Source organism: Rathayibacter sp. AY1D9 (assembly GCF_002932395.1).
Classification (GTDB): Bacteria; Actinomycetota; Actinomycetes; order Actinomycetales; family Microbacteriaceae; genus Rathayibacter.
In genome coordinates this window covers 124,936-350,163 of the sequence record NZ_PSVQ01000001.1, presented here as the reverse complement: position 1 = coordinate 350,163, position 225,228 = coordinate 124,936, and the positions used below count along the sequence as shown (strand labels likewise).

Genomic DNA, 225,228 nt, shown 5'->3' with positions numbered 1-225,228 from the left:
CCGTCTCGAACAGCCCGATCGGGTTGTTCTCGGCGAGACCGGTGACGGCGAGGGCGGGAGTGACCCCGACCGTGATCAGCAGGCCCCCGAGCGCGGCCGCACGACGGATCCAGACTCGTCGCCTACTCTCGTAGCCATGTCTGCGCAAGGAACCGCCCGCGGCGGCGTGCTCGCCCGGGTCCTCGGGATCGTCGGAGCCAGCCTCGCCGGGGGCCTGCTGATCACGGTCGGGGTCACTCCCGCCCTCGCCGTCACCGGTCTCGCCGAGAACAACCCGATCGGGCTGTTCGAGACGGTGCCCGAGTACCTCGAGCTCGGCCAGCTGGCCCAGAAGACCGAGATCTACGCCAAGCGCACCGACGGCTCGGACGAGCTGCTCGCCTCCTTCTACGCGCAGAACCGCGAGGAGGTGGCCTTCGACCAGGTCAGCCAGTCCGTGAAGGACGCGGCGGTCTCGACCGAGGACCCGCGCTTCTACGACCATGGCGGCGTCGACCTGCAGGGCACGATCCGCGCGGTGCTCAGCAACATCGTCGGCGGTGACCTCCAGGGCGGATCCTCCATCACCCAGCAGTACGTCAAGAACGTCCTCGTGCAGAAGGCGGAGTCGCTGAGCGCGACCGACGAGGCCGCCTCGGAGGCCGCCTACGAGGAGGCGACCGCGACCACTCCGAGCCGCAAGCTCAAGGAGATGAAGCTCGCCGTCGACCTCGAGAAGAAGTACAGCAAGGACGACATCCTCCTCGGCTACCTCAACATCGCGGGCTTCGGCGGCCAGGTCTACGGCATCCAGGCGGCGGCCGAGTACTACTTCTCGACCAGCGCGGCCGACCTGAGCCTCGCGCAGGCCGCCAGCCTGATCGCCACGGTCAACAACCCCAACGGCCTCAGGATCGACCAGCCCGAGAACATCCCGGACAACAAGATCCGCCGCGACTACGTCCTCGACCAGATGCTCCAGGAGGGGAAGATCTCGCAGGCCGACCACGACGCCGCCGTCGCCGAGGAGGTCGTCCCCGCGATCACGCAGACGCCCACCGGCTGCCAGACCGCCGGCAACGCGGCCTTCTTCTGCGACTACATCACCCGCGTCGTCCAGAACGACCCGGCGTTCGGCGACGACGCGGACACCCGCCTCGCGAACTTCCAGCGCGGCGGCTACAAGATCTACACGACGCTCGACCGCGACCTGCAGGACACCGCGGCCAACGCGACGAACAACGCCGTCCCCAAGGTCCCCACCCTCGACACCAACATCGGCAGCGCGACCGTCTCGATGGAGGTCGGCACCGGCCGGATCCTGGCGATGGTGCAGAACAAGGACTACGACGCGGCCGGCGCCGTGAACGGCGCGAACTTCTCCGCCGTCAACTTCAACACCGACACGGCCTACGGCGGCTCCGCCGGGTTCCAGGTCGGATCGACCTACAAGGTGTTCACGCTCGCGCAGTGGCTCGCGAGCGGACGCACCCTGAACGAGACGATCAACGGCCGCGAGCGCACCTTCTCGGGCTTCCCCGCCAGCTGCGCACCGGGCGGCGAGCTCGACACCTCCTACGAGGTCAACAACGACGACAGCGAGAACGGCAGCTACAGCGTGCTGACCGGCACGATGCAGTCGATCAACACCGTCTACGTCTCGATGGCGCAGCAGCTCGACCTCTGCGCGATCCGCGACCGCGCGGTCGGCTTCGGAGTGAAGGCCGCCGACGGCGGCGAGGTCGACTACAAGCCGTCCGCTGTCCTCGGCTCGGACACGCTCATCTCCCCCCTCTCGATGGTCACCGCCTTCGCCGGCTTCGCCAACAACGGCACCGCCTGCTCCGCGATCGCCATCGACTCGATCACCGACGCGACCGGCGCCGCCGTCCAGCCGCCGACCTCCACCTGCAACCAGGCCCTCAGCCCCGAGCTGACGGCGGTCGCGAACTACGCCCTGCAGCGCGTCGTCACCGGCGGCACGGCCGCCCAGTCCGACCCGGACGACGGCATCGAGCACATCGGCAAGACGGGCACCACCGACAACGCGGAGTCGACCTGGATGGACGGGGCGAGCTCGCGCGTCGCGACCGTGGTCTGGGTGGGCAACATCGACGGCCACACCTCGATGCGCGAGGTCCGCTTCCCGAACTCGGAGCTCGAGAGCCGCCCGTACGCCTCCAACATCCGCCACTACATCTGGAACTCGGTGATGACCCGCGCCGACCAGAAGTACGGCGGAGACGACTTCGAGGAGCCCAGCAGCGCCCTGCTGAACGGCCGCCAGATCGCCGTGCCGACCGTCTCCGGCCGCTCGGTCGACGACGCCACGGAGGCGCTGGAGGACCTCGGCTTCGACGTCGAGGAGGGGGCGACCATCGACTCGTCGCTCCCGGCCGGCGTGGTGGCGGGCACCGACCCGGCCGCGGGCACGACCGTCGCGCGCTACTCCGACATCGCCCTGCTGATCAGCAACGGCTCGCAGGTCCCGGCTCCCGCCACCCAGGCACCGGCTCCGGCTCCGACCGGCACGGGAGTCCCCGCGACCGAGGCTCCCCCGGCGACTCCCACGGCGACCCCGACAGCGACAGCCACGGCGACTCCGACGGCGGAGGTCGAGGAGTGAGCTTCGACGCGGACTTCCTCGGCGTCCCCGCGGGTGCGCCGCTCCTGAGGGTCGAGCGCCCGGTCCGGCTCCTGCCGTACACGCACTTCGAGGTGCTGCTGGATCCGGAGCGGCGCCTGGCCGTCTCGACGGCCGTGAACATCGACGGCGCGCGCCTGGTCGAGCTCGGCCGCGGCGACGACTGGCACCTCGACGACCGCATCCCCGCCTCCGAGCAGACCGGGCCGGAGGTGTACGCCCGCAACGACCTCGACCGCGGCCACCTGGTCCGCCGCCGCGACCCCGTCTGGGGCGACCGGGACGAGGCCGCCGCGGCCAACCGCGACAGCTTCTGCTACACGAACGCCGCGCCCCAGGCGAGCGGCTTCAATCAGTCGCAGGAGCTGTGGCTCGGGCTCGAGACGCTGGTGCTCGAGTACGCGCAGACCTGGCGCACGCGCCTGAGCGTCTTCACCGGGCCCGTGCTCGCGGACGACGACCCGGTCTACCGCGGTACGGGCATCCCCCGCCGCTTCTGGAAGATCGCGGCGTGGAGCCCGGACGGATCGACGCTCGCGACGAGCGCGTACCTGCTCGACCAGAGCGAGCTCGTGGAGCGGGTGCGCGAGGGCCTGGTGCCGCTCGGCGGCTTCAGGACGTTCCAGCTGCCGGTCGCCGCGATCGGCGAGCTGACCGGTCTCGACGTGGACCTCCTCGCCGGGGCCGACGTGCTCGGCTCGGCAGGACTCCGGCCGGAGCCGTGGCGCGAGATCGTCGAGCCGTCCGACGTGGCGAGCGGCCTCCTCCCCCGCTGAGGCTCCGCCGGGGGCAGGATGGGCGGATGAGCACCCCCGTCCTCGTCGAGATCACCTCCGGCGCCGTCGTCCTCCGCGACCCGGAGGGTCCGCTCGTCCGCGTGGACGAGGCGGGCTACCTCCGCGGCGACGGGGTCTTCGAGACCGTCGCGGTCCTCGACGGACGTCCCCGTGCGCTCGGCGAGCACCTCGAGAGGCTGGCCGGATCGGCCCGGGCCGTCGGGCTGACGATCCCGGAGGCGCCCCTCTGGTCCCGAGCGGTCGACCTCGCCGTGGCGGAGCACGACCGGGTCGACGACCTGACGGTCCGCTTCATCGCCGCCCACGGCTCGAGCGACTCCGCCCGGTGCACCGTGCGCGCGGCTCCGACTCCCGACTCGAGCGCGCTCCGGGAGAAGGGCGCGGCCGTCGTCGTGCTGGACCGCGGGTACGCGAGCGGTCCGCTCGCGCCGTGGCTGCTCCCGGGCGTCAAGACCACCTCGGGCGCCGTCACCCGGGCGGCGCTGCGCGAGGCGGCGTCCCGGGGCGCGGACGACGTGGTCTGGCGCACGAGCGACGGGCTTCTCCTCGAGGGGGCGACGTCGAGCCTGGTGCTCCTCGGCGACGGGGTGCTCGCGACGCCGCTCTCGGGCAGCGTGCTCGCCGGCACGACGGTCGAGCGGGTCCTCGCGCTGGGCGAGCGCCGCGGGCTCGCATCGTCGCGCCGCGAGCTGCCGGTCACGGCGCTCACCGGTGCGGATGCGGCGTGGCTGGTGTCGAGCACCCGGCGGGCGATCCCCGTCCGCTCGGTCGACGGCGCACCGCTCGCGATCGACGCGGGCCTGACGGCGGCGTTCGAGGCGGGGCTGCTCGCCGGCTGACCGCGTCCGCGGCTCGGACTCCCTGCGCCTCAGGCCGCTGCGGCCAGCGCGCGGGACGTGTGCGGGCCGACCCCGGCCTCCTCCGCGTCTCCGAGATCGGCGAGCGTGTCGACGTCCAGCCTCAGCGTCGACGAGCCGGGCAGCACGACGACGGCGCAGCCCGCGTCGCGGTGCCGGGCCAGCGAGCCCGGGCCGAACGCCGGAGCGACCAGGGCCCCTGCCGCCAGCAGGAGCGCCGTGGTGCCGCTCCCCTCGCGGTCCGGGACGACGGCCGGGAGCGACCGCGTCGCGAGCGCCTCGGAGAGGTCCGACGTCAGCAGGGCGGGCAGGTCCCCGGTCAGCACGATCACCGGGGCGCCCGGCCGGCGGTGGAGGGCGGCCTCGGCTCCCCCGGACACGGCGGCGTCGAGGGTCCCCGGGTCGGGCACCACCACCAGCTGCGGGTGCTCCGCCCGTGCGCGGTCGGCCGCACCGGCGTCGGAGGTGACCAGGAGAAGGCTCGTCACCGGCTCCGCGGCGGCCACCGCGGCGAGCGTGTCCAGGAGGAACGCCTCGGCCAGCGCCGCGCGGCCCGGCACGTCGAGGCGCGTCTTCGAGCCGCCGCGGCCCTTGAACACGACGACCGCGCTCCAGCCGGTCACGGGCGCTCCTCGCGCGAGGCGGCTCCGGCCGCGAAGCCCTCGGCGAAGGCCTCGTCGGCGCCGAGGCGGAACATGTCGTCGGGGCCCGTCCGGGTCAGCGTGCGGGCGCCCGGGCTCTCGATCCCCGTCACCAGGCGGGCGAGCCCGCGGACGACGGCGACGGGGCGACCGCTCGCCTTGCCCTTCACCAGGTCGCCGAGCGCGGCGATCTCGTCCGCCACGGCCGGCATGGTCACTCCGAGCGTGCGCCCCAGGGCGTCGACCCCGCCGCGGAGGTCGTCGATCACGAGGACGCTCGCGGCTCCGATGGCCGCGTCGGTCTGTCCGACCCGCCACGCGCGGCCCAGGGTGTCGCTCACGAGCACACCCACCTCCACGCCGAGCCGCTCCCGGAGACCCGCGCAGAGGGCCCGCGCCGAGGCGTCCGGGTCGACGGGGAGGAGGAGGACCGTCCCCTCCGCGACGTTGCTGGCGTCGACTCCGGCCGCCGCCTGCACGATCCCGAGGCGGTTCTCCACGATGCGGGTGACGCCGGAGCCGTGCGCCCGGGTGGCGACGACGCGGACGGTCTCGGCCGTGATCGCGTCCTCGCGGTCGGTCGCGGCGACGACGCGCCCCTCCGCCTTCGAGACGATCTTGCTCGTGACCACGAGGATGTCGCCGTCCGCGGGCCGGTCCTCCTCGGCGGCGGCGGCGACGGCCTCGAGGATCAGCTCGAGCAGGTCGTCACCGGGAGTCACCTCCGGGATGCCGTCGAGGGCCCAGGCCTGCACGCGCGTCTCGCTCACCGGTCCATTCTCCCGGCTGCCGCGGGCGCACGGGTCCACGGCCCGAGATCACCCGAGTGGACGATCGGCGGCGCCTCAGCCGGCGGCGAGGTACGCGGCGACCGCGGGCGGCACGTAGGGGGCGACGTCGCCGCCGAGGGAGGAGACCTGCCGCACCAGCGAGCTCGACACGTGGGCGTGCGCGGGATCGGGCAGGAGGAACACCGTCTCGACGTGCGCGAGGTTGCGGTTCACGATCGCCATGGGGGTCTCGTACGCCACGTCGACCTGCGAGCGGATGCCCTTCACCAGGATGCTCGCGCCGACGTCGGTGCAGTAGTCGACGAGCAGGCCCATGCTCCACGAGGCGACGACGATCCGCCCCTCGAGCCCGGCCTCCGCGATCGACTGCTCGATCAGCGAGACGCGCTGGGCGATCGGCAGCAGCGCCGTCTTGGCGGGGTTGTGCACCACCACGACGTGCAGCTCGTCGACCAGGCGCGCGGCCCGCTCGATCACGTCGAGATGACCGAGGGTCACGGGGTCGAAGGAGCCGGGGACGACGGCGATGCGGGCCATGCCGACAGAGTAGCGGGCGGGCACCGCCTAGCTCTTGGCGAGGAACTCCCGGTCGCGGTCCTGCACGCGGCGCTCGAGCGCGGCACGGAGCCGATCGTGCGCGGCGAGGGACGGGTCCTCCGCGAGGAGCCGCTCCGCCAGCGCCCGCGCCTCCACGATCACGTCCGCGTCCTGCACCACCCGCAGCAGGCGGAGCGACGAGCGCCCGCCGGACTGCGAGTCGCCCAGCACGTCGCCCTCGCGGCGCAGCTCCAGGTCGACCTCGGCGAGCGCGAAGCCGTCGAGCGTCGCGGCGACCGCCTCCACCCGCTCGCGCGCGACCGTCCCCGCCTCCGCCGCCGTCACGAACAGGCACACCCCCGCGACGCCGCCGCGCCCGATGCGCCCGCGGAGCTGGTGCAGCTGCGACACTCCGAACCGCTCCGCGTCGAGCACGACCATCATCGAGGCGTTCGGCACGTCCACGCCGACCTCGATGACCGTCGTCGACACCAGGACGTCGATCTCCCCCGCGGCGAAGGAGCGCATCACGGCGTCCTTCTCCTCCGTCGTCATCCGCCCGTGCAGCGCGGCCGACCGGCGCTTCCCGAGCAGCGGATGCGCGCGCACGCCCTCCAGCGTCGCCGCGACGGTCGTGAGCGGCGCGGCGGCGTCCTCCTCGGGCGGCTGCGCGCCCTCGGCGGGCTCCCCCGGCTCGATCGCCGGGCAGACGAGGTAGACCTGGTGCCCCGAGCGGATCTCCTCCTCGGCGCGCTCCCAGGCCCGCGCGATCCACGCGGGGTGGTCGGCGAGCGGGACCACGTGGCTCGTGATGCCGGGGCGCCCGGCGGGCAGCTCGCGGATGGTCGAGGTGTCGAGATCGCCGAAGACCGTCATGGCGACGGTCCGCGGGATGGGCGTGGCCGTCAGCACCAGCACGTGCGGCGGGGTGGCGCCCTTCCGGCGCAGAGCGTCCCGCTGGTCCACGCCGAAGCGGTGCTGCTCGTCGATCACGACGAGGCCCAGGTCGTAGAAGGAGACCGCGTCGCCGAGGAGGGCGTGCGTGCCGACGACGATCTTCGCCGTGCCCGAGACGATCCGGAGGAGGGCCGCACGGCGCTGCGCCGCCCCCAGCCCGCCGGTGAGGAGGGTCGGCACCAGCTCGGCCGCGAGCTCCGGGCCGAGGGTCCTCGCAATCGAGCGGAGGTGCTGCCCCGCGAGCACCTCTGTGGGAGCGAGCAGAGCCGCCTGCCCGCCGCTCTCGGCCGTGGCGAGCATCGCCCGGAGCGCGACGAGGGTCTTGCCGGAGCCGACCTCGCCCTGCACCAGCCGGGTCATCGGGCTCTCAGCGGCCAGGTCGGCGGCGATCTCGTGCCCCACCGCGGTCTGGTCGCCGGTGAGGGCGAAGGGCAGCGCGGCGTCGAAGCGCTCGAGCAGCCCGCCGGGGCCGGGCACGCGGGCGGTCGCGGGGCTGCTGCGCGCCGAGGCCCGGCGCTCGAGCAGGGCGAGCTGCAGGAGGAATGCCTCGTGGAAGCGCAGCGTCTCGCGCGCCTGCGCCTCCTCGCCCTCCCGCTGCGGGCGGTGGATCAGCTCCAGCGCCTCGCCGAGGCCCAGCAGCGAGCGGCCGGCGCGCACCTGCTCGGGCATCGGGTCGGGCACGTCGCGCAAGCCGTCCAGCAGCACGCCGATCGCGGCCTGGAGCTGCCAGCTCGAGATCGCGCTGGTCGCCGGGTAGATCGGGATCGGCCGCTCGGCCCAGTCCTTCGCGAGCTCACCGCCTCCCGTCTCCGTCGCGGCGGCCTCCTCGTCGTCGAACAGGCGGTAGTCGGGATGCGTGAGCTGCGGGGTGTCGCGGAACATCGAGACCGTACCCGCGAAGATTCCGCGCACGCCGCGGTGGAGCTTCGCCGCGCGCCAGGGCTGTCCGAAGAACGTCAGCGAGAGCGTGCCCGAGCCGTCCGAGATGACGACCTCGAGCAGGGTGCCGCGCCGGTTGCGCATCGGCCGCTCGCGCACCTCGCGCACCTCCGCCACGATCGTCACGCTCTCTCCCACGGGGAGACGCGAGAGCGCCGTCAGCTCGCCCCGCTTCGCGTAACGGCGCGGGTAGTGGCCCAGGAGCTCGCCGACCGTGCGGTACCCGAAGGCCTTCTCGACCGCGCTCGCCGTGCGCGGCCCGATCAGCGGCGCGAGCGAGGCGTCGAGGGGGTCCGGGATCACCTAGCGATCATAGGTCGGACCTCGGACGCGCGAGCCGGGCGACCGGGTCCAGCGCCGAGCGGGGCACGACCGACGCGAGCACCCGACGACCGGCACTCGCGGAGCCGCGGAGCGCGGCGGCCACGGCGGTCGCGTCGTCCCACGCCTCCGACTCGCTCGCGGACGGCGAGTAGCGCCGGCGCTCGACGCGCTCCCGGAGCCCCTGCAGACGTGCCGCCGCTCCGGGGTCGAGGGCGGGAGCCATGCGGGCCTCCTGCGCGCGCGGAGACTCCGTGTCCTCCACGGGGACGCCCAGGTCGCGGGCGGTCGCCAGCAGCTCGGCCCACGCGGCCTCGACGGAGCCGGAGCGCGCGGACCGGCGCCGCAGCGCGCGCTGGACGGCGCGCATCAGCCAGGGGACGAGCACGAGCAGCAGGAGCAGCACCCAGAGCGTGGCCGCGGGAGCCGCCGTGGTGCTCGAGGCGCCGACGGCACCGGGGGTCGGCGTCGCCGACGCGGCCGTCGGAGTGGGTGTCGCGGCGGGAGCGCTGGTCGCACCGGGCGCGGTGGTCGCGGTCGAGCCCGGGGCGGTGGGGCCCGAGGACGCCGTCGCGCTCGGCAGGGTGTACGAGGCCGGAGCGCCGCGGCTGGGCGTCGGCTCGAAGGGCAGCCAGCCGACTCCCTCGAAGTACAGCTCGGGCCAGGCGTGCAGGTCGGAGGAGAGGACGCGGTAGGTGGTCAGGTCGCTGCCGCCGGAGGGCACGACGGAGCCGGGCTGGTAGCCGATGGCGAGCCGCGACGGGATCCCGAGCTCGCGCGCCATCACCGCCATCGCCGAGGCGAAGTGGACGCAGTAGCCCTCCTTCGTCGTCAGGAACGCCGAGAGCACGCCGACTCCGTCGCCGTCGTAGCCCTCCTCCGCGGGGGTGTCCTCGGAGTAGCGGAACTCGGACGAGCGGAAGTACGTCTGCAGCGCGCGCGCCCGGTCGTAGGCGGTCGGAGCCTCCGCCGTGACCTCCTCGGCGGTGGTGCGGACGATCTCGGGCACGTCGTCGGGGAGCGAGAGGTACCGGTCGACGCCGGACGGCGCGGGCGCGGCGAGCAGCTGCTGCGGGTCGGGCTCGAGCCGCAGCGCCTGCACCTGGTAGTCGTCTCCGGAGCGGGTCGTCGCGTCGCCGCGGATCGAGCCGTCCTGCACGTCCTGGAGCCAGCCGTCGCCGACGCCCGTCAGCGACGAGACCGGATACGGCACGGGGAGCCACTGGCTCCGCAGCGTCTCCACCGAGACGTCGACCTCCTCCGCCTCGCGCGGCACGCTCTCGGAGAGCCCCTCGGGCGCGATCGGCGCCTCGATCGGAGCGGTCTGCTCGGTCTCGCTCGGCGCCCAGTCGTCACCGTCGAAGTCCGAGACGGTCAGCACGCGGAGGTAGACGGGCAGGTTGGAGTCGGTGGCGTAGCGCAGCACGGTCACGGGGTTCGGGCGGCGCAGGTCCGCGCCGAGAGCGACCACCGGGTCGATCGCGCCGTTGAAGAGGCTGCCGGAGACGCCCGAGGGGGCGGTGGTGCGCGCGTAGCCTGCCGCCGACCCGGCGACGACTCCCGCGCCCAGGACGACGACGGTCACGGCCGCGAAGGCGGGCAGCACGGCCGCGGCCGCGCTCGGGCCGCTCGGGCGGCGAGGGGCGGCCGTGGCGGCGAGCACGCCCGCGTAGGCGAGCGCAGTGACGACGAGGCTCGCCCAGGACACCTCGGAGGGGTCCACGATCGCCGGCACCGCGAGCAGCGCCGCAGGGAACAGACCGGCCAGGGCGGGGAGGCGGACGGAGAAGGCGAACAGGTCGGCCGCCCAGGCGAGCACGACCACCCCGCCGATCAGGAGGAACGAGATGCCGTCGTCGGCGATGGCCGGGAGCCCCTGCTGGGCGATGGACTGGAAGCCGCCCTGCGCGAGCGCCTCCGCCTGCGCGACGGCGCCGGGCGTGGGGATCACGAACAGCAGGGCCCGACCGGGCACGAACATCGCGGTCAGCACGCCGACCATCGTCAGCGTGCCGAGGATCGGCGGGACGACGGGGTGCACGCGCAGAGCCCGGGCGGCGGCCGGGACGCCGAGCACCACGGCAACCGCGCTCGCGAGGAGCACCAGCCAGTCGACGCCGACGAGGAGCCGCCCGATCCCGGCGGCGGCGGCCGTGATCGCGAGGAAGAGCAGACCGCTCAGAGGAGCCGACCCGGCGCGCGGATCGCTCTCGACGCGGCGGCTCACGCCACCACCCGCAGAGCGAGAGCCTGCGCCCACGCCTCCTCGACGGAGGCACTCGGGTCGACGGACACCGCGTACCAGCCGAGCGAGGCGAGAGCCGCCTCCTCCTCAGCGGTGCCGGCGACGACGAAGGCGATCGCGGGGCGCGACTGCGCGGCCAGGGAGCCGAGGGCGTCGAGGTCCGACTCGAGGAGTCGGGTGAGGACGGCGAAGACCGGTCGCACTCCCCCGGTGTCGCGCATGTCGGCCGAGATCCGGGTCACCGCGTCGACCGACTCGCGCGAGGGCGCCAGCTCGGCCAGGCGCAGCAGCACGTCGTGCGCCACCTCGCGCTCGTCCTCCGAGTGCTCCGGCTCGCCGTCCGCACCCGTCTCGACGAGGTGGGTCTCGAAGCCGCGGTCGAGCAGGTGCACGGCGAGGGAGGCCGTCATCGACACCGCCCACTCGAGCCGATCGTCGCCGCGCCGCTCGAGCACGCGCTCGGCCCGGGTCTCGAGGAGGATCCACGCGTGCGGATCGGTGTTCTGCTCGTCCTGGCGGACCATGAGCTCGCCGGAGCGGGCGCTCGCCCGCCAGTGCACCCGGCGCATGGCGTCCCCCGGGCGGTAGTCGCGCGGGATCACGTCGTCCGTGCCGGCGCCGGCCGTCGCGTGCGCGACCGGGCTCGATCCGCCTGCTCCGTGCGCGTCCAGGACGTCGCTCTGGAGCGGCACGACCCGCGGAGTCACGACGAACGGCTGCGCAGCCCCCACGACGCTCTCGCGGAGCGCGAGCCCGAGGCCGTCGCCGCGCACCAGGCGCAGCGGGCCGATGCGGTGGATCCCGCGCCGCTCGGCGGGCAGACGATAGCGGGCGCGCACGCGGCCGCCCGACGGGACGCCCGGCAGCCCGAAGACGCCCTCGGCGACCGGCCGGCCGACGACGACCCCGCGCTCCACGCGCTCGAGCCGGTCGTGGGCGCGCGCCCCGCTGCGGACGGCGCGGCCGCGGTTCTCGAGAAGCACGTCGACCTCCACCACGTCGCCGGCCGCGACGGTCTGGGGAGCGAAGCGGCGCTGCACCCGGAACGACGCCGGCGCCAGGAGCAGGGAGACGAGCGCGCCCAGGGGCAGGCCCAGCAGCACCAGGCCGACGAACAGCAGCTCGCGGAACTCCGACAGCGGCGCGATCACCACTCCCGCGACGCCCAGCAGAACGAGCGCCCAGCCGCGCAGCGTCAGCGCGACCCCGCGGAGCGCGGGCAGACCGCCGAGACGGGACGACGGCGTCTCGGCGGCGCGGGCCTCAGTCGCCACGGTTGCCGAAGGGGACGGGGGTGGCCGCGACGATGCGCTGCACGATCTCGGTGACCGAGTGCGAGGATCCGGCGCCGGAGCGGCCGGGGAGGCGGGTGGCGGGCAGGAGGCGGTGACCGAGCACGGGGACGGCGAGCGCGTCCACGTCGTCCGGCACCACGAAGTCGCGGTCGCTGAGGGCGGCGAGCGCCTTCGCGGCGGCGATCAGCTGGAGCGTGGCGCGCGGGCTCCCCCCGAGCCGCAGCTCGGGGTCGACCCGCGTGGCCTGCATGATCGCCACCACGTACTCCTGCACAGGCGGTGCGACGTACACGGAGCGCACGTAGGCCATCATCCGCTCGAGCTCGGCGAGGCCCACGACGGGCCGCAGCTCCTCGAGCGGGCTGGCCGAGTCGCGGGTGCGGATCATCTCGAGCTCGGCGCGCTCATCGGGGTAGCCGAGCGAGAGGCGGGCCATGAAGCGGTCGCGCTGGGCCTCGGGCAGCGAGTAGGTGCCCTCCATCTCGACCGGGTTCTGCGTCGCGATCACGGCGAAGGGGCGCGGGAGGAGGTGGGTGGTGCCGTCGACCGAGACCTGGCGCTCCTCCATGCACTCCAGCAGCGCCGACTGCGTCTTGGGCGAGGCCCGGTTGATCTCGTCGCCGATCAGGATGTTCGCGAAGACCGGGCCCGGCTTGAACTCGAAGTCGCGGGTCGCCTGGTTGTAGACCGAGACCCCCGTGACGTCGGAGGGGAGCAGGTCGGGCGTGAACTGGATGCGCGCGACGCTGCCGCCGACCGAGGCCGCCAGCGACTTCGCCAGGACCGTCTTGCCGGTGCCGGGGACGTCCTCCATCAGGAGGTGCCCACCGGCGAGGAACACCGTCAGCGCCATCGAGACCTCGGCCGACTTGCCGTCGATCACGCGGGTGAGGTTCCCGAGGACGGCGCCGCAGTGCGCCGTGAACTCCTCGCGGGTCAGGGGCGTCTCGGGAGCCGCTCGGCGGCCGACAGCGGAGCGGGTGTCTTCGAGCGACGTCATAGCTAGGGATTCTCGCAGTCCTGACGGGAAAAGGGTCCAGGTTCCGAGAGTTCGCAGTGTGCCGCCAGGCGGGAGCGCGCGGCGGCCGCCGGACGCCGTGGGCAGGGGTGCCGCCCTATGCTCGATCCGGTGACCAGGATCATCGCCGGATTCGCCGGCTCGCTCACCCTCCGGGTCCCGCGCGCGGGCACCCGCCCCACCAGCGACCGCGTGCGCGAGGCCGTCTTCTCGGCCCTCGAGGCCCGGGACGCCCTCGACGGCGCGACGGTGGTCGACCTCTACGCGGGCTCCGGCGCCCTCGGGCTCGAGTCGGCCAGCCGCGGAGCGAGCGCGGTCGTCCTGGTCGAGCGCGACCCGAAGGCCGCCCGGACCGCGGGCGAGAACGCACGGGCGATCGTGACCGCGGCTGCCAAGAACAAGCGGCCCGCCCCGCGGATCGAGGTGGTGACCGGCTCGGTCCGCTCCTTCCTCGACGGGTCCCCGGCCCTCAACACGGACACGGTGTTCCTCGACCCGCCCTACGACCTCGGCGAGGACGACCTCGCCGCCGATCTCGCCGGCGTGCTGCCGCTGCTGCGCGAGGACGCGGTGGTCGTCGTGGAGCGGAGCTCCCGCAGCCCGGAGCCGCGCTGGCCCGCGGGTCTGGAGCGGGAGCGGAGGAAGGACTACGGCGAGACCACGATCTGGTGGGCTTCACCGGCGTCGCCCGTCTCGCCCGCTTCCTCCGCGGCCGGCTGACCGGCCTCAGCCCGCCGCGCCGTCCCAGCCGAGGTACGGGTCCCAGCCCCCGCGCCCCTCGAGCGCGACCCCGCCCAGGCGCACCTCCGGGTCCCCCTCGCGGACGACCCCGAGCGGGACGAAGCCCTCCGGCAGCGCCGCGGCGGGCGGGAAGCACGCGAGCATCGCGTGGTCCTCGCCGCCTCCCAGCACCAACGCCCTCGCCAGGTCGAGGTCCACGCCCTCCACGCCCGTGAGCCCGCGCGCGTGCACGTCGACCGCCGCGGCATCGAGGTCGATCGCCACTCCGCTCGCACGCGCCATCCGACGGGCGTCGAGCACCACGCCGTCCGAGACGTCCATCATCGCGGTGGCGGTCCCGCCCGCGGCCTCGCCCGCGGAGATCGGCGCGGTCGGGCGCAGCTGCGCCTCGAGGAGGGACGGATGCCGCTCGCGGAGCCGGGCGGCGAGGTCGGCCGACGGCTCCCCGTCCCGCCGCGCCTGCTCGAACAGCAGGCGCAGCCCGAGCCCCGCTCGTCCCAGCGGACCGGCCACGGCGAGCACGTCCCCCGGCCTCGCACCGCTGCGGAGCACCGGCGGTCGTCCGTCGAGCGAGCCGAACGCCGTGATCGAGAGCGTCAGCGTCGCGGAGGCGGACAGGTCTCCCCCGACGACTCCGCATCCCGGCGCCATCGCGGCGCAGCCGGCGGCGAGGCCGCCCGCGATCCCCTCCAGCACGTCGACGCCCAGCGACTGGGGTGCCGCGAGCGCGACGACGAGCCCGGTGGGACGGGCCCCCATCGCCGCGACGTCGGCGAGGTTCGAGGCCGCCGCCTTCCAGCCCAGGTCCGCCGGGCGCGACCAGGCCAGCCGGAAGTCGGGGCCGTGCACCATCATGTCCGTGGTCACCACGAAGCGGCCGTCGGGAGCGCGCAGCACCGCGCAGTCGTCGCCGGGCCCGACCAGGGTCTCCGCGCCCGGGCCGCCGAGCCGGGCCAGCACCCTCGCGAGCACCTCGCCCTCGCTGAGCTCGGCCAGGGTGGGACTCCGATCCTCTGCCATGGTTCACACGCTAGCGTTGACGGCGATGTCCCCCCGCCGACTCCGCTCCCCCCTTCTCGCCGCCGCCGCCGTCCTGCTGCTCTCGGGCTGCTCGGCCAGCGTCGCCCTCGAGCCCGCCGCCGATGCGACGAGCACCGGCTGCGCGGAGGTCTCGGTGCGCCTGCCCGACGTGGTCGCGGAGCAGCCCGAGCGCGAGACGAACGCTCAGGGCACCGCCGCCTGGGGCACCCCGGCCGCCGTCATCCTCCACTGCGGAGTCGAGGTGCCCGGCCCGACGACGGACCTCTGCGTGAACGTCAGCGGAGTCGACTGGATCATCGACGAGACGCAGAAGGACGAGGACATCTACACGCTGACCACCTACGGTCGCGATCCCGCGGTGGAGATCACCGTCGACCAGAGCCGCGCGTCCGGATCCTCCGCCGCGCTCGACCTGGCGAATGCCGTCTCCTACGTCCCGCAGACGCGCGAGTGCACCGACGTCTCGGACGCCGACACCCTCGATCCGACGGACACGCCCACCGGCTGAGCTTCAGCGTCAGACGCCGAGGGCTCGACTCGCTGCGGTGAGCGCACCATCGGAGGTCGCCCCCAGCTCGCGCGCGCGGGACGCGAACACGGCGGCCGCGGCCTGCAGCTCGCGCTCCAGCGCGTCCACGCCTCCCGCGACGACCGTGCCCGCCCGGCCGCGCGTCTCGACCAGGCCCGCCGACTCCAGCTCCCGGTAGGAGCGGGCGACCGTCCCCGCGGCGACGCCCAGCGTCTCGGCCAGCGCGCGCACCGGCGGCAGCCGCGTGCCGACCGGCAGCTCGCCCGCGGCGATCAGAGCGGTGATCTGCTCACGGATCTGCTCGAAGGGCGCCGCGGCCGCGCCCGCCTCGACGCGGAGCGCGAGCGCCGACGTCATCGGGCGGCGACCGGGACGCGGTCGAGCGCCGAGTCGAGCAGCTCGCTGATCAGGTCCGGGTAGTCCACGCCGCTCGCGCCCCACATGCGCGGAAACATCGAGACCGGCGTGAAGCCGGGCATGGTGTTGATCTCGTTGACGACGAAGCCGTCGGCGGTGAGGAAGAAGTCGACCCGGGCGAGGCCCTCGGCTCCGATCGCGTCGAAGGCGCGGATCGCGAGGGACCGCATCTCGGAGAGCTCGCCGTCGGTGAGATCGGCCGGGCAGACCAGCTCGATGCCGGACGCCCCGAGGTACTTCGCCTCGAAGTCGTAGAAGCCGCGGCCGGTGACGACCACCTCGCCGGCGACGGAGGCGCGGGCCGGAGCACCGCGGCGGCCGCCGAGCACGCCGATCTCTACCTCGCGGCCGACGATGCCCGACTCGATCAGCACCCGCGAGTCGTGCGCGAACGCCTCCTCCAGCGCGGCCTCGAGCTGCTCGCGCTCGTCGATCCGGCTGACGCCCACGCTCGAGCCGGCCCGCGCCGGCTTCACGAACGCGGGCAGGCCCAGCTCGTCGAGGGCCGAGGAGGCGTCGCCCGGGTCGGCGCGCCACTCCGCCTCGGTCACGAGGTACCAGGGCGCCACCGCGAGGCCCGCGGCCCGCAGCACCGTCTTGGTGAAGTGCTTGTCCATGCCGAGCGCCGACGCGAGCACGCCCGAGCCGACGTAGGGCAGCCCGACGAGCTCGAGCATCCCCTGGACGGTGCCGTCCTCGCCCCACGGGCCGTGCAGGATCGGCAGCACCACGTCGACCTCGCCGAGCGAGCGCGTCGCGCCGTCCTCGGTCGTCACGGTGAGCTCACGCGAGAGGGCCGACTCCGGCCAGCGCACACGGGAGCCGTCGTCCTCGACGCGGGGCAGCGACGCGGCATCGAGAGCGAACTTCTCAGGACGGTCCTCCTCGAGCACGAAGGCGCCGTCGGAGGTGATCCCGACGGGGATCACCTCGAAGCGGTCACGGTCGATCGCCCGCAGCACCCCGGCCGCCGTTGCGCAGCTGATCGAGTGCTCGCTGGAGCGCCCCCCGAACAGAACGGCCACGCGGAGCTTGCTGGTCATCGAGGTTCCTCTCACCCTGTGGCTCGTCCGAATCCGTGGTCAGGTGCGGCGCGATGTCCTTCGGATCGAGCGTACCGGCGAGCACCTGCGACACCTGCTCGACGATGGGCATGTCGACTCCCCTGGCGCGCGCCAGCTCGAGGACCGGCGCGACGGAGGCGAGCCCCTCCGCCGTCTGCTGCATCGACTTCACCACGTCGGTGAAGCTGTAGCCCTGGCCGAGCAGGCGCCCGGCCGTGTTGTTGCGCGAGAGGGACGAGCTCGACGTCGCGATGAGGTCGCCGAGCCCAGCGAGTCCGGCCATCGTCTCGGCCCGTCCGCCGTACGCGACCGCGAAGTCGGTCATCTCGGCGAGACCGCGCGTGATGATCGATGCCTTCGTGTTCTCGCCGTAGCCGACGCCGTCGACGATGCCGATCGCCACGGCGATGAGGTTCTTCAGCACGCCGCCGAACTCGGTGCCGATCACGTCGGTGTTGACGTAGGAGCGGAAGTAGCGGTTGGTCGCCGCGAGAGCCACCTCCTGCGCGGTGACGAGGCTCTCGGAGGCGATGACCGCCGCGGTCGGCTGCTCCTTGGCGATCTCGAGGGCGAGGTTGGGCCCGGAGGCGACGGCGATCCGGTCGAGAGAGACCGGCAGCATCTGCGCGATCACCTCGCTCATCCGCTGGCCGGTGCCCTTCTCGACGCCCTTCATCAGGCTCACCAGCACCGTGCGCTCGGTGAGGAACGGCGTGATCGCCTCGAGGTTGCTCCGCAGCGACTGCGACGGGATGGAGAGGTAGACGTGGTCCGCGCCCTCCAGCGCCTCCTCGATGCGCGGCGTGGCCCGGATGTTGCGCGGGAGGTTGATGCCGGGGAGGTAGTCGCTGTTGCGCTTGGCCTCGGTGATCTCGCGGGCCAGCTCGGCGCGGCGCGCCCACATCACGACGTCGGAGCCGCCGTCGGCGAGGATCTTCGCGAACGTGGTGCCCCAGCTGCCGGCGCCGAGGACGGCGACGCGGCGGGGCACGGGGATGGGCGCCTTCCTACTGCTCGGACTCAAAGCGACCCGTGCCCTTCTGGTTGTGCTCGGAGGGGTTCCAGCGCTTCTCGGGCGCCGCCTCGCCGCGCAGCTCCTCGAGCAGGGCGGTGATCGCCGCCATCACGACCGCGGAGGCCTCGTTGAGTGTGGCGGAGTCGAGGCTGCGTCCGCGGAAGGCGGACAGGTCGACGGGGTCGCCGACGATCACGTCGACGCGCTTGCGGCGGAAGAGGGTGATCCGCTTGGAGTAGCGGCCCATCAGCTGCTGCGCACCCCAGTGCGCGACCGGGACGACGGGCAGGCCGTACTGCAGCGCCATCCGCACCGCTCCCGTCTTGCCGCGCATCGGCCAGAGCTCGGGGTCGCGGGTGAGGGTGCCCTCGGGGTAGATGATGACCGAGCGGCCCTCGTCCACGAGAGCCTTGGCGGTCTTCAGCGGCTCGCTGCCGCGGACCGAGCCCGAGCGCTCGACGGGGATCTGCCCGGAGCCGCGCAGGATCGAGCCGAGCACGGGCACCGAGAACAGCGAGGCCTTGGCGAGGAAGCGCGGTGCGCGGCCGGCGCGCCACAGGGTCCAGCCCGTGATGATCGGGTCGATCTCGCTGTAGTGGTTCGGCGCGAACACGAAGGCCCCGGTGCTCGGGATCTTGTCGCCGTTCCGGATCCGCAGGTCGACCGAGGCGGTCATCACGGGGATCACCGCCGCCGCGAGGAACCAGAAGATGGACGGACGGCTTCGCTCAGACACCCGCCCATCCTCGCATCCCGCATCGGAGGGGCCGCGTCCCCACGCCCGGGAGCAGCGGGGCCCCGCGGTGGGAGGAGCGGTCCGGCCGCCGGGTACGGTACCGGCATGCCCCGTCCGCGTCGCCGCCCGTCGCCGTGGGACGCCGTCAGCAGGGCCCTCGGCCGCCTCGCCGACTCGCCGATCGCGCTGTCCGGCCTGGTGCTCCTGATCGTGTGGGGAGTCGTGCTGCTCGCCACGCAGGCCGGACGCGATGCGGCCGCGCTCGGCGACGGCCTCCTGCTGACGCTCGCGGTCCTCGTCGGCGGCTCGGCGTCAGTCGCCCTCGTGATCGGCGGGGTCGACGCCCTCTGGCGCGTGGCGGTGGCACCGCTCGCCCACGTCGAGGCGGAGGCGACCGGCGGCGTCGCGGTCCTCGGACGCGGCCGGCTCGGAGCGGGCCTCCGTCGGGTCGAGCCGCGGTTCCCGCTGCCGACGCTGCGGCCCTACGCGGTGGTCGTGCCGCGCCGCCGGGGACTGACCGTCTCCTTCGGCGACTGGGGCGTCGTCGTGCCCTGGGCGCGGATCGCGCGGCTGGAGCGGCGGTGGGTGCTGGTGGGCCTGCGTCCGCGCGAGGCCCTCGAGGTCGTCCTGGCCGGCACGCGGCGCGGACGCCTCACGCTGGTCCTGGTCGAGTCGCCCGGACCGCTGGGCCTCCGGCCCGCGCCGGAGACGACGCTCGCGCTCCTCGAGAAGCGGATCCGGGGACGCCTGGAGGAGGACGCGGAACCGCCCGCGTGGGGCGCGCCCGGGCGCGACAGGACCCCGGGCCGCTGAGGACGGTCGTCCTCCGCGGGACCGGGGTCCCGGTGGGCGGCTACGCGTCGAGCGAGAAGTCGGCGCCCAGCAGCTCGAGCTTGGTGAGGAAGTTCTCGTAGCCGCGGCTGATGATGCCGACGTTCGAGACCGTCGAGGTGCCCTCGGCCGAGAGCGCCGCGATCAGGTGCGAGAAGCCGCCGCGCAGATCCGGCACGACGATGTCGGCGCCGTGCAGCTTCGAGGGTCCCGAGATCACGGCCGAGTGCATGAAGTTTCGCTGCCCGAAGCGGCAGGCCTGCCCGCCGAGGCACTCGCGGTGGATCTGGATGGTCGCGCCCATCTCGACGAGCGCGTCGACGAAGCCGAAGCGCTGCTCGTAGACGGTCTCGTGCACGATCGAGACGCCCTTGGCCTTCGTGAGCGCCACGACCAGCGGCTGCTGCCAGTCGGTCATGAAGCCGGGGTGCACGTCGGTCTCGATGATGACCGGCTTGAGCTCGCCGCCCGGGTGGTAGAAGCGGATGCCGTCCTCGGCGATCTCGAACGCGCCGCCGACCTTGCGGAAGACGTTGAGGAAGGTGGTCATCTCCTGCTGGCGGGCGCCGCCGACGAAGATGTCGCCGTCGGTCGCGAGGGCCGCGGCCGCCCAGGAGGCCGCCTCGTTGCGGTCGAAGAGCGCGCGGTGGGAGTAGCCGGTGAGCCGGTCCACGCCCTCGATGCGGATCACCCGGTCGGTGTCGACCGAGATGATGGCGCCCATCTTCTGCAGGATGTTGATCAGGTCCATGATCTCGGGCTCGATCGCCGCGCCCGAGAGCTCGGTGATGCCGGAGGCGCGCACCGCGGTCAGGAGGACCTGCTCGGTCGCTCCGACGCTCGGGTAGGGCAGCGACACCTTGGCGCCGTGCAGGCCCTCGGGGGCCGACATCCGGATGCCGGAGGGCAGCTTCTCGATCACCGCGCCGAAGTTGCGGAGGACCTCGAGGTGGTAGTCGATCGGGCGGTCACCGATGCGGCAGCCGCCGAGGTCGGGGATGAACGCCTCGCCCAGGCGGTGCAGCAGCGGGCCGCAGAAGAGGATCGGGATGCGGCTGGAGCCGGCGTGCGCGTCGATGTCGGCGAAGTGCGCGGACTCGACGTTGGAGGGGTCGAGGATCAGCTCGCCGACCTCGGCGCCCTGCTTCACCTTGACGCCGTGGACTTCGAGCAGGCCCTTCACGACGCGGACGTCGCTGATGTCGGGCACGTCGCGGAGGGTGGAGGCGGTCTCGCCGAGCAGCGCCGCGACCATCGCCTTGGTGACGAGGTTCTTGGCCCCCTTGAGCTCGATCCGGCCCACCAGCGGTCGCCCGCCGTTGATGGTGATCCGCTCGGTCGTCATTCCCACCCGTGCTCCCGACGCCTTGGCGTCCTGCAGGGCCTTGGCGTCCTGAAGAAGTGTGTTCACGCTATTTCACCGGCAATGTCTTGGGCCGCCAGCTCTCGCGGCGGGTCTCGAATTCGGAAATGAGCGCTTCGTCGCGCAGGGTCAGGCCGATGTCGTCCAGGCCCTCGATCAGGCGCCATCGAGTGTAGTCGTCGATCTCGAAGTCGAAGGTCTCGCCACCGGCGGTGACCGTACGCGCAACCAGATCCACCGTCGGTTCTATTCCCGGGGTGCCCTCGATGATCTCCCACAGCCGCTCGACGTCGGGCTCCGAGACGACGGCCGCGAGCAGTCCCTGCTTGCCGGCGTTGCCCCGGAAGATGTCGCCGAAGCGGGGGGAGATGACGACCCGGAAGCCGTAGTCGCGCAGCGCCCAGACGGCGTGCTCGCGGCTGGAGCCGATGGCGAAGTCGGGGCCGGCGACGAGGATGCCGGCGCCGCGGTAGCGCTCCTGGTTGAGGACGAAGTCCGCGTCCTGCCGCCAGCCGTGGAAGAGCGCGTCCTCGAAGCCGGTCTTCGTGATGCGGCGGAGGTAGATGCCGGGGAGGATCTGGTCGGTGTCGACGTTGGCGCGCTTCAGGGGCGCGGCGATCGCGGTGACGGTCTCGAACTTCTGCACGGTCAGACTCCTGCTCTCTCGCGGACCGGCTCCAGATCGGAGGGACTGGAGAGGGTGCCGCGCACGGCCGTGGCCGCGGCGACGAGGGGCGAGACGAGGTGGGTCTTCGCCCCCTTGCCCTGACGACCCTCGAAGTTGCGGTTGGACGTGGAGGCCACGCGCTCCCCCAGGACGAGCTGGTCGGTGTTCATCCCGAGGCACATCGAGCAGCCGGCGAAGCGCCACTCCGCGCCGAACGCGGTGACGATCCGGTCGATCCCCTCGGCCTCGGCCTCGAGCCGCACCCGGGCGGAGCCGGGGACGACCATCACGCGGACGCCGGGGGCCTTGGTGCGCCCCTCGACGACGGCAGCGAAGGCCCGCAGGTCCTCGATCCGCGAGTTGGTGCAGGAGCCCATGAAGACCACGTCGACCGGGATCTCCTTCATCGGCGTGCCGGGCTCCAGCGCCATGTACTCCAGCGCTCGCAGAGCGCTGGCGCGCTCGTTCGGATCGTCGAGGACGTCAGGGTCCGGTACCGCCTGCGAGAGCGAGACGCCCTGGCCGGGGTTCGTGCCCCAGGTGACGAACGGCTCGAGCGCGTCGGCGTCGATCACGACCTCGGCGTCGAACACGGCGCCCTCGTCGCTCGGCAGCGTCCGCCAGTAGGCGACCGCGGCGTCCCAGTCCTCGCCCGCCGGAGCGTGCGGGCGGCCGTGCAGGTAGGCGAAGGTCGTCTCGTCCGGCGCGACCATGCCGGCCCGCGCACCCGCCTCGATCGACATGTTGCAGATCGTCATCCGGCCCTCCATCGAGAGCGCGCGGATCGCGGAGCCGCGGTACTCGAGGATGTAGCCCTGGCCGCCGCCGGTGCCGATGCGGGCGATGACCGCGAGGATGATGTCCTTGGCCGTCACCCCCTCCTTCAGCGTGCCCTCGACCGTGATCGCCATCGTCTTGAAGGGTTGCAGCGGCAGCGTCTGCGTCGCCATCACGTGCTCGACCTCGCTCGTGCCGATGCCGAAGGCGATCGCGCCGAACGCGCCGTGCGTGGAGGTGTGCGAGTCGCCGCAGACCACCGTGACGCCGGGCATCGTCAGGCCCAACTGGGGGCCGACGACATGCACGATGCCCTGCTCGACGTCGCCCAGGGAGTGCAGGCGGACGCCGAACTCGCCGGCGTTGCGGCGCAGCGCGTCGATCTGGGTGCGGCTGATCGGATCCTCGATGGGGCGTCCGATCTCGAGGGTCGGCGTGTTGTGGTCCTCGGTGGCGATGGTGAGGTCCGGCCGGCGCAGCGGGCGCCCCGCGGCACGCAGGCCGTCGAACGGCTGCGGGCTGGTCACCTCGTGCAGCAGGTGCAGGTCGATGTAGAGCAGGTCGGGAGCGCCGTTCTCGCCCGCGACGACGACGTGGTCGTCCCAGACCTTCTCGGCGAGGGTGCGCGGCTTCTCGGCTCTCCTGCCGGTCCCTGCTCCACTCGACGCGGGCGCGGCTGTGCCGGGTGTGGTCTCGATCATGACGGTTCCTTCTCCTCCTGGAGTCGCTGCTCGGCCGGGCGAGGCACCGCGACGAGGGAGGCCGTCAGTTCGAGGTCTCGTCGCGGCACGGAAGGAGGTGCGGGCCACTCAGCATGGACCGAGAATAGCACCGCGCTCCCCCGCCTCCCGGGCGGGCGCGGCACGGAGTCGCCCGGCTCAGGCGCGGGCGTCGAGCACGGCGTCGACGACGACGACGGTGACGTTGTCCCGTCCGCCGGCCTCGACCGCCGCACGCACGAGCGCCTGAGCGAGGTCGGCAGGGTCGCCGGAGTCGCGGCGGGCGAACAGGGCGGCGATCCGCTGGTCGGAGAGCTCCTTCGTCAGCCCGTCGGAGCAGAGCAGGTAGCTGGCGCGCGGCACGACGGGCAGCGTCCAGACGTCCGTCTCGACCTCCTCGTCGGCGCCGAGGGCGCGGGTGACGATGTTGCGGTCGGGATGCGACTCCGCCGACTCGGGGGTGAGCAGGCCGGCCGAGACGAGCTCCTGCACGGCGGAGTGGTCCACCGTCAGCTGCTGGAGTTCGGCACCGTCCCAGCGGTAGACGCGGGAGTCCCCGACGTTGAACAGCGCCCAGCGGGCCGGGCCCGCGGGCTCGGGGAGCACGAGCATCAGCCCGGTCAGCGTCGTGCCGCAGAGCGCACCGCCCACGTCGAGCGCGCGCACGGCCGTGTTGGCGCCCTCCACCAGGTCGAACACCGCGTCCACCGGACCCAGGCTCGTCGGCCGGTTCTCGCGCAGCGCCTCGACGGCGGCTGCGCTCGCGAGGTCCCCTCGTGCGTGCCCGCCCATCCCGTCCGCGACTGCCAGGAGCAGCTCGTCGGCGAGGAGGGCGTCCTCGTTGACGCGGCGGACGGCGCCGACGTCGGTGCTGCTGCTGACGGCGAGCCGCAGCGCCCCCTGCGGCAGGTCGACCGTGGTCGTCGTCATCGCGGGATCACTTCTCCTCGGCGGAGGACCGGGCGTCGTCCGCGACGACCTCGGGGTGCCCGTCGTGCAGCTGGATGTGGCGGTGCTCGCGGCGCATCTTCGCCAGGCTCGCCAGCGTCGCCACGGTCATGCTCAGCACGATGACCACGAGCGAGGTGATCGTGTCGATGTCCCACACCGGCACCGGCTCGCCCCCGTTGAGGAAGGGCAGGTCGTTCTCGTGCAGGGCGTGCAGGACGAGCTTCACGCCGATGAAGGCGAGGATGAACGCGATCCCGTACTTGAGGTACTCGAGCTTGTCGATCAGCCCGCCGAGCAGGAAGTAGAGCTGGCGGAGCCCCATCAGCGCGAAGACGTTCGCGGTGAACACGATGAAGGGGCTCTCGGTGATGCCGAAGATTGCCGGGATCGAGTCGAGCGCGAAGAGCAGGTCGGTCGAGCCGATCGCGAGGAACACGATCAGCATCGGCGTGAAGTGGCGCGTGCCGTCGATCGTGGTGCGGATCCTGGAGCCGTCGAACGAGTCCGAGATCTTGACGCGGCGGCGCAGGAGCCGGATGAGCAGGTTGTCGGTGCCCTCGTCCTCGTCCTCCGCGCCGAACGCCTGGTTCCAGGCCGTGTAGACCAGGAACGCGCCGAAGAGGTAGAAGATCCAGCTGAAGCTCTCGATGAGCTGCGCGCCGAGCAGGATGAAGACGCCGCGGAAGACCAGCGCGATGATGATGCCCACCATCAGCACCTCCTGCTGGAGCTTCGCCGGCACCGCGAAGCGGCCCATGATGATGACGAAGACGAACAGGTTGTCGACCGAGAGGCTGTACTCGGTCAGCCAGCCTGCGACGAACTGGCCGGCCAGCTCGCCGCCGCCGAGGATCAGCATCAGCAGCGCGAACACGAGCGCCAGCGACACGTAGAAGCCGACCCACAGCCCCGACTCCTTCAGGCTCGGCACGTGCGGGCGCTTGTAGACCAGCAGCAGGTCGGCGGCGAGGATCAGGCTCAGGACGACGAACGAGCCGATCACGAACCAGACGGGCAGATCGAGCATGAGGGCCTTCCGAGTGGGTGGGGGCCGAAAGTCTCTCCCCGGGGAGCGGACGGCCGTGCCGGTCCGCGTCACCCGTCCCGCCCCCGGCGCCGCGCAGGGGCGGTGCGTACTGACGGGAGCGGAAAGGCGGGATACTCCCCTTCGCGGATGCGATCCTAGCGCCGATCCGGCGGGATGCGGCCCCGGGGAGGCGGAGCGGGAACGAGGCGATCGGCGCGATGCGTCGAGCGGGTGCCGCGTGGCGAGCACCCGGGTGTTAAACGAGAAGAACCCCCGGTCAGACCGGGGGTTCTTCTCGTGTTGCCGTGGTGACCCCAGCGGGATTTGAACCCGCGTTACCGCCGTGAGAGGGCGACGTCCTAGGCCGCTAAACGATGGGGCCGCGTTTTTGCAACTCGAAGAGTGTTGCACACGGATCCGCATCGACGCAAATCGAGCGCCCGGCCCATCCGGTCTCCGCTCGGCCCCGGCCTTGCCCGCCGCCCGCCGAGGCGGTTGGCTCGGGGCATGAGACTGACGAAACTCGAGCACGCCGCCGTCCTGATCGAGGAGGACGGTGCCCGGCTGGTGATCGATCCGGGGTCCTTCACCCGGCCCGTCGAGGGGACGACCGACACCGTCGCCGTGGTGCTCACCCACGAGCACGCCGACCACTGGACCCCGGAGCAGCTGCGGCGCCTGCGCGACGCGGCCCCGTCGCTCCGGATCCTCGGCCCGGCCGGGGTCGCCGCCGCGGCCGAGGGCTTCGACGTCGAGACGGTCGCCGACGGCGATGTCGTGACGGTGGGCCCGTTCGAGCTGCGCTTCTTCGGCTCCCGTCACGCGGTGATCCACCGCAGCATCCCCGTGATCGACAACGTGGGCGTCCTGGTGAACGGCCGGGTCTACTACGCCGGCGACTCGTTCACAGTGCCGGAGGGCGTCGATGTCGAGATCCTCGCTGCTCCCTCGGGAGCACCGTGGATGAAGATCGCCGAGGCGATGGACTACGTGCTCGAGCTCGCCCCGCGGCACGCCTTCGCGACCCACGAGCAGGTGCTCTCGGAGGCGGGGCGCTCGCTCGGCCACGACCGGCTCGGCTGGGCGGTGCGCGAGGGCGGCGGCGAGTACCACGCCCTCGAGCCGGGCGACGTGCTGGAGCTCTGACGGCGGGACTCGCCCGCGATCACTCGTACCATCCGGGCGCCCGCTCCTCGTGCCGTGGCTCACCGGACCGGCGGAGCCGCCGTCGCCCGAGCGCGAGAAGCAGCAGGGAGAGGCCCAGAGCGAGGATGCTCGGCGGGACGGCGACGAGGAGCGCCGGGCCCGGAGCGACCGCCTGCAGGACACTGCTCGCGCTCGGCTGCCCGTCGGCCACGTCGACCACGAGCGCTATCGACGGCGACACGACGATTAGGGCTGCCAGCCACGCTGGAACCAGGACGAGGGCCGGAGCGAGCGACGGTGTCGACGTCGATCGCCGAAGTGCCAGCGCCGCACACGGGAGGACGAAGACGAGCGCTCCAGGAAGGAGCCCGACCGCCGCGAGGAAGAGGAGGAGGGAGGCGAAGCCGGGTTCCACGAGCGCTCCGAGTCCCGCCAGCGCCGCCGTCACGCCGACCGGGAGGAGGGAGACGGCTGCGGCCCACCCGAGAACGCGCAGCGCGCGGGGCTCCGCGCCATCGGAGACGTCGATCACGAGGTCCTCGAGGGGGCCGGCGAGCGTCGGCCGCCGGTGAAGCGAGGGGTCGACGACCCCTCACGGCCTGCTGGAGTCCTGGCGGTGCAACGACGACGGCCGGGCCGGGGGCGCGCCCCGGCCCGGCCGTCGATCCGATCCCTCACCGGATCAGTAGTACTCGCCCTGGCGGTAGTCCCAGGAGTTGAACTGCTCGGCGAGGTTCAGCATGATGCGCTCGTAGTCGAGGCCGCGGCGGATCAGCACGGGGCCCGGGGTGATCGAGCGCTCGCCGCCCTGCACGGGGATGAGGGCGCCCGAGGCGTCCACCATCGAGACCATGACGCCCTGCTCGTGGCGGGAGTCCTCGTCCTTGTCCGGCTGGATCGAGGAGACGTAGGAGTCTGCCGAGACGATGACGTCGGCCTCGTTCTCGATCCGCTCGCCGATGTTCGCGACGCGGCCGCGGTTGCCCACGCCCGAGGGGTTGGCCGAGCTGGCGAAGGTGAGGGTGCGGTCGCGCTCCCACATGGTGGCGACCAGCTGCTCGGCCGGGCGGCCGAAGCGGATGACGAAGCAGCTGGTGCCCCGTCCGTCGCGGACCAGCTCGCGGGCGTCCTCGTCGATCAGGTCGACGGCCTCGGCCTTCCACGGGAGGATGCAGCCGAGCAGGACGTCCTGGTCCCAGTGCTTCTGGTAGAAGGCGAGGACCTCGTCGTTGAGCTCCGCGAGCTCGACGAGCTGCTCGATGCTGGAGCAGAGCACGACGCCGGGCTTGTTGCGGTTGCGCTGCTTGGCCGAGAACTTGCGCTCGAGGCCTGCACCGTCGGTCGTCATCAGGATGTAGCCGACCTTGGTCGCGCAGACGACCAGTCCACCGGGGGCGTAGAGCGCGTCCACCGCTTCCGCAGGAGCCTGCTCACGCCATTCGATCACCGTCGTGCTGGTCATTCTTTCCCTTTCGTGGTGTCCAGAGACGCCATGGGCGGGGCCCCGGCCGAGCGGAAGCCTAGCGGATCGCCTCCCGTCGTCCGCGGCGGTGATGCCGCGAACGGACGCGCACCGGGCTCCGGATCGACTCCGGTGCCCGGTGCGCGCCCGTCCGCGCCGCGCGCGCCGACGGGACGGCTCAGGCGAGGGCCGTGAGCGAGCCTCGCGCGAGCGTGTTGACGGTCAGATGGAAGCCGACCAGCGAGGCCGGAGTCGACTCGTCGACCGGCAGCGTCGGCACTCCGAGCGCGTGCACCGTGAAGAGGTAGCGGTGCGGGCGGTCACCGGGCGGCGGGGCCGCACCGGCGTAGGCGAGCGACCCGAGGTCGTTGAGCGCCGGGCGCCCCACTTCCGTCGAGCCGGCGGCCAGCTCGGTGACCTCCTTCGGGATGTCGACCAGGACCCAGTGGTGGATGCCGCCGAGGGTCGGCGCATCGGGGTCGAACACGGTCACGGCGTACGACTGCGTGCCCTCGGGGCCGGCGCTCCAGCGCAGGGACGGGCTGGTGTCGCCGCTCCCCTGGGCCTCGGCGAGCCGCTCGCCGTCGGTCACGTCGTCGCTGGACACCTCCAGGGGCGCCGTCGCGGGCAGGAAGTCGAGCGGGTGCGGGGGCGTGCTCCTGGTCAGATCGGTCATGTCGTTCTCCTTCTCTCTCAGTCGGTGACTCGGCCGCGGACGCCGTCGAGCCAGTAGTCGGAGTGGCGGTCCGCGGTCGCCGCGTCGCGGAACGAGTACGTCTTCAGCAGCCAGCGGAAGCGGGTCTTGTCGCGGTCCTGGACGTCGACGAGCTGACGGCTGTGCAGGCCGTCCTGGTTCGCGATGATCAGCAGGTCCGCGTCGCGGATCCGGTGGTACTGCTCGCTGACCTTCGAGAGCGCATCGCGGAACTGCCAGAGCGCCCACAGGTGCGGCAGGTCGTCCGGGTCGGCCGGCACCGTCCGGGTGTCGTAGTAGCGGAAGCTGTGCTCGTTCTCGAGCAGAGCGTGCTGGTCCGACACGATCTGGTTCTTGTTCTGGGCGCGCGAGAGCTCGTCGAACGGGGTGATGTAGACCGCCTCGCGCAGGAGCGCCTGGTTCTCGGGTGAGATGAAGCGCAGGATCTCGCGGCCGTCGACGTACTTCGTGTAGACGAGGTCGGTCTCGGGCGTGCGCAGTCCCAGGAGCGAGATGAAGTCGGCGCGCACCGGGTGCGCGGTCCGCTCGTTGTGCCAGTACAGCTCGCCGTCGGTCTTCTGCGTCTGGGTGTTCGAGAAGCGGTTGTCGGCGTAGACGTCCTGGAAGAAGTCGCCGTTGTTGCGGGTGGCGTACGCGAGCAGCGGCGAGCCGAGGTACTGCGACTGCAGCTCGAGCAGGCCCTCGCCGACGAACGTCAGCTTCTTGCGGTACTTGTCCTCGAGCGCGTCGTCCTGGTCGAGCCAGGGGATCTCGTCGTCGACCGGGTTGTTCGAGATCAGGTGCGCGTAGGTGATCTTCTCGTCGCGCTCGCGCCGGATGCGGGCGAGCGCGTCGACGAAGCCCTGCGGGACGTCGCCGCTGTCGATCAGCGCGGCGATCGCGTCGCGGAAGCGGTCGTAGTCCTTGTAGGGGTCGATGGCGACCGCCAGCAGCGACTGCTGGAGGGTCGATCTGTCGGAATCGGAGAACGTGTAGATGGGCTGCATTGCTCCACTCCTTGCACGTGGATGGGGGACGCCGCCGGCGGGCTCGTCCCGGACTTCCTCTGTCACTCCGCTTCCGCGGTGACGGCCCTCCTCTCCTGTCGTCGCATCGAGACGGCCCCGATCGTCTGCGCGAGGACCGCGAGGACGACGAGGACGATGAGGGTCGGCGCGGTCCCTCCCGTGAGGGGGACGAGTATCCCGGCGCCGACGAGCAGGACGGCCTGGAGGATCCCCTGGTTGCGCTCCAGTCCGCGCATCACCGCGACCCGGGCGCCGTCCTCGAGCCCGTTCATCGCCGGCGCCAGGGCGATCATCGTCGCGGGCCGCACGAAGCCGCCCGCGATCCCGAGCAGGGCCAGGCCGGCGATCGCGGCGCCGAGCACCCCGAGGGTGGTCAGGGCGAGGCCCAGCACCTGGGTGAGCGCCGTCAGCCGGAAGACCAGGGGCGTGCCGGCGATGAGCGGCGAGAGCCGGGCGGCGGCCAGGCCGGCGAGCGTGTAGAGGCCGAGCACCAGGCCGAACGCGGGCAGCGTCAGACGCAGCTCCTGGAACAGCAGCAGCGGGATCACGAAGGTGTAAGCGGCGAGCAGGACGGCGCGGTTCACGGAGTAGTAGAGGGACCAGAAGCGCACCGCGGCGGGCAGGACGGCCGGCCGCACGGCGCGCGCCGCCACTCCCGAGGCGGCGCTCGCGCCGAGCGGCAGGCGGGCAAGGAGCACCACGGCCAGCGCGGCGCACGACACGAGCGCGCTGAGGAGGAACGGCAGCCGGTCCCAGAGCGCGAGCGAGGCGGCCCCGAGCACTCCCGCGCCGAAGGAGGCGAGGAACATTCCGCTCTGCACCCGCGTCTCCTGGCGGCGAGCATCGGCTCCGGCGCGCAGCGAGGAGGCCAGCGCGGCGTCCCGCCCGGCCGTCAGCGAGAAGCCGCAGCCGGCGAGCAGCTGGCTGATCACGACGGCGACCGGATCCGCGTCCAGCACGATCACGACGAGGCCCAGTGCCTTCACGCCCTCGCCGACGACGAGCGCGCCCGCCGAGGACAGGCGGCGTGTGAGCGGCGAGAGCGGGCCGTCGGCGAGCGCCGCCACCACTCCGTAGAGCGCCAGCAGCAGCGCCACGGCCAGGATCGGGTAGCCCCGCGCCAGCAGGAACACCGCGACCACGGGCAGGTGGAAGTAGGCGCGCGAGACGATCCGGTAGACCGTGATCAGCCCGGCGGCGCTGCGGCCGCGCGGGGCGTCCCCGCGCCCGAGGTCAGACAAGGGAGGGCACGACGACGTGCAGTGCGTCGGCGCCCACGTCGCCCTGACGGACGATCGACGCGCCGCCCACGAGGGAGACGATCGTGCTGCTCATCGTGGAGTCGGGGGCGGTGGTGCTGCGGATCAGGTAGTCGCTGTCGCCGCCGAGGTGCTCCGCGGCGAGGTCGAAGTCGACGAGTCCGGTCGACACCGTGCCGCTGATGTTGGCGGAGGTGGCCGCGAGCGGCAGGCCCGCGAATATCGAGAGCAGGTTGATCGGGGCGCTGAGGTTGTGCACGACCGACACCGTGTCCTGGCCCGAGGTGACCCAGTCCGGGACGACGGGCTTGCGGCGCAGGATGACGTTCAGCGGCCCCGGCCAGAACGCTGCGACGAGCGCGTCCATGTCGGCCGTCTCCGGGGCGAAGGCCCAGGTCGCCCAGTCGCGGGGCGCGGAGACGAAGAGGGTGAGCGGCTTCGCGCCGTCCCGCTTCTTCATGTCGTAGAGGCGGAAGCAGGCGCTGCGCGAGAAGGGGCTGGCGAACACGCCGTAGTTCGTGTCGGTCTGCGCGATGACGGTCGCGCCCTCGCGGAGCTCCTGCCCGACGCGCCGGAGCTCGTCGAGATCGGTCGCGTCGATGATCTGTGCCGTCATGGGTAGTGCTCCTGCTGCGCTCGGGCGCGTCCGGGCGGGGCCGGATCGCGTCGCTGTCGTGTGGCCCGCTGACGGCGGCGCCCCACGGAGGGCGCCTGGCGGGTCGGACGGCGGAGGCCGTCCGGATGCGGGTGACCACGGAGGAGAGATGCGGCTGCGTCCTCCCCCCGAGGACGTCTGCCCGGTGAAAGTAGCACGGTGCGCATCCGGCCCCTTCGTGTTCGCGACGCTGCATGACGAAAGAAGTCGTCGACGTCGGGGAGCAGGGTCGGGGATCGGTATGTTCCGCTGACGCGCCGCATCTCCGCGGCGTTCTCCCGGCTCCGCGGATCCGCGCGATCGTCCGTCTGGCGGCGCACCACGGCCGGGGCTGGACGGCTCGCGGCGACCCGGTCTCCGGGCCCTCCCGCTCCTCGACAGAAGGACCGCCCATGACCGACTACTGGCCCGCGCTCCTCATCCTGCTCACGATCGTGGCCGTCGTGGTCCTGATCGTCGTGCTGAAGGTCGAGCCGGTGATCGCCCTCCTCGTCTCGGCCCTCGGGCTCGGCCTCGTCTCGGGGCAGGGCGGCGAGGGGACGGTGACCGCGATGACGTCCGGATTCGGCGCGGTCCTCGGCGACATCGGCCTGCTGATCGCGCTCGGCCTGCTGCTCGGATCGCTCCTGGAGGCGCTGGGCGTGGCCCCGCTGCTCGCCCGCTGGCTCGTGAAGCGCTTCGGTCGGCGCGCGCTCCCGGTCGCCTACGCGCTGACCCTGGGCGTCGCCTTCCCCTCGATCTACTCCGACGTGCTGGTCGTGATGAGCGCACCGCTGACTCGTCTGGCCTCGCGGGGGCTCGGTGCCGGTGGCTACGGGCTGCTGGCCGGCTCCTCCATCGTCGGGATGATCGTGGGCGTGGTCTTCGTCGTCCCCGGAGCCGCCGCGCTGGCCACGGCAGGCATTGCGGGCGCTCCCCTGCCGTCGATGGTCGCCATCGGCGCCCCGCTGGGCATCGTCACCATCGTGCTGACCGTGCTGGTGTACAGCGCCCTGGTGAAGCGCGGCGGCTGGCGGGACGAGCGCGACCTCGAGGGCGGGGCGGTCCCGGGGCCCGCTCTCGAGCCCGAGGCGGGCGCGGCCACGGGAGGCACGGCGCTCGCGACGCGGCGGGTGCCGCTCGCGCTGGCCGTCGCTCCGATCGCCCTCACCATCGTGCTGATCGCCGCGAACTCGCTCACCCAGCTGGCCGAGCTCGACGTCCCCCTTCTGCGGTTCCTCGGCGACGCGCACATCGCGCTGCTGGCCGGCTTGGTGCTGGCCTACGCGACGGCACTGCGGACGCTCCCGAAGGGCGCCGTGGCCACGGCACTGGGCGGAGCACTGACCCGCAGCGGCCCGATCGTCGTCCTGACCGGGGTCAGCGGCAGCCTCGCCGCCGTGGTCGGAGGAACCGGGGTCGGCGACGCGCTCGCCGGCGCCTTCGACGGGCGGGCCCTCTCGCCGATCCTGCTCACCTGGGTCGTCGCGGCCGTGCTGCACGCGGCGATCGGCTCGGTCTCGACGGCCGCGATCACCGCGGTCGGCATCGTCGCCCCGCTGATCCCCGTGCTCGACGTGAACCCGGCGCTGATCGCCCTGGCCGCCGGCTCCGGCGCGCTCTTCCTCGGGATGGTCAACGCCAACGCGTTCTGGCTCTTCAAGTCCGTGCTCGGCCTCACCGTGCGGGGCACGTTCACCGCCTACTCGCTGACGCTCTCGATCGCCTCGGTGATCTCGCTGCTGGCGCTGCTGGTGGCGGGAACGTTCGTCTGAGCGTCGGCCGGCCCCCACGAGGCCACGCTCGCGAGGTCGGCGCCGAACTCGACCCGGAGGCGCACGGGCGCGCCCCCGCGCAGCACGCCCGGCAGCCAGAGGCGGGCGTCATCCCACATCCGCTCGAACGGCACCTCCTCGACCGGGACGAACGCGGCGGCTAGCTCGCTCGACTCGGTGACCTCGCCGGTGACGCGGCGGCAGAGGAAGACGTGCGAGCGCTGACTCCACGCCGGCCGGTGGGGGAAGGAGTAGTCGAGCACGCCGCGCGGCTCCAGGTCGGCCGGGAGGGCGACCAGCCCCGCCTCCTCCTCCAGCTCGCGGACGGCCGCGTCGACGGGCGACTCCCCGGGCTCGAGCTTGCCGCCGGGGGCGACCACGCGGCCCTCGCCGAGGCCCCTGCGCTTGCAGCCGAGGAGCACCTCCGCGCCCCGCGGGCCGTCGCGGAGGACGTAGACGACGCAGACCTCGGGCAGCCCCACCGCGCACCTCCGCTCCGACGGGCCGGGGGCCCGGCACCGCCGTCGTAGGCTAGCCCGGTGACGACGACCGCGCTCGAGCGCTTCCAGGCCCTGCTGCGCGTCGACACCGTGTCCCACTCGGACGAGTCGGCGACCGACTGGAGCCGCTTCCACGCCTTCCGGGAACTCGTCGCCGAGCTCTACCCGGCGCTGCACGCGGCGCTGGAGTCCGAGACCGTCGCCGGCCACTCCCTCCTCTGGCGCTGGCGCGGTGAGGAGCCGGGCGAGCCGGCCGTGCTGATGGCCCACTACGACGTGGTCAGCGTGACGGCGGCGGAGTGGTCGCACGACCCGTTCGCGGCCGAGACGGTCGTCGCCGCGGACGGCCGCACCTCCGTCGTGGCGCGCGGCGCCCTCGACGACAAGGGCTCCCTCGTCGCCCTCCTCGAGGCGGTCGAGGCGGCCGTCCTGCGGGGCGAGCGGCCCCGGCACGACGTGTACCTCCTCTCCACGCACAACGAGGAGACGGCGGGCGACGGCGCCCCCTCGGTCGTCGCCCTGCTCGGCGCGCGCGGGGTCCGCCCGCGCCTCGTGCTCGACGAGGGCGGGAACGTGCGGCGCGGCATCCTGCCCGGCGTCACCACCCCGATCGCCGTGATCGGCGTCACCGAGCGCGGGATCATGAACCTCGAGCTGACCTGCCGCGACGTCGGCGGCCACGCCTCCGCTCCGCCGCCCCCGCCCGGGCTGCTCGCCACCCAGCGGCTCGCGAGGGCGATCCACCGCCTGACCGAGAACCCGTTCCCCTCGACCCTCCCGGAGCCGATCGCCCAGCTGGTGCGCGCGGCGGCCGACCACGCGGACGCGGCCCACGCCGTCTGGTACGCCCGCCCGCACGAGCACCCGGACGCCGTCGTCGGCGCGCTCGCCGCCCACTCCAACCGCTCGGCCGCGATGCTGCGGACGACGGTCGCGATCACCGAGCTGCGCGGCAGCACCGGAGCGAACGTCCTCGCCTCCAGCGCCAGCGCCACCGCGAACGTGCGGATCAACCCGGGCGGCACCGTGGCGGGCGTGGTCGAGCGCATCCGCGCCGTCATCGACGACCCGGAGGTCGAGGTCGAGGTGAAGGTCGCCCACGAGCCCTCCCCCGTCTCCCCCACCGGCGAGCGCGGCGACGGCGGGCCGTACGACCTGCTCCGCGCGGTCGTCCAGGAGTCGTTCCCGGACGCGGTCGTCGCCCCCTACGTGCAGACCGGCGGCAGCGACGCGCGGCACTTCCACGCGATCAGCGACCACGTCTACCGCTTCATCCCGTTCGAGATCAGCCCGCGGCAGCAGCTCGGGATCCACGGGGTCGACGAGTCGGTCGAGGCCGACCAGTTCGAGCGCGCGATCGCCTTCTACGCGCGCCTGCTCGCCCGGCTCTGATCGCGGCGGTCCTCCGGGGTCCGGGAGGACCGCGCAGCGACCGGCAACCTGGGAGAACCGTTCGATGACGCGCCGACCGGTGTTGGCCCGGAGTTCACCCCGCGATGATGGACTGGTCGCAGCGGGGTCGCCTCCGCTGGAGCAGTGCGCAAGTGCCGACGCCGGGTCGCGTGATCCGGCTCCCGCCGATCGTGGAACCCGAGGATCATGTCCCTCCGCCAGGCCGAGTACCCCCGGCCCAACCACTTCATCCTTCACCTGAGCGACACCCACTTCATCGCCGGAGACGGCGGCCTGTACGGCTCCGACGTCGACAGCGAGGCCCAGCTGCGGCTCCTGTTCGACGAGCTGGAGGCGTCCGGCGGACGTCCGGAGGCCATCGTCATCACGGGTGATCTCGCCGACAAGGGCGAGCCGGAGGCGTACGCGAAGCTGCGCGCCGTCGTCGAGCCCGCGGCCGCACGCCTCGGCGCCGAGGTGATCTGGGTGATGGGCAACCACGACGACCGCGGCGCGTTCCGCTCGGGGCTGCTCGACCAGCTCCCGACCACGCAGCCGATCGACCGCGTGCACGACGTCAACGGGCTCCGGATCATCGCGCTGGACTCCACCGTGCCCGGCGCCCACTACGGCGAGATCTCGGACGCGCAGCTCGACTGGCTGGCGGAGGAGCTCTCCAGCCCGGCCCCGCACGGCACGATCCTCGCGCTGCACCACCCGCCGGTGCCGAGCGTGCTCGACCTCTCGGTCCTCGTGGAGCTGCGCGACCAGCCCGCCCTCGCGGAGGTGCTCGAGGGCTCCGACGTCCGCAGCATCATCGCGGGCCACCTGCACTACTCGTCGACGGCGATGTTCGCCGGCATCCCGGTCTCGGTCGCGTCGGCCACCTGCTACACCCAGGACCTCAACGTGCCGGTGGGCGCGACCCGCGCCCGCAACGGCGCCCAGGCGTTCAACCTGATCCACGTCTACGACGGCACGGTGCTGCACTCGGTGGTGCCGATCGGCGCCTCGACCGAGGTGTCCTACGTCTCGGCGAACGAGACGCAGCGGATCCTCGCGGACCACGGCGTCGAGATCGCCGCGGCGACGGCGGCCCCGGTCGCCCGGGACGAGGAGCTCTACCCGCCGCTCGTGGAGCGGGTGGGCGTCAGCGCGTAGCGACGCGACGGGGCGTCGGGGTCGCCCCGACGCCACCGGGCGCCGCGTCGACCGCGTCCTCGGACACGGCCGGCGGTGTCAGCGCCCGCCGGCGCGGTCCCGCGCGAACAGCCATCCGGCGAAAGCCAGCGCCGCGGCCAGCGCGACGCCCACGCCGACGCCCGCTCCCACTCCGATGCCCGGGAACACGAGCGAGCTCGCCAGGCCGAGCAGCAGCCCGGCCACCGCTCCCCCGACGGCCCAGCCCACGGTCAGTCCTCGCGCTCCCACGGAGCCGGGATCGGGTAGTACTCCTCGAGGAACCCGATGACGGCCTTGGTGCGCGCCTCCGCCGAGATCTCGGGGAAGCTGCCGTCGTTGAGGCAGAAGAAGTCGACTCCGCGGTTCTTGAGGAGCTTGCGCATGTCCTTCAGCCCCTGGTGCATCGTCGTGTCGACGTACTTCACCGAGGCGTTCTCCTGCACGACCGCGCGGCCGGTCATCAGCGCGTAGTAGTGGTAGAGCGAGTTGGTGACGGAGACGTCGCTCGCGGAGCGGAAGCGGCTCGCGGCGGTCGCGGTGAACTCCGGCTCGAACTCGGCCTCGAGCTCGGCCATCACGGTCTTGCGGAGCGGCGTGGCGGCGTGCTCGAGGTGACGGGTCGTCATCGCGCCGAAGCGCTCGCGGAGCAGGCGCCGGTTGACGCGGGCCGCGTTCTCGAAGCCGCTGCGGGAGGCGTTGGAGTCGCCCATGCCGATGCGCGTCGTCGCCTCGATGAACTTCGTGATGCCCCCGGGCGAGAAGAAGATCGACGGGTCGACCGGGCGCCCGAAGAACATGTCGTCGTTGGAGTAGAGGAAGTGCTCCGCCAGCCCCGGGATGCGGTGCAGCTGGCTCTCGACCGCGTGGGAGTTGTGCGTCGGCAGCACCGAGAGGTCGCGGAAGTGGTCCTCGCTGCGCACGAGGGTGACGTCCGGGTGCTCGTCCAGCCAGCGCGGGCGCGGGGAGTCGGTGACGATGTAGATGTGCCGGATCCACGGCGCGTACATGTAGACGCTGCGCAGGGCGTACTTGAGCTCGTCGATCTGGCGGAAGCGCGCCGGAGCGTCGTCGCCCTCGCCCACCACGTAGCTCGCCATGCGGGCCGCACGGGCGCGCTGGAACTCCAGGTCGGTGCCGTCGACCCACGAGAAGACGATGTCCACCTCGAAGCGGATGTCGCTGACGAGCGGCTCGAACATGCCCTCGAACGTCGGCCAGGTGCGGCCGTACGCCTCGACGTGGGCGTCGATGGCTTCGGCGACGGGGAGGCTGTTGCGCATGAGCGCGTTCTCGGCGGGAGTGATGATCTCCTCCTCGCCCACCTTCCACAGCTCGAGGCGGACGCCGCTGCGGGCGCCGTAGCGCAGCGATCCCGTCGAGGAGACGCGCGGGCGGAAGAGCTTGAAGACGGAGGCGCGCGGGTACGGCGCGAGCACGCCCTCGGCCAGGAGCTGGGGCGGGGTGCCCCGCTTGTCGACCGTCTTGGCGTAGAAGGGCTCGGTCGCGAAGGCACGCGCCAGCAGCGTGGCCAGCTCGGCGCCGAGCACGCGGTCCACCGCGAGGAAGGGCGAGCCGTCGGTGCCGCGGATGAGGCGGTAGGGGAATTCGGCGGCGTCGAGGACCTCGCCGATGGCGATCAGGTCCTCGGTCCAGGCCGCGCGGGGCGTCGTACTCGAGTTCACCAGCGAGAACAGGCCGGCATGGACCACGACGTCGTCGCGGTCGAAGTGGCGCGGGCGCAGGAGCGGTGACGGAAGAGCACGGACGGAAGGCATGATTCACATTATCCGCCGTGGATTTCGTCCGTGTGACCGGGCCGTCGGCTTGACAGCGACCGCGGGGCCGCACGGTCAGCGCGAGAGCGACCCCAGACGGTCCCCCGCCTTCTCCGCGGCCTTCGCGGCCCGCCTGGCGCGGTGCCGCTCCTCGGCGGCGACGACCCCCAGCGCGAAGGCCCCCTCCCCGCTGCGATCGGCCTCCTTCAGGATCAGCGCACGGGCGGCGAGCGCGTCGCGCTCCTCCCCCAGGGCGTCGGCGAGGTCCTCGCCCGCCTCGGCGAGCGAGCGGCGCCGGGCGCCGACGGCCTCGGGGACGACCGCCCGCCACGCCTCCACGGTGTAGCGGAGACGCTTCGCCGCCTTCCGCAGGTCGTGTCTGGCCTCGAGCGAGCCGCCGGCCGCCGCGGAGCCCGCTGCGGAGATGCGCGCGAGGTCCTTCGCGACGGAGCGGCGCACCAGCGCCGTCGCGCTCGAGCCCGCCCGCGCGGTGCGGGGCGGGTCCGCGAGCAGGGCGTCGAGCGAGGCGAGGAGCGCGAGGTAGCGGCCGCCGCGCAGAGTGCGGTCGACGCGGCGCAGCGCCGCGGCGTGCCGGTGCTCGATCTCCTCCAGCAGGGCGGAGGGGGAGCTCGGGGCGCCCTCGACGGCCGCCAGGGAGGCGCGGAACCGCTCGGCGAGCACCTCCTGATCGCGAGCCGCGCCGAGGACCCCTCCCAGCCAGCGCAGCTCGTCCCGCACGGGGTCGGTCGCCGCACGGTCGAGCACGGAGCGGGAGGCGGCGAGGACGGACCGGAGCCGGCGCGCGAGCACGCGCATCCGATGCAGGGCGTCGTCGGCCTCGAGGCGCACCCGCGGGTCGACGGCGCGCAGCTCGCGCAGGAGCGAGCGGACCGCGGCGAGCGCCGCCTCCCCGCCGTTCCGCGGATCCGGGACCGCCTCCTCGATCGGGCCGCCGGTGGCCCGGGCGAGCTTGGAGGCGCTGGCGGCCGGGCGGGCGCCCGCGGCGAGGAGGCGCTGCTCGATCGCGTCGAGGACCCGCTCGCCCTCGTCCCCAGGGACGTCGACGAGCTCGACCTCCCACTCCCTCCAGCGCCGCTCGCGGCCGGTGCGCTGGTCGCGCGCGGTCACCAGGTCGTCGGCGATCTCGGCGAGCTCCCGCCCGTGGGAGTCGAGGGCGCGGGTGATCGAGCGGACCGTCTCGAGCAGCGCCAGCGGCTCGAGCGGCGCGCGCCCCACCTGCCCGAGCACCGGCTCGCGGACGGCGGACGGGACCGTGCGCGAGGCCGTGAGCTCCGCGTGGATCTCGGTGCGGCCGGAGGAGCCGGGCAGCTTGACGTGCCAGCCCTGGTCGGATCCGCCCTCGCGGCGGCGCAGCGTGATCCGCGCCCGGGACAGAGCGCGCTCGGCGGTGTCGAAGTACTCGGCGCGGAGGGTCACCGGCTCCTCGGTGCGGACGCTCGCGACGCTCCCGGTGCCGGTCAGGTCGGGCAGCCGGGTGCCCGCGTCGACGTCGTACTTGCGCTCGACCTCGGTCTGCACTCTCCGCGCACCGCCCGCCCGGGACGTCGCCGACTCGTTCTCCGCACCGCTGGCCATGCTCCATTGTGATCACGCCCGGCGCCGCTGCGGCACCCCGGGCGGCCAGGGGCGCCCTCGCCCTAGGCTGGAGCGATGACCGCGCCCGTTCCGCCCGTCGCCCGCCGCGTCCCCCTCGAGCGCCGCCACCACGGCGACGTGGTGGTCGACCACTACGAGTGGCTGCGCGAGAAGGAGAGCCCCGAGGTGATCGCGCACCTCGAGGCCGAGAACGCGTACACCGAGGCGGTGCTGGCTCCTCTCGCTCCGCTGCGCGAGCGCCTGTTCGAGGAGATCCGCTCGCGGACGAAGGAGACCGACCTCTCGGTCCCCGTCCGGGAGGGCTCCTGGTGGTACTTCTCGCGCTCCTACGAGGGCCGCCAGTACGCCGTGCACTGCCGAGCGCCGATCAGCGGGCCGGACGACTGGACGCCGCCGTCGATCGCCGAGGGCGGTCCGCTCGAGGGCGAGCAGGTCGTCCTGGACGGCAACGCGGAGGCGGAGGGGCACGACTTCTTCTCGCTCGGCAGCTTCGACGTCTCGGCGGACGGCCGACGGCTGCTCTTCGGCACCGACGTCGAGGGCGACGAGCGCTACACCCTCCGCATCCGCGACCTCGAGACCGGCGAGGACCTGCCGGACGTCATCGAGGGCACCGGCGGCGGAGCGACCTTCGGCGCGGACGCGCGCTTCGTCTTCTACCCGACCGTCGACGAGTCCTGGCGCCCCGACACGATCTGGCGGCACGAGGTCGGCGCCGGGACCCCGGACGAGGTCGTCTTCGCCGAGCCCGACGAGCGCTACTGGATCGGCGTGGGCCTCACCCGCAGCCGCCGCTTCCTCGTCATCGAGATCGGCAGCAAGATCACGAGCGAGTGCCTGCTGCTGGACGCGTCCGACCCGACCGGCTCCTTCCGCTCGGTGTGGCCGCGCCGCGAGGGCGTGGAGTACGAGGTCGAGCACGCCGTCGTCGACGGGCACGACCGCCTGCTGATCGTGCACAACGACGGCGCCCTCGACTTCGAGATCGTCGAGGAGCCGGCCGACCTGTCGCTCGACGCCGACGCCCGGGCCCGCGAGCGCCGCGTGGTGGTGCCGCACCGCGAGGGTCGCCGGATCGAGGGCGTCGACGCCTTCGCCGGGCACGTCGTCGTCTCGTACCGCGCCGACGGAGCCACCCGGCTCGGGCTGCTCCGCGAGGACGGCGCCGGAGCGCGGCTCGAGGAGATCGTCTTCGACGAGCCGCTCTACGACGCTGGCCTGGCGGGGAACCCGGAGTGGGAGCAGCCCTCCCTCCGCCTCGCCTACACCTCGTTCGTCACCCCCTCGACCGTGCTCGCGCTCGACGTCGCGACGGGCGAGCGCACGGTGCTCAAGCAGCAGCCGGTGCTCGGCGACTACGACCCCGCGCTGTACGTGCAGAGGAGGGAGTGGGCCGTGGCGGAGGACGGCACGCGGGTGCCGCTCTCGCTCGTCTGGCGCCGCGACGCCGCCGATCCGGACTCGGCCCCCGCGCCGCTCCTCCTCTACGGCTACGGCTCGTACGAGGCGAGCATCGACCCTGGCTTCTCGATCGCGCGCCTCTCGCTGCTCGACCGCGGCGTCGTCTTCGCCGTCGCGCACGTCCGCGGCGGCGGGGAGATGGGCCGCTCCTGGTACGAGAACGGGAAGACGCTGGCGAAGCGGACGACCTTCACCGACTTCGTCTCCGCGGCGCGGCACCTGGTCGACGCGGGCTTCACCTCTCCGGCCCGCCTGGTCGCGCAGGGAGGGTCGGCCGGCGGCCTGCTGATGGGCGCGGTCGCGAACCTCGCCCCGGAGGCGTTCGCGGGTGTCCTCGCGCAGGTCCCGTTCGTCGACGCGCTCACCTCGATCCTCGACCCGTCGCTCCCGCTCACGGTGATCGAGTGGGACGAGTGGGGCGACCCGCTGCACGACGCCGAGGTGTACGCCTACATGAAGTCGTACTCGCCCTACGAGAACGTCCGCGAGGGCGTGCAGTACCCCCGGATCCTCGCGACGACGAGCCTCAACGACACCCGGGTGCTGTACGTGGAGCCGGCGAAGTGGGTGGCCAGGCTCCGCGAGGTCGGCGCTCCCGCGCTGCTGCGCACCGAGATGACAGCGGGACACGGCGGAGTGAGCGGACGCTACGAGCGCTGGCGCGAGATCGCGTTCGAGTACGCCTGGACGCTGGACGTGCTCGAGCTGGCCTGAGCGCCCCGCCGCAAGCCCCTCCGCCCGTCGTCCGCGGCCAGTAGGGTTCGGGGTGCCGACGGAGGGAAGAGCATGAGCGCAGGCCTGTCGATCGACCGCATCGCCGCATGGGTGGCGGACCAGAGGTGGTACGCGAGCAAGGGGCGGCGCCCCGAGCTGGAGGTCCGCGGCGCCTGGTCGCTGCACCCCGGCGAGGCGGAGGTGGTGGACCACCTCTTCATCGACCGGGCAGGCACCAGCCCGGTGCTGTACCAGGTGCCGGTGACCGTCCACGCGGCTCCGGTGCCCGGGCTCGAGGACGCCCTCGTCTACTCCGACGACTCGCACTACGTGTACGACGCTCCGCGCGACCCGGTGTTCGCCCGCGCCCTGCTCGGGATGATCGCCGACGGTGGCCGCTCCGACGAGGACGGCGCCCAGGGCGGCGCCCGCGCCGAGGGCCACCGGCAGCCGGGTGCCGCGATCGGGGCGTTCGCGTCCTCGAAGGTGCTCAGCGGCGAGCAGTCGAACACCTCGGTGATCGTCCGCACCACGGCCGACGACGGATCCGACGCGACGCCGGTGATCGTCAAGGTCTTCCGCGCCCTCCACCACGGCGACAACCCGGACGTGACGGTGCAGTCGGCGCTCAACGCCGCCGGGAGCGCCCTCGTCCCGCCCGTGATCGGCAACGTGACGGGCGAGTGGGACGACGAGGGCGAGGAGACGGGCCGCGCCTTCGGGCACCTCGCCTTCGCGCAGGAGTTCCTCCCCGGGGTCCAGGACGCGTGGCGCGTCGCCCTCGAGGCGGTCGCCGCCGACTCCGACTTCACCGGACCCGCCCGCGAGCTGGGCCGCGCCACCGCCGAGGTGCACGCGACGCTGGCGGAGGTCATGCCGACCGAGGACACCACGTCCGAGGTCGTCGAGCGGATGGTCGCGGCCATGCGCCGTCGCCTGCGCATCGCCTCGGCCGAGGTCCCCGTGATCGCCGAGGACTCGGAGGCGATCGAGGCCGTGTTCCGCGCCGCCGAGACCGCGCCGTGGCCGAGGCTCCAGCGCATCCACGGCGACTACCACCTCGGGCAGGTCCTGTCCGTGCCCGATCGCGGCTGGGTGCTCCTCGACTTCGAGGGCGAGCCGCTGCGGCCCATGCACGAGCGCCGTCTTCCCGACGTGGCGCTGCGCGACGTGGCGGGGATGCTGCGCTCCTTCGACTACGCGGCGGGTGCGCACGAGCAGGCCGAGCCGGGCGCCTCGAGGGCGGCGTGGGCGGCGGCGAGCCGTGCCGCGTTCCTCGAGGGCTACGCCGAGCAAGCGGGCGACGCGGTCACCGCGCACCGGGCGGTGCTCGACGCGTTCGAGCTCGACAAGGCCGTCTACGAGGCGATCTACGAGGCGCGCAACCGGCCGGAGTGGCTGTCGATCCCGGTCGCCGCGGTGCAGCGCCTCGCCGGACGCTCGTAGGGTGGCAGGCATGAGCGACGACATCGACGACAAGAAGCCCCTGGACCCGCTGAGCGACTTCAGCATCCCGGGCGACACCGATCTGCACACGACCGGCGATGCCTCGGGCGCGGACGGCGACGAGGTCGCGGAGCCCGGAGCGGACGAGGACTGAGCCGCCTGCTCTGCGGGGCCGGCCGCCGGCTCGGCTCCGCGGAGCCGGCGGCCGGCCTAGCCCAGCGGGGCGAGCGGCTCGACCGCCGGCCCCTCCAGCACCGTCCCGTCGGCTGCGAAGCGGGAGCCGTGCAGCGGACAGTCCCAGCTGCGCTCCGAGTCGTTCCAGGTGACGATCCCGCCCAGGTGCGGGCACACCGCCGACACCGCGCAGCGCCTCCCCTCGACGGTGGAGACAGCGACGGGCTGCAGGCCGTCGCGGGCGAGCGAGCCCTGGCCCTCCGCCGGCACCACCCCGGCCGAGCGGGGCGCGCGGAGCGCTGCCGACCAGCCGCGGGCGTACCAGGCGCCCACCGCCAGCCCGGCGCCGAGCCCCTCCGCCATCACCCGCGGCAGCGTGGGCCGGCGGTGCAGCGTCCTCGCCCAGGCCGGCGTCCCGCCCTCGAGGTCGGCGACGAGCGTCATCGCGGCCTGCACCGCGTTGGTCATCCCCCACTTGTCGTAGCCGGTCGCCAGGAAGATCCGTCCGCGGCCCCGCGGCAGCCAGCCCACGAACGGCACACGGTGGAACGGCTCGTAGTCCTGGGCGCTCCACTGCGCGACCGGCTCCGCCCCCGGGAAGGACCGCCGCGTCCAGGCGACCAGGTCGTCCACCGCCTCCGAGGTGACGGGCCTGCGCCCCACCGGGTGGCCGTTGCCGCCGATCAGGAGGAGCCGCTCGCCGTCGCGCTCGGCGTCGCGCACCGAGCGGGACGGCTCGTCGACCGAGAGGTACATGCCGTCGGGGATCGGCGCGTCGGTGCGGAACGCGACCGCGTACGAGCGCAGCGCGGCGATCTTGGCGAAGTAGAGGCCGCGGTCGAGGATCGGCGCGCCCGTGAGCAGGTAGGCCCGGTCCCCGGTCACCGGGCCCGCGCTGGTGCGGACCCGGACAGGAGCGGTCGCTCGCATCCCGAGGGCCCGGACGCCCTGTACCAGGGTGCCCCCGGCGGCGCGGAAGTCGGCGGCGAGCGCCGTGAGGACGTCCATCGGGTCGAACTGGGCCTGGTCGTCGAGGGCCACGGCCGCCGTGCTGGGGAAGGGCACGTCGAGCTCGCCGACGAGGCGGGTCGCGAGGCCGAAGCGGCGCGCGGTCGCGTGCTCCTTCAGGACGGCGTCCACGCCCTCGGGCGTCTGCGCGTAGCTGTAGGCGGTGCGCCTCTGCACCGGCACGCCCGCGCCCTCGCAGTAGCCGAGCAGCCAGCGGAAGCCCGCGAGGTTCGCCGCGACGTAGGCCTCGGTCACCGCGGGGATGTTGCGCTCCGCGATCCGGGAGAGGTGCGCTCCCTGCAGGAGGCTGAGCTTCGCCGTCGTGTTCCCGGTCGTGACCGCGCCGACCTCCCGCGCCTCCAGCACCAGCACGCGCCGGCCGGTCCGCTGCAGGAGGAGCGCGGTGACCAGCCCGGTGAGTCCGGCGCCGACCACGACGTCATCGAAGTGCGCGCCCGGCATGAACTCGTCGGAGGGGATCGGAGCCGCGCCCGCCCGCCAGAGGGAGCGGGGCCGCGGGGCCGTCGTGGTCGTGTCCTCCGGAGTCATCGGGAGTCCCTCCGTTCAGGGGCCGGACGGCCCGTGAGCGACGCTACGCGGAGCCTCCGGGACCGTCACGGTGTTGACACGTCGCGGGACGCGGGCTCAGAGCCAGCCCCACCGCTTGAAGAGCCGGTGCAGCACCACGCTCGAGGCGAGCATCGCCGCGAGCGCCGCTGGGTACCCCCACGCCACGTGCAGCTCGGGCATCACGTCGAAGTTCATGCCGTAGATGCTCGAGATCATGGTCGGCGCGAAGAAGATGGCCGCCCAGGCGGAGATCCGCTTGACCTCGTCGTTCTGCTGGTTGCCCACCTCCGCGAGCTTCTTCATGTCCTCGTTCTGGCGCTGGGCGACGAGGGTCGCGTTCACCGCCAGGATCTCCCGCAGCGTGGTGCGGAAGCCGTCGACCCGCTCGGTGACGAGCGCGACGTGGTCGGCGACGTCGCGGATGTAGCGGCGCAGCTCCACATCCGACTGGAACACCTCGAAGTCGGTGACGAGCCGCCCGAGCATGCCGGTCAGCGGAGCGACCGCACGCTGGAAGTCCAGCACCTCCTGGCTGAGCTCGTAGATGCGTCGGGACACCGCCGGGTCGCCCTCGAAGACCTGCGCCTCGATCTCGTCGATGTCGTTCTCGAGACCGGCGACGACGGGCGAGTACTGATCCACGACGGCGTCGAGGATCGCGTACAGCACGGCGACCGGGCCGACGCGCAGCAGCTCCGGATCGGCCTCCATCCGCCGCCGCACCAGCGAGAGGTCGGGCTTCTCGGAGTGGCGGACCGTGACGACGAAGTTCGACCCCACGAACAGGTGGAGCTCGCCGAAGTCGACCTCCTCGCGCTGGTCGGAGTAGCTGGCGGCGCGCAGCACCACGAACATGTCGCTGCCGTACCGCTCGAGCTTGGGCCTCTGGTGCGCGCTGATCGCGTCCTCGAGGGCGAGCGGGTGCATCGAGAACTCGTCCTCGAGCGCGGCGAGCTCGGCCGCGTTCGGCCGGTACAGCCCGATCCACGCCATCGCGTCGGGCAGCTTCTGCAGGGCGGCGAGCGCCTCCGGGATGCTGCCGGGAGAGACGACCCGGCGGCCGTCCTGGTAGATCGCGTTGTCGACCGTGCTGGTGCGGGCCGGCTCGTCGTCCGGGCGCAGACGCTGGATGGGAGCGGTGTCCTCGGCGGCGGCGCGGGTGCGCGAGCCCAGACCCAGGATCGTCGCGGGGACGCGGGGCAGCTTCACGACCATCTCCTCTGCTCGACCGACGCCCTATTGTGCACCTCCCGGTGAACGGGAGGTGTCCGCTGCGCCGCCGGTGTCGGAGGGCCTCACTAGCCTGGAGTCGCTCCCCCGGACGACGCAGAGGAAGGACGACCGTGAAGCTGCTGCACACCTCGGACTGGCACATCGGCCGCTCCTTCCACGGGCACTCCACGACGGCGGCGCTCGCGACCGTGCTCGAGGCCCTGGTCGAGACGGTGCGGGCCGAGCGCGTGGACGCGGTGCTGATCGCCGGCGACGTCTTCGACTCCGCCGTGCCCGCCGCGGAGCACTACACCCTCCTCACCCGCACCCTCGAGGCGATCCGCGCGGCCGGCGCCGAGGTCGTCCTCACCAGCGGCAACCACGACTCCCCCGCCCGGCTCGGCTTCCAGGCCGGGCTCCTGCGCGGGGCGGGCGTCCACGTCCTCACCGACCCCGAGGCGTACGCCGAGCCGGTCGTGCTGCGGGACGCGTCCGGGCTCGAGGTCGGCGTCCACGGCATCCCCTTCCTCGAGCCCGCCCTCTACCGCCACCGGCACCCGGAGCAGCAGCTGCGCCGCCACGAGGACGTGCTCGCCTTCGCGATGGCGCGGGTGCGCGCCGCCGCCGAGGCGGCGGGCCGTCCCTGGGTCGTACTCGCGCACTGCTTCGCGGTCGGAGCCCCGGCCGCGGTCCTCGAGCGCGACATCACGGCGGGCGGGCTCGACTACGTCTCGGTCGAGCACTTCGCCGCGGCCGACTACGCGGCGCTCGGGCACATCCACGGACGCGCCGAGCTGCTGCCGGGAGTGCGCTACTCCGGAGCGCCGCTGCACTACTCGTTCGGCGAGGCGTCGAAGCCGCGCGGCGCCTGGCTGGTGACGATCGGGCCCGAGGGGCTCGAGGGCGTCGAGTGGTCGCCGCTCCCCGTACCGAGGAGGCTCAGCGTGATCGAGGGCGAGCTCCAGCAGCTGCTGCGCGATCCCTCCCTGGCCGAGGTGGAGGGCGACTGGGTCTCGGCGGTGCTCACCGATCCCGTGCGCCCGCTCGACGCGATGGCGCGCCTGCAGTCGCGCTTCCCCGGCTGCGCCACGCTCGAGCACCGGCCCCCGCACGCCGCGGCCGAGCCGCGCGCGTACGCCGAGCGGATCCGCGGGCGGAGCGACGTGGAGGTCGTCGACGACTTCCTCGCCCACGTCCGCGGCGGCCACGGCGCCACGGACACCGAGCGCGCCCTCACCCTCGACGCGCTCGCTGCCGTCGAGGCCGAGGCTCTGCGGTGAGGATCCGCCGGCTCGCCTTCGCCGGGCTCGGACCGTTCCGCGCCGAGCAGTGCGTCGACTTCGACCGGCTCGAGGACGTGGGCGTGTACCTCATCGCCGGGCGCACCGGAGCGGGCAAGTCGACGATCCTCGACGCGATCGCGTTCGCGCTCTACGGCTCGGTCCCCCGCTTCGACGGCACCGCCTCGCGCCTCCGGAGCGACCACAGCGGCCCCGAGGACGAGACCTTCGCCGAGCTCGACTTCGAGGCGGCGGGGCGCGTCTACCGCGTCCGGCGCTCGCCCGAGTACGAGCGGCCGAAGCGGCGCGGCACCGGCACCACGACCCAGCCGGCGAAGGTCGAGCTGCTGGAGCAGGTCGACGGCGCCTGGGTCGGGCTCTCGTCGAGCGCGAAGGAGGTGGGCGCCGACATCGGCCGGATCGTCGGCCTGACGAAGGACCAGTTCCTCCAGGTGATCCTGCTGGCGCAGAACCGCTTCCACGAGTTCCTGCTCGCGAAGAACGACGACCGGCAGCGGCTCCTGCGCACGCTCTTCGCGACCGAGCGCTTCGATCTGCTCCGCCGCCGCCTGCTCGAGCAGCGCGACGCGAGCGCCGTCGGGCTCGAGGAGGAGCGCGCGGCCGTGACGGCGCTCGCGGACGAGGCCGTCCGGCTCCTCGATGACGGAGCCGAGCCGCCTCTGCCGGACGCCGCCTGGTTCGCCGGGCTGCCGGCGCGGCTCGCCGCTCCGCTCGAGGCGGCCCGGGCCGGCTCCGCCGCGGCCGACGCGGCGCACGAGGCCGCGGGCACCGCTCTCGACGAGGCACGGCGCATCGCCCGGGGCCAGGAGCGGCGCCGGCGCGCCCTCATCGAGGCGGAGGAGCTCGTGGTCGCCGAGGCGCACGTCGAGCAGCAGCGGGCCGCGATCGAGCGCGCGCGCCGGGCCGACGGCGTGCTGCCGCTGCTCCGCTCCGCCCGGGCAGCCGCCGAGAAGGAGCGGGCCGCCCGGCAGCAGCGCGACCTCGCCGCCGACGCCTACGGGGACGCGTCCGGGGGCCCGGCCGCCGAGACGGCCGAACGGCTCGCCGCTGTCCTCGGCGCCCTCGCCGAGGCGCTGGCAGAGGAGCGCCGGCTCCCCGACGCGGAGCGCGTCGCCGAGCGGTCCGCACGCGCCGAGCAGGCGGCGGCGACCGCGCTCGCGGGGATCGAGGCGGAGCTGCGCGAGCTGCCCGCCCGCGTCGACGCGCTCGCCGCCGAGGAGGAGTCCCTGGCCGGGGAGGCCGCCGCCGTCCCCGCGCGCGTCGACGCGCTCGCCGCGCTCGAGCGGAGGATCGCCGCGGCCCTCAAGCGCGATCTCACTGCGGCGGGCCTGCAGCAGCTCCGCACGGCCTACGCCGACGCGGCGCGCGTCCACGGCGAGCGCGCCGCGGAGCAGGCCGCCCTGATCGCGCGCCGGTTCGCCGGGTTCGCCGGGGAGCTCGCCGAGCGGCTGGAGCCGGGCGAGCCCTGCCCCGTCTGCGGCTCGTGCGAGCACCCCCGCCCGGCCGAGCACGACGGCCCGACGACGGTCGGCACCGACGACCTCGACCGGGCCCGCGTCGCGGTGGAGCGCGCCGCCGCCGCCCTCGACGGCGCCCGCGAGCGCGAGGGAGCCGCGGCTCGGGCTCTCGCGGCGCTCGAGGAGCGCGTGGGCGAGGACGCGGATCCGGAGTCGCTCCGCCCGGCGCACGAGGAGCGGCTCGCCTCGGCGCGCCGCGCCGCCGCCCGCATGGAGGAGCTGCGGCGCGAGCGCATCCGGCTGCGCACCCGGATCGACGCTCTCACGACCGGGCGGGACGCCGCTCGTGAGGAGCACCGCGCCCGCGCCGACGAGTCCGCCCTCGCCGCTGAAGCGCTGCGGCTGCTGCGGGAGCGCGTCGAGGCCTTCCGCGACGGCGCGACGAGCGTCGCCTCGCGCGTCGAGCAGCTGAACGCCCAGCGCCGTCGTGCCGTCGCCCTGGTCGAGGCCGAGGAGGCGGCCGTCTCGCGGTCCGAGGCCGCCGCCGCCGCCCGGGAGGAGCTCGCCGAGGTCCTCGCCGAGCGCGGCTTCACGACCGCCGAGGAGGCCGAGTCGGCCGCGCTGGCCAGCGGGGACCGGGCGCGGGCCGAGGCCGTCGTCGCCGAGCACGAGCGACGGCGGAGCGCGACGGAGGCGGTGCTCGCCGACCCGGAGCTCCGCGGACTGCCGGGCACGGCCGTCGACCTCGCCGACGCCGAGGGGCGCTCGCGCGAGGCCTCCGCCCGTCGCGACGAGGCGCGAGCCGGCCTCTCCGTGCTCGAGCACCGCTCGGAGCGCCTGGCCGAGCTCGCCGCGACGGCCGCGGGCCGCCTCGCGGTGCTGGGTGAGCGCCTCCGCCGCCACGAGGAGCTGCGCGCGCTGGCCGAGACCGTCTCCGGCCGGGGGCAGAACACGCGCCGGATGGACCTCGAGGCCTTCGCCCTCGCCGGACGTCTGGAGGAGATCGTGACCGCGGCGAACCTCCGCCTCGACGCGATGACCAGCGGCCGCTACGCGCTCGCCCACGACGACTCGCTCGCCTACCGCGGCGCCGCCTCCGGCCTCGGGATCGACGTGCTCGACGCCTTCACCGGCGTCCGCCGGCAGCCCGCCTCGCTCTCCGGCGGCGAGACGTTCCTCGCCTCGCTCGCCCTCGCCCTCGGCCTCGCCGACGTGGTGACGGCGCAGTCCGGCGGCATCTCGCTCGAGACCATGTTCATCGACGAGGGCTTCGGCTCGCTCGATGCCGAGACGCTCGAGACGGCGCTCAGCACGCTCGACGAGCTGCGGTCGGGCGGTCGGACGATCGGCCTGATCAGCCATGTCGACGCGATGCGCGAGCGGCTTCCGATCGGCCTCCGCGTCGCGGTGGGGCCGCGCGGCGACTCTACGATCCTCACCGGCTGAGCGGCCGCTCACGGGCGAAGGGGCGACGACGTCCCGCTGGCTCCTCTCGCACTGCAGCAGCGAGCGCGCCCGCGCCCGCTGCTAGGGTCGTGCGCAGTGACACGGGGTGCCCGCCAGGGCTGAGAGAAGACCCGTTGAACCTGATCTAGTTCGTACTAGCGAAGGGATGTCGCGAATGAGCATTCGCACGCCTGTCCACCCGACCCTCCCCGCCGACGCGGCGCCCGACCCGGCGTCCGTGGGTCGCGATCTCGCCGAGCTCCGCGCCGCCGGGCCCCTGGTGCAGTGCATCACGAACGCGGTCGTCACCGGCTTCACCGCCAACAGCCTCCTGGCCCTCGGCGCCAGCCCGGCGATGTGCGACCTGCCCGGCGAGGCGGGCGTCTTCGCGGGCCTCGCCTCGGCCGTGCTCGTCAACCTCGGCACGCCCGGAGCGGAGCAGCGCGAGGGTGCTCGCGAGGCGGTCGCCGCGGCCGGACGCGCCGGTACCCCGTGGGTGCTCGATCCGGTCGCCGTGGGCCCGCTGCCCGTCCGCACCGCTCTGGCGGTGGAGCTGCTCGAGGCGCGGCCCGCGATCATCCGCGGCAACGCCTCCGAGATCCTCGCCCTCGCGGGAGCCGGTGCGGGCGGCCGCGGCGTGGACGCCGTCGACACCGCCGAGCAGGCGCTCGACTCCGCCCGCGTCCTCGCCCGCCGCACCGGAGGCGTGGTCGCCGTCTCGGGAGCGGTCGACCTCGTCACCGACGGCGAGCGGATCGTCCGGGTCACGGGGGGCCACCCGCTGCTGACCCGCGTGACCGGCGGCGGCTGCGCGCTCGGCGCCGTGATGGCGGCGTTCCTCGGCGCGGGCGCCCGCCCGCTCGACGCGGCCGTCAGCGCTTCCGCGGTCTGGGGCCTCGCCGCCGAGCGGGCCGCCGCCGCGAGCAGCGGTCCCGGATCCTTCGCCGTCGGCCTCCTCGACGCCCTCGCTGCCCTCCAGCCGGCCGACGCCGAGGCCGGGGCGCGCATCGCATGAGCCTCGACCTCTCGCTCTACCTCGTCACGGACACCGCCCAGTGCGGCCAGCGCGGCGTGCCCGCGGTGGTCGCCGCCGCCGTCCGGGGCGGAGTCACGACCGTGCAGATCCGCGATCACGACGCCCCCGCCGCCGAGCTCGTCGCCCTGACCCGGGCCGTCGCCGCCGTCCTCGACGAGCGCACGACCCTGCTGGTCGACGACCGCGTCGACGTCGCCCTCGCCGCCCGCCTCGCGGGCGCCCGCGTCCACGGCGTCCACCTCGGGCAGTCCGACCTCCCCGTCACCGCCGCCCGCTCGCTGCTCGGTCCCGACGCGGTGATCGGGCTCACCGCGAACACCCCCGAGCACCTCGCCGCCGTCCGTGCCCTGCCCGCGGGGACGGTCGACTACCTCGGCGTCGGCGTCATCCGGCCCACCGCGACCAAGCCCGACCACCCCGCTCCCCTCGGTGTCGACGGGTTCGCCGCCCTCGCCGCGGCCGCGGCGCTGCCCTGCGTCGCCATCGGCGGAGTCGGAGCCGCGGACGCGGGGCCACTCCGCCTCGCCGGTGCGGCCGGCCTCGCGGTCGTGTCGGCGCTCTGCACGGCCGCCGACCCCGCGGCGGCCGCCCGCCTGATCCGAGCGGAGTGGGACCGGTGACCGCCGGCGCACGCGTCCCCCGTGTCCTCAGCATCGCCGGCACCGATCCGACCGGCGGTGCCGGCGTCCAGGCCGACCTCAAGTCGATCGGCGCGCTCGGCGGCTACGGCATGGCGGTCGTCACCGCGCTCGTCGCGCAGAACACGCACGGGGTCCGCTCCGTGCACCTGCCACCCGCCGCGTTCCTCCGCGAGCAGCTCGACGCGGTGAGCGACGACGTCACGATCGACGCGGTGAAGATCGGGATGCTCGCCACGGCCGAGTACGCCGGAGTCGTCGCCGAGTGGCTCGACGAGGTCCGCCCGCCCGTCGTGGTCGTGGATCCGGTGATGGTCGCGACCAGCGGTCACCGGCTGCTCGCTCCCGAAGCCGAGGACGCCGTGCGCGACCTGCTCCGCCGCGCCGACCTGCTGACGCCGAACCTCCCCGAGCTGGGCGTGCTGGCCGGAGAGCCGACCGCCTCCGACTGGCCGGCCGCGCTCGCGCAGGGAGCGGCACTCGCCCGCGCCCTCGACGCCGCCGTGCTGGTGAAGGGCGGCCACCTCGACGGCCCCGCCACCCCGGACGCGATCGTCACCCCCGACGGCCTCGTGCGCGAGGTCCCCGGCGAGCGCGTCGCCACCTCGAACACGCACGGCACCGGGTGCTCGCTCTCGTCCGCGATGGCGACGCTCCTGGCCGGGCGCGACGCCTCCTCCGACGCCCTGGTCGAGGCGCTGACGGAGGCCAAGGAGTGGCTGACCGGCGCCCTGCGCGCCGCCGACGCCCTGGAGGTCGGCACCGGCAACGGCCCGATCGACCACTTCCACCGGCAACGTCCTCCGGCGTTCTGCGCGGACGTCTGGGAGCGGACCCGGACCCTCCGCGACGAGATCGACGCGCTCCCGTTCGTGCGGGCCCTCGGCGACGGCTCCCTCGGGCGGGAGGACTTCGAGTGGTACCTCGAGCAGGACGCTCTCTACCTCACCGAGTACGCCCGCGTCCTGGCCGTGGCGGCGCAGCGCGCGCCGACCACCGCCGAGCAGGTCTTCTGGGCCGAGGGCTCGGCGTCCGCCCTCGCGGCGGAGGCGCAGCTGCACCGCGACCGGCTCGGGACCAGGGACGCGGCTCCCGCGCCCGTGACCCGCGGCTACACCGACCACCTGCTCGCGGTCGCCGCGCGGGGCGGCTACGGCGAGATCGTCGCCGCCCTGCTCCCCTGCTTCTGGCTCTACGCCGACGTCGGGTCGCGCCTCGCCGCCTCCGGGCACCCCGAGCACCCCTACGCGGACTGGCTGCTCACGTACGGCGACCCGGTCTTCGCGACGGCCACCGAGCGGGCGATCGAGTTCACGGAGCAGGCCGCCCGCGACGCCTCACCGAGGCAGCGCGCCGCGATGAGGGACGCGTTCCTGCGGTCGAGTTCGTTCGAGAAGGACTTCTTCGCCGCACCGCTCGCCCGGACCGGCTGAGCTCTCAGCCGGCCCGGTCGGGTGCGCTCAGCCGATCGCCTCGCGCAGGACGTGCATGAGGGCGTCCAGCTGCACCGTGTCGGCCGAGGCCGTCTCGGCGTCCGCGCCGTCGAGCGCCCGGGCGGCGAGACCGGCCTTGGCGTCGATGAGCTCGGCGATCTTCGCGTCGATCGTGTGCGCCGCGATGATCCTCCACGCCGTCACCGGCTCCTCCTGGCCGATGCGGTGCACGCGGTCGATCGCCTGCGTCTGCTCGGCCGAGGTCCACGACAGCTCGGCGAGCACCACGTTGGAGGACGCCTGCAGGTTCACGCCGACTCCCGCCGCGGTGAGCGAACACACGGCGACAGAGACGTCAGGGTCCTCGTTGAAGGCGTCGATCTGCGTCTGGCGGAACGCCGCGGTCTGGTCGCCGCGGATGGAGACGGACGTCAGCTCGCGCTTCTCGAACGTGTCCTCCGCCTGGTCCATCACGTCGATGTGCTTCGCGAAGAAGACGACCTTGCCCACCGAGCGGGCCAGCTGCGAGGCGTAGTCGGCGGCCAGCGCCGCCTTGGCCTGGCCGATCCGGCGCACCATGGTGAAGACGTTCTCGCCGGTCTTGGCCGACTTCGACTCCTCGAGCTCGCTCTGCGCCACGATGCGGATGAACCGCTCGCGCTCGTCGTCGTCGAGCTCGTGCGTGATCGAGGAGGTGACCGCCCTGAAGCGCTGCAGCATGCGGGCGCCGAGCTCGCGCTCGGCCTTCTGGATGGAGCGGCCGAGGTCGTCGTCCAGCTCGACGGGCAGGTCGACGATCCGCTTCGACGGCAGGTCGGCGGCGACGTCGATCTTCTTGCGCCGGACGATGCCGAGGTCGATCACGGCCTCGCGCGCCTCCGGGTAGAAGCCCGTGTCGGCGGGGGTGAGGCCCGTCTCCTCGAGGCGGCCCATCAGCTCCGGCCCCGGCTTGGTCTCGTCGATCCAGCCGAGGAAGCGCCAGATGGCGCGGAAGTCGTCGACGTCGTTGATCAGCGGGGTGCCGGTCAGCGCGATCATCAGCGGATCGTGCCCCGGAGTGGTCTCGCGGATCCTCGACGCCAGCGCGAGCACGCTCTGCGAGCGCTGCGAGCGGAGGTTCTTGATGAAGTGCGCCTCGTCGACGACCATGCCGCGGAAGCCCAGGCTCCCGAGCCAGCCGATGTGCCGGTCGAGGATGTCGTAGTTGACGATGACCACGTCGGCGAACGCGTCGAGCGTGCCGCCGTCTCCGTGGATGACCGTGGCGCGCCGCTGCGGGGTCCAGTGCTCGACCTCGCGCGCCCAGTTCATCTTGACCACGTTCGGCACCACCGCGAGCAGCGGGTACGCCCCGACCACCGAGGCGGCGAGGAGGCTCTGCGCGGTCTTGCCCAGACCCGGCTCGTCGGCGAGCAGGAAGCTGCGGTGCCCCTCGCGGGCGCTCTCGATGAAGCGCGCCTGGTGCGGCATCAGCTCGCGGCCGCGCGGCGAGACCCGGTCGAGCTTCGGCGACTCCGGGAGCTCCATGCTCGCGGCCCGTCCGCCCGCTCCGTACTCGAACGCCTTGAAGAGCGGCCCGAGCAGCTCCCAGTCGTCGAGCCTGCGGCGCGGCGCCGGAGCCGAGGCCTCGGCGATCGAGAAGTCCGGCGGGAGGAAGGGGTTCGCCAGCTGGCGGGCGCGCACCGACTGCGGCACGACCTGGTTGACCGGCACCTCGGGCTTGGGCTCCGGCTCGGTCACGATGAGCAGCTCGTCGGGGCTGAGCTCCGCGCCCGCCTCGAGCAGCCAGTCGCGGCGGAGCTTCTGCGCGGCCGCCGTGACGCCGGCCTCCGATTCGAGCAGCGCGATCAGGCTGGTGTCGCGGGCGGCCGTCTTGGCCAGGATCGTGGCGATGCCGTCGAGGCGCTTCATCTCCTCGGCGCGCTGCGCGTCGCTGAGCGAGGGATCGACCTTGACCCGCTTGCGCTCCTCGCGCATCAGGAGGGCGATCACCAGGAACTTCGTCCGGTTGGTCGGCCCGACCTTGCCGGTCTGGGCCTTCGCCTCCACCTCGCGGACGCGGCGGGCGAGGATCGGGATGATCCCCGCGTTGTCCACGCCGCGCGAGCGCGATCGGGGTCGGCTCCCGGCGGCGTTCGACGCTCGTCGCGTCTGACCGGACTGACGCTGGCCGCTGCGAGCCATGCTCCTCCTCGATGTCTGACGGGGGGCGGAGGAGGGGTTCCCGCGCGCTGCCGTCGCCGTGCATCCGCCGGATCGCCTCCGGGGAGGTGTCGGGCGTCGGTGCATCCGGTGGCCGTCGGGAGCTCCGAGCAACGGGTCTGGGACCCGGTCGCAGCATCCCCGGCGTGCGGGTGCGGCGCCAGTCTACTCCTCGGGGCGGTCCGGTCGGCGCTCCGCCGCGCGGACGGTCGCGCTCGTCGTCATTCCGGGGTCGGGACGCGGATGACGAGGCCCGCCGCCACGAAGACGCCGACCGCGGCGAGGCTCAGTGAGGACCAGATCGCGTCCGGGAACGCGAACGGCAGCACCGGGTTCCACAGCACGAGCACGGGGACGAGCCCGATCAGCCAGAGGAGTGCGCGCGCCTGGATCGCGAACCAGCCGATGACCGCCGCGAGGATCGCGACCGGGTAGCGGATGAAGTCGTAGGCGTCGGAGCCGACGAGGGCGAGCCCGGCCAGCAGCACGATCGCGCCGAGGATCCCGGGCGCGAGCGCCATGCGGGCGCGGTCGCGCGAGGGGTAGCGGGCGGCGGTCGCGCGGGACGGCTTGCGGGTGCTCACCCCTCGATCGTAGGCGCGCGAATACCCCGCCCGGGTACCGCCTGCGGCGCGTAGGCTGGAGGAGTGATCGAGGACCTCAAGAAGCGCTCGCTGCACCGTGCCCGGATCCTGGGCGGCCAGATGCGCGGCCTCGAGCGGATGATCGAGAACGAGGACTACTGCGTCGACATCGTCACGCAGTCCCTCGCGATCCAGAAGTCGCTCGGCTCGCTCAACAAGCTCATCGTCGAGAACCACCTCCGCACGCACATCACCGCGATGTTCGAGGAGGGCGGAGACGCCCGCGAGGCGGCCATCGCCGAGCTCGTGAAGATCTTCGAGCTCTCCAACAACCGCTCGTGACCGCCGGCCTCGTCGCCGCGGCGCGGGTGCGCCCGCTGCTGCTCGACGGGGGCCTGGGCACGGAGCTGGAGGCGCAGGGCGCCGCGGTGGACTCCTCGCTCTGGAGCGCCCGGGTCCTGCTGGAGGAGCCCGGCCGGGTCGTCGCCGCGCACCGCGCCTTCGCCGAGGCGGGCGCCCGGGTCGCGGTGACCGCGAGCTACCAGGTGTCCGCGAGCGGATTCGCAGCCGCGGGGCTGGCCCCGGGCCTCGTCGAGCGCGCCCTCCGGGAGAGCGTCGACCTGGCCCGGCGCGCGCAGAGCGGCTGGGTCGCCGCCTCCGTCGGCCCTTTCGGTGCGAGCCTCGGCGACGGCTCCGAGTACCGCGGCGACGACGGCCTCACCGTCGGCGAGCTCGCCGCCTGGCACCGCCCGCGCCTGGAGACCCTGGCCGCGGCCGGGCCCGACCTGCTCGCCGTCGAGACCATCCCGTCGGTGCGGGAGGTGCGGGCCGTCGTGAAGGCCCTCGCGGGCTCCTCGGTCCCCGCCTGGATCTGCGTGAGCGGCCGTTCGGGCCGCACCGCGTCCGGCGAGCCCCTGGCCGAGGCGCTCGCCGTCGCCGCCGCCTCCGAGGAGGTCGTCGGCGTGGGAGTGAACTGCTGCCCGCCCGGCGACGTCGCCGAGGCGGTCCGCATCGCCCGCTCCGTCACCGGCAAGCTGGCCGTCGTGTACCCGAACAGCGGCGAGGAGTGGGACGCCGTCGAGCGTCGCTGGGCAGGCGACGCGGCCTTCGACCCCGCGCTGGTCGCCTCCTGGCGCGCGGCGGGAGCGGATCTGATCGGCGGCTGCTGCCGCGTGGGACCTGCGGCGATCGCTGCCCTTGGACGAAGCCTGGAGGAGGAGTCGTGACCACCCTGAGAGCCGTGCGCGGCGACCTCACCCGCGAGCACGTCGACGCGATCGTGAACGCGGCGAACTCGTCGCTCCTCGGCGGCGGCGGCGTCGACGGCGCGATCCACCGCGCGGGCGGACCGGAGATCCTCGCCGAGTGCCGCCGGCTCCGCGGGACCGAGCTGCCGGACGGTCTGCCCGCCGGCTCCGCGGTCGCCACGACCGCCGGCCGCCTCCCCGCCCGCTGGGTCGTGCACACCGTCGGTCCCGTCCACTCGCGGTCGGAGGACCGCAGCGCCGTCCTCGCCTCGGCCTACCGCGAGTCGGTGCGCACCGCCGTCGGTCTCGGTGCGCGGACGCTCGCCTTCCCGGCCGTCTCGGCGGGCGTCTACGGCTAGCCGATGGACGACGCGGCGCGCATCGCGGTGGAGACGGTCCGCGAGGCGACCGCGGACGGCGCACTCGTCGAGGTCCGGTTCGTCCTCTTCTCCGCGGACGCCCTCGCGGCCTTCGAGGCCGCCCTGGCCGCGGAATGACGGAAGGGGAGCCGACCCTGCGGTCGACTCCCCCTCCACGGTGCTGCGCTAGGCCGTCTTCGGCCGCGCGAACTCGTCATAGGGCAGCGTGATCGGGCGGGTCCGCGGAGGCATCCGCACGACCGCCTCGAGCGCCGGGCCCAGTGCCTCGCGCCACGCGCGGTAGCCGTCCTCGTTGAGGTGCAGGCCGTCCGGCGAGTACTGCTCGAGCAGCCCGGCGTCCTCGCCCGCGAGCACCGGCCACAGGTCGAGGTAGCCCGCGTGCGCCGTGGGCGCGAACTGCCACAGGTGGCGGTTGATCTCGCGGATCTGCGGCGCGAACTCGTGTCCGCGCGGCAGGACCGAGGTCACCAGGATGCGCACGTCCGGGAGGTCGCGCCGGAACGTCGCGACGATCGTCTCGATGTTGCGCACGACGTGCTCCGTCGTGCGGTGCCAGGCGAGATCGTTGGTGCCGATCAGCAGCACCACCGTGTCCGGCTCCTGCGCGACTAGCTCGGCGAGCCGCGCGACGACGTCCGCCGTGGTGGCCCCTCCGACTCCCTCGTCGACGACCGTCGACTCCGTCAGCCACTCGCCCCAGGCTCCCGCCTGGATGATGCTGTCCCCGATGAAGAGGACCTTCCCCAGCTGGAGTCCGCGCCCCGCGTCCGTACTCGACCGTTCGCTCATCGTGCTCCTCTCGTCGGCGTCCCGGGCGGCCTCGCCGCCGCCGGACCCCTCCATTGTCACCGCTGCACCCGGCGCCCGCCAGGGGAGCGCTCGTCGCCGGAGTCCGGCAGGTCGGCCGCGGTGGCCGTGATCCGGTTGGCCATGCCGTTGAAGATGATGCCGTGGAAGGGCAGGATCGCGAACCAGTAGAGCCTGCCCGCGAGGCCCTGCGGGAAGAAGACCGCGCGCTGCGTGTAGACCGAGCCGCCGTCTCCGGAGGGCTCGGCGCGCATCTCGAGCCAGGCCCCGCCGGGCACCTTCATCTCGGCGCGCAGGCGCAGGAGCTTCGGCCGCTCGATCTCCTCGACGCGCCAGAAGTCGAGGGCGTCGCCGGCGTGCAGGCGCGCGGAGTCGCGGCGCCCGCGCTGCAGGCCCACTCCCCCGACGAGGCGGTCCATCCAGCCGCGGATCACCCATGCGAGCGGGAAGGAGTACCAGCCGTTGGTTCCGCCGATGCCCTCGATGACGCGCCAGAGCTTGGCCGGGTCGGCCTGGGTGCGGCGCTCCTTGAGGTCCACGTAGACCGTGTGGCCGGCCCACTCCGGGTCGCTCGGCAGCGGATCGCTGGGAGCGCCGACGACCTCCGCGTTCTGCCAGCTCGTCTCGATCTCGCCCGCCTGCATCTTTCCCAGCGCGAGCCGGACGGCGCGGCGGTAGGAGGTCAGCCCGCCCTCGGGGTCGGGGATGAGCGCGCGGATGTCCTGCTCGTGCACGACGCAGTCGTACTGCAGCGAGGCGATGATGGGCACCGCGAGCGAGCGCGGGATCGGCGTGACCAGGTTGACCCACTGCGAGGCCAGCCACGGGGTGAACACCGGCAGGGACGCGATCGGCCGCTGCGGGAGCCCGGCCTCGACCGCGTAGCCGTTCATCATCTGGCCGTAGCGGAGCACGTCGGGCCCGCCGATGTCGAAGGTGCGGTTGAGCGTGGCGTCCTCGAGCGACGCGGAGCCGATCAGGTAGTGCAGCACGTCGCGCACGGCGATCGGCTGGATGAAGTTGCGCACCCACTGCGGCGCGGGCATGTACGGCAGCACGTCGGTGAGGTGGCGCACCATCTCGAACGAGGTCGACCCGGAGCCGATGATCACGCCCGCCTGCAGGGCGATCGTCGGCACTCCCGACTCCATCAGGATCCGGCCCACCTCAGCGCGCGAGCGGAGGTGCTTCGAGAGCTCCTGGCCCTCGGGGTGCAGGCCGCCGAGGTAGACGATGCGGCCGACGCCGGCCGACCTCGCGGCCGTGGCGACGTTCTGCGCGGCGCGGCTCTCGACCTCCTCGAAGTGGGCGTGGTCGTTGCCCGAGCCCATCGAGTGGACGAGGTAGTAGAGGACGTCGACGCCCTCGACCGCGGCCTCCAGCGACTCCGGATCGCCGAGATCGCCCTGGGCGACCTCGACCTCCTCCGCCCACGGCACGTCGACCAGCTTGCGCGGGTCGCGCACCAGGACGCGCACCCGGAAGCCCGCCTCGAGGAGGCGCGGCGTCAGCCGGCCGCCGATGTATCCGGTCGCGCCGGTGACGAGCGCGAGGGGGCGCGCCGAGTCGGAGGGGGTTTCGCTCATGCGGCCACGGTACGCCGATGGCCCCGGGACCTCTCCCGCTGGTGCGGGCCCGCGGCCCCTGCTAAGCGGCGGCCGGCATCCCGCTCAGTCGATGCCGAGGACTTCGCGGACCTGCACCACGTCGTGGTTCATCTGGCGGATGAGGGGCTCGACGCCCTCGTAGGCGACCTGGCCGCGGATCCGGCCGACGAACGCCACGTCGACCACGCGGTCGTAGAGGTCGAGGGTGTCGAGCGTCTGGTCGAGCACGTACGCCTCGACCTGCTTGGGCGGCACTCCGACGAAGGTCGGGTTGCTGCCGACCGAGATCGCGGCGGGATGCGTGACGCCGTCGGTGGTGAGCCGGCCCGCGTAGACGCCGTCGGCCGGGATCAGGCCCTGCGACTGCGGCGAGAGGTTCGCGGTCGGGAAGCCCAGCTCGCGGCCGCGCTTCGCTCCGTGCACGACCACGCCGCGGACGACGGGCTCGTGCCCGAGCAGGCGCGTCGCGTGCTCCACGTCGCCCTCGGCCAGCAGCTCGCGGATCCAGGTGGAGGAGACGCGGCGCCCGTCCTCGGGCCGCACGTCGTCGATCAGCTCCACCTCGAATCCGTGCTGCCCGCCGAGCACGCGCAGCAGGTCGACGTCGCCCGCTCCCCGGGCGCCGAAGCGGAAGTCGGAGCCGACGAGGACCACGCGGGCCTCGAGCGCCTCCACCAGCACCTGCTCGACGAACTGCTCGGGCGAGAGCGCCCGGAACGCCTCGTCGAAGGTGAGCAGCAGCGTCGCGTCCACGCCGGTCCCCGCGAGGAGCTCGAGCTTCTGCTCGTTGCCGACCAGGACGGGCGGGCACTTCTCCGGCGCGATCACGCTGAGCGGATTGCGGTCGAAGGTGACGACGACGGCGGCGAGCCCCTGCTCGCGGGCCCGCTCGTGCAGCCGGCCGATGACTGCCCGGTGCCCGGAGTGGACGCCGTCGAACTTGCCGATCGTGACGGCGGAGGGTCCGATCCCGGCCAGGTCGCCGGGGCGGGTCTCGACGCGCATCAGGCGGCCGCCCGGGGCGTGCGCCGCCCCTGCACGCGGAGCCACCAGAGGCCGAGCACGGGCAGGACGAGCGGGATGAGCAGGTAGCCGGCGCCGAAGGCCGCCCACACCGTCGACTGGCGCCCGAACGGGTCGGCGCTCGCGAGCCCGAGGAGCTGCGGAGCGAGGAGGCTGAGCGCGCCGACCACGAGCACGCCCACCAGCTCGAAGGTGATCGTCACCCACGCGACGCGCTGCCAGGCGCGGCCCGGGACGATCAGGGCGACCGTCGCGACGATGTACACGACGGCCGAGAGCGCCGAGAGCGAGAACGCCAGCGGCGCCTCGTCGAACCGGTCGATGATCTGGAAGACGGAGCGCCCCGTCGCGGCGAGCGCGAGGATCCCGTAGACCACGACCAGGAGGCTGCCGATCCCGCGCGAGCGGGCGGAACGGGTCGGCTCTCCGCTCCCGGGGGCCGAGGGGACTGAGGGGTCGTGAGCGGCCCGTCCGGACGCATCGCTGGCTGGTTTCGACATCGCACGTCCATGCTAGGCGCTCGCCGGGCCGGGCCCGGTGGCGGGCCCGATCAGGCGCTCTGGAAGAACCAGATCTGGTGCATCCGGTAGACCATGACCGCGATCGAGAGGCAGGCGACGCCCAGGATCACGGTGCTCCAGCGACTCCGCTCGATGAGCGCCCAGAACCCGGCCGCGAGCGGCAGGAGCAGCGCCGAGATCAGGTAGATGTAGTACTCCGGCAGGCTCCCCGACGGGCGGTTGCCGACCAGCGGCGACACGATCGCGACCGCCAGCTGGACGATCAGCAGCAGCTCGACGATCGCCGTCGCGCCGACCGAGACGTCCGAGGGACGGCGGGCGAGCAGCCCGAGCACGAGGCAGAGCAGGCCGGCCGCGACGGCGATCCCCACCTGGAGGATCGTGAACCACTCGATCACGAGGCGGCCGTCCGCAGGTCCTCGGTCGGGAAGTTGACGACGCTCTTGAGCTGGGTGCCGCGCCGCTCGGCGAGGCCGATCAGCCGCTCCCCCGGGCCGACCGCGGCGAGGAGGCCCTTCGCTCCCGCCACCGCCTCCGGGGCCGGGATGCGCTTGCCGTTCGCGAGATCGCCCGCCTCCTGGGCGTCGAGGCGCAGCAGGGGGAACAGCTCGCCCGCCACCAGCGTCGGCGGCAGGAGCGCGGCGGGGACGTCGAGCTCGTCGATCTCGCCGGCCTGCGCCACGGAGAAGGGGCCGACCGCGGTGCGCCGCAGCGCGGTCAGGTGGCCACCGACTCCGAGGGACGCGCCCAGGTCGCGGGCGAGCGCGCGGATGTAGGTGCCGGAGGAGCAGGTGACGCGCACGTCCAGGTCGAGGAACCCCTCGACCGGGCGGCTCGCCAGGACGGCGAACTCCGAGACGGTCACGGGGCGGGAGGCGAGCACGACCTCCTCGCCGTCGCGGGCGCGGGCGTAGGCGCGGCGGCCGTCCACCTTGATCGCGCTGACCGTGCTCGGGACCTGCTCGATCGCTCCGGTGAGGGCCGCGATCGCGTCGGACACCGACTCCGGGGCGAGGGCCGCGACGAGGGCGGGCTCCGCCGAGGCGAGCACCTCGCCCTCCTGGTCGTCGGTGGTGGTGGAGGAGCCCAGCCGGATCGTGGCCTCGTACTGCTTGTCGAGGCCGACGAGGTAGGTGAGCAGGCGCGTCGAGGGGCCGAGACCGAGGATCATCAGCCCGGTCGCCATCGGATCGAGCGTCCCCGCGTGGCCGACCTTGCGGGTCCCCGCGCGGCGGCGGGTCCGCGAGACGAGGTCGTGGCTGGTGATGCCGCCGGGCTTGTCCAGCAGGAGGATCCCGTTCGGAGCCGGGGCGGGGGTCTCGAGCACGGGTGCGAGGATACACGGACGGATCGGGAGTACCCCCGGGGTGGAGCCGGAGCCCTCCCCCGCCCGTCCTAGGCTGTCCGGATGAGGATCGCAGTACTCGGAGCAGGCGCCGTCGGCGGCACCATCGCCGCCCTTCTCGACCGCGCCGGGCACGACGTCGAGGTCACCGCCCGAGGCGACCACCTCACCGCGATCCGCCGGTCGGGGATCCGGCTCGACGGGGCGTGGGGCGAGCACACCGCCTGGGTCCGCTGCGGCGAGTCCCTCGACCTGGCACCCGATCTCGCCTTCGTCTGCACGAAAGCGCAGGACGCCGAGGACGCGCTGCGCACCAACCGCCGCACGGTCGACGGCACCCTCGTCGTCGTCGTCCAGAACGGACTGGACGGACTCACCGCGGCGGCCCGGCAGGTGCGCGACGCCCGGCTCGTGGGTGCTCTCGCCCTCTTCGCCGCGAGCCACCTCGAACCCGGCCGCGTCACCGTCACGGCTCCTGCCACGACCACGCTCGGCGTCCCCGGCCGCCTGGCCGACGACGACGTGCGCCGGGCCGCCGCCGTGCTCGGCGAGGCGGTCCCCACCGCCGTCACCGACGACTTCACCGGAGCGCAGTGGACGAAGCTGCTGATCAACGAGGTCAACGCCCTGCCCGCGATCACCGGGCTCTCGGTCCAGGAGACGATCGACGATCCGGGGCTGCGGCGCGTCCTCGCCCGGTCGATGCGCGAGGCCGCCCGGACGGGCCTCGCGTCGGGCGTCCGCTTCGGCTCGCTGCAGGGACTCTCGAACACGTCCGTCCGCGCCCTGGCCGCCGCTCCCCTGCCCCTGGTCGAGCTGCTCCCCCGCCGGATGGCCGCGCGGATGGGCGAGGTGCCGAACCCCGGGTCGACGCTGCAGAGCGTCCGCCGCGGAGTGCCGAGCGAGATCGACCACCTGGCCGGGGCCGTGGTCCGCACCGCTCACCGCGGCGGGCGCGAGGCACCGGTCAACCAGCTGCTGGTCGACCTGGTGCACGAGGTCGAGCGGGCGGGCGCCTTCGTGCCGCCGGCAGAGGTCGTGCGCCGCGCCGCCCTGGTCTGAGCCCGCGGCCCTGTCGGACGGACGCCGCCCGCGGCGGCGGCCTCCGTCCCGAGGCTCAGCAGGAGTCGGCGAAGAGGCGCCGGGGCTGCTCCGGATCGCGGATGTCGACGAGGATCCCCGCCAGCCGGCGCGGATCCGTCGTGGCGCGGTACGCCGCGTCCACCGGCGGCTCCTGCGTGTCGAGGCGGATGCTGGTGCTCCACGCGCCGCGCAGCTCCGGCCGGAGGGCGAACTCTCCGTCGACGAGCAGCACCGCGTCGCGGCCGGCGGTCCGCCAGCGCGCCTGCCGCGCCTCGTCGCGCACCGCGTCGAAGCCCGCGAGCACGAACCCGGTGCTGCCGCCGAGGGTGAACGGATCGAGCAGCACGCGGCGCAGGAGCTCGTAGTCGTACCCGGCCGCGTAGGAGCGCTGGTCGTCGGGCACGGCGGGGTCGTCCCGATCGGCGCGGGGACGTCGGAAGTCGGCGAGGTGCGCGACGATCGCGTCCTTGCCGGCCCGGCGGAGCGCCTCCGCGAGGTCGAGCGCGAACGCCGCGCTCACCGCGGGGTCGTCGCCGTCGATCCCGACCTTGACCCGTCCGCGCCCGTAGTTGTGCAGCACCTCCGCCGCGAGAGCGTCGAGCACATCGGCCTTCTGCGGAGCCCACCTGGTCATCCGCCCACGATACGCGCCGCCGCCTAGTGTGGGCTGATGCCCTCCGACCCTCTCGCCGACGCGATCACCGCCTGGTTCCGCACGAGCGCCCGCGACCTGCCGTGGCGCCGCGAGGGCTTCCCCGCCTGGGGCACGCTCGTCAGCGAGTTCATGCTGCAGCAGACCCCGGTGGTCCGCGTCGTCCCGCGTCTGGCGGAGTGGCTGGAGCGCTGGCCGACACCCTCCGCTCTCGCCGCCGTCCCGCCCGGCGAGGCGGTGCGCGCCTGGCAGTCCCTGGGCTATCCGCGGCGGGCCCTGCGCCTGCACGCCTGTGCCGTGGCGATCGCCGAGGAGCACGGCGACGTGGTCCCCGACGACGTCGAGACCCTCCTCGCGCTGCCCGGCATCGGCGACTACACCGCCCGCGCCATCGCCGTGTTCGCGTACGGGAGGCGGCACCCCGTGGTCGACACCAACGTCCGCCGGGTCCTCGCGCGCGCGGTCGACGGAGCGGCGGAGCCCGGCCCGCCCCGCGCGAGGGCCGACCTCGCCGCGATGTCGGCGCTGCTGCCCGAGTCGCTCTCCGAGGCGGCGGCCTTCAACGCGGGCGCGATGGAGCTGGGGGCGATCGTCTGCACCGCCCGCGCTCCGCGCTGCGACGAGTGCCCGATCCGCGACCTCTGCCGCTGGCGGGCGGAGGGGTACCCCGAGCACACCGGGCCCGTGAAGGCGAAGCAGAAGCGGTTCGAGGGCTCGGACCGCCAGGTCCGCGGCCTCATCCTCGCCGAGCTGCGCGCCGCGCACGGCCCGGTCACCGCGGCCGAGGTGGAGTCTCTCTGGCCGGACGCCGACCAGCGCGGTCGCGCCCTGGCCGGGCTCCTCGCCGACGGCCTGGCGACGGGCGGCCCGGAGGACGGCTACCTCCTCCCCGGCTCCTGAGGGCCCGTCGACCGCCGTCCGCGTCGGAGGAGGCGGGTAGGGTCGGCGCCGTGACCGGTCGCCGCCTCCGCCTCCCCCGCCCCGACGCCGCCGTCGAGCGCGCCCTCGACGTCGACCTCGCCCTGGACGTCCAGCGCGCCCTCGCCGCGGTCCGCGTCGAGAACGACCTGCCCGGCCCGTTCCCGCCGGCCGCGCTGGCCGAGGCCGAGCACGCGGACGCCGGAGCGGACGACGAGGACCGCGTCGACCGGACGGACATCCCCTTCGTGACGATCGACCCGCCCGGCTCGCTCGACCTGGACCAGGCCCTCCACCTGGAGCGCACGTCGGAGGGCGTCGTCCTCCGCTACGCCATCGCGGACGTGCCCGCGGTCGTCCGCACCGGCGGAGCGCTCGACGCCGAGACGCGCCGCCGCGGCCAGACCTACTACCTCCCGGACGGCCGCGTCCCGCTGCACCCCGCGGTCCTCTCCGAGGGGACCGCGTCGCTCCTGCCGGACGAGACGCGCCGAGCGCTGGTCTGGACGCTGACCCTCGACGAGCGGGCGGAGCCGCGCTCGGTGCACCTCGAGCGGGCGCTCGTCCGCAGCGTGGCCCGGCTCGACTACGAGGGCGTGCAGCGCAGCGTCGACGCGGGCGATCCGCACCCCTCCCTCGCCCTCCTCCCCTGGTTCGGACGCGAGCGCCTGGCGCGCGAGGCCGAGCGTGGAGGAGCGAGCCTGACGCTGCCCGAGGAGGAGATCGTCGCCGCCGACGGCGGCTACCGGGTCGAGCGCCGCGCTCCCCTGGCCGTCGAGGGCTGGAACGCCCAGGTCTCGCTGCTGACCGGTATGGCGGCGGCGACGATGATGCTCGACGCGGGGGTGGGCATCCTCCGGACCATGCCCGAGGCCGACCCCGCCACCGTCGCGGCCTTCCGCTCCCGAGCCGCGGCGCTCGGCGTCCCGTGGCCCGAGGAGGAGGCCTACGGCGCCTACCTGCGCCGCCTCGACACCGCCGACCCCGCCCAGCTCGCCATCATGTACGCCGCGGCGAGCCTGTTCCGCGGCGCCGGCTACACCGCCTTCGACGGCGCCCCGCCGGAGCATCCCGAGCAGGCGGCTCTCGCCGCGCCGTACGCGCACGTCACCGCGCCGCTGCGGCGCCTGGTCGACCGGTTCGGCCTCGCCGTCTGCCTCGCGGTGTCCCGCGGCGGAACGATCCCGTCGCAGCTGCGCGAGGCGCTGCCCCTGCTCCCGCCGCTCCTCGCCGCGAGCGACCGCCGGGCCGGAGCCGCCTCCCGTGCGGCGACCGCGATCGTCGAGGCCGCCGTCCTCCGCGGCCGCGAAGGAGCCTCCTTCAGCGGGATCGTCGTCTCCTCGACGCGCACCCGCTCCTCGGTCCAGCTGCTCGACCCGGAGATCACCGTCGACGTCCCGGCCCCGCTCACGCCGGGAGCCCGTGTCGTCGTCGTCCTGGAATCGGTCGACGTCGCCACGGGCTCCGCGGTGTTCGGGCTCGGCGCCTAGTCCTCGTCGTCCTCGCGGGGCTTCACATAGGGGTCGGCCTCGCCGGCGTAGTCCGCCTGAGCGGCGAGCGACTGCACCTGCGAGTCCTGGCTGCGCGCGGCGGCGAGCAGATCCTCGATGTGCTTCGCGTTCTCGGGCACCGCGTCGAGGATGAACTCGAGCGACGGCGTGAGCCGGGACGTGATGTTCCTGCCCACCTCGGTGCGGAGCATTCCGGTGGCGGCCTTGAGGGCCGCGGCCGAATCGGCGCGCTCCTCATCGGTGCCGTAGACCGTGTAGAACACCGAGGCGTGCTGCAGGTCGCCGGTCACCTGGACATCGGTGATGGTGACGAAGCCGAGGCGCGGGTCGCGGAGACCGCGCTCGAGCCGCTTCGCGACGATCACCTGGATACGTTCGGCGAGCTTCCTCGCCCGGGCCGGATCTGCCATGGCTGGTCCTCACATCTCTCTCGGCGAACCGTTCAGCTCGCCATTCAACCACTCTCCGCCCGGACGACCGGTCGCGTCCGAGGGGGCCTTGCTTCTGGGGCGTGATGCCCCTCGACCGCGCGTCTGCGACGGCGCGGGTGGGGCGCGTCTGCGACGGCGCGGGTGGGGTGCCTCCTCGCGGCTCCCTGATCCTCGGGGATCGGGGGGGCGGGAAGGCTCAGGTGCTGGATCGGGAGCCGGACGTCGCCCGCAGGCTCGCTGCTCGCTCAGCGGGCGCAGTCACCGCTGCAAGAACGTCTGATCGGGGCCGGCCTCCCACGCCCGGAGGTGCGGAAGCGCACGCTGGAGGGTGCGCACCTCCGGGACACGGGCGGCCCCCGATTCCTCCCGCAGGGCGCGAGAGGACGAGAGTCCCCTCCCGATCCCGCACGAACAGCGCCGTGAGACGCCGGAAGGCCCGGGCGGACCCGGGCCTTCCAGTGGAGCGGATCAGCCTCGCGGCTTCTCCTTCATCTCGATCGTCTCGATCTCGTCGCCGATCTGGATGTCGTTGTACTTTCCGAGTCCGATACCGGCCTCGTAGTCCGTACGGACCTCCGTGACGTCGTCCTTGAAGCGACGCAGCGACTCGATGGCCAGGTTGTCCCCGACCACGACGCCGTCACGGATGACGCGCGCCTTCGAGTTGCGGGTGATCGTGCCGGAGCGGACGATGACACCCGCGATGTTGCCGAACTTGGAGGAGCGGAACACCTCGCGGATCTCGGCGACACCGGACTGGACCTCCTCGAACTCGGGCTTGAGCATGCCCGTGAGCGAGTTCTCGACCTCTTCGATCGCGTTGTAGATGACCGAGTAGAAGCGGATGTCCACTCCTTCTCGAGCAGCGCGCTCGCGGGCCTTCGGGTCGGGGCGGACGTTGAAGCCCACGATGATCGCGTTGTCGATCGTCGCGAGGTTGACGTCCGACTCCGTGATCGCACCGACACCGCGGTGGATGATGCGCAGCTGCACCGAGTCGTCGACCTCGATCTTGACGAGCGACTCCTCCAGCGCCTCGACGGCACCGGACACGTCGCCCTTGATGATGAGGTTGAGCGACTCGACCTTGCCCTCCTCGAGAGCACGGGTGAAGTCCTCGAGCGAGATGCGCTTGCGGGCCTTGGCCAGCAGGGCGTTGCGCTGAGCGGCTTCGCGCTTCTCGGCGATCTGACGGGCCGTGCGGTCCTCCTCGGTGACGAGGAAGGTGTCGCCGGCGCGGGGCACGGACGAGAGTCCCTGCACCTGCACCGGACGCGACGGCACGGCTTCGAGGACGGCGTTGCCGTTCTCGTCCGCCATCGCACGGACGCGGCCGTAGGCCGTTCCGGCGACGATCGCGTCTCCGACGCGCAGCGTTCCCGACTGGATGAGCACGGTCGCGACCGCACCGCGTCCCTTGTCGAGCTTCGCCTCGATCGCGACTCCGCGCGCCTCCTTGTTGGGGTTGGCGCGCAGGTCGAGACCGGCGTCCGCGGTGAGCAGCACGGCGTCCAGGAGGTCCTGGATGCCGGTGCCCGCGCGAGCCGACACGTCGACGAACATGACGTCTCCGCCGTACTCCTCGGCGACGAGCCCGAACTCGGTGAGCTGCTGGCGCACCTTGGCCGGGTTGGCGTCGGGCTTGTCCACCTTGTTCACCGCGACCACGATCGGCACGTTGGCCGCCTGGGCGTGGTTCAGCGCCTCGATGGTCTGCGGCATGATGCCGTCGTCCGCCGCGACCACGAGGATCGCGATGTCCGTGACCTGGGCACCGCGGGCTCGCATGGCGGTGAACGCCTCGTGACCCGGGGTGTCGATGAAGGTGATCGGGCGCTCGATGCCCTCGTGCTCCGCGACGACCTGGTACGCACCGATGTGCTGCGTGATGCCGCCCGCCTCGCCGGCGACGACGTTGGCGTTGCGGATCGCGTCGAGCAGGCGCGTCTTTCCGTGGTCGACGTGACCCATGACGGTGACGACGGGGGGACGGATCTCGAGGTCCTCGTCCGTCTCGTCGTCGAGCTCCTGCTCGAGGTCGAGACCGAAGCCCTCGAGGAGCTCCTTGTCCTCGTCCTCGGGCGAGACGACCTGGATCTTGAAGCCGAGCTCGGAGCCGAGCACCTCGAAGGTGGCCTCGTCGAGCGACTCGGTGGCCGTCGCCATCTCGCCGAGGGCGAAGAGGACGGTGACCAGGTTGCCGGGGGGCACCGGCACGCCGGTCATGGCCTCGATCTTGTCGGCGAAGTCCGAGATCGACGCGCCGCGGCGCAGACGGATGACCGTCCTGCCGTCGCCGCGGGGGACGCTGACGCCGCCGAGCGACGGGGCCTCCCTGAGCTCGAACTCCTGACGCTTCGTGCGCTTGGACTTCCGGGCCTTGCTCTTGCCGCCACCGCGACCGAAGGCTCCTGCGGTTCCACCGCCGGGGCCGCGACCGCGACCGCCGCCGCCACCGGGACGCGGGGCGAAGCCGCCACCGGCACCGGGAGCGCCGCCGGGGCGCTGGAAGCCGCCGCCGGCCGGACGACCGGCACCGCCGGGACGTCCTGCTCCGCCGCCGGGTCCGCCGGGACGCTGGCCGAAGCCGGCGGGGCGCTGGCCCATGCCGGGTCCGCCGGGTCGGGGCGCGCCGGGGCGCGGAGCAGCGGGGCGGGGGATGTTGCCCGGGGTCGGACGCGATCCCATGCCCTGCGAGCTGGCGAAGGGGTTGTTGCCGGGGCGCGGGGCGGCGGGACGCTGTCCCATGCCCTGGTTGCTGGCGAACGGGTTGTTGCCCGGGCGCGGGGTGCCGCCGGGGCGGTTGGAGCCGCCCGAGGCGCCGCCGGGGCGCGGGGTGTTCGCGGCGGGAGCCGGACGCGGGGTCACGGGCTTGGGTCCGCCGGGGGTCGCGCCGGACGCCGGCTTCTCGGCGGCGGCCGGAGCCGCGGGGGCCTCGGTCGGAGCCGGAGCGGCGGCCTCGGCGGGCGCGTCCTTGGCTGCCTGGGCGCGCTGAGCGGCCGCGGCCTCCTGGGCTGCCTGAGCCTGGGCCTGGCGCTCGGCGACAGACATCGGCGGTGCGGGCGCCGGAGCGGGCGGCTTGGCCGGGCCGGGCGTGGGCGCGGACGGACGGGCGCCGGAGGGGCGCGGGGCCCCGGGACGGGCGCCGGCGGCGGGGGCGGTCGGGGTCGCCGACGCTCCCGCGGAGGAACCGCCCTGGCCCTGGAGGGCCTGGCGGAGCTTGCGCGCCACCGGGGGTTCGATGCTCGAGGACGGGCCCTTGACGAACTCGCCGAGCTCCTTCAACTTCGCAAGTGCGACCTTGCTATCGACACCCAGTTCGGATGCGATCTCGTGTACGCGTGGTTTTGCCACTTCTCTCCTGTCTTGGGCCTGCACCCAAGACGGGGGCAGGCGTCACGAACGGACGGGTCTCATTTCGAGCCGCTCATCAGTCTTCGCTCATGATCAGTTCACGGGCCGTTCTGCCTGTTCTCTATGGTGTGATCGTGCGCTGCTCCGGCCCCTCCGGTCGAGGGGCCGAGCCGGTCGGATCGTGCGATGTACTGCTCCAGCTCGCTCGCGTCCACGCTCTCGCGTGTCCGGAACGCTCTTCCGAACGCGCGGCGCTTGACCGCGAGCTCGTAGCAGTCGGCTGTGTCGTGGAGCCACGCTCCCCGACCAGGACGGACGGCACGCGGGTCTACCGCGAGGACGTTCGAGTGGAGGACCAGCCTCAGAAGAGAGGCCCGGGGGGCGCGCAGACGGCAGCCGACGCACGTTCTGACGGCTTCCACTCTACTCCCTCCCCTCCGGGACCGCTCCCCCGCACGGCCGATGCTCGGGGATCACTCCCCGTCCATCACCGAATCGGGCTGGATGTCGATCTTCGCGCCGGTCAGCTTGGCGGCGAGGCGGGCGTTCTGGCCCTCCTTGCCGATGGCGAGCGAGAGCTGGTAGTCGGGGACGAGCGCGCGGACGGCCTTGAGGCTCTGGTCGATCACGAACGCGCTGGTCACCTTGGCGGGCGAGAGCGCGCTGGCGACGAAGGTCGGCAGGTCGGAGGAGTAGTCGACGATGTCGATCTTCTCGTTGTTGAGCTCGGCGGTCACCGCGCGCACGCGCTGGCCGAGCTCGCCGATGCAGGCGCCCTTGGCGTTCACGCCGGGCTCGGTCGCGCGCACCGCGATCTTGGTGCGGTGGCCGGCCTCGCGGGCGAGGGAGACGATCTCCACCACGCCGGACGCGATCTCGGGGACCTCGAGGGCGAACAGCTTGCGCACCAGCGACGGGTGGGTGCGGGACACCTGGACCGACGGGCCCTTGGGTCCGCGGCCGACGCTCGTGACGTAGACGCGGATGCGGCGTCCGTGGCTGTAGTCCTCGCCGGGCACCTGCTCCTCGGGCGAGAGGATCGCCTCGATGGAGCCGAGGTCGACGTGGATCATCCGCGGATTGGGGCCCTGCTGGATGACGCCGGCGACGATGTCGCCCTCGCGGCCCTTGAACTCGCCGAGCACGTGCTCGTCGGCGATGTCGCGCAGGCGCTGGTTGATGACCTGCTTCGCGGCGAAGGCGGCGATGCGGCCGAAGTCGCGCGGGGAGTCCTCGGCCTCGCCCACGACGGCGCCCTCCTCGTCGAGCTCGGGCACGAAGACCGAGACGTGACCGGTCTTGCGGTCGAGGTGCACGCGCGCGTCGACGGCGGTGGCCTTGTCGGCGTCGTCGGCCTGGCCGATGTGCTTGAGGTAGGCGGTCAGGATCGCCTGCTCGATGATCTGCACGAGTTCCTCGAAGGGGATCTCGCGCTCGCGCTCCATGAGTCGCAGAACGCTCAGGTCGATGTCCACGGGCGGGCCTTTCTCTCTATTCACTTGGATGCCGCGGTGGTGACCGCGGTCGTTCGCCTGCCGGGCTCTCACCCGGATCAGCCCTCAAGGGTACCCGACGCGGCCCGGGGTTCCACCCGCGGTTCCTGCCGAGGCACGGAGGGCCCCGCCTGCCGCGGGAAGCGGTGGCGGGGCCCTCGGCGTGTCGGGTCTAGGCGCCCAGCCGGGCGAGCGCCTCGGCGACCGGGAGCTGCTCGCGCTCGCCGGACCGGCGGTCCCACAGCTCGACGATCCCGTCTGCCGCTCCTCGCCCCGCGATGACGATCGCGGGCACCCCGATCAGCTCGGCGTCGCCGAACTTGACGCCGGGCGAGACCTTCGGGCGGTCGTCGATCAGCACGTCGCGGCCGGCGGCCTCGAGGGAGGCGCCGACCGACTCGGCGAGCTCGAGAGCCGCCGCGTCCTTGCCGGTCGCGATGACGTGCACGTCGAACGGCGCGACGTTCGCGGGCCACAGCAGTCCGCGGTCGTCGTGGGTGGCCTCGGCGATGATGGCGAGGATGCGGGTCACGCCGATGCCGTAGGAGCCCATCGTGACGGTGACCAGCTTCCCGTTCTCGTCGAGCACCTTCAGCCCGAGGACGTCGGCGTACTTGCGGCCGAGCTGGAAGACGTGGCCGATCTCCATGCCGCGGGCGGTCTCGATCGGGCCCGAGCCGTCGGGCGCCTCGTCGCCGGTGCGGACGTCCGCGACCTCGACGGTGGCGTCGCCGTGGAAGTCGCGGCCGGCGACCAGGTCGAGGACGTGCTGCCCGGAGACGTTGGCCCCGGTGATCCAGGCGGTGCCGTCGACCACGCGCGGGTCGAGCAGGTAGCGGACGCCGGTCGCCGACTCCTCGCCCAGGACGGCTCCCTCGGCCGACCAGGGTCCGATGTAGCCCTTGACCAGTCCGGGGTGCTTCGCGAAGTCCTCCGCCGTGGCGGCCTCGACCTCGGCCGGGGCGAACGCCACTTCGGCGCGCTTGAGGTCGACGTCGCGGTCGCCGGGCAGGCCGACGATCACGAGCTCGCGGGTGCCGTCGAGCGCGGTGAGCGCGAGGACGACGTTCTTCAGGGTGTCGGCGGCGGTCCAGGCGCGGCCGTCGGGGCGGGGCTGCGTCGCGTTCGCCAGGTCGACCAGGGTCTGGATGGTCGGGGTGTCGGGCGAGTCGAAGACGCGCGCCTCGGGCAGGCCCTCGACGGGCAGCGCCGCGGGGACGGGCGTGCGGTACGCCTCGACGTTCGCCGCGTACCCTCCCGCCGACCGGACGAAGGTGTCCTCGCCGACGGGGGTGGGGTGCAGGAACTCCTCGCTCCGGGAGCCGCCCATCGCTCCGGCGTCGGCCTGCACGATCACGTACTCCAGGCCCAGACGGGCGAAGATCCGCTCGTAGGCGTCGCGCTGGCGCTGGTAGCTCGCGTCGAGCCCGGCGTCGGTGTAGTCGAAGGAGTACGCGTCCTTCATCGTGAACTCGCGGCCGCGCAGGAGGCCCGCGCGGGGCCGCGCCTCGTCCCGGTACTTGTCCTGGATCTGGTAGATCGACAGGGGCAGGTCCTTGTAGGAGGAGTAGAGGTCCTTCACGAGCAGCGTGAAGAACTCCTCGTGCGTGGGAGCCAGCATGTAGTCGGCGTCCTTGCGGTCCTTCAGGCGGAACACGCCGTCGCCGTACTCGGTCCAGCGGCCCGAGAGCTCGTAGGGCTCGCGGGGCAGGAGCGCGGGGAAGTGCACCTCCTGGGCGCCGGCCGCCTCCATCTCCTCGTGGATGATCCGCTCGATGCGGCGCTTGACGCGCAGGCCCAGCGGCAGCCAGGCGAAGACGCCGGGCGCCTGACGGCGGATGTAGCCCGCGCGGACGAGGAGGCGGTGGCCCGCGACCTCGGCGTCGGCGGGATCCTCCCGGAGCGTGCGGACGAACAGATGCGAGAGACGGGTGACCACGAGGGACGATCCTATCCGCTGCGCTCCCCCGGCTCGCGAGGGCGCCGGGAGCCTCAGTCGGGGATCCGCGAGAAGACGACCGCTCCGCCCGTGCCGTCCAGCAGCACGTCGTCGGGGGTGCCGCCGATCGTCATCGGGCCGGAGAGGAGCGCCCGGAGCCGGATGGCCTCGGGGCTCGGCGTGTCGGAGCAGGTGTCGGAGCCGGTCACCTCGTCGCCGGGGATCAGCACGCCGTCGTCGATCCGGTAGGCGGCGCTGACCACGAGGCAGCCGGTGCCGACGACCAGGGTCGGCGCACCCCCGACGCTCTCGGAGCGGAGGCGGACGCGGGCGTCCTCGACCCAGGCCGTGTACGGGGTCTCCCCCTCTGCCGCGGTCAGCACCCAGCGGTCGCAGCCGAAGGGGTCCTGCGGGCTGCGGCTGTCGATGCATTCGCCGGCCTCGGAGGACGGGCCGCTGCGGAGCGCGGCGACACCGGAGGCGAGGAGCGCGGCGGCGACGACCACGAGCGCGAGGCGCAGTGCGGGGCGGACCACGTCGATCCGCCCCGCGCCGTCAGTTCGCGCCGACGGTGACGACCGGGGCTCCGGTCGAGGTGTCGTCGGCCGGCATCTCGGCGGCCAGGCGGTTGGCCTCCTCGATGAGGGTCTGGACGATCTCGGCCTCGGGGACGGTCTTGATGACCTCGCCCTTGACGAAGATCTGGCCCTTGCCGTTGCCGGAGGCGACGCCCAGGTCGGCCTCGCGGGCCTCGCCGGGTCCGTTGACGACGCAGCCCATGACGGCGACGCGCAGCGGGACGCTCATGCCCTCGAGGCCGGCGGTGACGTCGTTGGCGAGCGTGTAGACGTCGACCTGCGCGCGGCCGCAGCTGGGGCAGGAGACGATCTCGAGCTTGCGCTCGCGGAGGTTCAGCGACTGGAGGATCTGCAGGCCGACCTTGACCTCCTGCGCGGGCGGGGCCGAGAGGGACACGCGGATGGTGTCGCCGATGCCCTCGCCGAGGAGGATGCCGAAGGCGGTGGCGGACTTGATGGTCCCCTGGAACTCGGGGCCGGCCTCGGTGACGCCGAGGTGGAGGGGCCAGTCGCCGCGCTCGGCGAGCTGGCGGTAGGCCTTCACCATGACGACGGGGTCGTTGTGCTTGACCGAGATCTTGAAGTCGTGGAAGTCGTGCTCCTCGAAGAGGCTGGCCTCCCAGACGGCGCTCTCGACGAGGGCCTCGGGGGTGGGCTTGCCGTACTTCTGCAGGATGCTCGGCTCGAGCGAGCCGGCGTTGACGCCGATGCGGATCGAGACGCCGGCGGCCTTCGCGGCGGCGGCGATCTTGCCGACCTGGTCGTCGAACTTGCGGATGTTGCCGGGGTTCACGCGGACCGCGGCGCAGCCGGCGTCGATCGCGGCGTAGACGTAGTTGGGCTGGAAGTGGATGTCGGCGATGACCGGGATCTGGCTCTTCTTGGCGATGATCGGCAGCGCCTCCGCGTCGTCGCGGCTCGGCACCGCGACGCGGACGATGTCGCAGCCGGACGCGGTGAGCTCGGCGATCTGCTGGAGGGTCGCGTTGATGTTCGTCGTCGGTGTGGTGCACATCGACTGGACGCTGACCTGCGCGTCACCGCCCACGAGCACCTTGCCCACCTTGATCTGGCGGGACTTGCGGCGGGGGGCGAGGGTCATGGGGACCTTGGGAAGACCCAGATTCACTGCTGGCACGCGCCCCATCGTACGCGCGCCGCGGGACCCCTCGTCCGCTCGCCGCACCTTCCCAGCCGCCGCCCCTCCTGCGCGCCTCGGAACCCGTCCACCGCACCTGCTCTCAGCTCGAGACCGCACGACGATCCGCGGTCGCCTCGCTCCCGAGCCGAACCGCCGATCCCGTCCGAGCGACCGGCCCCAGCCGCCCGCACCCCGCTCCACCCACACCCCACCTCGCAGAGCCGACCGCACCACGCCGGGCGAGGCCCGTCCTCCACCCGCGAGGCGAACGGGTGAATCGCGTCCCAGCGATTCGCCCCAGCCGTCCGCACCCCGCTCCACCCACGCCCCCACCCCGAGAAGCCGACCGCGCCACGCCGGGCGAGGCCCGGCGTGGAATCCAACTCAGAACAGCGTGATCGGCTTGACGATGTCGGCGTAGATGAGGAGGGCGCTCATGCCGCCGAGGACGAGGACGACGACGTAGGTGAGCGGGAGCAGGCGGGCGATGTCGACGGGGCCGGGGTCGCGGCGTCCGAAGAGCTTGGCGATCCGGCGGCGCAGGCCCTCCCAGAGGGCGCCGGCGATGTGGCCGCCGTCCATGGGGAGCAGCGGCACCAGGTTGAAGACGAGGAGGGCGACGTTGAGCGAGGCGAGGACGCCGACCATCGTCTGCACCTTGGACACGACGGGGAGCTGGTCGGAGGCGGCGATCTCGCCCGCGATCCGGCCCACTCCGACGACGCTGATCGGGCCGTTGGCGTCGCGCGCCTCCGAGCCGAACGCCGCCCGGGCGACGTCGATGAGGCGCTGCGGCAGGTTGAGGATCACATGGGCGACGCTGGTGATGTTCGACCAGACCGTCTCGGGCACCGCGGTGACCGGCTGCTGCGCGAGGGCCGACGTGGGCGAGATGCCGATGAAGCCGACCGTCTGCGTCTCGATCGCACCGGAGGCGTCGGTGACGGGGGCGCCGTTCGCGTCGGTCACCGCGACCTCGTTCTCGGCGGGGGTGATCGTGAGGGTCAGCGGGGCGCCGTCGCGCTGGACGGACACGCTGAGCGGGACGCCCGCGGAGCGCTGGATGATCGGGGTCAGGTCGTTCCAGGTGCTCACCGGAGTGCCGTCGATCGCCGTGATCGTGTCGCCCGGCAGCAGGCCGGCCGCGGCTCCGGGTGCCAGCGGGTCGTCGGCGGTGCAGGTCGCGGTCGCGCGCTGCGACTCCGGGACCACGCACTGCGAGACCGCGGCGAGGGTGCTGGTGCTCTGCGGGATCCCGATGCCGCAGAGGAGGACGGTGAAGAGGACCGTGGCGATCACGAGGTTCATGAAGGGGCCGCCGGCCATGACGACCACGCGCTTCCACACGGGGAGCCGGTAGAACGCGCGATGGTCCTCGCCGTCGCCGATCGTCTCCGCGCTGGCGGCACGGGCCTCGTCGATCATCGTGGCGTAGGCGCCGCGCCGGGGCTCCTCGAGCTGGGCCTCGGAGGACGCCAGGCCGTTGAAGAAGCCTGTGCTCGACTCCGTGGGCCGGTCCCCCGGGTGCTTCGGCGGGTACATGCCGATCATGGCGATGTAGCCGCCGAGCGGGATCGCCTTGACGCCGTACTCCGTCTCGCCGCGTCGCCGGGAGAAGAGGGTCGGCCCGAACCCGATCATGTACTGCGTGACCTTGACCCCGAACAGCTTGGCGGGGAGGAGGTGCCCGACCTCGTGCAGGGCGATGGAGAGGGCGACGCCGACGGCGATGATGACGACGCCGAGGACGAAGAGCAGCACGGATTCCACCGACACACTGTAGGCCGGGCCCGCCCGTCCACGCTGGGGTGCGCCTGCACGGATCCGATGAACTCCGCGGCCGAGCGGATCAGCGGCGCGACGTCCGCCGACACGGATCCGCGGAGACGGAGCCCGTCCGGATGACCCCTGGTCAGACTCCGGCGATCCGCTCGTCCGCCGTGCGGCGCGCCCACTCCTCCGCCGCGGCCAGCGACTCGCGGGTCAGCGCGCCGTCGACGCTGTGCGCGTCGACCACCGCCTCCACCGTCTCGAGGATGTCGAGGTAGCCGATCCGCCCGGCGTGGAACGCCTGCACGGCCTGCTCGTTCGCCGCGTTGAACACGGCCGGGTAGGAGGCGCCCGCCTCCCCGACGCGCTTCGCGAGCCGGACCGAGGGGAACGCCTCCTCGTCCAGCGGCTCGAACGTCCAGGAGTGGGTGCGGGTCCAGTCGAGCGGGACGCCGACCCCGGCGACGCGGTGCGGCCAGTCGAGGCCGAGCGAGATCGGGAGCCGCATGTCCGGCGGCGAGGCCTGGGCGATCGTCGAGCCGTCGACGTACTCGACCATCGAGTGGATCACCGACTGCGGGTGCACGGTGACGTCGATCCGGTCGTAGGGGACGTCGAAGAGCAGGTGCGCCTCGATCACCTCGAGCCCCTTGTTAACCAGAGTGGAGGAGTTGGTCGTGACGACCAGGCCCATGTCCCAGGTCGGGTGTGCGAGCGCCTGCGCCGGAGTGACGTCGCGGAGGGAGGCGCGGTCGCGTCCCCGGAACGGCCCGCCGGACGCGGTCAGCACGAGGCGGCGGACCTCGCGGTGCTCGCCCGCGAGGAGGGCCTGGGCGATCGCGGAGTGCTCGGAGTCGACCGGCACGATCTGGCCGGGACCGGCGAGCGAGGTGACGAGCTCGCCGCCGACGATCAGCGACTCCTTGTTGGCGAGGGCGAGCGTCCTGCCCTCCTCGAGCGCCGCGAGCGTCGGGCCGAGCCCCACCGAGCCGGTGATCCCGTTCAGCACGACGTCCGCATCGACCGAGCGGATCAGCTGCTCGGCCTCCTCCGCACCGAACGCCGTGTGCTCGACGCCGAACGCGGACGCCTGCTCGGCGACCGCCGCCCGGTTCGAGCCGGCGGCGAGGCCGACGACCTCGAACCGCTCGCGGTTCGCGCCGATGACGTCGAGAGCCTGCGTGCCGATGGACCCGGTCGAGCCGAGGATGATGACCCTGCGCATCCGCCCATCCTGGCACGGAGCACCCAGCGCCTCCCGGTCAGCTGATGGCGAGGATGTCGACCACGAAGACGAGGGTGTCGGTCCCGCTGATCCCCGCGTTCTGGTTGCCCTGGTCGCCGTAGCCCTTCGACGGCGGGATGGTGACCAGCACCTGCGAGCCGACGGTCTGGCCGACCACGGCCTCCTTGAAGCCCTCGATCACGTCGCCGGTGCCGAAGGCGGCGGGAGCGGGCTTCCCCCAGCTCTGGTCGAACACCTCGCCGGTGCCCCAGACCACGCCCTGGTACTGCACGATCAGCTGGTCGCCGTCGGCCACGGTCGCGCCGCTCCCCTTCTTGAGGACGGCGAGCTGCAGGTCGGCGGGCGGGTCGGTCGCGGGGATGGTGACGGTGGGCGCCCCGTCCTCGGCGAGCGCCACCGTCGGCAGGCCGTCGACCGGGGGCTGCGGCTCGCCGTCGGCGGCGGTCGGCACGATCTGCTCGACGTCGATCACCATGACGATCGAGTCGGTCGCGGCGATGCCGAACTGGCTCTGCCCGGCGTCGCCGAACGCGTCGGCCGGGGGAACGACGGCGACGACGCGCGAGCCGACGGTCGCGCAGTTGACGGCCTTCACGAGGCCGGCGAGGTACTGGTCGGTGTCGACCTCGAAGGCCGCGCGGCCACCGGACGCGTAGCTGCTCGCCGAGAACTCGGCACCGCTCGTCCCGTTGTAGAGCGTGTAGTCGACCAGCACGGTGTCGCCCTCGGCGACCTCCTCGCCGGTGCCCTCGATCGCGACGGAGCGCTCGGTGGCGTCCACGCTGACCGGGCTGGGGAACACGGTGACCGGCTTGGTGGCGAAGTCGCCGCTGGTCTGCACCGCGGCGGTCGCCTCGCCCTCGGTCGCGCAGCCGAGCGGGGTGGCGGAGGCGGACGGCGCTGCATCCGGCTCCCCGGGGGTGCAGGCCGCCAGGCTCAGGGAGGCGCCGAGGACGGCGAGGATCGCGAGGGTTCTGCGCACAGGGGCACCTTTCGTGACCGGCGGCGGCCGGTGGACGTTCGGGGATCGCCTCCATCCTGCACGGCGCGCCTCGCAACGCGCTGGGTGCGGGTCCTCGAACGGTCCCAGGCCTACCATCGGGGCATGCGTGAATTCTCGGTCCCCCAGTCCCGAGAGCTCGTCACCGAGCTCCCCGGCCCGCGCTCCGTCGCCCTCCAGGAGCGCCGCGTCGCCAGCGTCTCCCGCGGCGCCGGGACGCTCGCGAACATCTACATGGACCACGCGTCGGGCGCGGTCCTGGTCGACGTCGACGGCAACCGCCTGATCGACCTCGGCTGCGGCATCGGAGTGACCACCATCGGCCACGCGCACCCCGCGGTCGCCGCGGCGGCCGCCGCGCAGGCCGAGAAGCTGACGCACACCCTCTTCACCGTCACTCCGTACGAGAACTACGTCCGGGTCGCCGAGAAGCTCGCCGAGATCACCCCCGGGGACTTCGAGAAGCACTCGATCCTGGTCAACTCCGGCGCGGAGGCGGTCGAGAACGCCGTCAAGATCGCGCGGAAGTTCACCGGCCGCCGCGCCATCGCGACGCTCGACCACGCCTTCCACGGCCGCACCAACCTCACGATGGCGATGACCTACCGCCCCTGGCCGGAGCGCGCGGGGATGGGCCCCTTCCCGGGAGAGATCTACAGCCTCCCGATCAGCTACCCGTTCCGCGACCCCGAGGGCATGACGGGCGAGGAGGCGGCCGAGCGCACCATCGACTACATCACCACCCACATCGGCGCGCAGGAGCTGGCCGCGCTCTTCGTCGAGCCGATCCAGGGCGACGGCGGCATCATCATCCCGGCGCCGGGCTACTTCCGCCGCCTGTCCGAGTTCTGCACCGAGAACGGCATCGTCTTCGTCGCGGACGAGATCCAGGCCGGCATCGCCCGCACCGGCACCTGGTACTCCATCGAGCACCACGGCGTGGTCCCGGACCTCATCACGACGGCCAAGGGCATCGCCGGCGGCTTCCCGCTCGCCGCCGTCACCGGCCGCGCCGAGATCATGGACGCCGTGCAGCCCGGCGGCATCGGCGGCACGTTCGGCGGCAACCCCGTCTCCACCGCCGCGGCGCTCGCGACGCTCGAGGCGATCGAGTCCGAGGGCCTGCTGGAGGAGGCGCAGCGGGTCGAGCGCCTGCTGCAGGCGCGGATCGGCGACTGGGCCGAGCGCTTCGCGGTCGTGGGCGAGGTCCGCGGCAAGGGCGCGATGTGGGGCGTCGAGCTCGTCCACCCGGGCACGAAGAAGCAGTACCCGGAGGCGCTCACCGCGATCCTGAAGCACGCCACCACGAACGGCGTGATCGTCCTCGACGCGGGCAGCTGGGACAGCGTGCTGCGGATCATGCCGAGCGTGGTCATCAGCGAGGAGCTCATCGACGACGCCGCGACGGTCATCGAGGAGGCGCTCGCCCAGTTCGGCTGATCCGCCGCATGACCGGAGCGGCATGGACGCCCCGGTAGCTTCGTCGGAATGCGGATCGACGACGACCACGAGAGGCCGACTCCCCCGGGGATCGGCCTCTCCGCGCGTCTGGCGCGCCTGTCCATCGGTGGCGTCGGCCGGCTGGTCTACCGGCCGATCGTGGAGGGGCGCGACAACGTCCCGGCCGAGGGACGCGTGATCCTGGCGGCCAACCACCTCTCGTTCATCGACTCCCCGGTGCTGACGCTGCTCGCCCCGCGGCCGGTGCAGTTCCTGGCCAAGTCGGACTACTTCACGGGGACCGGCGTGCGGGGCGCCCTCTCGCGCGCGTTCTTCACGAGCGTCGGAGCCGTCGCGGTCGAGCGCGGCGCCGGCCAGGCCGCTCAGGAGGCGCTGGACCTCGGCCGGGCGATCCTCGAGGGGGACGAGGCGTTCGCCGTCTACCCCGAGGGCACCCGCTCCCGCGACGGGCGCCTCTACAAGGGCCGCACCGGAGTGGCATGGCTCGCCCTCACCACGGGCGCGCCGGTGGTCCCCGTCGGCATGATCGGCACGCAGGAGCTCCAGCCGGTGGGCACGAGGGTGCCGCGCCTGCACCGGATCACGGTCCGCTTCGGGGCTCCGCTGGACCTCTCGCGGCACGGCTCCGCCGACTCCGGCCGCGCCCGACGCCACGCCACCGACGAGGTGATGGCGGCCGTCCACGCGCTCTCCGGGCAGGAGCTCGCCGGTGCGTACAACGAGTCGCCGCCGACGACCACGGTCGAGCGCATCCGCCGGGCGCTCCCGCACGAGCGCCGCTGAGCCTCAGCGCGCGGACGCCTCCGGCTCGTGGGCGACGGGGAAGTTCACCGAGTTGGCGATGAAGCAGAGCCGGGAGGCCTCGGCGTGCAGCGTCTGGGCGATCGCCACCATCGACTCCTCGGCGACAGTGACGCGGGGCCGGAGGGTCACCGAGGTGAAGCGGCCGCTCTCCCCCTCCTGCAGCATCGAGCCCACCGCGTCGTCCGTGTAGCCGGTGACGACGACTCCGTTCTTGACCGCCACGTGCAGGTAGGAGAGGAGGTGGCACTGCGCGAGCGCCGCGAGGAGCAGCTGCTCCGGGTTCCAGCGGTCGGCGTCGCCCCGGAAGGGCGTGTCGGCCGAGGCGAGGATGGGCGCCGGGCCCTCCGCCGTGACGGTCAGCTGGCGCCCGTACTCGCGGTAGCCGCTCGTGCCGGTGCCCCGGTCGCCCTCCCAGACGACGGACACCGCGTACTCGTGCTCGGACTTCATCGGGCTCCTCCTCGACGGCGGTGGATCAGGCCGGTCGCGCCGGTCTGGACCTCTGGACGCGGAACCCCCGCGGGTAGACTCCGAGGACCATGACAGACACGCTCGCCCCCCAGGTTCCCACGTCCGCAGTCCCCCAGGAGCGGCGCGTCGCGACCGAGATCCCCGGGCCGCGATCCCGGGCCCTGCACGAGCGCCGCCTCGCCGTCGTGCCCACCGGCGTCGGCACCGCGCTCCCCGTCTACATCGACCGCGCGCACGGCGCGATCCTGGTCGACGTCGACGGCAACAGCTTCATCGACCTCGGCGCCGGCATCGGCGTCACGACGATCGGGCACACCGACGACTCCGTCGTCGCGGCCGCCGCGGAGCAGCTCGCGCGCCTCACGCACACCCTCTTCACCGTCACTCCGTACGAGCCCTACATCCGCGTCGCGGAGCTGCTGGCCCAGCACACCCCCGGCGACTTCGCCAAGAAGACCGTCCTGGTCAACTCCGGTGCCGAGGCGGTCGAGAACGCCGTCAAGATCGCGCGCAAGCACACCGGCCGCCCCGGCGTCGCGGTGCTCGACCACGCGTACCACGGACGCACGAACCTCACGATGGCCATGAACTTCAAGGCGCTGCCCTACGGCCTGGGCTTCGGACCCTTCGCCAGCGACGTCCACCGTGCGCCGAGCTCGTACCCGTACCACGACGGCCTGTCGGGAGCCGAGGCCGCCCGGCGCGCGATCTCGTACCTCGAGAAGACCGTCGGCGCGTCCGCCCTGGCCTGCCTCGTCGCCGAGCCCATCCAGGGCGAGGGCGGCTTCATGGTCCCCGCCGACGGCTTCCTCCCGGCACTGCAGGAGTGGTGCACGGCCAACGGCATCGTCTTCGTCGCCGACGAGATCCAGTCGGGCATGGCCCGCACCGGCGCCTGGTTCGCCAGCGAGCACCTCGGCCTCGTCCCCGACCTCGTCCTCTCGGCCAAGGGCATCGCCGGCGGCCTGCCGCTCGCAGGCGTGACGGGCCGCGCCGACATCATGGACTCGGCGCAGGCCGGCGGACTGGGCGGCACCTTCGGCGGGAACCCCGTCGCCGCCGCCGCCGCCGTCGCGGTCTTCGAGCGCATCGAGCGCGAGGGCCTCCTCGCCGAGGCCGACCGGATCGGCGCACGCCTGGGCGCGGCGCTGCGAGGCCTGCAGGAGCGCTACGACATCATCGGCGACGTCCGCGGCATCGGCGCGATGATGGCGATGGAGCTCGTGCAGCCCGGCACCGCCGGCACCACGAAGGAGCCGAACGCCGTCGCGGTCCAGGCGATCATCGACTACGCCGCCCAGCACGGGGTCCTCGTGCTGAGCGCCGGCACCTACGGCAACGTGGTCCGCTTCCTGCCGAGCCTCGCCCTCACCGACGAGCTGCTCGACGACGCCGTGTCGGTCATCGCTGACGCGTTCGCCACCCTCTAAGCGCGATCCTCCGAAGGCCACCGCAGGCGCCGAGGCGCTCCCCGGTGGCCTTCGGCGTCTCCGGGAGCGCGGGTCCGGTCGGCGCATCGGGCAGGATGGGGGGATGCCAGCAGGAACCTTCACCGTCGCCGAGTCCGTCGAGCTGGCCGTCGTCGAGCGATCCGGGTTCGTCGAGTCGCGCCACGCCGGCTCCGCCGTCCTCCTCGACTCCGAGGGCCGCGTCGCCCGCAGCCTCGGCACCCCGACGGCTCCCGTCTTCCCCCGCTCCTGCCTCAAGCCGTTCCAGGCCCTCGCGGTGATGACCGCCGGAGTCGAGCTGAACGGCGCGGAGGCGGTCATCGCCACCGCGAGCCACGCCGGCATCCCCCAGCACGTGGCGCTGGTGCAGAACCTGCTCTTCCGCGCCGGCCTGGACCACACCGCCCTGCAGTGCCCGGCCGACTGGCCCGGCGACTCCGGGACCCGCGCTCAGCTGCTGCGGGCGGGCGCGACTCCGGACCCGCTCTACATGAACTGCTCGGGCAAGCACGCGGCGATGCTGCTGGCCTGCGTGCAGAACGGCTGGAGCACCGAGGACTACCTCGAGCGGACGCACCCGCTGCAGCAGCACATCGTCGACACGATCGAGCGCCTCACCGGCGAGCGCGTCGTGGCCTCGGGGATCGACGGCTGCGGAGCTCCCGTGCACGCCCTTCCTCTGACCGCGCTGGCGAAGGGCGTCTCGCGGATCGTGTCCTCCTCCCCCGCCTCACCGTTCGGCCTCTACCGCCAGGCCGGCGTCCTCACGGCCGCGATCCTCGAGAACGCGTGGGCGATCGACGGCCCGGGCCGGGACAACACCGTCGTGATCGAGCGCCTGGGCCTGGTCGCCAAGCTCGGCGCCGAGGGCGTGCTCGTGATGGCCTCGCCCGACGGCACCACCGTCGCCCTGAAGATCCTCGACGGGAGCCTGCGCGCCGCGACAGTGGTCGCGCTGAAGCTCCTGGTCGAGGCGGACGCGGTGGACCGGACCGCGGCGAACGACGTGCTGGTGCGGCTGAACCCGGTCGTGTCGGGCGGCGGGCGCCCGGTCGGCGCGATCCGTGCCTCCTACGTCTGACCGCACCTCCCGGCACGCCCTGAGCTACTGCTCGCGCGCGAGGCGCTTCGCCCGGGCCGCCGCGGAGACCTGCGTGATCACCACTACGAGGATCGCCAGGACGAACACCGCCGACGCGATGACGTTCGCCTCCGCCGGGATGCCGCGCGCCGCCGCGATGTAGATGTACTTCGGGAACGTGGTGACCGATCCGGAGTTGAAGTTCGTGATGATGAAGTCGTCGAAGCTCAGCGCGAACGAGAGCAGCGCCGCGGCGAGGATGCCGGGCAGCAGCAGCGGGAAGGTGATCCGCCAGAAGACCTGGTTCGGCGACGCGTAGAGGTCGCGTCCCGCCTCCTCCAGCTTCGGGTCCAGGCTCGCCACCCGCGCCTTCACCGTGACCACGACGAAGCTGATGCAGAACATCGTGTGCGCCAGCACGATCGTGACAAGCCCCTTCTCGGCGCCCACGCTGAGGAACTGCGCGGCGAGGCCGGCTCCGAGCACCACCTCCGGAGTCGCCATGGGGAGGAACAGCAGCAGGCTGATCGCCGACCGGAACCGGAAGCGGAACCGCACGAGCGCGATGGCGATCATGGTGCCGAGCGCAGTGGCCAGCACGGTGGCGATCACACCGACCAGCAGGCTGTTCCCGAAGGCGGTCATCACCTCTTCACTGGTCCAGGCCGACACCCACTTGTCGAGGGTGAACCCGCGCCAGGCGAGGTTGCTCTTCCCCGAGTCGTTGAAGGAGAAGACGAAGGTGTACCCGATCGGGATGAGCAGGAAGAGCAGCGCCAGCGCCGTGTAGACGCCGAGCCCGAGGCCCCTGAAGCGGCGGCGGCCCCGGATCGGGGCGGGGGGCGGCGCGCCGAGCGCCTCCTGGGCGCTCGCGAGCGGACGGTCGGCCGTCGCGGTCACAGGAGGTCCTCCGTTCCACTGCGCTTCACGTAGAAGCCGACGATGACCAGGATCACGGCCATCAGCACGATCGAGAGCGCGGCGGCCGCCGGGTAGTTCTCGAGCGTGAGGAAGTTCGCCTCGATCGCGTTGCCCACCATCGAGGTCTGCGACGAGCCGAGGAAGTCCCGGCTCGCGTTGATGTAGTCGCCAGCCGCGGGGATGAACGTCAGCAGCGTGCCCGAGACGATGCCCGGCATCGACAGGGGGACGGTCACGCTCCAGAACACGGAGGCGGGGTGCGCGTAGAGATCCGACCCTGCCTCCAGGAAGCGCACGTCGAGGCGCTCGAGCGTCGTGTACAGCGGCAGCGTCATGAACGGGATGAAGTTGTAGGTGATGCCGAAGATCACGGCGAGCGGCGTCCCCGTGAGGTGGCCGTCGCTCGGCAGGACCGCCACGGCCTTGAGCGCCTGCACGAGCGGGCTCTCGTCCGCGAGGATCTGCTTCCACGCCAGCGTCCGGAGCAGGAAGCTGATGAAGAAGGGCGCGATCACCAGCGTGAGGAGCAGGTTCTGCAGCAGCGGCCAGGGCCGCGCCTTCACTCCGATGAAGTAGGCCAGCGGGTAGCTGATCACCAGCGCGAGCACCGTCGCGATCAGCGCGTAGCCGAAGGAGCGGAGCACGTGCGGCCAGTAGTCGCCCATCACCACGAGGTAGTTCTGCCAGGCGAAGCCGGGGGCGTACTCGCCGATGTCCCCGTCCGGCACCTCGGCCTGGAAGGACGTGAGCACGAGCGAGATGAGCGGCGCCAGGAAGAACAGCAGCATGTAGGCGATGCCCGGCAGCAGCAGGACCAGCGCGATCGTCGACCGCCGGCGGACCGGAGCGTCCTGAGGATCCGCCTGCCCCGTGGCGAAGGCGGCGAAGGCCATGCCTACGCTCCCCCGCTGCGACCGGCCAGGAGCCCCCGGCGCTGCACGGCGATGGCGCTGGTGGAGTCGTCCGCCTCGAAGCGCGGGACCGAGCCCGGTTCGTCCGCGAGTCCGAAGCCGTGCTCGGCGCTGAAGCCGACCCACACCTCCGCTCCCTCGCCGACGACCGGCCCGAAAACCATGTTCTGCGCGAAGACGACCACCGGGCCCAGGCCCGGCATCCGGATCGTGTACTGGGTGCTGACCCCGCTGAAGGAGACGTCGACCACGCGGCCGGGCCCGAGCACGTTCCGGCCGGAGTCCGGCGGCGGCTCCTGCGTCAGCAGCAGGAGCTTCTCGGGGCGGACGCCGACGGTGATCTCCCCGCTCGTGCGGGCGCAGCGGGCGACGGGCACGACGATCCGGTGCCCGCCCGCGTCGACGGTGAGTGCGCGGTCGGTGCTGCCGACCACCTCGCCCGTGAAGAGGTTGGACTGGCCGAGGAAGTTCGCGACGAACGCGGTGCGCGGGAGCTCGTAGAGCTCCTCCGGCGCGCCCATCTGCTCGATCCTGCCCTTGTTCATCACCGCGACGGTGTCGGCCATCGTCATGGCCTCCTCCTGGTCGTGCGTGACGTGGAGGAAGGTGAGGCCCACCTCCTCCTGGATGGACTTGAGCTCCAGCTGCATCTGCCGGCGGAGCTTGAGATCGAGGGCGCCGAGCGGCTCGTCGAGCAGGAGCAGGGCGGGCCGGTTGACGAGGGCGCGCGCGAGGGCGACCCGCTGCTGCTGACCACCGGAGAGCTGCGCGGGGCGGCGCTGGGCGAGGTGGTCGAGCTCGACCAGACGGAGCGCCTCGTGCGCCTTGCCGACGGGGTCGGCGATCCTCCGCCGCTTCAGGCCGAAGGCGACGTTCTCGAGGATCGACATGTGCGGGAACAGCGCGTACGACTGGAACACGGTGTTGACGGGCCGCTGGTACGTCTTCGTCTCGGTGACGTCCCGCCCGCCGATGAGGATCCGGCCGGCGGAGGGCTCCTCGAGCCCGGCGACCAGGCGCAGCGTCGTCGTCTTGCCGCAGCCCGAGGGGCCCAGCAGGGCGAAGAAGGAGCCCGCCGGGATGGTGAGGTCCAGGGAGTCGATGGCCGTGAAGCCCGGGTACTGCTTGCTGATCCCGACCAGCTGGAGGTCGGCGCCGCTCTCGGCGAAGGTCCCGATCGCCATCAGATGCCCAGGAGCACCTTCTGGAACTCGGCCTGGTACTCCTTCTCCTCCGCGGCGGTCAGGGTCCGGAACACGTGCGCCTGCGCGAGCGTGTCCTCGTCGGGGAAGATCAGCTGGTTCTCGGCCAGCTCCGGATCGATGCTCTCCATGACGTCCTTCGCTCCATCCACGGGGGTGATGTAGTTGACCCAGGCGGCCACCTCGGCGGCGACCTCGGGCTCGTAGTAGTAGTTCATCAGGGCCTCGGCGTTGGCCTTGCGCTCGGAGCCCATCGGGACCACGAAGGTGTCGTTCCAGAGCGCGCCGCCCGAGTCGGGGAAGGCGAACTCCCACTTGTCGCCGGCCTCGGCGTTGATCAGGGTGATGTCGCCGGACCAGCAGATCGCCGCGAGGGTGTCCTCGTTCTGCAGGTCGTTGAGGTACGCGTTCCCCTTGATGTTGCGGATCTGTCCGGCGTCGACCTGCTCGCGGAAGACGTCGATCGCGTTCATGTACTCGTCGTCGCCCCAGGAGCCGGCGATGTCCGTCCCCTGAGCGAGCATGATGAGCCCGATCGTGTCGCGCATCTCGCTCAGCACGCCGACGCGGCCGCGGAGCGACGGATCCCACAGATCTTCGATGCTCGAGAGGCCCTTCGGCAGCTTCTCCCTGTTCCAGCAGATGCCCGAGAACCCCGCCTGGTACGGGAGGGAGAGCCGGCGGCCCGGATCGAAGTCGGGGTTCGCCAGCGAGGGGGTGAGGTTGGCGATGTTCGGGATGTTCGCGTGGTCGAGCTCCTGCACGTAGCCGCGGCGGACCAGGCGCGAGACCATCCACTCCGTCAGGCAGACCGTGTCGGCGCCGATGTACTGCCCGAGCGCGAGCTGATCCTTCACCTTGCCGTAGTACGAGTTGTTGTCGTCGACGGCGACGTTGTAGGTCACCGCGATGCCCGTCTGCTCCTCGAAGCCCTGGAGCGTGGGGTGGTTCCCGTCGTCGTCCTCGTCCATGTAGGCGGGCCAGTTGTCCCACACCAGGCGCGGGTCGCCGGCCGATCCGTCGGCGGCGGCGGTCGGAGCGGCACGGGTCTGCGGGGCGCAGGCGGCCAGGGCGAGGGCACCCGCTCCGAGGCCGATCCCGCCGAGGACCGCCCGACGCGAGAGGACCGCCCGGCGCTCGCGCTCGTGCGAGCGTGCCGCGGCGACGGCCCGGCGGAGGACGGGATCCCTCGGGAGGGGACGGGTCATGGCGGGGGCTCCTGACTGCGTCGGGGCTCGTGCCTCGAGGGCCGAACGTGGGGAAATACTGGCACAGCGCTCATCCGCCTGTCACGGCGAACGGAGGAGAACGCTCATCCGGAAACATGATCGTCACGAATTCCGCACCCGGAGGCCGTGTCGACCGCCGATTCGGTCCCCGGAGGCCGTGCCGTCAGCGGGTGAGGGGCGGGCGTCCCGAGCCGCCGGAGGACCCGTCGACGCGCTCGACCGCCATCTCGACCGAGGAGAGCAGGATCCGGCTGCCGAGCTTCGCGCGGTAGCGGCGGCCGGCCTCGAGCGGGAGCGGCGCCTGGGTCGGCGCGACCAGCACGGACCCGTTGGCCGACCAGCGGTCCCTGACCCAGAGCCCGCCCTCGTCGAAGCCGAACTCGAGGTGGGTCTTGGAGAGGGATCGCGACGGATCCGGGATCGCGAGGATGTGCCGGAACGTCTCGTTGGGGTCCGGGAGCGGCTGGCGTCCGATCAGGCCGTTGCCGGTCACGATCGCGTGCTGCCCGGTCGCGAAGCTGAGGCGCACGAGCCCCTGCGAGGGCGGCGCCATCGGTGCGCCGGGGGCGGGACGCCGGTGCCGGCCGGGGGCCAGGCCCGGCAGCCAGGCACGGCGGGACGGGTCGAGGACCGTCGTGTCGCCGGAGGACGAGGGGCGGGACGCACCCGTCGTGGCATGCGCCGCCACCGACGAACCGCACTCGCCGCAGAGGATCGCCCCGGGAGCGAGGTTGGAGCCACACGTGCTGCAGATCACCGAGAACGCCCTTCCGCTCACCATCGTACCCAGCGCCGGCGCGGGGAGCCTCGAGCCGGCCGAACCCGACGCGAACCGGCAGGCGCAGGACCGTCGTACGGCCGTTCGGCACGTGCGGGCGGTCCGGCGGCACCGCCGCCGCGGCCGTCCCGTGCCGGAGCGCTGCTCGTCAGACCGGTGCGCCGGCCTCCTCGTCGCCGGTGACCGCGAGGACGTCGACGACGATCACGGTGACGTTGTCGCGCCCGCCGTTGTCCAGCGCGGCGTCGACCAGGGCGTCGGCCGCCTCCTGAGCGGAGCCGGTGCCGGTGAGCAGGTGGCCGACGCCGGCATCGGTCAGCTCCTTCGTGAGTCCGTCCGAGCAGATCAGCAGACGCGATCCGGCGAGGACGGGCACGAGCCGGTAGTCGGGGACGGGCGCCTCGTGGAAGCCGACCGCGCGGGTGATCACGTTGCTGTGCGGATGCACGTCGGCCTCGTCGCGGGAGATCAGGCCCGCGTCGACCAGCTCCTGGACGATGGAGTGGTCCACGGTGAGCTGCACGAGGGTCCCGGCGACGCTCAGGTACACGCGCGAGTCGCCGATGTTGAAGACGGACCAGTAGGGCTCTCCCCCGACCACCGTGAGCGCGATCCCGGTGACCGTGGTCCCGGTGCCGACGTCGGCCGTGTGCGACTGCCGGGCGATGTCCCCGACCGCCTCCCGAAGCGCCCGGTCGATCTCCTCCGCTCCGACGGTCGCGCCGAGCGCCGCGGTGGACAGGCGCGACACGACCGCGTCGCTGGCGACCTCTCCTGCCGCGTGCCCGCCCATCCCGTCGGCGACAGCGAAGAGCGGGCTCTTGGCGAGGTAGCTGTCCTCGTTCGCGCTGCGCACGTGGCCGGTCTCGGTGCGCGCGGCCCAGCCGAGGGTGACTTCGGCCGAGGGTGCGTCGGAGCTCCAGGCGGAGACGGGGACGGTGACGGACGCGCGGCTGCGGCCGATCTGCGTCATCGCTGCTCCTCGCATCCCCGTGGCCCGCAGCCGTCCGGTCCGACGGCCCGTGACCGCCGGCTCCAGGGGTGCCCGGCCGCCTCCCGATGGTAGTCGCTGACGGCCCTCCGCCGAGCCGGCCGCCATCGCTGTCGCCCGATGTCCGTCGCGCAGACGGGACCACGCTCAGACCACCGGATCCGATGCCGGAGCGAGCTCCGACGTGCGGATCCACTTGCCCGGGCACTCGAGGACTGCCAGAATCGCCGCATGGCCCCGTCTCGCCCGCCCTCTCAGCGTCCTGTCCAGCTCGACGAGGTGTCGAAGGCGATCATCGAGCAGCTGCAGGCCGACGGTCGGCGCTCGTACGCCGAGATCGGCAAGGCCGTGGGCCTGAGCGAGGCGGCCGTCCGGCAGCGGGTGCAGAAGCTCACCGAGTCGGGCGTCATGCAGATCGTCGCGGTGACGGATCCGATGCAGCTCGGCTTCTACCGCCAGGCGATGATCGGTGTGCGCGTCACCGGCGACACCCGCGACGTCGCGGACCGGCTCGCCTCCATCCCCGCCGTCGACTACGTCGTGCTGACGGCCGGCTCCTTCGACATCCTCGCCGAGGTCGTGTGCGAGAACGACGACGATCTGATCGCCCTGCTCAACCAGGAGATCCGGTCGCTTCCCGGCGTGCTCTCGACCGAGACCTTCGTCTATCTGAAGCTCCACAAGCAGTTCTACAACTGGGGAACGCGGTAAAAGATGACCACCGAGACAGCCTTCTCGACCTCCGGCCTCGAGTCGGGCGATCCCGTCCGCGGGACCGACGCGCCTGGGGGGATCGACGACGCCTCCCTGCAGAAGAAGGCGAAGGACCACCTCTGGATGCACTTCACCCGTCAGTCGACGATGGACTCCGGCGCGGGCGTGCCGATCATCACGCGCGGCGAGGGACACCACATCTGGGACAGCACCGGGCGCAAGTACTTCGACGGCCTGTCCGGCCTCTTCGTCGTCAATGCGGGACACGGGCGGCGCCGACTGGCGGAGGCCGCGGCGAAGCAGGCGTCCGAGCTCTCCTTCTTCCCGCTCTGGTCCTACGCGACCCCCTCGGCGATCGAGCTGGCCGACCGGCTCGCCGACCACGCGCCGGGCGACCTGAACCGGGTCTTCTTCTCGACCGGCGGCGGCGAGGCGGTGGAGACGGCGTTCAAGCTCGCCAAGCACTACTGGAAGCTGCAGGGCAAGCCGGGCAAGCACAAGGTCGTCTCGCGCTCGGTCGCGTATCACGGCACTCCCCAGGGAGCGCTCGCGATCACGGGCATCCCCGGGATGAAGTCGATGTTCGAACCGCTGGTGCCGGGCGGCTTCCGTGTCCCCAACACCAACTTCTACCGGGCTCCCGAGCACGGCGACGACCTCGAGGCGTTCGGCCTGTGGGCGGCGAACCGCATCGAGGAGATGATCGAGTTCGAGGGGCCGGACACGGTGGCCGCCGTGTTCCTGGAACCCGTGCAGAACTCGGGCGGCTGCTTCCCGCCCCCTCCCGGGTACTTCCAGAGGGTCCGCGAGATCTGCGACAAGCACGACGTGCTGCTGGTGTCCGATGAGGTGATCTGCGCGTTCGGCCGTATCGGGCACATGTTCGCCTGCGACGAGTACGGCTACGTGCCGGACATGATCACCTGCGCGAAGGGGATGACCAGCGGCTACTCCCCCATCGGCGCGACGATCGTCAGCGATCGGATCTACGAGCCCTTCCGCCACGGTCAGGTCGTCTTCCCGCACGGCTACACCTTCGGCGGCCACCCCGTCTCGGCCGCGGTCGCGCTCGAGAACCTCGACATCTTCGAGGAGGAGGGCCTGAACGAGCGCGTGCGAGAGAACTCGCCCGTCTTCCGGTCCACGCTCGAGAAGCTGCTCGACCTGCCGATCGTCGGCGACGTCCGGGGCGACGGCTACTTCTTCGGCATCGAGCTGGTGAAGGACAAGGCGACGAAGGAGACGTTCGACGAGGACGAGTCGGAGCGGCTGCTGCGCGGATTCCTCTCGAAGGGGCTCTTCGACGCGGGGCTGTACTGCCGGGCGGACGACCGAGGCGATCCCGTCGTGCAGCTCGCACCGCCGCTCACCATCGGCCCGCGCGAGTTCGACGAGATCGAGCAGATCCTCCGGAGCGTTCTCACCGAGGCCTGGTCGCGGCTCTAGCGACCTCACGCGGCGCGCTCCCGCCGATCGGCGGCGAGTGCGGCCGCGACCCGGCGCGCACCTGCGTGGTGCGGATCGAGAGCGACGGCCTCGTCGGCGAGCCGTCCGGCCTCGTCGGCACGGCCCTCACCGGCCAGGATCCGCGCGAGGAGGACGAGCACTCCGGCTCGCTCGCTCGCGGGTGCGACGACGGCGGCACGGCGGAGCAGCGGGGCGAGCGCTCCCGCCGCGCAGGGGTCACCGCTCCGCGCCGACCGCAGCACGCGGTCCGCACCGCGGCTGCGCTGCACGGCCACGATGAGCGCAGCCAGGCCCGCAGGCCGGACCTCGGGATCGGGACCGGTGAGAGCTCGCCGGACGAGGTCGTCGACGCCGTGCAACAGCACGTCGGGCAGTTCGGCCCGCGGGTGGCGGTCGAGGAGACGGTCGACCGCGGCGGCCACCGCTCGCGGGTCGTCCCGGTCGCCGGCCTCGAGCCCGTCGTCGCGGCCGGACGACGGGAGCACGGCGACGCGGAGGGCGAGGCCGGGGAGCCGGCGCGCACGCTCCTCGAGGGCGGCGACGAGTCCCTCGCACGACTCCGGACCCGCCTCGCCGGGATGCACCAGCGCGAGTGCTCGCTGCACCCGCCCGAACCGGCCGAGCGCACCGAGGCTGGCCCGCGCGATCAGGGACGGATCCGCCCCCGACAGCTCGAAGCGGAGCGAGCCGCTCGGCGCGCCGGCCCGGAACGGGACGAGCACGAGGCTCGCCTCGGCCGCACCCCGCCGGGACCCGTGAGCGGCGTGGAACAGGGCGGCGTCGTCGGGTGAGGCCGGGACACGCGAAGCGGGAGCGGGGTGGAGGAAGATCGCTGAGGAGGTCATGCTGCGATCCTGCCGACCCTCGCACCCGCCGGGAGCGACGGCCCTCGGGATCATCGGAAGGATCTCGAGATCGCCGCCTGTGGAGGGAGAGGTCCCATCGACACCGAATCGCCGGCGCACGGATGGCGCCCTCCGGCCCCCAGGAATCCCTCCACAGGGACCGATCGGCCGAGTTCTGCACCGGTGTCCGATTCCCGCCGGTCGGTGGGGAGTCCCGCGGATACTCTCGACGCATGAGAACGACTCCCCTTCACGTCCGACGGACGACGAGCCCCCTCGGCCGCATCGAAGTGGGCAGCGACGGCGATGCGATCGTCTCGCTCGCCATCGAGCAGGCCGGTCTGCTCCCGCACGAGCACCTCCCGGAGTCGGACCTCCCGGTGCTCCTGCGGGCCGTCGAGCAGCTGGACGAGTACTTCGACGGGACCCGCCGCTCTTTCGATCTGCCGGTCGCTCTGCGCGGCACGCCCTTCCAGCTCGAGATCTGGCAGCGGCTCCAGGCTCTGGGCTTCGGGGAGATCACCTCCTACGGCGCACTGGGCACGGCCGCCGGTCGCCCCCGGGCGGGCCGGCCGATCGGCGGAGCGGTAGGTGCGAACCCGGTGCCGATCATCGTGGGCTGCCACCGCGTCCTCGCGAGCGACGGACGGATCACCGGCTTCAGCGCGGGCGAGGGCGTCGCCACGAAAGCCTGGCTTCTCGATCACGAGGGGATCCCCCACCGATGAGCACGGCCGACGGACTCGTCGAGGGAGAGGACGGCCTGGTCCGCTGCGCCTGGAGCGGCGCGGATCCGGAGTACCGCCGCTACCACGACGAGGAATGGGGCACCCCGCTGCACGGAGATCGCCCGCTGTTCGAGAAGATCTCCCTCGAGGCGTTCCAGTCCGGCCTCTCCTGGATCACGATCCTCCGCAAGCGGCCGAGGTTCCGCGAGGCCTTCGACGGCTTCGATCCGGCCCGCGTCGCCCGGTACGACGACACCGATGTCGAGCGGCTGATGGAGGACAGCGGCATCATCCGGAACCGCGCGAAGATCATCGCCACCCGGGACAACGCCCGGGCCGTGCTCGCGCTCCTGGAGCAGAGAGGCGAGGGCGCGCTCGACGAGCTCGTGTGGTCCTTCCACGATCCGGACGTCGAGGACCGGGTGGTCCGAGCCGCCGACGTCCCTGCGACGACGCCCGGGTCGACGGCGCTCGCGCGAGCGCTGAAGGCCGCTGGGCTCCGCTTCGTCGGACCGACCACCGCGTACGCGCTGATGCAGTCGGCCGGAGTCGTCGACGACCACCTCACCGGCTGCTGGCGCCGACGCTGACGCCTACGACTCCGGCACGACGAGGTCGAGCTCTCCCGTGTGCCGGTTCTCGGCGAGCAGGAACCCGCGCCCGGCCGCCCACGCCGAGAGCTCGCCGAGCGACTCCGTCGCCACCCGGTCCTCCGCCAGCGCCCTGACGAAGCGTCCCTTGCCCTGCTTGTTGAAGTGGTTCAGCGACCGGAGGACGCCGTCGGCCCCGCGCGAGCGGACGCGGACGAAGAACCGCCCCTCGCCCGCAGGGACCGGTCCGAGCGCCGCGTACGCCTCGCTCCGCAGATCGAGGACGAGCCCGTCGAGCGCGCTCAGCACCCGCCCGGCCTCCGCCGCCCACCACCGCTTGAGCGGTCTGCCCGGCACACGGGAGTCGTGGGACAGACGGTATGCAGGGATCAGGTCGAGGGCGCGGATCGGCCCCCAGAGCGCGGACTGCACGATCGCCGTCCGACCGAGCACCTCCCGTGCACCGGAATCGAGGCTGAGCGCGTCGAGCGCATCGAACAGCACCCCGTCGAAGCGGTCGACCGCGGGGAGACCTGCCGCGGTCGCGAGCCCCGCGTTGCGATCGATCTCGCCGAACTGACGCGGACCGAGCTTCAGCGCCCGGGCAGAGAGCTCGGGGTCCCCGGCCAGCGCGATCAGCGCCTCCGCCAGCTCGCGCCGCTTCGCGTGGAGCTCGGGGAAGGCGAGCGACTCGAGCACGAACGGCTCGTCGCCGCCGTCGCGCTTCGTCTCGGACGGTGGCAGCAGGACGTGCACAGGACTCCTTCGGAGAAGAGGGACGGGCGGCACGACGAAGGGGCCGGACGATCGCGATGATCGTCCGGCCCCTCCGAGCCGCGGTAAGCGGCGGTGTACTAGACCAGCGATGCCTGACGGGCGACCACGGTCACCACGTCGTTCTCGACGGACAGGAAGCCGTCGTCGGCCTGCGCGGTGAGACGCGTGCCGTCCAGGGCCGTGACGCGCACCTCGCCGGTGGCGAGGATCGCGAGCATCGGCTCGTGGCCGGCGAGGATGCCGATCTCGCCCTCGACCGTGCGAGCCGTGAGCTGCTTCGCCTCTCCGGACCACACCTCGGCGTTCGCGGACACGACGCTGACCTTCAGGGTCCCGGCCATGATCAGCCGTTCTCCTTCTGGATCTGGGTCCACTTCTCCTCGACGTCCGAGATCGAGCCGACGTTGAAGAACGCCTGCTCGGCCACGTGGTCGAACTCGCCCTTGGTGATCGCGTCGAACGACTCGATCGTGTCCTTCAGCGGGACGGTCGATCCCTCGACACCGGTGAACTTCTTCGCCATGTAGGTGTTCTGCGAGAGGAACTGCTGGATCCGGCGCGCACGCGACACCGTGATCTTGTCCTCCTCCGACAGCTCGTCGACACCGAGGATCGCGATGATCTCCTGCAGCTCCTTGTTCTTCTGCAGGATCTGCTTCACGTTCGTCGCCACGCGGTAGTGGTCGGCGCCCAGGTAGCGGGGGTCGAGGATGCGCGAGGTGGACGTGAGCGGGTCGACGGCCGGGTAGAGGCCCTTGGACGCGATCTCACGGGAGAGCTCGGTGGTCGCGTCGAGGTGGGCGAAGGTGGTCGCCGGCGCCGGGTCCGTGTAGTCGTCGGCGGGGACGTAGATCGCCTGCAGCGAGGTGATCGAGTGTCCGCGCGTCGAGGTGATGCGCTCCTGGAGCACACCCATCTCGTCGGCGAGGTTCGGCTGGTAGCCCACCGCGGAGGGCATGCGGCCCAGGAGGGTCGACACCTCCGAGCCGGCCTGCGTGAAGCGGAAGATGTTGTCGATGAAGAGCAGCACGTCCTGCTTCTGCACATCGCGGAAGTACTCCGCCATGGTCAGGGCCGACAGGGCGACGCGCAGACGCGTTCCCGGCGGCTCGTCCATCTGGCCGAAGACGAGAGCGGTCTTGTCGAAGACGCCCGCCTCCTCCATCTCGGCGATGAGGTCGTTGCCCTCACGGGTGCGCTCGCCGACGCCGGCGAACACGGACACTCCACCGTGGTCCTGCGCGACGCGCTGGATCATCTCCTGGATGAGGACGGTCTTGCCGACGCCCGCGCCGCCGAACAGGCCGATCTTGCCGCCCTGCACGTACGGAGTGAGCAGGTCGATGACCTTGATGCCGGTCTCGAACAGCTCGGTCTTGGACTCGAGCTGGTCGAACTGCGGGGGCTTGCGGTGGATCGGCCAGCGCTCGGTGATCTCGAACGACTCTCCGTTGATCTTCCCGTCGGCGTCGGCGTTGAGCACCTCGCCGATCACGTTGAAGACCTTGCCCTTGGTCACGTCGCCGACCGGGACCGAGATCGGCAGGCCGGTGTCGTGGACCTCCTGGCCGCGGACGAGTCCGTCGGTGGGGTTCAGGGAGATGGCCCGGACGAGGTCGTCGCCCAGGTGCTGCGCGACCTCGAAGGTCAGCTTGCTCGAGACGCCCTCGACCTCGACGTGCGTGTAGAGCGCGTTGTAGACCTCGGGGATCGCGTCGTGGGGGAACTCGATGTCAACGACGGGGCCGGTGACGCGGGCGATGCGGCCGATGGCCCCGCCCGACGTCCCGGTCGCCGCCTCAGGTGCGGTCAGTGTCATTGCTACTTCCTTCTGTGGTCTCACCGCTCCCGGAGGGCGGAGTCGAAACTGTGTGGAGCGGAGCCCTCTTACTTGGAGGAGGACAGGGCGTCGGCGCCGCCGACGATCTCGGCGATCTGCTGCGTGATCTCGGTCTGGCGGGCGTTGTTGGCGAGACGCGTGTAGGTCTTGATCAGCGTGTCCGCGTTGTCGCTCGCCGACTTCATGGCCTTCTGGCGTGCCGCGTGCTCCGAGGCCGCCGACTGCAGCATCGCGTTGAAGATGCGGCTCTCGACGTACACGGGCAGGAGGCGGTCGAGGACCGTCTCGGGGTCGGGCTCGAACTCGTAGAGCGGGTACAGCTCGCTGTTCTGCTCCTCGGCGCCCTCGACCACCTCGAGCGGCAGCAGCCGGACGATGGTCGGCTGCTGGGTGACCATGCTGACGAAGCGGTTGTAGACGAGGTGGATCTCGTCCACGCCGCCCTCCTCGTCATCGAGGTTGTACGACTCGACGACCGCGTCCGCGATCTCCTTCGCCGTCTCGAACACGGGCTGGTCGGTGCCGCCCGTCCAGACGCGGACGCTGGCCCGCTTCCGGAACGAGAAGTACGCGTTCGCCTTGCGGCCGACCAGGTAGAAGACGACCTCCTTGCCCTCGCTGCGCAGCAGCGCGGCCAGCTCCTCGGCCTCCTTGAGCACGCTCGAGGAGAACGCGCCGGCGAGGCCGCGGTCGGAGGTGAAGATCACGATCGCGGCCGTGTCCAGCTTCTCGCGCTCGGTCGTGAGCGGGTGCTCCACGTTCGAGTAGGTCGCGACAGCGGACACGGCGCGCGTGATCGCGTTCGAGTAAGGCGCCGCGGCAGCGACGCGGTTCTGCGCCTTCTGGATGCGCGAGGCCGAGATCAGCTCCATGGCCCGAGTGATCTTCTTGGTCGTCTGGGCCGAGCGGATCTTCGACCGGTAGACCCGGAGTTGCGCTCCCATGTGTCTCCTGTTGTCCTAAAAGTGGCGAATCGTCGGGGTGCCGCTGGTCAGCGACGGCCCTTGACGATCTTCTCCTGGCCGACCTCGTCGGCCGCGATGGCCTGGTGCTCCTCGCGCCCGACCGAGGCGAGCGGCTTGCCCTCACCGGTCTGGAACTCCAGCTTGAAGCCGTCGACGGCACGGTTGAGCTCGGCGACGGTGTCGTCGGAGAGCACGTTGGTGTCGCGGAGGGTGTTCAGCACCTGGGTGTTGCGGCCCAGGTAGTCCAGGAGCTCGCGCTCGAAGCGCAGCACGTCGGGGACCGGGACCTCGTCGAGCTTGCCGTTCGTTCCGGCCCAGATCGAGACGACCTGCTCCTCGACGGGGTACGGCGAGTACTGCGGCTGCTTGAGCAGCTCGGTGAGGCGGGCGCCGCGGGCGAGCTGACGGCGCGAGGCGGCGTCGAGGTCGGAGGCGAACATCGCGAAGGCCTCGAGCGAGCGGTACTGCGCCAGCTCGAGCTTCAGCGTGCCGGAGACCTTCTTGATCGACTTGACCTGCGCGTCGCCGCCGACCCGCGAGACCGAGATACCCACGTCGACCGCGGGACGCTGGTTGGCGTTGAAGAGGTCGGACTGGAGGAAGATCTGGCCGTCGGTGATCGAGATCACGTTGGTCGGGATGTAGGCCGAGACGTCGTTCGCCTTGGTCTCGATGATCGGGAGACCGGTCATCGAGCCGGCGCCGAGCTCGTCGGACAGCTTCGCGCAGCGCTCCAGCAGACGGGAGTGCAGGTAGAAGACGTCACCCGGGTACGCCTCGCGTCCCGGCGGGCGGCGCAGGAGGAGCGACACGGCGCGGTAGGCCTCGGCCTGCTTCGACAGGTCGTCGAAGATGATCAGGACGTGCTTGCCGCCGTACATCCAGTGCTGGCCGATGGCCGAGCCGGTGTAGGGGGCGAGGTACTTGAAGCCGGCGGGGTCGGAGGCGGGGGACGCGACGATGGTCGTGTACTCCATCGCTCCGGCGTCCTCGAGCGCGCCCTTCACCGAGGCGATGGTCGAGCCCTTCTGGCCGATGGCGACGTAGATGCAGCGGACCTGCTTGTTCGTGTCGCCCGACTCCCAGTTGGCCTTCTGGTTGATGATCGTGTCGATCGCGATGGCCGTCTTGCCGGTCTGGCGGTCGCCGATGATGAGCTGGCGCTGGCCGCGGCCGACCGGGATCATCGCGTCGATGGCCTTGATGCCGGTCTGCAGCGGCTCGTGGACCGACTTGCGCGACATGACGCCGGGAGCCTGTAGCTCGAGGGCGCGGCGGCCCTCGGAGGCGATCTCGCCGAGTCCGTCGATCGGGTTGCCGAGCGGGTCGACGACGCGGCCGAGGTAGCCGTCGCCGACTGGGACCGAGAGGACCTCGCCGGTGCGGGTGACCTCCATGCCCTCCTCGATGCCGGAGAACTCGCCGAGGACGACGACGCCGATCTCGTTCTCGTCGAGGTTCTGGGCCAGGCCCAGGACACCGTTGGAGAAGCGGATGAGCTCGTTGGCCATGACGCCGGGGAGGCCCTCGACGTGGGCGATGCCGTCGGCGGCGTCGATGACGTAGCCGACCTCGGTGGTGGAGGCCTTGCCCGGCTCGTACGACGAGACGAAGTCCTTCAGCGCGTCGCGGATCTCATCCGGGCTGATGGTGATATCTGCCATGGGAATTCCTATTCGTTGGGTCCGTGCGAGCCGAAGAGGTCGTCGGGGCCTGACCTGGATGGTGCGGGGGTCGAGGGCAGTGCCCTCTGAGGATACGTGCGCCCGTCAGGACGCGAGCTGGAGCTTCAGGTCGGACAGCCGTGCGGAGACGGTTCCGTCGATGACCTCGTCGCCGACGTGCAGGCGCATCCCGCCCAGGAGGGAGGGATCGACCACGACGTTGACGGAGACCGGTCGGCTGTACTGGCGCGTGAGCGCCGAGCGGAGCCGGTCGAGCTGCTCGGGGGCGATCGGTGCGGCGACCGAGACCGTGGCGAGGATGAACCCGCCCTGGTCGGCGACCACGCCTGCTGCGAAGCGGACGAGCTCCGGGATGCGGCGACCGCGCGGGTGCGCGATCAGCTGCCGGAGGATCGCCAGCGTCTCGGCCGCGGCCTTGCCCTCGAGGAGGCGCTGCACGAGCGCGACCTTCGAGTCGGCGGCGGCGAGCTTGCTGCCGAGCGCGAGCTCGAGCTGGGCGTCGGAGGCGACGACCTCGCCGAAGGAGTGGAGCTCCTTCTCGAGGTTGACGCCCTCCGGAGCGGACGACGCGATCGCGCGGACCCCGACCTCCTCGACCCCGGCGACCATGTCGCTCGGGCTCGACCAGCGGTGGCCGACGATCACGGTGAGCAGGCGCTTGGCCGGCTCGCCGAAGGGACCGAACACGCGGGCGACGAGAGCCTGCTTGCTGCTCGAGTCGGCGCTCGGGTCGGCGAGGGCCGCGCGCAGCTGCGCCTGGCCGTCGATGACCCGTGCGGCCTCGAAGAGCTGCTGGGCCGTGTCGAGGGACGCCTGACCGGCGAGGGCGGAGAGCTCCGCCTTCGCCGATGCGAGTGCCTGCCTGGACGCGCTGCCCATCAGTTGTTCGCCTTCTCCGAGGCCTCGAGGTCGGCGAGGAAGCGGTCCACGATCGCGGACGCCTTCGCGTCGTCGTTGAGGCTCTCGCCGATCACGCCGGAGGCGAGGTCGATGGCGAGGGTTCCGACTTCGGAGCGGAGCGAGACCACGGCGGCCTGACGGTCCGCCTCGATCTGGGCGTGCGCGTTGTGGAGGATGCGCTCGGCCTCGACCTGCGCCTGCTCCTTCTTCGCCGCCACAATCGCGTTGCCGTCGGCGTTCGCCTTCTCACGGATCACTCCGGCCTCGGCGCGGGCCTCGGCCAGCTGGGCGGTGTACTTCTCGAGGGCGACCTCGGCCTGTCGCTGGGCCTCGTCGGCCTTCGCGATGTTCCCCTCGATCGCGGCGGAGCGCGCGTCGAGCATCTTCTGCAGGCGCGGCAGGACCAGCCTCCAGAAGAAGAACAGCAGGATGAGGAAGATCACCCCCGACCAGAAGAAGTCGTAGAACTCCGGGATCAGAATGACCGCGGGGACGTCACCTTCTTCCGCAGCGATGTTCACAGCGGTGCTGAACACGACTACGCCGCGAAGATGAAGTAGGTGGCGAGGCCGATGAGCGCGAGCACCTCGGTGAACGCGATGCCGAGGAACATCGTGGTCTGGAGGCGGCCGGCCATCTCGGGCTGGCGCGCCATGGCCTCGACGGTCTTGCCCGCGACGATGCCGACACCGATGCCGGGGCCGATCGCTGCGAGGCCGTAACCGACCGTCGCGATGTTGCCGGTGAGTTCGGCGAGAACGGTGACTGAGTCCACGAGTGGGTCCTTTCAGTGGGGTGATCGTGAGAACGGGCGGGAGCCCGTGAGTAGTGGGGTCAGTGCTCCTCGGCGACGGCCAACTGGATGTAGACCGCAGCGAGGAGGGTGAAGATGTAGGCCTGCAGCACGGCGACGAGGAGCTCGAAGAGCGTGAACGCACCGCCGAAGGCGAAGGTCACGACGCCGAAGAGCTTGAAGCCCGGGTCGATCTGGGAGCTGAAGAGGAAGAACTGCGTGGCCGAGAAGCACAGCACCAGCAGGAGGTGGCCGACGATCATGTTCATCACGAGCCGCAGTGCGAGCGAGAGCGGACGGATGATGAACGTCTGCAGCAGCTCGATCGGCGTGAGGATGAAGTAGATCAGGAACGGCGCTCCGGGCGGGAACAGGGCGTTCTTGAAGAAGCCCATCCCCCGGTCCTTGATGCCCGCGTAGATGAACGTCACGTAGGCGACCAGGCCGAGGAAGAGCGGCATGCCCACCACGGAGGTCCCCGCGATGTTCAGGAACGGGACGATGCCGGTCAGGTTCATCGAGATGATCGCGAAGAAGATCGTCACGAGGATCGGGAGGAACCGGCGCGCGTCCTTCTCGCCGAGGATGTCCTTGGCGATGGTGACGCGGACGAAGTCGAACGCGAGCTCGACGACGTTCTGGAAGCGGCCGGGGACGAGGCGCAGCTTGCGCGTCCCGAGCCAGAAGAACAGCATCAGTGCGATGACCGCGATGAAGCGGACCAGCATGACGCGGTTGATCTCGAAAGGGGTTCCCTCGAAGAGGAAACCGGGCGGGAAGAACTCGGAGATCGACGGGGTGTGGAAGTCACTCTCACCGGTCGAGGACGAGACCAACAGGGTCACAGCGTTAGCAAACAGCGCTAGCTCCTGGAATTCGGGGCGTGGCACGTTGCAGCCGACCGAATCGAATCATTCGGACGCAACGCTCTCGCGACGACGAAAGGTGGGGTTTTCCGCTCGGACGGCGATCGTGCTCGACGACCGCCATCAACGATGAGACGATCTGAGGACACGTTCGCCTGCGGGATTCGTCCCTACTGTAGCAACAGAACGGCCTGAGAGCCGAATCGTGGTCCTCTCAGGAACCGTTCGGCTCGTCCTCATCGAGCGATGTCGCTGACGTTCGGCATGCGCGAGCGCGAGACGACGAGGACGTCGATCACCAGGGACCCCAGGACGGCGACGATTATCGTGACGAACATCGCGGTGCTGTTCAGCCACGGCTGATCGCGCAGGACCAGGGCGGCGATCACGAACAGCACGAACTTGGCGAGCCACGTGCCGAGGACGACGGCAAAGAACCCGCCGATGTCGAGGCGGTTGGCGACGAGGATGCTCGCGGCGGTGAGGAGCACCATCACGCCGCCGACGATCGCGCCGAGGAGGGCTCCGATCGCGCCCTCTCCCCCGGCGGCGATCCCGCCGACGACGGTGCCGAGAACGGCCAGGGCGAGCACGAAGAGGCCGCCCACGACCAGCGCGCGGCGCAGGACGGGGACGGACGCGGGCTGCGGACGGGGGGTGGCCGGGGAGGCTCCGGTCATGATGCTTCCTTCCGCGCCGTGGTCGGCGCTGTCGTGTCCCGGTCGATCGGGAGTCCGGCCGGCGGACGGAGCAGCTCCGTCGAGGACGCGCGGTCGAGGGGGTCGAGGACGGGTGAGGCCTCCGCGGACTGCGCCGCCGCCTCGAGCCGCTTGCGGCGGCTGAGCGGGGCGAGCGTGACGACGGTGCAGACCAGCAGACCGACTCCGAGGAAGACGAGCGGGACCCACAGCACGTCGACCACGAACATCAGCAGGCAGCTGACGGCGACGACGGCGGTCCACGCGTAGAAGATCAGCACGGCGTGCAGGTGGGAGTGCCCCATGTCGAGCAGGCGGTGGTGCAGGTGCTTCCGGTCGGCGCTGAACGGCGACTTTCCCGCGCGCAGGCGCCTGATCACAGCGAGGCCGAAGTCCATCAGCGGCACCACGAGGATCGCGAACGGCAGGATGATCGGGATGAACGCGGGCAGGAGCTCCTTCGCCGCGAGCTGGGCCGGGTCGATCTGGCCGGTGACCGCGATCGCGGAGGTGGCCATCAGCATCCCGATCAGCAGTGCGCCGCTGTCGCCCATGAACATCCGCGCCGGACGCCAGTTGATGGGGAGGAATCCGGCGCAGGCGCCGACGAGCAGGACCGCGATGAGCGAGGCCAGGTTGAAGTAGTCGGTGGGCGAGGTCTGCTGCACCAGCAGGTAGCTGTAGAGGAAGAAGACCCCGTTGGCGATCAGGGCGACGCCCGCCACGAGGCCGTCGAGGCCGTCGATGAAGTTGAGAGCGTTGGTGACCAGGACGATCGCGAGCACGGTGATGATCAGCGACATCCACGGCGAGCCGACGGTCAGGCCGCCGATCGGCAGGGAGACGATCTGCACGCCCTTCCAGGCGATCAGGCCGGCGGCGATCAGCTGACCGGCCAGCTTCGTGGTCCAGTCCAGGTCCCAGATGTCGTCGGCGACGCCGATGAGGACGATGAGCAGGCTCGCGCCGAGGATCGCGAGGATCGGCTCGGGATTGGCGAACACCAGCCGGAAGTAGGGCAGCTGGGAGGCGATGCCGAAGCCGACGAGGATCCCGAGGAACATCGCGATGCCGCCCAGGCGGGGGGTCGGCCGCGTGTGCATGTCCCTGACGCGGATCTTCGGGTAGAGCCGGTACTTCAGGCTCAGCTTCCAGATGACCCACGACAGCGCTCCGGTCACGAGCGCGACCGCGAGCGAGACGAGGGCGAAGGTGATCACCGGTTACTCACCCGGAGCGGAGTCGGTGCGGGCGGCGCCGGTGCCGGTGTTGGGCGTCGGCGCGTTCGTGCTCGACGAGCCCGTGTCCGGCGCATCGGCGGAATCGACGGGCGCGGAGTCGCCGGGCGCGGAGTCGTCCTGCAGGCGGGCGCCGGAGGCCCAGTCGGGGCGCGCGGTCGGGGTCCGCTCGAAGGCGTACGGGTCGCTGCCGGTCGCGGTCTCGGCGGGCTCCTGCTGGTCCCCGGCCTGCGCCGCGCCGGCCGTGGAGGGGTCGGGCTCCGACGTCTCGGCACGAGGCGCGTCCGGATCCGGCAGCAGGTCTCCGACGACCTCGCGGATCCGCTCGGCCGACACGACGCCCTGGCGCAGGATGCGCAGGGTGCCGCCCTCGAAGCTCAGCGCTGTCGCGTCGACGATCGTCGAGGACTCGCTGGCGCCCGCGGGGCGGTCGCTGTAGCGCGATCCGGCGGCGCCGGCGTCGAGATAGACGTCGACGGAGTCGCCGAGCTGGTCGAACGCCTCCTGTGCGGTCGTGGCCGAGGGCTGCCCCGTGCGATTGGCGGAGGAGACCGCCAGCGGGCCGGTCTCGGCGAGGAGCTCGATCGTCACCGGGTTGTCCGGCATGCGCAGCGCCACGGTCCCGCGCGTCTCGCCCAGGTCCCAGACCAGTGAGGGCTGGGCGTGCAGGACGATGGTGAGCCCGCCGGGCCAGAACTCGCGCGCGAGGTCGCGCACCGCCTCCGGCACATTCTCGGCGAGGGCGTCGAGGGCGGCCACGTCCCCGATCAGGACGGGCGGCGGCGACTGCCTCGTCCGTCCCTTCGCGTCGAGCAGGCGCTGGACCGCGGCGGCGTCGAACGCGTTGGCCGCGACGCCGTAGACGGTGTCGGTGGGGATCACCACGAGCTCGCCGCGGCCGATGGCCGTCCGCGCGAGACGGGTGCCGGTCAGGAGGTCCGTGTCGACGGAGCAGTCGTAGATGCGTGCCATAACGGGTCGATGATACCGGCGCGGTCCGTGTCCGGACCGGCTGCGGCGCGGCGGTCGCGTCAGCGCCGCCCGAGGCCGGGGCTCGGCGGCCGTCGCAGCGGCGCCCGACCCGCGCCGGCCGAGGCCGCCGGAGCGCTTCCGTGAGGCACTCGGCCCGGCGTGGCGGGCGCCTCCGCCGACAGGACGCCCACGAGCGCCACGGAGACGGCGAGCGTCGCGAGCGAGTGCTGATCGCCGAACCAGGTGGTGTTGTCGGCCATCCCGTGCAGGAACGTCCAGAGGACGGCGACGGCGAGCGCCCCGACGGCGACGGCCTCGTTCCGGGCGACCCGGAGGAGCAGGCGCACGACGGCGACGGTGGCGAGGAGGAGGAACGCGAGGACGGGGAGCGCGATCAGGAGCCCGCCGTTGGTCCACGCGGTGACGAGGAGGTTGTGGGGCGGGCGCGGCTCGCTGTGCTGGGTGAACTGCGACCCGCGCGCCAGCCACAGCTCCTGCCATCCGCCGTACCCCAGCCCCAGCAGCCAGTTGTCGGGGAACGCGCTCGCAGCCAGGCGCAGGAAGTCGCCGCGGGCCCCGAGCGTGAGCACGCCCGCCTCCGCCAGCTGCGGGAAGGACACGGCGACGGCGTACACGGCCGTGATCCCGGAGGGGATGGTGATCATCCAGGCGACCGGACCGAGGCTGCGTCCCTTGAGTCCGCGGATCGCGGCGACCAGCAGGGGCAGGACGATCGCGAGGACGATCGCGGTCTTGGACAGCGTGAAGAGGGCGCCGACCAGCCCGGCGACGGCGACGAGCAGGAGGAGACTCCCCCGCTGCCGTCTCCAGACGGCGAAGGCCAGCGCGCCGGTCGTGGCCATGTACATCGAGGCGATGTTGCCGTTGAGGAAGAACCCTCCCGACTTCTCCTGCAGGACGTTGTTGAAGGACGTCGTGAAGATGTCCCGCACGTAGATGTCGGAGAACAGCACCGCTTCCGGCCACCGGAGGTAGGCGGTCTCCTGCACGGGATCGAGCTGGAAGAGGATCGTGAGCGTCACCTGGAGGAGGAACACGGGCGCCGCCCAGTTGAGGGCGCGGCCGACGACACGCCAGGCGCCGTCGCCGAGCCCGCGGACGGCCAGGTACGGAGTGAGGAAGGAGACGACGGAGACCACGTCGCGCAGCGCGGCCGCGCGTGCTCCGGAGTAGGTGAGCGCGAAGAGGGTGCCGGCGATCACGAGGAGGACCACGACCACGAACCGGTCGATCCGCCCGCCGCGCAGCCGCGCCACGGAGTACGGGAGGAAGAGCAGGCTCCAGGCGACCGGAGCGGTGACGGGGCCCAGGGTGTAGAGCTGCACGACGCTCAGCGCCAGGAGCACCGCGAGGAAGACGAGGACGATCCGCTCGTGCCGCCGCTGAGCGGGATCCGCCGGCGCGCGCGACGGCCGCCCGCGGGTCTCCGGAGCGTCGGTGACGCGGGTCGCGGCGATGACGGAGGGACGAGAGGCGGTCGGGCGGCGGAGGAGGGCGTCGTCGGCGTGGCGGCCCATGTCAGAGCCGTTCCGCGGAGGTGCTGGTGGCGGCCTCCGTCTGGCGGAGCGGAGGAGCGGCGCGCCGATTCCGGGACGACGGGCCGACCTCTCGCGGCGGGCGGGTCGTCCGCGGGCGCCGGTCCGGGGCGGGAGGCGGATCGAGCAGCACGGGAGAGGCGGTGGCGTCGGCGGACGCGGGCGGGAGAGGGGATGCAGGTGGCATGTCGCGCCGACACTAATCGCGCGGCACGAGCCTCGACGGGCTTGGCGCGGAACGTCGATCCGCGTGCGCGCGGCGGCCCCGCGCCTCAGCCACGGGGGTCTGCCAGCAGCTCGTCCGCGCGGCGGGCGATGCCCGGCCAGCCGAAGTCCGCCGCTCGGCGCCGCGACGCCGCAGCGACCTCCGCGCGTCGCCGGGGATCGCGCAGCGAGGCGATGAGGGCGGGGAGCTCCGCGAGGACGGCGTCCGCGACCTCCTCCTCCGTGCCCGGCGGGACGAGGACGGATCCGTCGACCACTCCGTCGGAGGTGCGCAGGATCTCGGGGAGGCCTCCGCGCTCGACCGTCACGACGGGGATCCCCCGCGAGAGCGCCTCCACCACCACCATCCCGAACGGCTCGTCCCAGCGGCAGGGGTAGAGCAGGAGCGCCGAGGAGCCGAACAGCTCCAGCAGGTCCTCGTGCCGGAGGAACGGGAGCCGGCGCACGACGCCGGGCAGGGCGGCGACCGCCTCGTCGAGCGCTCGGACGTACGGGGTGGGCGTCGCGTCGTCCCCGAGGCCCGATGCGCCGGCGATGACCAGCCGCAGATCGGCGCCGTGCTCTGTCCGCATCCGCCTCACGATCTCGACGGCCTCGCGGGCTCCCTTCTCGGCCACCAGCCTCCCGGCGAAGACCGCCTCCGCAGTACCGCCGAGCGGCGCCGGCGGGACCTCGGGCGGAGGGACGACCCCGTTGTACAGGACGGCTGTGGCGATCAGGCCGTACCGGTCGACCGCCCGGGCGCGCAGGAACTCGCTGCAGAAGATCCACTCGTCGACCGCGTCGAGGTAGCGCCGGGCGGCGGCGGGATCGGGTGGCAGGTGATCGAGCAGGTCGTTGTGCAGGTGTGCGACGATCCGCCCCCGGTAGCCCAGGCGGCGCAGGCGCACGGCGTAGCGGGGGCGGTTGTGGATCCAGACCGTCGGGACACGGCGCAGCGACGGAGCGAGCACCAGCAGCCAGAAGCGCCCGCCGAAGGACAGCCGGCGCAGCTCGGCGCCCGGGTCGCTGTCGCGCCGATGCGCCAGGAGGAGTGCCGCGCGCCGCTGAACCGCGTAGATCCGCCGGTACAGACGATGGGGCCTGACGTCCACGCCCGGTGACGCCGACGACCACGGCGCGTGCACGGCGATCCGGAGCGAGGACCGGGACACCGTCTCGCGGACCCAGGTCGCCACGGCTCCCCCGCTGCCGTCGAAGCGCTCCTCGGCGGCCAGCACCACGGCGACCTCGACCGGGGCGGCGGAGCCGAGCCGGAGCCGGGCGGGCAGTCGCGACAGGACGAGCGATCGCGCCTCGGCGATGTCGCGCCCCGGCGCCAGGAGGGCGGTCGCTCCCAGCACAAGGCCCGCGAGCGCCAGCTCCACCGGGAGCAGCCGCAGGGGCGCGCCCTCGGGGAGCAGGCGGAGCAGGAGCAGCACGATCGCCATCGGTGCGGCGAGCAGCGGCCCCGCGGCGCACGCGCGCAGGAACGCGCCGAGGCGCACTCCGAGCACCACCCGCAGCACGGCGCAGGTGACGGCGAAGCCGAGAGCGCTCGAGAGCAGCAGCCCGCCGATCAAGCCGTCGAGTCCGAACAGCACTCCCCCGCCGACGATCATCGGGACCGTGATCGCGGTCTTCACGATGTTCACGACCAGCCCGAACCGCACCCGGTCCATCGCCATCAGGATGAAGCCGACCGGATTGCCGATCGCCCGCACCGCGCCCACCACCGTCAGTGCGCTCGTCATGCCCGCGATCCAGCCCCAGCCGGGTCCGTAGAACAGCCGCACGATCTCCTCGGAGCGCAGCGCCACCAGCATCAGCGGCGGGATGCTCGCCATGCTGAGCACCGCGGTGACGCGGAGGTGGTTCCGCGCGACGCGCTCACGGTCGTGCTGGATCGAGGAGAACACCGGGAACATCACCCGCGTCACGATCGGGTTGACCCTCGCGGGGAGGTTCACGGCGAGGTTGTATCCCAGGGTGTACCCGCCCAGCTGGGCCGGTCCGAGCAGGCGGCCGATCGCGAGCGAGCCGGCGTTCGAGCCCAGGTAGTTGACGATGCCGTCGAGGGTCTGGAAGACGCCGAAGGAGAGGAAGCGGGCGGTCTCGCGGATCCGGAACCGGAACCGCAGCCGGAACCAGCGGCGGGCCTGCACGAGGGCGAGCACGGAGCGCAGAGCCGCGGTCGCGACGAGCCCCCACGCATAGGAGAGCGCCCCCGCGCCCGAGACCGCGAGGCAGACCGTCACGGCGAAGCCGCCGACGAGAGCGATCGTCTCGGACACGGCGACCGCTCGGAACCGGATCCCCTTCTCGAGCACCGCTCTCGGCACCTGCCCGGCTGCGCTGCCCACGAACACGAGCGAGGCGACGCTGAGGACCGGCGCCGCGGCGGCGGACCCGAGCAGGGAGGCGATCGGTGCGGCGCCCAGGAGGACGGCGACGGTGACCAGGAGCCCGACGGAGAGGTTGAGCCAGAAGACCGACGAGAGCTCGAAGCTGGTCGCCCGCCGGCGCTGGATGATCGCCTGGGCGACCCCCATGCCGAGGAAGATGTCGACGAACGCGTTGAGCAGGGCGACGATCGCGATGATCCCCATCTCGGAGGGGTCCAGCAGTCTCGCCAGGAGCGCGAACTGCCCGAGCTGCACGACGAGCGCGACGGCGAACGAGACCGCCGTCCAGGCGGTCGCGTCGACGGTGCTCCGGCGCAGGCTCACCTCTCCCGCCCGGCGGAGGCCGGACGGAGGCCCGGTCGCGGATCGTCGGCGCGGTGCTCGGCGCGGCTCATCCGCGATCTCCGTCCGTCGTCGTCGGCATCGATCGGCCGGCCGCCCGGTCGTAGAGGTCCTCGAGGTCGCGGATCCGCTCGGCGAGGTCGAACGAGGCGAGCACGCGCTCCCGCCCCTCCGCGCCCATCCGCTCCGCGCGGTCCGGGTCCCGGAGCAGGGCGGCGAGCGCCCCGGTCAGGCCGGGCACGTCCCCCTCCGAGACGAGCAGCCCGGTGACGCCGTCCTGGACCGCCTCCGGGACGCCGCCGTGGCGGTACGAGACGACAGGGACGCCTGCGAGCGCGGCCTCGAGGAAGACCATGCCGAAGCCCTCGGAGTCGCCTGTCGCCGCGGTCCGCGACGGTGCGCAGAAGACCGCGGCGCCGGCGAGGATGCGGGCGACCTCGGCGGGGGGCAGGGAGCCGGTGAAGGTCACCTGCAGGCCCAGCCGCGCCGCCTGCTCGACGAGCGCCTCCCGCAGGTGGCCGTCGCCGACGACGGTCAGGGGGACGTCGCGGATCGGTCCGGGGAGGGCGGCGACCGCCTCGAGCAGATCCGGAACGCCCTTCTTGTCGGTGAGGCGTCCGACGAAGACGATTCCCGCGCGCTCCGCAGCCGGTGCGGCCTCGGGGCGGGAGGTCGGGACGCCGATGTAGCCCACTCCGGTGCGCCGCGGGTCCGCCCCCAGGCGCAGGAGCCCGTCGGTGATGAAGCGGGAGACCCCGATCACCGCGAGCGCGGTGCGGAAGACGGCGCGGGCCTCGAGGGCGCGGTGAGCTCGGGCGAGGGGGCGGAGCAGGCGCGGAGCTCCGGTCGCGAGCGGCCAGCTGGTCACGTCGTAGCCGTGCCCCGTCACGACGAGCGGGAGGCGCCTCCTCCGTGCGTACCGCGCGATGGAGACGGCGTCGATGAGGAAGTGCGCGTGGATGAGGGCGGGCCGGTGCTCATCGACGATCGCGTCGAGCCGTCGTGACACTCCGAACCACCGCAGGAGGAGGGACCGCCGCCCGCGAGGGGTGATCGGATCGTGCAGGACGATGTCCGTGCGGTCGTGGAGGACGCCCGAGCCGGTGCGCTCGAGGCCCACTCCGAGGGCGCGCCAGCGCTCGAGTCCGTGCATCTGATTGCGGACGAACGTCTCGGAGTCCTGCAGCCACGCGCGCTTCCAGACCAGGACCAGCGGCCTCTCGGCGGCGGCGGCGACTCCCGCGTGCTCAGCGGACGGCACGGCGCACCCGGTAGCGGAGGGCCGCGACCACGCTCGGCAGCACCCGCACGGCGTCGCCCAGATAGCGCCGCCAGAGCCTGCCGGGCTCCCGGCTGAGCCGGTGCGCCCACTCGAGGCCGAGGCGCTGCACCACGAGCGGCGCCCGCGGGATCTCGCCGGCGAGGAAGTCCACGGCGGCGCCGACGCCGAGGCACACCGCTCCCGTGCCGCCGACGGCGAGCAGGCGCTCGCGGACCTCCTCCTGCTTCGGGGAGCCGAGGCAGAGCGCGACGATGCGGACGTCGGCCGCGCGCAGGGTCGAGGAGAGGCGGGCGAGGTAGGCGTCGTCCGCGAGCTCGGCCGGCTCCGGCGAGACGACGACCGGCACCTGCAGCCCGGCGAAGCGCTGCTGCAGCTCGGCGGCTGCGCGATCGCCGACTCCGGGGCGTCCGCCGATGAGAGCGATCGGTGCGCCCTCGAGCGCCGCGCGGCGGCAGACCTCGGTGAAGAGGTCGATGCCCGTCACGCGGCTCGCCGTGCGGTGGCCGTACGAGCGGGCCAGCCAGACCAGAGGCGCCCCGTCGAGCACCACGAGGGACGCCCGGCCGTAGTACCGCCGGAACTCGCCGGAGTGCTTCCAGCGCACGAAGTGGTCGGTGTTCGGCGTGACGACCAGCTCGTCGCGGCCGCTCCGGGACAGCTCGAGCACGGCCTCCGCCGCCTCGTCGAGCGTGGTGATGCTGGCCGGCATCCGCTCGATGCGGCCGGTGATGTAGGAGGTCATGCCGGTGCTCCTCGGGGGTCGGTGCGGGAGGGAGGGAACGGAGCTGGTGTGCGGAAGGGGCCGGTCGCGGCCGCCTGCACGGGGACGGTCACGTCGTCCACCGGGTGCTCCTCCGATCGGAGAGCCGGCGGCGGGTGTCGTGCACGGCGTAGAGGATCCGGCTGAGCGCCGTGAAGGCGGCGGGGACGTGCTTGAGCACCAGCCCCAGGACGAGCAGCCGCGGCGACCGCGCGGAGCGGAGCACGCGGACGTCGCGCAGCGCCTCGGACCCGAGCCGGACGCCGGTCTCGACGAGCGCCGCGTCGGAGTTCTGGCGGATCGGGGTGAGCGCGACGGGGACGGCGTAGAACCAGGTCGTGAACCAGTCCGACAGCGGGCGCGGCACCTCCTCGAACGTACGGGCGAGCGCCGCGCGCATCTCCTCGGCGCAGACCAGGAGGTTCCGGAGGTCCGGGTCGCGCCGACGGGTGATCGAGGACGCCGTGTGGACGTAGGAGTAGAGGACCTCCGGCACGAAGAGCACCCGTTCCGACGCCTGGACCGCCCGCAGCACGCCGACGAAGTCGGACTGGGAGCTCAAGCGCGGGAAGAGCTCCTCCTGCAGGACGGCGCGGCGGAAGAGCTTGTTCCAGAGGAAGCCGTGCAGGCGCCCGGACGCCATCCGCTCGAGAGCGAGTTCGGACGAGACCAGTTCGCGCCGGTCGAGGCCGTCGATCACACGTCCGGAGGTCGACTGCCGGGTGCGGTAGAGCGCCCGGCAGACGACGACGTCGGCCGCCGTCCGCTCGGCCTCGGCGGTGAGGGTCCGAAGGATCTCCGTGTCCCACTCGTCGTCGACGTCCACGAACCAGACGAACTCGGAGTCGATGCCGTCGAGGGCGCGGTTCCGGGCGGCAGCGACGCCGCCGTTCTGCTCGAGGAGCAGGACCCGGGCGTCCTCGCGTCCCTCGGCCCACTTCTCGAGCACCTCCGCCGTGCCGTCCGAGGACGCGTCGTCGACGAGGACGACCCGCGTCCCCGGTCCGAGAGTGAGTGCGAGCCGCGCGAGGAAGCCGTCGAGCCGGGCGATCGCGTTGTAGCAGGGAGCCACGACGGTCACCGAGTGCACGCCCCCGCTCACCGTCGGCCCCCGAGCTCGCGGTAGGCGGCGACGACGGGTCCGAAGACGGCGTCGGGCGAGGCGGCCTCGTCCACCCACGCCTTCGCGCGGTCGGCCTGCATCAGGAGCCCCTCGGGTCGCTCCAGAGCGGCGGCGAGGAGCTCGGCGATCCGCTCCCCGTCGGCGTCGGCGGGGAGCAGGAGGCCCCGACCGTCGGCGAGCAGCTCGCCCACACCGCCGACGTCGGTCGCCACGACCGGGCGACGGCGGGCCATCGCCTCCAGCATCACGAGCGGAGTCCCCTCCCACCGCGAGGTCGACAGGAGGAGGTGCGCCGCGTCCAGCGCTCCGGTCACGTCCGCCGACGGACCGGCGAAGTCGACCACTCCGGCTCCCCGGGCGCGCTTGCGCAGCACCGGCAGCATCGGACCGTCGCCGAGCCAGGTGCCGGTGACGGGCCGGACCCGGGCGAGGGCCTCGACGGCCGCGAGGAAGCGGACCGGGTCCTTCTGCTCCGCGAGCCGCCCGATGCCGAGGACGCGGACGACCGGCTCGGCGAGTTCCGGCGCGCTCGCGGGCTCCGCGGTGACGTTCGCCGGGGCGTTGCCGGTGACCACGACGCGATCCTGCGGGCGGCCGTAGACCTCGACGACCATCCGCCCCACGGAGGCGGAGACGGCGAACACCCGCCGGGAGCGGAAGGAGAGCGCTCGCCTGTCGATCCCGGGCAGCTCGGTGTGCGCGTGCTCGACCACGGGGACACCGAGCGCGGCGCCGACGAGGAGGGCCAGCAGAGCCTCGCGGCGCTGGTGGGCGTGCAGGACGTGCGGGCGGAACCGGCGGACGGCGAGAGCGAGGCCGCGGAGATCGGCCGCGAAGCCCTGTCCGGGTCTCGGCACCACGAAGACGGGCGACTCCTGCGCGGCGCGGTCGCTGAGCGGCCCGGGACGCCCCCAGTAGGCGGTCTCGCAGCCGTGCTCGCGGCTCCACGCGCCCAGGGAGAGGGCCACACGCTGCGCTCCGCCGTCCTCGAAGGAGTCGAGGACGTGCAGGATCCGCAGGGATCGGGAACGGGCGGCCCTCATGAGAGCGCCCCGTCGGGAACCGCGCCCGGGAAGCGGACGTCGAGTTCGGCCAGGACGGCGTCGACGTCGCGGCCCATCGTCCCGGGGTCGACGTCGTAGTGATCGGCGAGGAGGTCGACGACCTCGTCCCGGGGCCGGCGCTGCCGGATCACGGCCTCGAAGACCGAGGCTGCGCTCAGCGAGAGCACGATCGGGGGCACCGACGGGCGGGACAGGTCGAGCACGTAGACCTGACGGTCCGTGCGCTCGACGGCGAAGCGCTGGGCCGGCGGCGCGCTGCCACCCTGCGCCTCGGCGGAGGCCTCCACCGGATGCACGGCGCTCGCCGCGGGATCGGACGAGGCCGGGAGGTCGCTCACCGGCGCCGTGGTCGCCGCGATCGCCTCGAACGAGGACGCCGAGCCCTGCTCCTCGCTGCGGCCGCTCAGCGCCACCCGGGCGAAACCGGTGAGGGCGGAGGGGAGGCCTCGGAGCGCCCGCAGGGTCCGCTCCCCCCGGAGCCGGAGCCGACGTCGGACCGTCGTCGCCTCGGGATGGCTCGCCTTGAGATCCGCGCGGGTGGGGAAGGCGGCTCTCAGCAGCAGGCCTCCCTTCAGGCGCCAGGGAGCGGACGCCACGGCGTGCAGCCAGTTGAAGGTGTGCCGGTCGGAGCTGCGGCGCACGTCCCAGAGAATCTGGGCCTGCCGGTAGCGCTCCTCGGGCGCGGCGGGGACTCCCCAGGAGGTGAGGAGCTCCGTCATCGGCGTCTGCGCGCCGAGCTCGACGGCCGCGTCGCGGATCGCCTCACGCTCCTCGCTCGGAAAGCCGGCGGCGTGCGCCTTCAGAACCGCCAGCGCCGTGGTCGCCGAGGCGGAGCGCGCGCTGCGCAGCTGGTGCAGGGCGTGCAGCACGAGGTGGTGCGCGCGCCCGGGGATCCGCAGGGTCTCGTCGCTCAGCGGCAGATCCTCGGCGGCCGCCCAGAGGCGGTCGAAGACGATCCGCTCCTCCTCGAAGGCACCCGGGAAGGAGCGGTGGACGTCGACGTCGCACGGCCACGAGGGGTGGACGAGCGTGATCGAGTGGTCGACGAAGAGCGTCCAGCTGAGAGCCTCGGCGCGGCGGCGCCAGCCCATCGAGGCGAGCAGCCCGAGAGCCTCGTCGAAGCGCTCGGGGTCGACCCAGAGGTCGACGTCGGCCGACGTCATCGGCGCGCGGATCCCCTGGCGGTGCAGACCCTCGCCCTTCACCACGAGGCTGCGGACGCCGTGCGTCCGCAGGGTGTACTGCACCAGCACGGCGGCCAGGCGCAGGGCGACGGCGTTCGGCAGCATCGCGTCGGCGGAGGCGCCGACAGCAGGAACCGGTTCAGGCGACACGGACGCGTCCCTCCGCGAGGGCGAGGATCTCCTCGGCCGCGACGGACCACGGGCGCTCCCGCGCGAGCTCGGCGGCCCCCCGGGAGAGAGCCGTCCACTCGCGCCGGAGCCGATGGAGGGCGTCCTCGTAGTCCTCGCGCGTCGCGTCGTCGGAGAGGACCACGCCCGCCCCCGCCGCGCAGAGATCGGCCAGGACGCTCGACTCGATCGCGAGGACCGGCAGCCCGCTCGCCAGCGCGTCGAGTCCGGCGGCCGCGCCGGTCGTCGACGGCGTCAGATGGGCGTACGCGTGGGAGTGGCGGAGCACCTCGACGACGCCGTCGCGGTCCTGCTCGCCGACGGAGCGCAGCCCCGATGCGAGGTCGTCGGCGATCCCGCCGCCGTCGTCGATCACGGTGACGTACTCGGTGCCGTCCAGCCGGGCGAGGAGATCGAGCCGCTCGGTGCCCCGGTCGAGACCGGAGGCTCCCACGGCGGCGAAGCGGAGGGGCCCGTCGGGGGCGGACGGCGTCGGGAACGACGCGTCCGGCAGGCCCAGGGGTACGACTGTTCCCGCGAGGGCTGACGCGAGCCGCTCCGTCGGGGTGACGACGACAGCACCGCGGCGCTCCTCCTCGAACCGGAGGCGCGGGAGTGCTGGGAGGTCGTCGGCCAGGAGGACGGTCGTCGGAGCGAGCCCGGCGAGCTCCACGGCCGTCCCCGGGAGAGCCACCACGAGGTCGGGCCGCTCCGGAGCGAGCAGTCGGCGGGCCCGGCGCGTGACGACGGCGAGCCCGACGGACCCGGCGCCCCTCCGGCGGGCGGGCTCGAGGAAGCGGGCGAGCACGCTGGGGCGGAGCTCCGCCCCGCTGTACCCCTCCGGGTCACCGGTCACCACGACCACGCGGTGCCCCTGGCGGCGCCAGGCGCGCTCGAGCGGAGCCGCGTGCCAGGCGTCGAGGGCGACGATCCCGATGGTCAGCACGGGCGGACTCCCCCCGTCAGGGGGGATCGGCGGCAGGGACCGGGAGACGGGAGGAGCGCGGAATCCCGCTGGTCGATGACCTCGTGCACAGGGCGGTACCTCTCTCCGTCGCGGCAGGCGGAGCCGCGGACGTCGGAGAAGTTATCCCCGTGCCCGGCGGCCTCCGAGTGGGAGGCGCGATACGGACGCGGAGGCGGCGTGCGCGCCGCTCACGGAGTCGGATCGCGTCGGCAGCGGTCGCTCGACCGTCAGTCCCCGCCACGGGTTCCGCGCCCGCCGCACCGGCATGCGGAGGCACCGCGGCGCCGCCGATAGAGTCGGCTCCGTGACCCTCTCCCCGCAGATCTTCACGCTCCCCTCGGCGGTGCAGCGGACCCCCGCCGCAGCTCCTCACCCGGGGCTGCTCCGATGAGGGGCATCGTCCTCGCGGGTGGTTCGGGGTCGCGGTTGTGGCCGATCACCAAGGGCATCTCGAAGCAGCTGATGCCGATCTACGACAAGCCGATGATCTACTACCCGCTGTCGACGCTGATGATGGCCGGGATCGACGAGGTCCTCGTGATCACGACCCCCGAGTACAACGACCAGTTCCGCGCCCTGCTGGGCGACGGGTCGAGCCTGGGCATGCGGATCGAGTACGCCGTGCAGCCCTCCCCCGACGGGCTCGCGCAGGCGTTCCTGATCGGCGAGGAGTTCATCGGCGACGAGTCGGTCGCCCTGGTCCTGGGCGACAACATCTTCCACGGCACCGCCCTGGGTACCGCCCTCGCGGCGAACACCACGATCGAGGGCGCCGTCATCTTCGCCTACCAGGTCGCCGACCCGCGCGCCTACGGGGTCGTCGAGTTCGACGAGCACTTCCGAGCCGTCTCCATCGAGGAGAAGCCCGAGCAGCCGCGCAGCAACTACGCCGTGCCCGGCCTCTACTTCTACGACAACGACGTCGTGGCGATCGCGAAGACGATCACGCCCTCGGCCCGCGGCGAGCTCGAGATCTCGACGATCAACGAGCGCTACCTCGAGGCGGGGCGGCTGAACGTCCAGGTGCTCGACCGGGGAACGGCCTGGCTCGACACCGGGACCTTCGATTCCATGATCGAGGCGACCGAGTTCGTGCGCGTGATCGAGCAGAGGCAGGGGTTCAAGATCGGCTGCATCGAGGAGATCGCCTGGCGCAACTCCTGGATCGACGACACCCGCCTCGCCGAGCTCGCCGCACCGCTGGTCAAGAGCGGCTACGGCGCCTACCTCCACCGCCTGCTCAGCCTCGAAGGCGTGAACGCGGGCCGCTGAGCCCGGCCTCCCCCGACCTTCCCGACCTCCAGGAGAACCCGTGCGGATCCTCGTCACCGGCGGTGCCGGCTTCATCGGCAGCAACTTCGTCCACCTGACCCTGCGCGAGCGTCCCGACGCGCGGATCACCGTGCTCGACAAGCTCACCTATGCGGGCAGCCGCGACTCCCTCGCCCCCGTCGCCGACCGCGTGCGGCTGGTCGAGGGCGACGTCGCAGACGCCGAGCTGGTGGACCGGCTGGTCGCCGATGCGGATCTGGTGGTCCACTTCGCCGCGGAGTCGCACAACGACAACTCGCTGCACGACCCGACGCCCTTCCTCGCGACGAACGTCATCGGCACCTTCGCGCTCCTGCAGGCGGTGCGCGCGCACGACGTGCGGTACCACCACATCTCGACGGACGAGGTGTACGGCGACCTCGAGCTCGAGGACCCCGCGCGCTTCACCGAGCACACCCCCTACAACCCCTCCAGCCCCTACTCCTCGACCAAGGCAGCCAGCGACCTCCTCGTGCGCGCCTGGGTGCGCTCCTTCGGCGTGCGCGCCACGATCTCCAACTGCTCCAACAACTACGGCCCCTACCAGCACGTCGAGAAGTTCATCCCCCGCCAGATCACCAACGCCATCGACGGCATCCGCCCCAAGCTCTACGGCACCGGCGCCAACGTCCGCGACTGGATCCACGTCGACGACCACAACACCGGCGTCTGGGCCATCATCGACCGCGGCGAGATCGGCGAGACCTACCTCATCGGCGCCGACGGCGAGAAGAGCAACCTCGACGTCGTCACCCGCATCCTCACCGCCTTCGGACAACCCGAGGACGCCTTCGACCACGTCACCGACCGCGCCGGACACGACCTCCGCTACGCCATCGACTCCACCCGCCTGCGCACCGAACTCGACTGGCGCCCCCGCTACACCGACTTCGACGCCGGACTCGCCGCCACCATCGACTGGTACCGCGCCAACGAGGACTGGTGGCGCCCCGCGAAGGCCGCCACCGAGGAGAAGTACTCCGCTCAGGCCTGAGGCGGCCCGCCGGCGGGGATCAGTGCGGACCGACTCCGGTCGACACCCGGCCGGAGGGCCGCGGAGAGTCGCACGGGCCGGGCGTCCGCTTCGCGCGGGACCGGCCGGACAGGACGATGCGGAGCAGCTGCAGCGGCTCGAGGAGGTAGCGGGCCGCGAGCCGGCGCGGGTCGCGCGCCAGGCGGAACAGCCACTCCACGCCCAGGGCGCCCATCCACCGCGGGGCGAGCGCCTGCGTGCCGGCGATGTAGTCGAGGCAGCCCCCCCACGTTCGCGAACGCCGCCCGCGGGGCGAGGTCCCGGTTCTCCAGGATCCAGCGCTCCTGGCGGGGCATGCCCATCCCGACCAGGACGAGATCGGCACGGGCGAGCGAATCGGCGAGCGGCCGCTCCTCGCCGATGCCGTGCCACTGCTGGTCGAATCCGTCGTACGCGAGCCAGGTCATCCGGGACGTGCGGGCGGCGACCGCCTCCGCCGCTTTGGCCGAGGACTCCGGCGTGCCGCCCACGGCGACCACCACCAGAGGCTCGTCGTTCTCGATCAGCGGGAACAGCCAGTCGGTGCTGTGTAGAAGGCTTCGCCGACGTCCGTCCAGGAGCCCGCGCCGCCCGCGGTGCGAGAGAGGCTCTGATCGCTGGGCCAGCCGACCTCCCCGACCGAGCAGTGCACCCCGTACCGCCGGCACCACTGCCCGAAGGTCGTCACCGCCGCCACGAAGACATGCTCGTCGGTGCCGCCCTGCTTGTCCGAGCGCAGGGTCGTGCCCGTGCCGCCGGGGTAGAAGTGCTGCGAGTACACGATCCGGTCCAGCGGGTCCTGGATCCACGGCCCGTCGGGTGCGATCGCGGCGACCGTGCCCGTCGTCGCCTCCCGCATCCCCTCGACCCAGATCGTGTGCCGATCGCCGGTTCCCCGGACGGCCGACACCACGGCCTGCGTGTAGGCCTTGTAGGTCTCGACGGGGACCAGCGACCGCTTCACCTCGTTGAAGAGGTCGTAGGCGGCGATGCGTCCGTCGTTCTGGAACTCCGCCGCGAGCAGGGTCCAGACCCTCTGCGCCTGGGATACCGAGAGCCCGGATCCGAATCAGACGGTCCCCTCGGGCAGATCGCCCTGGCTCGCCGGATAAGTGCCGTTGTTGTGCAGGTCGAGCACGACCCGCATGCCGGCGGCGCCGATGGCGGCGATCTCGGTCCGGAGCAGCGCGACCGCCGCCGGATCGAGCCCCTTCGCCAGAGCGTCGTCGGTGCTCTCCCCGTCGGCCTGCGGCTGCAGGAGCGACCAGGGCACCGCGAGCCGGACCAGGGTGAGTCCGCGGTCCGCCAGGAACTCGTAGCTCTCGGGCGGATTCCCGGCGGTGCAGTCGACTCCGACGTCGACGCGCGACTGCAGATCGAACACGTTCACGCCGCGGAGGTAGGACCGACCGCCCAGGTAGTCATCGACCGAGCCGATGGCAGGCGCGGGCGACGCGAAGGCGGACGACGGCGCGCAGGCCACGGGAGCAGTTCCGTCGCTCCGCTCGAGGAGCCGCACGGCGACCACGACGAGGGCCGCGACCACCACGACCGCCAGGACGATCAGCAGCGGGCGGCGGAGCCGACGGCGCGGCCGATCGCGTGCAGCGGCGATGCGAGCCTCCCGAGCCTGCCTGCCCGGTGCGGCCACCGGATCGCCGCTGAGGCTAGCAGAGCTCCGCGACGCCTCAGCGCACCGCCACCGTCGCGCGGTCGCGGCCGGTGAGGTCGCGCTGCGTGGTCGCTCCGCGCCAGCCGTCGGCAGTGAGCAGGGCGCGGATATCGGCGCCCTGCAGCTCGCCGTGCTCCATCACCAGCACTCCCCCGGAGCGGAGCAGGCGGAGGGCGGTCGCCGAGAGCGAGCGGACGACGTCCAGGCCGTCCTCGCCGCCGTAGAGCGCCGAGGGCGGGTCGAACAGGCGTACCTCCGGGTCGCGCGGGACGGCGGCGGCCGGGATGTAGGGCGGGTTGGAGACGACGACGGAGACGGTGCCGTCCAGCTCGGGAAGTGCCCGGGCGAGGTCGTCGAAGACGATGCGGGCGTTCTCGAGCCCGAGCCGCTCGCGGTTGCCGCGGGCCCAGATGAACGCCTCGGGAGCGTTCTCCACGCCGATCACGCGCGCGTACGGCACCTCGTGCGCGAGCGCGAGCGCCAGGGCTCCGCTGCCCGTGCCGAGGTCGACGGCGATCGGCTCCGGATCGACGACCGCACGGAGCGCGTCGATCGCGATCTGCGCGACGCCCTCGGTCTCGGGTCGCGGGACGAACACGCCGGGTCCGACCGCGAGCTCGAGCGAGCGGAACGGCGCGATCCCGGTGATGTGCTGCAGCGGCTCGCGAGCCGACCGGCGCTCGATCGCGCTCGCGAACGCCGCGGCGTGCTCGTCGTCGACGGTCAGCCCCGTGATGAGGCGCGCCTGCAGCCGGCCGCGGCCGAGCCCGAGCAGGTGCCCGAGAAGCAGCTCCGCATCGACGTCCGGCGTGGGGACGCGGGCGGCGGCGAGGCGGGCGACCGCGTCCGCGAGGAGGGTGCGCGCGTCGACGCCGGTGGTCACGAGGGTCACGCCTCCTCGGAGCCGATGTCGGCCAGGCGGGCCTCCTCGTCGGCCTGGATGGCGCTCTCCACCACCGGGTCGAGCGCGCCGTTCATCACGCCGTCGAGGTTGTACGCCTTGTAGCCGGTGCGGTGGTCGGCGATGCGGTTCTCGGGGAAGTTGTAGGTCCGGATGCGCTCGGAGCGGTCCATCGTGCGGATCTGCGTCTTGCGCGCGTCCGAAGCCGCCGCGGCGATCTCCTCCTGCTGGCGGGCCAGGATGCGAGCGCGGAGCACGCGCATGCCCGCCTCGCGGTTCTGCAGCTGGCTCTTCTCGTTCTGCATCGACACGACGATGCCGGTCGGGAGGTGGGTGATTCGCACGGCGGAGTCGGTCGTGTTGACGGACTGCCCGCCGGGACCGGAGGAGCGGTAGACGTCGATCTTCAGGTCGTTCTGATTGATCGCGACCTCCTCGGGCGCGTCCACCTCGGGGAACACGAGCACGCCCGTGGTCGAGGTGTGGATCCGCCCCTGCGACTCGGTCACGGGGACGCGCTGCACCCGGTGCACGCCGCCCTCGTACTTGAGGTGCGCCCACACGCCCTGCGAGGGATCGGTGGCGTTGCTCTTGATCGCGACCTGCACGTTCTTGTAGCCGCCGAGGTCGGACTCGTCGCGGTCGAGGATCTCCGTCTTCCAGCCCTTCGCCTCGGCGTAGTGGAGGTACATCCGGAGGAGGTCGGCCGCGAACAGCGCGCTCTCGGCTCCGCCCTCGCCGCCCTTGATCTCCATGATGACGTCGCGGCCGTCGTCGGGGTCGCGCGGGATGAGCAGGCGCCGCAGCTTCTCCTGCGCCACCCGCAGCGACTCCTCCAACTCGGGGACCTCCTCCGCGAAGGCCTCGTCCTCGCGGGCGAGCTCGCGCGCGGCCTCGAGGTCCTCGCCGGCCTGGATCCAGGCGGAGTGGGCCGCCTTGATCTGGCTCAGCTCCGCGTAGCGCCGGTTGACCTTCTTGGCGCGGGCGGCATCGGCGTGGAGTGCCGGGTCGGAGAGCTGCGTCTGCAGGTCCTCGTGCTCGGCGAGGAGGACGCTGACGGATTCGAACATGGGGTCCTGGCTTCCGGAGGTGGTCGGGGTCGGGCTCATCGCCCGGGGACGCGAAAACGTCCGCGGCCGCCCCCGGTGACAGGGGCGACCGCGGACGTCGGGGCGCTAGTGGTGGCCGTTGCCGTGGCCGGCGGTGGCCGGGCCGACGGCCGACTTCGAGACCTGCATGAGGAACTCGACGTTGGACGAGGTCTCCTTCAGGCGCGACAGGATGATCTCGAGCGCCTGCTGCTGGTCGAGCCCGGCGAGGGCGCGGCGCAGCTTCCAGGTGATCTTGACCTCGTCGGCGCTGAGCAGCATCTCCTCGCGGCGCGTGCCGGAGGCGTTCACGTCGACGGCGGGGAAGATCCGCTTGTCGGCGAGGTGACGGGAGAGGCGGAGCTCCATGTTGCCGGTGCCCTTGAACTCCTCGAAGATCACCTCGTCCATCTTCGAGCCGGTCTCGATGAGCGCCGTCGCGAGGATGGTGAGCGAGCCGCCGTTCTCGATGTTGCGCGCCGCTCCGAAGAACTTCTTCGGCGGGTACAGCGCCGAGGCGTCCACGCCGCCCGAGAGCACGCGGCCCGAGGGAGGAGCGGTCACGTTGTAGGCGCGGCCGAGACGGGTGATGGAGTCGAGCAGCACGACCACGTCGTGGCCCAGCTCGACCAGGCGCTTCGCGCGCTCGATCGCGAGCTCGGCGACGGTCGTGTGGTCCTCGGCCGGGCGGTCGAAGGTGGAGGCGACGACCTCGCCGCGCACGGTGCGCTGCATGTCGGTGACCTCCTCCGGACGCTCGTCGACCAGGACGACCATCAGGTGGACCTCGGGGTTGTTCTGCACGATCGCGTTGGCGATCTGCTGCAGGACGATGGTCTTGCCGGCCTTGGGCGGCGCGACGATCAGGCCGCGCTGTCCCTTGCCGATCGGGGCGACCAGGTCGATGATCCGCTGGGTCAGCTTGCCGGGCTCCGTCTCGAGGCGCAGGCGCTCGGTCGGGTAGAGCGGCGTGAGCTTCTGGAACTCGACGCGCGCAGCGGCCTCCTCGACGGTCTGGCCGTTGATCGAGTCGACGCGGACGATCGCGTTGTACTTCTGGCGGCCGCCGCCCTCGCCCTCGCGGGGCTGGCGGATGGCGCCGACGACCGCGTCGCCCTTGCGCAGGTTGTACTTCTTGACCTGGCCGAGGGAGACGTAGACGTCGCTGACGCCGGGCAGGTACCCGGTGGTGCGCACGAAGGCGTAGTTGTCGAGGACGTCGAGGATGCCGGCGACCGGGATGAGGACGTCGTCCTCGCCGATCTCGGGCTCGAAGTCGTCGCCGATCGCTCCGCCGCGGCGCTTGCGGTCGCGGTAGCGGCTGCGGCGGCCGTCCTCGCCCTCGGCCTGCTGGCCGTTCTGGGGCTGTCCGGAGCCGTTCTGCTGAGGAGCCTGCTGGCCCTCGGACTGCGCGGCGCGCGCGCCCTGACCGTTCTGCGGCTGGGACTGCGAGGCGGGGCTCTGCTGAGCGTCGTTCTGGCGGTCGTCCCCGCGGTTGCGGTTCCGGTTGCGGCGGTTGCGACCGCGGCCGGTGCCCTGCTGGTCGCCGTTCTGCTGCTGGTCGCCGCCCTGCTGCTCCTGCTGGTCGCCGGAGTCGGAGGAGTCGGCGTCGTTCTCGGCGGGCGCCTGCTCGGCCTGCTCGCTCTGCTCGGAGGCGCCCCCGCGGCTGCGGCGGCGTCCGCGGCGCTCGCGCTGGCCGCCCTCGCGGGAGGAGTCGTCCGACTCCGGCCCGTTGGGCAGCTCGATGTCGATGACGGGCTTCGCAGCCTGGTCGGCGTCGCGGTCCTGCTCGATGACGGGGAGGTCGGGGATCAGCGACTCGACGCCGGTCCCGCCGGGGATGTTGAGGTGCTCGCCGGCGGCGACGGTGCCGCTGGAGGCGCGGCGCGAGCTGCGTCGGCGGGGCGCGCGCTCGGCGGGCTCGGCGACCGGCTCGGCCGCCGCGGGGAGCTCGAGCTCGACGGGGGCCGACTCGGCGGCCGTCGCGGAGGGCTCGTCGACGGTGGGCGCGGCCTGCTCGAGGACGTCGGCCGTGTCGGCCTCGGTGCTCTCGACGGGCGTCGGCAGCTCCGCCGGCGCCTCGGGCTGCGGAGCGGACTGCTCGGCCACATCGGCCGGCTCGGCCTCGACGCCGGTTGCGTCGACGTCCGGGGCGACCGCTGCGTCGTCCGGATCGACCGCGTCGGCGATCGCGGCGGGCGCGTCCTCGGCGGAGGCGGCGCGCAGGTCCGAGATGGCCTGGACCAGCTCGCCCTTGCGGAGCTTGGAGGCGCCGCCGAGGCCGAGCCGCGTCGCGAGAGCCTGGAGCTCGGCGACGCGCAGACCGGAGAGGTCGGCGGTGAGGTCCACGGTCGAGCCGTGGGTGTTGACGTCTGTCACTGGAGAGGGTTCCTTCCCCCCGGGAACGAGTGCTCACCGGGAGAGCTCATCGACCGTGCGGTGCCATCGCGTGTTCTGATCCACGCGATGCTCTCGGCCGCCGGGACCGACTGCCGCAGAGAGCGAGGAGAGGGCCCGGAGACCAGGCGCCGGTCTGCAAGAGGAGCAGGGGCGCCCTTCACACGATGTGATGGCCGTGGTTGTCGGGACGATCCGTCGGACAGATTCCGCTCGTTACGCGGTTCCTCGGGATGCGGTCCCCACTGTAGCACCCTTGAAGTCGACGGCCAGCATGTGCGCGCGCCACGGCGTGGGGGCCTCCCGCTCCACCAGATCCGCGGCGGCGAGGCGCTGTGCGGGGTCGCTGCAGAGCACCAGGACGCTCGGTCCGGCACCCGAGACGACGGCCGCGTAGCCGTGCGAGCGCAGCAGCGCGATCAGCGCTGAGGTCTCGGGCATGGCGGCCGCGCGGTAGTTCTGGTGCAGCTTGTCCTCGGTCGCCGCGAACAGCAGCTCCGGGCTCTGGATGAGAGCGGCGATCAGGAGCGAGGAGCGCGAGACGTTGAACACCGCGTCCTCGTGCGGCACGCTCTGCGGCTGCAGCGAGCGTGCCAGCCGCGTCGACATGGTGTGCTCGGGCACGAAGACGACCGGGGACACGCCGCGGTGGACCATGAGCTTCTTGGAGCGCGGTCGCAGCGGCGAGTCGTCGGCGCCGGAGGCGTGCGGCTCGACCCAGGCGATGGTGAGGCCGCCGAACAGCGCGGGCGCCACGTTGTCGGGGTGCCCCTCCATCTCGGTGGCGATGCGGAGGAGGTCGTCCGAGTCGAGCTCGACGACGCCCTCGAGCAGGCCCTTCGCGGCCATGATGCCGGAGACGATCGCGGCGCCGGACGAGCCCATCCCGCGGCCGTGAGGGATGATGTTGCGCGCGATCACCTCGATGCCGGGCATCTCCTGCCGCTGGTCGGCGAACGTGTACGCGATGGCCTGCACGACGAGGTTCGTCTCGTCGGTCGCCACCTCTCCCTCGCCGACCCCGTGCACGGTGACCCGCGCACCCGTGGCCGCGACGGCCGTCACGTCGAGCTCGTCGTAGAACGAGAGCGCCAGGCCGAGCGTGTCGAAGCCGGGGCCCAGGTTCGCCGAGGTGGCGGGGACCTTGACGTGGACGGTGCGGCCGACGGGAACCGCCGAGGTCATGCGCCGGCCAGCCCCAGCACGTCCGCGATCGCGGCGGTGTCGACCGGGACGACGGTCGGCGTGATGTCCGCGCCGTCGGCCGTGCGGAGCGCCCACTGCGGGTCCTTGAGCCCGTGGCCGGTGACCGTCAGGACGACGGTCGCGTCCTTCGGGATCGCTCCGGCCTCGGCGCGCTCGAGGAGCCCCGCGACGCTGATCGCCGACGCCGGCTCGACGAAGACGCCGACCTCGCCCGCGAGGATGCGGTACGCCTCGAGGATCTTCTCGTCGCTGATCGCGCCGAAGTAGCCGTCGCTGACGGTGCGCGCGTTGAGGGCGAGCTCCCACGAGGCCGGGTTGCCGATCCGGATCGCGCTGGCGATCGTCTCGGGGTGGCGGACCGGGGCGCCGTGCACGATCGGAGCGGAGCCCTCGGCCTGGAAGCCGAACATGCGCGGGAGGCGGGTCGACTCGCCGCGCTCCAGCTCCTCCGAGTAGCCGCGGAAGTAGGCGGTGTAGTTGCCCGCGTTGCCGACCGGGACGATGTGGAAGTCCGGCGCGTCGCCCAGCACCTCGACGACCTCGAAGGCCGCGGTCTTCTGGCCGGCGATGCGGTCCGGGTTCACCGAGTTGACCAGGTGGACCGGGTAGTTCTTCGCGAGGTCGCGGGCGATGTCGAGGCAGTCGTCGAAGTTGCCCTGCACCTGCAGCAGCTGCGCGTTGTGCGCGATCGCCTGGCTGAGCTTGCCCAGGGCGATCTTGCCCTCCGGCACCAGGACGGCCGCGGTGATGCCGGCGTGCGTCGCGTAGGCGGCGGCCGACGCGGAGGTGTTGCCGGTCGAAGCGCAGATGACGGCCTTCGCGCCGTGCTCGACGGCCTTCGAGATCGCCATGGTCATGCCGCGGTCCTTGAAGGAGCCGGTCGGGTTCATGCCCTCGTACTTGACCCACACCTTCGCGCCCGTGCGCGCCGAGAGGGCCGCCGCGGGGATGAGCGGCGTGCCGCCCTCGCCGAGAGTGATGACCGGGGTCGCCTCGGTGACATCGAGGCGGTCCGCGTACTCGTGCAGGACTCCGCGCCACTGCTTGGCCATCTCAGGCTCCTTCAACTCGTAGAACGGACGTCACGGCGCCGACGAAACCATGCGAATGGAGGGCGGTGACGGTGGCCGCCAGATCGGATTCCGCCGCGGCGTGCGTGCCGATGACCAGGGTAGCGGTCGGCTCGCGCCGCTCCGCACCGCCCTGCTCCTCCAGCGGGTCGGCGCCGGGCGGGGTCTGCACCAGGGTCTCGACCGAGACGCCGTGGTCGGCGAAGACGCCCGCGATCTGCGCGAGCACGCCGGGGCGGTCGAGCACCTCGAGGGTGACCTGGTACCGGGTGGTGACGTGGCCGATCGGGAGGACCGCGAGCCCGGAGCTCGCGCTGGTCACCAGGCCGGGGCCGCCGACGACGTGGCGGCGGGCGGCCGACACGACGTCGCCGAGGACGGCGGAGGCCGTCTCGATCCCGCCGGCGCCGGCGCCGTAGAACATCAGGTCGCCGGCCGCCTCCGCCTCGACGAAGACCGCGTTGTTGGCCCCGTGCACGGCCGCGAGCGGGTGGGAGCGGTGCACGAGCGCGGGGTAGACCCGCGCGGACACGCCCTCCACGCCGGTCTTGGCGTCGGTCAGCCGCTCGCAGATCGCGAGCAGCTTGATCACGTAGCCGGAGTCGCGGGCCTGGTCGACCTGCGCCTTCGTGATGCCGGTGATGCCCTCGCGGTGCACCAGGGTGACCGGGACGTCGGTGTGGAACGCGAGGCGGGCGAGGATCGCCGCCTTCTGCGCCGCGTCGTAGCCCTCGATGTCGGCGGTCGGGTCGGACTCGGCGTAGCCGAGCTCGGTCGCGCGGGCGAGCGCGTCCTCGAGGCTCGCGTGCTCGGTGTCCATCCGGTCGAGGATGTAGTTGGTCGTGCCGTTGACGATGCCGAGGATGCGGTGGACCCGGTCGCCGGCGAGGCTGTCGCGCAGCGGCCGGATGATCGGGATCGCGCCGGCGACGGCCGCCTCGTAGTTGAGCTGGGCGCCCACCTGGTCGGCGGCCTCGAAGAGCTCGTTGCCGTGGGCGGCGAGCAGCGCCTTGTTGGCCGTGATCACGTCCGCGCCCGACGAGATCGCCGTGAGGATGTGGCTGCGGGCGGGCTCGAGCCCGCCGATCAGCTCGACCACGATGTCGGCGCCCAGGATCAGCGACTCGGCGTCGGTGGTGAGCAGGTGCTTCGGGATGTCGGCGGTGCGGGGCGCGTCCACGTCCCTGACGGCCACGCCCACGAGCTCCAGCGGCGCCCCCACGCGCTGGGCGAGCTCGTCGCCGTGGTCGAGCAGGAGGCGCGCCACCTGGGCACCGACGGACCCGGCGCCCAGCAGGGCGACGCGGAGGCTGCGGTACTCGATCATCGGGAGGTGGCCTTTCGTTCGATGCCGGCGTCGCGGCGGAGGAGGTCCTCCTCGGTCTCGCCGCGCACGAGGACGCGCGAGCGCCCGTCGCGGACGGCGACCACCGGGGGGCGCCCGAGGTAGTTGTAGTTGCTGGCGAGCGACCAGCAGTAGGCGCCGGTCGCGGCGACGGCGAGCAGGTCGCCCGGCCGCACGTCCGCGGGCAGGAAGTCGTCGTGGACGACGATGTCGCCCGACTCGCAGTGCTTCCCGGCCACCCGCACGAGGGCGGGCTCGGCCGAGGAGGAGCGGTCGGCGATCCGCGCCGTGTAGTCGGCGCCGTAGAGCGCCGGACGGGCGTTGTCGCTCATGCCGCCGTCGACGCTGACGTAGCGGCGGACCGCGGTCGAGCCCTCGGAGCCGACCGTCACATCCTTCACGGTGCCCACCTCGTAGAGGGTGACGCCGGCGGGCCCGATCAGCGAGCGGCCGGGCTCGATCGCGATGTGCGGCACCGGGACGCCGCGGGCGGAGCACTGCTCGGCGACCGCGTCGGCGACGGCGGCCGCGATCTCGGCGATCGGGGTCGGGTCGTCGGCACTGGTGTACGCGATGCCGAAGCCGCCGCCGAGGTTGAGCTCCGGCACGGGCCCGTCCGCGAGCAGTGCCGCGTGGACGTCGAGCAGGCGCGACGCCGACTCCGCGAACCCGGCGGAGCCGAAGATCTGGGATCCGATGTGGCAGTGCAGCCCGAGGAACCGCAGGGAGGAGAAGGAGCGGATGCGGGCGACCGCGGCCGGGCAGTCGGCGAGTGCGAGGCCGAACTTCTGGTCCTCGTGCGCCGTGGCGAGGAACTCGTGGGTGTGCGCGTGCACTCCGCTGTTGACCCGGAGGCGCACCGCCTGCACGCGGCCGTGCCGCTCGGCCGCGGCTGCGACGCGCTCGATCTCGACGAGGCTGTCGAGCACGATCGTGCCCGCGCCCACCTCGACGGCCCTGTCGATCTCGCGGAGCGACTTGTTGTTGCCGTGGAGGCCGAAGCGCTCGGGCTCGATCCCGGCGGCGAGGGCCACTGCCATCTCGCCGCCGCTGGAGAGGTCGAGGTTCAGGCCCTCGTCGCGCATCCAGCGGGCGACCTCGGTCGAGAGGAACGCCTTGCCCGCGTAGTAGACCGTGACGCCGGTGCCGATCCGGCCGAGCTCGCGGGCGAAGACCTCACGCATCTCGACGGCCCTGCGGCGGGCGTCGGCCTCGTCCACCACGTAGAGAGGAGTGCCGTGCTCGCGCACCAGCTCGGCGACGGGCACTCCGGCGATCCGGATCCCGCCGTCCTCGCCGCGCTCGGCGCTGTCCGGCCACACGCCGTCGGCCAGGGCGTTCGGGTCGGCGGGCGTGTGCAGCCACTCAGGCGCGAGCGGATGCCGGGGGGCGCGGGCGCGGGCGTCGACGGTGTCCACGGGTGAGACCTCACAGGAGAGAGTGGGAGCGTCACTGCGGGGCGAGCGGGTCCGGATTGACCCCTGAAGCCAGCGATGTCAGTGTTCGGCCCGCGGAAGACGCCGGCACAGGGCTCCGATCCTACCGGTCCGGGGCGGCGGCGCCGCGCGGGCTCAGGCGCACGTGCCCGGTTCCTGCTCCGCGGGGTCGCTGAGGAACGTCGGAGAGAGCGCGAAGCTCGCGTTCAGCGACTCGTCGGCGACCTCGACTCCGGTCAGCGTCAGTCCGCGCGGCACCGAGTCCGCGATGCACACGGAGGACGGAGCGAGCAGGTCGCCGGAGACGGCGCCGAAGCGGTCGCGGAAGTCGGTCGCCGAGAAGGTCGCACCGGCGGCGGAGACCTCGGCCGGGGTCAGCCGGATGGCGCCGTCCACGGCCGCGAGCTCCATCCCCACGCCCGCGCCGAGCCGGAGGCCCAGCACCTCGACGGAGGCGGTCACGCGCACGAGCGGAGCGTCCAGGGTCACCTCGTCGACGGGAACGGTGCTGCGCTCGGTGACGAGCCGCGAGACCGAGGCCGCGTCGATCGCGACCGTGGTGCTGCCGGACTCGACCGCTCCGACGCCGCTCACCGGCACCCCGATCAGGGTCGCAGCGACGTCGCCGTCGAGCTCGCCGAACGTCACGTCCGGGCTGCGCAGGTCGAGCCGGTCCAGCCGCCCCGAGACGAGCTGCGGGAGCACGGCCCAGCCGGCGACGTCGACGTCCACCGCCCGGTCCACGGGCAGTGCGAGCGCCTCGCGGAGGCTCGCGGCGGCGCGGTCCGCGACGGCGCGGCGGGCGAGCGAGTCGCCCACCACCGCCGCGACCACGAGCAGCACCAGCACCACGACGACCACCACGGCCGCGCGTCCCCCGCGCCGGCGCCGCGGCGCAGCCCCCGACGCGCTCACATCCGGTCCGGGGCCGTGACGCCCAGCAGGGAGAGCCCGTTGCGGAGCACCTGCCCGGTCGCCTCGTTCAGGCGCAGCCGGGTCGAGTGCACGGCCTCGACCGGGTCCTCGCCCTGCGGCACGACCCGGCAGTTGTCGTACCAGCGGTGGTAGAGGCCGGCGACCTCCTCGAGGTACCGCGCGACGCGGTGCGGCTCGCGCAGCTCCGCGGCGTGCGCCACGATGCGCGGGAACTCCTGCAGGCCGCCGAGCAGCGCCGACTCGGTCGGATGCACCAGCGTCTCGGGCGCGAACGGCTCGACGGGGACGCCCGACGCCGCGGCCTTCGCCGCGACCTGGCGGGTGCGCGCGTGGGCGTACTGCACGTAGTAGACGGGGTTGTCGTTGCTCCGCTTGGTCAGCAGGTCGAGGTCGATGTCGAGGGTCGAGTCGGCCGAGGAGCGCACCAGCGAATAGCGCGCGGCGTCCACGCCGACGGCCTCCGTGAGGTCCTCCATCGTGACGACGGTCCCCGCCCGCTTGGACATCCGGACCGCCTCGCCGTCGCGGAGCAGGTTGACCAGCTGGCCGATCAGGATCTCGAGGTTCACGCCCGGGGTGTCGCCGAACGCCGCGCACATCGCCATCATCCGGCCGATGTAGCCGTGGTGGTCGGCGCCGAGCATGATGATCGCCCGATCGAAGCCGCGCTCGCGCTTGTCGAGGTAGTAGGCGAGGTCGCCCGCGATGTAGGCCGCCTCCCCGTCGCTCTTGATGATGACGCGGTCGCGGTCGTCGCCGAACGAGGTGGTCCGCAGCCAGGTGGCGCCGTCCGCCTCGAAGATGTGCCCGAGCTCGCGGAGGCGCTCGATCGCGCGGTCGACGGCGCGCGACTCGTGCAGGGAGTTCTCGTGGAAGTACACGTCGAAGTCGACGCCGAACTCGTGCAGGCTCTGCTTGATCTCGCCGAACATCAGCTCGACGCCGATCGAGCGGAAGGTCTCGGCGAGCTCCTCCTCGGGCAGGACGGCGAGGTCGCCCGGGTAGGCGGCCGCGACGCGCTCGGCGATGTCGCCGATGTAGGCGCCGCCGTAGCCGTCCTCCGGGGTCGGCTCGCCGCGGTGGGCGGCGAGGAGGCTCCGCGTGAAGCGGTCGATCTGCGCGCCGTGGTCGTTGAAGTAGTACTCGCGGGTCACCTCGGCGCCCTGCGAGAGGAGCATCCGGGCCAGGCTGTCGCCGACCGCCGCCCAGCGCGTCCCGCCGATGTGGATGGGGCCGGTGGGGTTGGCGGAGACGAACTCGAGGTTCATCCGGACGCCGGCGTAGGCGGACCCGGTGCCGTAGGACTCGCCCGCCTCGACGATCGCGCCGGCAAGGGCGCCCGCGGCCGCGGCCTCGAGCCGGACGTTGAGGAAGCCGGGACCGGCGACCTCGACCGTGGCGACGCCCTCGACCGCGCCCAGCCCCTCGGCCAGCTCGGCGGCGAGCTCGCGCGGGTTCGCGCCGACCCGCTTCGCGAGCTTCATCGCGATGTTCGAGGCCCAGTCGCCGTGGTCGCGGTTCTTCGGGCGCTCCAGCACGACGTCCGAGAGCTCGACGCCCGCATCGCTCCCCCGTCGCTGCACGGCGTCGAGGACGAGGGCGTGCAGGGAGGCGGCGAGCTGTTCGGGAGTCACGGGGAGCGATTCTACCGGCCGCCGCGCCCGCGCCCCCCGTCCCTCCTGCACCGCGGGGCCGCTCGGCAGGGCGGCGTTGCTAGGGTGCGACGCATGCGCCGTCCCGCCGCCCTCCTCCTCGTCGCCCTCGCCGCGGCGGCCCTCTCCGGCTGCTCCCCCGCGGCCGACCCGGAGCCGAGCGCGAGCGGCGCCGTCAGCGGCACGCCGATCCCCCTCGCCTGCGAGCAGCTGGTCCCGGCCTCGGCGCTCGCGGGCCTGTGGGGCGGATTCTCCCCGGACGACGGCATCGGGACCACCGCCGTCTCCGAGGAGATCGCCCAGTACGACGGCCTGGTCTGCGGATGGTCCGACGATTCGGGCGCCGAGCTGCAGCTGGCCGTGGCCCACCTCGACCCCGCGGTGATCGAGGCGCTCAAGAACGAGTTCTTCACCACCAGCAAGGCCGTCCCCACCTACGGCAAGCCGCCGGAGATCGAGGGCTACTACCAGGTGGCCGAGGGGCGGGGCGTCGCGGACGCCTTCGTCGGCGAGTACTGGATCGAGGCGTCCAGCGCCTCCTTCGTCGAGCCGGGCGACCCCGAGCCGCTCGTGCGGTCGGCGATCGGCGTCCTCGCCGGCTGAGCCCCGGCGTCAGCCCAGGCGCACCGGCGAGACGTGGTCGTCGACGAGCGCCGCGTCGCAGTCGGCCTCCACGCTCATCCCGGTCAGGCGCAGGTCCGTCAGGTAGCTGCTGAGGAACGCGGTGTCAGCCGTGTCCCGGCCGGACGAGATGCGCAGCATCGACCCGCGCGGAGCCAGCCGGGTCGCGTCCACGACGTGCCAGGCGCCGCCCACCCAGGCCTCCGTGACCGCGTGGAAATCCCGCGGCTCGACGCCCGGCGCGTAGACCGCCGTCACCCGGGCGGGGATGTCGAGGGCGCGGAGCAGCCCGGCGACCGTGTGCGCGAAGTCCCGGCACACGCCCTGGCCGCTCTCGATGACCTGCGCCGCTCCCCCGGTGCCGACCGTCGACCCGTAGACGTACGACAGGTGGCCGTGCACCCATTCCTCGACGGCCGTCAGCGCCTCGAAGCCCCGGGCCCGCCCGAATTCGCGCCGGGCTATCCCGCCGAGCACGTCCGCCTCGGCGTACCGGCTCGGCCGCAGGTACTCGACGAGCTCGAGCTCGCTCGGCTCGTCCGGAGCGCCGTGCCCGGCGACCCGCGCCCGGTACTCGACCCGCAGGTCGCCCTCGTTCCCCGCGACGCGGTGCACGCGGGCGCCGTGCCGCGCCGGGAACTCCCGCACCGGCACGTCCTGCCCGTCGAGCCGGACGGTGAAGGAGTCCTCGAACGAGTCGCCCGTGGGCGTCGCCGCCACCAGGAAGATCAGGTCGGTCGGGCCGTTGAGACGCAGATCCAGCGAGGCGGAGACGGTGCGCAGCATGGCTCCATCGTGGCATGCGGGAGGACCGCTCCCGGCGTCGGGGCCCGCCCCGCCCGGGTGCTAATGTGGTCAGGCACTCCTGGCCCCCATAGCTCAGGGGATAGAGCACTGCCCTCCGGAGGCAGGGGCGTAGGTTCGAATCCTACTGGGGGCACCACCTCGAAAGGCCCGGAATCACGCGGAAGTAGCGCGATCCGGGCCTTGTTCGTTCCCGGGCTCTGCCCACGTTCTGCCCACAACCGCCCGCTGAATGGCCTGATCGAGGGCGGCTGAGACCGCGTCCAGGTCGTCCTCGAAGAGGTCCGCGTACACGTCGAGCGTGACCGCTGCGGAGGCATGCCCGAGCATGCGCTGCACGGCCTTCACGTTGGCGCCGGCGCTGATCGCGAGAGACGCTGCGGTGTGCCTCAGCGCGTGGGGCGTGAGCTCTGGCCGGCCGATCGACTCCGCGGCCGCGTCGAGCCATCCACGGCGGAACACGCGGCCCCTGAGCCATCCGTTCCCGCGGCTCCCGGGGAACACCGGATCATCTGGCGCGCGGCCGGCGACGTGCGCGCGCAGCTCCGCGACGATCGACGCCGGGACAGGGATCGACCGCGCCTCGTAGTCCTTCGGGGTCGACTCGTGCTGCACTCCCCCGACCTCGACGACGGTGTGCGACACCTCGAGCCGCCCGCGGCGCAGGTCGACGTCACGCACCCGCAGGCCGGACAGCTCGCCCCAGCGGAGTCCGCAGTACGCGAGGACGCGCACGAGGAGCCCGTAGCCGTTCCGGGCGCCGCTCTCCGCGCCGCGGCCGATCGCGTCGACGGCGGCCGCGAGCTGGGCGACCTCGTCGTGCGAGAGGTAGAGCTTCGCGGCGGCGGTGACCTTCGGGAGCTTCAGCCCGTGCGCCGGGTTCGCCGGGATCCGCCCGTCGCGCTGTGCGGCAGTCAGCGCCCCGGAGAGCACGTTCACGATCTTCCGCACGCTCGAGGGCGACTGCGTCGCGAGCAGCTGGCTCGCCCACGCCTGGACTGTGCCGTGAGTGAGCTCTCCGAGCGGGTACCGACCGAGCGCCGGCACGATGTGGCCTTGCATGATGCCCTCGGCGCGCTCCCGCGACGTCGCCCGAAGATCGGTGCGGGTCGTCATCCAGTCGGTCAGCCACTCCCCTACGGTGACGCGGGACTTCGACGGGTCGAGGTAGATGCCGCGGACCTTGTCGAGCTCGACGGACGCGAGGAACAGTTCGGCCTCACGCTTCGTGCGGAATCCACGCTTGTCCGTCTGAGAGTGGTCCGGCTTCCGGTAGCGGACGCGGTACCGCTTGCCGGCCGCCGTCTCGTAGGGGGTGACGCTACCCACCGTCGCGCTCGGTCTGTCGCGAAAGGCCTGTCGACAAGAGCTGGACCTTCCAGTCGAGCATCCCCGCTTCCCGGGCGGCTCGGATGCGGTTTGTCGCAGTCCGGGGAGAGACCTTCAGGTCTCGTTCCACGGCCTTTGCCGGCGGCTCAGAAGCGGCCGAGGCGAGCAAGTAAACGAAGGCGACGTAGCGCAACGAGAGCGCGGGGCTTTCTTCCTTGAAGCGCAGGGGCAGGGTCTCGCGCGAGCCGATCCAGTGCGCGATCGATACCGGAGGGCTCTCCTCAGGATCCTCGGTCTGCACGAAAATTCCCTGTCGGCTAGCAATGCGCAGATAGTCGAGCACTCGAACGGTCCGAAGCATCGCCCCTGTCACGTCCTCCGAGGCGATCCTCAGGGCTCGCGCGCGGTACCTCAGAGATTCGGGGTCGAACTCTGCATCGATCTCCACGTCGAACGCAGCGCCAGGCTCCTCGGTGATTGCGACCGTGAGCATCGGCACTATCAGCACTGGACCGAGCGGTCCGGCTACTCGGAGAGTCGCGTCCCTCCAGCGCACGCGCTGGCCGGACGGGGTGCGCGCGTCGATGTTCACGGCTCCATAGTGCCGGACGTTGACAGCGCACGGAAATCATTCCCGTGCGCTGACTTGACACGGCGGCGCACAGTCGGGAAGATCGTCAGTGCGTACCCGTGACAGGGCGACGCATCAATCGACTGAACGGAGCTTCGATGACTGTCCACAACCCCACCGCCTCCCGGGAGGCGCGCCGATACCTCAGCATCGATGAGGTCTGCGAGATGGTCCCCGGGGTGACACGCGCGAACCTGGCCCAGATGCGCTTTCGCGGCATCGGACCTCGCTACCTGCGCCCGTCCCCGCGCGTGATCATCTACGACCGCGCGGACATCGAGGCTTGGCTTGCCGCCTCCGCCCGCACAAGCACCGCGGCGGCGTCTTAGATGGCCGGCGCGAAGCTCGGCGAGGTCCGCGTGACGCTCGCGATCGAGGGATCCACCACCCGAGTCGCAGCCGTGCAGCTCACCCGCGGGAAGACGATCACAGCGGGGCTGCTCCTGCGGTTATTGCCCCGCCTGACGCAGGACCTGACGGAGACCCTCGAGCGCCTCAGATCGCGCGAGGAACACCCGGCAGGACGCAAGCCGCTGTGAGCCGCTCTCCCGCGTCAGGGACCCGTGTCCACCCCGACACCCGCCACCAACAGGAAAGGGCCGCACCGCCGTCATCACCGGCTGCGCGACCCGAAGACTCCCGCTCGACCTACCAAGAAGAGAGAGAACCCATGTCCACCGTGATCGTACCGCCCGCCCCCGACACCTCGTCAAGCGGGACGACCGTGATCGACGACCGCACCCCGCTCAATCCGCTGGAAGTCGACTACGCCTCCCGCTTCGAAGGGTGGGCGACCGTGGTGCGGTTGTTAGCCCGGCCCGTCTACGAGGCGGACGGCTACCGGTTCGCTGGCCGGATCGTCGAGGACGAAGCCGCGAGGCGGTTCATCATCCGGATGTTCGCCGGCTCCACGATCGGTGACCTGCAGCAGATGCAGCTCACCCTCCGGCAGGTGCGCGGGGGCATGTACGCCCGCCTCCCGTGGGTCGACCTCGCGGACGGCCGCCGAGTGGTCACGCTCTCCGCCGAGCCGTTCGGCGGACTCCTGATCCCGTGCCGCGAGCCGGCGTGCGTGAACTACCGCGGCGCGCACGTCATCGGCGAGGACGGCAGCCCGTGGCATCAGCACGCCGCGCTCAAGCTCGAGGACGAGCGCTGGCGAGTGCAGGTGCTCCGAGCCGATGACGAGCCCGAGTGGATCGTCGAGCTCTCCGTCGATGACGAGTGCAGCGGCGACGAGGCCGCAGCACTCTCGCTCGCGCTGGCCGCGGCCGCAGACGAGGCACGCAGGCTCAACGCGCCCCGGGAGGTGAATCGCTGATGACGGACTCCAGGCTGCCGGGCCCTTGGTTGATGAACCCCATCATGGACGGGCTTTCGGATCGCGCCTGGCGAACGTTCACCGGCTCCCTGATGTGGTCCAACGAAGCCGGAACCGACGGACGGATCCCGACTCGATCGCTTCGTCTGCTGCACCCTGAGGGTACGGATGACGTCACGCGTGACGAACTCGTATGCGCCGGACTATGGGCGAGGAACCCGGACGGTGTCGAGGTCTGCAACTGGACGCTGATGGGGCAGGAGCTCGCGGCAGCGGTTGCCGAGCGCAAGGAGGCCGCGAGGGTCCGAGCCGCGCGATTCCGGGCCAGAACGGCCAACGGGGGGTCAAACGGGAGAGCTCGGGCTGTTCCGGTGATGCGTGACGCTGGGAGTGATGCAACGCATCGCGTCACGCGTGACGTAGGCGCGGACGTAGGACAGGACAGTGCCAGGACATCGGCAGTGCCAGATTCAAGCGAAAGCGCCGTTGAAGACTGGCCGACCACGCAGCCCGGGTCGGCCCAGACCGGCTGGATTCAGACAGCTGACGGCGAGTGGCAGGAGGCATCGTGATGGAGAACGAAGAGCATGCGGCATGGGCGATCGCGCTGGGTAGGGATCCGCTGCTGACGCCGACGGCGCGGTTCGTGCTCGTGTACCTCGGGCACCGAGCGCAGGCGGGGGTCGTGGTGTCGAAGGCGCCGGAGATCGCCCGTGACCTGGCCCTGTCGAATCGGACGGTTCACGGAGCGCTGGCGGAGCTGATCACGAAGGGTGTCATCTCGCGGCGACCGCAGAACCGGATTGGTCGGTGGCGTGAGTACCGGCTGCTGACGTCGACGAGGGAGGCGGCATGACCGACTATCGGCCCGCCGAGCAGAAGCTGATCGAGAGCGTGGTGAAGCTGAAGCGGGAGCGAAACCAGGCCCGCGCGCTGGTCGCCGAGCTGCGCGCCGACACGATCAGGGAGGCGTGCCGCGGTCGGCTCCGCAGGCTCGAGGACTTCGCCGCGTTCGTCGGCGTCGACCGGGTCCTCACCACTGACGGACGCATCGACCTCGCGATCCTCGACCGGGAGTTGACGAGCCTCCTCCGGCGTCGACCGGAGCTCGCCGCGCCTCCGGCAGATGAGCGGCTCGCGGGTTAAACTGGTCCTGCGAGAACGGTGATCCAGCCAGTGGCGGCCCGTTCTCGCAGGAGCCCCGGTGGGGAACACGTAGCAGCCCGTGGCGCGCGTGACATCACCCACCATGGAGGTCCTCATGACCCACTTCTCCGGCGTTGCCCGCGGCGCCAGCCCCGCTCTCGATCATCGCGTCGCTGAGGCAATGGCGCACGGCCTGAACGTTCGCGCTCAGCGCGAAGCGGCCGCTGCCCTACACCTCTCACCCACTCCCCAGGCGTCCGCCCCCGCCCCCGCCCCGACGCAGCCGATCACCGGTGACGCCGTCGCGTCGTTCGAGGCCGGCAAGGGCATCGTGTCACGCCCCCTCGACCTCGCCGAGGAGCAGCTCTACCAGAGCGCCTTCACGTCGACGCAGACCGCCGACCTCACCGACGTCGACGAGCTCGCGCGCGCCGCCGGCTGGGAGGTGTGACCGTGGCCTTCACCCCGAACACCTTCATCCACGGCAGTGCCCGCTATCAGGTCACCGGCGTCGTCGTCGTCGCCGACTCGGCCTCGCAGCCGAACGTGTACATCTACCGTCACGGGATCCTGCCCGCCGACACCAATCCGCTCCAGATCGAGCGCCTCCTCGAGGCGAACCAGATCGTCGAGCTTCAGGAGGTGACGGCGTGATGCAGTACCGAGACCTCATCGAGTTCAGGGTCGCCTGCGAGACCGCCGGCGTCACGACCCCCGCACCGATCGTCCGCGGTATCGAGCTCATCGATCTTGCCCACGCGGCCGCTGTTTCGCAGCCACCCGCGCTGCTTGACCTCGCCGACGACGAGGTGGCCGGCCAGGTCTTCGACCTCTCAGTGAGGGAGCACTCCAGCACCGACAAGTGGAACTTCGCCAGCGCCAAGGGTCTCGGCCCCGGCTCGCAGGTGTTCGAGTCGCGTCTGTGTGACGAGGTGCAGGCCGCCACGATCCCGCTGCTCGACGACCTGGTGATCGCTCTGCGCCCGAAGTTCGACGCGCTGACCGCGCCGATTGTGGTCGCCGCTCAGCAGTACGGCTTCACCTACGCCACGACGTCGGACCAGGTCATCGACCTCGCCGACGAGGGAGCATCCGCCGCGTGGCGCGAGGCGCGCGCAGCGTGGAAGACCGTGACCCCGATCGTCCGCTTCCGCATGCGCGTGTCGGATCTGTTCGGCGTCAGCCCCACCCTCGAGGAGCTGGCGCGCAACTTCTACACGCCCAACCCGCGCATCGAGCTCGACTACTCGGTGTGCTTCGCGGCAGGCAGCGCCTGGTCCTATGACCACGCTCTCTACCTCGGCCAGAAGCCGGGCCAGCTCGACTGGTTCGCGCTCGCCGCTGGCGGTCTGCACCTCAACACCCCCAGCGAAGTGCGCGAGCTGATCGCCGCTCGCCGCTGACCCAGACCAGGACGCGTCGGGTATGGGAGAGCTCGCCCGCGAGCGCCCGCCGCGTCCCGCCCCCACCGCCCATGAGCGGCAGGAGGGCACCGAGACCCCCGCTCCGACTTCCTTCCGGTTGGGGAGCGGGGGTCTCTGCACATCCGCCAGAAAATCCAGCCCCGCCTTGGGGGACGGACCACTCCCGCGGGGGGTGGTCCTCCCTCCCCGCACCCCAATTTCGACCGATCGGAGGCCGTAAATGGCCAGCAGACGCCACCTCATGGCCGTGAACCGGACGGTGACCGCGCTCGGTCTCGAGAAGATCGCTGCGGCGACGGCCACGGTCGATCTCGCCCGGAATCTCGCGCGTCGCATGGACTCAGCGCCCGCCGGCGTGGCTCCGTCGACGCTGGTCTCGCAGTACCAGTCGGCGCTGAAGGATCTCGACCGGGCCGGGCGTCGCGCGGGCATCCTGAAACCGGAGCGAGACGCCGACGAGATGACGGCCCCGGACAGCCTTGAGGCGTTCTTCCGGAAGTGGCGCGTCCGGCCCGAGGACCGCGGCGAGTGACTGCGACCAGCGAGCGGACCGCGTGGGCTTGGGGCTCCGGACTGGCTGAGCGATTCGACTGCCACATCGACGCATCGGTCCCGCTGTACCGGGAAGGGCACGAGCTGATCCTCGAGCTTTCGGACTGGTGGGCAGCGCCCGGGGCGTCGATCGTCGACGTCGGCTGCTCCACCGGGACGCTGACGGCTGCGCTCGCCGATCGGCACCCTGACGTCGCGGTGCTCGGCATCGACTCCGAGCCCGAGATGCTCCGCGAAGCGCAGTCCCGCGGCTCTCGCGCGACCTTTCGGCACGGCGACGCCACCGACTGCGACCTCGGCGCCCCGGATCTCGTGGTGGCGCACTATGTCGCCCAGTTCCTGCCGCCGGCCACCCGCTCGCGGCTGCTCCGGAACGTGTTCGACGCGCTGCAGCCGGGTGGGGCGCTGGTCCTGTTCGAGAAGACACTCCCGAGGTCGCCGGCCGCGCAGAGTCGCGCCGCGCAGGCGCTTCACTCCCACAAGCTACGCGCCGGCATCCCCGCCGACGAAGTCCTGGCGAAGGATCGGGCGCTGCGGGGTGTGCTGCGGCCGCGGACGACGGAGCAGCTGGTCGACGAGCTGGCGTCGGTAGGGTTCGAGGACGTCGAGCCGGTGATGCGGTGGATGCACTTCGCGGGGTTCCTCGCGGTGAAGGGGGACCAGTGAGAGACGAGCTCGATCTGCGGCAGACGACGACCCACATGGGGACGGCGCGCACGGACTGGTTCCGCCTCAGGTACACCTGGATCCCGATCCTGCGCTTCCTGCAGGCCGTCCCCGCGCCGGTCACGGTCTACTGCGGCGCGGTCGCGACGGGTGAGGAGGCCTACTCGATCGCGATGCTGCTCGAGCAGTACGGGATCCCCGGACGGGTGATCGCGACGGACGTCGACCCGGAACTGATCGCGATCGCACGGCTCGGCGTCACCTCTCCCGGATTCGTCGCGCGGGCATGCGGCGCGGGTGCCCTTGCCGGGGTCCTGACCCCGCCCCAGGTCCTCAGCCACTTCCGGGAGTCCGGTAGCGCGTGGCGGCCGTCGCCAGCGGTGCGGCAGCGGGTCACGTTCGACGTCGCCGATCTCCGCGACTGCGAGATCCCAGCCGCGAACCTCGTGGTCATCCGCAACGCTTGGCGCCACCTCGGCGACGACGGCCGGAAGAGCCTGATCGAGCGCCTGCAGATGCTTCCGAGCGGCTCGGCGCTGAGCATCGGCGGAGCGGATCTCGCCGTCGAGGTCGAGACTGCCGCCGGCACGATCGTGCAGGCGACCGGAATCGAGGACGAGCTGGTCGGCTTCCGCGCTGTTCCCTTCGGTGAGAACGACGATGGCGCGCCCTACTTCATGGGCATCTTCGTGAAGGAGTAGCAGCACTACCGAACTGGGCCCCGATCGTGCAGAATCGCTGCATGGTCGAGGCCCCTTCCACGTTCAACGTCCGGCAGGCCGCAAAGCGCATCAAGCGCGATCGCGTCACGGTCCAGCGATGGCTCCGCGAGGGCCTTCCTCACGAGCGCCCCTCCGAGTACGACGTGAGGATCCGCGAGGACGACCTGACGCTGTGGCTGCGGACGAAGCTTACGAATCAGCGGGCGTCGCGGTTCGGGGAGCGTGCAGCGTGACCGCGTACTCCGTCCGGGGAGCTGCTCTGCGGGTGAAGCGGCATCGCGTCACGATTCAGACCTGGCTCCGCGAGGGCATGCCGTGCCGGCGCTACGGGACGCACCGCGTGGAGATCGACGAAGAGGTCCTGACCGAGTGGTTGCGCCGGAAGATCGTCGCGAACCCGTGCCGTCCGGGCACCCTGAATCTCAACGCCCGCCAGGAGCCGGTGACAGACCCCGTGGCGGTCTTTCACGCCGCCTGAGCACTCCCGGACGCAAGGAGCCCCACAGGGTGCAGGAGGGCAGGCGCGCCACCGCGGTCCGTTTCGCGCCCGGCGCTCCGACCGTCGCGACGTCGCGTCACCCTGGACGTATGACCACCGCCGCGCATCACCTCGTCTCCGTCACCCGCCTCTGGGCGACCAGCCCCACCGTCGTCGGCATCTTCGAGACCGCCGAGGCTGCCCAAGCCGCTGTGCGGGTGTGCCAGCAGGATGAGTTCGGTCCCGACTGCTACTCGATCGAGACATGGCGAGACCGCGACCGGACGAACGGGGCGCCGGAGAGCCAGTGATTGAGATGCTCCCGACCGTTCACGCGGGCGCGGCACTCCTCCTCCGCCCAAGGGGCTGACGCGTCACAGAGCCGCCTGACGGTGCGCCTCGGTCGGCGGTATCCCGCAGTATGGAACCTGTGTGGGTGTACATCGACGACTCGGGCGACGCGGGATTCAAGTTCGGCTCCGGCTCGACTAGTCACCTCGTCATGGCGGCCGTCGTCTTCCGCAGCGTCGAAGACATCCAGGCAGCGGCCGAGATGATCGCGGGATGCCGCACCATGAACCGGCGCACGAGAGAGTTCAAGTACGCGAAGACCCGCGAGCTCAACCGCGCATGCTTCTTCGCTTGCTGTCGGCCGGCCACCTACTCGGTGCGCGCGATCGTGATCGACAAGGCGAACATCTACCGGCCCCACCTCCGGGAGAACCCGTCGTCGCTCAAGAGCTACGCCATCATGCAGCTCCTGACCCACACGTTCGGAACGGTGCGGGACGCCAAGGTCTTCGTCGACGGCGAGGACACCAAGGCGTTCGGCGTGGAGGACAAGCGGTACTTCCGCGACGCCGTCAACCGCCGGGAGCCCGGGACGATCCGAGAAGTGTCGTTCACGGACTCGAAGCAGAACTCGATGATTCAGCTGGCTGACATGACCGCCGGCGCCATCAACCACGCGTTCCGCAAGAACAAGCCGGCCGACGCGACTTCACTCGACAGCTTCCGCAACCGCACCTGGCAGCCTCGAGGCAGCATCTGGCACTTCAGGTGAGGGGCGATCCGCCGCCCTAGCCCATCTGTGGGGCACGCACACACCGTGGGGAGACTATTCAGGCGGCGGATCTCGGTATCTCCATAGTGTCACGGCGCCGCGGATCCTCCCACCCCTCGTCTGTGGGCGAACGCCGCGCCGTGCTGAACTAGTCGCATGCAGCGCGGAGAGGTCTGGGCCTACAGAGAGACCCCGAAGAAACGGCCCGTCGCGGCTCGGATCCTGTCGATCGGCACGAACGCCGGCGCACCGAAGGCGAAGATCGAACTCCTCGACGACCGCTTCGAGGGCCTTCAGCGTTGGGTGACACGTCGAAAGCTGCTCGCGCCGTGGCCTGAGATCGACGAGTTCCTCGAGCGGGAGAAGCTCGAAGACTCGATCTGGGTCCGTCGCACCTCCCTCATCGAGGACATCACTCTCGCCACCGCGATGTCTGGGATGCCCGAGCACATTGCAGAAGAGCGCAGCCCAGTTGGCGTCATCCGCGACGAGGCGGAGTTCGAGAGGATCACGGGGATCAGTGCCTCCCTCGTCGTCGACGGGCTGCCGCACTACCGCGACGACGAGGGCCTCCACATGTCGATTGACGGCGTCTACCGCATGGCCCAGGCCGTCGCGAAGGCTCGGCCGGCCAAGGTTCTCGCGAAGGCGGCGCAGATGGAGGCCGAAGCGCTCGAGGAGTGCACGTACGGCCGCACTGCCGACTCGCTGTACTACCCGGGCGAGACCGTTCACATCCCGGCAGAGCGACTGCGCGAGGTGTATCGCGAGGAGACTCAGCCGATGATTGCGCAGTTGCGGGACTGGTGCGGCTACGAGCCGGACGGGTCGAAGCGCGAGACAGTCGAGGATCGTCTGCAGCGGCAGCTCGACTCAGCGGTGGCCGTTGGTGAACGGGCGATCGCATACCTGAGGCACCACGGGCGGAAGCACGACGCGGACGCCCTGTCACGAGAGCTGCGTGACGCTCTCGGCATCGAGCGCCTCTCGCAGCGGAAAGGCCGCGGCAAGGGCTGGTTCGACGGGTCCTGAGGCCGTGCCCACATTCTGCCCACACTTCACGTCGGACTGACGTGACCGGAGCAGATCACGGTGACCGTAGATCACCGGAATGACGCGGCTCGGGACCGGTGGCCGTGCTATTCCGCGAGCTGCATTCGCCCTCCGGAGGCAGGGGCGTAGGTTCGAATCCTACTGGGGGCACATCCGCGGTCCTCCGCTCTCCTTCCTCGCACACGGGCGCTCAGCTCCGGTGCTCGACGCCCCTCGAGGCGCACCCCTCCATCACGGACCGAGCGGCGTCACCCGGTGGGCGACCGAGTCCGACCGTCCCGCTCCTCACCCGGCGCTCCGACACTCCCGAGACAGCACGAAGGCCCGCGATCGTCGATCACGGGCCTTCGGAACGTTCACCACCGGCACTCGGCCGGTCGGGCTCACTCGTAGAGGTGGAAGGTGCCGGCGCAGTCGGCCGAGCAGAAGCCGTCGCGGCGACGGGCCGAGGCCGCTCCGCAGGCTTCGCAGCGGCGGCGTCCGAGCATCCGCGAGATCAGGCTCTGAGGCGCCGACGCGACCACCGAGACCGGGGTGTCGGGGCGCACGGGGGATCCCGTGGTCGAATCGAGCTGGATCCCAGCGGTGTCGAGCGTGGCGCGGAGCATCCGTGTTACTTCCGATCGGTGAACCATGTGCGAGCACTGTATTGCCAGTCCCTGAGATTCTGCGAAGGGCTTGACGCGGCTCGCGATCGAGAGGAGCCGAAATCGACATCTGTCGGTCAGTCGGGATCGACCCGGGGAACGACGAACAGAAGCGCCCCCTCCTGGCGGAGAGAGGCACGGCTGTTCGGGCGTCGGGGATCGGTGGGCGGACGACGCCGGAGCTCATGGGAGCGGGGCGTCGAGCCCGGAACGACCGGGAAGTGGGCCTAGTACGCGCCGCTGGTGCTCCGGGTGTCGATCGCCACCGTCGGTGCGGGAACCGGCACCGGTCGCAGGGCGGGGAGCGAGGCGCTCCTGCCCGTGCGGAACGGCAGCAGGACGAGCATGACGGGAAGAAGGACGATCCACAGGAGGACCGACAGCGCGAGACGCGCCCAGATGGAAAGAATATTGAGCATTTTGTGCCGCCTTCGGGTGACGGTAGAGGTGAACTTCGCGAACAGGATCATCGGGCCGACGGGGAGAGAAGAGTAGAAATGCGCCACTGATCGCGCCTCTCCCGCCACGCCCCCGAGCGGTCTGTTGCTCCTCATTCGTCGCCCAGCGCCGATCGGATGGGTCGATCCCGCATCCGATCGACACACGGCCCGCCCAGTGCGTCCTCCTGGGAGCCGGGCCGTAGGGTGAGCGCGTGAAGATCCTTGTCGTCGAAGACGATCCAGCCATGGGTGAGGCCCTCGTCGGCGGCCTCGAAGACGCCGGCTACGAGGCCGTGCTGACCACGAACGGCATCGACGCGCTCGTCGCGTTCAGCAACGCCGAGTTCTCGGCCGCCATCGTGGACGTCATGCTGCCGGCGATGTCGGGCTTCGAGATCTGCCGCCGGATCCGCGAGCTCGGCCGGCCCACGCCGATCATGCTGCTGACCGCGCGGGACGCGATCGAGGACCGCGTCTTCGGCCTCGACGCCGGAGCGGACGACTACCTGACCAAGCCGTTCGCGTTCACCGAGCTCAACGCGCGCCTCCGGGCCCTCCTGCGCCGCAGCCCGTCGCTGATGTCCACCTCGATCGACGTCGGACGCATCACCGTGGACGGATCGAGCATCCGGCGCACCGCCGACGGCTCGCGCATCCACGTCAGCCCGAAGGAGCTCGAGCTCCTCAAGCTCCTCATCACTCCCGTCGGCTCCGTCGTGACCCGCCAGCGGATCCTCTCCGAGATCTGGGGCGGCGGCGAGATCGTCGACAACAACATCGTCGACCAGTACGTCAGCTACCTGCGCAAGAAGCTCCCGACCGAGGACACGGGCGTCAGCATCGTGACCGTCCGCGGCAAGGGCTACTTCCTCCGCCCGGTCGAGTAGCCCGTGTCGCGGATGAGCACGGCACGCCGCCGGGTCGGCGCGCTCTCGATCCGCGCGAGGATCACCGTGGGAACGGTCGCTGTGGCGACCGCACTCTTCGCGCTCGCGGCGCTGCTCTTCTACCAGGTGGTCACCGGCATCGTCGACCGCAGCGAGCGGACGATCCTGATGTCGATCGAGGACGAGGTGCGCCGCGACATCTCGGCGGGCAACGTCCCGCGCACGCAGGGCTCGTCGACGGGCCAGCTGTTCCTCGCTCTCGCGCCCGACGGGAGCGTCAGCACCTCGACCATGCCCTCGCGCCTGAGCGGCGAGGTGCTCAGCGCTCTGGCGGAGGAGCCGGCCGACACCTCGCCCCGGTACGCCGACGTGACGACGGCGAACGGCAGCTACCTGGTCCGCTTCACGGCCATCGAGAGCGATCGCGGCGTCTGGCAGGTCGCCTCCGCCCGCGATCAGGCCGCGTCGCAGCTCGTCCTCGACGACTTCGCCCACGTGCTCGTCTACGCCGCGATCTTCCTCGTCGTCACGTTCGGGCTCGCCTCGTGGATCCTGACGGGCGCGGCCCTCGCCCCGGTGCGCCGGATGCGGGCGCGCGCGGATCAGATCGCCGCCGAGCCCGGGCAGGGCGACCAGCTCCCGGTCGTCGGCACGCGCGACGAGATCGACGAGCTCGCGGTGACGCTGAACGCGTTCCTGACCAAGCAGACCGCGTCGCTGGCCCGGGAGAAGCAGATGGTGTCGGATGCGAGCCACGAGCTCCGCACTCCCCTCGCCGCGCTCTCCGCGCAGCTCGAGATCGCCCACCACCGCGTCGACGATCCGGTCGCGGTCGACCGGGTCATCCTCGACGCGCAGAAGAGCGTCGACCGGCTCGTGCGCCTCGCGTCCGCCCTGCTCGACATCTCGCGCATCGAGAGCCGCACCGTCCGCCCGACCGCTCCCTTCGCCGAGCTCGTCGACGAGCTGGTGGGCGCCGTCGACCGCACCCGTCTGCTCGCCTCGGAGTCGGGGGTGGAGATCGACTACGAGATCGACGAGCGCGAGCCGGCCCGGCTCTACGCGGTCGCGTCCCAGGACTTCGGCCGGGTGATCGACAACCTCGTGAGGAACGCGATCCAGGCGATGAACGGCGGCGGCATGATCGTCGCCTCCCTCTCGCAGTCGGACGGGCGCCTGATGCTCAGCGTCTCGGACGACGGACCGGGGATGCCCGACGCCTTCATCCCGGTCGCCTTCGACCGCTTCTCCCGCCCGGACGACTCCCGGACCCTCGCCTCCGGCGGCAGCGGTCTGGGGCTGGCCCTGGTGCACACCACCGTGCTCTCGGCCGGCGGGACGGTCGCCCTGGTCAATCGCTCCCCCCGGGGTCTCGCGGTCGACATCGTCCTCCCGCCCGTCGGCTCCGCCTGAGCCGCCCCACCCCCGGAACGACGAAGGCCCCCGGGCGGACCGGGGGCCTTCGTGGAGGATCGTCAGCGCGGGTCGTCCTCGGGGCGGACGGGCTGCGGCTGCGGGTCGCCGACCGCGGCGGGCGGCGGAGCCCAGGTCGTCTGCGGCGCCTCCGCCGGGGAGGGGCCGCCGTCGAGCAGGTTGCGCGCGCGGTTGACCACCTCGGGGTCCACGAGCACGGAGTAACTGGTCGCGATCACCTGCATGGTCGAGGTGAAGTCGCGACGGCGGCGGTTCACGGCGTAGGAGGCGAGCCCGAAGAGCATCCCGAAGCCGGCGCCGAGGAGGACCGCCGCGATGAGGAAGGAGAGCTCCGTCGTCGGCGAGAAGATGATGAGCAAGAGGCCCAGGAAGACGCCGAGCCAGGCGCCGGAGGCCGCTCCGGCGAGGGCGACGCGGCCCCAGGTCAGCTTGCCGGTCACCCGCTCGACGCTCTTGAGCTCGTTGCCGATGATGGCGAGCTGGCGCACCGGGAAGTCGGCGCGGGCGAGCACGTCGACGGCGGCCTGCGCCTCCTGGTACGTGTCGAACGTGGCGAGGATCTCCCCGCGCGGGATCGTGGGGAAGGCCGGCCCTCGGCCGCTGAACGGCGTCTGCTGAGTCACCCGGACAGAATCGCACAGGCCACTTGAAGGTCTCTGAACGGATTCGGAGAACCGGCCGAGGGCGAGCCGGGAACGCTCGGCGTCCGCCCGGCTGCACGGGACTAGGTTTGTAGCCGTGAGTTCCGCCAGAGTCTTCGTCGCGCGCTTGGCCGGATGCAGTGTCTTCGACCCGGCCGGCGATCGCGTCGGCAAGGTCCGCGACGTGCTCCTGGTCTACCGGCAGAACGACGCCCCGCGGGTGGTCGGCCTGGTGGTCGAGATCCCCGGGCGCCGTCGGGTCTTCGTGTCGATCGGCCGGGTCACCAGCATCGGCAGCGGCCAGATCATCACCACCGGGCTCATCAACGTGCGCCGCTTCGAGCAGCGGGGCGGAGAGGTCCGCGTCATCGCCGAGCTCCTCGGCCGCCGGGTGAGCTTCGTGGACGGCTCCGGTGACGCGGTCGTCGAGGACGTCGCGATCGAGGAGGCCGCTCCCGGCGAGTGGGAGCTCGCGCAGCTCTTCGTCCGCCGGCCCAAGACCAGCCCCTCCCCCTTCGCCAAGGGCGCGACCGCCTTCGCCGGCTGGCGCGAGGTCCGCGAGAGCGTCTCGACCGAGGCGCAGTCCGCCGAGCAGTACGTCGCCAGCCTCTCCGAGCTCAAGCCCGCCGACCTCGCCAGCACGCTCCTCGATCTGCCGCAGCAGCGGATGCTCGAGGTCGCCGGCGAGCTCTCGGACGACCGCCTCGCGGACGTGCTCGAGGAGATGCCCGAGAGCGAGCAGGTCGAGATCCTCGGCCGGCTCGACGACGACCGCGCAGCCGACGTCCTCGACCAGATGCAGCCGGACGACGCGGCCGACCTGATCGCCCAGCTCTCGGAGGAGCGCGGCGAGGCGCTCCTGGAGCTGATGGAGCCGGAGGAGGCGGACGACGTCCGCATGCTCCTCACCTACGCTCCGGAGTCCGCCGGCGGTCTGATGACCACGGAGCCGATCATCGTCTCCTCCGAGGCGACCGTCGCCGAGGGTCTCGCCCTCATCCGCCGCCACGAGCTCGCCCCGGCCCTCGGCGCCGCCGTCTGCGTCACGCTGCCGCCCTACGAGCCGCCGACCGGCCGCTTCCTCGGCATGGTGCACTTCCAGCGGATGCTCCGCTACCCGCCGCACGAGCGCCTCGGCACCCTGCTCGACCAGAGCATGGACCCGATCACGCCCGAGACCTCGGCGGCCGAGGTCGCCCGGATCCTGGCCAGCTACAACCTCGTCTCGGTGCCCGTCGTCGACGCGTCCCACCGCCTCGTCGGCGTCGTGACCATCGACGACGTCCTCGACTACCTCCTCCCCGACGACTGGCGCAGCCACGGCGACGACGACGAACCGAGGAAGCCGGTGACGACGGCGACGCAGGGCGTCCCGCTCGTGCCGCCGGCACCCGCGGCGACAGGCAGGACACGACGGGGACGGAGGGGCGCGCGTGGCTAGGGACACCAAGCAGGACCGGCGCCTGGACGCTCCCAAGGGCTTGCGCACCCGCGTCCTCTCGCGGCGGAACCGCCCGAGCAGCGACCGCTTCGGCCGCCTGACCGAGTCGTTCGCCCGCGGCATGGGCACGCCGTGGTTCCTGGTCGGGATGACGATCTTCTGCGTCTTCTGGCTGATGTTCAACACCTACGGGCCCGCGGACGCTCGCTTCGACTCTCAGGCCCTCGGCTTCACGGTGCTGACGCTGATCCTCTCGCTGCAGGCCTCCTACGCCGCGCCGCTCCTGCTGCTCGCGCAGAACCGACAGGACGACCGCGACCGCGTGCAGATCGAGCAGGACCGGCAGCGGGCCGAGCGCAACCTCGCGGACACCGAGTACCTCGCGCGCGAGGTCGTGGCCCTGCGCCTGGCGATCCGCGACATGGCGAGCAAGGACTTCATCCGCTCGGAGCTGCGCGGCCTGCTCGAGGAGCTCGAGAAGGATCGGGCGCAGGAGCCCGAGCGGCGCGATGCCTGACGTCGCCGCCATCGAGACCGCCGTCAGGACGGCGCTGGCCCGGGTCGTCGATCCGGAGATCCGGAAGCCCATCACCGAGCTCGACATGCTCGAGTCGGTCGAGGCGGCCGTCGACGGAGCGGTCCGCGTCGCGATCCGGCTGACCATCGTCGGCTGCCCGGCCGCCTCCGCGATCGAGCGCGACGTACGCGAGGCCGCGGCCTCGGCTCCCGGAGTCACGGCGGTCGACGTCGTGGTCGGAGTCATGACGCCGGCGCAGCGCACCGCCCTCACCGAACGCCTCCAGGGCGGCCGCCGGAGCATGCCCTTCGGCCCGGACTCGCTCACCCGCGTGTACGCGGTCACCAGCGGCAAGGGCGGCGTCGGCAAGTCGACCGTCACCGCCAACCTCGCGGTCGCCCTCGCTCAGCGGGGGCTCGCGGTCGGCCTCGTGGACGCCGACGTGCACGGCTTCTCCATCCCCGGCCTGCTCGGCCTGATGCACGACGGGCGCGTCGCGGGACCCACCCGCGTCGGCGAGCTGATGCTGCCGCCGGTGGCGCACGGCGTGAAGGTCATCTCGATCGGGATGTTCCTCGAGGGCGACACCCGGGGGGCGGCCGTCTCCTGGCGCGGGCCCATGCTGCACCGCACGATCTCCCAGTTCCTCACCGACGTGTACTTCGGCGACCTCGACGTGCTCCTGCTCGACCTGCCTCCCGGCACGGGGGATGTGGCGATCTCCATCGGGCAGCTGCTCCCCCATGCGGAGGTCCTCATCGTCACCACGCCGCAGCCGGCGGCCGCCGACGTGGCCGAGCGCAGCGGCGCGCTCGCCCGCCAGTCGGGTCAGCGCATCGTCGGAGTGGTCGAGAACATGTCGGGGCTTCCGCAGCCCGACGGCTCGGTGCTGGAGCTCTTCGGCAGCGGAGGCGGGGCCGAGGTCGCGCGTCGGCTCACCGCGACGGGCGACGAGGTGCCGCTGCTCGCGTCGCTGCCGATCTCCGTCGCGCTGCGGGCGGGGGGCGACGAGGGCGTGCCCGTCGTCGTCGGCGATCCGGAGGATCCTGCCGCCCGGGCGATCGACGCCCTGGCGGCGACGCTCGCCGCGCGGCCGCGGGGACTGACCGGCCGTCGTCTTCCGCTCGCCGTCGACTGACGCCTCCGCGCGGCTTCGTGCGGGCGGCGTCGGTCGAGACGCCCGCCCGACGCTCCTCGCGGAGCAGGGCTCAGGTGGCCTCGGAGTCGATCGGCGGCGGCGCGACGCTCGAGAGCGTGCCGGACGAGACGGAGCGCTGCATCGTCGTGTAGTAGCTGTCCTGCGCGGAGCCGGTGCCGCCCGGCACGACCGGAGCCGCGACAGCGGTGGGCGGCTTCACGGTGGGGGCCGGATCGTCCTCGAGCAGGGCGTCGCGGATGATGCGGCGGGGATCGTACTGGCGCGGGTCGAGCTTCTTCCAGTCGACGTCGTTGAACTCGTCGCCCATCTCGTCCTTGACGCGCTCCCGGGCCTGCGTGGCGAATCCGCGCACCTTGCGCACGAGCTGCCCGAGCTGGGCGGCGTAGTGCGGGAGGCGGTCGGGACCCAGCACGAAGACAGCGATGACCCCGATGATGAGGAGCTTGTCGAACGTCAGACCGAACACGAGGACAACACTAACCCGCCGCGCCTCCCTCGCGGAGCCCGCGCGCCACCGTACCCTGACGATGCCCGGGCGCGATCCGCCCGGTGCACCGATCAGAGGAGCGCCCCCGTGTCCGACAAGGATGCCAACTGGAAGTACGCCGAGGACGCGGTCGTCGAGTCGGAGGCCATCGCCTCGGCCCGCCGGCTCTCGGTCGAGCTGGGCATCGACGCCGTCTCCCCCTCGATCGGCGCGCAGGCCGCGCTGGTCGCCGCCGCGGCGCGCGCGACCTCCATCATCGAGATCGGCACCGGCACCGGAGTGAGCGGCCTGTGGCTGCTCGACGGCGCCCCCGAGGCCATGCTCACCTCGATCGACTCCGAGGCGGTGCACCAGCAGCACGCGCGCGCCCAGTTCCACGAGGCGGGCATCTCGCCCAACCGGCTCCGGCTCATCCCGGGCCGCGCCCTCGAGGTGCTGCCCCGCATGAACGAGAACTCCTACGACATCGTCTTCGTCGACGGCGATCCGCTGCAGGTCATCGAGAACGTCGAGCACGCGCTGCGGCTCGTCCGTCCGGGCGGGACGGTCCTCGTCCCCCACGCGCTCTGGCGCGGACGCGTGGCCAACCCCGCGCAGCGCGACGAGATCGCGACGGCGTTCCGCACGCTGGTGGCCGAGGTCTGCGCCTCCCCCGCCGTGGTCAGCGTGCTCTCGCCGATCGGCGACGGCCTGCTGCAGGCCAACAAGCGCCGCGCCTGACGAGCGCGGCCGACCGGCGACAGACGGAACGCCCGCCGCACGGTGTGCGACGGGCGTTCACGACGGTGCGGATCAGGCGGGAGACACCACCGACGCGAGCGCGTCGTGCAGCTCTTTCGCCTCTGCATCGTTGACCGAGACGACGAGGCGTCCGCCTCCTTCGAGCGGAACGCGCACGACGATGAGTCGGCCCTCCTTAACAGCCTCCATCGGTCCGTCTCCGGTCCTCGGCTTCATGGCCGCCATAGAGTTCCCCTTTCGTGACGTATCCCCCTATTATCGTGCATCCGCGGGGGTGTTCCGAACCGCGCCCGGAAGTCGGGCGTCAGCCGATCACGGCGGGGACCAGTCGCCCGGGGTGAACACCCAGCACAGCAGCACCCAGACGATCTGCCCGACGATCGATGCGGCCACCACGAACACCCTCAGGAGGGTCGACCGCGGCACCGCGAGCGCCCCGGCCAGCGGGAACATCGGCATCAGGATGCGGAACGTGCTCGACTGCGGGTAGAAGAACGCGAAGAGGTAGATCGCGTAGCCGCCGACCCAGAGCCGCGAGAAGACGTCGAGGCTGCGCGTGGCCCGCGAGAACAGGATCGCCAGGAATCCGAGCACCACCACGACGGTGATGCCCATGCCCGTGATCGGCGAGCCGAACCAGAGGCCTCCCCACCAGCCCCCGCCGGCGAACCAGGAGGTGAAGGGGATGAGCTCGCCCTCGCCGATGAAGACGCTGCGCCAGGCGAGCTCGGTGTCGGTGTACGCGGTGAAGGAGCCGGTCACGGCCCAGGCGATGAGCAGCCAGGCGAACCCCACCGCGAGGGACCAGACCGTGAGGGAGACCGTGAAGGCGAACTCCCGGCGGGCGAACGGCTCGGTGCCGCGCACGTGCCGCCAGACGCGGTAGAGGAAGTAGAGGCCCGTCATCGCCGCGATCGCGAGACCGCTCGGGCGCAGGAGCCCCACGACCAGCACGACGGGGAACGTCCAGATCCACTTGCGGCGCACCAGCAGGAGGAGCAGCACGGCCGTCAGGAGGATGCCGCCGGACTCCGCGTAGCCGATCTGCAGGATCGGGGACGTCGGAGCGACGCAGAAGAAGACGATCCCCATCAGCGCCTGGCCCTCGCTGAGCGAGACGCGGAACAGCCGGTAGATCACCAGGCACGCCGCTGCACTGCAGACCAGGGCGACGAGCACCGCCGCGTTCGCCCAGTCGAGCCCGGTGATGTTCATCAGGCCGCGGACGGTGAACGGGTAGACGGGCATGAACGCCCAGGGGTTCTGCTCCACGGCTCCGGACGGCGAGAGCGGCAGGACCGACGGGTACCCCGTCATCCCGATCCGCTCGTACCAGCCGCCGTCCCACGTCGTCGCGAACCGGACGTAGGTGTCGCGCAGTCCCGTCCACTCGACGCCCTGACGCACGGCGCCGACACGGAGCATGATCACGGTCGTGACGACCCGGGACACAGCGAAGACCAGGAGCACCTGGATCCACCACGGGATCCTCCGGAGCAGACCCCAGCGGGAGCGGGACGGAGAGGCGTCCTCCGTCTCCGGCGCGATCGCGGTGGCGCTCACGCGAGAGGCCCGCGGTCCGTCGAGGAGGCGGAGGCGGTCGTCAGCGGGGAGCGGGCGGGTGTCGCCGCGGCTCGCCGGCGGGTCGGCCGGAGGAGGGGCGACGCGTGTCGCGGCTCACCGGCTGGCGTGAGGGGAGACATTCCGACGAGCATACCCGTGCGGGAGTCGGGAGTCCCCGGAGGAGCACCGCGCCGGGCGGGCGCGCGGCACGATCACGGCGGAGTCCAGTCCGATCCGGCGACGGCCCAGCAGATCGAGATCCAGACGATCTGGCCGCCGATCCCGAGCAGGACCAGCGCGACGCGGAAGACCGGCGAGCGCGGCACCGCCAGCACTCCGACGAGCGGGAACATCGGGCCCAGCAGCCGGAAGGTGCTCGACTGCGGGAAGAAGAACGCCAGCAGGTAGACGCCGTACCCGGCGACCCAGGCCCGGCTGAAGAGATCGAGCCGCCGTGTCCACGGTGCGGCGAGGATCCCGACGAACGCAGCCAGGAGGAGCACCACCAGCACGACGCCGACGGCCGGGGCCCCGAACCACCACGAGCCCCACCAGGCGCCGCCCTGGAACCACGGGGTCAGCGGGAGCAGCTCCTGGTAGCCGATGTAGACCGCACGCCACGCCAGCTCGGTGTCGGTGTACGCGGTCATCGACCCGGTGACGGCCCACGCCACGGCGGGCCAGAGGAAGCCGACCACGAGCCCCCACGCCGTCAGGCCCACGGCCGGCAGCCACTCCGACCGCGGGAACGGCTCCGTGCGGCGCCGGACGAACCGGTAGACGACGTACAGGCCGAGCGCGGCGGCGAAGGCGAGCCCGCTCGGCCGGGTCAGGCCCAGCAGCAGCACGACGGGCACGACCGCGAGCCAGCGCCGCCGCACCAGGAGGAGGAGCGTGACCGCGGTCAGGAGCATCGCCATCGACTCCGCGTAGGCGAGCTGCATCAGCGGCGAGGTCGGCGCCACGCAGAACAGCAGCACCGCCGTCAGCGACTGCGACTCGCCGAGGGAGTGCCGGAAGAGGCGGTACAGGACGAGGCAGGCTCCGGCTCCGCACAGGACGGAGACGGTCACGGCGGCCGGAGCCCAGGTGAGGCCGGTGAGCGCCATCAGCGCCTTCACGACGCCCGGGTAGAGCGGCATGAAGGCCCAGGCATTCTCCCCCACGTGGCCGTCCTGCGTGATCGGCAGGAAGCCGGGATACCCGGTGGCCGCGATGATCTCGTACCAGCGGCCGTCCCACATCGACGCGAAGGCCGAGTAGGACGGGGAGGGTCCGGTCCACGGGTTCGCGAGCTGGTGCGCGGCGAACTGCAGCAGGATCACCGTCGTGACCACGCGGGTCGCGATGTACACCAGGAGGACGCGCGCCCACCACGGGACCAGGCGCAGGCGGAGGCGGACGGGGACGGCCGTGGCGGTCGCGCTCACGAGGACGCGGTCAGCCAGCGGCGGAGGCCCTCGGTGCACTCGGTGATCTCATGCACCGCCACGCGCTCGTCGTCGGCGTGGGCCCGGAGCGGGTCGCCCGGTCCGTAGTTGACAGCCGGGATGCCCATGGCGGAGAACCGCGCGACGTCGGTCCAGCCGTACTTGGGCTTCGCCTCGGCTCCGACGGCCGCGAGGAAGGCCTGGGCCAGAGGTGCGTCCAGCCCCGGGCGGGCGCCCTCGGCCAGATCGTCCACCGTCACCTCGAACCCCTCGAAGAGCTCCTCGAGGTGGGCGAGCGCCTCCTCCCCGGACCGGTCGGGGGCGAAGCGGTAGTTGACCTGCACCGTGCAGAGGTCCGGGATCACGTTGCCCGCGACCCCGCCGGTGACGCGCACGGCGTTGACGCCCTCGCGGTACACGAGGCCCTCGACCTCGACCTCGCGCGGCACGTAGGCGGCGAGGCGGTCGAGGATCGGCGCGGCCGCGTGGATCGCGTTCTCGCCGACCCAGCTGCGGGCGGAGTGGGCGCGGACGCCGCGGGTGACCACGTCGACCCGGAGCGTCCCGTTGCAGCCGCCCTCCACTGCTCCGCTCGTCGGCTCGCCGAGCACGGCGAAGTCGGCGGAGAAGAGGTCGGGGCGGTGCCGGGAGAGACGGCCGAGGCCGTTGAGGTCCGCTGCGACCTCCTCGTTGTCGTACCACATCCAGGTGATGTCGACGGCCGGATCGGAGAGCTCGGCGGCGAGGACGAGCTGCACCGCCACTCCGGCCTTCATGTCGACGGTCCCGCGGCCGACCAGGTGCTCGACGCCGTCGATCGTCTCGGCGACGACGGGCAGGTTGCCGTTGACCGGCACCGTGTCGAGGTGCCCGGCGATCACGACGCGCTGGGCGAGGCCGAGGTTCGTCCGCGCCACGACGGTGTGGCCGTCGCGGATGACCTCGAGGTGGTCGTACTGCTCGAGCGCCCACTGCACAGCGTCCGCGATCTCGAGCTCGTCGCCCGAGACGGACGGGATGTCGCAGAGGATCCGCGTCAGGGCGACCGGATCGGTGCGCAGATCGAGCGGAGGGGCGGTGGTCGGATCGGCCATGCGCCCCAGGGTAGCGGCCGGACGCTCCGCGCTACCCTGATCGGCATGACCCTCGAGCACTCCGCAGACTCCTCCGCGCCCGCCTCCGCCTGGGGATACGGGCTCGCCACCGTGGCCGCCGACGGCACCGTCCTCGACACCTGGTTCCCGGAGCCGCGCCTCGGCACCATCCCGGCCGGCCGCGACCCCTGGATCGTGCCGGCGGAGTTCGAGGAGCAGGCCGGCGAGGATCCGCGCCGCGAGGTCCGCATCGACGTGGTCACCCTGCAGATCGACGTGCAGGCGCCGCCCGCCTCCACGTCCGACGCCTACCTGCGGCTGCACCTGCTCTCGCACCTCCTGGTCCGCCCGAACGAGGTGAACCTCGACGGCGTCTTCGCGCACCTGCCGAACGTGGTGTGGACGAACGCCGGTCCGGTCTCGCCGGAGTCGTTCACCCGCCTGCGGCCCTCGCTCCGGCGCCACGGCATCCAGGCCACCGGGATCGACAAGTTCCCGCGGCTGACCGACTACGTCACCCCCGCGAAGGTGCGCATCGCGGACACCTCGCGCGTCCGCCTCGGGGCGCATCTGGCACCCGGCACGACGGTGATGCACGAGGGCTTCGTCAACTTCAACGCCGGGACCCTCGGCAGCTCGATGATCGAGGGGCGCATCTCGCAGGGCGTCGTGGTCGGCGACGGCTCGGACATCGGCGGAGGCGCGTCCATCATGGGCACCCTCTCGGGCGGAGGAGTGCAGCGCGTCTCGATCGGCGCGCGGGCGCTGCTGGGTGCGAACTCGGGCATCGGCATCTCCCTCGGCGACGACACCGTCGTCGAGGCCGGCCTCTACGTGACCGCCGGCACCAAGGTCGTCGTGGTCGGCGGAGCGCCGCGCGCCGACGGCGCCCCGCAGACCGTGAAGGCCGTGCAGCTCTCGGGCGTGCCGAACCTGCTCTTCCGCCGCAACTCACTCACCGGAGCTGTCGAGGTCCTCCCCCGCACCGGCGCCGGCATCGAGCTGAACGCCGCCCTGCACGCCTGAGGACGGGCGTCCGGCGCCGCCGGGCCCAGCAGGCGGCACCCCGGGACGAACCGTGCTGATCGAGTCCGCGGCGACCACGCCGCTCTGCGTCCCGCCTCGAAGAAGAGGTTCGAGCCTCGGACGGCTGACGAGAGGCGGGTGCGCTGCACAGCGAGAGCCCGCCCCCGGCGGGGACGGGCTCTCGGGGACCGGTCAGCGGTCGGTCGGCCAGTGGCGCTCGGGCGACCCCATGTAGAGCTGCTGCGGGCGGCCGATCTTGGTCTGCTTGTCGGTGTTCATCTCGCGCCAGTGGGCGATCCAGCCGGGCAGGCGGCCGATCGCGAAGAGCACGGTGAACATCCGGGTCGGGAAGCCCATCGCCTTGTAGATGACGCCCGTGTAGAAGTCGACGTTCGGGTAGAGGCGCCGCTCCTTGAAGTAGTCGTCCTCGAGAGCGAGGGCCTCGAGCTCCATCGCGATGTCGAGCAGCGGGTCCTTCACGCCGAGGGCCTGCAGGACCTCGGAGGCGCTCTCCTTGACCAGCTTCGCGCGCGGGTCGTAGTTCTTGTACACCCGGTGGCCGAAGCCCATCAGGCGCACGCCCTCCTCCTTGCTCTTCACCCGCTCGACGAACGTCGACACGCTCTCGCCCGACTCGCGGATCCGGCCGAGCATGGTGAGCACCGCCTCGTTCGCTCCGCCGTGCAGAGGGCCGAACAGGGCGTTGATGCCGGCCGAGACGGAGGCGTAGAGGTTCGCCTCGGTGGAGCCGACGAGGCGGACGGTCGACGTCGACGCGTTCTGCTCGTGGTCCTCGTGGAGGATCAGGAGGCGGTCGAGCGCCTTCGAGAGCACCGGGTCGACCTGGTACTGCTCGGCCATCGTGCCGAAGTTGAGGCGGAGGAAGTTGTCGACGAAGCTCAGCGAGTTGTCCGGGTAGAGGAACGCCTGGCCGATCGCCTTCTTGTGGGCGTACGCCGCCATCACGGGCAGCTTCGCCAGGAGGCGGATCGTGGTGAGCTCCACAGCCTCCGGATCCTTCGGGTTGGAGCTGTCCTCGTAGTACGTCGACAGGGCCGACACTCCGGCCGAGAGCACCGACATGGGGTGCGCGCTGTGAGGGAGCGCGTCGAAGAAGCGCTTGAGGTCCTCGTGGAGGAGCGTGTGGCGGCGGATGCGCTCGTCGAAGCCCGCGAGCTCGTCGGCCGTCGGCAGCTCGCCGTAGATGAGGAGCCAGGCCACCTCGAGGTAGGTCGCGTTGGTGGCCACCTCCTCGATCGGGTAGCCGCGGTAGCGGAGGATCCCCTGGTCGCCGTCGATGTAGGTGATCTGCGACTTGGTCGCCGCCGTGTTCACGAAGCCGTAGTCGAGCGACATGAAGCCGGTCTGCTTCGACAGGGTCGAGAAGTCGATGCTCGAGGAGCCGTCGACGCTGCGCAGGACCGGGAAGTCCGCGGTGCGGTCGCCGAAGGTGAGCGTGACCTTCTCGGGGAGCTCCTGCTCCGCCGGCGCGGGAGGCGGCGTCGTGGCGCTCCCGGTCGCGGGCTCCGTGGAGCCCACCGTCGCGGTTCCGTCGCTCTGCGTGCCGGATTCGGTCACAACGCCTCCCAGGTCGTCGCGGTCGCACCCGGGGAGCGCTCGCGCGGAGCGGGCGGCGCCGGGTCTGGATCGTGGTGCAGCCGGGGCCTCGCGAGGCGCCGTCGACCGAACCACATACAGCCTATGGGCAAAGCGGGGGCACTGTGACATCGCCCAGCGCTGGGGCCGGGTCCTTGTCGGAACCCGCCAGGATCGGCCGGGTCGAGCGCCTCAGAGGCCGCCGGACAGGCGCTCGACGGCCGCGTCGATCCGCTCGTCGGAGGCCGTCAGCGAGAGGCGCACGTGCTCGGGGAAGCCCTCCCCGTAGAAGACGCCGGGGCCCGCGAGGACGCCGAGGCGGGCGAGCCGGTCGATGGACTCCCAGGCCGCGCGGCCCTCGGTCGCCCACAGGTAGAGGCCGGCCTCGCTGCGGTCGATCCGGAAGCCCGCGGACTCGAGGGCGGGCCGGAGGCGGTCGCGGCGGGAACGGTAGCGCTCCTTCTGCGCGGCGACGTGCTCGTCGTCGGCGAGGGCGACGATCATCGCCTCCTGCAGCGGACCGGGCACGATCATGCCCGCGTGCTTGCGGACGGTCACCAGGCGCGCGATCAGGGCCGCGTCCCCGGCGACGAAGGCGGCGCGGTAGCCGGCGAGGTTCGACTGCTTGCTCAGCGAGTAGACGCCGAGGACCCCGGTGCGGTCCTCCCCCACCACGCGCGGGTCGAGGACGCTCGGGATCGGCTCGTCGGCCCAGCGGCCGTCCCAGCCGAGCTCGGCGTAGCACTCGTCCCCCGCGATCACGGCCCCCAGCTCACGGGCACGCGCGACGGCGCGCTGCAGGGCGGGCACGTCGAGCACGGCGCCATCGGGGTTGCCGGGAGAGTTGAGCCAGACCAGGCGGGTCGTCGCGGGCCATTCGGCCGGGTCGTCGGAGGCGAGCGCCTCGGCGCCGGCGATCGCCGCGCCCATCGCGTACGTCGGGTAGGCGGCGCGCGGATGCACGACCACGTCCCCCTCCCCGAGTCCGAGGAGGAAGGGCAGCCAGGCGACGAGCTCCTTGGAGCCGATCGTCGGCAGGACCTCGTCGATCCCGAGGCCCTCGACTCCGCGCCGCCGCGCGTACCAGGCGGCGATCGCCTCGCGCAGAGCGGGGGTGCCCACGGTCGTGGGGTACGCGTGCGAGTCCGTCGCGCGGGCGAGCGCGTCGCGGATCGGGGCGGGCGTCGGGTCCACCGGCGAGCCGATCGACAGGTCGACGATCCCGCCGGGGTGCTCCGCCGCCGTGCGGGCGAAGGGCGCCATCAGGTCCCAGGGGTAGTCGGGCAGCGCGCCGAGGGCCACGGGAGCGGCCTCAGTGGCTCTGCGGAGGCAGCGCCGCGATGACCGGGTGGTCCTTCGCGATCACGCCGACCTTGGCGGCTCCACCCGGGGAGCCGATCTCGTCGAAGAACTCGACGTTGGCCTTGTAGTAGTCGGACCACTCCTCGGGGAGGTCGTCCTCGTAGTAGATCGCCTCGACGGGGCAGACCGGCTCGCAGGCACCGCAGTCCACGCACTCGTCCGGGTGGATGTAGAGCGAGCGCTCGCCTTCGTAGATGCAGTCGACCGGGCACTCGTCGATGCAGGCGCGGTCTTTGACATCGACGCACGGAAGTGCGATCACGTAGGTCACGGTGCTCCAGGTCCCTTCGAACAGTGTGTCTATCGTACGGGGGCCGACGGGGCGTCGGCGTCCGCGGGCCGCGGGGCGGCGGCGGGAGCGGCCGCCCGCAGCCGCGGCCAGGCGATCACGACGAGGGCGATGAGGGCGGGGAGGAAGGTCCAGGCCACGCCGAGGCCGTTCGCCGGGACGAGGACGGATCCGCCGGTGCTGCGCAGGGCGAGCAGCCCGATCATCCCGAGCAGGCCCATCGCGGTGCAGAACGCGACGAACCGGTCGATGAGCACGAGGCGCAGCCCGAGCAGGAGCAGCAGCACGCCGGCGAGGGAGGCGGCGAGGCCGACCGGGAGGACGACACCGCCGACCGACACGGTGCTCTGATGGGCGACGGTCGTGATCGCTCCGACCACCGCGCCGACCAGGACTCCGGCGACGCCCGACAGCACGCGCGATCCCAGCGTCGGACGCTCCTCCGGCAGCGGCGCCGGACGCCCCGCCTGCGCGACCGGGCGGAAGCGCTCGATGCGGCCGATGGGGAACGGCGGACCGCTCGAGAGCCGGGCCTCGTCGCCCTCGACCACCAGCTGCGTCGCGTGCGCCTCGAGGGCCGCGCGCTTGCGGGCGTGGTCCTCGGCGGACAGCTCGATCACGACGTCCCCGGGGAGGGGCGGGGCCGCGTCGGGGAGGACGGCGAGGAAGCGCAGGCCCAGGCGCTCGGCGGCGCGCTCGGCGACCCGGGCGGTGCGGACGTGGTCCGGGTGGCCGTAGCCGCCACCCGCGTCGTAGGACAGCACGACGCCCGCGTCGACCTGCCGGAGGACGGCGACGAGATCCGCCACCTCCTCGTCCTCGGGCGCGGCGGTGAAGGACGCGGGATGCACCGGCTCGAGCGGCACCGGGACGCGGCCTGTGCCCCACTGCATGCCGGAGTCCCGGTAGACGCGCGGAGCGAGGCCGGGTGCGCGGGCGCCCGCCTCGCCGAGGAAGCGGTGGTCGGCGACGCCGAGTGCCGTCAGGGCGACGACGAGCTCGGTCGTCCGGTGCGCGGCCAGCTCGGCCGAGCCCTCGAGCGGAGCGAGGTCCTCGGGGATGACCTCGCCGCACTCGCCCCGCGTGGCGGTGACGACGGTCACGGAGGCGCCCTGTGCCACCAGCCGCGCCAGGGTTCCGCCCATGGTGATCGTCTCGTCGTCGGGGTGGGCGTGCACCGCCACCACCCGCTCCGCTGCTGCGTCCCGGCCCGCGTCCACTCTCCGCCTCTCGTCCTGCGCGGCCTCCGCTGCGGGCGCTTCTGGACAGCGACCGGGCAGCGGACTACAGTCGAGCCGGGTTAGGCAAGGCTTACCGAACAACGGAGCCCCGCCGACCGGATCGACTCGGGGCGGGAGTCGCCCCCTCCTCGTCCACCATCGACCAAGAGAACACGCGTGCTCGCAAACTACCTCATCGGCCTCCGCGAAGGCCTCGAAGCCGGCCTCGTCGTCGGCATCCTCGTGGCCTACCTGACCAAGCTCGGCCGGCGCGACGTGCTGCCGCGGCTCTGGACCGGTATCGCCGCCGCGATCGCGATCTCGCTCGTCACCGGTGCGATCCTCACCTGGGGCCCCTCGACCCTGTCGTTCCAGGCCCAGGAGCTCATCGGCGGCGGCCTCTCGATCCTCGCGGTCGGGCTGGTCACCTGGATGATCTTCTGGATGGGCGCGAACGCCCGCAGCCTCAAGGGCGACCTCGAGTCCCGGCTCGACGGCGCCGTCGCGGGGTCGGCCCTCGGCATCGTGGTCCTCGGCTTCATCAGCGTCGGCCGCGAGGGCATCGAGACGGCGCTCTTCGTCTGGGCGAGCGTGTCCTCGAGCAGTGCGGGGTCCGGATCCAGCGCGTGGGTCGGCACGGTCGGCGCGCTGCTGGGCATCCTCAGCTCGGTCGTCATCGCGTACCTGATCTTCCGGGGCTTCGTCCGGATCGACCTCGGGCGCTTCTTCACCTGGACGGGCGGCTTCCTCATCCTCGTCGCGGCCGGCGTCCTCTCCTACGGCGTCGGCGACCTGCAGGAGGCGTCGCTCCTGCCCGGCTGGGGCACCCCGCTGTTCTCGCTCGGCCCGATCCTCCCGCCGCCCGTGACCGCCGTGGTCGGCGGCCTCTTCAACTACACGCCCGAGCCGACCGCTCTGCAGTTCGCCGCCTGGCTGCTCTACCTCGTCGTCGTCGGTGCCCTGTTCGTCCGCCAGGTCCGCCTGCGCGGCCCGCGACGGGGCAGCGCGGCCCCGGTCGCCGCTCCCGCTCCCACCTCCGTCTGACCCGCTCCGGCACCGCCGGCGCACTCGCCCCGATCCAGGAGAAGCATGTCCTCGCGCGCTCGTCCCACCCTCCCCCGCGTCACCCTCGGCCTCGCCGGAGCCGGCGCCCTGGCGCTGATCCTCACGGGCTGCGTGCCGAACACCCCCGCGTCCTCCTCCTCCGTCGCGCTCGACGTCGCGATCAGGGACGACGCCTGCGAGGTGTCGACGGCGACCGCCGAGGCGGGAGCGGTGACGTTCTCACTGACCAACGGCGGCTCGGACGTCAACGAGTTCGAGATCCTGGCCGAGGACAAGCTGCGGATCGTGGGCGAGAAGGAGAACGTGACCCCGGGCCAGAGCGTCTCCTACGTCGCTCAGCTCGAGCCGGGCACCTACTACACCGCCTGCAAGTTCCAGCAGGTCGGCGCCCCGGTCGGGCTGAGCGAGTTCACCGTGACCGGTGAGGCCACCGCGCAGTCGGCGGACGAGAAGGCGGCGACGGAGGCGGCGGTCACCAACTACGTGGCGTACGTGAAGTCGCAGGTGGGCGAACTGCTCCCCGCGGTGGCCGAGTTCGCCCAGGCCTACGAGGCCGGCGACGACGAGAAGGCGCGCGGCCTCTTCGCGTCGACCCGCGTCTTCTACGAGCGGATCGAGCCGACCGCGGAGGCGTTCGGCGACCTCGACCCGCGCATCGACTACCGCGAGGTCGACGCCGTCGCCGAGGGCCTGGACTGGACCGGCTTCCACCGCATCGAGAAGGACCTGTGGGCCCCCGCGGAGGGTGCGCTCAACTCCGACGGCACGAGCGCGCTCCTCGACTGGGCGCCCTCCACTCCCGAGCAGCGCGCGCAGTTCGGCCAGGGCCTCGTCGACGACGTGCAGAGCCTGGCCGACCTCGTGAACGCGCCCGGCTTCACCGTCTCGGTGGGCGACATCTCCAACGGCGCCATCGGCCTGCTCGACGAGGTCGCGGCCGGCAAGATCACGGGCGAGGAGGACTGGTGGTCGAGCACCGACCTCACCGACTTCGCCGCGAACGTCCAGGGCGCGGAGGTGGCGTTCGGCAACGTCGAGCCGATCGCGACCGCCAGCGGCGACGAGGGCGCCGACCTCACCGGACGGATCACGCAGCGGTTCTCCGAGCTCGACGCTCTGCTCGCGCAGTACGGCTCGATCGACTCCGGCTTCGCCGCGTACTCCACTCTCACCGCGGAGCAGAAGAAGGAGCTCTCGGACGCGGTCAACGCTCTCTCCGAGCCGCTCTCGCAGCTGACCCACACGGTGCTGGGCGTCGAGGAGCCGACCGCATAGTGGACGCCGAGCAGCACGAGGGAGCCCGGCCGACGGAGTCCGAGCAGCCCGCCGACGAACCCCGCCGCCTCTCGCGGCGCGGGCTGCTCGGCCTCGTCTCGGCGGGGACGGCCGGGCTGGCCGCCGGAGTGGGCGGCACGGTGGCCGTCACATCGTCCGCGAGCGCGACGGCCTCCTCCGCCCCGCGCACCGTGCCGTTCTTCGGCGCGAACCAGGCGGGCATCACCACCGCCGCGCAGGACCGGCTGCACTTCGCCGCGTTCGACCTCGCCGCGGGCACCACGCGCGAGGACCTCGTCGAGCTCCTGAAGGACTGGACGCTCGCCGCCTCCCGGATGACCCAGGGCCTCGAGGTCGGCGAGAACGGCGCGGTGGACGGGCCGGACACGGCTCCCCCGGAGGACACCGGAGAGGCGCTCGGGCTCGACGCCGCGTCCCTCACCGTCACGGTCGGCTTCGGACCCACCCTCTTCACGGACGAGTCCGGCGCCGACCGCTTCGGCCTCGCCGACCGCCGGCCTCCGCAGCTGCAGGCCCTGCCCCGCTTCCGCGGCGACGCGCTCGTCCCGTCGGCCGGCGGCGGCGACCTCTGCATCCAGGCCTGCGCCGACGATCCGCAGGTCGCCGTGCACGCCATCCGCAACCTGAGCCGGATCGCGTTCGGCCGGGCCTCGCTCCGCTGGTCGCAGCTCGGCTTCGGCCGCACCTCCTCGACGTCCACCGCCCAGGCGACTCCGCGCAACCTGTTCGGCTTCAAGGACGGCACGGCGAACGTGAAGTCCGAGGAGGCCGACGCCGTCCAGGAGCACGTCTGGGTCCCCTCCTCCGACGGCCCCGCGTGGATGGTCGGCGGCAGCTACCTGGTCGCGCGGAAGATCCGGATGATCATCGAGACGTGGGACCGCAGCCAGTTGGGCGAGCAGGAGCGGGTCATCGGCCGCAGCAAGGGGTCCGGAGCCCCGCTCTCGGGCGGCACGGAGTCCACCGAGCCGGACTTCGCAGCGGCCGGCGCCACCGGTGCCCCGCTGATCGATCAGGAGTCGCACGTGCGCCTCGCGCATCCGAGCGTGAACAACGGAGTGCGGCTCCTGCGCCGCGGCTACAACTTCGTCGACGGCAACGACGAGCTCGGACGCCTGAACGCGGGGCTGTTCTTCCTCTCGTTCCAGCGCTCCCCGGAGCAGTTCGTCACCGTGCAGCGGAACCTCGCGACGGACGCACTGAACGAGTACGTGAAGCACGTCGGCTCGGCCGTGTTCGCGGTGCCGCCCGGTGCTCGCGACGAGACCGACTTCCTCGGCTCCGGCCTCTTCGCCTGATCCCTGAGAGGACCCGCACTCCGTCCCAGGATCCGGCGGGCTCACTCCACGGCGCGCCGAAGCCTCCGCCCGTAGCGTCGTCGGCGATGTCCGGGAACAGTGCGAGAAGCGGCCTGACCAAGCGCGAGCGCCAGGAGCTCGCCCGAGCGCAGGCGCGGGAGCGCCGCGAAGCCGAGAGGCGCCGGCGGCGCCGGAACCGGCTGCTCGGGCAGGGCGGAGCGGTCGTCGGGCTCCTCGCGGTCGTGGCCCTGGTCTGCTGGAACGTCTGGTCGCAGCAGGAGGTCGCGAGCGCCGGCCCGGCGAACATGCTCAGCGACGGCATCGTCCTCGCGGGCGACGGCTCGGCCGTGACGGCGACGACGAGCGCGGCGATCGCTCCGGGAGCATCCCCCGTCCCGACCGATGAGAGCGCCACGCGTGCGGGCGGAGTCGTCGCCGTCGACCTCTACGTCGACTACCTCTGCCCGTACTGCGGGCAGTTCGAGAAGGCGAACGCCGAGCAGCTGCAGTCGTGGCTGACGAAGGGGGCGATCACGCTCGAGATCCACCCGGTGGCGATCCTCGACTCCTCCTCGGCCGGCTCCGAGTACTCCAGCCGGGCCGCGAACGCCGCCGCGTGCGTCGCCGACGAGGATCCGGACCGCTTCCTCGCCGTGAACGCGGCGCTCTTCGCGCAGCAGCCGGCGGAGGGGACGACGGGCCTCGACGACGACGCTCTGCGGGCGCTGGTGACCGGAGCGGGCGTCACCGACGACGACGTCCTCGCCTGCATGACCGGGGGCGAGTTCCGGCCCTGGGTGAAGGCCGCGACCGAGCGGGCCACCTCGCTCCCCCTCGCGAACTCCTCGCTGCCGAAGCTCGAGTCGACGCCCACCGTGCTGGTGAACGGCGAGCAGTACACGGGGAAGCCGGACGACGCGGCGGCGTTCGTCTCCTTCGTCACCTCGACGCTCGAGGCGGAGTCCTCGACCCCCTCTCCCTCTCCGAGTCCGGCGGGCTGATCCGGACCGCGAGGGACGGGATCGGCGCTGCACACTGCAGCACCGGGCGGAGACGACGAGACCGGCCGGAGCATCGCTCCGGCCGGTCTCGTCGTGGGCGGGCGCCGAGGCGCCCGGGGCTCAGCCCTGCTTCTTGAGGCGGCTCGTCATGCGCGCGCGGGCGTTCGCATCGAGCTCCACCTTGCGGATGCGGACGACCTCGGGGGTGACCTCGACGCACTCGTCCTCGCGGGCGAACTCGAGGCACTCCTCGAGCGTCAGCTGACGCGACGGCGTCATCGACTCGAAGGTGTCGGAGGTGGACTGACGCATGTTGGTCAGCTTCTTCTCCTTGGTGATGTTCACGTCCATGTCGTCGTTGCGCGAGTTCTCGCCGATCACCATGCCCTCGTAGACCTCCTCGGTGGGGTTCACGAAGAAGGTCATCCGCTCCTGGAGCGCGATGATGGCGAACGGGGTCACGACGCCGTTGCGGTCCGCGACGATCGACCCGTTGTTGCGGGTGACGATCGCGCCGGCCCACGGCTCGTAGCCGTGCAGGATCGCGTTCGCGATGCCGGTGCCGCGCGTGGTGGTGAGGAACTCGGTGCGGAAGCCGATCAGGCCGCGCGACGGAACGATGAACTCCATGCGGACCCAGCCGGTGCCGTGGTTCGACATGCCGTCCATGCGGCCCTTGCGGGCGGCGAGGAGCTGCGTGATCGCACCGAGGTACTCCTCCGGGGCGTCGATCGTGAGGTGCTCGAAGGGCTCGTGCGTCTTGCCGTCGACCTGGCGGGTGACCACCTGGGGTTTGCCGACGGTCAGCTCGTAGCCCTCGCGGCGCATCTGCTCGACGAGGATGGCCAGCGCGAGCTCGCCGCGGCCCTGGACCTCCCACGAGTCGGGGCGTCCGATGTCGACGATCTTGAGCGACACGTTTCCGATGAGCTCGCGGTCGAGGCGGTCCTTGACCATGCGCGCCGTGAGCTTGTGGCCCTTCACCTTGCCGACGAGCGGCGAGGTGTTGGTGCCGATCGTCATCGAGATCGCCGGGTCGTCGACCGTGATGGCCGGCAGCGGGCGGATGTCCTCGGGGTCGGCGATGGTCTCGCCGATGGTGATCTCGGGGAAGCCCGCGATCGCGACGATGTCGCCGGGGCCCGCGGACTCGGCCGGGTAGCGGTCGAGCGCCTTGGTGATCAGCAGCTCGGTGATGCGCGCGTTGGTGTGGGTGCCGTCGTGGTGGACCCAGGCGACCGTCTGCCCCTTCTTGATCGTGCCGTTGAAGACGCGGAGGAGGGCGAGGCGGCCGAGGAACGGCGACGCGTCGAGGTTGGTGACGTGGGCCTGGAGGGGCGCGTCGTCGTCGTAGGTCGGCGCGGGGATGTGCTTGAGGATCGCCTCGAACAGCGGCTCCAGGTCCTCGGCGTCCGGCAGCGTGCCGTCCTCGGGCTTGTTCGCCGAGGCGCGGCCGGCCTTGCCGGAGGCGTAGACCACGGGGACGTCGAGGATCGCGTCGAGGTCGAGGTCCGGCACGTCGTCGGCCATGTCGGAGGCGAGGCCGAGGAGCAGGTCCTGGCTCTCGGCGACGACCTCGTCGATGCGCGCGTCGGGGCGGTCGGTCTTGTTGACCAGGAGGATGACGGGGAGCTTCGCCTCGAGCGCCTTGCGCAGCACGAAGCGGGTCTGGGGCAGCGGGCCCTCGGACGCGTCGACGAGGAGGCAGACGCCGTCGACCATCGACAGGCCGCGCTCGACCTCGCCGCCGAAGTCGGCGTGGCCCGGGGTGTCGATGACGTTGATGGTGATGGGACCGTCGCTCGCGTGCTTGCCGCTGTACGAGACAGCGGTGTTCTTCGCGAGGATCGTGATGCCCTTCTCGCGCTCGAGCTCGTTGGAGTCCATCGCGCGCTCGTCCACGTGGGCGTGCGCGTCGAAGGAGTTCGTCTGCTTGAGCATGGCGTCGACCAGCGTGGTCTTGCCATGGTCGACGTGGGCGACGATCGCGACGTTGCGCAGGTCGGAGCGGGTGGCACTTGCCATGGATACGGACTCGTCTCGTGTTCTCGTGCAAAAGGGGGACCATCCATCGTACCGCAGCGAGGCGTCCGCACGGCGAAGGGCCCCGGATCCCCGCTCCGGAGGGCTCCGAGGAGCGCTCCAGGCGGGGCCGGGGCCCTGGTGACGGTCGGTCAGACCGCGAACTCGATGCCGGCGCCGGGGATGGCGTCGAGCAGCTCGCGGGTGTACTCCTGCTGCGGCGAGTCGAACACGGTGTCCGTCGGGGCGTGCTCGACGATCCTGCCCTTCTGCATCACGCAGACGTCGTCGGCGATCACGCGGACCACCGCCAGGTCGTGCGTGATGAACAGGTAGGTCAGCCCGAGCTCGGCCTGCAGGTCGGCGAGGAGGCGGAGGATCTGCGCCTGGACGAGGACGTCCAGAGCCGACACGGCCTCGTCGAGCACCACGATCTCCGGCTTCAGCGCGAGCGCGCGGGCGATCGCCACGCGCTGGCGCTGGCCGCCGGAGAGCTCGTTCGGGTACCGGCTCGCGATCACGCGCGGGAGGGACACCTGGTCGAGCAGCTCGAGGACGCGCTCGCGCTGCGACGTCCGGTCGCCGACCTTGTGCACTCGCAGCGGCTCCGAGATGGTGTTGCCGATGTTGTGCAGCGGGTCGAGCGAGCCGTACGGGTCCTGGAACACCGGCTGCATGGAGCGCCGGAGCGCCAGCATGTCGCGGCCCTTGAGCTTCTCGGTCCGGCGACCGGCGATCGAGATCGCTCCGGACGTCGCCGTCTCGAGGCCCAGCACCAGGCGGGCGATCGTCGACTTGCCCGATCCGGACTCGCCCACGAGCGCCGTGGTGGTGCCCTTCGGGATCGAGAACGACACGTTGTCGACGGCGGTGAAGTCCTCGGCCTTCAGGCCGCCGCGGCGGATCTTGAAGACCTTCGTGAGGCCGTCGACCTCGATCATCGGGGCGCCCGAGGCGACCGCGCCGGCGTGGTGCGCGGCGCCCGCGCCGACCAGGTCGACCTCGCGCACGGCCTCCGACTCGCCGGAGACCGACTCCACGGCCCGGCCGGCCGTCGACTGGATGCGGCGCGACGCGAGGCTGGGCGCCGCCGCGATCAGGCGCTGCGTGTAGGGGTGCTGCGGGTTCTGCAGCACCTCCACCGAGGCGCCGGACTCGACGATGCGGCCCTTGTACATGACGATGAGCTTCTCGGCGCGCTCGGCGGCGAGGCCCAGGTCGTGCGTGATGAAGAGCAGCGCGGTGCCGTCGGTCTTCGTCAGCGTCTCGAGGTGGTCGAGGATCCGGCGCTGGACCGTGACGTCGAGCGCCGAGGTGGGCTCGTCGGCGATCAGCAGCTGGGGAGCCGCGGCCAGGCCGATGCCGATCAGCACGCGCTGGCGCATGCCGCCCGAGAACTGGTGCGGGAACTGCTTGAGGCGCTTCTCCGCGTCGGCGAGGCCCGCGTTCTGCAGGACCTCGATCGCCTTGGCGCGCACCTCCTTGCGACCGGTCGCGAGGCCGTTGGCCTTGATGGTCTCCTCGACCTGGAAGCCGACCGACCACACGGGGTTCAGGTTCGACATCGGGTCCTGCGGGACGTAGCCGATCCGGCGGCCGCGGATGTCCTCGAGCTCGGTCCTCGTCGCCTTCGCGAGGTCCTTGCCGTCGAACAGCACGGAGCCGGCGGTGACCTGGCCGGTGCCGGGGAGCAGGCCGATGATCGCGGCGGCGGTCGTCGACTTGCCGGAGCCCGACTCCCCCACGATCGCGACGGTCTGGCCGTGCTCGATCGTGAGGCTCACGCCGCGGAGGGCGGGGACCAGTCCGCTGCCGGTCTGGAAGCCGACCTCGAGGTCGGTGACCTCGAGCAGCGGCCCGTGCGGTGCGTTCGGTGTCGTGGCGGTCATCGGAGGGCCCTCGCCTTCGGGTCGAGCGCGTCGCGGAGCGATTCGCCGAGGAGGATGAAGCTCAGCACCGTGACCGTCAGGGCGATCGACGGGTAGATCAGCGTCTGCGGGTTGGTGCGCAGATCGCGCTGGGCCTGGCTGATGTCGTTGCCCCACGACATGACCGAGCCGGGAAGGCCGACGCCGAGGAACGACAGCGTCGCCTCCGCGGTGATGGCCGCGCCGAGCGAGATCGTCGTGACGACGATGACGGGAGCGATCGAGTTCGGCAGCACGTGCCGGAACAGGATCGCCATGCGGGAGAGGCCGGTCGCGGTGGCGGCGCCGACGAAGTCGGCCTGCTTCACGCGGAGGACCTCGGAGCGCAGGACGCGCGCCGTCGTCGGCCAGGCGAACGCGCCGATCGCCAGGGCGATGACGAACACGTTCCGGTAGGCCGAGAAGACGGACATGATGACGACCGCGGCGAGGATGTAGGGGATCGAGAAGAAGATGTCGCCGAGGCGCATGATCACGGTGTCGACCCAGCCGCCGAAGAAGCCGGCCAGAGCGCCGCCGATGACGCCGGAGACCGTCGTGATCACGATCACGATGAGGCCGACGGTCAGCGACGTGGACGTGCCGTGGATGATCCGCGAGAAGACGTCGCACCCCTGCTTGGTGTAGCCGAGCAGGCTGCCGTCGCCGGGGCCCTGGTTGCTGAACGAGAGCGCGCACTGGCGGGGGTCCACCGAGGTGAACAGGCCCGGGAACAGCGCGACGGCGATGATGACGAGGATCAGGACGCCCGAGATCCAGAACATGGGCCGCTTGCGCAGGTCGCGCCACGCGTCGGTCCAGAGGTTGCTGGGCTTCTCGTCGAGGCTGACGGCGTCGACCGACGCGATCGGCGTCTCCTCGAGCGGGGCCACGAAGTGGTCGATGCGGCGGGCCTTCTGCGCGCCGCCGGTGGACTCATTTGGCATAGCGGATCCTCGGGTCGAGTACGGCGTAGAGCAGGTCGACGAGGATGTTCACCACGAGGTAGAACAGCACCATGACCGTGACGAAGGAGACGACGGTCGGCCGCTCACCTCGGATGATCGCCTGATAGAGCGTGTTCCCGACTCCGGGAACGTTGAAGATGCCCTCGGTCACGGTCGCGCCGACGATCAGGAGGCCGAAGTCGGCTCCGAACTGCGTCGTGACCGGGATGAGCGAGTTGCGCAGGACGTGCACGGGGATGACGCGGCGTCGCGAGAGCCCCTTGCTGTACGCGGTGCGGACGAAGTCCGAGCCGGCCGTCTCGATGACCGAGCCGCGCGTGAGGCGGATGGCCGAGGCGACCACGAAGAGGGCGAGCACGATCGCGGGCAGCAGCAGCCTCTGGAACGACGCGTCGGCTCCGACGGTCGGAGGGAACCATCCCAGCTGGATCGCGAAGAAGGACTGCGCGATGAAGCAGAGCACGAAGATCGGCACCGACACGAGCAGGAGGCTGACGACCAGCGCGCTCGCGTCGAAGAAGCTGCCCTTGCGCAGACCGCTGATGAGACCGATGGTCAGCGCGACGACGATCTCGATGACGATCGCCATCATGGCGAGCGTCAGGGTGACCGGGAAGGTGCGGGCGAGGATCTCGTTGACGGACTGGCCGGAGAACGAGATGCCGAAGTCGCCGCGGACGACGCCTCCCAGGTAGTACAGGTACTGGACGAAGAAGGGCTCGTTCAGGTGGTACTGCTCCTCGAGGCGGGCGAGGAGTGCGGGGCTCGGCGTCTTGTCGCCGAAGAGCGACAGGAGCGGGTTCCCCGGCATGGAGAAGACCATGAAGTAGATGAGGAACGTGGTGCCGATGAGCACGGGGACGGCTTGCAGGATGCGTCGGACGATGTAGGCGAGCATGTCAGCCCAGCCGGTTCCGGAGTCGCATGGATGGGGACCTCATTCGATTGTGACCGAAACAGGGCGCTCCGCCCGTGCCGTGACCTGGTGGCCGACGGCACGGGCGAAGCGCCCCAGTGGTTCGAGCTTAGTTCTTGGTGATCTCGTAGTAGAGCGGCACCGAGTTCCAGCCGAACTCGACGTTCGACACGCCCTCGCCGTAGCCGCCGGTCACGTTCGCGTACCATAGGGGCAGCGACGGGAGGTCCTTCAGGAGGATCTCCTGGGCCTGCTGGAACGTCGTGTTCGCAGCGTCGGCGTCGGCGTCCGACAGGCCCTGCTGGAGCAGGGTGTCGAACTCGGGGTTCGAGTAGTCGCCGTCGTTGGACGAGGCGCCGGTCACGTAGAGCGGTCCGAGGAAGTTGTAGAGGCTCGGGTAGTCGGCCTGCCATCCGGTCCGGAACGCGGTCTCGATCGAGCGGTCGACGATCTTGGTGCGCGCCTCGGCGAAGGTCGGGTACGCGTCGCCCTCGGCGTCGATGCCCAACGTGTTCTTGATCGAGTTGGTCACCGCGTCGACCCAGCCCTGGTGGCCGCCGTCGGCGTTGTAGGCGATCTTGAAGGTGCCGTCCCAGGGGCTGATCGCGTCGGCCTGAGCCCACAGCGCCTTGGCCTCGTCGGGGTTGTACTCGAGCACGTCGGCGCCGGAGAGGGCGTCGCTGTAGCCGTCGATCACCGGGGAGGTGAAGTCGGAGGCCGGGGTGCGGGTGCCCTCGAAGATCACGTCGGTGATCTCCTTGCGGTCGAAGGACATCGAGATCGCCTGGCGGCGGAGCTGGCCCTCCTCGCCGTCGAAGTGCGGGAGACGGCCCGGGATGGTGAAGGACTGGAACACGGCCGAGGGCTGGTTCACGGCGCGGTCGCCGAGGTCGCTCTCGAAGGTGCCGAAGGCGGAGTCCGGGATCTGGTCGATCACGTCGACGTTGCCGCCGAGGAGGTCGGCGTAGGAGGCGTCCTGGGTGGCGTAGAAGACGATCTTCAGGCCGCCGTTCTGGGCCTCGCGGGGGCCGGTGTACTCGTCGTTCTTGACGAGCTCGATCTGGACGTCGTGCTGCCACGCGTCGTCGCCGTCGAGCTTGTACGGGCCGTTGCCGATCGGGTTCTCACCGAAGGCGGCCATGTCGTCGAACGCGGCGGCGGGCAGCGGGTAGTACGCCGAGTAGCCGAGGCTGATCGGGAAGTCCGACTGCGGGGACTTGAGCGCGACGGTGAAGGTGGTGTCGTCCACGGCCTTGAGGCCGGTGAGCTCGCTGTCCTCGGTGTCGCTGAAGCCCTCGAAGTTCGAGAAGAACGACGCGCTGAGCTGGTTGTTCGACAGCTTGGCGCCGTAGTTCCAGGCGTCGATGAACGAGCTGGAGGTGACCGGGTCGCCGTTCGTGAAGGTCAGGCCCGACTTGATTTTGATCGTGTAGTTCTGCGCGTCGTCCGACTCGATGGACTCGGCGACGTCGTTCTCGGGGGCGCCCTTGGCGTCGTAGTAGACCAGGCCCGCGAAGATCTCGTCGAGGATCTTGCCGCCGCCCACCTCGTTGGTGTTCGTCGGGATCAGCGGGTTCTGCGGCTCGGAGCCGTTGGTGGAGATGATCGCGGCGGCGTCGCCTCCCGATGCACCTCCGCCCGAGTCGTTCGAGCTGCTGCAGCCGGCCAGGACCAGCGTGCTCGCGGCGACGAGCGCCAGAGCCCCGAATCCGTAACGTCTGATGTTCACTATTCCTCCAGTGATGTGGGGGCGCGCGAGAAGTGGTTTCCCTGACGCGTGGAGTGCCGTGCGCGTGGCGACGGCGGCGGCGCACGAGACTGGTGGCCGTCGCGCGGATGCCTTCAACGAGACTATGTATTCGCCCGCTATCTGCACAAAAGCATGTGGCAACCGTTACACAGCGGTAACCGGGAGGTGGAATCCTTGCGCTGTTCTGCACGAAACGTGCGTACCGGGCGGCCGTCGCGCAACACATCGACTTCAGAGGAGACGCACGGAGTGTCCACCGACCTGTCAGGATCCGCGCCCGGACGGCGCCGGATCCGCATCGAGATCCTGCTGGTCCTCGGGCTCTCGCTGGGCGCCTCCGCGGTCTACTCGGTGGTCTCCATCGCCAACCGGCTCACCCGCTCGACCGCACTGGCCGACCAGACCGCGACGATCAACGGCGCCCTCAGCGACCGCCCGGGCTTCGACCTCGTCTACCAGCTGCTCGCGCTCTTCTTCGACCTGGTGCCGGTGGCCCTCTGCGCGTTCCTGCTCTGGCAGAGCTCGGGCCGTCCGCTCGGGCGCCTGGGGCTCGACCTGCGCCGGCCGTTCGCGGACCTGGGGACCGGGACCGTCCTCGCGGTGGCGATCGGCGCGCCGGGCATCGCGCTGTACGCCCTCGGACGCGCGCTGGGCATCACCGTGGCGGTGGTGGCCTCGCCGCTGGACGCGTACTGGTGGACGGTGCCGGTGCTCGTGCTCTCCGCGATCCGGGCGGGAGTGCAGGAGGAGGTCGTCGTGATCGGGTACCTCTTCGCCCGCCTGGGCGATCTGGGCTGGGGGCGGTGGCGGATCCTGGTGACCAGTGCGCTGCTCCGGGGCAGCTACCACCTGTACCAGGGCATCGGGCCCTTCATCGGGAACGTGGTCATGGGCCTGGTGTTCGGACTGTTCTACCAGCGCTTCGGCCGCACCCTGCCCCTGGTGATCGCCCACTCGATCATCGACATCGTCTCGTTCGTCGGGTACCCGCTGGCCGTCGCCCTCTGGCCCGAGCTGTTCGCGCCGCCGGCTCCGCGGACGTGACGTCGGACCGATCGCATCCGAGGAGCCGCAGGACCGCGCCGCGGCTCTCCACTGCCGCGGCGTGACGCCCGCACGGTGGAGCTGCTCGCTCGTCGCGACTCCGTCGAGCCCTGCCGGCACCTCCACCACGCGTTCCACACGGTCGGGCTCCCTCGTGCATCGGAGTCGCCGTGCGCCGTTCCCCCCGGATCGGGAGAACTGCGCCCCACTCCGCGCCTGTGCGGGACCGACGGTGTCCGCAGCCGAGGGTGGGAGATGACAGGACGGGCTCGAGGCTCCGTTCCTGCTCTCTCACCCTCGGTTGCGGACGAGCGCGTGCGGGCGGATCAGGCGAAGGCCTCGATGGGCGGGCAGGCGCAGACGAGGTTGCGGTCGCCGTAGGCCTGGTCGATCCGGCGGACCGGCGGCCAGTACTTGCCGCGCACCAGCGAGCGGACCGGGTAGACGGCCTGCTCGCGGCTGTAGGGGTGCGTCCACTCCTCGGCCGTCAGGCACTCGGCGGTGTGCGGGGCGCCGCGCAGCGGGTTGTCGTCCACCGGCCACTCCCCCGCACCGACGCGGTCGGCCTCCGCCCGGATCCCGATCATCGCGTCGATGAAGCGGTCGATCTCGGCGAGGTCCTCGCTCTCCGTCGGCTCGACCATCAGGGTCCCGGCGACGGGGAAGCTCATGGTCGGGGCGTGGAAGCCGTAGTCGACGAGGCGCTTGGCGACGTCGTCCACGGTCACTCCGGTCGCCGCCGTCAGCGGACGGATGTCGAGGATGCACTCGTGGGCGACGAGCCCGTTGTCCCCCGTGTAGAGCACCGGGTAGTGCTCGCGGAGGCGCGCGGCGACGTAGTTGGCCGAGAGGACGGCCGCCCCGGTCGCGGCACGCAGGCCCTCCTCGCCCATCATCCGGGCGTACGCCCACGAGATCGGCAGGATGCCGGGGCTGCCGTAGGGAGCTGCCGACACCGGTGCGCCGCCGTGGACGATCCGCTCGCCCTGCGTGCCCACGCCGTGCTCGAGCCGCTGCGCGAGCGGGTGGCCGGGCAGGAACGGCGCGAGGTGCGCCTTCGCGGCGACGGGACCGACGCCGGGACCGCCTCCGCCGTGCGGGATGCAGAACGTCTTGTGCAGGTTGAGGTGCGAGACGTCGCCGCCGAAGTCTCCGAAGCGGGCGAAGCCGAGGAGCGCGTTGAGGTTCGCGCCGTCCACGTACACCTGTCCGCCGGCCTCGTGGACGAGGCGGCAGATCTCGGCGACCTCGTGCTCGTAGACGCCGTGGGTCGACGGGTAGGTGATCATCAGCGCGGCGAGGGAGCCCGCGTGCTCGGCGATCTTCGCCCGGAGGTCGTCCAGGTCGACGTTGCCGAGCTCGTCGCAGGCCACGACGACGACGCGCATGCCGGCGAGGACCGCGCTCGCGGCGTTGGTGCCGTGAGCGCTCGAGGGGATCAGGCAGACCGTGCGGTCCTCGTCGCCGTTCGACCGGTGCCAGCCGCGGATCGCCAGCAGGCCCGCGAGCTCGCCCTGCGAGCCGGCGTTGGGCTGGAGCGACACGGAGTCGTAGCCGGTGAGGTGGGCGAGCCACCCCTCCAGCTGGTCGATCAGCGCCAGGGAGCCCTGCACGTCCGCCTCGGGGGCGAACGGGTGCAGGTCCGCGAACTGGGGCCAGCTGACCGCCTCCATCTCGGTGGCGGCGTTGAGCTTCATGGTGCAGGAGCCGAGCGGGATCATGCCGCGGTCCAGCGCGTAGTCCGAGTCGGCGAGGCGCTTGAGGTAGCGCATCATCGAGGTCTCGCTGTGGTGGCTGCTGAAGACCGGGTGCACGAGGAACGGCGTGCGGCGGTCGAGCTCGGCGGGGATGCTCCGCGCGGAGCCGCTGAGGAAGCCGAACGACGAGTCCAGCTGCCCGACGGCGGTCGCGACGGCGATCACCTCGAGGTCGGTGACCGTCTCGTCGATCGACACCGAGACCGTGTCGGCGTCGACCAGGCGCACGTCGAAGCCGGCCTGGCGGGCGCGGGCGACCGCCGCCTCCGCGCCGCCGGGCACGACGACCGAGACGGTGTCGAAGAAGTCGGCGTGCCGGAGGGAGTGGCCCCGGTCGAGGAGGAGGCGCGCGAGGAGCGCGGCCCGGCCGTGCACGCGCTCGGCGATCGCGGCGAGCCCGTCCGGCCCGTGGTAGACCGCGTACATCGCCGCCATGACCGCCAGGAGGACCTGCGCGGTGCAGATGTTCGAGGTCGCCTTCTCGCGGCGGATGTGCTGCTCGCGGGCCTGGAGGGACAGGCGGTAGGCGGGGTGGCCGTCCGCGTCCTGGCTGACGCCGACGAGGCGGCCGGGCAGCTGGCGCTCGAGTCCCTTGCGGACGGCGAGGTAGCCGGCGTGCGGTCCTCCGAAGCCCAGCGGGACGCCGAAGCGCTGCGTGGTGCCGACCGCGACGTCCGCGCCGAGCTCGCCCGGCGAGCGCACCAGGGTCAGCGCGAGCAGGTCGGCGGCGACGACGGCCAGGCCGCCGTGGGCCTTCACCGCGGCGAGCACCGCCGACGGGTCCCAGAGGTGCCCGGACGCACCGGGGTACTGCACGAGGGCGCCGAAGCACTCCGGCACCTCCTCCGCGGCGGTGCGCGAGAGCGGGAGCTCGACGATGCGGATGCCGACGGCCTCCGCGCGGCCGCGCAGCAGCGCGAGGGTCTGCGGGAGAGCGTCGGAGTCGACGACGAAGACGTCGGTGCGCGCCTTCGAGGCGCGGCGCGCGAGCAGCATCGCCTCGACGACGGCCGTGCCCTCGTCGAGCATCGACGCGCCGGCCGTGTCGAGGCCGGTGAGGTCGGAGACCATCGTCTGGAAGTTGATCAGCGCCTCCAGGCGCCCCTGCGAGATCTCGGGCTGGTACGGCGTGTAGGCCGTGTACCAGCTGGGGTTCTCGAGCACGTTGCGCTTGATCACGGCGGGGGTGTGCGTGCCGTAGTAGCCGAGGCCGATCATCGGCCGACGCACCGTGTTCCTCGCGGCGAGGGCGCGCAGCTCGGCGAGCGCCTCCGTCTCGGTGGCCGGAGCGGGCAGCACCTGCGGGAGGTCGCGGACGTGGATCGACTCGGGGACGGCGGCGGTGACGAGCTCCTCCACGGAGTCGTACCCGAGAGTAGCGAGCATGGTGCGCTGCGCGTCGGCGTCGGTCCCGATGTGGCGGGACTCGAAGGCGCCGGGGGTCCTGGTGGCCGCCATCTACTCGCCGACCAGCTCGGTGTAGGCGGCGGAGTCGAGGAGGCCGTCGGGCAGGGCGTCGAAGCGGACCCGGATCAGCCACCCCTCGCCGAACGGGTCGGAGTTGACGAGCTCGGGGCTGTCGACGACGGCCGTGTTGGCCTCGAGGACCTCGCCGTCGACGGGGGCGAACAGCTCGCCCACCGACTTGGTCGACTCGATCTCGCCGACGACGCTGCCGCCCTCGACGCGGGCTCCCGCCTCGGGGAGCTCGACGAAGACGACGTCGCCCAGCTTGTCCGCGGCGTAGGCGGTGATGCCGACGGTCGCGACCTCTCCGTCGACCCGGATCCACTCGTGGTCGGAGGTGTACTGCAGCTCGGTGGGCACGGCCATGTCAGTTCTTCTTTCTCGAGTAGAAGGGGAGCTCGGTGACGGTCATCGGGAGGCGCGTGCCGCGGATGTCGACGGCGAGCGCCGTCCCGGGCTGCGCGGAGGCGGGGGCGACGTAGGCCATCGCGATCGGGACGCCCAGGGTCGGCGAGAGGACGCCGCTGGTGACCACTCCGACCTCGTCGTCGCCGGAGAGGACGGTGTAGTCGGCGCGGGCGGCGCGGCGGCCCTCGCCGACGAGCCCGACGAGCACGGGAGCGTCTCCGGAGGGACCCTCCTCGCTGGCCGCGCGGCCGACGAAGTCGATCGGCTTCCCGAAGGCGACGACGCGGCCGAGGCCGGCCTGTGCGGGGAAGACGTCGCGGGAGAGTTCGTGGCCGTAGAGCGGCATGCCCGCCTCGAGGCGGAGGGTGTCGCGGGCGGCGAGGCCGGCGGGGACGAGGCCCGCTCCGGCGCCGGTCTCGGCGAGAGCCTGCCAGAGCGTGGGAGCGGAGTCGGGCGAGACGTAGATCTCGAAGCCGTCCTCGCCTGTGTACCCGGTGCGCGCGATCAGGATCGGGTGCGCCTCGAAGGTCGCGGGCACGGCGCGGTAGTAGCGCAGCTCCGCGAGCAGGCGGGCGGCGTCGTCCGTGTCGAGCACCGACTCCGCTCCCCGCTCGGTCTCGACGGCGAGGCCCTGGACGTTCTGCAGGATCTCGAGCGAGCGCGGGCCCTGCAGCGCGATGAGGGCGACGTCGTCGCTCTCGTCGAACAGCTCGCACTCGAACATCGCGGTGCGGTCGCGGAGCGTCTCGACGACGATGTGCCGGTTGGCCGCGTTCGCGACGACCATGAAGCGGTCCTCGCCCGTGCGGTAGACGACGAGGTCGTCGATCACGCCGCCCGTGCGCTCCAGGAGAAGGGTGTACTTCGCGCGGCCGGCGGCGACGGCCGAGATGTCGCTCGCCAGCGCGTAGTCGAGGGCGTCGACCGCCTCGGGGCCGACGACGAGGATCTCGGCCATGTGCGAGAGGTCGAAGAGGCCGGCGGCGGTGCGCACGGCGTGGTGCTCGGCGAGATCGCCGGAGTAGCGAACCGGCATCTGCCACCCGGCGAAGTCGGTGAAGGACGCGCCGGCGGCGACGTGCACCTCGTGCAGGGGCGAGTAGCGGGCTTCGGGGCTGGTCGTCGGGGTCTCGGACATGAGTTCTCCATTTCGTCGCAGTGCTGGACTCGCGCCGCGTTCGCGGCAGAGCACAGCAGTGCCGTGGGAACTCCCCCTCTGTCGTGGAGCCTGAGAGATTCGCGCCGCCCCGAGGGGTCGAGCGCTTTCACCATGGGCGGATCCGAGCGGATCGCTTTCCAGAGTGGCCAGTTCGACGCGGTACAAGACCTGAGAGATTGGCGGGGAGGCTTGCTCCTTCGGTGCCGACCGGAGTCGGCTCTCCCGCGTCGCGTATTGCGGCCCGGTATTCGGTTGTGCGGTCAGCCTAGCGGGCGGGGCGGGCCCGTAGCGGCGTGTCGCTTCTCCCGCTAGGTGTTCAGGTGTTGGTGACACTAAGGTGATCCCAGCACTTACAGTCGGTGCGACTCTTAGTAGGGGGCATCGGATGCCGCACGTGCAGCTCGCCGTGTCGACGGTGATCTTCGCCCTGCGGCCGCACCCGGAGACCGGAGCGAGCACCGTCTGGATCCCCGTCGTCCGGCGCATCCGCGAGCCGTTCGAGGGACTCTGGGCACTGCCCGGCGGACCGCTGCATCCGGACGAGGACCTCGCCGAGTCGGCCCGCCGCACTCTCCGCGAGACCACGGGCCTGGCTCCGCGCTACCTCGAGCAGCTCTACGCCGTCGGCGGCACCGACCGCTCCCCCGGCGAGGACCGCGTCGTGTCGATCGTCTACTGGGCGCTCGTGCGCTCCGCCGAGGCCGACGAGGCCATCGTGGGAGAGAACGTCGCCTGGCTCTGCACCGATCTGCCGCTCGAGCTCGCCTTCGACCACGGACTGATCGTCGACTACGCCCTCTGGCGCCTGCGCAACAAGATGGAGTACTCCCGCATCGCGCAGGCCTTCCTCGGCGGCGCCTTCACCCTGTCCCAGCTGCGGGAGGTCCACGAGGCCGTACTGCAGAAGCCCCTCGACCCGGCCAACTTCCGCCGGACGATCGAGAGCTCCGGCACCGTGGTGCCCACCGGGGAGCGCCTGACGGGCACCCGCCACCGTCCCCCGCGCCTCTACCGCTACGACGAGTCGGCGGCGCTCGTCGACCACGGCCCGCTGCCCGTCTGAGCGCGCCGCCCGACTCCCCCACCCGCCTCACGAGGAGAACACCGTGACATCCGTCGACAGCACCATCCGGCTCATCGAGGGCGGCTCCGCGCCCGGCGCCACCTGCGCGCCCGAGCTCGCGGAGGCCCCCTGGTCGTTCGACCTCGGCCTGCCCGCCTACGGGCCCGGCGCCTCCCAGGCCGACCCGATCCCGGCCGACGCCCCGGTCCAGGGACGTCTGCCGGAGGAGTACACGACGGCGAGCGCCGACGAGCTGCACCACCGCATCCTCGCGGCGAAGGAGACGCTCGGCGAGCGGGTCGTCGTGCTCGGGCACTTCTACCAGCGGGACGAGGTGGTGCAGTACGCCGACTACGTGGGCGACTCGTTCCAGCTGGCGAAGGCGGCGACGAGCCGGCCCGACGCCGAGGCGATCGTCTTCTGCGGCGTGCACTTCATGGCGGAGACGGCCGACATCCTCTCCGGTCCGGGGCAGGCCGTGATCCTCCCGAACCTGGCGGCCGGCTGCTCGATGGCGGACATGGCCGACATCGACTCTGTCGAGGACGCGTGGGCCGAGCTCACCGAGCTCTACGGCACCGAGCCGGACGCCGACGGCCGCGTGCCGCTCGTCCCGGTCACGTACATGAACTCCTCCGCCGCGCTGAAGGCGTTCTGCGGCCGCAACGGAGGCGTGGTCTGCACCTCCTCGAACGCGGCGACCGTGCTCGAGGACGCGTTCGCGCGCGGGCAGCGGGTGCTGTTCTTCCCCGACCAGCACCTCGGCCGCAACACCGCCAAGGCGATGGGCGTGCCGCTGGAGCGGATGCCGATGTGGAACCCGCGGAAGCCGCAGGGCGGCTCCGACACCGCGACGCTCCTGGACGCGCAGGTGATCCTCTGGCACGGCTTCTGCTCGGTGCACAAGCGCTTCACGACGGCCCAGATCGCGAAGGCGCGCGCCGAGCACCCGGGCGTGCGCGTGATCGTGCACCCGGAGTGCCCGATGGCGGTCGTCGACGCGGCCGACGAGTACGGCTCGACCGACTACATCGTGAAGGCGATCCAGGCGGCACCCGCGGGATCGACCTTCGCGATCGGCACCGAGATCAACCTGGTGCAGCGCCTCGCCGTCCAGTACCCGCAGCACACGATCTTCTGCCTCGACGACGTGGTCTGCCCCTGCTCGACCATGTACCGCATCCACCCCGGCTACCTCGCCTGGGTGCTCGAGGGACTGGTCGCGGGGACGGTGCTCAATCGCATCGAGGTCGCGGAGTCGGTGCAGGCCGAGGCGCGCATCGCCCTCGAGCGGATGCTCGCGGCCGTTCCGCCCGCCGGGCCGGCGACGGTCTGACATGGCGCGGGTCGTCGTCGTCGGCAGCGGCATCGCCGGGCTGGTCGCCGCGCTGACGGCGCAGCACCGCCACGAGGTGCTGCTCGTCACCAAGGGCGCGCTGGCGGAGTCGTCGACGCGCGCCGCGCAGGGCGGGATCGCCGCGGTCACGGCGCCGGGCGACTCCGTGGCGCTGCACGTGGAGGACACGCTCACCGCCGGTGCGGGCCTCGCCGTGCGCTCGGCGGTCGAGGTGCTCTGCGCCGAGGGGCCGGAGGCGGTCGCGGTGCTGCAGGAGTGGGGCGTCGGCTTCGACCGCGAGGGCGGCGAGCTGGCGCGGGGACTCGAGGGCGCCCACTCGCGTCCGCGGATCCTGCACGCCGGCGGCGACGCGACGGGCGCCGCGATCGAGGCCGCTCTCGTGGCGGCGGTGCGGGCCTCGTCCGTCGAGGTGCGCGAGCACGCCGCCCTGGTCGACCTGGTGCGGGAGGGCGGCTCGGTCACGGGCGCCGACGTGCTGCACGACGGCGTGCTCGAGCGCCTGGCGGCTGACGCGGTCGTGCTGGCCACCGGAGGCGCCGGGCAGCTCTACCGGCACACCACCAATCCGTCCGTCGCGACCGGGGACGGGCTCGCCGCCGCCCTGCGGGCGGGAGCGGAGACGGCGGACCTGGAGTTCTACCAGTTCCACCCGACCACGCTCGCGCTGCCGGGCGGCTTCCTCGTCTCGGAGGCGGTGCGCGGCGAGGGCGCGGTGCTGCGCGACGCCGCCGGCGAGCGGTTCCTGGCCGGGGTGCACCCCGAGGCCGAGCTGGCGCCGCGCGACGTCGTGGCGCGCGCGATCGCGGAGCGGATGCGGCTGCAGGGCGGACTGCCCGTGCACCTGGACGCCCGGGCGATCGACCCCGAGGTGCTGGCGAAGAGGTTCCCGACGATCTCGGCGGCCTGCCGCGAGAACGGGCTCTCGCTCGCCGACGACCTGCTGCCCGTGACTCCGGCCGCGCACTACTGGATGGGCGGGATCGCGACCGACCTGGACGGGCGCACCAGCCTCCCCGGGCTGCTCGCAGTGGGCGAGGTCGCCCGCACCGGCGTCCACGGCGCGAACCGCCTCGCCTCCAACAGCCTGCTCGAGGGCGTCGTGTTCGCGCGCCGCGCGGCGCTCGCCCTCGACTCCCTCTCCTGGAGCGGCGGCCCGGTCGCCCCTCCCCGCGCCGTCGTCCCGATGACGCTCGACCGCACCGCTCTCCAGGACGCGATGTGGGCGGGAGCCGGCCTCTCCCGGGACGCGGCGGGGCTCACAGCGGCGCGCGGCGCGCTCGTCGCCTCCGCCTCGCCCGCTCCGCTCGGACTGAGGACGCTCGAGGACGCGAACCTGCTGACCTGCGCCCTCGCTCTCATCGACGCCGCGCTCGCGCGCACGCACTCCGTCGGCGCCCACCACCGCACCGACTCCCCCGACCCCGCGACGGCGAGCGCCGCCGCCCCCACCAGAGAGGCGGCCCTTCCGTGCTGACCCGCCAGAGCATCGACCGCGTCGTCACCCTCGCCCTCGAGGAGGACGCGCCCTGGGGCGACCTGACCTCCGACACCCTCCTCCCCGCGGACGCCACCGCGAGCGCCGCCCTCGTGGCCCGCGAGCCCGGCGTCTTCAGCGGCGGCGCCGTCCTCGTCGGTACGATGCGGCAGGTCGACTCCCGGATCCGCTGCTCGGTGCTCGTGGAGGACGGCGCGGTCTTCGAGGCCGGGCAGACCCTCGCCCGGATCGAGGGCCCCGCGGGCGGCGTGCTCCGCGGCGAGCGCGTCGCGCTCAACCTCGTGCAGCGGATGAGCGGCATCGCCACCCTGACGGCGCAGTACGTCGCCGCGGTGGAGGGGACGCGCGCCCGCATCGTCGACACCCGCAAGACCACGCCGGGTCTGCGTGCGCTCGAGAGGCACGCCGTCCGCAGCGGCGGCGGCCGCAACCACCGCTTCTCGCTCTCGGACGCGGTGCTGGCGAAGGACAACCACCTCGCGGTGCTCGCCGCGCGCGGGATCGACCTGACCGCGGCCCTGCGGGCGGCGCGCGCCTCGATCCCGCACACGGCGCACCTCGAGGTCGAGGTCGACCGGCTCGACCAGATCGAGCCCGCGCTGGCGGGAGGCGCGGACACGATCATGCTCGACAACTTCACCCCCGAACTGCTCCGCCAGGGCGTCGCCCTCATCGGAGGGCGGGCCGTGGTCGAGGCGAGCGGCGGCGTCGACCTCTCGACCGTGCGCGCGATCGCGGAGGCGGGGGTCGACGTGATCTCCGTCGGCGCGCTCACCCACAGCGTCCGCTCGCTCGACCTCGGCCTGGACATCGCGGTCGAGTGATCTACCTCGACCACGCCGCGACCTCGCCCGTGCGCCGCGAGGTGCTGGAGGCCATGTGGCCGTTCCTCACCGCCGAGTACGGCAATCCGTCGAGCAGCCACTCGCTCGGCGACGCCGCGGCGCGCGCGCTGGAGGCGGCGCGCGCTCACGTGGCCCGCTTCCTCGGCGGCCGCGCCTCCGAGACGCTCTTCACCTCCGGCGGCACGGAGTCGATCAACACGGCGGTCAAGGGCCTCGCGCTGGGATCGCCGCGCGGACGGCACCTGGTGATCTCGGCGCTCGAGCACGAGGCGACCGTCGAGTCGGCCGACCACCTCCGGCGCCTGCACGGCTTCGAGGTGTCGACGGCCCCCGTCGACGCGACCGGCCTGCTCGACCTCGACGCGCTCGCCGCGCTGGTCCGGCCGGACACCGCACTGGTCTCGGTGCTCGCGGCGAGCAACGAGATCGGGACGGTGCAGGACGTTCCGGCGATCGCGGCGCTCTGCCGATCGCGCGGCGTGCCGCTGCACGTGGACGCCGTCCAGGCCGCCGGCTGGCTGGACGTCGCGGGCTGGGGCGCCGACGCGGTCTCGGTCTCGGGGCACAAGCTCGGGGCGCCGAAGGGCGTGGGGGCGCTGCTGCTGCGCAGCCGGCTCCCGTTCGAGCCCCTGCTGCACGGCGGCGGCCAGGAGCGGGAGCGGCGCTCGGGCACCGAGAACGTGGCCTTCGCGGTCGCGCTCGGCACCGCGGTGCGCCTGCTCGATCCGGACCGCGCGGCACGGGTCGGAGCGGTCCGGGACGCGTTCGCCGAGCGGGTCGCGGCCCTGGCGCCCCGGGCCGTGCCGCTGGGCTCCGCGGCGCACCGGCTCCCCTCGATCGCGGCGTACGCCGTCCCCGGACGCAGCGGCGAGTCGACGCTCCTCGAGCTGGAGGAGCGCGGCGTCGTCGTCTCGAGCGGCTCGGCGTGCGCCGCCGGGCGCGACGAGCCCTCGCCCGCGCTGCTGGCCCTCGGCCTCGACCCCGACGTCGCCCGGACCGCCGTGCGGTTCAGCTTCGGCGAGGGCGCCACGCTCGAGGAGGCCGAGGCCGCGTCCTCCGCGCTCTCCGCGGTCCTCACCTGAGACCTCTCGCAGCGGATCCCCGTCGATCGGGAATGTCCGGGGCGTCCGCCGCTGTTCTCCCTCCGTACCCCGCATCCGCGCCCGCGAGTCGAGCCGTCGATGCGCCCCTCACACCGATCCCCTCACGACCGGAGAACACCTGTGACCGAGCGCAGCACCCTTCCCGCCGCGCGGCCCGCCGCACCCGCCGCCGCCACGACCCTCGAGCCGCGCAGCCGCCTGGTCATCAGCCTCCTGCTGGTGTCGGCGTTCGTCGTGATCCTCAACGAGACGATCATGAGCGTGGCGCTGCCCGACCTCATGCGCGACTTCGACGTCGAGGCGCACGTGGGCCAGTGGCTCTCGACCGCCTTCATGCTCACGATGGCCGTCGTCATCCCGATCACGGGCTACCTGATCCAGCGGCTGCACACCCGCACGCTCTTCGCCGCCGCGATGATCCTCTTCAGCCTCGGCACGCTCACCGCCGCGCTCGCCCCGACCTTCGCGGTCCTCCTGGCGGCCCGCGTGGTGCAGGCCGGCGGCACGGCCATCATGATGCCGCTGCTGATGACGACCGTGATGACGCTGGTGCCCCCGGCGATCCGCGGCCGGATGATGGGCAACATCTCGATCGTCATCTCGGTGGCTCCGGCCGTCGGACCGACGATCTCGGGCGTCATCCTCAACTTCCTCGGCTGGCGCTGGATGTTCTGGATCGTGCTGCCGATCGCGATCGGCGCGCTGCTCCTGGGCCTGCGCAAGGTCGAGAACGTCACCGAGCCCCGCTCCATCCCGATCGACTCGCTCTCGGTCGTCCTCTCGGTCTTCGGCTTCGGCGGCCTCGTCTACGGCCTGTCGAGCCTCGGCGAGGGCGGAGCCGCGGTCGTCGCGCCGTGGATCCCGTTCGTCGTCGCGGGTCTCGGCCTCGCGGGCTTCATCGCGCGCCAGCTGCTGCTGCAGCGCACCGACCGGGCCCTGCTGGACCTCCGGACCTTCTCCTCCGCGAACTTCACCATCGTCATCGCGATGATGGCGGTCAGCATGTCGGCGCTCTTCGGCACGCTGATCCTGCTGCCCCTCTACACGCAGAACGTGCTGGGCCTCACTCCGCTGGAGACCGGGCTGCTCCTGCTCCCCGGCGGCCTGCTGATGGGCCTGCTCGCGCCGTTCGTCGGCCGCGGCTACGACCGCTTCGGCCCGCGCGTGCTGCTCGTGCCCGGCTCGATCGTCGTCGCCGGCGCACTGTGGGGGTACACCCTGCTCGCGGCGGACTCGTCGCCCTGGTTCGTCCTCTCGCTGCACGTCACCCTCAGCCTGGGCCTCGCCTTCGTCTTCACGCCGCTGTTCACCGCCGGCCTCGGCTCGGTGCGCCCCTCGCTCTACTCCCACGGCAGCGCCATCATCGGCACCGTGCAGCAGCTGGGCGGCGCGGCCGGCACGGCGCTGTTCGTCACCGTGCTCTCGATCCGGTCGGCGGAGCTCGCGCAGGGCGGCGCCGACGAGGTCGCCTCCTACGCCGGCGGCATCCACTCCGCGTTCCTGTGGGGCGCGTCGATCGCGACGGTCGCGATCGTGGCCGCGTTCTTCGTCCGCCGCCCGGCGGAGTCGGACGCGCCGCTCCCGATGGCGCACTGAGCCGGGCGGGCCGACCCCGCCTGTTCACCTCCGCGTCACCCCGCCTCCCTACGGTGTCGCCCCGGCCGCCGCGCTCCCGATCGCGCGGCCGGGACGGAGACGAGACGTGACCGAGACGGCCGGCCCCCAGGACGTGCTCGACGCCGGAGCGGCCACCCCGCCTCCCCGCACGCTGGTCGACGTCCTCCGCGACACCGCGGAGCGCCACCCGGACGCCTCCGCGCTGGAGGACCCGGACGGAGCGCTCAGCTACCGGGAGCTGCTGGCCCGCACGGTGCAGCTCGCGGGCGAGCTCACCACCGCAGGGGTCCGACGCGGCGACCGCGTCGGGATCCGCATGCCCAGCGGCTCCCGCGAGCTCTATCTCGCGATCCTGGCCGTCCTCGCCGCGGGAGCCGCGTACGTCCCGGTGGACGCGGACGACCCCGAGGAGCGGGCGCGCCTCGTCTTCGGCGAGGCCGCCGTCCGCGGCGTGATCACCGGCTCCGGCCGCTTCGAGCGCACCGGCGCCGACGAGCCGGCCGCGCGCCTGTTCACCGCGAGCGCGCCGCACCCGAGCACGGCGTCGATCCCGCTGCTGCAGCCGCCCTCGCTCGAGGACGACGCCTGGATCATCTTCACCTCCGGCTCCACCGGAACCCCCAAGGGAGTGGCGGTCAGCCACCGCTCCGCCGCCGCCTTCGTCGACGCCGAGGCGCGCCTGTTCCTCCAGGCGGAGCCGCTCGGCCCCGGGGACCGGGTGCTGGCCGGTCTCTCGGTCGCGTTCGACGCGTCCTGCGAGGAGATGTGGCTCGCCTGGCGGCACGGCGCCTGCCTCGTCCCCGCTCCCCGCTCGCTGGTCCGCAGCGGCATGGACCTCGGCCCCTGGCTGACCACGCACGGCATCACCGTGGTCTCGACCGTGCCGACCCTCGCGGCGCTCTGGCCCGCGGAGTCGCTCGAGAACGTCCGCCTGCTGATCTTCGGTGGCGAGGCGTGCCCGCCGGAGCTCGGCGAGCGCCTGGCCGTCGAGGGTCGCGAGGTCTGGAACACCTACGGGCCGACCGAGGCCACCGTCGTCGCCTGCGCCGCGCCCCTCGGCGGGCCTCCCCCGGTGCGCATCGGGCTGCCGCTGGACGGCTGGCGGCTCGCCGTCGTGGACGCGGACGGGCAGCGGGTCGGCGAGGGCGAGGTCGGCGAGCTGGTCATCGGCGGGGTCGGGCTCGCGCGCTACCTCGACCCGGTCAAGGACGCCGAGAAGTACGCGCCGGCACCGCTCCTGGGCTGGGAGCGGGCCTACCGCTCCGGCGACCTGGTGCGCTTCGAGAGCGCCGGCCTCGTCTTCCAGGGGCGCGCGGACGACCAGGTGAAGCTCGGCGGTCGGCGGATCGAGCTCGGCGAGGTCGAGGCGGCGCTGCAGGCGCTCCCCGGAGTCTCGGGGGCGGCGGCCGCGGTCCGCACCACGGCGGCCGGCAACCAGGTCCTCGTCGGCTACCTGGCCCTCGCCGGCGGCCGGGAGCTCGACCGCGACGCGGCGCTCGCCCGCCTGCGTGAGGAGCTGCCCGCATCCCTCGTGCCGCTGCTGGCCGTGGTCGAGGAGCTGCCGACCCGCGTCTCCGGCAAGGTCGACCGCGCCGCACTCCCCTGGCCGCTCGCCGTGGGCACGACCGAGGACGCCTCCCTCGACCCCGAGGAGGCGTGGCTCGCCGCCCTCTGGCGCGACGTGCTCGGCGTGCCGGTCGACGAGCGGGCGAACTTCTTCGACCTCGGCGGCGGCTCCCTCGCCGCCGCCCAGCTGGTCGCGCGGATCCGCGAGCGCGACCCCGAGTTCACGGTCGCCGACGTCTACGCCCACCCGCGTCTCGCGGCGATGGCCGCCGAGATCCAGAGCCGCTCGACGGGCACCGCGGAGGTGTCCGCTCACCGCATCGCGCCGGTCCCCCTCCGGATGCGCGTCCTGCAGACCCTCCTCGGCGCACCGCTGCTCGTGCTCGGCAGCGCCCGCTGGATCACCGCGATCCTCACCGTCACCGCGGTGCTCGACCTCGTGCCGGGGTTCGGCTGGCTGCCCACCGCTCCGCTCGCCGCGCTGATCCCCGCGTTCGCGCTCTTCCTCACGCCGTTCGGGCGGATGGGGCTCACCGTCCTCGCCGCGCGCACCCTGCTGCGCGGGATCCGGGCCGGAGACCACCCGCGCGGCGGGAGCGTGCACCTCCGGCTCTGGCTGGCCGAGCAGATCGCGTTCCAGCTCAAGGCCGTGAGCCTGGCGGGTGCGCCCTGGGTCGCCTACTACGCCCGCGCGCTCGGCGCCCGCATCGCCGACGACGTCGACCTGCACTCCCTCCCTCCGCTGACTGGGATGCTCACGCTCGGGCGCGGCGCCGCGATCGAGCCCGAGGTCGACCTCTCCGGCTACTGGATCGACGGCGACGTCCTGCGCGTCGGCGCCGTCCGGGTCGGCGCCGGCAGCACGGTGGGCGCGCGCAGCACGCTCCTCCCCGGCGCCCGGATCGGCAAGCACGCGCAGATCGAGCCGGGATCGGCCGTCTTCGGGCGAGTGCCGGCCGGGCAGCGCTGGGGAGGATCCCCCGCCCAGCGGCTCGGCAGGGCGAACGCCGGGTTCCCCTCGGAGCGCCCGGCGCGCCGCCCGGGCTGGGTCTGGGCGTACGGAGCGTCCGCGGTCGGCCTCGCGGCGGTCCCGGTCCTCGCCCTCGCGGCCGGGCTCGCCGTCGTGGCCGCCGCCGTGCGCGGCTCGGCCGGCCTCGGCGCCGCGCTCGGGCCCGCTCTCGTCGCCCTCGTGCCCGCCGTCGCCGTCTCCGGAGTCGTCCTCGCCGCCCTCGTCGTCGTCCTGGTGCGCCTGCTCGGCCGGGGCGTCGAGCCCGGCACCCACCCCGTGCGCGGTCGGATCGGCTGGCAGGTCTGGTCGACGGAGCGGCTGCTCGACTCCGCGCGAGTCCTGCTCTTCCCGCTCTACTCGGGCCTGTTCACCCCGGTCTGGCTGCGGCTCCTCGGCGCGAAGGTCGGACGCGACGTCGAGGCCTCGACGGTGCTGCTCCTGCCCGCGATGACGACCATCCGCGACGGCGCGTTCCTCGCCGACGACACGCTCGTCGCCTCCTACGCGCTCGGCGGCGGCTGGATGCGGCTCGCCCGCGCCGAGATCGGCGAGCGCGCGTTCCTCGGCAACTCCGGCATGGCCGCGCCCGGCCACACCGTGCCCGCCGGCGGACTCGTCGCCGTCCTCTCCTCCGCGCCCCGCAAGTCGAAGGCGGGCTCGTCGTGGCTGGGCTCACCTCCCGTGCGGCTGCGGCGCACCGTCGTCGAGGCGGAGTCGGCGCGCACCTTCCGCCCGGCCCGCCGACTCCGCGCGGCCCGCATCGCGTGGGAGCTCGGCCGCTTCGTCCCGGTGGTCGTCTCGGTCGCGATCGGCCTCGGCGTGGTCGCCGGACTGCTCGCGCTGATCCAGACGCTCGGGGCGGTGCTCGCCGCGCTCGTGGGAGGCGTCGTGCTGCTGGCCGCCGGGGCGGTCGCCGCGGCCGTCTCCACCGCCGCGAAGTGGATCCTGATCCAGCGGGTCGAGCCGAGCGAGCAGCCGCTGTGGTCCTCGTTCGTCTGGCGGAGCGAGCTGGCCGACGCCTTCACCGAGATGGTCGCTGCGCCCTGGTTCGCCCACGCCGCCGCGGGCACTCCGGCGCTGGTCTGGTGGCTGCGGAGCCTCGGCGCCCGGATCGGACGCGGCGTCTGGTGCGAGAGCTACTGGCTCCCCGAGGCCGATCTGATCTCGCTCGGCGACGGAGCGACCGTGAACCGGGGCTGCGTCGTGCAGACGCACCTGTTCCATGATCGAATCATGAGCATGGATCTCGTGAGCCTCGACGCCGGCGCCACCCTGGGCCCGCACAGCGTGATCCTCCCCGCCGCGCGGATCGCCGAGCACGGCACGGTCGGCCCGGCCTCGCTCGTGATGCGGGGGGAGCTCGTGCCCGCGGGCAGCCGCTGGAGCGGCAACCCGATCGGCCCGTGGCGCGAGGTGCGCGTCGCCGACTACCACGCGCCCGTCGCGTGAGCCCCGCGCTGACCGGGCTCGAGACCGCCGGCGACCCCTACGTCCCCGGCATCGGGAACACCGGCTACCGCGTCGAGTCCTACGACCTCGACCTCGACTACCGCGTCGCCTCGAACCGCCTGACCGGCCGGGCCGTGCTGCGGATCGTCGCGCTGCAGTCGCTCCGGCGGTTCTCCCTCGACCTCTCCCGGCTCCGCGTGGCCCGCGTCCGGATCGACGGACGCCGCGCCCGCCACGAGCAGGCGCCGCACAAGCTGCGGGTGTCCCCCGCCGAGCCGCTGGCCGCCGGCGAGAGCGTCGACGTCGAGATCGAGTACAGCGGCCACCCCGCCCCCCGCGCCAGCCACTGGGGCGAGCTCGGCTGGGAGGAGCTGGAGGACGGGGTGCTCGTCGCCTCGCAGCCCTCCGGCTCCTCCACCTGGTTCCCCTGCAACGACGACGTCGCCGAGAAGGCTCCGTACCGCCTGCGCGTCACCGCCGAGGAGGGCTACGCCGTGCTCGCGAACGGGGTGCTCGTCGACTCGAGCGCCCGCTCCGGCCGCCGCACCTGGCTCTACGAGCAGCGCGAGCCCAGCGCCGCGTACCTCGCCTCGGTGCAGATCGGCCGCTACGCGATCGAGGAGCGCGTGCTCGCCGGCGTCGCGGTGACCCTCGCCCGCCCCGCCGCCCTGGCCGCTCGGGTCGCGCACGACTTCGCTCCGCTCGAGCGCATGCTCGCCCTGTTCACGCGGCTGTTCGGGCCCTACCCCTTCGCCCGCTACTGCGTCGTCGTCACGGCGGACGAGCTGGAGATCCCGCTCGAGGCGCAGGCGATGGCGGTGTTCGGCGCCAACCACGCCGACGGCCGCGGCGGCTCGGAGCGCCTCATCGCGCACGAGCTCGCGCACCAGTGGTTCGGCAACAGCGTGGGCATCGCCCGGTGGCGCCACATCTGGCTCAACGAGGGGTTCGCCTGCTACGCGGAGTGGCTGTGGTCGGAGGAGTCGGGCCGCGCCACCGCCGACGCCTGCGCCCGCCGCCACCACGCGGTGCTGCGGGCTGCGGCGCAGGATCTCGTGCTCGCCGATCCGGGGCCGGTCGCACTCTTCGACGACCGCGTCTACAAGCGCGGCGCGCTCACCCTGCACGCGCTGCGGCTCACCGTCGGCGACGAGCCCTTCCTCCGGCTGCTGCGGGAGTGGACGTCCCGCTACTCCTCCGCCGCCGTCACCGACGAGGAGTTCCGCGAGCTCTGCACCGAGGTCCTCGGCGAGGGCGTGGACGACCTGCTCGACACCTGGCTCCTCGACGAGGAGCTGCCGCCGCTACCGTCCCGGCGCTGACACCAGCGAGTCCGCGAGCGCGTCGCCGTGCTCGCGCCGCCAGCCGATGATGGGCCCGGCGCCCGCGTCCCCCATCGGCCCGAGGGCGACGCTGACCCGCAGCGCGGGGTCCAGCTGCGGCTCGGCCAGCCGGAAGCGGACGCCGTCGATCCGCGCCTCCGCCGCGTGGTGCGACTCGTGCACGTGCACCCGGCGCGGGTCGAGCTCGAGCCCGCGGCCGTCCGCCTTCAGCGCGGCCTCGATCCGGGTCCAGTGCAGGACGGGGTCGGCGGGGCGCATCCCGCCCGTGGCGAAGGGCGCCCCGGCGATGCGCGTGATCCGCTCCCCGCGCTCGGGCGTGCCCAGCGTCGGCTCCACATCGACGCCGACCGCACCGGCGCTGCTCGCCGCGACCACGACGGCGCCCGCGCAGTGCGCGATGCTCACCGACAGCAGCTCGAGCGCGATCCCGCGTCCCTCCAGCCGCGGCCGGCCGTGCGCGCCCCCGCAGCGCGGGCAGCACGCGACGACCCGGACCTCCGACGCGCGCGTCCCCGTGAGCTCGGCCGCGAGCATCCGCAGGAGCACCCGCCCGAAGACGAAGCGCTCGGCCGCCGACGCGGCGACCGTGCCGGCGTAGCGCTCGCGCTCCTCGTCGCTCAGCAGCGGCAGCAGCCGCTCGGCGTCCAGCGTCTGCTCGTCGAGCGCCAGCCAGCGCAGGTGCACCCCCGGCAGCTCCGCGCCGATCCCCGACTCCCCCATGTCCGTCCCCCCGGTCAGCTCGTCGCGGCGTGCTCGCCGCGCTCGTACACGTCCGCGGCCGATCCGACGATCAGCGGGTCCGGACCCAGCGGGCCCACGACCTCCTCGTCGCGTCCGTCGTAGTCGTAGAGGCTCAGGACGTAGCGCATGGCCTCGAGCCGGGCGCGCTTCTTGTCGTTGCTCTTCACGATGGTCCAGGGAGCGTCGGCGGTGTCGGTCGCCGCCATCATCGCCTCCTTGGCCGCGGTGTAGTCGCCCCACTTGTCGAGCGAGGCGAGGTCCATCGGCGAGAGCTTCCACTGGCGCACGGGGTCGATCATGCGGATCGTGAACCGGGTGCGCTGCTCCTCCGCCGAGACCGAGAACCACAGCTTCACCAGGTCGATGCCGTCGCCGACGAGCATCCGCTCGAACAGCGGCGTCTGGCGGATGAACTCGTCGTACTGCGCCGGCGTGCAGAAGCCCATCACGCGCTCCACGCCGGCCCGGTTGTACCAGGAGCGGTCGAAGAGGACGATCTCGCCGGCGGCCGGCAGGTGCGAGACGTAGCGCTGGAAGTACCACTGACCGGCCTCGCGCTCGGTCGGCTTCTCGAGCGCGACCACGCGGGCTCCGCGCGGGTTGAGGTGCTCGGTGAAGCGCTTGATGGTGCCGCCCTTGCCCGCGGCGTCGCGCCCCTCGAACACGACCACGAGTCGGCGCCCGTGCTTCTTGATCCAGTTCTGCAGCTTCAGCAGTTCGATCTGGAGGAGGCGCTTGCCTGCCTCGTACTCCTCGCGCGACATCCGCTCGTCGTAGGGGTAGCCCTCGCGCCAGGTGTCGATCTGCGTGCCGTCGCGGCGCAGGAGCACCGGATCGTCGTCGTCCTCGTCCAGCACGACGAGGTCCCGCGCGTCGGCGGGCGTGAGCGTGCGGAGCAGCTCGGGAGTGGGACGGAGGGCGTCATCGGCGGTGTCGGGCACGGAGGGACGCTAGTGCGCCCGTGCGACGCTCCGGTGAACGGCGGGTATCCCCGCGTCTGCGGGGAGGACGGTCGGACGGGCTGCCGCGCCGATCGCGGTCCCGGCCGCCGGATGCGCAGGCTGATCACGGCGGCTGTACGCAGCCGAGGCTGCAGTGCTCGATCCGGGGCGCTCCCGCGAGGATCGACCGGCTCCGCCTCGTCTCGGGACGGCGTCAGCCGGTGAACGCCGCAGGAGGCAGGTCGGTCTCGCCGTCCTCGACCGCGTCGAGCAGCCGGTCGACCACGTCCTGCGGCGCCAGACCCGCGCCGAAGCGGGGCGCGTCTCCCGCGAGCGGGTGCCGGGACAGGTCGGTCTCGGTGTGGCCGGGGCGCGCGTCGAGCAGGAGGACGCCCGCCCGCTTGTACTCGCGGGCCGAGGCCTTCACGAAGGAGTGCAGTGCCGCCTTCGAGGCGGAGTACGCGGCGAGTCCCGCGGTCGGAGCCTCCGCCACCACGCCGCTGATGGTCAGCGCGAACGGCTCGCGCCCCTCGCCCGCCGACGCGACGAGCGACGGCAGCGCGGCGGTCAGCACCCGGATCGGCGCCAGCGCGTTCACCTCGACGAGCTCCTCCAGAACGGCCGGATCGAGCTCGGCGGAGGGCCCGAAGGCCACGACGCCCGCGGCCACGACGACGCCGTCGAGGCGCCCGTGCCGCTCGAGCACCTCGGCGACCACGCGCCGGGGCTCGTCCTCCCCGCGCAGGTCGGCGACCAGGGGTGCCTCGCCGAGCGCCGCGGAGTCGCGCCCCGAGCGCACCGCGACGGCACCGCGCGCCTCCAGCGAATCGGCCAGGAGGCGGCCGAGGCCGCCCGAGGCTCCGAGGACGAGGACGACGGCACCGTCGAGACGAGTCATGTGGCGAGCCTAGACGGGTGCGCTGTCGCGGATCGGCACTACCGTCCGAGCGACCGGGCCCCTACCGTGAGGCCCATGACACGACTGCAGAGCCGTGCCGTGCTGCAGCGCCTGCTCGAGGTCCTCGAGGATCCCGCCCCCGTCACCATCGGCCACGCGCGTCACGTCCGGATGCTCGTCCGCGAGGCTCTGGAGTGGATCGCCGGCCCTCGGGCGCAGGAGTCCGGTGCGTGGAGCGGCCCCGCTTCGGGAGAGCCCGCGGCCGCGCTCGCCCCCGAGGATCCCGCCGCCACGGACCCGGGTCTCTGACGCTCCCGCCCTCCTCGTAGACTCGTTCGCCGGAGGAACGGGGGGGTCGATGGACGAGGGTGCGCCGGCGGGCTGGTACCGCGACGAGGCCCATGCGGCCGAGATGCGCTGGTGGGACGGCAGGCGGTTCACCGGGGCGCGCCGCTCCGCGCAGGACAGTGCCGCGGTGGTGCGGGACGCACCCGTCACCCCCGTCACGGAGCGCGTCGTCTACCGCCTCCCGAACGCCGACGGCGCCCCGAGCGTCGACGCCCTCGCCGAGGCCGAGCGGATCGAGGAGATCGCCGATCTGATCGACCGCACGCTCAAGGCGGGCGAGATCGACGAGCGGACCCTCGAGGTCGATCTGATCCCCGAGCCCGACCACCCCACCGGCCTCGACGCCGTCTCGGTCCGGGCCGGCGGCCGCGTCCTCGGCTACCTGCCGAACGCCACTGCGCACCGTGCCGCCCTCGACCGGGTCGTGGCGAGCGGAGCCGTCCCGGTCACGACCGCGCGCCTCCGGGTCGAGCGCGGCGAGGAGGGGCTGCGGGCCGTCCTCCGCGTCGCCCTCGTCGCCCCGGAGCTGCTCGTGCCGCTCAACGAGCCGCCCGTCGAGCGCCACTCGATCCTCCCCTGGTCGCGGGGCCTGCCGGTCCTGCGCGAGGACGAGCACTTCGCCCGCCTGTCGACGGTGGTCCCGGCGAGCGGCCGCGGCCTGCTGCTGCTGACCCTGCACACCACGGGCGACCTCGTCGAACTCCGACTGGACGGCGAACGGGTCGGCGAGCTCTCACCGACCCTGTCGGCAGACTTCACCCCGACCCTCCGCCATCTCGCGAGCCTCGGCCTCGTCGCCGCCGCCTACGCCTCCCTCCGCGGATCGCCGCTGAAGGTCGAGCTCACGCTGCAGGCCGCGAAGGCCGCGGACCTGCCCGCCGAGTGGGTCGACGGCCGCCCGGTCACGCTCCCCCGACTCCTCCCGCCGGCTCGGACCTACTCCGTCCCGCCCGCGTACACCGCACCGATGCGTCCCACTCCCCGCAGCTCCGAGGCGGTCTCCCGCTCGGTCCGCCGGACCGTCGCCTGGGTGGTCGTCGGCGTCTGCACCCTCGTCGGGCTGTCGAGCTGGCTGATCGGGGACGTGCTGAACTGACGGGCGGAGCGGACGTCCGCGGACGTGACCGGCCTCGTGTCGGACTCCCGGGGTCGGCGATCCCGCACCTCCGTGCAGAAGCGCCCGGCTCGCGGATCCGGGGATCCGAGCGAACCGGGCGCCTCGAGCCGAGCGCGGCCGTCCTACACGTTGAAGCGGAACTCCACGACGTCGCCGTCCTGCATGACGTAGTCCTTGCCCTCGATGCGGGCCTTGCCCTTCGCGCGGGCCTCGGCGATCGAGCCGGTCTCGACGAGGTCGTCGAACGAGATGATCTCGGCCTTGATGAAGCCCTTCTGGAAGTCGGTGTGGATGACACCGGCGGCCTGGGGCGCGGTCCAGCCCTTACCGATGGTCCAGGCGCGCGTCTCCTTCGGGCCGGCCGTGAGGTACGTCTGGAGGCCCAGGGTGTCGAAGCCGATGGTCGCGAGCTGGTTGAGGCCCGACTCCGTCTGGCCGGTCGACTCGAGCATCTCGGCGGCGTCGGCCTCGTCGAGGTCGATCAGCTCGGACTCGATCTTCGCGTCGAGGAAGATCGCCTTCGCCGGCGCGACCAGGGCTGCGAGCTCTGCCTTCCGGGCGTCGTCGGTCAGCACGGCCTCGTCGACGTTGAAGACGTAGATGAAGGGCTTGGCGGTCAGCAGGCCCAGCTCGCGGATCGGCTCCAGATCGATCGAGGAGGCCGACAGCGGCTTGCCCTGGTCGAGGAACTCGCGCGCCTTCTTCGCGGTCTCGACCACGATCGGCTCGATCTTCCTGCCCTTGAGCTCCTTCTCGTAGCGGGCCTCGGCCTTCTCGAGGGTCTGGAGATCGGCGAGGACCAGCTCGGTGTTGATCGTCTCCATGTCGCTGGCGGCGTCGACCTTGCCGTCGACGTGGACGACGTCGGAGTCCTCGAAGCCGCGGATGACCTGCGCGATGGCGTCGGCCTCGCGGATGTTCGCGAGGAACTTGTTGCCCAGGCCCTCGCCCTCGGACGCGCCGCGCACGATGCCGGCGATGTCGACGAAGGAGACGGGCGCCGGGAGGATGCGCTCGGAGCCGAAGATCCCGGCGAGCACCTCGAGGCGGGAGTCGGGCAGGTTCACCACACCCACGTTCGGCTCGATCGTCGCGAACGGGTAGTTCGCCGCGAGCACCGTGTTCTTGGTCAGTGCGTTGAAGAGCGTCGACTTGCCGACGTTGGGGAGACCGACGATTGCGATAGTGAGAGCCACGGGCATCCATCCTACGGCGTGGCGGCGGAAGGGCCGGGCGGGCGGGGCGCGGAGGAACGGGAGGCGCCCGCCCGCGGCCGGCGGGTGCTCCCGCCCGCTCGGGGCGACGCGCGCGCGACGCTCCCTGCGGCGTCGGAGGTGCGTGAGAGGCTGGAGCGTGCCCATCGACTTCACCGCCATCGACTTCGAGACCGCCAACTCGCACGGGGCCTCCGCGTGCTCCGTCGGGCTCGTGAAGGTCCGCGACGGCCGAGTCGTCGACCGCGCCGGCTGGCTCATCCGCCCGCCGTTGGGGTACGACGACTTCCTCGAGTGGAACACGCGGATCCACGGCATCCGCAAGCACGACGTGCACGCCGCCGCCTCCTGGGTCGACCAGTTCGCCGACCTGGCGGCCTTCGCCGGCGAGGACGTGTTCGTCGCGCACAACGCCGGCTTCGACATGGGCGTCATCCGCGCAGCCTGCGCGGCGACCTCCCTCGAGCACCCCGAGTACCACTACCTCTGCTCGCTGCAGCTCGCCCGCAAGACGTACGAGCTCGACTCCTACCGCCTCCCCGTCGTCGCCATGGCCGCGGGCTTCGAGGACTTCCGCCACCACGACGCGTCGGCCGATGCCGAGGCGTGCGCCGCGATCGTCGTGCACGCGGCCCGGCGGCACGGCGCCGCGAGCATGGCCGAGCTCGGCGAGCTGGCCGGCGTCTCCGTGAAGCGCCTGCGCCCGAAGGCTCCCGCCGCCGCCTGACGTCCGTCATGCCGAGTCTGCTCGAGACGATCGGCTCAGCCGCGGGGGTCGCCGAACCAGGTGCTGAAGATGCGCCAGAAGTTCCGGTTCCCGTAGGCCGAGCAGTCGTCGCCCTCGCCGTAGAGGTTCGCGAGCGCCGCCGCGTTCGGCTGGTACGGCGTGTAGTAGTAGAGACCCGCCGTGGCCGCGTTGGCGATCGTCACCGGGGCGGTGCCGCAGGACTCGTCCGGGGAGTAGCGGACGTCGCTGGCCGCGCCGACCGGGTACCATTCGAAGCTCGAGTCCGGATTCCGGTAGCGCTGGAACTGCCACGCCGCTCCGTACACCTGCGCCGCGAAGCCGTAGGAGTCCGTGTCGCAGTCGGCGGTGTCCGGGCAGCCGTAGCCCGTGGCACTGCGGAACTGCCGCTCGCTCGGCTCCGGATCGGTCACGAGCGACTGCTCCTTCTGCAGCAGCACCAGGAGGACGGCCGGATTCACGCCGCACGCGCCGGCGACCGAGGTGATGATCTCCGCGGCCGGGACGTCGCGTCCGGCGGGCAGCGCGTCGCACTGCTCGTCGGCCGTGATCGCCGCGGTGTCCTCGGCGTAGTCGCGCAGGCACGGCACCGGCCCGCCAGCGCAGTCGGGGACGCGGGCGTCGAGGAACGCCTGCACCGTGAGCGGTCCGAGCGCGTCGCCGGCGAAGAAGACCTCGTCGGAGATCAGGTCGCCCGGGTCGAAGTCGGCCGCGACGGGGCCCGGCTGGAGGAAGGTCCACAGCCGGACGGTCTGCGGCTCGGACGGCACCGCTGCGAGGCGCGTGCCGTCGACGGAGCCTCCCAGCAGGAGTGCCACCAGCGCCGCGACGACGACGACCGCACCGCCCCGCCGGCGTCGGAGGCCGGTCGGGGACGGTGCGGTCGGGGTCATCCCTCCACGCTAGTGGCGGGGTCGCGGGCGATCAGCCGCAGGGGGTGAGCCGCGCGACGTCCTCCGAGAGGGTGGTGGGACCGCCGAGGAGGACGACCCGCTGAGCTCCCGACTTCGCGATGTCGGTCAGGACGGCGCGGGGCACGCAGGTCGTCGGCACGGCGAACAGCGGGCTGTTCGAGTAGCCCGCCGCCGTGGCTCCGGCGAGGGCGTCGGGGAAGTTCTCGCCCGTCGCCAGGAACACGGTCTCGGCCCTCGAGAAGGCGGCCCGGTTCAGCTGCTCCGATGTGTCGTAGCGGTCGACTCCGCCGATGCGGGTGATCGTCGGCACCGGAAGCGAGTTCTTGATCCCCTCGCTCACCGACAGGGTGCTGCCCGCGATGGTGAGGCTCTGCACCTTGAGCTTCGAGAGGATGCCCTTCGTCACGGCGTCGGCCGTGCTGCCGGTGCCGTTCACGAGGACGACGGGTGCGTCGACGGAGCCGGCCGCGGCGCTCGCGCCGAGCGCGTCGGGGAACTTCTCGCCCGTGGCGAGCCAGGCGCGCGACGAGCCGCTCGGGAACGCGCTCTGGATGATGAGCCTAGACGTGTCGTAGCGGTCCTTCCCTCCGATGCGGTCCACCGTCGGCGAGTAGGACCTCAGCTGGTTCAGCAGGCCGTCGCCGACGCTCAGTGGGGAGCCGACCACGACGATCCTCGCCGGCTTGAGCCGGCTGAGCTCGTCGCGAACGGGCTGCGACATCGAGTCGCGGTCGACCAGGAGCAGCGGACCCTTCTGCTTGGCCGCGACCGGGGCGGCGCTCAGCGCGTCGGGGAAGTTCGCGCCGGTCGCGATGTAGACGACGGGGACGTTCGGGCCGAAGACGGCCTTCGAGATCGCGACGGCGGTGCCCTGGCGGTCGGTGCCGGCCAGACGCAAGACGTCGATCCCGGCCGACGTGCTCACGGACGAGCAGCCGAGATCCTTCCGGCCGGGGCCCCGGGAGTCGCCCGTGCCGACCCAGCGGTTCCAGTCGACGGAGTCGGCGGAGACGCAGACCTGGTAGGTGCCGGGTGCCGAGACGGGCGTGGTGGCGCCGAAGCCGTGGGCGCGGCCGGCGACGGAGTACTCGCCCGGGATGTCGCCGCGGTCGCCGTTCGCGGTCTGCGTGCGGACCGTGCGGGTGCCGTCGGGGCCGGTCACCGTGACCGTCGTGGTCAGCGCGGCCTGCTGCGTCGTCGGGTCGACGGCCCAGCCGGACACGCTCAGCGTGCTGCCCGAGATGCGCGGGGCGTCGACGCGTCCCGCGGGGGCGATCCCGGCGTTGGCCAGGGTGCCGTTCGGGTTCCAGTCGCTGAAGAGGTACCAGAAGTTGATGTTGCCGTAGGTCGCGCAGGCCGCGTTGCCGGAGCCGGTGAGCGCGTAGTCGTTGGGCTGGTACGGCGTGTAGTAGTAGAGGTCGGCCGTGGCCTGGTTGCGGATGGTGACCGGCGAGGAGCCGCACGCGGTGCTCGGGTAGTAGGCGACGTTCGGCGTCGTGCCCGGAGCGTAGGTGGTGAAGTTCGAGCCGGAGCCGGGCGGGTTGGCGTAGCGCTTGAACTGGCGCGCCGCGCTGTAGACCTGCGTGAAGAAGCCCGCCGAGCCGGGGTCGCACGCCGCGGTGTCCGGGCAGTTGTAGCCGGTCGCCTTGGCGTAGTCCTCGGGGCTCGGCGTCACGTCGGTGACGAGGCTCCGCTCCTTCTGCACGAGCACGACCAGGGCCAGCGGGTTGATGCCGCAGGCCAGGCCGACGCGCGTGAAGATCGAGGCCGACGACTCGCTGCCGGAGCCCTGGTAGGCGCTGCACATCGCGTCCGCCGCCTTCGACGGCGTCGCCTGCGAGAAGTTCTTGAGGCAGGGGGCGGTGCCGGCGGTGGAGCACCGGCTGCCCTTCTCGTTCAGGAGCGACTGCACCTGACCGGTGCTCAGCGCGTCGCCGTCGAAGAACTGGGCGTCGCTGACGATGAAGCCGGCGCGGAAGCTCTTCGTCTCCTCGGCGCTGTACTGCGTCGACTGGTCCGGGACGCCGAGGTCGGCGCGGTCGAGGGACGCGTCGAGAGCGCCGGTCTCGACCGAGACGGTCGACGGCGCGTCCTCGGCGGCGGAGGCGGAGGTGATCGGGACGAGGGCGGTGCCGAGCCCGACGGCGAGAGCGAGCGCGGCCGTGAGCAGGCGCGATGAGCGGTGGTGATTCCCCATGATCGCGAAGTCTACGAGGCGGTCGCAGGGCGTCCTGGCCCTCGTTCGGTGGTCGTGGCGCGTCGATCGATCGATGTCGGAGGTGCGTGGTGTCATCGGCGGCATGGATCTCTCCTTCGCCCTCGGCCTGGTGGTCGGCGCGCTCCTCGCGGGGGTCGTGGCCGTCCTCCTCGCCCGCTCCCGCACGCCCGACGCCGCCCTCGCCCTCGACCTCGCGACGGCCCGCGCCCGCGCGGAGGGCCTGGAGGAGCGGCACGAGGCCGTCGTCGAGCAGCACCGCGAGCACCTCGGCTCCGCCCGCGATCAGATCCGCGAGCTCCAGGAGCAGCTGCGCGTCGTCGCTGAGCGCGAGCGGCACGACGCGCGCATCCTGCAGACCCTCTCCCCCGTCGCCGAGAGCCTGCGCGGCATGCAGGAGGCGGTCGGCCGGCTCGAGCGCGAGCGCGCCGCCCAGTTCGGGGCGATCACCGAGCAGCTCGAGGGACAGCGGGCGGCGGGCGAGCAGCTGCGCTCGACGACCGAGACCCTCGCGTCCGCGCTCCGCTCCACCACGAGCCGCGGCGCCTGGGGCGAGACGCAGCTGCGGAACGTCGTCGAGGCCGCCGGGCTCACCCAGCGGGTCGACTTCGACGTGCAGTTCGGGCTCGAGGGCGAGGCGGGCCGCGGCCGCGCCGACATGGTGGTCCGCCTGCCCGGCGGCAAGGCGATCGCGGTGGACGCCAAGGTGCCGTTCGACGCGTACCTGGAGGCGAGCGCGATCCCCGCGGGCGCCGGCGGCGAGGAGGAGGCGCGGCGCGCGGGGCTCCTGCGGGCGCACGTCCGCGCCCTCCGCGGCCACGTGGACGCGCTGGCCGCCCGCTCCTACTGGACCGGTCTCCCGGCGAGCCCCGAGTTCGTCATCGCGTTCGTGCCGAGCGAGCCGCTGCTCGCGAGCGCGCTCGACGCCGACCCGAGCCTGCTCGAGTACGCGTTCCGCAAGCGCGTCGCCCTCGCCTCGCCCGTGACCCTGTGGTCGGTGCTGAAGACCGTCGCCTACACCTGGCAGCAGGACGTGCTCACCGACGACGCCAAGCGCCTGCTCGACCTCGGCAAGACGCTCTACGCCCGTCTCGGCACCCTCGCCGACCACGCCGAGGGCCTGCGCCGCTCGCTCGAGAAGACGGTCGACTCCTACAACGCCTTCGCCGGCTCGCTCGAGAGCCGCGTGCTGGTCACCGCGCGCCAGTTCGACTCCCTCGACGAGTCGCGCGTCATCGCCCCGGTCGGAGGAGTCGCCTCCTCGCCGCGCCGCCTCACCGCCGTCGAGCTGCTCGCCGCGGAGGACGAGTCCGAGCGGAGCGCGTAGGGCCCCGGGTCCCCGTTGAGCGAGCACCGGGCGTGCAGGCCGCGCGCGAGCGGCGCCGTCCATCCGGCTCGACACCCGGACGACCGCAGGTCGCGACGGCGCTCCGCCTCCGCGGCTCGGCGGAGGAGCGCCGACGAGGCGTATCGAGACCCGCCGCGGCCCCGCCCGCTCGCCTCGGTGGCCGGGGCCGGTGTCCTTCCGCGTCCCGCACGCCGAAACGCCGCCGCACTCGCCGAGGCGCCGTCAGCGGAGCGGCGTCTCAGCGGCGGGGCGGCGTCTCGGAGAGACGGTGACGGCCTAGACCCACTTCTCCGCGAGGTGCTGGGCGGTCACGCGGCGGATGGTGCCCGAGCGGGAGCGCAGCACGATGGACTCCGTCGTGATGACGTGGCCCTCCTTGCGCACGCCCTTCACGAGCCCGCCGTTCGTTACTCCGGTCGCGACGAAGTAGGTGTTGTCGCTGCGGACGAGGTCGTTGGCGTGGAGGACGCGATCGACGTCGTGGCCGGCGTCGATGGCGCGCTGGCGCTCGTCGTCGTCCTTCGGGCGGAGGATGCCCTGGATCACTCCGCCGAGCGCGCGGATGGCGCAGGCCGTGATGATGCCCTCGGGCGTGCCTCCGGTGCCGACGCACATGTCGAGTCGGGAGTCGTAGCGAGCGGCGTTGATGCCGCCCGCGACGTCGCCGTCGAGCAGGAGGCGCGTGCCGGCTCCGGCCGCGCGGATGTCCTCGATCAGCTGAGCGTGGCGCGGGCGGTCCAGCACCGCGATGCGCATCTCCTCGACGGGCTTGCGCTTGGCGCGGGCCAGGGCGCGGATGTTCTCGCCGATCGGGCGCTGGATGTCGATGATCCCGACGCCCTCGGGCCCGGTGACGATCTTCTCCATGTAGAACACGGCGGAGGGGTCGAACATCGCGCCGCGGTCGGCGACGGCGATCATCGAGAGCGCGTTCTGGCGCCCGGCGGCGGTCAGCGAGGTGCCGTCGATCGGGTCGACGGCGATGTCGGCGGCGGGCCCCGAGCCGTTGCCGACGTGCTCGCCGTTGAAGAGCATGGGCGCGTTGTCCTTCTCGCCCTCGCCGATCACGACGACTCCGTCGAAGTTCACGGTCCCGAGGAAGGTGCGCATGGCATCGACCGCTGCGCCGTCGGCGGCGTTCTTGTCGCCCTTGCCGATGAAGGGCACGGCGCGGATCGCGGCGGCCTCGGTGGCGCGGACGAGCTCCATGCCGAGGTTGCGGTCGGGGTGGAGGTAGAGCGAGTCGTTGTCGATCACAGAGCGGAGTCCTTCGTCGTCGAGTTCGTGCACGTCGTCGCAGGACCCGCGGAGCGGATCCCCATCCCTGCCCGAAGCCTAGTCCAGGGCCCTCCACGGGCGGAGGGACCGCGGAGGGGCGCCTCGCTAGACTCATCCGCGACGCGGGCCTCGCCCGACCCCCCTTCGTTCATCCGTCAAAGGAGATGCCATGCCCGTCGCTACCCCGGACCAGTACGCAGAGATGCTCGACAAGGCGAAGGCGGGCGGCTTCGCCTACCCGGCGTTCAACGTCTCGTCGTCGCAGACGATCAACGCGGTCCTCCAGGGCCTCACCGAGGCGGGCTCGGACGGCATCATCCAGGTCACCACCGGAGGCGCGGACTACTTCGCCGGCCACACCGTGAAGAACCGCGCGGCCGGCGCGATCGCCTTCGCGAGGTTCGCGACCGAGGTCGCCAAGAACTACCCGGTCACGGTCGCGCTCCACACCGACCACTGCCCGCAGAACGCGCTCGAGGGCTTCGTCTACCCGCTGATCGCCGCCTCCGAGGAGGAGGTCAAGGCCGGTCGCGAGCCGCTCTTCCAGTCGCACATGTGGGACGGCTCCGCGATCCCGCTCGACGAGAACCTCGCCATCGCGAAGGAGATCCTCCCGCGCGTCAAGAACATCAACGCCATCCTCGAGGTCGAGATCGGCGTCGTCGGCGGCGAGGAGGACGGCGTCTCGCACGACATCAACGAGCACCTCTACACCACGCTCGACGACGCGATCGCGACCGTCGAGGCCCTCGGCTTCGGCGAGCAGGGCCGCTACATGGCCGCCCTCACCTTCGGCAACGTCCACGGCGTCTACAAGCCGGGCAACGTCCGCCTGCGCCCGGAGCTGCTCCGCGAGATCCAGGACGGCCTGCAGGCGAAGTACGGCACCGGCGCGCTCCCCCTCGACCTCGTCTTCCACGGCGGCTCGGGCTCGACCGACGAGGAGATCGCCGAGGCGGTCCGCAACGGCGTCGTCAAGATGAACATCGACACCGACACGCAGTACGCGTTCAGCCGCTCCGTCGCGGACACCGTGCTGAAGAACTACGACGGCTTCCTCAAGGTCGACGGCGAGGTCGGCAACAAGAAGGTCTACGACCCGCGCTCGTGGGGCAAGATCGCCGAGACCGCGATGGCCGCGCGCGTCGCCGAGGCGACCCGTCAGCTCGGCTCGGCCGGGAACTCCGGGAAGTAGGGCACCGCTCCGTGACGAACGCACACGATCAGCCGGGCGACAGGCGTCCGGAGCCGCAGTACGGCGAGTACGCGCCGCCCGGCTGGTCGTGGCAGCCGCCGGAGGACGCCGTGGTCGTCCCCGACCCGCGGGGGTCGGAGACCGATCCGAGGCCCGCGACCGCTCCGGCCGCGAAGCCGGTCGCGCATCCCGTCGACCGCCTGCTCACGATCGTGCTGCTCGCGCTCGGCGTGTTCTTCGCCGTGCCGACGCTGCTCGATCCCTCGAGCTTCGCGACGACCCTCCAGGAGCTCTACCGCTCCCAGGGCATCGGCACCTACGCGTCGCCGGAGCTCGCACGGATCCTCGGCGTCGTGGTGGCGCTCGCGCAGTCGCTGATCGTCGCCTTCGCGGTGTGGATCTCGATCCGGCGGCTCCGCGCCGGCAAGCGCGCCGTGCTCGTCCCGATCCTCGGGATCGCGGCGACCGTGCTGCTCTCCCTGATCGTCGCGGCGATCGCCATCCTGGGCGACCCGACGTTCGCGGAGTACGTCACGCGCATGTCGGGCTCGCAGGGCGGCGCCGGCACCGACGTCTAGCGTCGATCCCCGTTCCACCGCACACGGAAGAGGCCGCCGCTCCCGAGGGAGGGCGGCCTCTTCCGTGTCCGGGCCGGAACGCTCTAGGCGCCCGCTCCCGCGCTGATGCGTCCACCGACGCCGCGGGCGTCGCGCTTGCCGGCGACGTCCTTGCGCAGCTCCTTGGGGAGCGAGAACATCAGGTCCTCCTCCGCCGTCTTGACCTCCTCGACATCGCCGTACCCGGCGGCGGCGAGGTCGTCGAGGACCTCCTGGACGAGCACCTCGGGCACCGAGGCGCCGCTGGTGACGCCGACGGTGCGGATGCCCTCGAGCCACTCCTGCTTGATCTCGCTCGCGTAGTCGACCCGGTAGGCGGCCTTCGCGCCGTACTCGAGGGCGACCTCGACGAGGCGCACGGAGTTGGAGGAGTTCGCGGAGCCGACGACGATGACCAGCTCGGCGCCCGCGGCGACCTTCTTGATCGCGACCTGGCGGTTCTGCGTGGCGTAGCAGATGTCGTCGCTCGGCGGGTCCTGCAGGTTGGGGAAGCGCTCGCGGAGACGGCGCACCGTCTCCATCGTCTCGTCGACCGAGAGCGTCGTCTGCGAGAGCCAGACGACCTTGTCCGGGTCCTTCACGACGATGTTCGGCACGTCGTCGGGGCTGCCGACGAGGGTGACGTGATCGGGAGCCTCGCCCGCGGTGCCCTCGACCTCTTCGTGGCCCTCGTGGCCGATGAGGAGGATCTCGAAGTCGTCGCGCGCGAAGCGGACGGCCTCGCGGTGCACCTTCGTCACCAGGGGGCAGGTCGCGTCGATCGCCTGGAGACCGCGATCGGCCGCGCCCTGGACGACGGCCGGTGAGACGCCGTGCGCGCTGAAGACGATGTGCGATCCCTCGGGCACCTCGTCGACCTCGTCGACGAAGATGGCGCCCTGGCTCTCGAGCGTGGAGACGACGTGCACGTTGTGCACGATCTGCTTGCGCACGTAGACCGGGGCACCGTAGTGCTCGATGGCCTTCTCGACGGCGACGACCGCGCGGTCGACTCCGGCGCAGTAGCCGCGGGGCGCGGCGAGGAGGACGCGCTTGCGGCCCTCGACGGGGACGTCGCGCAGACGCCCTGTGGCGCGGGGCATGCGCGGCATGGGCAGGCTGATCGGGACTTGGCTCACCCCCTGATTCTACGTGGTGCATCCTGTGCCCGGGCCGTCCCGGTGTCGGACCCGTCCCGTACCGTTGTCGTCGCGGGAGGGCACTCCCGCTCCCCCCGTCCCTCCGAGCAGAGGCAGCGATGACCGACGCCCCACCCACCGCCGACGCACCCTGGCCGGTCGGCCTGCTCGCCAGCAAGATCAAGGGCTGGATCGAGCGCCTCGGGACCGCGTGGGTCGAGGGCGAGATCACCCAGTGGGGCGCGTCCGGCGGCAACGTCTACGGGAAGCTGAAGGACCTGTACGGAGACGCGACGGTCGGCTTCACCGTCTGGTCGTCGGTGCGGAGCCGCCTCCCGGCCGACCTCAAGCAGGGCGATCGGGTCATCGCGCTGGTGAAGCCCAACTACTGGGTCAAGGGCGGCACGCTCTCGATGCAGGTCTTCGAGATGCGCCACGTCGGCCTGGGCGATCTGCTCGAGAAGCTCGAGCGGCTCCGCCGGCAGCTCGCGTCGGAGGGGCTGTTCGACGCCTCCCGCAAGAAGCCGCTGCCGTTCCTCCCGCACGGCGTGGGCCTCATCACCGGCAAGGACTCGGACGCCGAGAAGGACGTGCTGCGGAACGCGCAGCTGCGCTGGCCGGCCGTGCGCTTCCGGGTGGTCCACTCGGCCGTGCAGGGCGACCGGACGGTCCCGGAGGTGCTCTCGGCCCTGCGGACCCTCGAGGCCGACGACAGCATCGACGTGATCGTGATCGCCCGCGGAGGCGGCGACTTCCAGAACCTGCTCGGCTTCAGCGACGAGGCGCTCGTGCGCGCCGTCGCCGCCTGCTCCACTCCGGTCGTCAGCGCGATCGGCCACGAGGCCGACCGCCCGCTGCTCGACGACGTCGCCGACCTGCGCGCCTCCACTCCCACCGACGCCGCGAAGAGGGTCGTGCCCGACGTCTCCGACGAGCTGCTGCGCGTGCAGCAGGCCCGGCTGCGGATGACCGGCCGCGTGAGCGGGCTCGTCTCGCACGAGATCGACCGGCTCTCGCAGCTGCGCTCGCGGCCGGTGCTCGCCCAGCCGCACGTGCTGGTCGACCGGCACGCCGAGGAGCTGACCCGTTGGGTCGCGCGCGGCGCCGAGCTGGTGGACCGCCGCCTCGAGCGCGCGCACCTCGAGGTCGAGCGCCTGCACGGCCACCTGCGCGCCCTCTCCCCCCAGCACACCCTCGACCGCGGCTACGCGATCGTCCAGAACGCGGCCGGGCACGTCGTCCGGGCGCCCGGTGACGCGCCGGCCGGCGGCGCACTCGTCCTCACGCTCGCGGAGGGGGCCGTCGGCGCCCGCTCCGAGGGGCCCACCGGCGATCCCGCCGGCCGGTCCTGAGCCCGCCGCGCCACCCGTCCCCCCTCAGCCCCGATCGATAGGATCAGACCCATGCCCGACTCCCCCGACGCCCCGGCGACCGACTCCGACGTCTCGGGATTCTCCTACGAGCAGGCGCGCGACGAGCTCGTCCGCGTCGTCTCCGAGCTCGAGCAGGGCAGCTCCACCCTCGAGCGCTCGCTCGCCCTGTGGGAGCGCGGCGAGGCCCTCGCCGCCCGCTGCGAGGAGTGGCTGATCGGAGCACGCGCCCGGCTGGACGCGGCCCGCTCCGGAGGGGCGGCCGCCGGATGAGCCGCGCGAAGCCCGCGCGGGTCGTCGCCGAGCTCGGGCGCCCGGAGACGGCCGCCGAGACGGCCGCACGCAAGGCCGAGAACTCCCGGCTCTACCGTCAGCGCAAGACGGTCAACAACCTCGTCTTCTCGCTGCTCGCGACCGTCGGTGCCGTGGCGCTCATCGTCCTGCTCGTCCCCCGCGGCGACACCGTGGAGCTCTCCTCGGTCGACGTCCCCCGCGTCGCCGCACAGGTCCAGCTGGGCGAGGAGCAGACGCTCGCCGTGCCCTCCCTGCCCGAGGGCTGGAAGGCCAACGCGGCCGAGCTCCGCCGCGAGAACGGCACCGACTACTGGTACGTCGGCCTGATCACCCCGAAGGCGGGCTACATCGGCCTGAGCCAGGGGCTCGACGCGGACGCGGCCTGGGTCGCGACGCAGCTCGACCGCCGGGCGGCGACCGGCGTCGAGACGATCGACGGCCGCGACTGGACCGTCTACGACCACCGCGACTCCGGCGACGACACCGGCAACACGCCCTACGCACTCGAGACGACGGAGGGCTCCAGCACCTACCTCGTCTACGGCACGGCCCCGACGGACGAGATCCGCCTGGTCGTCGACGCCATCACCCCGCAGATCGGCCAGGAGGAGTCCCGATGAGCCTCGGAACCAGCAGCACCGTCCCCCGCGAGTCCCGCCCGCCGGCGTGGGTCTGGAAGGAGATGCTCCGCGGCAACCAGCGCTTCGTCGCCGGCGAGCCCCGCCACCCCCGCCAGGACGTCGAGCGCCGCGCCGAGCTCGCCGCCGCGCAGGCCCCGCTCGCCGCGCTCTTCGGCTGCAGCGACTCCCGCCTCGCGGCCGAGATCATCTTCGACCTGGGGCTCGGCGACCTCTTCGTCGTCCGCAACGCCGGCCAGGTGATCGCCGACTCCATCATCGGCTCGCTGGAGTACGGCGTCGCCGTCCTCGGCGTGAAGGTGCTGCTCGTGCTCGGCCACGACGAGTGCGGAGCGGTCCGGGCGGCGATCCAGTCGCAGGCGCCCGGCGCCGAGCGGCTCCCCCCGCACATCGAGCACCTGATCGAGCCGATCATCCCCGCGGTGCGCCGCCTCGTGGGCGCCCAGCCGGACGGCCGCGTGCTCGTCGACCCGTCGGCGACCGACGCGCTGGCCGTCGGCCGCGAGCACCTGCGCGACACGGTCGCCGAGCTGCTCCAGCGCTCCCCGCTGATCGCCGACGCTGTCGCGACCGGGCGGCTCGCCCTCGTGGGCGCCAACTACCGGCTCTCGGACGGCACCGTGATGTCCGATGTCGTGCTCGGCATCGATCCGCCCGAGCTCAGCCCCTACGTCTCCGAGCTGGAGCGCGACTCCGGCTCGGCCTCCTCCGCCGCCGCTCCGAGCGCGGTGGGATCGGATCCCGCGTGAGCGGCTCCGGACAGCACAGCACCAACCGATCAGACAAGGACGAACACAGCGTGGTGGATCACTCCCCGACCGACGACTCCGGCGACTTCCGCATCGAGCACGACACGATGGGCGAGGTGCGGGTCCCCCGCGACGCCCTCTACGCCGCGCAGACCCAGCGGGCGGTCGAGAACTTCCCGATCTCCGGTGCGGGCCTCGAGCCGGCCCAGATCGCGGCCCTCGCCCGCATCAAGAAGGCGGCAGCGCTGGCCAACGCCGAGCTGGGCGTGCTCGACGCCGACATCGCCACGGCGATCGCCGACGCGGCCGACCTCGTCGTCGGGGGCGGCTACGACGCGCACTTCCCGATCGACGTGTACCAGACCGGCTCGGGCACGTCCTCGAACATGAACATGAACGAGGTGCTGGGCTCGCTGGCGACCACGGCCCTCGGCCGCACCGTGCACCCGAACGACCACGTCAACGCCTCGCAGTCCTCCAACGACGTGTTCCCCACCTCGGTCCACGTCGCCGTCACCGGCGCGCTCATCGAGTCGCTGATCCCCTCGCTCGAGCAGCTCGCCGAGTCGCTCGAGGTCAAGGCGGAGCAGTGGGCCGAGGTCGTCAAGGCCGGCCGCACCCACCTGATGGACGCCACCCCCGTCACGCTCGGCCAGGAGTTCGGCGGCTACGCCGCGCAGATCCGCCTCGGCATCGAGCGCGTGCAGTCGGCGCTCCCCCGCGTCGCCGAGGTCCCGCTCGGCGGCACCGCGGTCGGCACCGGGATCAACACCCCCGCCGGCTTCCCGCAGAAGGTCATCGCGCGCCTCGCGGAGGAGACGGGCCTTCCCGTCACCGAGGCCCGCAACCACTTCGAGGCCCAGGGCGCGCGGGACTCGCTGGTCGAGGCCTCCGGAGCGCTGCGCGTGCTCGCGGTGAGCCTGACCAAGATCAACAACGACCTCCGCTGGATGGGCTCCGGCCCCAACACCGGCCTCGGAGAGCTGCGGATCCCCGACCTCCAGCCCGGATCCTCGATCATGCCCGGCAAGGTGAACCCGGTGATCCCGGAGGCCGTCCTCATGGTCTGCGCGCGCGTGATCGGCAACGACGCCACCATCGCCTGGGCAGGCGCCTCGGGTGCCTTCGAGCTCAACGTCGCGATCCCCGTCATGGGGACGGCGCTGCTGGAGTCGATCCGCCTGCTCGCGAACTCCGCCGTGCTGCTCGCCGACAAGACCGTCGACGGCCTCGAGGCCGACGTCGAGCACGCCCGCGCCCTCGCCGAGTCCTCCCCCTCGATCGTCACCCCGCTCAACAAGGTGATCGGCTACGAGGCCGCCGCCAAGGTCGCGAAGAACTCGGTCGCCAAGGGGATCACCGTCCGCGAGTCGGTCGTGGACCTCGGCTTCGTCGAGCGCGGCGAGGTGACGGAGGAGCAGCTCGACAGCGCCCTCGACGTCATGTCGATGACCCACCCCGGCTGAGCCCGGCCCTCCGACGGCCCGTCCCTGCGCTCGGCGCGGAGGCGGGCCGTCAGAGCACCAGCCAGAACCCCGTGAGCAGGAACGGTCCGAACGCGACCCGTCCGCGGACGCGCAGCACGAGCACCCACAGCCCTGCCACCGCGAAGCCGACAGCGGGCGCGGCGACGACCTGCTCGGGTCCGAGAGCCGCGAGCGGCGGTGCGAGGGCCGCCTGGAGCTTCACGTCGCCGAGGCCCAGCCCGCCCGCCGCATGCAGCACGCCCAGGCACAGCACCGTCGCGAGGACGGCGAGAAGCGTCCCCGCCGTGGGCGCGAGGACGGCTCCGACCACCAGCAGCGGGAGCGTGACCGCGTTCGGGAGCCGGTGCCCGCGCACATCCGCCAGCACCAGCGGCACGCTCGCGAGCGCCACCGGGACGAGGCCGGGCGCCCGACCGAGGTGCGGGGCCCCGATCAGGAGGAGCGCCAGGGCGCCCAGGAGCAGGGCGGCCCGGTCGAGCAGAGATCCGCGGAGCATCCGCCGAGACTAGGGGGCGACGCCCTCGGGGCGTCGGAGTTCTCCACAGGGCGGCCCGGCGGCGTGCTCGGGCGGCGGCGGGTCCCATCCCGGCCTCAGTCGTGCGGCGGCAGCGGTCCCAGCAGGAGCGACGCCCAGGCGCCGTGCGCCGACGCGTCGTCGGAGGGGTGGAACTGCCCGGCGAGCACGTCGCGGTAGAGGCGACCGAGCTCCGACCGGCGCTGGTACGCCGAGCCGCCCGCGATCCGGACGGCGCTCTCGACCACGCGGAGCGCTCCCTCCGTGGTGCGGATCTTCACCCCGACCAGCGAGGGGAACCAGCGCGCGCCGCGGTCGACGAGCGCGTCCACGTCGGCCGCCGCCGTGCGCAGGGGCGCCTCGAGCCCGTCGAGCAGCATCCCGGTCTCAGCCACCCGGTGCCGCACCTCGGGGTCCTCCGCCAGTGGCCGCCCTCCCGCCCGGAGGGAGGTCCGTCGGCGGACGGAGGCGACGGCGAGCTCGAGCGCGCGCTGCGCGACACCGAGGTAGACCGAGGAGATCAGCACCTCGAAGGCCGCGAAGACGGCGAAGACGAAGGGGTCGGCGGTCGGTCCGACGGGCAGCGAGCGGATCATCCGCTCGGCCGGGACGACGACGCCGTCGAGCACCGTCGTGCGGCTCTGGGTCGCCCGCATGCCGAGCGTGTCCCAGTCGTCGCGGACCTCGAGCCCGGCGACCGGCGAGTCCGGGCGCTCACGGTGCACGAAGCCGTGCACGAGCCGCGGCTCCGACCCGCTGTCGTCGCGACCGAACACGCCGAGCCGCGTCCAAGCGGGCGCGAGGGAGGTGAAGACCTTCGTGCCGGTGAAGCGGTAGCCGCCGTCCCCGAGCGGCTCCGCCCGCGTCAGCGAATCCGAGAGCACCAGGTCGTTGCCCGCCTCGCTGTTGCCGAAGGCGAAGACGTGACCCGTCGCGGCGTCGACGAGAACCGAGCGGAGGGAGTCGTCGCCCCGCTCGAGCAGGATTCGCGCGATCCCGGTCCAGACCAGGTGCATGTTGACGGCGAGCGCGGTCGCGGGCGCGGCGGTCGCGAGGAGCGTCTGCTCGGCGGCCGCCTGCTCCAGGCCGAGGCCGGCACCGCCGAGCTCCTCGGGGACGAGCAGCGCCAGGTACCCGATCGAGCGCAGCTCCTCCAGGTCGTCCGCGCAGAACGCGTTGCGCTCGTCGTAGTCGGCCGCGCGGGTGCGGAAGCGCTCGAGGAGCGCGTCGTCGAGGATGCTCACCCGTCCACGCTACGCCCCGGTGCCCTGCAGGGACGCGCCCGGCCCGGGGATCCTCGGATCCCACGGACCGGACGCACAGCGAGCCCGTCAGGCGAGCTCGTTCGATTCCAGCATCTCGGTGACCAGAGCGGCGATCGCCGAGCGCTCGGAGCGGGTCAGCGTGACGTGCGCGAACAGCGGGTGGCCCTTCAGCGTCTCGATCACGGAGGCGACCCCGTCGTGCCGGCCGACCCGGAGGTTGTCGCGCTGCGCCACGTCGTGGGTCAGCACCACCCGGGAGTTCTGCCCGACCCGCGAGAGCACCGTGAGCAGGACGTTCCGCTCCAGCGACTGCGCCTCGTCGACGATCACGAACGCGTCGTGCAGCGAGCGCCCGCGGATGTGCGTGAGCGGCAGCACCTCGAGCATCCCGCGCTCGATCACCTCGTCGAGCACGTTCTGCGACACCAGCGCCCCGAGCGTGTCGAAGACCGCCTGCGCCCAGGGGTTCATCTTCTCGGCCGCGTCGCCGGGCAGGAAGCCGAGGTCCTGGCCGCCCACCGCGTAGAGCGGCCGGAAGACCATGATCTTCTTGTGCTGGCGCTTCTCCAGCACCGCCTCCAGGCCCGCGCAGAGCGCCAGCGCCGACTTGCCGGTGCCGGCCCGGCCGCCGAGCGAGACGATGCCGACCTCCGGGTCGAGCAGCAGGTCGATCGCGAGCCGCTGCTCCGCCGACCGCCCGTGCAGGCCGAACACGTCCTTGTCGCCGCGGACCAGCGTGATCTGCCGCTTGCCGGTGACCCTCGCGAGAGCGGAGCCGCGGTCGGAGTGGACGACGAGCCCGGTGTTGACCGGGATGTCGGCCACGACGTCCGTGAAGAGCCGCTCGCGGTCGTAGAGCTCGCTCATCGCGTCGCCGCCGAGCGTCACGTCGTCCATGCCGGTCCAACCGGACTCGGGGGCCTGCTCGGCCAGGTACTCCTCCGCGGCGAGGCCGATGGAGGCGGCCTTCACGCGCATCGGCATGTCCTTGGACACGACGGTGACCACGGCGCCCTCGCTCTGCAGGTTGAGCGCGACGGCGAGGATCCTCGCGTCGTTATCGCCCATCTGGAGCCCGCTCGGCAGCACCGACATGTTCGAGTGGTTGAGCTCTACGCGGAGCGTGCCGCCGCGGCCGACGGCGATGGGGAAGTCGAGGCGCTCGTGCTGCACGCGCAGCTCGTCGAGGCGGCGCAGGGCCTGCCGGGCGAAGTAGCCGATCTCGGGATCGTTGCGCTTGCCCTCGAGCTCGCTGATGACGACGATCGGCAGCACGACGGCGTGCTCCGCGAACCGGAACATCGAGGACGGATCCGACAGCAGCACCGAGGTGTCCAGGACGTAGGTGCGGAGGAGCTGATCGGCCGGATCCGAGGAGCCGTGCTGGACACGGCGGTGGACGCCGCCCTGCGTCCCGGTCTGCGGATCCATGCCCTGGGGAACTGTCACGACGACTCTCCACACTCCGGGGGCCGGAGCCCCCGGCTCATGTCCTCGAGCCGGTCTCATCGGTGCGTGTCGTGCACCGCGCAGTGTCCCTTCGGCGTCTGCGCGATGTCGAGCCGTACTTCTGTGGCCGTCTCGACCAGGCGCTGTACCTGATGACTCGAACCTAACCCGGCGAATGACATCCGTGTGCTTCTCACCGCTACGAATGTGTAACCAGTGTGTGAACGCGCGGAATCCGGCCTAGTAGTCGATGCTCGTGGCCGACGAGATCAGGGCGGCGCGGAGCAGCGCGAGGGTCGCGTCGGTGGTGCCGGCGTGCGCGCTGAAGCGGACGGTGCTCGGACGCACGCGCGCGGTGACGCCGTGCGCGGCGAGGGAGGCTGCCAGCGGGGCCAGCTCCTCCGGCTCCGGCTCGACGACCACGATGCCGGCGCGCTCGTGCTCGCCGCGGGAGCCCACGACCGCCAGTCCGAACTCGTCCGCGAGGTCGACGATCGCGCTGACCCGCTCCGCCACGAGCGCGGCGATCGTCGACTGCCCGACCGCGGCGACCTCCTCCAGCGCCGACGCGAGCCGGGCCTGGGCGATCGGGTCCGGGTTGCTGATGCTGAAGGCGCGGGCGTCGCCGCGCGGCGGAGCCACCTCGTCCCACGGCTCCGCCTGCTCCGATCCCGTCCAGCCGGAGAGCACCGGGGTCAGCCGCGACAGCGCCCGCTCGCTGAGCGCGAGGAAGCCCGTCCCCCAGCCGGCGCGGAGCCACTTCTGGCCGCCGGTGACGACCACGTCCGCCAGCTCGTAGGGCGCGTCGACGATGCCGAAGCCCTGGATCGCGTCGAGGACGAGCATCCGGTCGCCGATCACGTCGCGGATCGCCGCGACGTCCGCGAGGTAGCCGGTGCGGGAGTCGACCAGGCTCACCGCGACGGTCGTCACGTCGTCCGTGAGCTGCTCGCGGACCGCCTCCGGCGTCACCCGTCCCTGCTCGGTCCGCAGCCAGCGGGGCTCCACCGAGCCGAGAGCCTGCGCCGAGCGCACCGCCGCGAACGGCAGGCTCGGGAACTCCGCGGCCGACAGCAGCACCGCGCCCGAGGCGCCGAACAGCGCGTGCAGGAGGCCGGTCGAGGTGTTGGGCTGGAAGACGACGCTGTCGGCGGGGACGCGCACGAGCGCCGCCGCCGCCTCCCGGACGCGCTCGTCCTGCCGGAACAGCTCGTCGAGTGTGCCGCTGCGCGCGCGCACCAGCAGCTCGACGGCCGCCTCCTGCTCGGCGGCGACGGTCGCCGAGAGCGGGCCCACCCGGCCGAAGTCGAGGTACCCGGTCTCCTCGCCGAAGCCGGCGAGGTAGTCCTCGGTCGTGGTGGAGGTGGCCTCGTTCGAGCTCATGCCGGCCCTTCCGGTCGGTGGTGCGGCAGGAGCCGCGAGGTCAGCTGCCGAAGCGGCGGTGCCGTCCGGCGTAGTCGCGGAGCGCGCGGAGGAAGTCGACCTCGCGGATGTCGGGGCCGAGCGCCTCCATGAAGTAGAACTCGCTGTGCGCGCTCTGCCAGAGCATGAAGTCGGAGAGGCGCTGCTCCCCCGAGGTGCGGATGACCAGATCGGGGTCGGGCTGCCCGCTGGTGTACAGGTGCTCGCCGATGAGCTCCGGGGTCAGCAGGCCCGCGACGTCCTCGATGGAGGAGCCGCGCTTGCCGTGCTCCTCCAGGATGCTCCGCACGGCCTGGGCGATCTCGTGCCGCCCGCCGTAGCCGACCGCGAGGTTGACGTGCAGGCCCGTGTGGAAGGCGGTGCGCGCCTCCGCCGTGTCGAGCGCGGCCACGAGCGAGGGCGGGAGGCCCTCGTCGGAGCCGACGTGCTGCACCCGCCAGTCGGGCTGCTGGGAGACCTCCTCGGCGAGGTCGGCGATGATCGCGATCAGCTCGGTCAGCTCGCTGCTGTCGCGGCCGACGAGGTTGTCCTGCGAGAGCAGGTAGAGGGTGACGTGGCGCACGCCGAGCTCGTCGCACCACTGCAGGAACTCGTGCACCTTGGCGGCGCCGGCCCGGTGGCCGTGCGCGGCGGTCTCGAGGGCCCGCTGCCGCGCCCAGCGCCGGTTGCCGTCGATGATCATCGCGACGTGGTTCGGCAGGGAGTCGGGGGGAAGGCTCGAGCGGAGGCGCTTCTTGTAGACGCCGTAGAGGAGGTCCCTTCCCACAGGCAGTCTCGGCTTCGGCACAGTGACACGGTAGTCGACCCGGGGCGCTCCTCGAAGCCCGGCGGCGCTCGGCGTCGGCCCGGGACGGCGTCGTAGTCTGTCCGGCATGAGCCAGCGGCCGACGCCTCCCCCGTCCGATCCCCGCGCCCGCACCGACCGCGGCGGAGACGCCGTCGGAGCGGACGGCCCGGACCTGCCCGCCCTCCCCCTCGTCGAGGACGCGATCGAGCACGACTCCTCGGCGGAGGCCCGGCCCACCTGGCGCGGCTGGATCCACGCCGGCCTCTTCCCGCTCGCGATCGTCGCCGGAGTGGTGCTGATCGTGGTCGCGGAGGGGACCGCGGCGAAGTGGGCGGCCGCGGTGTTCGCGACCACGTCGCTCCTGCTCTTCGGGAACTCCGCTCTGTACCACCGCTTCGACTGGAAGCCGCGGACGAAGATGATCCTCAAGCGGATCGACCACGCCAACATCTTCCTGCTGATCGCCGGCACCTACACGCCGCTGGCCGTGCTCGCCCTGCCGCCCGCGCAGGGCACGCTCCTGCTGGTCCTGGTCTGGGCGGGGGCGCTGCTCGGGATCGGCTTCCGCGTCTTCTGGATCGGGGCGCCGCGCTGGCTCTACGTGCCGCTCTACCTGCTGCTGGGCTGGGCGGCCGTGATGTACCTCGGTCCGCTCTTCGAGGCCAGCGCGACGATGATGGTGCTCGTCCTCGCCGGCGGGCTCTGCTACTCCGTCGGAGCCGTGATCTACGGGATCAAGAAGCCCAACCCGGTCCCGGGCGTCTTCGGCTTCCACGAGATCTTCCACGCGCTCACGGCCGTGGCGTTCCTCTGCCACTGGACGGCAGCGCTGATCGTCTCGCTCCACCCCGCCTACAACGCCTAGCAGGGCCCGGGCCCACCGGTGCAGCCCGGGCTCAGCCCTCGTTGCGCTCCGCCTCCTCGGCGTCGAGCCGCTCCTTCACCTGGGCGGTGTAGGTGGTGCGCCGCACGCGCCGGACCATGTCGAGCGCGAGGAGGACGGCGGCCAGAGCGATCACGAGCATCGTGATGAAGCCGAAGAGGCCCGGCGTGACCGTGTCCTCGTTGAACTCGGGACCCGGGGTCGGCACCGTCGTGGAGGCGAGGACGACGGCGCGCTGGGCGCCCTCGAGCAGCCCGGCGATCACGCGCGCACCTCGTCGGCGACGACGACGCCGGAGCCGTCGGGCTCCGGGGACACCGGGGCGTCCCCCGAGGGCTCGGGGTCGGGAGCGATCGGCGGGACGACCGCGGTCGGGCCCGGGGCGAGCTCGGCCAGGTCGAGACCGGCGAAGAGATCCGTCTCGGGCGTCGGCGCGTCGACCCGGCTCTCGACGAGCTGGAAGTCGTCGGTCGGCCAGGCGGCGTCGATCGCCTCGTGCGGGAGGAAGAAGAAGGCGTTGTCCGGAGCGACCTGGCTGGCGTGGGCCAGCAGGGCCGCATCGCGCCGATCGTGGAAGCCGGAGATCACGACCCGCGTGGTCGCGAGGTACGGGGTGTCCTCGTTCCAGCGCTTCATCTCCTCGAAGACCGACAGGCGCGGGTCCTCCGGGTCGATCGAGCGCAGGTGCTCGGCGATCGCCCGCAGCTTCTGGCCGCTGAAGACGCGGTCGTAGTACAGCTTCGAGATCGACCACGGAGCGCCCGTGCCCCGGTACTCCTCGGCGAGGCCCGCCGCGCGGTACGCCTCGACGGCGACCTGGTGGGCGCGGATGTGGTCGGGGTGCGGGTAGCCGCCGTTCTCGTCGTAGCTGATGATCACGTGCGGCCGGAACCGGCGGACCAGGCGCACGAGCGGAGCGGCGGCCGTGGCGAGCGGCAGGCCCGCGAACGAGGCGGCGTCGACCTTCCCGTCCTCGGGCATGCCGGAGTCGACGAAGCCGAGCCAGGCGTGCTCGACGCCGAGCGCCTCGCGAGCGGCCGCCATCTCGTACCGGCGGAGGCCGCCGATGTCGCGCTCGGCGTGCGCGCGGGCCTCGAGGCCCTCGTTCAGCACGGAGCCGGCCTCGCCTCCGGTGCAGGAGACCACCATGACCTCGGCGCCCCGCGAGGCGTAGGCGGCCAGCGTCGCCGCGCCCTTGCTCGACTCGTCGTCAGGATGGGCGTGCACGGCGAGGAGGCGCGGAGTGTCCCGCACCTCCGAATCGACGGAGACCTCGACGGCCTGGGACACGATCGCTCGATTCCTCGGGGTTTAATGGGATCGGCGCTCCTGTCCGCGAAGGACGCGCGCCACCCGTCCAGAGTAGACGCATCACCCAGGGAGTTCCGTGGCCGCCCGCACGTCCGAGAGCGTCGAGGGAGCCGCCACGCCCGCGCACGATCCGGACGCGGTCCGCGCCGCCGGACCCCTCGCCACCCGCTACGGCCGCACGACGCGCACCCGCCGCGGCAACCGCTGGCTCTTCGGCGGCGTCGCGCTCGCCTTCGTCGCCGTCTTCGCCGCCTGGGTCGTCTGGGCCGGACTCGACGGAGCACGCGGAGGAGTGGACGTCCAGGACACCGCGCACCAGGTCGTCGACGACCGCACCGTCACCGTCTCCTTCGATCTCACCGCGCCCGTCGGCCGCGAGGTCGCCTGCGCGGTCCAGGCCCTCAACGAGCAGTCCGCCGTGGTCGGCTGGCTGGTCGTGGAGTACCCCGCCTCGACGGAGCGCTTCCGCTCCTACACGGAGACCGTCCGCACCACCGAGCTCGCGAACACAGGTTTGATCTCCTCCTGCTGGCTCCCGTAGGCTTGCCCGAAGCCCTGACGGACTCGTCGGGGCCTCGCCATTCCCACCGCCGCCTGACGCCGGCCGTCCCCACCGCCGGACGCGGACACCTCCGCACGGTGCTGCCGGGCGCCGCGAGCGCGGCCCGCAGAGCAGGAGCCCACCATGGCCGACCAGTCACAGGTGACCTGGATGACCCAGGAGTCGTACGACCGCCTCGAGGCGGAGCTCACCGAGCTGTCCACCAACGGACGCGAGGAGATCGCCAAGCGCATCGAGGTCGCCCGCGAGGAGGGCGACCTGAAGGAGAACGGCGGCTACCACGCCGCGAAGGACGAGCAGGGCAAGATCGAGGCCCGCATCCGCCAGCTGACCTCGCTCCTCCGCGAAGCCGAGATCGGCACGCCCCCCGAGAGCCACGGAGTCGTCGAGGCCGGCACCATCATCACCGCCGAGATCGCCGGCGACGAGTCCCGCTTCCTCCTCGGCAACCGCGAGATGGCGGGCGAGAGCGACCTCGACGTCTACAGCCCCCAGAGCCCCCTCGGATCGGCGATCATGGGCCTGAACGTCGGCGACACCGCCCGCTTCACGGCACCCAACGGGCGGGAGATCGAGGTCCGCGTCGCCAACGTCGAGACCTGGTCCGGCCACTGATCGCACGTCGCGGCGCTCTCCGCGGCGTTGTCGTCGGGCGCGATACCGCCGGTATCGCTTCCTCCTCCGCCTTGCGGAGAACGCCGCGACGCACGATCAGCCCTCTCTGAACGGGAGCGGGGCGCCGGCTTCGCGGCGACAGCGTCGGGCGCGATACCGCCGGTACCGCTTCCTCCTCCGCCTTGCGGAGAACGCCGCGACGCACGATCAGCCCTCTCTGAACGGGAACGGGGCGCCGGCTTCGCGGCGACAGCGTAGGGCGCGATAACGCCGGTACCGGCTTCCTCCTCCGCCTTGCGGAGAACGCCGCGACGCACGATCAGCCCTCTCCAGACGGGGGGGCGCCGGCTTCGCGGCGACAGCGTCGGGCGCGACACCGCCGGTACCGCTTCGTCCTCCGCCTTGCGGAGAGCGCTGTGACGCAGGATCAGCCCTCTCCGAACGGGAGCGCCGCGCAGGCTTCGCGGCGACGGCGAGGGCGCGAGATCGCCGGTACCGGCTTTGTCCTCCGCTCTGCGGAGAACACCGCGGCGCCCACAGGCGGTCAGTTGCGGGAGATGCGGGGGGCGTAGCCGGCGTCGGTGAGGACCTGGATGACGCGGTCGGCGTGCTCGGGGCCGCGGGTCTCGACGCTGATCTCGATCTCGACCTCGCTGATCTGCAGGCCCCGGCCGTGCCGGGTGTGCAGCACCTCGACCACGTTCGCGTTCGCCTCCGAGATGAGCTCCGCGATGCGCGACAGCTGCCCCGGACGATCCGGCAGCCCGATGCTCATCTTGAGGTAGCGCTCCGACGCGGCCAGGCCCCGGCTGATCACCCGCTCCATCATCAGCGGATCGATGTTGCCGCCCGACAGGATGACCGCGGTCGCTCCGGCGTCGCGGATCTTCCCCGTCAGGATCGCCGCGATGCCCACCGCGCCCGCTGGCTCCACCACGAGCTTCGCCCGCTCCAGCAGCACCAGCAGAGCCCGGGCGATGTCGTCGTCCTCGACGGTGACGACCTCGTCCACCATCTCGCGGACGATCGCGAAGTTCAGCTGCCCCGGCTTCGCCACGGCGATGCCGTCGGCGATCGTCGGAGAGATCGTGATCGCGGTCGGCTCGCCGCTCGCGAGCGAGAGGGGGTACGGCGCCGCGTTGGCCGCCTGCACGCCGATGACGCGGAGCGTGCGCCCCTCCTCGGCCGCCTTCTGCTTGGCCGCCGATGCGACCCCGGCGATGAGGCCGCCGCCGCCGATGGGCACCACGATGGTCTCGACGGCGGGGGCCTGCTCGAGGATCTCGAGGCCGACCGTGCCCTGGCCGGTGATCACGTCGGGGTGGTCGTAGGGAGGAACGAAGACCGCGCCCGTGCGCTCGGCGAACTCCGCCGCCGCCGCGAGCGCCTCGTTGAAGATGTGGCCGCTCAGCACCACGTCCGCGCCGTAGTCGCGGGTGGCTGCGAGCTTGGGCAGCGCGACGCCGATCGGCATGAAGATCGTGGCCTTGATCCCCAGCTCCCGCGCCGCGTAGGCGACGCCCTGCGCGTGGTTGCCGGCCGAGGCCGCCACGACTCCGCGGGCCCGCTCCTCCGGAGTGAGCCGCGACATCCGGAACACCGCTCCGCGGATCTTGTAGGAGCCGGTGCGCTGGAGGTTCTCGCACTTGAGGAACACGGGCGAGCCGAGGACCTGCGCGAGGAAGGTGCTGGTCTCCATGGGGGTGGCGGCGATGACGGGGGCGAGGACGGCGCGGGCCGCCTCGAACTCGTGGAGGGCGGGTCCGACGACGCGGCTAGTCTGCATGCTCTGCGGCAACTCTCTCGGGGGTTCGGGTCGGCGAGCGCCAGGCTCCGCTCGCGACGTACTTGACCATGACGTTGAGCGTGGCCACGACGGGCACCGCGAAGAAGGCGCCGGCGATGCCGCCGATGATCGAGCCTCCGGCCACAGCGAGCACGACGGCCAACGGGTGGACCTTGACCGCCGACCCCATGATCAGCGGCTGGAGGATGTGGCCCTCGAGCTGCTGCACCGCGAGGACGACGATCAGCAGGAAGAGCGCGATCAGCGGTCCGTTGTAGACCAGCGCGATGAAGACGGCCAGCGCCCCCGTCACCACGGCGCCGATGACCGGCACGAAGGAGCCGAGGAAGACGAGCACGCCGATCGGGATGGCCAGCGGGACGCCGAGGAGGAAGGAGCCGAGGCCGATGCCGACCGCGTCGACGAAGGCGACCAGGATCTGCACCTTCACGAAGTTGGTCAGCGTCACCCACCCTGCGCGGCCGGCGCCGTCGACGGCTCCGCGGGCGCGGCGCGGGAAGAGGCGGACGACCCAGCTCCAGATGTTCGGCCCGTCGATGAGGATGAACAGCGTCGAGAAGAGGGTGAGCAGCACGCCCGTCAGCAGGTGGCCGACGGTCGAGCCTACGCTGAGCGCGCCGCTGACCAGCATCCCCGAGTCCTGCTGCAGGGCCGTGAGCGCCTGCTGCGCGTACTGGTTGATGTCGGTCTCGGTGAGGTGGAGCGGCGACTCGAGGAGGAAGGCCTTGAAGTCGTCGTAGGACTGCACCGTCTGCCGGCTGAGGTCGTCGAAGCCGGAGTAGACCTGGGTGACGACGAGGAAGAGGAGCCCGCCGATCACCACGACGATCCCCAGCTCCGCCAGGACGACGGCGGCCCACTTGGGCCAGCGGTGGCGCTGGAGGAAGCTCGAGAACGGCACCAGGAGGGCGGCGATCACGATCGCGAGCAGGAGCGGGATGACGATCAGCCGCAGCTCGATGACGAGCAGCACCAGCACCGCGAGCGCCGCGACCACGACGAGGACACGCCAGGCCCAGGCGCCGGCGATGCGCATCCCGTCGCTCACGAAGGCCGAATCGGCGACGGGATCGGTCCTCGCGCTCGGCGTGCGCCTGCCGCTCGTCGACGGGGCGGCGGCGGACGGGCCCGCGTCGGTGTTCCTCCGCCC

Annotated in this window: 209 protein-coding genes, 2 tRNA genes, 4 pseudogenes and 2 riboswitches; of the genes and pseudogenes, 86 read left to right on the top strand and 129 right to left on the bottom strand. The window is 72.5% G+C overall.

Annotation, left to right across the window (positions count from 1 at the left end):
* The first annotated feature begins 136 nt into the window (after positions 1-136).
* The 3 genes from C5C50_RS01595 to C5C50_RS01585 are packed head-to-tail and all read left to right on the top strand — an operon-like array spanning position 137 to position 4,259.
* Positions 137-2,605, top strand: a complete 2,469-nt coding sequence (locus C5C50_RS01595; RefSeq protein ID WP_104223103.1) for a transglycosylase domain-containing protein — start codon at positions 137-139, stop codon at positions 2,603-2,605.
* Positions 2,602-3,399, top strand: coding sequence for a DNA/RNA non-specific endonuclease (locus C5C50_RS01590; protein WP_104246547.1), 798 nt, complete (start codon positions 2,602-2,604; stop codon positions 3,397-3,399). Before C5C50_RS01595 ends, C5C50_RS01590 begins: the two co-directional genes overlap by 4 nt.
* Before the next feature lie 26 nt (positions 3,400-3,425).
* Positions 3,426-4,259: an aminotransferase class IV gene (locus C5C50_RS01585; RefSeq protein WP_104268509.1), complete on the top strand. Its 834-nt coding sequence runs from the start codon at positions 3,426-3,428 to the stop codon at positions 4,257-4,259.
* A 29-nt stretch (positions 4,260-4,288) separates the two neighbouring features.
* Here C5C50_RS01585 and cofC read toward each other — a convergent pair whose 3' ends face one another.
* The 7 genes from cofC to C5C50_RS01550 form a co-directional block, all read right to left on the bottom strand.
* Positions 4,289-4,900 carry a 2-phospho-L-lactate guanylyltransferase gene (cofC, locus tag C5C50_RS01580; protein WP_104268508.1) on the bottom strand — a complete coding sequence of 204 codons (612 nt, stop codon included), beginning with the start codon at positions 4,898-4,900 and terminating at the stop codon, positions 4,289-4,291.
* Positions 4,897-5,688, bottom strand: a complete 792-nt coding sequence (gene cofE, locus C5C50_RS01575; RefSeq protein WP_258067593.1) for a coenzyme F420-0:L-glutamate ligase — start codon at positions 5,686-5,688, stop codon at positions 4,897-4,899. Before cofE ends, cofC begins: the two co-directional genes overlap by 4 nt.
* Before the next feature lie 75 nt (positions 5,689-5,763).
* The gene (gene coaD, locus C5C50_RS01570) at positions 5,764-6,246 is read right to left on the bottom strand and encodes a pantetheine-phosphate adenylyltransferase (protein ID WP_104233800.1); all 483 of its coding nucleotides are present in this window, start codon (positions 6,244-6,246) and stop codon (positions 5,764-5,766) included.
* A gap of 27 nt (positions 6,247-6,273) precedes the next feature.
* Positions 6,274-8,445: an ATP-dependent DNA helicase RecG gene (locus C5C50_RS01565; RefSeq protein WP_374952905.1), complete on the bottom strand. Its 2,172-nt coding sequence runs from the start codon at positions 8,443-8,445 to the stop codon at positions 6,274-6,276.
* Positions 8,446-8,452: 7 nt separating this feature from the next.
* On the bottom strand, positions 8,453-10,690 hold the full coding sequence (locus C5C50_RS01560) for a DUF3488 and transglutaminase-like domain-containing protein (RefSeq protein ID WP_104272691.1): 2,238 nt from the start codon (positions 10,688-10,690) through the stop codon (positions 8,453-8,455).
* Positions 10,687-11,982 (bottom strand): DUF58 domain-containing protein, encoded by a 1,296-nt coding sequence (locus C5C50_RS01555; RefSeq protein WP_104267002.1) that lies wholly within the window; start codon positions 11,980-11,982, stop codon positions 10,687-10,689. The genes C5C50_RS01560 and C5C50_RS01555 overlap by 4 nt, the downstream gene beginning before the upstream one ends.
* A complete protein-coding gene (locus C5C50_RS01550; RefSeq protein WP_104225624.1) occupies positions 11,972-13,003 on the bottom strand; it encodes a MoxR family ATPase in 1,032 nt (343 codons plus the stop codon). Before C5C50_RS01550 ends, C5C50_RS01555 begins: the two co-directional genes overlap by 11 nt.
* A 129-nt stretch (positions 13,004-13,132) precedes the next feature.
* Between C5C50_RS01550 and C5C50_RS01545 the strand changes: the two genes are divergently transcribed.
* Positions 13,133-13,741 carry an RsmD family RNA methyltransferase gene (locus tag C5C50_RS01545; protein WP_104223136.1) on the top strand — a complete coding sequence of 203 codons (609 nt, stop codon included), beginning with the start codon at positions 13,133-13,135 and terminating at the stop codon, positions 13,739-13,741.
* A 6-nt stretch (positions 13,742-13,747) separates the two neighbouring features.
* Here C5C50_RS01545 and thiL read toward each other — a convergent pair whose 3' ends face one another.
* The gene (gene thiL, locus C5C50_RS01540; RefSeq protein ID WP_104225623.1) at positions 13,748-14,782 is read right to left on the bottom strand and encodes a thiamine-phosphate kinase; all 1,035 of its coding nucleotides are present in this window, start codon (positions 14,780-14,782) and stop codon (positions 13,748-13,750) included.
* 25 nt (positions 14,783-14,807) lie between these two features.
* Between thiL and C5C50_RS01535 the strand changes: the two genes are divergently transcribed.
* Positions 14,808-15,311: a DUF3515 family protein gene (locus C5C50_RS01535; protein WP_104223096.1), complete on the top strand. Its 504-nt coding sequence runs from the start codon at positions 14,808-14,810 to the stop codon at positions 15,309-15,311.
* A 9-nt stretch (positions 15,312-15,320) separates the two neighbouring features.
* Here C5C50_RS01535 and C5C50_RS01530 read toward each other — a convergent pair whose 3' ends face one another.
* Genes C5C50_RS01530 through C5C50_RS01515 form a run of 4 tightly spaced genes read right to left on the bottom strand, consistent with a single transcriptional unit; the run spans position 15,321 to position 18,564 of the window.
* Positions 15,321-15,689, bottom strand: coding sequence for a GntR family transcriptional regulator (locus C5C50_RS01530; RefSeq protein WP_104223095.1), 369 nt, complete (start codon positions 15,687-15,689; stop codon positions 15,321-15,323).
* Entirely contained in the window at positions 15,686-16,792 is a 1,107-nt protein-coding gene (locus tag C5C50_RS01525) for a D-alanine--D-alanine ligase family protein (RefSeq protein WP_104223094.1), read from the bottom strand. Before C5C50_RS01525 ends, C5C50_RS01530 begins: the two co-directional genes overlap by 4 nt.
* Complete coding sequence (locus C5C50_RS01520; RefSeq protein ID WP_181027083.1) at positions 16,689-17,804, bottom strand: NAD(P)H-dependent glycerol-3-phosphate dehydrogenase; 1,116 nt, start codon at positions 17,802-17,804, stop codon at positions 16,689-16,691. The genes C5C50_RS01525 and C5C50_RS01520 overlap by 104 nt, the downstream gene beginning before the upstream one ends.
* A gap of 16 nt (positions 17,805-17,820) precedes the next feature.
* A complete protein-coding gene (locus C5C50_RS01515) occupies positions 17,821-18,564 on the bottom strand; it encodes a 1-acyl-sn-glycerol-3-phosphate acyltransferase (RefSeq protein ID WP_244229445.1) in 744 nt (247 codons plus the stop codon).
* A 105-nt stretch (positions 18,565-18,669) separates the two neighbouring features.
* On the opposite strand from C5C50_RS01515, the gene C5C50_RS01510 reads away from it, so the two are divergent.
* Positions 18,670-19,377 carry a hypothetical protein gene (locus C5C50_RS01510; RefSeq protein WP_104272690.1) on the top strand — a complete coding sequence of 236 codons (708 nt, stop codon included), beginning with the start codon at positions 18,670-18,672 and terminating at the stop codon, positions 19,375-19,377.
* A 40-nt stretch (positions 19,378-19,417) separates the two neighbouring features.
* On the opposite strand, the gene murA is transcribed toward C5C50_RS01510, so the two are convergent.
* From murA to C5C50_RS01480, 6 genes are all read right to left on the bottom strand, one after another.
* Positions 19,418-20,740 (bottom strand): UDP-N-acetylglucosamine 1-carboxyvinyltransferase, encoded by a 1,323-nt coding sequence (gene murA, locus C5C50_RS01505; protein ID WP_181027099.1) that lies wholly within the window; start codon positions 20,738-20,740, stop codon positions 19,418-19,420.
* 67 nt (positions 20,741-20,807) lie between these two features.
* On the bottom strand, positions 20,808-21,404 hold the full coding sequence (leuD, locus tag C5C50_RS01500) for a 3-isopropylmalate dehydratase small subunit (RefSeq protein ID WP_104272689.1): 597 nt from the start codon (positions 21,402-21,404) through the stop codon (positions 20,808-20,810).
* A 2-nt stretch (positions 21,405-21,406) separates the two neighbouring features.
* Positions 21,407-22,903, bottom strand: coding sequence for a 3-isopropylmalate dehydratase large subunit (gene leuC / locus C5C50_RS01495; RefSeq protein ID WP_104223088.1), 1,497 nt, complete (start codon positions 22,901-22,903; stop codon positions 21,407-21,409).
* Between the two features lie 177 nt (positions 22,904-23,080).
* Positions 23,081-23,851, bottom strand: a complete 771-nt coding sequence (locus C5C50_RS01490) for a PP2C family serine/threonine-protein phosphatase (protein WP_104223087.1) — start codon at positions 23,849-23,851, stop codon at positions 23,081-23,083.
* 7 nt (positions 23,852-23,858) lie between these two features.
* Positions 23,859-24,899: a TerC family protein gene (locus tag C5C50_RS01485; RefSeq protein WP_104223086.1), complete on the bottom strand. Its 1,041-nt coding sequence runs from the start codon at positions 24,897-24,899 to the stop codon at positions 23,859-23,861.
* Between the two features lie 306 nt (positions 24,900-25,205).
* Positions 25,206-25,281, bottom strand: a tRNA-Glu gene (locus C5C50_RS01480).
* Between the two features lie 125 nt (positions 25,282-25,406).
* On the opposite strand from C5C50_RS01480, the gene C5C50_RS01475 reads away from it, so the two are divergent.
* Entirely contained in the window at positions 25,407-26,045 is a 639-nt protein-coding gene (locus C5C50_RS01475) for an MBL fold metallo-hydrolase (RefSeq protein WP_104272688.1), read from the top strand.
* A gap of 19 nt (positions 26,046-26,064) precedes the next feature.
* On the opposite strand, the gene C5C50_RS01470 is transcribed toward C5C50_RS01475, so the two are convergent.
* From C5C50_RS01470 to C5C50_RS01445, 6 genes are all read right to left on the bottom strand, one after another.
* On the bottom strand, positions 26,065-26,577 hold the full coding sequence (locus C5C50_RS01470) for a hypothetical protein (protein WP_104272687.1): 513 nt from the start codon (positions 26,575-26,577) through the stop codon (positions 26,065-26,067).
* 150 nt (positions 26,578-26,727) lie between these two features.
* Positions 26,728-27,507, bottom strand: a complete 780-nt coding sequence (locus C5C50_RS01465) for an L-threonylcarbamoyladenylate synthase (protein ID WP_104262525.1) — start codon at positions 27,505-27,507, stop codon at positions 26,728-26,730.
* 178 nt (positions 27,508-27,685) lie between these two features.
* On the bottom strand, positions 27,686-28,183 hold the full coding sequence (locus C5C50_RS01460) for a YbhB/YbcL family Raf kinase inhibitor-like protein (protein ID WP_104223083.1): 498 nt from the start codon (positions 28,181-28,183) through the stop codon (positions 27,686-27,688).
* Positions 28,184-28,200: 17 nt separating this feature from the next.
* A complete protein-coding gene (locus C5C50_RS01455) occupies positions 28,201-29,208 on the bottom strand; it encodes a TauD/TfdA family dioxygenase (protein WP_104223082.1) in 1,008 nt (335 codons plus the stop codon).
* 62 nt (positions 29,209-29,270) lie between these two features.
* Positions 29,271-30,470: a hypothetical protein gene (locus tag C5C50_RS01450; RefSeq protein ID WP_104225617.1), complete on the bottom strand. Its 1,200-nt coding sequence runs from the start codon at positions 30,468-30,470 to the stop codon at positions 29,271-29,273.
* Entirely contained in the window at positions 30,463-31,104 is a 642-nt protein-coding gene (locus C5C50_RS01445) for an L-threonylcarbamoyladenylate synthase (protein ID WP_104272686.1), read from the bottom strand. The genes C5C50_RS01450 and C5C50_RS01445 overlap by 8 nt, the downstream gene beginning before the upstream one ends.
* A gap of 431 nt (positions 31,105-31,535) precedes the next feature.
* On the opposite strand from C5C50_RS01445, the gene C5C50_RS01440 reads away from it, so the two are divergent.
* Entirely contained in the window at positions 31,536-32,897 is a 1,362-nt protein-coding gene (locus tag C5C50_RS01440) for a GntP family permease (protein WP_104225615.1), read from the top strand.
* On the opposite strand, the gene C5C50_RS01435 is transcribed toward C5C50_RS01440, so the two are convergent.
* The gene (locus C5C50_RS01435) at positions 32,825-33,379 is read right to left on the bottom strand and encodes an 8-oxo-dGTP diphosphatase (protein ID WP_181128716.1); all 555 of its coding nucleotides are present in this window, start codon (positions 33,377-33,379) and stop codon (positions 32,825-32,827) included. The two genes, C5C50_RS01440 and C5C50_RS01435, sit on opposite strands and share 73 nt — an antisense overlap.
* A gap of 57 nt (positions 33,380-33,436) precedes the next feature.
* Between C5C50_RS01435 and C5C50_RS01430 the strand changes: the two genes are divergently transcribed.
* Positions 33,437-34,789 (top strand): M20/M25/M40 family metallo-hydrolase, encoded by a 1,353-nt coding sequence (locus C5C50_RS01430; protein WP_104262523.1) that lies wholly within the window; start codon positions 33,437-33,439, stop codon positions 34,787-34,789.
* Between the two features lie 207 nt (positions 34,790-34,996).
* Positions 34,997-35,950, top strand: coding sequence for a phosphodiesterase (locus C5C50_RS01425; protein WP_104262522.1), 954 nt, complete (start codon positions 34,997-34,999; stop codon positions 35,948-35,950).
* A 78-nt stretch (positions 35,951-36,028) separates the two neighbouring features.
* Here the strand turns inward: C5C50_RS01425 and C5C50_RS16795 are convergent, their stop codons facing one another.
* From C5C50_RS16795 to C5C50_RS01415, 3 genes are all read right to left on the bottom strand, one after another.
* The gene (locus tag C5C50_RS16795; protein WP_159939285.1) at positions 36,029-36,199 is read right to left on the bottom strand and encodes a hypothetical protein; all 171 of its coding nucleotides are present in this window, start codon (positions 36,197-36,199) and stop codon (positions 36,029-36,031) included.
* A gap of 2 nt (positions 36,200-36,201) precedes the next feature.
* Positions 36,202-37,746 (bottom strand): stealth family protein, encoded by a 1,545-nt coding sequence (locus tag C5C50_RS01420; RefSeq protein ID WP_104233778.1) that lies wholly within the window; start codon positions 37,744-37,746, stop codon positions 36,202-36,204.
* Positions 37,747-37,821: 75 nt separating this feature from the next.
* A complete protein-coding gene (locus C5C50_RS01415; protein ID WP_104272685.1) occupies positions 37,822-39,342 on the bottom strand; it encodes a CYTH and CHAD domain-containing protein in 1,521 nt (506 codons plus the stop codon).
* Between the two features lie 75 nt (positions 39,343-39,417).
* On the opposite strand from C5C50_RS01415, the gene C5C50_RS01410 reads away from it, so the two are divergent.
* The 3 genes from C5C50_RS01410 to C5C50_RS16790 all read left to right on the top strand — a co-directional run bounded on the left by C5C50_RS01410 (position 39,418) and on the right by C5C50_RS16790 (position 43,138).
* Positions 39,418-41,538, top strand: a complete 2,121-nt coding sequence (locus tag C5C50_RS01410) for a S9 family peptidase (RefSeq protein ID WP_104272684.1) — start codon at positions 39,418-39,420, stop codon at positions 41,536-41,538.
* Positions 41,539-41,610: 72 nt separating this feature from the next.
* Entirely contained in the window at positions 41,611-42,984 is a 1,374-nt protein-coding gene (locus C5C50_RS01405; RefSeq protein WP_104223072.1) for a phosphotransferase, read from the top strand.
* A gap of 10 nt (positions 42,985-42,994) precedes the next feature.
* Entirely contained in the window at positions 42,995-43,138 is a 144-nt protein-coding gene (locus tag C5C50_RS16790; protein ID WP_181133803.1) for a hypothetical protein, read from the top strand.
* Positions 43,139-43,194: 56 nt separating this feature from the next.
* On the opposite strand, the gene C5C50_RS01400 is transcribed toward C5C50_RS16790, so the two are convergent.
* Together C5C50_RS01400 and C5C50_RS01395 are read right to left on the bottom strand one after the other, a co-directional pair.
* On the bottom strand, positions 43,195-44,715 hold the full coding sequence (locus C5C50_RS01400) for an FAD-dependent oxidoreductase (protein WP_104272683.1): 1,521 nt from the start codon (positions 44,713-44,715) through the stop codon (positions 43,195-43,197).
* A gap of 96 nt (positions 44,716-44,811) precedes the next feature.
* Complete coding sequence (locus C5C50_RS01395) at positions 44,812-45,951, bottom strand: magnesium and cobalt transport protein CorA (protein WP_104223070.1); 1,140 nt, start codon at positions 45,949-45,951, stop codon at positions 44,812-44,814.
* Between the two features lie 128 nt (positions 45,952-46,079).
* Here C5C50_RS01395 and C5C50_RS01390 point away from each other — a divergent pair, with 128 nt between their 5' ends.
* The 5 genes from C5C50_RS01390 to thiD all read left to right on the top strand — a co-directional run bounded on the left by C5C50_RS01390 (position 46,080) and on the right by thiD (position 53,259).
* Entirely contained in the window at positions 46,080-47,228 is a 1,149-nt protein-coding gene (locus tag C5C50_RS01390) for an exonuclease SbcCD subunit D (protein ID WP_104272682.1), read from the top strand.
* Complete coding sequence (locus tag C5C50_RS01385; protein WP_104272681.1) at positions 47,225-50,152, top strand: AAA family ATPase; 2,928 nt, start codon at positions 47,225-47,227, stop codon at positions 50,150-50,152. Before C5C50_RS01390 ends, C5C50_RS01385 begins: the two co-directional genes overlap by 4 nt.
* A 92-nt stretch (positions 50,153-50,244) precedes the next feature.
* Positions 50,245-50,336: riboswitch (TPP riboswitch) on the top strand.
* Positions 50,328-51,167, top strand: coding sequence for a hydroxyethylthiazole kinase (gene thiM, locus C5C50_RS01380; RefSeq protein WP_104272680.1), 840 nt, complete (start codon positions 50,328-50,330; stop codon positions 51,165-51,167). (Overlaps the previous riboswitch by 9 nt.)
* Positions 51,164-51,808, top strand: coding sequence for a thiamine phosphate synthase (gene thiE / locus C5C50_RS01375; protein ID WP_104268497.1), 645 nt, complete (start codon positions 51,164-51,166; stop codon positions 51,806-51,808). The genes thiM and thiE overlap by 4 nt, the downstream gene beginning before the upstream one ends.
* Positions 51,805-53,259, top strand: coding sequence for a bifunctional hydroxymethylpyrimidine kinase/phosphomethylpyrimidine kinase (gene thiD / locus C5C50_RS01370; protein ID WP_104272679.1), 1,455 nt, complete (start codon positions 51,805-51,807; stop codon positions 53,257-53,259). The genes thiE and thiD overlap by 4 nt, the downstream gene beginning before the upstream one ends.
* Positions 53,260-53,286: 27 nt before the next feature.
* On the opposite strand, the gene C5C50_RS01365 is transcribed toward thiD, so the two are convergent.
* Both C5C50_RS01365 and C5C50_RS01360 read right to left on the bottom strand, forming a co-directional pair.
* Positions 53,287-55,443, bottom strand: a complete 2,157-nt coding sequence (locus tag C5C50_RS01365) for a DEAD/DEAH box helicase (RefSeq protein ID WP_104272678.1) — start codon at positions 55,441-55,443, stop codon at positions 53,287-53,289.
* A gap of 239 nt (positions 55,444-55,682) precedes the next feature.
* The gene (locus C5C50_RS01360) at positions 55,683-56,045 is read right to left on the bottom strand and encodes a DUF6804 family protein (RefSeq protein ID WP_244229446.1); all 363 of its coding nucleotides are present in this window, start codon (positions 56,043-56,045) and stop codon (positions 55,683-55,685) included.
* A gap of 63 nt (positions 56,046-56,108) precedes the next feature.
* On the opposite strand from C5C50_RS01360, the gene C5C50_RS01355 reads away from it, so the two are divergent.
* From C5C50_RS01355 to C5C50_RS01345, 3 genes and pseudogenes are all read left to right on the top strand, one after another.
* A complete protein-coding gene (locus C5C50_RS01355) occupies positions 56,109-56,387 on the top strand; it encodes a metal-sensitive transcriptional regulator (RefSeq protein WP_104223062.1) in 279 nt (92 codons plus the stop codon).
* The gene (gene mmuM, locus C5C50_RS01350; protein WP_104272677.1) at positions 56,384-57,271 is read left to right on the top strand and encodes a homocysteine S-methyltransferase; all 888 of its coding nucleotides are present in this window, start codon (positions 56,384-56,386) and stop codon (positions 57,269-57,271) included. The genes C5C50_RS01355 and mmuM overlap by 4 nt, the downstream gene beginning before the upstream one ends.
* Positions 57,268-57,789, top strand: a pseudogene (locus tag C5C50_RS01345) (O-acetyl-ADP-ribose deacetylase). The gene mmuM and the pseudogene C5C50_RS01345 overlap by 4 nt, the downstream one beginning before the upstream one ends.
* Positions 57,790-57,837: 48 nt before the next feature.
* Here C5C50_RS01345 and C5C50_RS01340 read toward each other — a convergent pair.
* The 6 genes from C5C50_RS01340 to truB all read right to left on the bottom strand — a co-directional run bounded on the left by C5C50_RS01340 (position 57,838) and on the right by truB (position 62,957).
* Entirely contained in the window at positions 57,838-58,461 is a 624-nt protein-coding gene (locus C5C50_RS01340; RefSeq protein ID WP_104272703.1) for a GDSL-type esterase/lipase family protein, read from the bottom strand.
* A gap of 56 nt (positions 58,462-58,517) precedes the next feature.
* Complete coding sequence (locus C5C50_RS01335; protein ID WP_104233790.1) at positions 58,518-60,065, bottom strand: SDR family oxidoreductase; 1,548 nt, start codon at positions 60,063-60,065, stop codon at positions 58,518-58,520.
* 84 nt (positions 60,066-60,149) lie between these two features.
* The gene (locus tag C5C50_RS01330; RefSeq protein ID WP_104225670.1) at positions 60,150-61,091 is read right to left on the bottom strand and encodes a bifunctional riboflavin kinase/FAD synthetase; all 942 of its coding nucleotides are present in this window, start codon (positions 61,089-61,091) and stop codon (positions 60,150-60,152) included.
* Positions 61,091-61,609 carry a hypothetical protein gene (locus C5C50_RS01325; protein WP_258064086.1) on the bottom strand — a complete coding sequence of 173 codons (519 nt, stop codon included), beginning with the start codon at positions 61,607-61,609 and terminating at the stop codon, positions 61,091-61,093. Before C5C50_RS01325 ends, C5C50_RS01330 begins: the two co-directional genes overlap by 1 nt.
* Before the next feature lie 50 nt (positions 61,610-61,659).
* Positions 61,660-62,028: a hypothetical protein gene (locus tag C5C50_RS01320; protein ID WP_104223058.1), complete on the bottom strand. Its 369-nt coding sequence runs from the start codon at positions 62,026-62,028 to the stop codon at positions 61,660-61,662.
* Complete coding sequence (truB, locus tag C5C50_RS01315; RefSeq protein ID WP_104223057.1) at positions 62,025-62,957, bottom strand: tRNA pseudouridine(55) synthase TruB; 933 nt, start codon at positions 62,955-62,957, stop codon at positions 62,025-62,027. Before truB ends, C5C50_RS01320 begins: the two co-directional genes overlap by 4 nt.
* Before the next feature lie 81 nt (positions 62,958-63,038).
* Here truB and C5C50_RS01310 point away from each other — a divergent pair, with 81 nt between their 5' ends.
* The gene (locus tag C5C50_RS01310; protein ID WP_104272676.1) at positions 63,039-64,037 is read left to right on the top strand and encodes a ketopantoate reductase family protein; all 999 of its coding nucleotides are present in this window, start codon (positions 63,039-63,041) and stop codon (positions 64,035-64,037) included.
* Between the two features lie 55 nt (positions 64,038-64,092).
* Here the strand turns inward: C5C50_RS01310 and C5C50_RS01305 are convergent, their stop codons facing one another.
* Entirely contained in the window at positions 64,093-64,692 is a 600-nt protein-coding gene (locus tag C5C50_RS01305) for a hypothetical protein (RefSeq protein ID WP_146085841.1), read from the bottom strand.
* A gap of 36 nt (positions 64,693-64,728) precedes the next feature.
* On the opposite strand from C5C50_RS01305, the gene C5C50_RS01300 reads away from it, so the two are divergent.
* Both C5C50_RS01300 and C5C50_RS01295 read left to right on the top strand, forming a co-directional pair.
* The gene (locus C5C50_RS01300; RefSeq protein ID WP_104225596.1) at positions 64,729-65,610 is read left to right on the top strand and encodes an A/G-specific adenine glycosylase; all 882 of its coding nucleotides are present in this window, start codon (positions 64,729-64,731) and stop codon (positions 65,608-65,610) included.
* A gap of 50 nt (positions 65,611-65,660) precedes the next feature.
* On the top strand, positions 65,661-67,118 hold the full coding sequence (locus tag C5C50_RS01295) for a ribonuclease catalytic domain-containing protein (RefSeq protein WP_258067592.1): 1,458 nt from the start codon (positions 65,661-65,663) through the stop codon (positions 67,116-67,118).
* On the opposite strand, the gene rbfA is transcribed toward C5C50_RS01295, so the two are convergent.
* The 10 genes from rbfA to C5C50_RS01245 form a co-directional block, all read right to left on the bottom strand.
* Positions 67,115-67,549 (bottom strand): 30S ribosome-binding factor RbfA, encoded by a 435-nt coding sequence (rbfA, locus tag C5C50_RS01290; RefSeq protein ID WP_104223052.1) that lies wholly within the window; start codon positions 67,547-67,549, stop codon positions 67,115-67,117. The genes C5C50_RS01295 and rbfA overlap by 4 nt on opposite strands.
* Positions 67,550-68,038: 489 nt before the next feature.
* Positions 68,039-70,924: a translation initiation factor IF-2 gene (gene infB / locus C5C50_RS01285; protein ID WP_104260219.1), complete on the bottom strand. Its 2,886-nt coding sequence runs from the start codon at positions 70,922-70,924 to the stop codon at positions 68,039-68,041.
* Between the two features lie 98 nt (positions 70,925-71,022).
* Positions 71,023-71,346: a YlxR family protein gene (locus C5C50_RS01280; protein ID WP_104225593.1), complete on the bottom strand. Its 324-nt coding sequence runs from the start codon at positions 71,344-71,346 to the stop codon at positions 71,023-71,025.
* Between the two features lie 51 nt (positions 71,347-71,397).
* On the bottom strand, positions 71,398-72,399 hold the full coding sequence (gene nusA / locus C5C50_RS01275; protein WP_104225180.1) for a transcription termination factor NusA: 1,002 nt from the start codon (positions 72,397-72,399) through the stop codon (positions 71,398-71,400).
* Positions 72,400-72,589: 190 nt separating this feature from the next.
* Entirely contained in the window at positions 72,590-74,356 is a 1,767-nt protein-coding gene (locus C5C50_RS01270; RefSeq protein ID WP_104272674.1) for a proline--tRNA ligase, read from the bottom strand.
* Positions 74,357-74,409: 53 nt separating this feature from the next.
* On the bottom strand, positions 74,410-74,892 hold the full coding sequence (locus C5C50_RS01265) for a hypothetical protein (RefSeq protein WP_104225178.1): 483 nt from the start codon (positions 74,890-74,892) through the stop codon (positions 74,410-74,412).
* Between the two features lie 19 nt (positions 74,893-74,911).
* Positions 74,912-76,072, bottom strand: a complete 1,161-nt coding sequence (gene ispG, locus C5C50_RS01260; protein WP_173244694.1) for a flavodoxin-dependent (E)-4-hydroxy-3-methylbut-2-enyl-diphosphate synthase — start codon at positions 76,070-76,072, stop codon at positions 74,912-74,914.
* Between the two features lie 387 nt (positions 76,073-76,459).
* Positions 76,460-77,845 (bottom strand): RIP metalloprotease, encoded by a 1,386-nt coding sequence (locus tag C5C50_RS01255; protein WP_258067589.1) that lies wholly within the window; start codon positions 77,843-77,845, stop codon positions 76,460-76,462.
* A gap of 142 nt (positions 77,846-77,987) precedes the next feature.
* The gene (gene dxr / locus C5C50_RS01250; protein ID WP_104272672.1) at positions 77,988-79,070 is read right to left on the bottom strand and encodes a 1-deoxy-D-xylulose-5-phosphate reductoisomerase; all 1,083 of its coding nucleotides are present in this window, start codon (positions 79,068-79,070) and stop codon (positions 77,988-77,990) included.
* Between the two features lie 37 nt (positions 79,071-79,107).
* Positions 79,108-80,073: an FKBP-type peptidyl-prolyl cis-trans isomerase gene (locus C5C50_RS01245; RefSeq protein WP_181133869.1), complete on the bottom strand. Its 966-nt coding sequence runs from the start codon at positions 80,071-80,073 to the stop codon at positions 79,108-79,110.
* Between the two features lie 123 nt (positions 80,074-80,196).
* Here C5C50_RS01245 and C5C50_RS01240 point away from each other — a divergent pair, with 123 nt between their 5' ends.
* Entirely contained in the window at positions 80,197-81,531 is a 1,335-nt protein-coding gene (locus tag C5C50_RS01240) for an aminotransferase class III-fold pyridoxal phosphate-dependent enzyme (RefSeq protein ID WP_104272670.1), read from the top strand.
* Between the two features lie 48 nt (positions 81,532-81,579).
* Positions 81,580-82,335, top strand: coding sequence for a 1-acyl-sn-glycerol-3-phosphate acyltransferase (locus C5C50_RS01235; RefSeq protein WP_104272669.1), 756 nt, complete (start codon positions 81,580-81,582; stop codon positions 82,333-82,335).
* 3 nt (positions 82,336-82,338) lie between these two features.
* On the opposite strand, the gene C5C50_RS01230 is transcribed toward C5C50_RS01235, so the two are convergent.
* On the bottom strand, positions 82,339-82,806 hold the full coding sequence (locus C5C50_RS01230) for an OsmC family protein (RefSeq protein ID WP_104223041.1): 468 nt from the start codon (positions 82,804-82,806) through the stop codon (positions 82,339-82,341).
* A gap of 89 nt (positions 82,807-82,895) precedes the next feature.
* Here C5C50_RS01230 and gabT point away from each other — a divergent pair, with 89 nt between their 5' ends.
* Both gabT and C5C50_RS01220 read left to right on the top strand, forming a co-directional pair.
* Positions 82,896-84,257 carry a 4-aminobutyrate--2-oxoglutarate transaminase gene (gene gabT, locus C5C50_RS01225; protein ID WP_104272668.1) on the top strand — a complete coding sequence of 454 codons (1,362 nt, stop codon included), beginning with the start codon at positions 82,896-82,898 and terminating at the stop codon, positions 84,255-84,257.
* Positions 84,258-84,360: 103 nt separating this feature from the next.
* Positions 84,361-85,356, top strand: coding sequence for an asparaginase (locus C5C50_RS01220; RefSeq protein WP_104223039.1), 996 nt, complete (start codon positions 84,361-84,363; stop codon positions 85,354-85,356).
* A gap of 24 nt (positions 85,357-85,380) precedes the next feature.
* Here the strand turns inward: C5C50_RS01220 and C5C50_RS01215 are convergent, their stop codons facing one another.
* The 6 genes from C5C50_RS01215 to C5C50_RS01190 all read right to left on the bottom strand — a co-directional run bounded on the left by C5C50_RS01215 (position 85,381) and on the right by C5C50_RS01190 (position 91,370).
* Positions 85,381-86,187, bottom strand: a complete 807-nt coding sequence (locus C5C50_RS01215) for an ABC transporter permease (protein WP_181027101.1) — start codon at positions 86,185-86,187, stop codon at positions 85,381-85,383.
* 65 nt (positions 86,188-86,252) lie between these two features.
* Positions 86,253-87,170: an ABC transporter permease gene (locus C5C50_RS01210; RefSeq protein WP_104246578.1), complete on the bottom strand. Its 918-nt coding sequence runs from the start codon at positions 87,168-87,170 to the stop codon at positions 86,253-86,255.
* 2 nt (positions 87,171-87,172) lie between these two features.
* Entirely contained in the window at positions 87,173-88,372 is a 1,200-nt protein-coding gene (locus C5C50_RS01205; protein ID WP_104246579.1) for an ABC transporter ATP-binding protein, read from the bottom strand.
* Positions 88,372-89,598, bottom strand: coding sequence for a PotD/PotF family extracellular solute-binding protein (locus tag C5C50_RS01200; RefSeq protein ID WP_104223035.1), 1,227 nt, complete (start codon positions 89,596-89,598; stop codon positions 88,372-88,374). The genes C5C50_RS01205 and C5C50_RS01200 overlap by 1 nt, the downstream gene beginning before the upstream one ends.
* A gap of 184 nt (positions 89,599-89,782) precedes the next feature.
* Entirely contained in the window at positions 89,783-90,307 is a 525-nt protein-coding gene (locus C5C50_RS01195) for a hypothetical protein (RefSeq protein ID WP_104272667.1), read from the bottom strand.
* Between the two features lie 238 nt (positions 90,308-90,545).
* Positions 90,546-91,370 carry a PP2C family serine/threonine-protein phosphatase gene (locus tag C5C50_RS01190; RefSeq protein WP_104272666.1) on the bottom strand — a complete coding sequence of 275 codons (825 nt, stop codon included), beginning with the start codon at positions 91,368-91,370 and terminating at the stop codon, positions 90,546-90,548.
* A 249-nt stretch (positions 91,371-91,619) separates the two neighbouring features.
* On the opposite strand from C5C50_RS01190, the gene C5C50_RS01185 reads away from it, so the two are divergent.
* Both C5C50_RS01185 and C5C50_RS01180 read left to right on the top strand, forming a co-directional pair.
* Positions 91,620-92,099, top strand: coding sequence for an Lrp/AsnC family transcriptional regulator (locus C5C50_RS01185; protein WP_104223032.1), 480 nt, complete (start codon positions 91,620-91,622; stop codon positions 92,097-92,099).
* A gap of 3 nt (positions 92,100-92,102) precedes the next feature.
* Entirely contained in the window at positions 92,103-93,548 is a 1,446-nt protein-coding gene (locus C5C50_RS01180) for an aspartate aminotransferase family protein (protein ID WP_104223031.1), read from the top strand.
* A 5-nt stretch (positions 93,549-93,553) separates the two neighbouring features.
* On the opposite strand, the gene C5C50_RS01175 is transcribed toward C5C50_RS01180, so the two are convergent.
* Complete coding sequence (locus C5C50_RS01175) at positions 93,554-94,414, bottom strand: hypothetical protein (protein WP_104272665.1); 861 nt, start codon at positions 94,412-94,414, stop codon at positions 93,554-93,556.
* Between the two features lie 233 nt (positions 94,415-94,647).
* On the opposite strand from C5C50_RS01175, the gene C5C50_RS01170 reads away from it, so the two are divergent.
* Positions 94,648-95,142: a methylated-DNA--[protein]-cysteine S-methyltransferase gene (locus C5C50_RS01170; protein ID WP_104223029.1), complete on the top strand. Its 495-nt coding sequence runs from the start codon at positions 94,648-94,650 to the stop codon at positions 95,140-95,142.
* Positions 95,139-95,732 carry a DNA-3-methyladenine glycosylase I gene (locus C5C50_RS01165; protein WP_104260210.1) on the top strand — a complete coding sequence of 198 codons (594 nt, stop codon included), beginning with the start codon at positions 95,139-95,141 and terminating at the stop codon, positions 95,730-95,732. The genes C5C50_RS01170 and C5C50_RS01165 overlap by 4 nt, the downstream gene beginning before the upstream one ends.
* Positions 95,733-95,735: 3 nt before the next feature.
* Here C5C50_RS01165 and C5C50_RS01160 read toward each other — a convergent pair whose 3' ends face one another.
* The 20 genes and pseudogenes from C5C50_RS01160 to C5C50_RS01065 form a co-directional block, all read right to left on the bottom strand.
* The gene (locus C5C50_RS01160) at positions 95,736-96,488 is read right to left on the bottom strand and encodes a YaaA family protein (RefSeq protein ID WP_104272664.1); all 753 of its coding nucleotides are present in this window, start codon (positions 96,486-96,488) and stop codon (positions 95,736-95,738) included.
* Between the two features lie 98 nt (positions 96,489-96,586).
* Complete coding sequence (locus tag C5C50_RS01155) at positions 96,587-96,850, bottom strand: F0F1 ATP synthase subunit epsilon (protein ID WP_104223026.1); 264 nt, start codon at positions 96,848-96,850, stop codon at positions 96,587-96,589.
* Between the two features lie 2 nt (positions 96,851-96,852).
* Positions 96,853-98,328: a F0F1 ATP synthase subunit beta gene (gene atpD / locus C5C50_RS01150; RefSeq protein ID WP_104223025.1), complete on the bottom strand. Its 1,476-nt coding sequence runs from the start codon at positions 98,326-98,328 to the stop codon at positions 96,853-96,855.
* Positions 98,329-98,396: 68 nt separating this feature from the next.
* Positions 98,397-99,293 carry a F0F1 ATP synthase subunit gamma gene (locus C5C50_RS01145; RefSeq protein WP_104272663.1) on the bottom strand — a complete coding sequence of 299 codons (897 nt, stop codon included), beginning with the start codon at positions 99,291-99,293 and terminating at the stop codon, positions 98,397-98,399.
* Positions 99,294-99,340: 47 nt separating this feature from the next.
* Positions 99,341-100,978, bottom strand: coding sequence for a F0F1 ATP synthase subunit alpha (gene atpA / locus C5C50_RS01140; RefSeq protein WP_104223023.1), 1,638 nt, complete (start codon positions 100,976-100,978; stop codon positions 99,341-99,343).
* Between the two features lie 105 nt (positions 100,979-101,083).
* Positions 101,084-101,878 carry a F0F1 ATP synthase subunit delta gene (locus C5C50_RS01135; protein ID WP_104232703.1) on the bottom strand — a complete coding sequence of 265 codons (795 nt, stop codon included), beginning with the start codon at positions 101,876-101,878 and terminating at the stop codon, positions 101,084-101,086.
* A complete protein-coding gene (locus C5C50_RS01130; protein WP_258067588.1) occupies positions 101,878-102,435 on the bottom strand; it encodes a F0F1 ATP synthase subunit B in 558 nt (185 codons plus the stop codon). The genes C5C50_RS01135 and C5C50_RS01130 overlap by 1 nt, the downstream gene beginning before the upstream one ends.
* A 2-nt stretch (positions 102,436-102,437) precedes the next feature.
* The gene (locus tag C5C50_RS01125; protein ID WP_055794702.1) at positions 102,438-102,674 is read right to left on the bottom strand and encodes an ATP synthase F0 subunit C; all 237 of its coding nucleotides are present in this window, start codon (positions 102,672-102,674) and stop codon (positions 102,438-102,440) included.
* 59 nt (positions 102,675-102,733) lie between these two features.
* A complete protein-coding gene (gene atpB / locus C5C50_RS01120; RefSeq protein ID WP_068254016.1) occupies positions 102,734-103,537 on the bottom strand; it encodes a F0F1 ATP synthase subunit A in 804 nt (267 codons plus the stop codon).
* A gap of 257 nt (positions 103,538-103,794) precedes the next feature.
* Positions 103,795-104,238, bottom strand: a complete 444-nt coding sequence (locus C5C50_RS01115) for a hypothetical protein (protein ID WP_104223021.1) — start codon at positions 104,236-104,238, stop codon at positions 103,795-103,797.
* Positions 104,235-105,476, bottom strand: a complete 1,242-nt coding sequence (locus C5C50_RS01110) for an MraY family glycosyltransferase (protein WP_181065442.1) — start codon at positions 105,474-105,476, stop codon at positions 104,235-104,237. Before C5C50_RS01110 ends, C5C50_RS01115 begins: the two co-directional genes overlap by 4 nt.
* A 300-nt stretch (positions 105,477-105,776) precedes the next feature.
* Positions 105,777-106,466: pseudogene (locus C5C50_RS01105) on the bottom strand (L-threonylcarbamoyladenylate synthase); the annotation flags it as partial.
* Positions 106,467-106,525: 59 nt separating this feature from the next.
* Positions 106,526-108,004: an O-antigen ligase gene (locus tag C5C50_RS01100; protein ID WP_104272661.1), complete on the bottom strand. Its 1,479-nt coding sequence runs from the start codon at positions 108,002-108,004 to the stop codon at positions 106,526-106,528.
* Positions 108,005-108,294: 290 nt separating this feature from the next.
* A complete protein-coding gene (locus C5C50_RS01095) occupies positions 108,295-110,955 on the bottom strand; it encodes an MOP flippase family protein (RefSeq protein ID WP_104272660.1) in 2,661 nt (886 codons plus the stop codon).
* A gap of 67 nt (positions 110,956-111,022) precedes the next feature.
* A complete protein-coding gene (locus tag C5C50_RS01090; RefSeq protein ID WP_104272659.1) occupies positions 111,023-112,234 on the bottom strand; it encodes a glycosyltransferase in 1,212 nt (403 codons plus the stop codon).
* Positions 112,221-112,997 carry a WecB/TagA/CpsF family glycosyltransferase gene (locus C5C50_RS01085; RefSeq protein ID WP_104272658.1) on the bottom strand — a complete coding sequence of 259 codons (777 nt, stop codon included), beginning with the start codon at positions 112,995-112,997 and terminating at the stop codon, positions 112,221-112,223. The genes C5C50_RS01090 and C5C50_RS01085 overlap by 14 nt, the downstream gene beginning before the upstream one ends.
* 88 nt (positions 112,998-113,085) lie before the next feature.
* Entirely contained in the window at positions 113,086-114,105 is a 1,020-nt protein-coding gene (locus C5C50_RS01080) for a glycosyltransferase family 2 protein (protein ID WP_181127713.1), read from the bottom strand.
* Positions 114,106-114,113: 8 nt separating this feature from the next.
* Positions 114,114-115,181: a glycosyltransferase family 4 protein gene (locus C5C50_RS01075; protein ID WP_104272657.1), complete on the bottom strand. Its 1,068-nt coding sequence runs from the start codon at positions 115,179-115,181 to the stop codon at positions 114,114-114,116.
* Positions 115,178-116,536: a PqqD family peptide modification chaperone gene (locus C5C50_RS01070; RefSeq protein ID WP_146085840.1), complete on the bottom strand. Its 1,359-nt coding sequence runs from the start codon at positions 116,534-116,536 to the stop codon at positions 115,178-115,180. Before C5C50_RS01070 ends, C5C50_RS01075 begins: the two co-directional genes overlap by 4 nt.
* Positions 116,526-117,500, bottom strand: coding sequence for a hypothetical protein (locus tag C5C50_RS01065; RefSeq protein ID WP_104272655.1), 975 nt, complete (start codon positions 117,498-117,500; stop codon positions 116,526-116,528). The genes C5C50_RS01070 and C5C50_RS01065 overlap by 11 nt, the downstream gene beginning before the upstream one ends.
* A gap of 408 nt (positions 117,501-117,908) precedes the next feature.
* On the opposite strand from C5C50_RS01065, the gene rfbA reads away from it, so the two are divergent.
* Both rfbA and rfbB read left to right on the top strand, forming a co-directional pair.
* Positions 117,909-118,793 carry a glucose-1-phosphate thymidylyltransferase RfbA gene (gene rfbA / locus C5C50_RS01060; protein ID WP_104232713.1) on the top strand — a complete coding sequence of 295 codons (885 nt, stop codon included), beginning with the start codon at positions 117,909-117,911 and terminating at the stop codon, positions 118,791-118,793.
* Positions 118,794-118,833: 40 nt separating this feature from the next.
* Entirely contained in the window at positions 118,834-119,826 is a 993-nt protein-coding gene (gene rfbB / locus C5C50_RS01055) for a dTDP-glucose 4,6-dehydratase (protein WP_104223009.1), read from the top strand.
* 19 nt (positions 119,827-119,845) lie between these two features.
* Here rfbB and C5C50_RS17220 read toward each other — a convergent pair whose 3' ends face one another.
* The 12 genes and pseudogenes from C5C50_RS17220 to argS form a co-directional block, all read right to left on the bottom strand.
* Entirely contained in the window at positions 119,846-120,190 is a 345-nt protein-coding gene (locus C5C50_RS17220) for a WecB/TagA/CpsF family glycosyltransferase (RefSeq protein ID WP_219813756.1), read from the bottom strand.
* A pseudogene (locus tag C5C50_RS17450) lies at positions 120,156-120,335 on the bottom strand (hypothetical protein); the annotation flags it as partial. The pseudogene C5C50_RS17450 and the gene C5C50_RS17220, both read right to left, overlap by 35 nt.
* A 32-nt stretch (positions 120,336-120,367) precedes the next feature.
* Positions 120,368-121,228, bottom strand: a pseudogene (locus C5C50_RS17215) (glycoside hydrolase family 5 protein).
* 304 nt (positions 121,229-121,532) lie between these two features.
* Positions 121,533-122,408 carry a peptide chain release factor N(5)-glutamine methyltransferase gene (prmC, locus tag C5C50_RS01035; RefSeq protein WP_104272652.1) on the bottom strand — a complete coding sequence of 292 codons (876 nt, stop codon included), beginning with the start codon at positions 122,406-122,408 and terminating at the stop codon, positions 121,533-121,535.
* Positions 122,405-123,487 carry a peptide chain release factor 1 gene (prfA, locus tag C5C50_RS01030; RefSeq protein WP_104232724.1) on the bottom strand — a complete coding sequence of 361 codons (1,083 nt, stop codon included), beginning with the start codon at positions 123,485-123,487 and terminating at the stop codon, positions 122,405-122,407. Before prfA ends, prmC begins: the two co-directional genes overlap by 4 nt.
* 105 nt (positions 123,488-123,592) lie before the next feature.
* Entirely contained in the window at positions 123,593-125,884 is a 2,292-nt protein-coding gene (gene rho, locus C5C50_RS01025) for a transcription termination factor Rho (protein ID WP_104272651.1), read from the bottom strand.
* Positions 125,885-126,118: 234 nt separating this feature from the next.
* Positions 126,119-127,087, bottom strand: coding sequence for a homoserine kinase (thrB, locus tag C5C50_RS01020; protein ID WP_104223004.1), 969 nt, complete (start codon positions 127,085-127,087; stop codon positions 126,119-126,121).
* Positions 127,084-128,160 carry a threonine synthase gene (gene thrC / locus C5C50_RS01015; RefSeq protein WP_104223003.1) on the bottom strand — a complete coding sequence of 359 codons (1,077 nt, stop codon included), beginning with the start codon at positions 128,158-128,160 and terminating at the stop codon, positions 127,084-127,086. Before thrC ends, thrB begins: the two co-directional genes overlap by 4 nt.
* Before the next feature lies 1 nt (position 128,161).
* A complete protein-coding gene (locus C5C50_RS01010) occupies positions 128,162-129,505 on the bottom strand; it encodes a homoserine dehydrogenase (protein ID WP_104223002.1) in 1,344 nt (447 codons plus the stop codon).
* Positions 129,502-130,941: a diaminopimelate decarboxylase gene (gene lysA, locus C5C50_RS01005; protein WP_104225560.1), complete on the bottom strand. Its 1,440-nt coding sequence runs from the start codon at positions 130,939-130,941 to the stop codon at positions 129,502-129,504. The genes C5C50_RS01010 and lysA overlap by 4 nt, the downstream gene beginning before the upstream one ends.
* Before the next feature lie 153 nt (positions 130,942-131,094).
* A complete protein-coding gene (locus tag C5C50_RS01000; RefSeq protein WP_181133868.1) occupies positions 131,095-131,823 on the bottom strand; it encodes an LmeA family phospholipid-binding protein in 729 nt (242 codons plus the stop codon).
* Between the two features lie 47 nt (positions 131,824-131,870).
* Positions 131,871-133,529, bottom strand: coding sequence for an arginine--tRNA ligase (gene argS / locus C5C50_RS00995; protein ID WP_104272649.1), 1,659 nt, complete (start codon positions 133,527-133,529; stop codon positions 131,871-131,873).
* Positions 133,530-133,622: 93 nt separating this feature from the next.
* On the opposite strand from argS, the gene C5C50_RS00990 reads away from it, so the two are divergent.
* A complete protein-coding gene (locus C5C50_RS00990; protein WP_104237561.1) occupies positions 133,623-134,150 on the top strand; it encodes a hypothetical protein in 528 nt (175 codons plus the stop codon).
* Positions 134,151-134,159: 9 nt separating this feature from the next.
* On the opposite strand, the gene C5C50_RS00985 is transcribed toward C5C50_RS00990, so the two are convergent.
* Positions 134,160-134,954, bottom strand: a complete 795-nt coding sequence (locus C5C50_RS00985; protein WP_104272648.1) for a transglutaminase family protein — start codon at positions 134,952-134,954, stop codon at positions 134,160-134,162.
* Positions 134,955-135,036: 82 nt separating this feature from the next.
* Between C5C50_RS00985 and C5C50_RS00980 the strand changes: the two genes are divergently transcribed.
* A tRNA-Arg gene (locus tag C5C50_RS00980) sits at positions 135,037-135,111 on the top strand.
* 17 nt (positions 135,112-135,128) lie between these two features.
* Here C5C50_RS00980 and C5C50_RS00975 read toward each other — a convergent pair.
* Together C5C50_RS00975 and C5C50_RS00970 are read right to left on the bottom strand one after the other, a co-directional pair.
* On the bottom strand, positions 135,129-136,301 hold the full coding sequence (locus C5C50_RS00975; RefSeq protein WP_104272647.1) for a tyrosine-type recombinase/integrase: 1,173 nt from the start codon (positions 136,299-136,301) through the stop codon (positions 135,129-135,131).
* Positions 136,294-136,893, bottom strand: a complete 600-nt coding sequence (locus C5C50_RS00970; RefSeq protein WP_146085839.1) for a hypothetical protein — start codon at positions 136,891-136,893, stop codon at positions 136,294-136,296. The genes C5C50_RS00975 and C5C50_RS00970 overlap by 8 nt, the downstream gene beginning before the upstream one ends.
* Positions 136,894-137,030: 137 nt before the next feature.
* Here C5C50_RS00970 and C5C50_RS00965 point away from each other — a divergent pair, with 137 nt between their 5' ends.
* The 16 genes from C5C50_RS00965 to C5C50_RS00890 all read left to right on the top strand — a co-directional run bounded on the left by C5C50_RS00965 (position 137,031) and on the right by C5C50_RS00890 (position 145,336).
* Positions 137,031-137,261: an AlpA family transcriptional regulator gene (locus C5C50_RS00965; RefSeq protein WP_104272645.1), complete on the top strand. Its 231-nt coding sequence runs from the start codon at positions 137,031-137,033 to the stop codon at positions 137,259-137,261.
* Positions 137,262-137,471, top strand: coding sequence for a hypothetical protein (locus C5C50_RS00960; RefSeq protein WP_104272644.1), 210 nt, complete (start codon positions 137,262-137,264; stop codon positions 137,469-137,471).
* Positions 137,472-137,602: 131 nt separating this feature from the next.
* A complete protein-coding gene (locus C5C50_RS00955) occupies positions 137,603-138,253 on the top strand; it encodes a hypothetical protein (RefSeq protein ID WP_104272643.1) in 651 nt (216 codons plus the stop codon).
* 568 nt (positions 138,254-138,821) lie between these two features.
* Entirely contained in the window at positions 138,822-139,109 is a 288-nt protein-coding gene (locus C5C50_RS00950; protein ID WP_104272642.1) for a hypothetical protein, read from the top strand.
* Positions 139,106-139,399 carry a hypothetical protein gene (locus C5C50_RS00945; RefSeq protein ID WP_104272641.1) on the top strand — a complete coding sequence of 98 codons (294 nt, stop codon included), beginning with the start codon at positions 139,106-139,108 and terminating at the stop codon, positions 139,397-139,399. The genes C5C50_RS00950 and C5C50_RS00945 overlap by 4 nt, the downstream gene beginning before the upstream one ends.
* Positions 139,400-139,487: 88 nt before the next feature.
* Positions 139,488-139,850 (top strand): hypothetical protein, encoded by a 363-nt coding sequence (locus tag C5C50_RS00940; protein WP_181133867.1) that lies wholly within the window; start codon positions 139,488-139,490, stop codon positions 139,848-139,850.
* Between the two features lie 2 nt (positions 139,851-139,852).
* Positions 139,853-140,053, top strand: a complete 201-nt coding sequence (locus tag C5C50_RS00935) for a hypothetical protein (protein ID WP_146085837.1) — start codon at positions 139,853-139,855, stop codon at positions 140,051-140,053.
* Complete coding sequence (locus C5C50_RS00930; RefSeq protein WP_104272638.1) at positions 140,050-140,802, top strand: hypothetical protein; 753 nt, start codon at positions 140,050-140,052, stop codon at positions 140,800-140,802. Before C5C50_RS00935 ends, C5C50_RS00930 begins: the two co-directional genes overlap by 4 nt.
* A 241-nt stretch (positions 140,803-141,043) precedes the next feature.
* Positions 141,044-141,355, top strand: coding sequence for a hypothetical protein (locus tag C5C50_RS00925; RefSeq protein WP_146085836.1), 312 nt, complete (start codon positions 141,044-141,046; stop codon positions 141,353-141,355).
* Complete coding sequence (locus C5C50_RS00920; protein ID WP_181133866.1) at positions 141,352-142,041, top strand: methyltransferase domain-containing protein; 690 nt, start codon at positions 141,352-141,354, stop codon at positions 142,039-142,041. Before C5C50_RS00925 ends, C5C50_RS00920 begins: the two co-directional genes overlap by 4 nt.
* Positions 142,038-142,742 carry a CheR family methyltransferase gene (locus tag C5C50_RS00915; RefSeq protein WP_146085835.1) on the top strand — a complete coding sequence of 235 codons (705 nt, stop codon included), beginning with the start codon at positions 142,038-142,040 and terminating at the stop codon, positions 142,740-142,742. Before C5C50_RS00920 ends, C5C50_RS00915 begins: the two co-directional genes overlap by 4 nt.
* A 41-nt stretch (positions 142,743-142,783) precedes the next feature.
* Positions 142,784-142,996 carry a hypothetical protein gene (locus C5C50_RS00910; RefSeq protein WP_146085834.1) on the top strand — a complete coding sequence of 71 codons (213 nt, stop codon included), beginning with the start codon at positions 142,784-142,786 and terminating at the stop codon, positions 142,994-142,996.
* Positions 142,993-143,241: a hypothetical protein gene (locus C5C50_RS00905; protein WP_104272633.1), complete on the top strand. Its 249-nt coding sequence runs from the start codon at positions 142,993-142,995 to the stop codon at positions 143,239-143,241. Before C5C50_RS00910 ends, C5C50_RS00905 begins: the two co-directional genes overlap by 4 nt.
* A 110-nt stretch (positions 143,242-143,351) precedes the next feature.
* Positions 143,352-143,552 carry a hypothetical protein gene (locus C5C50_RS00900; protein ID WP_146085833.1) on the top strand — a complete coding sequence of 67 codons (201 nt, stop codon included), beginning with the start codon at positions 143,352-143,354 and terminating at the stop codon, positions 143,550-143,552.
* 125 nt (positions 143,553-143,677) lie between these two features.
* Positions 143,678-144,304 carry a DUF3800 domain-containing protein gene (locus tag C5C50_RS00895; protein ID WP_181133865.1) on the top strand — a complete coding sequence of 209 codons (627 nt, stop codon included), beginning with the start codon at positions 143,678-143,680 and terminating at the stop codon, positions 144,302-144,304.
* 156 nt (positions 144,305-144,460) lie between these two features.
* The gene (locus C5C50_RS00890) at positions 144,461-145,336 is read left to right on the top strand and encodes a hypothetical protein (RefSeq protein WP_104272630.1); all 876 of its coding nucleotides are present in this window, start codon (positions 144,461-144,463) and stop codon (positions 145,334-145,336) included.
* 404 nt (positions 145,337-145,740) lie between these two features.
* On the opposite strand, the gene C5C50_RS00885 is transcribed toward C5C50_RS00890, so the two are convergent.
* Entirely contained in the window at positions 145,741-145,992 is a 252-nt protein-coding gene (locus C5C50_RS00885) for a hypothetical protein (RefSeq protein ID WP_146085216.1), read from the bottom strand.
* A 239-nt stretch (positions 145,993-146,231) separates the two neighbouring features.
* Complete coding sequence (locus tag C5C50_RS00880; RefSeq protein ID WP_104222995.1) at positions 146,232-146,510, bottom strand: hypothetical protein; 279 nt, start codon at positions 146,508-146,510, stop codon at positions 146,232-146,234.
* A gap of 146 nt (positions 146,511-146,656) precedes the next feature.
* On the opposite strand from C5C50_RS00880, the gene C5C50_RS00875 reads away from it, so the two are divergent.
* Together C5C50_RS00875 and C5C50_RS00870 are read left to right on the top strand one after the other, a co-directional pair.
* Positions 146,657-147,331, top strand: coding sequence for a response regulator transcription factor (locus C5C50_RS00875; RefSeq protein WP_258059273.1), 675 nt, complete (start codon positions 146,657-146,659; stop codon positions 147,329-147,331).
* A gap of 12 nt (positions 147,332-147,343) precedes the next feature.
* Positions 147,344-148,744: a cell wall metabolism sensor histidine kinase WalK gene (locus tag C5C50_RS00870; RefSeq protein WP_146076469.1), complete on the top strand. Its 1,401-nt coding sequence runs from the start codon at positions 147,344-147,346 to the stop codon at positions 148,742-148,744.
* A gap of 62 nt (positions 148,745-148,806) precedes the next feature.
* Here C5C50_RS00870 and C5C50_RS00865 read toward each other — a convergent pair whose 3' ends face one another.
* Positions 148,807-149,388 carry a general stress protein gene (locus tag C5C50_RS00865; RefSeq protein WP_258067586.1) on the bottom strand — a complete coding sequence of 194 codons (582 nt, stop codon included), beginning with the start codon at positions 149,386-149,388 and terminating at the stop codon, positions 148,807-148,809.
* A gap of 115 nt (positions 149,389-149,503) precedes the next feature.
* Between C5C50_RS00865 and C5C50_RS00860 the strand changes: the two genes are divergently transcribed.
* From C5C50_RS00860 to C5C50_RS00850, 3 genes are read left to right on the top strand one after another with little or no spacing between them, the layout of a single operon-like run.
* Positions 149,504-150,847: a magnesium transporter MgtE N-terminal domain-containing protein gene (locus tag C5C50_RS00860; RefSeq protein WP_104225554.1), complete on the top strand. Its 1,344-nt coding sequence runs from the start codon at positions 149,504-149,506 to the stop codon at positions 150,845-150,847.
* On the top strand, positions 150,840-151,364 hold the full coding sequence (locus C5C50_RS00855; RefSeq protein WP_104222991.1) for a DUF1003 domain-containing protein: 525 nt from the start codon (positions 150,840-150,842) through the stop codon (positions 151,362-151,364). The genes C5C50_RS00860 and C5C50_RS00855 overlap by 8 nt, the downstream gene beginning before the upstream one ends.
* The gene (locus C5C50_RS00850) at positions 151,357-152,502 is read left to right on the top strand and encodes an Mrp/NBP35 family ATP-binding protein (protein WP_104272628.1); all 1,146 of its coding nucleotides are present in this window, start codon (positions 151,357-151,359) and stop codon (positions 152,500-152,502) included. Before C5C50_RS00855 ends, C5C50_RS00850 begins: the two co-directional genes overlap by 8 nt.
* 70 nt (positions 152,503-152,572) lie before the next feature.
* Here C5C50_RS00850 and C5C50_RS00845 read toward each other — a convergent pair whose 3' ends face one another.
* Positions 152,573-152,989, bottom strand: coding sequence for a twin-arginine translocase TatA/TatE family subunit (locus C5C50_RS00845; protein ID WP_146076468.1), 417 nt, complete (start codon positions 152,987-152,989; stop codon positions 152,573-152,575).
* Between the two features lie 108 nt (positions 152,990-153,097).
* On the opposite strand from C5C50_RS00845, the gene C5C50_RS00840 reads away from it, so the two are divergent.
* Positions 153,098-153,730 carry an O-methyltransferase gene (locus C5C50_RS00840; protein ID WP_104222989.1) on the top strand — a complete coding sequence of 211 codons (633 nt, stop codon included), beginning with the start codon at positions 153,098-153,100 and terminating at the stop codon, positions 153,728-153,730.
* A 72-nt stretch (positions 153,731-153,802) separates the two neighbouring features.
* On the opposite strand, the gene C5C50_RS00835 is transcribed toward C5C50_RS00840, so the two are convergent.
* From C5C50_RS00835 to dapE, 4 genes are all read right to left on the bottom strand, one after another.
* A complete protein-coding gene (locus C5C50_RS00835; protein ID WP_068208299.1) occupies positions 153,803-153,976 on the bottom strand; it encodes a DUF3117 domain-containing protein in 174 nt (57 codons plus the stop codon).
* Positions 153,977-154,063: 87 nt separating this feature from the next.
* On the bottom strand, positions 154,064-155,314 hold the full coding sequence (locus C5C50_RS00830; protein ID WP_104222988.1) for a hypothetical protein: 1,251 nt from the start codon (positions 155,312-155,314) through the stop codon (positions 154,064-154,066).
* A 212-nt stretch (positions 155,315-155,526) separates the two neighbouring features.
* On the bottom strand, positions 155,527-156,744 hold the full coding sequence (locus tag C5C50_RS00825) for a hypothetical protein (RefSeq protein WP_258067584.1): 1,218 nt from the start codon (positions 156,742-156,744) through the stop codon (positions 155,527-155,529).
* Positions 156,741-157,838: a succinyl-diaminopimelate desuccinylase gene (dapE, locus tag C5C50_RS00820; RefSeq protein ID WP_104272627.1), complete on the bottom strand. Its 1,098-nt coding sequence runs from the start codon at positions 157,836-157,838 to the stop codon at positions 156,741-156,743. Before dapE ends, C5C50_RS00825 begins: the two co-directional genes overlap by 4 nt.
* A 45-nt stretch (positions 157,839-157,883) precedes the next feature.
* Between dapE and dapD the strand changes: the two genes are divergently transcribed.
* Positions 157,884-158,864 (top strand): 2,3,4,5-tetrahydropyridine-2,6-dicarboxylate N-succinyltransferase, encoded by a 981-nt coding sequence (gene dapD, locus C5C50_RS00815; protein WP_104246605.1) that lies wholly within the window; start codon positions 157,884-157,886, stop codon positions 158,862-158,864.
* 192 nt (positions 158,865-159,056) lie between these two features.
* Here dapD and C5C50_RS00810 read toward each other — a convergent pair whose 3' ends face one another.
* The 4 genes from C5C50_RS00810 to C5C50_RS00795 form a co-directional block, all read right to left on the bottom strand.
* Entirely contained in the window at positions 159,057-160,442 is a 1,386-nt protein-coding gene (locus C5C50_RS00810) for a citrate synthase (RefSeq protein WP_258063160.1), read from the bottom strand.
* A 210-nt stretch (positions 160,443-160,652) separates the two neighbouring features.
* Entirely contained in the window at positions 160,653-161,762 is a 1,110-nt protein-coding gene (gene dapC / locus C5C50_RS00805; protein WP_104246606.1) for a succinyldiaminopimelate transaminase, read from the bottom strand.
* 10 nt (positions 161,763-161,772) lie between these two features.
* Positions 161,773-162,093, bottom strand: coding sequence for a ferredoxin (gene fdxA / locus C5C50_RS00800; protein ID WP_104222984.1), 321 nt, complete (start codon positions 162,091-162,093; stop codon positions 161,773-161,775).
* Positions 162,094-162,122: 29 nt separating this feature from the next.
* Complete coding sequence (locus tag C5C50_RS00795; protein WP_146083675.1) at positions 162,123-163,331, bottom strand: PIG-L family deacetylase; 1,209 nt, start codon at positions 163,329-163,331, stop codon at positions 162,123-162,125.
* Between the two features lie 177 nt (positions 163,332-163,508).
* Between C5C50_RS00795 and efeU the strand changes: the two genes are divergently transcribed.
* The 4 genes from efeU to C5C50_RS00775 all read left to right on the top strand — a co-directional run bounded on the left by efeU (position 163,509) and on the right by C5C50_RS00775 (position 167,991).
* The gene (gene efeU, locus C5C50_RS00790; protein WP_104232741.1) at positions 163,509-164,375 is read left to right on the top strand and encodes an iron uptake transporter permease EfeU; all 867 of its coding nucleotides are present in this window, start codon (positions 163,509-163,511) and stop codon (positions 164,373-164,375) included.
* A 45-nt stretch (positions 164,376-164,420) separates the two neighbouring features.
* Complete coding sequence (efeO, locus tag C5C50_RS00785) at positions 164,421-165,671, top strand: iron uptake system protein EfeO (protein ID WP_104272626.1); 1,251 nt, start codon at positions 164,421-164,423, stop codon at positions 165,669-165,671.
* A complete protein-coding gene (efeB, locus tag C5C50_RS00780; RefSeq protein WP_104225546.1) occupies positions 165,671-166,990 on the top strand; it encodes an iron uptake transporter deferrochelatase/peroxidase subunit in 1,320 nt (439 codons plus the stop codon). Before efeO ends, efeB begins: the two co-directional genes overlap by 1 nt.
* Positions 166,991-167,076: 86 nt before the next feature.
* Positions 167,077-167,991 (top strand): thioredoxin domain-containing protein, encoded by a 915-nt coding sequence (locus tag C5C50_RS00775; RefSeq protein ID WP_104222979.1) that lies wholly within the window; start codon positions 167,077-167,079, stop codon positions 167,989-167,991.
* Positions 167,992-168,111: 120 nt separating this feature from the next.
* On the opposite strand, the gene typA is transcribed toward C5C50_RS00775, so the two are convergent.
* From typA to C5C50_RS00750, 5 genes are all read right to left on the bottom strand, one after another.
* Positions 168,112-170,016, bottom strand: coding sequence for a translational GTPase TypA (gene typA / locus C5C50_RS00770; protein WP_104222978.1), 1,905 nt, complete (start codon positions 170,014-170,016; stop codon positions 168,112-168,114).
* Positions 170,017-170,165: 149 nt separating this feature from the next.
* Complete coding sequence (locus tag C5C50_RS00765; RefSeq protein ID WP_104260189.1) at positions 170,166-171,902, bottom strand: ABC transporter ATP-binding protein; 1,737 nt, start codon at positions 171,900-171,902, stop codon at positions 170,166-170,168.
* A complete protein-coding gene (locus tag C5C50_RS00760; RefSeq protein WP_104222976.1) occupies positions 171,899-172,867 on the bottom strand; it encodes an ABC transporter permease in 969 nt (322 codons plus the stop codon). Before C5C50_RS00760 ends, C5C50_RS00765 begins: the two co-directional genes overlap by 4 nt.
* On the bottom strand, positions 172,857-173,786 hold the full coding sequence (locus C5C50_RS00755; RefSeq protein ID WP_104222975.1) for an ABC transporter permease: 930 nt from the start codon (positions 173,784-173,786) through the stop codon (positions 172,857-172,859). Before C5C50_RS00755 ends, C5C50_RS00760 begins: the two co-directional genes overlap by 11 nt.
* Before the next feature lie 127 nt (positions 173,787-173,913).
* Positions 173,914-175,533, bottom strand: coding sequence for an ABC transporter substrate-binding protein (locus C5C50_RS00750; RefSeq protein ID WP_104260131.1), 1,620 nt, complete (start codon positions 175,531-175,533; stop codon positions 173,914-173,916).
* A 270-nt stretch (positions 175,534-175,803) separates the two neighbouring features.
* Here C5C50_RS00750 and C5C50_RS00745 point away from each other — a divergent pair, with 270 nt between their 5' ends.
* On the top strand, positions 175,804-176,598 hold the full coding sequence (locus C5C50_RS00745) for a CPBP family intramembrane glutamic endopeptidase (RefSeq protein ID WP_258067583.1): 795 nt from the start codon (positions 175,804-175,806) through the stop codon (positions 176,596-176,598).
* A gap of 326 nt (positions 176,599-176,924) precedes the next feature.
* On the opposite strand, the gene gcvP is transcribed toward C5C50_RS00745, so the two are convergent.
* From gcvP to gcvT, 3 genes are read right to left on the bottom strand one after another with little or no spacing between them, the layout of a single operon-like run.
* Positions 176,925-179,813 carry an aminomethyl-transferring glycine dehydrogenase gene (gcvP, locus tag C5C50_RS00740; protein WP_104272624.1) on the bottom strand — a complete coding sequence of 963 codons (2,889 nt, stop codon included), beginning with the start codon at positions 179,811-179,813 and terminating at the stop codon, positions 176,925-176,927.
* Positions 179,814-180,188, bottom strand: coding sequence for a glycine cleavage system protein GcvH (gene gcvH, locus C5C50_RS00735; RefSeq protein ID WP_104237541.1), 375 nt, complete (start codon positions 180,186-180,188; stop codon positions 179,814-179,816).
* 1 nt (position 180,189) lies between these two features.
* A complete protein-coding gene (gene gcvT / locus C5C50_RS00730) occupies positions 180,190-181,368 on the bottom strand; it encodes a glycine cleavage system aminomethyltransferase GcvT (RefSeq protein ID WP_104222970.1) in 1,179 nt (392 codons plus the stop codon).
* A 168-nt stretch (positions 181,369-181,536) separates the two neighbouring features.
* Positions 181,537-181,624, bottom strand: a riboswitch (glycine riboswitch).
* Positions 181,625-181,774: 150 nt separating this feature from the next.
* Between gcvT and C5C50_RS00725 the strand changes: the two genes are divergently transcribed.
* The 8 genes from C5C50_RS00725 (at position 181,775) to C5C50_RS00690 (ending at position 194,215) form a co-directional block, all read left to right on the top strand.
* The gene (locus C5C50_RS00725; RefSeq protein WP_104272623.1) at positions 181,775-182,452 is read left to right on the top strand and encodes an NUDIX domain-containing protein; all 678 of its coding nucleotides are present in this window, start codon (positions 181,775-181,777) and stop codon (positions 182,450-182,452) included.
* A gap of 43 nt (positions 182,453-182,495) precedes the next feature.
* The gene (nadA, locus tag C5C50_RS00720; RefSeq protein WP_104272622.1) at positions 182,496-183,788 is read left to right on the top strand and encodes a quinolinate synthase NadA; all 1,293 of its coding nucleotides are present in this window, start codon (positions 182,496-182,498) and stop codon (positions 183,786-183,788) included.
* Position 183,789: 1 nt separating this feature from the next.
* A complete protein-coding gene (nadB, locus tag C5C50_RS00715; RefSeq protein WP_104272621.1) occupies positions 183,790-185,283 on the top strand; it encodes an L-aspartate oxidase in 1,494 nt (497 codons plus the stop codon).
* Positions 185,277-186,128 (top strand): carboxylating nicotinate-nucleotide diphosphorylase, encoded by an 852-nt coding sequence (nadC, locus tag C5C50_RS00710; RefSeq protein WP_104266935.1) that lies wholly within the window; start codon positions 185,277-185,279, stop codon positions 186,126-186,128. Before nadB ends, nadC begins: the two co-directional genes overlap by 7 nt.
* Entirely contained in the window at positions 186,125-187,231 is a 1,107-nt protein-coding gene (locus C5C50_RS00705; protein ID WP_104272620.1) for a cysteine desulfurase family protein, read from the top strand. The genes nadC and C5C50_RS00705 overlap by 4 nt, the downstream gene beginning before the upstream one ends.
* A 99-nt stretch (positions 187,232-187,330) precedes the next feature.
* Positions 187,331-188,848 (top strand): DHA2 family efflux MFS transporter permease subunit, encoded by a 1,518-nt coding sequence (locus C5C50_RS00700; RefSeq protein ID WP_104255091.1) that lies wholly within the window; start codon positions 187,331-187,333, stop codon positions 188,846-188,848.
* Positions 188,849-188,954: 106 nt separating this feature from the next.
* Entirely contained in the window at positions 188,955-192,893 is a 3,939-nt protein-coding gene (locus C5C50_RS00695) for a Pls/PosA family non-ribosomal peptide synthetase (protein ID WP_181133864.1), read from the top strand.
* Positions 192,890-194,215 (top strand): M1 family metallopeptidase, encoded by a 1,326-nt coding sequence (locus C5C50_RS00690; RefSeq protein ID WP_258067582.1) that lies wholly within the window; start codon positions 192,890-192,892, stop codon positions 194,213-194,215. The genes C5C50_RS00695 and C5C50_RS00690 overlap by 4 nt, the downstream gene beginning before the upstream one ends.
* On the opposite strand, the gene C5C50_RS00685 is transcribed toward C5C50_RS00690, so the two are convergent.
* The 3 genes from C5C50_RS00685 to C5C50_RS00675 form a co-directional block, all read right to left on the bottom strand.
* Positions 194,198-194,956 carry a 4'-phosphopantetheinyl transferase superfamily protein gene (locus C5C50_RS00685; RefSeq protein WP_104222962.1) on the bottom strand — a complete coding sequence of 253 codons (759 nt, stop codon included), beginning with the start codon at positions 194,954-194,956 and terminating at the stop codon, positions 194,198-194,200. The two genes, C5C50_RS00690 and C5C50_RS00685, sit on opposite strands and share 18 nt — an antisense overlap.
* A 14-nt stretch (positions 194,957-194,970) precedes the next feature.
* Positions 194,971-195,831, bottom strand: coding sequence for a polyphosphate kinase 2 (ppk2, locus tag C5C50_RS00680; RefSeq protein WP_244229668.1), 861 nt, complete (start codon positions 195,829-195,831; stop codon positions 194,971-194,973).
* A gap of 301 nt (positions 195,832-196,132) precedes the next feature.
* Entirely contained in the window at positions 196,133-196,816 is a 684-nt protein-coding gene (locus tag C5C50_RS00675; RefSeq protein WP_104272618.1) for an SDR family oxidoreductase, read from the bottom strand.
* Between the two features lie 75 nt (positions 196,817-196,891).
* On the opposite strand from C5C50_RS00675, the gene C5C50_RS00670 reads away from it, so the two are divergent.
* Together C5C50_RS00670 and C5C50_RS00665 are read left to right on the top strand one after the other, a co-directional pair.
* Positions 196,892-197,125, top strand: a complete 234-nt coding sequence (locus tag C5C50_RS00670) for a hypothetical protein (protein ID WP_104345335.1) — start codon at positions 196,892-196,894, stop codon at positions 197,123-197,125.
* 49 nt (positions 197,126-197,174) lie between these two features.
* Complete coding sequence (locus C5C50_RS00665; RefSeq protein ID WP_104272616.1) at positions 197,175-198,260, top strand: DUF2510 domain-containing protein; 1,086 nt, start codon at positions 197,175-197,177, stop codon at positions 198,258-198,260.
* Between the two features lie 143 nt (positions 198,261-198,403).
* Here the strand turns inward: C5C50_RS00665 and ychF are convergent, their stop codons facing one another.
* The gene (ychF, locus tag C5C50_RS00660; protein ID WP_104222958.1) at positions 198,404-199,477 is read right to left on the bottom strand and encodes a redox-regulated ATPase YchF; all 1,074 of its coding nucleotides are present in this window, start codon (positions 199,475-199,477) and stop codon (positions 198,404-198,406) included.
* Positions 199,478-199,634: 157 nt separating this feature from the next.
* On the opposite strand from ychF, the gene C5C50_RS00655 reads away from it, so the two are divergent.
* The gene (locus C5C50_RS00655; RefSeq protein WP_104272615.1) at positions 199,635-200,222 is read left to right on the top strand and encodes an exonuclease domain-containing protein; all 588 of its coding nucleotides are present in this window, start codon (positions 199,635-199,637) and stop codon (positions 200,220-200,222) included.
* Between the two features lie 35 nt (positions 200,223-200,257).
* On the opposite strand, the gene C5C50_RS00650 is transcribed toward C5C50_RS00655, so the two are convergent.
* On the bottom strand, positions 200,258-201,133 hold the full coding sequence (locus tag C5C50_RS00650) for a hemagglutinin (RefSeq protein WP_104272614.1): 876 nt from the start codon (positions 201,131-201,133) through the stop codon (positions 200,258-200,260).
* 31 nt (positions 201,134-201,164) lie between these two features.
* Complete coding sequence (locus C5C50_RS00645) at positions 201,165-203,351, bottom strand: cell wall-binding repeat-containing protein (RefSeq protein WP_104272613.1); 2,187 nt, start codon at positions 203,349-203,351, stop codon at positions 201,165-201,167.
* A 103-nt stretch (positions 203,352-203,454) separates the two neighbouring features.
* On the opposite strand from C5C50_RS00645, the gene C5C50_RS00640 reads away from it, so the two are divergent.
* On the top strand, positions 203,455-204,696 hold the full coding sequence (locus C5C50_RS00640; protein WP_219812625.1) for a DNA recombination protein RmuC: 1,242 nt from the start codon (positions 203,455-203,457) through the stop codon (positions 204,694-204,696).
* A 297-nt stretch (positions 204,697-204,993) separates the two neighbouring features.
* Here C5C50_RS00640 and glpX read toward each other — a convergent pair whose 3' ends face one another.
* Complete coding sequence (glpX, locus tag C5C50_RS00635) at positions 204,994-205,926, bottom strand: class II fructose-bisphosphatase (protein WP_104272697.1); 933 nt, start codon at positions 205,924-205,926, stop codon at positions 204,994-204,996.
* Between the two features lie 238 nt (positions 205,927-206,164).
* Between glpX and fbaA the strand changes: the two genes are divergently transcribed.
* Together fbaA and C5C50_RS00625 are read left to right on the top strand one after the other, a co-directional pair.
* Complete coding sequence (gene fbaA / locus C5C50_RS00630; RefSeq protein WP_104224414.1) at positions 206,165-207,190, top strand: class II fructose-bisphosphate aldolase; 1,026 nt, start codon at positions 206,165-206,167, stop codon at positions 207,188-207,190.
* 11 nt (positions 207,191-207,201) lie between these two features.
* Positions 207,202-207,768, top strand: a complete 567-nt coding sequence (locus tag C5C50_RS00625; protein WP_104224415.1) for a DUF6264 family protein — start codon at positions 207,202-207,204, stop codon at positions 207,766-207,768.
* An 83-nt stretch (positions 207,769-207,851) separates the two neighbouring features.
* On the opposite strand, the gene C5C50_RS00620 is transcribed toward C5C50_RS00625, so the two are convergent.
* Complete coding sequence (locus tag C5C50_RS00620; protein ID WP_104225527.1) at positions 207,852-208,898, bottom strand: 4-hydroxy-3-methylbut-2-enyl diphosphate reductase; 1,047 nt, start codon at positions 208,896-208,898, stop codon at positions 207,852-207,854.
* A gap of 146 nt (positions 208,899-209,044) precedes the next feature.
* Between C5C50_RS00620 and xseA the strand changes: the two genes are divergently transcribed.
* Genes xseA through C5C50_RS00595 form a run of 5 tightly spaced genes read left to right on the top strand, consistent with a single transcriptional unit; the run spans position 209,045 to position 213,442 of the window.
* Entirely contained in the window at positions 209,045-210,277 is a 1,233-nt protein-coding gene (gene xseA / locus C5C50_RS00615) for an exodeoxyribonuclease VII large subunit (RefSeq protein WP_104272612.1), read from the top strand.
* Between the two features lie 51 nt (positions 210,278-210,328).
* Positions 210,329-210,568, top strand: a complete 240-nt coding sequence (locus C5C50_RS00610; RefSeq protein WP_104224418.1) for an exodeoxyribonuclease VII small subunit — start codon at positions 210,329-210,331, stop codon at positions 210,566-210,568.
* A complete protein-coding gene (locus tag C5C50_RS00605; RefSeq protein ID WP_104225525.1) occupies positions 210,565-211,209 on the top strand; it encodes a DUF4245 domain-containing protein in 645 nt (214 codons plus the stop codon). Before C5C50_RS00610 ends, C5C50_RS00605 begins: the two co-directional genes overlap by 4 nt.
* Positions 211,206-211,976, top strand: coding sequence for a carbonic anhydrase (locus C5C50_RS00600; protein WP_208543312.1), 771 nt, complete (start codon positions 211,206-211,208; stop codon positions 211,974-211,976). Before C5C50_RS00605 ends, C5C50_RS00600 begins: the two co-directional genes overlap by 4 nt.
* A gap of 50 nt (positions 211,977-212,026) precedes the next feature.
* Entirely contained in the window at positions 212,027-213,442 is a 1,416-nt protein-coding gene (locus C5C50_RS00595) for an aspartate ammonia-lyase (protein ID WP_104224420.1), read from the top strand.
* A 49-nt stretch (positions 213,443-213,491) separates the two neighbouring features.
* Here the strand turns inward: C5C50_RS00595 and C5C50_RS00590 are convergent, their stop codons facing one another.
* The 5 genes from C5C50_RS00590 to C5C50_RS00570 all read right to left on the bottom strand — a co-directional run bounded on the left by C5C50_RS00590 (position 213,492) and on the right by C5C50_RS00570 (position 218,879).
* Entirely contained in the window at positions 213,492-213,959 is a 468-nt protein-coding gene (locus C5C50_RS00590) for a prepilin peptidase (RefSeq protein WP_104272611.1), read from the bottom strand.
* 95 nt (positions 213,960-214,054) lie between these two features.
* Complete coding sequence (locus C5C50_RS00585) at positions 214,055-215,221, bottom strand: acyl-CoA dehydrogenase family protein (RefSeq protein ID WP_104272610.1); 1,167 nt, start codon at positions 215,219-215,221, stop codon at positions 214,055-214,057.
* A gap of 87 nt (positions 215,222-215,308) precedes the next feature.
* Positions 215,309-216,673, bottom strand: a complete 1,365-nt coding sequence (locus C5C50_RS00580) for a PhoH family protein (RefSeq protein ID WP_104266924.1) — start codon at positions 216,671-216,673, stop codon at positions 215,309-215,311.
* Positions 216,674-216,931: 258 nt separating this feature from the next.
* Positions 216,932-218,074, bottom strand: a complete 1,143-nt coding sequence (locus C5C50_RS00575; protein WP_104272609.1) for an aminotransferase class V-fold PLP-dependent enzyme — start codon at positions 218,072-218,074, stop codon at positions 216,932-216,934.
* Between the two features lie 40 nt (positions 218,075-218,114).
* Complete coding sequence (locus C5C50_RS00570; RefSeq protein ID WP_308471827.1) at positions 218,115-218,879, bottom strand: isoprenyl transferase; 765 nt, start codon at positions 218,877-218,879, stop codon at positions 218,115-218,117.
* Between the two features lie 106 nt (positions 218,880-218,985).
* On the opposite strand from C5C50_RS00570, the gene C5C50_RS00565 reads away from it, so the two are divergent.
* Positions 218,986-219,765, top strand: a complete 780-nt coding sequence (locus tag C5C50_RS00565; RefSeq protein ID WP_104272608.1) for a hemolysin III family protein — start codon at positions 218,986-218,988, stop codon at positions 219,763-219,765.
* A 31-nt stretch (positions 219,766-219,796) separates the two neighbouring features.
* Here C5C50_RS00565 and C5C50_RS00560 read toward each other — a convergent pair whose 3' ends face one another.
* Positions 219,797-220,048 (bottom strand): hypothetical protein, encoded by a 252-nt coding sequence (locus C5C50_RS00560; protein WP_258063166.1) that lies wholly within the window; start codon positions 220,046-220,048, stop codon positions 219,797-219,799.
* Positions 220,045-221,073 carry a mycothiol conjugate amidase Mca gene (gene mca, locus C5C50_RS00555; RefSeq protein WP_244229458.1) on the bottom strand — a complete coding sequence of 343 codons (1,029 nt, stop codon included), beginning with the start codon at positions 221,071-221,073 and terminating at the stop codon, positions 220,045-220,047. Before mca ends, C5C50_RS00560 begins: the two co-directional genes overlap by 4 nt.
* A 97-nt stretch (positions 221,074-221,170) precedes the next feature.
* Here mca and C5C50_RS00550 point away from each other — a divergent pair, with 97 nt between their 5' ends.
* Positions 221,171-221,635: a DUF4307 domain-containing protein gene (locus C5C50_RS00550; RefSeq protein ID WP_104272607.1), complete on the top strand. Its 465-nt coding sequence runs from the start codon at positions 221,171-221,173 to the stop codon at positions 221,633-221,635.
* A 144-nt stretch (positions 221,636-221,779) separates the two neighbouring features.
* A complete protein-coding gene (gene greA / locus C5C50_RS00545; RefSeq protein WP_104225519.1) occupies positions 221,780-222,271 on the top strand; it encodes a transcription elongation factor GreA in 492 nt (163 codons plus the stop codon).
* Between the two features lie 544 nt (positions 222,272-222,815).
* Here the strand turns inward: greA and ilvA are convergent.
* Together ilvA and C5C50_RS00535 are read right to left on the bottom strand one after the other, a co-directional pair.
* Positions 222,816-224,057 (bottom strand): threonine ammonia-lyase, encoded by a 1,242-nt coding sequence (gene ilvA / locus C5C50_RS00540; RefSeq protein ID WP_104224429.1) that lies wholly within the window; start codon positions 224,055-224,057, stop codon positions 222,816-222,818.
* Positions 224,047-225,228 (bottom strand): AI-2E family transporter (locus tag C5C50_RS00535; RefSeq protein WP_374954488.1); only part of this gene is annotated, 1,182 nt, incomplete at its 5' end. The genes ilvA and C5C50_RS00535, both read right to left, overlap by 11 nt.

What these genes read in the sequence shown, in the direction of transcription:
- C5C50_RS01460 (WP_104223083.1), bottom strand. Translation starts at nt 28,183, where the DNA reads ATGACCGATCTGACCAGGAGCACGCCCCCGCACCCGCTCGACTTCCTG.
- C5C50_RS01530 (WP_104223095.1), bottom strand. Translation starts at nt 15,689, where the DNA reads ATGACGTCGGCGCTCGCGCTCCGCGTCGAGGCGGGCGCGGCCGCGGCG.
- C5C50_RS00565 (WP_104272608.1), top strand. Translation starts at nt 218,986, where the DNA reads ATGAGCCAGCGGCCGACGCCTCCCCCGTCCGATCCCCGCGCCCGCACC.
- C5C50_RS00965 (WP_104272645.1), top strand. Translation starts at nt 137,031, where the DNA reads ATGACTGTCCACAACCCCACCGCCTCCCGGGAGGCGCGCCGATACCTC.
- C5C50_RS00700 (WP_104255091.1), top strand. Translation starts at nt 187,331, where the DNA reads ATGCGCCCCTCACACCGATCCCCTCACGACCGGAGAACACCTGTGACC.
- C5C50_RS01550 (WP_104225624.1), bottom strand. Translation starts at nt 13,003, where the DNA reads ATGACGTCGCTCGAAGACACCCGCTCCGCTGTCGGCCGCCGAGCGGCT.
- C5C50_RS01340 (WP_104272703.1), bottom strand. Translation starts at nt 58,461, where the DNA reads ATGAGCGAACGGTCGAGTACGGACGCGGGGCGCGGACTCCAGCTGGGG.
- C5C50_RS00910 (WP_146085834.1), top strand. Translation starts at nt 142,784, where the DNA reads ATGGTCGAGGCCCCTTCCACGTTCAACGTCCGGCAGGCCGCAAAGCGC.
- C5C50_RS01240 (WP_104272670.1), top strand. Translation starts at nt 80,197, where the DNA reads ATGCGTGAATTCTCGGTCCCCCAGTCCCGAGAGCTCGTCACCGAGCTC.
- C5C50_RS01425 (WP_104262522.1), top strand. Translation starts at nt 34,997, where the DNA reads ATGTCCCTCCGCCAGGCCGAGTACCCCCGGCCCAACCACTTCATCCTT.
- C5C50_RS01510 (WP_104272690.1), top strand. Translation starts at nt 18,670, where the DNA reads ATGCCCCGTCCGCGTCGCCGCCCGTCGCCGTGGGACGCCGTCAGCAGG.
- C5C50_RS00645 (WP_104272613.1), bottom strand. Translation starts at nt 203,351, where the DNA reads ATGGGGAATCACCACCGCTCATCGCGCCTGCTCACGGCCGCGCTCGCT.
- atpA (WP_104223023.1), bottom strand. Translation starts at nt 100,978, where the DNA reads ATGGCAGATATCACCATCAGCCCGGATGAGATCCGCGACGCGCTGAAG.
- C5C50_RS00850 (WP_104272628.1), top strand. Translation starts at nt 151,357, where the DNA reads ATGCCTGACGTCGCCGCCATCGAGACCGCCGTCAGGACGGCGCTGGCC.
- typA (WP_104222978.1), bottom strand. Translation starts at nt 170,016, where the DNA reads ATGGCAAGTGCCACCCGCTCCGACCTGCGCAACGTCGCGATCGTCGCC.
- C5C50_RS01465 (WP_104262525.1), bottom strand. Translation starts at nt 27,507, where the DNA reads ATGACCAGCACGACGGTGATCGAATGGCGTGAGCAGGCTCCTGCGGAA.
- leuC (WP_104223088.1), bottom strand. Translation starts at nt 22,903, where the DNA reads ATGATCGAGACCACACCCGGCACAGCCGCGCCCGCGTCGAGTGGAGCA.
- C5C50_RS01400 (WP_104272683.1), bottom strand. Translation starts at nt 44,715, where the DNA reads ATGACTCCGGAGGACACGACCACGACGGCCCCGCGGCCCCGCTCCCTC.
- prfA (WP_104232724.1), bottom strand. Translation starts at nt 123,487, where the DNA reads ATGTTCGAATCCGTCAGCGTCCTCCTCGCCGAGCACGAGGACCTGCAG.
- C5C50_RS01475 (WP_104272688.1), top strand. Translation starts at nt 25,407, where the DNA reads ATGAGACTGACGAAACTCGAGCACGCCGCCGTCCTGATCGAGGAGGAC.
- C5C50_RS01440 (WP_104225615.1), top strand. Translation starts at nt 31,536, where the DNA reads ATGACCGACTACTGGCCCGCGCTCCTCATCCTGCTCACGATCGTGGCC.
- C5C50_RS01155 (WP_104223026.1), bottom strand. Translation starts at nt 96,850, where the DNA reads ATGGCCGGGACCCTGAAGGTCAGCGTCGTGTCCGCGAACGCCGAGGTG.
- C5C50_RS01405 (WP_104223072.1), top strand. Translation starts at nt 41,611, where the DNA reads ATGAGCGCAGGCCTGTCGATCGACCGCATCGCCGCATGGGTGGCGGAC.
- gcvP (WP_104272624.1), bottom strand. Translation starts at nt 179,813, where the DNA reads ATGGCGGCCACCAGGACCCCCGGCGCCTTCGAGTCCCGCCACATCGGG.
- C5C50_RS00665 (WP_104272616.1), top strand. Translation starts at nt 197,175, where the DNA reads ATGGACGAGGGTGCGCCGGCGGGCTGGTACCGCGACGAGGCCCATGCG.
- C5C50_RS01335 (WP_104233790.1), bottom strand. Translation starts at nt 60,065, where the DNA reads ATGAGCGAAACCCCCTCCGACTCGGCGCGCCCCCTCGCGCTCGTCACC.
- efeO (WP_104272626.1), top strand. Translation starts at nt 164,421, where the DNA reads ATGTCCTCGCGCGCTCGTCCCACCCTCCCCCGCGTCACCCTCGGCCTC.
- C5C50_RS01535 (WP_104223096.1), top strand. Translation starts at nt 14,808, where the DNA reads ATGTCCCCCCGCCGACTCCGCTCCCCCCTTCTCGCCGCCGCCGCCGTC.
- C5C50_RS01190 (WP_104272666.1), bottom strand. Translation starts at nt 91,370, where the DNA reads ATGACGCAGATCGGCCGCAGCCGCGCGTCCGTCACCGTCCCCGTCTCC.
- C5C50_RS00670 (WP_104345335.1), top strand. Translation starts at nt 196,892, where the DNA reads ATGACACGACTGCAGAGCCGTGCCGTGCTGCAGCGCCTGCTCGAGGTC.
- atpD (WP_104223025.1), bottom strand. Translation starts at nt 98,328, where the DNA reads ATGACACTGACCGCACCTGAGGCGGCGACCGGGACGTCGGGCGGGGCC.
- C5C50_RS01185 (WP_104223032.1), top strand. Translation starts at nt 91,620, where the DNA reads ATGGCCCCGTCTCGCCCGCCCTCTCAGCGTCCTGTCCAGCTCGACGAG.
- nadB (WP_104272621.1), top strand. Translation starts at nt 183,790, where the DNA reads ATGGCGCGGGTCGTCGTCGTCGGCAGCGGCATCGCCGGGCTGGTCGCC.
- C5C50_RS00885 (WP_146085216.1), bottom strand. Translation starts at nt 145,992, where the DNA reads ATGGTTCACCGATCGGAAGTAACACGGATGCTCCGCGCCACGCTCGAC.
- C5C50_RS00990 (WP_104237561.1), top strand. Translation starts at nt 133,623, where the DNA reads ATGCGCCGTCCCGCCGCCCTCCTCCTCGTCGCCCTCGCCGCGGCGGCC.
- C5C50_RS01135 (WP_104232703.1), bottom strand. Translation starts at nt 101,878, where the DNA reads ATGGGCAGCGCGTCCAGGCAGGCACTCGCATCGGCGAAGGCGGAGCTC.
- thiM (WP_104272680.1), top strand. Translation starts at nt 50,328, where the DNA reads ATGAGCATTCGCACGCCTGTCCACCCGACCCTCCCCGCCGACGCGGCG.
- C5C50_RS01445 (WP_104272686.1), bottom strand. Translation starts at nt 31,104, where the DNA reads ATGACGGCACAGATCATCGACGCGACCGATCTCGACGAGCTCCGGCGC.
- C5C50_RS01485 (WP_104223086.1), bottom strand. Translation starts at nt 24,899, where the DNA reads ATGCTCGATCTGCCCGTCTGGTTCGTGATCGGCTCGTTCGTCGTCCTG.
- dapE (WP_104272627.1), bottom strand. Translation starts at nt 157,838, where the DNA reads ATGGCCGATCCGACCACCGCCCCTCCGCTCGATCTGCGCACCGATCCG.
- C5C50_RS00870 (WP_146076469.1), top strand. Translation starts at nt 147,344, where the DNA reads ATGAGCACGGCACGCCGCCGGGTCGGCGCGCTCTCGATCCGCGCGAGG.
- C5C50_RS01305 (WP_146085841.1), bottom strand. Translation starts at nt 64,692, where the DNA reads ATGACCAGGTGGGCTCCGCAGAAGGCCGATGTGCTCGACGCTCTCGCG.
- C5C50_RS01205 (WP_104246579.1), bottom strand. Translation starts at nt 88,372, where the DNA reads ATGGCGATCGGGACCTTCGCCGAGAGCGGCGCCGACCTCCAGCTGGTC.
- thiE (WP_104268497.1), top strand. Translation starts at nt 51,164, where the DNA reads ATGAGCCTCGACCTCTCGCTCTACCTCGTCACGGACACCGCCCAGTGC.
- C5C50_RS00765 (WP_104260189.1), bottom strand. Translation starts at nt 171,902, where the DNA reads ATGACCGCCACGACACCGAACGCACCGCACGGGCCGCTGCTCGAGGTC.
- C5C50_RS00755 (WP_104222975.1), bottom strand. Translation starts at nt 173,786, where the DNA reads ATGCTCGCCTACATCGTCCGACGCATCCTGCAAGCCGTCCCCGTGCTC.
- C5C50_RS01180 (WP_104223031.1), top strand. Translation starts at nt 92,103, where the DNA reads ATGACCACCGAGACAGCCTTCTCGACCTCCGGCCTCGAGTCGGGCGAT.
- greA (WP_104225519.1), top strand. Translation starts at nt 221,780, where the DNA reads ATGGCCGACCAGTCACAGGTGACCTGGATGACCCAGGAGTCGTACGAC.
- C5C50_RS01455 (WP_104223082.1), bottom strand. Translation starts at nt 29,208, where the DNA reads ATGCAGCCCATCTACACGTTCTCCGATTCCGACAGATCGACCCTCCAG.
- coaD (WP_104233800.1), bottom strand. Translation starts at nt 6,246, where the DNA reads ATGGCCCGCATCGCCGTCGTCCCCGGCTCCTTCGACCCCGTGACCCTC.
- C5C50_RS00575 (WP_104272609.1), bottom strand. Translation starts at nt 218,074, where the DNA reads ATGAGCTCGAACGAGGCCACCTCCACCACGACCGAGGACTACCTCGCC.
- C5C50_RS01115 (WP_104223021.1), bottom strand. Translation starts at nt 104,238, where the DNA reads ATGACCGGAGCCTCCCCGGCCACCCCCCGTCCGCAGCCCGCGTCCGTC.
- C5C50_RS01010 (WP_104223002.1), bottom strand. Translation starts at nt 129,505, where the DNA reads ATGATCGAGTACCGCAGCCTCCGCGTCGCCCTGCTGGGCGCCGGGTCC.
- C5C50_RS00955 (WP_104272643.1), top strand. Translation starts at nt 137,603, where the DNA reads ATGTCCACCGTGATCGTACCGCCCGCCCCCGACACCTCGTCAAGCGGG.
- murA (WP_181027099.1), bottom strand. Translation starts at nt 20,740, where the DNA reads ATGACGACCGAGCGGATCACCATCAACGGCGGGCGACCGCTGGTGGGC.
- C5C50_RS01170 (WP_104223029.1), top strand. Translation starts at nt 94,648, where the DNA reads ATGAGAACGACTCCCCTTCACGTCCGACGGACGACGAGCCCCCTCGGC.
- C5C50_RS01395 (WP_104223070.1), bottom strand. Translation starts at nt 45,951, where the DNA reads ATGGTCGTGAAGCTGCCCCGCGTCCCCGCGACGATCCTGGGTCTGGGC.
- C5C50_RS01165 (WP_104260210.1), top strand. Translation starts at nt 95,139, where the DNA reads ATGAGCACGGCCGACGGACTCGTCGAGGGAGAGGACGGCCTGGTCCGC.
- fbaA (WP_104224414.1), top strand. Translation starts at nt 206,165, where the DNA reads ATGCCCGTCGCTACCCCGGACCAGTACGCAGAGATGCTCGACAAGGCG.
- xseA (WP_104272612.1), top strand. Translation starts at nt 209,045, where the DNA reads ATGACCGACGCCCCACCCACCGCCGACGCACCCTGGCCGGTCGGCCTG.
- C5C50_RS01330 (WP_104225670.1), bottom strand. Translation starts at nt 61,091, where the DNA reads ATGCGCGTCGAGACCCGCCCCGGCGACCTGGCCGGGATCGGACCCTCC.
- C5C50_RS01085 (WP_104272658.1), bottom strand. Translation starts at nt 112,997, where the DNA reads ATGACCTCCTACATCACCGGCCGCATCGAGCGGATGCCGGCCAGCATC.
- C5C50_RS01235 (WP_104272669.1), top strand. Translation starts at nt 81,580, where the DNA reads ATGCGGATCGACGACGACCACGAGAGGCCGACTCCCCCGGGGATCGGC.
- C5C50_RS00605 (WP_104225525.1), top strand. Translation starts at nt 210,565, where the DNA reads ATGAGCCGCGCGAAGCCCGCGCGGGTCGTCGCCGAGCTCGGGCGCCCG.
- gabT (WP_104272668.1), top strand. Translation starts at nt 82,896, where the DNA reads ATGACAGACACGCTCGCCCCCCAGGTTCCCACGTCCGCAGTCCCCCAG.
- C5C50_RS00900 (WP_146085833.1), top strand. Translation starts at nt 143,352, where the DNA reads ATGACCACCGCCGCGCATCACCTCGTCTCCGTCACCCGCCTCTGGGCG.
- C5C50_RS00925 (WP_146085836.1), top strand. Translation starts at nt 141,044, where the DNA reads ATGGCCAGCAGACGCCACCTCATGGCCGTGAACCGGACGGTGACCGCG.
- C5C50_RS00960 (WP_104272644.1), top strand. Translation starts at nt 137,262, where the DNA reads ATGGCCGGCGCGAAGCTCGGCGAGGTCCGCGTGACGCTCGCGATCGAG.
- C5C50_RS00945 (WP_104272641.1), top strand. Translation starts at nt 139,106, where the DNA reads ATGACCGACTATCGGCCCGCCGAGCAGAAGCTGATCGAGAGCGTGGTG.
- gcvT (WP_104222970.1), bottom strand. Translation starts at nt 181,368, where the DNA reads ATGTCCGAGACCCCGACGACCAGCCCCGAAGCCCGCTACTCGCCCCTG.
- C5C50_RS00590 (WP_104272611.1), bottom strand. Translation starts at nt 213,959, where the DNA reads ATGCTCCGCGGATCTCTGCTCGACCGGGCCGCCCTGCTCCTGGGCGCC.
- C5C50_RS01595 (WP_104223103.1), top strand. Translation starts at nt 137, where the DNA reads ATGTCTGCGCAAGGAACCGCCCGCGGCGGCGTGCTCGCCCGGGTCCTC.
- C5C50_RS01100 (WP_104272661.1), bottom strand. Translation starts at nt 108,004, where the DNA reads ATGGGCCGCCACGCCGACGACGCCCTCCTCCGCCGCCCGACCGCCTCT.
- C5C50_RS00600 (WP_208543312.1), top strand. Translation starts at nt 211,206, where the DNA reads ATGAGCCTCGGAACCAGCAGCACCGTCCCCCGCGAGTCCCGCCCGCCG.
- C5C50_RS00610 (WP_104224418.1), top strand. Translation starts at nt 210,329, where the DNA reads ATGCCCGACTCCCCCGACGCCCCGGCGACCGACTCCGACGTCTCGGGA.
- C5C50_RS00675 (WP_104272618.1), bottom strand. Translation starts at nt 196,816, where the DNA reads ATGACTCGTCTCGACGGTGCCGTCGTCCTCGTCCTCGGAGCCTCGGGC.
- C5C50_RS00650 (WP_104272614.1), bottom strand. Translation starts at nt 201,133, where the DNA reads ATGACCCCGACCGCACCGTCCCCGACCGGCCTCCGACGCCGGCGGGGC.
- thrC (WP_104223003.1), bottom strand. Translation starts at nt 128,160, where the DNA reads ATGGCCAAGCAGTGGCGCGGAGTCCTGCACGAGTACGCGGACCGCCTC.
- thrB (WP_104223004.1), bottom strand. Translation starts at nt 127,087, where the DNA reads ATGACCTCGGCGGTTCCCGTCGGCCGCACCGTCCACGTCAAGGTCCCC.
- C5C50_RS00760 (WP_104222976.1), bottom strand. Translation starts at nt 172,867, where the DNA reads ATGCCAAATGAGTCCACCGGCGGCGCGCAGAAGGCCCGCCGCATCGAC.
- C5C50_RS01310 (WP_104272676.1), top strand. Translation starts at nt 63,039, where the DNA reads ATGAGGATCGCAGTACTCGGAGCAGGCGCCGTCGGCGGCACCATCGCC.
- C5C50_RS01300 (WP_104225596.1), top strand. Translation starts at nt 64,729, where the DNA reads ATGCCCTCCGACCCTCTCGCCGACGCGATCACCGCCTGGTTCCGCACG.
- C5C50_RS01175 (WP_104272665.1), bottom strand. Translation starts at nt 94,414, where the DNA reads ATGACCTCCTCAGCGATCTTCCTCCACCCCGCTCCCGCTTCGCGTGTC.
- C5C50_RS01230 (WP_104223041.1), bottom strand. Translation starts at nt 82,806, where the DNA reads ATGAAGTCCGAGCACGAGTACGCGGTGTCCGTCGTCTGGGAGGGCGAC.
- C5C50_RS00890 (WP_104272630.1), top strand. Translation starts at nt 144,461, where the DNA reads ATGCAGCGCGGAGAGGTCTGGGCCTACAGAGAGACCCCGAAGAAACGG.
- C5C50_RS01420 (WP_104233778.1), bottom strand. Translation starts at nt 37,746, where the DNA reads ATGCCTTCCGTCCGTGCTCTTCCGTCACCGCTCCTGCGCCCGCGCCAC.
- C5C50_RS00835 (WP_068208299.1), bottom strand. Translation starts at nt 153,976, where the DNA reads ATGGCGGCCATGAAGCCGAGGACCGGAGACGGACCGATGGAGGCTGTT.
- dxr (WP_104272672.1), bottom strand. Translation starts at nt 79,070, where the DNA reads ATGCGCAGGGTCATCATCCTCGGCTCGACCGGGTCCATCGGCACGCAG.
- C5C50_RS01525 (WP_104223094.1), bottom strand. Translation starts at nt 16,792, where the DNA reads ATGACCAGCAAGCTCCGCGTGGCCGTTCTGTTCGGGGGGCGCTCCAGC.
- C5C50_RS01325 (WP_258064086.1), bottom strand. Translation starts at nt 61,609, where the DNA reads ATGTCGAAACCAGCCAGCGATGCGTCCGGACGGGCCGCTCACGACCCC.
- C5C50_RS00640 (WP_219812625.1), top strand. Translation starts at nt 203,455, where the DNA reads ATGGATCTCTCCTTCGCCCTCGGCCTGGTGGTCGGCGCGCTCCTCGCG.
- C5C50_RS01490 (WP_104223087.1), bottom strand. Translation starts at nt 23,851, where the DNA reads ATGACGACGACCACGGTCGACCTGCCGCAGGGGGCGCTGCGGCTCGCC.
- C5C50_RS00725 (WP_104272623.1), top strand. Translation starts at nt 181,775, where the DNA reads ATGCCGCACGTGCAGCTCGCCGTGTCGACGGTGATCTTCGCCCTGCGG.
- C5C50_RS01410 (WP_104272684.1), top strand. Translation starts at nt 39,418, where the DNA reads ATGACCGCGCCCGTTCCGCCCGTCGCCCGCCGCGTCCCCCTCGAGCGC.
- C5C50_RS01365 (WP_104272678.1), bottom strand. Translation starts at nt 55,443, where the DNA reads ATGGCTCGCAGCGGCCAGCGTCAGTCCGGTCAGACGCGACGAGCGTCG.
- C5C50_RS01585 (WP_104268509.1), top strand. Translation starts at nt 3,426, where the DNA reads ATGAGCACCCCCGTCCTCGTCGAGATCACCTCCGGCGCCGTCGTCCTC.
- rfbA (WP_104232713.1), top strand. Translation starts at nt 117,909, where the DNA reads ATGAGGGGCATCGTCCTCGCGGGTGGTTCGGGGTCGCGGTTGTGGCCG.
- C5C50_RS00985 (WP_104272648.1), bottom strand. Translation starts at nt 134,954, where the DNA reads ATGCTGCGCACCGTCTCCGCCTCGCTGGATCTGCGTCTCAACGGCCCG.
- C5C50_RS01415 (WP_104272685.1), bottom strand. Translation starts at nt 39,342, where the DNA reads ATGGCCAGCGGTGCGGAGAACGAGTCGGCGACGTCCCGGGCGGGCGGT.
- glpX (WP_104272697.1), bottom strand. Translation starts at nt 205,926, where the DNA reads ATGGAGCTCGTCCGCGCCACCGAGGCCGCCGCGATCCGCGCCGTGCCC.
- C5C50_RS01145 (WP_104272663.1), bottom strand. Translation starts at nt 99,293, where the DNA reads ATGGGAGCGCAACTCCGGGTCTACCGGTCGAAGATCCGCTCGGCCCAG.
- gcvH (WP_104237541.1), bottom strand. Translation starts at nt 180,188, where the DNA reads ATGGCCGTGCCCACCGAGCTGCAGTACACCTCCGACCACGAGTGGATC.
- C5C50_RS16790 (WP_181133803.1), top strand. Translation starts at nt 42,995, where the DNA reads ATGAGCGACGACATCGACGACAAGAAGCCCCTGGACCCGCTGAGCGAC.
- C5C50_RS01210 (WP_104246578.1), bottom strand. Translation starts at nt 87,170, where the DNA reads ATGGCCTTCGCCGCCTTCGCCACGGGGCAGGCGGATCCTCAGGACGCT.
- C5C50_RS01220 (WP_104223039.1), top strand. Translation starts at nt 84,361, where the DNA reads ATGCCAGCAGGAACCTTCACCGTCGCCGAGTCCGTCGAGCTGGCCGTC.
- C5C50_RS00775 (WP_104222979.1), top strand. Translation starts at nt 167,077, where the DNA reads ATGTCCGGGAACAGTGCGAGAAGCGGCCTGACCAAGCGCGAGCGCCAG.
- C5C50_RS00580 (WP_104266924.1), bottom strand. Translation starts at nt 216,673, where the DNA reads ATGGATCCGCAGACCGGGACGCAGGGCGGCGTCCACCGCCGTGTCCAG.
- dapD (WP_104246605.1), top strand. Translation starts at nt 157,884, where the DNA reads ATGACCCTCGAGCACTCCGCAGACTCCTCCGCGCCCGCCTCCGCCTGG.
- C5C50_RS01075 (WP_104272657.1), bottom strand. Translation starts at nt 115,181, where the DNA reads ATGAGGGCCGCCCGTTCCCGATCCCTGCGGATCCTGCACGTCCTCGAC.
- ilvA (WP_104224429.1), bottom strand. Translation starts at nt 224,057, where the DNA reads ATGCAGACTAGCCGCGTCGTCGGACCCGCCCTCCACGAGTTCGAGGCG.
- thiL (WP_104225623.1), bottom strand. Translation starts at nt 14,782, where the DNA reads ATGGCAGAGGATCGGAGTCCCACCCTGGCCGAGCTCAGCGAGGGCGAG.
- rbfA (WP_104223052.1), bottom strand. Translation starts at nt 67,549, where the DNA reads ATGGCAGATCCGGCCCGGGCGAGGAAGCTCGCCGAACGTATCCAGGTG.
- C5C50_RS00685 (WP_104222962.1), bottom strand. Translation starts at nt 194,956, where the DNA reads ATGGGGGAGTCGGGGATCGGCGCGGAGCTGCCGGGGGTGCACCTGCGC.
- C5C50_RS00620 (WP_104225527.1), bottom strand. Translation starts at nt 208,898, where the DNA reads ATGCCGCGCATGCCCCGCGCCACAGGGCGTCTGCGCGACGTCCCCGTC.
- C5C50_RS01200 (WP_104223035.1), bottom strand. Translation starts at nt 89,598, where the DNA reads ATGACCCGTCCCCTCCCGAGGGATCCCGTCCTCCGCCGGGCCGTCGCC.